General features: G+C 36.0%; 153 protein-coding genes, 4 tRNA genes, 2 pseudogenes and 1 riboswitch. Of the genes and pseudogenes, 110 read left to right on the top strand and 49 right to left on the bottom strand.

Translation table 11 applies throughout. The annotated features are described in order from the left end of the window. Positions 1-280: 280 nt before the first annotated feature. The 6 genes from gyrA to dnaA all read right to left on the bottom strand — a co-directional run bounded on the left by gyrA (position 281) and on the right by dnaA (position 8,940). On the bottom strand, positions 281-2,752 hold the full coding sequence (gene gyrA / locus ABH961_RS21835; RefSeq protein ID WP_001282859.1) for a DNA gyrase subunit A: 2,472 nt from the start codon (positions 2,750-2,752) through the stop codon (positions 281-283). 88 nt (positions 2,753-2,840) lie between these two features. Further along, complete coding sequence (gene gyrB, locus ABH961_RS21830) at positions 2,841-4,763, bottom strand: DNA topoisomerase (ATP-hydrolyzing) subunit B (protein WP_000435974.1); 1,923 nt, start codon at positions 4,761-4,763, stop codon at positions 2,841-2,843. A gap of 38 nt (positions 4,764-4,801) precedes the next feature. Next, a complete protein-coding gene (gene recF / locus ABH961_RS21825; RefSeq protein WP_098827569.1) occupies positions 4,802-5,929 on the bottom strand; it encodes a DNA replication/repair protein RecF in 1,128 nt (375 codons plus the stop codon). Between the two features lie 12 nt (positions 5,930-5,941). Next, positions 5,942-6,154, bottom strand: a complete 213-nt coding sequence (gene yaaA / locus ABH961_RS21820; protein ID WP_000821366.1) for a S4 domain-containing protein YaaA — start codon at positions 6,152-6,154, stop codon at positions 5,942-5,944. Between the two features lie 127 nt (positions 6,155-6,281). Next, positions 6,282-7,421 (bottom strand): DNA polymerase III subunit beta, encoded by a 1,140-nt coding sequence (gene dnaN / locus ABH961_RS21815; protein WP_001212890.1) that lies wholly within the window; start codon positions 7,419-7,421, stop codon positions 6,282-6,284. A gap of 178 nt (positions 7,422-7,599) precedes the next feature. Then, the gene (dnaA, locus tag ABH961_RS21810) at positions 7,600-8,940 is read right to left on the bottom strand and encodes a chromosomal replication initiator protein DnaA (RefSeq protein ID WP_000428027.1); all 1,341 of its coding nucleotides are present in this window, start codon (positions 8,938-8,940) and stop codon (positions 7,600-7,602) included. Positions 8,941-9,505: 565 nt separating this feature from the next. Between dnaA and rpmH the strand changes: the two genes are divergently transcribed. From rpmH to spo0J, 10 genes are all read left to right on the top strand, one after another. After that, entirely contained in the window at positions 9,506-9,640 is a 135-nt protein-coding gene (gene rpmH, locus ABH961_RS21805; protein ID WP_000831901.1) for a 50S ribosomal protein L34, read from the top strand. Positions 9,641-9,716: 76 nt separating this feature from the next. Next, entirely contained in the window at positions 9,717-10,064 is a 348-nt protein-coding gene (gene rnpA / locus ABH961_RS21800; RefSeq protein WP_000731505.1) for a ribonuclease P protein component, read from the top strand. 52 nt (positions 10,065-10,116) lie between these two features. Further along, positions 10,117-10,884, top strand: coding sequence for a YidC family membrane integrase SpoIIIJ (gene spoIIIJ / locus ABH961_RS21795; protein WP_048542855.1), 768 nt, complete (start codon positions 10,117-10,119; stop codon positions 10,882-10,884). Further along, on the top strand, positions 10,881-11,498 hold the full coding sequence (gene jag, locus ABH961_RS21790; RefSeq protein ID WP_048542853.1) for an RNA-binding cell elongation regulator Jag/EloR: 618 nt from the start codon (positions 10,881-10,883) through the stop codon (positions 11,496-11,498). The genes spoIIIJ and jag overlap by 4 nt, the downstream gene beginning before the upstream one ends. Positions 11,499-11,725: 227 nt before the next feature. Next, complete coding sequence (gene mnmE, locus ABH961_RS21785; RefSeq protein ID WP_000393767.1) at positions 11,726-13,102, top strand: tRNA uridine-5-carboxymethylaminomethyl(34) synthesis GTPase MnmE; 1,377 nt, start codon at positions 11,726-11,728, stop codon at positions 13,100-13,102. 46 nt (positions 13,103-13,148) lie between these two features. Then, complete coding sequence (gene mnmG / locus ABH961_RS21780; RefSeq protein ID WP_000541059.1) at positions 13,149-15,038, top strand: tRNA uridine-5-carboxymethylaminomethyl(34) synthesis enzyme MnmG; 1,890 nt, start codon at positions 13,149-13,151, stop codon at positions 15,036-15,038. 21 nt (positions 15,039-15,059) lie between these two features. Then, positions 15,060-15,779, top strand: coding sequence for a 16S rRNA (guanine(527)-N(7))-methyltransferase RsmG (gene rsmG, locus ABH961_RS21775; protein ID WP_098221283.1), 720 nt, complete (start codon positions 15,060-15,062; stop codon positions 15,777-15,779). A 105-nt stretch (positions 15,780-15,884) separates the two neighbouring features. After that, positions 15,885-16,757 carry a nucleoid occlusion protein gene (gene noc / locus ABH961_RS21770; RefSeq protein WP_000799025.1) on the top strand — a complete coding sequence of 291 codons (873 nt, stop codon included), beginning with the start codon at positions 15,885-15,887 and terminating at the stop codon, positions 16,755-16,757. Positions 16,758-16,946: 189 nt separating this feature from the next. Beyond that, positions 16,947-17,708: a sporulation initiation inhibitor protein Soj gene (soj, locus tag ABH961_RS21765; protein WP_000516117.1), complete on the top strand. Its 762-nt coding sequence runs from the start codon at positions 16,947-16,949 to the stop codon at positions 17,706-17,708. Continuing rightward, positions 17,701-18,552, top strand: a complete 852-nt coding sequence (gene spo0J / locus ABH961_RS21760; protein ID WP_001051814.1) for a stage 0 sporulation protein Spo0J — start codon at positions 17,701-17,703, stop codon at positions 18,550-18,552. Before soj ends, spo0J begins: the two co-directional genes overlap by 8 nt. A gap of 20 nt (positions 18,553-18,572) precedes the next feature. Here the strand turns inward: spo0J and yyaC are convergent, their stop codons facing one another. Continuing rightward, positions 18,573-19,169 (bottom strand): spore protease YyaC, encoded by a 597-nt coding sequence (gene yyaC, locus ABH961_RS21755; RefSeq protein WP_098642885.1) that lies wholly within the window; start codon positions 19,167-19,169, stop codon positions 18,573-18,575. A 260-nt stretch (positions 19,170-19,429) separates the two neighbouring features. On the opposite strand from yyaC, the gene ABH961_RS21750 reads away from it, so the two are divergent. From ABH961_RS21750 to ABH961_RS21635, 24 genes are all read left to right on the top strand, one after another. Further along, a complete protein-coding gene (locus ABH961_RS21750) occupies positions 19,430-20,287 on the top strand; it encodes a mechanosensitive ion channel family protein (RefSeq protein ID WP_000362298.1) in 858 nt (285 codons plus the stop codon). A 20-nt stretch (positions 20,288-20,307) separates the two neighbouring features. Continuing rightward, complete coding sequence (locus tag ABH961_RS21745; RefSeq protein WP_000436051.1) at positions 20,308-20,505, top strand: DUF951 domain-containing protein; 198 nt, start codon at positions 20,308-20,310, stop codon at positions 20,503-20,505. A gap of 115 nt (positions 20,506-20,620) precedes the next feature. Continuing rightward, entirely contained in the window at positions 20,621-21,721 is a 1,101-nt protein-coding gene (gene ychF, locus ABH961_RS21740) for a redox-regulated ATPase YchF (RefSeq protein ID WP_000524660.1), read from the top strand. Positions 21,722-21,912: 191 nt separating this feature from the next. Further along, positions 21,913-22,203, top strand: coding sequence for a 30S ribosomal protein S6 (rpsF, locus tag ABH961_RS21735; RefSeq protein ID WP_001233781.1), 291 nt, complete (start codon positions 21,913-21,915; stop codon positions 22,201-22,203). A 26-nt stretch (positions 22,204-22,229) separates the two neighbouring features. Further along, positions 22,230-22,760, top strand: a complete 531-nt coding sequence (gene ssb, locus ABH961_RS21730) for a single-stranded DNA-binding protein (protein ID WP_002108911.1) — start codon at positions 22,230-22,232, stop codon at positions 22,758-22,760. 44 nt (positions 22,761-22,804) lie between these two features. Next, positions 22,805-23,038, top strand: a complete 234-nt coding sequence (gene rpsR / locus ABH961_RS21725) for a 30S ribosomal protein S18 (protein WP_000918874.1) — start codon at positions 22,805-22,807, stop codon at positions 23,036-23,038. Positions 23,039-23,118: 80 nt separating this feature from the next. Next, positions 23,119-24,054 (top strand): YybS family protein, encoded by a 936-nt coding sequence (locus ABH961_RS21720; RefSeq protein WP_141519939.1) that lies wholly within the window; start codon positions 23,119-23,121, stop codon positions 24,052-24,054. Between the two features lie 78 nt (positions 24,055-24,132). After that, positions 24,133-26,106 carry a DHH family phosphoesterase gene (locus ABH961_RS21715; RefSeq protein ID WP_001113891.1) on the top strand — a complete coding sequence of 658 codons (1,974 nt, stop codon included), beginning with the start codon at positions 24,133-24,135 and terminating at the stop codon, positions 26,104-26,106. After that, positions 26,103-26,549 (top strand): 50S ribosomal protein L9, encoded by a 447-nt coding sequence (gene rplI, locus ABH961_RS21710; RefSeq protein WP_000864225.1) that lies wholly within the window; start codon positions 26,103-26,105, stop codon positions 26,547-26,549. Before ABH961_RS21715 ends, rplI begins: the two co-directional genes overlap by 4 nt. Before the next feature lie 27 nt (positions 26,550-26,576). After that, positions 26,577-27,938, top strand: a complete 1,362-nt coding sequence (gene dnaB / locus ABH961_RS21705) for a replicative DNA helicase (protein ID WP_001286242.1) — start codon at positions 26,577-26,579, stop codon at positions 27,936-27,938. A gap of 215 nt (positions 27,939-28,153) precedes the next feature. Then, a complete protein-coding gene (locus ABH961_RS21700) occupies positions 28,154-29,443 on the top strand; it encodes an adenylosuccinate synthase (RefSeq protein WP_000100228.1) in 1,290 nt (429 codons plus the stop codon). Between the two features lie 141 nt (positions 29,444-29,584). Then, positions 29,585-29,660 (top strand) — tRNA-Lys (locus ABH961_RS21695). A gap of 13 nt (positions 29,661-29,673) precedes the next feature. Then, positions 29,674-29,745, top strand: a tRNA-Glu gene (locus ABH961_RS21690). Between the two features lie 22 nt (positions 29,746-29,767). After that, positions 29,768-29,843, top strand: a tRNA-Asp gene (locus tag ABH961_RS21685). Between the two features lie 41 nt (positions 29,844-29,884). Beyond that, positions 29,885-29,957 (top strand) — tRNA-Phe (locus tag ABH961_RS21680). Between the two features lie 430 nt (positions 29,958-30,387). After that, positions 30,388-31,095, top strand: a complete 708-nt coding sequence (gene walR / locus ABH961_RS21675) for a cell wall metabolism DNA-binding response regulator WalR (protein ID WP_000971866.1) — start codon at positions 30,388-30,390, stop codon at positions 31,093-31,095. 3 nt (positions 31,096-31,098) lie between these two features. Beyond that, complete coding sequence (gene walK, locus ABH961_RS21670; protein ID WP_048542845.1) at positions 31,099-32,940, top strand: cell wall metabolism sensor histidine kinase WalK; 1,842 nt, start codon at positions 31,099-31,101, stop codon at positions 32,938-32,940. Next, positions 32,937-34,253, top strand: coding sequence for a YycH family regulatory protein (locus tag ABH961_RS21665; protein WP_048542844.1), 1,317 nt, complete (start codon positions 32,937-32,939; stop codon positions 34,251-34,253). The genes walK and ABH961_RS21665 overlap by 4 nt, the downstream gene beginning before the upstream one ends. Beyond that, positions 34,234-35,076, top strand: a complete 843-nt coding sequence (locus ABH961_RS21660) for a two-component system regulatory protein YycI (protein ID WP_048542843.1) — start codon at positions 34,234-34,236, stop codon at positions 35,074-35,076. The genes ABH961_RS21665 and ABH961_RS21660 overlap by 20 nt, the downstream gene beginning before the upstream one ends. After that, positions 35,060-35,854 (top strand): MBL fold metallo-hydrolase, encoded by a 795-nt coding sequence (locus ABH961_RS21655; RefSeq protein ID WP_000522836.1) that lies wholly within the window; start codon positions 35,060-35,062, stop codon positions 35,852-35,854. Before ABH961_RS21660 ends, ABH961_RS21655 begins: the two co-directional genes overlap by 17 nt. A gap of 63 nt (positions 35,855-35,917) precedes the next feature. Then, positions 35,918-37,093, top strand: coding sequence for a S1C family serine protease (locus ABH961_RS21650; RefSeq protein WP_098075873.1), 1,176 nt, complete (start codon positions 35,918-35,920; stop codon positions 37,091-37,093). Between the two features lie 53 nt (positions 37,094-37,146). Next, complete coding sequence (locus ABH961_RS21645) at positions 37,147-37,332, top strand: CxxH/CxxC protein (RefSeq protein WP_001052831.1); 186 nt, start codon at positions 37,147-37,149, stop codon at positions 37,330-37,332. A 59-nt stretch (positions 37,333-37,391) separates the two neighbouring features. Further along, positions 37,392-37,871 carry a 23S rRNA (pseudouridine(1915)-N(3))-methyltransferase RlmH gene (gene rlmH, locus ABH961_RS21640; RefSeq protein WP_001027000.1) on the top strand — a complete coding sequence of 160 codons (480 nt, stop codon included), beginning with the start codon at positions 37,392-37,394 and terminating at the stop codon, positions 37,869-37,871. Between the two features lie 170 nt (positions 37,872-38,041). Next, positions 38,042-38,920 (top strand): radical SAM/SPASM domain-containing protein, encoded by an 879-nt coding sequence (locus tag ABH961_RS21635; RefSeq protein ID WP_000713629.1) that lies wholly within the window; start codon positions 38,042-38,044, stop codon positions 38,918-38,920. A 37-nt stretch (positions 38,921-38,957) separates the two neighbouring features. Here ABH961_RS21635 and pepF read toward each other — a convergent pair whose 3' ends face one another. Both pepF and guaC read right to left on the bottom strand, forming a co-directional pair. Continuing rightward, complete coding sequence (pepF, locus tag ABH961_RS21630; protein WP_404519964.1) at positions 38,958-40,775, bottom strand: oligoendopeptidase F; 1,818 nt, start codon at positions 40,773-40,775, stop codon at positions 38,958-38,960. A 137-nt stretch (positions 40,776-40,912) separates the two neighbouring features. Then, on the bottom strand, positions 40,913-41,896 hold the full coding sequence (guaC, locus tag ABH961_RS21625) for a GMP reductase (protein WP_000432444.1): 984 nt from the start codon (positions 41,894-41,896) through the stop codon (positions 40,913-40,915). A gap of 509 nt (positions 41,897-42,405) precedes the next feature. On the opposite strand from guaC, the gene ABH961_RS21620 reads away from it, so the two are divergent. Next, positions 42,406-43,851 (top strand): DEAD/DEAH box helicase, encoded by a 1,446-nt coding sequence (locus ABH961_RS21620; protein ID WP_046958612.1) that lies wholly within the window; start codon positions 42,406-42,408, stop codon positions 43,849-43,851. Between the two features lie 42 nt (positions 43,852-43,893). Here ABH961_RS21620 and ABH961_RS21615 read toward each other — a convergent pair whose 3' ends face one another. Next, a complete protein-coding gene (locus tag ABH961_RS21615) occupies positions 43,894-44,454 on the bottom strand; it encodes a DUF1836 domain-containing protein (protein ID WP_048542834.1) in 561 nt (186 codons plus the stop codon). A gap of 164 nt (positions 44,455-44,618) precedes the next feature. On the opposite strand from ABH961_RS21615, the gene trhA reads away from it, so the two are divergent. Both trhA and galE read left to right on the top strand, forming a co-directional pair. Then, positions 44,619-45,266: a PAQR family membrane homeostasis protein TrhA gene (gene trhA / locus ABH961_RS21610; protein ID WP_000995371.1), complete on the top strand. Its 648-nt coding sequence runs from the start codon at positions 44,619-44,621 to the stop codon at positions 45,264-45,266. A 221-nt stretch (positions 45,267-45,487) separates the two neighbouring features. Further along, complete coding sequence (gene galE / locus ABH961_RS21605) at positions 45,488-46,504, top strand: UDP-glucose 4-epimerase GalE (protein ID WP_404519962.1); 1,017 nt, start codon at positions 45,488-45,490, stop codon at positions 46,502-46,504. 158 nt (positions 46,505-46,662) lie between these two features. Here galE and ABH961_RS21600 read toward each other — a convergent pair whose 3' ends face one another. Further along, positions 46,663-47,064, bottom strand: coding sequence for a hypothetical protein (locus ABH961_RS21600; protein ID WP_001128273.1), 402 nt, complete (start codon positions 47,062-47,064; stop codon positions 46,663-46,665). A gap of 372 nt (positions 47,065-47,436) precedes the next feature. Between ABH961_RS21600 and ABH961_RS21595 the strand changes: the two genes are divergently transcribed. Both ABH961_RS21595 and ABH961_RS21590 read left to right on the top strand, forming a co-directional pair. Continuing rightward, positions 47,437-48,027 carry an AmiS/UreI family transporter gene (locus ABH961_RS21595; RefSeq protein ID WP_000542569.1) on the top strand — a complete coding sequence of 197 codons (591 nt, stop codon included), beginning with the start codon at positions 47,437-47,439 and terminating at the stop codon, positions 48,025-48,027. 105 nt (positions 48,028-48,132) lie between these two features. Further along, a complete protein-coding gene (locus ABH961_RS21590) occupies positions 48,133-49,014 on the top strand; it encodes an NAD-dependent epimerase/dehydratase family protein (protein ID WP_404519960.1) in 882 nt (293 codons plus the stop codon). Positions 49,015-49,102: 88 nt separating this feature from the next. On the opposite strand, the gene sodA is transcribed toward ABH961_RS21590, so the two are convergent. Next, on the bottom strand, positions 49,103-49,729 hold the full coding sequence (gene sodA / locus ABH961_RS21585; RefSeq protein ID WP_048542828.1) for a superoxide dismutase [Mn]: 627 nt from the start codon (positions 49,727-49,729) through the stop codon (positions 49,103-49,105). Between the two features lie 217 nt (positions 49,730-49,946). Here sodA and ABH961_RS21580 point away from each other — a divergent pair, with 217 nt between their 5' ends. Both ABH961_RS21580 and ABH961_RS21575 read left to right on the top strand, forming a co-directional pair. Beyond that, positions 49,947-51,017, top strand: a complete 1,071-nt coding sequence (locus ABH961_RS21580) for a nitric oxide synthase oxygenase (protein ID WP_098048838.1) — start codon at positions 49,947-49,949, stop codon at positions 51,015-51,017. 360 nt (positions 51,018-51,377) lie between these two features. Beyond that, complete coding sequence (locus ABH961_RS21575; protein ID WP_048542824.1) at positions 51,378-52,946, top strand: BCCT family transporter; 1,569 nt, start codon at positions 51,378-51,380, stop codon at positions 52,944-52,946. A 108-nt stretch (positions 52,947-53,054) separates the two neighbouring features. Here the strand turns inward: ABH961_RS21575 and ABH961_RS21570 are convergent, their stop codons facing one another. Continuing rightward, on the bottom strand, positions 53,055-54,353 hold the full coding sequence (locus ABH961_RS21570; protein ID WP_048542823.1) for an MFS transporter: 1,299 nt from the start codon (positions 54,351-54,353) through the stop codon (positions 53,055-53,057). 328 nt (positions 54,354-54,681) lie between these two features. Between ABH961_RS21570 and lytS the strand changes: the two genes are divergently transcribed. The 6 genes from lytS (at position 54,682) to msrB (ending at position 60,890) form a co-directional block, all read left to right on the top strand. Then, positions 54,682-56,451, top strand: a complete 1,770-nt coding sequence (lytS, locus tag ABH961_RS21565; protein WP_048542822.1) for a two-component system sensor histidine kinase LytS — start codon at positions 54,682-54,684, stop codon at positions 56,449-56,451. After that, on the top strand, positions 56,429-57,169 hold the full coding sequence (locus ABH961_RS21560) for a LytR/AlgR family response regulator transcription factor (RefSeq protein ID WP_048542820.1): 741 nt from the start codon (positions 56,429-56,431) through the stop codon (positions 57,167-57,169). The genes lytS and ABH961_RS21560 overlap by 23 nt, the downstream gene beginning before the upstream one ends. Before the next feature lie 133 nt (positions 57,170-57,302). Then, entirely contained in the window at positions 57,303-57,734 is a 432-nt protein-coding gene (lrgA, locus tag ABH961_RS21555; RefSeq protein ID WP_000104908.1) for an antiholin-like murein hydrolase modulator LrgA, read from the top strand. Positions 57,735-57,768: 34 nt separating this feature from the next. After that, positions 57,769-58,461, top strand: coding sequence for an antiholin-like protein LrgB (gene lrgB, locus ABH961_RS21550; RefSeq protein ID WP_000168869.1), 693 nt, complete (start codon positions 57,769-57,771; stop codon positions 58,459-58,461). Positions 58,462-58,789: 328 nt separating this feature from the next. Further along, positions 58,790-59,833, top strand: a complete 1,044-nt coding sequence (locus ABH961_RS21545) for an AI-2E family transporter (RefSeq protein ID WP_048542816.1) — start codon at positions 58,790-58,792, stop codon at positions 59,831-59,833. Positions 59,834-59,924: 91 nt separating this feature from the next. Further along, complete coding sequence (msrB, locus tag ABH961_RS21540; protein ID WP_404519956.1) at positions 59,925-60,890, top strand: peptide-methionine (R)-S-oxide reductase MsrB; 966 nt, start codon at positions 59,925-59,927, stop codon at positions 60,888-60,890. Positions 60,891-60,917: 27 nt separating this feature from the next. Here msrB and ABH961_RS21535 read toward each other — a convergent pair whose 3' ends face one another. Next, complete coding sequence (locus ABH961_RS21535; RefSeq protein ID WP_404519954.1) at positions 60,918-64,034, bottom strand: efflux RND transporter permease subunit; 3,117 nt, start codon at positions 64,032-64,034, stop codon at positions 60,918-60,920. A gap of 142 nt (positions 64,035-64,176) precedes the next feature. On the opposite strand from ABH961_RS21535, the gene ABH961_RS21530 reads away from it, so the two are divergent. After that, positions 64,177-65,049 carry a TetR/AcrR family transcriptional regulator gene (locus tag ABH961_RS21530; protein WP_404519952.1) on the top strand — a complete coding sequence of 291 codons (873 nt, stop codon included), beginning with the start codon at positions 64,177-64,179 and terminating at the stop codon, positions 65,047-65,049. Positions 65,050-65,239: 190 nt separating this feature from the next. Here the strand turns inward: ABH961_RS21530 and ABH961_RS21525 are convergent, their stop codons facing one another. The 5 genes from ABH961_RS21525 to ABH961_RS21505 all read right to left on the bottom strand — a co-directional run bounded on the left by ABH961_RS21525 (position 65,240) and on the right by ABH961_RS21505 (position 71,890). Then, positions 65,240-66,700: an ArnT family glycosyltransferase gene (locus tag ABH961_RS21525; protein ID WP_098827577.1), complete on the bottom strand. Its 1,461-nt coding sequence runs from the start codon at positions 66,698-66,700 to the stop codon at positions 65,240-65,242. A 97-nt stretch (positions 66,701-66,797) separates the two neighbouring features. After that, positions 66,798-68,390 (bottom strand): ABC-F family ATP-binding cassette domain-containing protein, encoded by a 1,593-nt coding sequence (locus ABH961_RS21520; RefSeq protein ID WP_003295909.1) that lies wholly within the window; start codon positions 68,388-68,390, stop codon positions 66,798-66,800. 247 nt (positions 68,391-68,637) lie between these two features. Then, positions 68,638-69,459 (bottom strand): glycosyltransferase family 2 protein, encoded by an 822-nt coding sequence (locus ABH961_RS21515; RefSeq protein ID WP_048542805.1) that lies wholly within the window; start codon positions 69,457-69,459, stop codon positions 68,638-68,640. A 28-nt stretch (positions 69,460-69,487) separates the two neighbouring features. Continuing rightward, positions 69,488-70,942, bottom strand: a complete 1,455-nt coding sequence (locus ABH961_RS21510) for an oligosaccharide flippase family protein (protein WP_048542803.1) — start codon at positions 70,940-70,942, stop codon at positions 69,488-69,490. Positions 70,943-71,377: 435 nt separating this feature from the next. Next, positions 71,378-71,890, bottom strand: coding sequence for an acyl-CoA thioesterase (locus ABH961_RS21505; protein ID WP_000412137.1), 513 nt, complete (start codon positions 71,888-71,890; stop codon positions 71,378-71,380). Between the two features lie 320 nt (positions 71,891-72,210). Between ABH961_RS21505 and ABH961_RS21500 the strand changes: the two genes are divergently transcribed. Next, positions 72,211-73,524 carry an ArnT family glycosyltransferase gene (locus ABH961_RS21500; protein ID WP_404519949.1) on the top strand — a complete coding sequence of 438 codons (1,314 nt, stop codon included), beginning with the start codon at positions 72,211-72,213 and terminating at the stop codon, positions 73,522-73,524. Positions 73,525-73,617: 93 nt separating this feature from the next. Here ABH961_RS21500 and ABH961_RS21495 read toward each other — a convergent pair whose 3' ends face one another. From ABH961_RS21495 to ABH961_RS21485, 3 genes and pseudogenes are all read right to left on the bottom strand, one after another. After that, positions 73,618-74,424 (bottom strand): methyl-accepting chemotaxis protein, encoded by an 807-nt coding sequence (locus ABH961_RS21495; protein ID WP_370512820.1) that lies wholly within the window; start codon positions 74,422-74,424, stop codon positions 73,618-73,620. Beyond that, positions 74,422-74,799, bottom strand: a pseudogene (locus ABH961_RS21490) (protoglobin family protein); the annotation flags it as partial. The pseudogene ABH961_RS21490 and the gene ABH961_RS21495, both read right to left, overlap by 3 nt. Positions 74,800-75,040: 241 nt before the next feature. Then, a complete protein-coding gene (locus ABH961_RS21485) occupies positions 75,041-75,673 on the bottom strand; it encodes a trimeric intracellular cation channel family protein (RefSeq protein ID WP_000924371.1) in 633 nt (210 codons plus the stop codon). 271 nt (positions 75,674-75,944) lie between these two features. On the opposite strand from ABH961_RS21485, the gene ABH961_RS21480 reads away from it, so the two are divergent. From ABH961_RS21480 to ABH961_RS21445, 8 genes are all read left to right on the top strand, one after another. Further along, positions 75,945-77,345: an O-antigen ligase family protein gene (locus ABH961_RS21480; protein ID WP_404519947.1), complete on the top strand. Its 1,401-nt coding sequence runs from the start codon at positions 75,945-75,947 to the stop codon at positions 77,343-77,345. A gap of 80 nt (positions 77,346-77,425) precedes the next feature. Beyond that, on the top strand, positions 77,426-78,526 hold the full coding sequence (locus ABH961_RS21475; protein ID WP_098067640.1) for a glycosyltransferase family 4 protein: 1,101 nt from the start codon (positions 77,426-77,428) through the stop codon (positions 78,524-78,526). Positions 78,527-78,541: 15 nt separating this feature from the next. Beyond that, positions 78,542-79,282 (top strand): WecB/TagA/CpsF family glycosyltransferase, encoded by a 741-nt coding sequence (locus ABH961_RS21470; RefSeq protein ID WP_048542796.1) that lies wholly within the window; start codon positions 78,542-78,544, stop codon positions 79,280-79,282. A gap of 291 nt (positions 79,283-79,573) precedes the next feature. Further along, positions 79,574-80,773 (top strand): MFS transporter, encoded by a 1,200-nt coding sequence (locus ABH961_RS21465; RefSeq protein ID WP_098067639.1) that lies wholly within the window; start codon positions 79,574-79,576, stop codon positions 80,771-80,773. Between the two features lie 269 nt (positions 80,774-81,042). Further along, on the top strand, positions 81,043-81,759 hold the full coding sequence (locus ABH961_RS21460) for a LytR/AlgR family response regulator transcription factor (protein ID WP_048542790.1): 717 nt from the start codon (positions 81,043-81,045) through the stop codon (positions 81,757-81,759). Positions 81,760-81,880: 121 nt separating this feature from the next. Further along, on the top strand, positions 81,881-83,959 hold the full coding sequence (gene cstA / locus ABH961_RS21455; RefSeq protein WP_048542787.1) for a carbon starvation protein CstA: 2,079 nt from the start codon (positions 81,881-81,883) through the stop codon (positions 83,957-83,959). Continuing rightward, the gene (locus ABH961_RS21450) at positions 83,952-84,155 is read left to right on the top strand and encodes a YbdD/YjiX family protein (RefSeq protein WP_048542785.1); all 204 of its coding nucleotides are present in this window, start codon (positions 83,952-83,954) and stop codon (positions 84,153-84,155) included. Before cstA ends, ABH961_RS21450 begins: the two co-directional genes overlap by 8 nt. Positions 84,156-84,300: 145 nt before the next feature. Beyond that, positions 84,301-85,356 carry a GGDEF domain-containing protein gene (locus tag ABH961_RS21445; protein ID WP_048542784.1) on the top strand — a complete coding sequence of 352 codons (1,056 nt, stop codon included), beginning with the start codon at positions 84,301-84,303 and terminating at the stop codon, positions 85,354-85,356. Between the two features lie 82 nt (positions 85,357-85,438). Here the strand turns inward: ABH961_RS21445 and pdxK are convergent, their stop codons facing one another. Next, positions 85,439-86,263, bottom strand: coding sequence for a pyridoxine/pyridoxal/pyridoxamine kinase (gene pdxK / locus ABH961_RS21440; RefSeq protein WP_098827581.1), 825 nt, complete (start codon positions 86,261-86,263; stop codon positions 85,439-85,441). 134 nt (positions 86,264-86,397) lie between these two features. Here pdxK and ABH961_RS21435 point away from each other — a divergent pair, with 134 nt between their 5' ends. The 3 genes from ABH961_RS21435 to ABH961_RS21425 all read left to right on the top strand — a co-directional run bounded on the left by ABH961_RS21435 (position 86,398) and on the right by ABH961_RS21425 (position 89,454). Beyond that, the gene (locus tag ABH961_RS21435) at positions 86,398-87,969 is read left to right on the top strand and encodes a GAF domain-containing sensor histidine kinase (RefSeq protein WP_061671883.1); all 1,572 of its coding nucleotides are present in this window, start codon (positions 86,398-86,400) and stop codon (positions 87,967-87,969) included. Positions 87,970-87,989: 20 nt separating this feature from the next. Next, the gene (locus ABH961_RS21430) at positions 87,990-88,637 is read left to right on the top strand and encodes a response regulator (protein WP_048542779.1); all 648 of its coding nucleotides are present in this window, start codon (positions 87,990-87,992) and stop codon (positions 88,635-88,637) included. A 190-nt stretch (positions 88,638-88,827) separates the two neighbouring features. Beyond that, positions 88,828-89,454, top strand: a complete 627-nt coding sequence (locus ABH961_RS21425; protein WP_000246726.1) for an FMN-dependent NADH-azoreductase — start codon at positions 88,828-88,830, stop codon at positions 89,452-89,454. 62 nt (positions 89,455-89,516) lie between these two features. On the opposite strand, the gene ABH961_RS21420 is transcribed toward ABH961_RS21425, so the two are convergent. Beyond that, positions 89,517-90,188: a transcriptional regulator YeiL gene (locus ABH961_RS21420; protein ID WP_046958586.1), complete on the bottom strand. Its 672-nt coding sequence runs from the start codon at positions 90,186-90,188 to the stop codon at positions 89,517-89,519. Between the two features lie 106 nt (positions 90,189-90,294). On the opposite strand from ABH961_RS21420, the gene ABH961_RS21415 reads away from it, so the two are divergent. Continuing rightward, positions 90,295-90,990, top strand: a complete 696-nt coding sequence (locus ABH961_RS21415) for a YjjG family noncanonical pyrimidine nucleotidase (protein WP_048542774.1) — start codon at positions 90,295-90,297, stop codon at positions 90,988-90,990. Positions 90,991-91,030: 40 nt separating this feature from the next. On the opposite strand, the gene ABH961_RS21410 is transcribed toward ABH961_RS21415, so the two are convergent. Further along, the gene (locus tag ABH961_RS21410; RefSeq protein WP_064469937.1) at positions 91,031-92,263 is read right to left on the bottom strand and encodes a chloride channel protein; all 1,233 of its coding nucleotides are present in this window, start codon (positions 92,261-92,263) and stop codon (positions 91,031-91,033) included. A gap of 315 nt (positions 92,264-92,578) precedes the next feature. After that, positions 92,579-92,683: riboswitch (SAM riboswitch) on the top strand. Between the two features lie 93 nt (positions 92,684-92,776). Here ABH961_RS21410 and ABH961_RS21405 point away from each other — a divergent pair. From ABH961_RS21405 to ABH961_RS21395, 3 genes are all read left to right on the top strand, one after another. Beyond that, positions 92,777-94,075, top strand: coding sequence for a bifunctional O-acetylhomoserine aminocarboxypropyltransferase/cysteine synthase (locus ABH961_RS21405; protein WP_000504750.1), 1,299 nt, complete (start codon positions 92,777-92,779; stop codon positions 94,073-94,075). Beyond that, on the top strand, positions 94,059-94,964 hold the full coding sequence (metA, locus tag ABH961_RS21400) for a homoserine O-acetyltransferase MetA (RefSeq protein ID WP_098075897.1): 906 nt from the start codon (positions 94,059-94,061) through the stop codon (positions 94,962-94,964). The genes ABH961_RS21405 and metA overlap by 17 nt, the downstream gene beginning before the upstream one ends. Positions 94,965-95,106: 142 nt before the next feature. Further along, entirely contained in the window at positions 95,107-96,402 is a 1,296-nt protein-coding gene (locus tag ABH961_RS21395; RefSeq protein WP_048542766.1) for a homoserine dehydrogenase, read from the top strand. 30 nt (positions 96,403-96,432) lie between these two features. On the opposite strand, the gene ABH961_RS21390 is transcribed toward ABH961_RS21395, so the two are convergent. After that, the gene (locus ABH961_RS21390) at positions 96,433-97,059 is read right to left on the bottom strand and encodes a YczE/YyaS/YitT family protein (RefSeq protein WP_098048850.1); all 627 of its coding nucleotides are present in this window, start codon (positions 97,057-97,059) and stop codon (positions 96,433-96,435) included. A 98-nt stretch (positions 97,060-97,157) separates the two neighbouring features. Between ABH961_RS21390 and ABH961_RS21385 the strand changes: the two genes are divergently transcribed. The 5 genes from ABH961_RS21385 to ABH961_RS21365 are packed head-to-tail and all read left to right on the top strand — an operon-like array spanning position 97,158 to position 101,623. Next, the gene (locus ABH961_RS21385; RefSeq protein WP_098075899.1) at positions 97,158-98,135 is read left to right on the top strand and encodes a LacI family DNA-binding transcriptional regulator; all 978 of its coding nucleotides are present in this window, start codon (positions 97,158-97,160) and stop codon (positions 98,133-98,135) included. Between the two features lie 10 nt (positions 98,136-98,145). Continuing rightward, positions 98,146-99,027 carry an SGNH/GDSL hydrolase family protein gene (locus ABH961_RS21380; RefSeq protein WP_176374059.1) on the top strand — a complete coding sequence of 294 codons (882 nt, stop codon included), beginning with the start codon at positions 98,146-98,148 and terminating at the stop codon, positions 99,025-99,027. Then, entirely contained in the window at positions 99,024-99,941 is a 918-nt protein-coding gene (locus ABH961_RS21375; protein ID WP_048542759.1) for an ABC transporter ATP-binding protein, read from the top strand. The genes ABH961_RS21380 and ABH961_RS21375 overlap by 4 nt, the downstream gene beginning before the upstream one ends. Beyond that, entirely contained in the window at positions 99,934-100,926 is a 993-nt protein-coding gene (locus ABH961_RS21370) for an ABC transporter permease subunit (RefSeq protein ID WP_048542758.1), read from the top strand. Before ABH961_RS21375 ends, ABH961_RS21370 begins: the two co-directional genes overlap by 8 nt. Before the next feature lie 19 nt (positions 100,927-100,945). Continuing rightward, positions 100,946-101,623, top strand: coding sequence for a uracil-DNA glycosylase (locus tag ABH961_RS21365; RefSeq protein WP_048542757.1), 678 nt, complete (start codon positions 100,946-100,948; stop codon positions 101,621-101,623). Between the two features lie 41 nt (positions 101,624-101,664). On the opposite strand, the gene ABH961_RS21360 is transcribed toward ABH961_RS21365, so the two are convergent. From ABH961_RS21360 to ABH961_RS21350, 3 genes are all read right to left on the bottom strand, one after another. Next, positions 101,665-101,958, bottom strand: a complete 294-nt coding sequence (locus tag ABH961_RS21360) for a DUF3817 domain-containing protein (protein WP_048542756.1) — start codon at positions 101,956-101,958, stop codon at positions 101,665-101,667. 209 nt (positions 101,959-102,167) lie between these two features. Then, positions 102,168-102,989 (bottom strand): Cof-type HAD-IIB family hydrolase, encoded by an 822-nt coding sequence (locus tag ABH961_RS21355; RefSeq protein WP_000221370.1) that lies wholly within the window; start codon positions 102,987-102,989, stop codon positions 102,168-102,170. Positions 102,990-103,422: 433 nt separating this feature from the next. Continuing rightward, complete coding sequence (locus ABH961_RS21350) at positions 103,423-104,706, bottom strand: purine/pyrimidine permease (protein ID WP_116443140.1); 1,284 nt, start codon at positions 104,704-104,706, stop codon at positions 103,423-103,425. Between the two features lie 95 nt (positions 104,707-104,801). Between ABH961_RS21350 and ABH961_RS21345 the strand changes: the two genes are divergently transcribed. From ABH961_RS21345 to ABH961_RS21335, 3 genes are all read left to right on the top strand, one after another. Next, positions 104,802-105,794, top strand: coding sequence for a potassium channel family protein (locus ABH961_RS21345; RefSeq protein ID WP_048542753.1), 993 nt, complete (start codon positions 104,802-104,804; stop codon positions 105,792-105,794). Positions 105,795-105,800: 6 nt separating this feature from the next. Continuing rightward, complete coding sequence (locus tag ABH961_RS21340) at positions 105,801-106,088, top strand: YwdI family protein (protein ID WP_001167358.1); 288 nt, start codon at positions 105,801-105,803, stop codon at positions 106,086-106,088. A gap of 65 nt (positions 106,089-106,153) precedes the next feature. Beyond that, a complete protein-coding gene (locus ABH961_RS21335) occupies positions 106,154-106,522 on the top strand; it encodes a DUF423 domain-containing protein (protein ID WP_000688322.1) in 369 nt (122 codons plus the stop codon). Positions 106,523-106,553: 31 nt separating this feature from the next. On the opposite strand, the gene gerQ is transcribed toward ABH961_RS21335, so the two are convergent. The 4 genes from gerQ to hemQ form a co-directional block, all read right to left on the bottom strand. Beyond that, a complete protein-coding gene (gene gerQ, locus ABH961_RS21330; RefSeq protein ID WP_000068648.1) occupies positions 106,554-106,982 on the bottom strand; it encodes a spore coat protein GerQ in 429 nt (142 codons plus the stop codon). Between the two features lie 27 nt (positions 106,983-107,009). After that, positions 107,010-107,432 carry a cell wall hydrolase CwlJ gene (gene cwlJ, locus ABH961_RS21325; RefSeq protein ID WP_000538163.1) on the bottom strand — a complete coding sequence of 141 codons (423 nt, stop codon included), beginning with the start codon at positions 107,430-107,432 and terminating at the stop codon, positions 107,010-107,012. Between the two features lie 175 nt (positions 107,433-107,607). Further along, the gene (locus ABH961_RS21320) at positions 107,608-108,879 is read right to left on the bottom strand and encodes a serine hydrolase (protein ID WP_048542747.1); all 1,272 of its coding nucleotides are present in this window, start codon (positions 108,877-108,879) and stop codon (positions 107,608-107,610) included. Positions 108,880-109,202: 323 nt separating this feature from the next. Next, entirely contained in the window at positions 109,203-109,946 is a 744-nt protein-coding gene (gene hemQ, locus ABH961_RS21315; protein WP_001287602.1) for a hydrogen peroxide-dependent heme synthase, read from the bottom strand. A 279-nt stretch (positions 109,947-110,225) separates the two neighbouring features. Between hemQ and pta the strand changes: the two genes are divergently transcribed. Next, positions 110,226-111,197: a phosphate acetyltransferase gene (pta, locus tag ABH961_RS21310; protein ID WP_000067226.1), complete on the top strand. Its 972-nt coding sequence runs from the start codon at positions 110,226-110,228 to the stop codon at positions 111,195-111,197. A gap of 48 nt (positions 111,198-111,245) precedes the next feature. Here pta and lipL read toward each other — a convergent pair whose 3' ends face one another. Together lipL and ABH961_RS21300 are read right to left on the bottom strand one after the other, a co-directional pair. Further along, entirely contained in the window at positions 111,246-112,091 is an 846-nt protein-coding gene (gene lipL / locus ABH961_RS21305; RefSeq protein WP_098075903.1) for an octanoyl-[GcvH]:protein N-octanoyltransferase, read from the bottom strand. 129 nt (positions 112,092-112,220) lie between these two features. Further along, positions 112,221-112,913 carry an RsfA family transcriptional regulator gene (locus tag ABH961_RS21300; protein WP_404519940.1) on the bottom strand — a complete coding sequence of 231 codons (693 nt, stop codon included), beginning with the start codon at positions 112,911-112,913 and terminating at the stop codon, positions 112,221-112,223. 285 nt (positions 112,914-113,198) lie between these two features. Here ABH961_RS21300 and ABH961_RS21295 point away from each other — a divergent pair, with 285 nt between their 5' ends. The 6 genes from ABH961_RS21295 to ABH961_RS21270 all read left to right on the top strand — a co-directional run bounded on the left by ABH961_RS21295 (position 113,199) and on the right by ABH961_RS21270 (position 119,218). Next, positions 113,199-113,423, top strand: coding sequence for a YuzB family protein (locus ABH961_RS21295; protein WP_000526075.1), 225 nt, complete (start codon positions 113,199-113,201; stop codon positions 113,421-113,423). Between the two features lie 312 nt (positions 113,424-113,735). Then, complete coding sequence (locus ABH961_RS21290; protein ID WP_088047723.1) at positions 113,736-114,791, top strand: FecCD family ABC transporter permease; 1,056 nt, start codon at positions 113,736-113,738, stop codon at positions 114,789-114,791. Next, entirely contained in the window at positions 114,788-115,804 is a 1,017-nt protein-coding gene (locus ABH961_RS21285; protein WP_001260774.1) for a FecCD family ABC transporter permease, read from the top strand. Before ABH961_RS21290 ends, ABH961_RS21285 begins: the two co-directional genes overlap by 4 nt. A 15-nt stretch (positions 115,805-115,819) precedes the next feature. Beyond that, complete coding sequence (locus ABH961_RS21280; protein ID WP_000212066.1) at positions 115,820-116,632, top strand: ABC transporter ATP-binding protein; 813 nt, start codon at positions 115,820-115,822, stop codon at positions 116,630-116,632. Positions 116,633-116,822: 190 nt separating this feature from the next. Continuing rightward, positions 116,823-117,767, top strand: coding sequence for an ABC transporter substrate-binding protein (locus tag ABH961_RS21275; protein ID WP_098048870.1), 945 nt, complete (start codon positions 116,823-116,825; stop codon positions 117,765-117,767). A 146-nt stretch (positions 117,768-117,913) separates the two neighbouring features. Continuing rightward, positions 117,914-119,218 carry an HD domain-containing protein gene (locus ABH961_RS21270; RefSeq protein WP_098048872.1) on the top strand — a complete coding sequence of 435 codons (1,305 nt, stop codon included), beginning with the start codon at positions 117,914-117,916 and terminating at the stop codon, positions 119,216-119,218. 39 nt (positions 119,219-119,257) lie between these two features. Here ABH961_RS21270 and ABH961_RS21265 read toward each other — a convergent pair whose 3' ends face one another. Beyond that, positions 119,258-119,443: a 2-hydroxymuconate tautomerase gene (locus tag ABH961_RS21265; protein ID WP_001147171.1), complete on the bottom strand. Its 186-nt coding sequence runs from the start codon at positions 119,441-119,443 to the stop codon at positions 119,258-119,260. A gap of 112 nt (positions 119,444-119,555) precedes the next feature. On the opposite strand from ABH961_RS21265, the gene ABH961_RS21260 reads away from it, so the two are divergent. Both ABH961_RS21260 and ABH961_RS21255 read left to right on the top strand, forming a co-directional pair. Continuing rightward, the gene (locus ABH961_RS21260; protein ID WP_000372469.1) at positions 119,556-120,230 is read left to right on the top strand and encodes a site-2 protease family protein; all 675 of its coding nucleotides are present in this window, start codon (positions 119,556-119,558) and stop codon (positions 120,228-120,230) included. 25 nt (positions 120,231-120,255) lie between these two features. Further along, positions 120,256-120,765: a YwhD family protein gene (locus tag ABH961_RS21255; RefSeq protein WP_087983730.1), complete on the top strand. Its 510-nt coding sequence runs from the start codon at positions 120,256-120,258 to the stop codon at positions 120,763-120,765. Between the two features lie 33 nt (positions 120,766-120,798). On the opposite strand, the gene ABH961_RS21250 is transcribed toward ABH961_RS21255, so the two are convergent. Continuing rightward, positions 120,799-122,850 carry a transglycosylase domain-containing protein gene (locus tag ABH961_RS21250; RefSeq protein ID WP_098827583.1) on the bottom strand — a complete coding sequence of 684 codons (2,052 nt, stop codon included), beginning with the start codon at positions 122,848-122,850 and terminating at the stop codon, positions 120,799-120,801. 102 nt (positions 122,851-122,952) lie between these two features. Beyond that, the gene (locus tag ABH961_RS21245; RefSeq protein WP_097890098.1) at positions 122,953-123,678 is read right to left on the bottom strand and encodes a glycerophosphodiester phosphodiesterase; all 726 of its coding nucleotides are present in this window, start codon (positions 123,676-123,678) and stop codon (positions 122,953-122,955) included. Between the two features lie 152 nt (positions 123,679-123,830). On the opposite strand from ABH961_RS21245, the gene ABH961_RS21240 reads away from it, so the two are divergent. From ABH961_RS21240 to speB, 4 genes are all read left to right on the top strand, one after another. Beyond that, positions 123,831-124,238: a MerR family transcriptional regulator gene (locus ABH961_RS21240; protein WP_088065047.1), complete on the top strand. Its 408-nt coding sequence runs from the start codon at positions 123,831-123,833 to the stop codon at positions 124,236-124,238. A 5-nt stretch (positions 124,239-124,243) separates the two neighbouring features. After that, positions 124,244-125,407 carry an MFS transporter gene (locus ABH961_RS21235; protein WP_060487953.1) on the top strand — a complete coding sequence of 388 codons (1,164 nt, stop codon included), beginning with the start codon at positions 124,244-124,246 and terminating at the stop codon, positions 125,405-125,407. Positions 125,408-125,593: 186 nt separating this feature from the next. Further along, a complete protein-coding gene (gene speE, locus ABH961_RS21230) occupies positions 125,594-126,421 on the top strand; it encodes a polyamine aminopropyltransferase (protein WP_000424696.1) in 828 nt (275 codons plus the stop codon). Positions 126,422-126,639: 218 nt separating this feature from the next. Next, complete coding sequence (speB, locus tag ABH961_RS21225) at positions 126,640-127,512, top strand: agmatinase (RefSeq protein WP_001209823.1); 873 nt, start codon at positions 126,640-126,642, stop codon at positions 127,510-127,512. A 446-nt stretch (positions 127,513-127,958) separates the two neighbouring features. Here speB and ABH961_RS21220 read toward each other — a convergent pair whose 3' ends face one another. Beyond that, the gene (locus ABH961_RS21220; protein ID WP_000996323.1) at positions 127,959-128,996 is read right to left on the bottom strand and encodes a PTS sugar transporter subunit IIC; all 1,038 of its coding nucleotides are present in this window, start codon (positions 128,994-128,996) and stop codon (positions 127,959-127,961) included. 234 nt (positions 128,997-129,230) lie between these two features. Here ABH961_RS21220 and ABH961_RS21215 point away from each other — a divergent pair, with 234 nt between their 5' ends. Then, positions 129,231-129,593, top strand: a complete 363-nt coding sequence (locus ABH961_RS21215) for a YxeA family protein (protein ID WP_000779928.1) — start codon at positions 129,231-129,233, stop codon at positions 129,591-129,593. Between the two features lie 25 nt (positions 129,594-129,618). On the opposite strand, the gene ABH961_RS21210 is transcribed toward ABH961_RS21215, so the two are convergent. Further along, entirely contained in the window at positions 129,619-130,605 is a 987-nt protein-coding gene (locus ABH961_RS21210; protein ID WP_098075909.1) for a S66 family peptidase, read from the bottom strand. 202 nt (positions 130,606-130,807) lie between these two features. Here ABH961_RS21210 and ABH961_RS21205 point away from each other — a divergent pair, with 202 nt between their 5' ends. The 5 genes from ABH961_RS21205 to ABH961_RS21185 all read left to right on the top strand — a co-directional run bounded on the left by ABH961_RS21205 (position 130,808) and on the right by ABH961_RS21185 (position 134,670). Then, a complete protein-coding gene (locus ABH961_RS21205) occupies positions 130,808-131,245 on the top strand; it encodes a YwiB family protein (protein WP_000414868.1) in 438 nt (145 codons plus the stop codon). Then, on the top strand, positions 131,245-132,915 hold the full coding sequence (gene argS, locus ABH961_RS21200) for an arginine--tRNA ligase (RefSeq protein ID WP_098075911.1): 1,671 nt from the start codon (positions 131,245-131,247) through the stop codon (positions 132,913-132,915). Before ABH961_RS21205 ends, argS begins: the two co-directional genes overlap by 1 nt. Positions 132,916-133,186: 271 nt before the next feature. Further along, positions 133,187-133,714 carry an RNA polymerase sigma factor gene (locus ABH961_RS21195; RefSeq protein ID WP_000391645.1) on the top strand — a complete coding sequence of 176 codons (528 nt, stop codon included), beginning with the start codon at positions 133,187-133,189 and terminating at the stop codon, positions 133,712-133,714. Continuing rightward, positions 133,701-134,015, top strand: coding sequence for a hypothetical protein (locus ABH961_RS21190; protein WP_000133818.1), 315 nt, complete (start codon positions 133,701-133,703; stop codon positions 134,013-134,015). The genes ABH961_RS21195 and ABH961_RS21190 overlap by 14 nt, the downstream gene beginning before the upstream one ends. Beyond that, a complete protein-coding gene (locus tag ABH961_RS21185) occupies positions 133,999-134,670 on the top strand; it encodes an anti-sigma factor (protein ID WP_098048728.1) in 672 nt (223 codons plus the stop codon). The genes ABH961_RS21190 and ABH961_RS21185 overlap by 17 nt, the downstream gene beginning before the upstream one ends. A 177-nt stretch (positions 134,671-134,847) precedes the next feature. Here ABH961_RS21185 and ABH961_RS21180 read toward each other — a convergent pair whose 3' ends face one another. From ABH961_RS21180 to map, 4 genes are all read right to left on the bottom strand, one after another. Next, positions 134,848-135,222: a hypothetical protein gene (locus tag ABH961_RS21180; protein WP_000738236.1), complete on the bottom strand. Its 375-nt coding sequence runs from the start codon at positions 135,220-135,222 to the stop codon at positions 134,848-134,850. A gap of 147 nt (positions 135,223-135,369) precedes the next feature. Further along, positions 135,370-136,770 (bottom strand): M28 family metallopeptidase, encoded by a 1,401-nt coding sequence (locus tag ABH961_RS21175; protein ID WP_061671868.1) that lies wholly within the window; start codon positions 136,768-136,770, stop codon positions 135,370-135,372. A 490-nt stretch (positions 136,771-137,260) separates the two neighbouring features. Then, complete coding sequence (locus ABH961_RS21170) at positions 137,261-146,605, bottom strand: SpaA isopeptide-forming pilin-related protein (protein ID WP_404519934.1); 9,345 nt, start codon at positions 146,603-146,605, stop codon at positions 137,261-137,263. Positions 146,606-147,327: 722 nt separating this feature from the next. Next, on the bottom strand, positions 147,328-148,122 hold the full coding sequence (gene map, locus ABH961_RS21165; protein WP_002096176.1) for a type I methionyl aminopeptidase: 795 nt from the start codon (positions 148,120-148,122) through the stop codon (positions 147,328-147,330). A 157-nt stretch (positions 148,123-148,279) separates the two neighbouring features. On the opposite strand from map, the gene ABH961_RS21160 reads away from it, so the two are divergent. The 4 genes from ABH961_RS21160 to ABH961_RS21145 are packed head-to-tail and all read left to right on the top strand — an operon-like array spanning position 148,280 to position 151,643. After that, complete coding sequence (locus ABH961_RS21160; RefSeq protein WP_048542728.1) at positions 148,280-149,182, top strand: ABC transporter ATP-binding protein; 903 nt, start codon at positions 148,280-148,282, stop codon at positions 149,180-149,182. Beyond that, entirely contained in the window at positions 149,179-149,913 is a 735-nt protein-coding gene (locus ABH961_RS21155; protein ID WP_048542727.1) for an ABC transporter permease, read from the top strand. The genes ABH961_RS21160 and ABH961_RS21155 overlap by 4 nt, the downstream gene beginning before the upstream one ends. Next, positions 149,914-151,044 (top strand): sensor histidine kinase, encoded by a 1,131-nt coding sequence (locus tag ABH961_RS21150; protein ID WP_048542724.1) that lies wholly within the window; start codon positions 149,914-149,916, stop codon positions 151,042-151,044. It abuts the gene before it with no gap. Beyond that, complete coding sequence (locus ABH961_RS21145) at positions 151,041-151,643, top strand: response regulator transcription factor (RefSeq protein WP_404519931.1); 603 nt, start codon at positions 151,041-151,043, stop codon at positions 151,641-151,643. Before ABH961_RS21150 ends, ABH961_RS21145 begins: the two co-directional genes overlap by 4 nt. Positions 151,644-151,672: 29 nt before the next feature. On the opposite strand, the pseudogene ABH961_RS21140 reads toward ABH961_RS21145, so the two are convergent. Further along, positions 151,673-152,219: pseudogene (locus tag ABH961_RS21140) on the bottom strand (M4 family metallopeptidase); the annotation flags it as partial. A 168-nt stretch (positions 152,220-152,387) separates the two neighbouring features. On the opposite strand from ABH961_RS21140, the gene plcR reads away from it, so the two are divergent. Beyond that, positions 152,388-153,245: a transcriptional regulator PlcR gene (gene plcR / locus ABH961_RS21135; protein WP_000542917.1), complete on the top strand. Its 858-nt coding sequence runs from the start codon at positions 152,388-152,390 to the stop codon at positions 153,243-153,245. 87 nt (positions 153,246-153,332) lie between these two features. After that, positions 153,333-153,479, top strand: a complete 147-nt coding sequence (locus ABH961_RS21130; protein WP_000734732.1) for a quorum-sensing peptide PapR — start codon at positions 153,333-153,335, stop codon at positions 153,477-153,479. A 16-nt stretch (positions 153,480-153,495) separates the two neighbouring features. On the opposite strand, the gene ABH961_RS21125 is transcribed toward ABH961_RS21130, so the two are convergent. The 3 genes from ABH961_RS21125 to cls all read right to left on the bottom strand — a co-directional run bounded on the left by ABH961_RS21125 (position 153,496) and on the right by cls (position 158,482). Beyond that, a complete protein-coding gene (locus ABH961_RS21125) occupies positions 153,496-156,174 on the bottom strand; it encodes a DUF4084 domain-containing protein (RefSeq protein WP_098577205.1) in 2,679 nt (892 codons plus the stop codon). Between the two features lie 128 nt (positions 156,175-156,302). Then, positions 156,303-157,256: a UV DNA damage repair endonuclease UvsE gene (gene uvsE / locus ABH961_RS21120; RefSeq protein WP_048542874.1), complete on the bottom strand. Its 954-nt coding sequence runs from the start codon at positions 157,254-157,256 to the stop codon at positions 156,303-156,305. A 32-nt stretch (positions 157,257-157,288) separates the two neighbouring features. Next, positions 157,289-158,482 carry a cardiolipin synthase gene (gene cls / locus ABH961_RS21115; protein ID WP_098075917.1) on the bottom strand — a complete coding sequence of 398 codons (1,194 nt, stop codon included), beginning with the start codon at positions 158,480-158,482 and terminating at the stop codon, positions 157,289-157,291. A gap of 353 nt (positions 158,483-158,835) precedes the next feature. On the opposite strand from cls, the gene ABH961_RS21110 reads away from it, so the two are divergent. The 8 genes from ABH961_RS21110 to pyrG all read left to right on the top strand — a co-directional run bounded on the left by ABH961_RS21110 (position 158,836) and on the right by pyrG (position 168,758). Further along, positions 158,836-160,947, top strand: a complete 2,112-nt coding sequence (locus ABH961_RS21110; protein WP_048542718.1) for a (Fe-S)-binding protein — start codon at positions 158,836-158,838, stop codon at positions 160,945-160,947. A gap of 9 nt (positions 160,948-160,956) precedes the next feature. Then, on the top strand, positions 160,957-162,240 hold the full coding sequence (locus ABH961_RS21105) for an acetyl-CoA C-acetyltransferase (protein WP_098048735.1): 1,284 nt from the start codon (positions 160,957-160,959) through the stop codon (positions 162,238-162,240). Between the two features lie 56 nt (positions 162,241-162,296). Next, positions 162,297-163,148: a 3-hydroxybutyryl-CoA dehydrogenase gene (locus tag ABH961_RS21100; protein WP_048542712.1), complete on the top strand. Its 852-nt coding sequence runs from the start codon at positions 162,297-162,299 to the stop codon at positions 163,146-163,148. 72 nt (positions 163,149-163,220) lie between these two features. Beyond that, positions 163,221-164,351, top strand: coding sequence for an acyl-CoA dehydrogenase (locus ABH961_RS21095; protein ID WP_048542710.1), 1,131 nt, complete (start codon positions 163,221-163,223; stop codon positions 164,349-164,351). 21 nt (positions 164,352-164,372) lie between these two features. Beyond that, positions 164,373-165,512, top strand: coding sequence for an acyl-CoA dehydrogenase AcdA (gene acdA / locus ABH961_RS21090; protein ID WP_000545531.1), 1,140 nt, complete (start codon positions 164,373-164,375; stop codon positions 165,510-165,512). Between the two features lie 66 nt (positions 165,513-165,578). Continuing rightward, entirely contained in the window at positions 165,579-166,208 is a 630-nt protein-coding gene (locus ABH961_RS21085; protein WP_048542708.1) for a TetR/AcrR family transcriptional regulator, read from the top strand. A gap of 154 nt (positions 166,209-166,362) precedes the next feature. Beyond that, a complete protein-coding gene (gene rpoE / locus ABH961_RS21080; RefSeq protein ID WP_048542705.1) occupies positions 166,363-166,893 on the top strand; it encodes a DNA-directed RNA polymerase subunit delta in 531 nt (176 codons plus the stop codon). A gap of 257 nt (positions 166,894-167,150) precedes the next feature. Continuing rightward, a complete protein-coding gene (pyrG, locus tag ABH961_RS21075; RefSeq protein ID WP_000170450.1) occupies positions 167,151-168,758 on the top strand; it encodes a CTP synthase in 1,608 nt (535 codons plus the stop codon). A 33-nt stretch (positions 168,759-168,791) separates the two neighbouring features. On the opposite strand, the gene ABH961_RS21070 is transcribed toward pyrG, so the two are convergent. Next, positions 168,792-169,316: a DUF2529 domain-containing protein gene (locus tag ABH961_RS21070; RefSeq protein ID WP_000912405.1), complete on the bottom strand. Its 525-nt coding sequence runs from the start codon at positions 169,314-169,316 to the stop codon at positions 168,792-168,794. Positions 169,317-169,518: 202 nt separating this feature from the next. On the opposite strand from ABH961_RS21070, the gene spo0F reads away from it, so the two are divergent. The 5 genes from spo0F to rho all read left to right on the top strand — a co-directional run bounded on the left by spo0F (position 169,519) and on the right by rho (position 175,325). Beyond that, positions 169,519-169,887, top strand: a complete 369-nt coding sequence (spo0F, locus tag ABH961_RS21065; protein WP_000398593.1) for a sporulation initiation phosphotransferase Spo0F — start codon at positions 169,519-169,521, stop codon at positions 169,885-169,887. A gap of 211 nt (positions 169,888-170,098) precedes the next feature. Next, complete coding sequence (locus ABH961_RS21060) at positions 170,099-170,956, top strand: class II fructose-bisphosphate aldolase (RefSeq protein ID WP_048542703.1); 858 nt, start codon at positions 170,099-170,101, stop codon at positions 170,954-170,956. A gap of 332 nt (positions 170,957-171,288) precedes the next feature. Continuing rightward, entirely contained in the window at positions 171,289-172,578 is a 1,290-nt protein-coding gene (gene murA / locus ABH961_RS21055) for a UDP-N-acetylglucosamine 1-carboxyvinyltransferase (protein ID WP_000413258.1), read from the top strand. Positions 172,579-172,694: 116 nt separating this feature from the next. Then, positions 172,695-173,660, top strand: a complete 966-nt coding sequence (glpX, locus tag ABH961_RS21050) for a class II fructose-bisphosphatase (RefSeq protein ID WP_000442336.1) — start codon at positions 172,695-172,697, stop codon at positions 173,658-173,660. 393 nt (positions 173,661-174,053) lie between these two features. Next, the gene (gene rho / locus ABH961_RS21045) at positions 174,054-175,325 is read left to right on the top strand and encodes a transcription termination factor Rho (RefSeq protein ID WP_001053898.1); all 1,272 of its coding nucleotides are present in this window, start codon (positions 174,054-174,056) and stop codon (positions 175,323-175,325) included. Positions 175,326-175,681: the final 356 nt, after the last annotated feature.

Genomic DNA, 175,681 nt, shown 5'->3' with positions numbered 1-175,681 from the left:
AGCGTTCATCCTGAGCCAGGATCAAACTCTCCAATAAAGTTAGTTTGTCTAGCATCTAAAAATAAAAATTGACGTTTCACGTTGTTTGTTTCGTTTAGTTTTCAAAGTTCAACATCGCGTTTCAGCGACTTTCATAATATATCATAGTATATTATTTTCGTCAACAAGTTTTTTAAGATAATTTGTATCTCTCATTTGCTGACTCTGCCTATTATATAGAGTTTTACATTGCTATGCAAGTATTATTATAAAAAAATAAGAGGAGGAAAAATCCCCCCTCTTATTCTTCAGAAGAAACCTCTTCATTAGATTCCTCTTCTTCATCTTTCTGTGCTTTTGCTACCGTCGCTACCTCTTGCTCATCCTCTAATCGAATTAGACGAACACCTTGTGTATTACGTCCCATTTGAGAGATTTGATCAACTGGCATACGAATAATAACACCTGCTGCCGTAATTAACATGATATCTTCTTCACCTGTTACAGATTTAACGGCTACTAATTTACCGTTTTTATCTGTAATATTACAAGTCTTCAGACCTTTACCACCACGGCTTTGTAGACGGTATTCATCAATAGGTGTACGTTTTCCATAACCATTTTTCGTTACGATTAGAACATTTACATCCTCTTCGACAATTTCCATGCCTACAACTTGATCTTCATCACCTAATGTAATTGCTTTTACACCAGCCGCATTACGTCCCATAGAACGCACATCTTGCTCGTTAAAGCGAATTAACATACCATTGCTTGTTCCTACAATAATATCCTTATCACCAGATGTTAAACGTACAGATATTACTTCATCCTCTTCACGAAGAGAGATGGCGATTAAACCATTCGTACGTATATTTGCAAATGATGAAAGTGGCGTTCTCTTAGAAATACCTTGTTTTGTTGTGAAGAATAAGAATTCATCATCACCAAATTCACGAATTGGAATAATGGCGTTAATCCATTCACCCTTATCTACACCTAATAAGTTAATAATAGGTATACCTTTTGCTGTACGACTATACTCTGGGATTTCATATCCTTTCGTACGGTATACTTTCCCTTTATTAGTAAAGAATAAAATGTGATCATGCGTAGAAGTAGTTAATAAATGCTCTACGAAATCATCATCATTTGTTCCCATTCCTTGCACACCACGTCCACCACGGTTCTGTGTTTTGTACGTAGAAGCCGGTAACCTCTTAATATAACCATTATGAGTTAACGTAATAGCGATGTTTTGCTCTGGAATCAAATCTTCATCTTCAATAAATTCCATGCCACCAATTGTAATTTCCGTTCGTCTCTTATCATTGAAGCGTTCTTTTACTTCCGTTAATTCTTCACGAATAATCTCAAGAACTTTCTCTTCATCTGCTAAGATTGCTTTTAATTCAGCGATTAATTTCATTAAGTCTTGATATTCTTGCTCAATTTTTTCACGTTCTAATCCTGTTAAACGTTGCAGACGCATATCTAAAATTGCTTGTGCTTGTTTCTCACTTAAACCGAAACGTTCCATTAAGCCTTGTTTTGCAATATCTGCTGTTTTCGAACTACGAATTAACGTAATAACTTCATCTAGATGATCTAGAGCAATTCGTAATCCTTCTAAAATATGAGCACGCGCCTCTGCTTTTTCTAATTCATAAGCAGTACGTCGACGAATTACTACCTTCTGATGCTCCAAGTAATGATATAAATTTTGTTTTAAATTTAGTACTTGTGGCTCTCCATTTACAAGAGACAACATATTAATACCGAAACTTGTTTGAAGTGCTGTATGTTTATATAGATTATTTAATAGTACATTGGCATTGGCATCACGGCGTACTTCCATAACAATACGCATACCGTTTCGATCTGACTCATCACGTAAATCCGTAATACCTTCAATTTTCTTATCACGAACTAATTCTGCAATTTTTTCAATTAATCGCGCCTTATTAACTTGATAAGGTAGTTCAGTTACGAGAATAGATTGTTTACCATTTGACTTCTCTTCAATTTCAACTTTAGCTCGAAGCATAATAGAGCCTCTACCTGTTTCATACGCTCTTCGAATCCCACTTCGTCCCAAAATTAAACCTGCTGTTGGAAAATCTGGTCCTGGAATAAACTCCATTAATTCCGCAATCGTAATGTCGGGATTATGGCTTAGTGCCAATACACCATCAATTACTTCACCGAGTTGATGCGGTGGAATATTCGTTGCCATACCTACCGCAATACCCGTCGTACCATTCACTAATAAATTAGGGAAACGCGCTGGCAATACAATTGGCTCTCTTTCAGAACCATCATAGTTATCTTGATAATCAATCGTATTTTTTGAAATATCACGTATTAATTCCATAGAAATCTTAGACATTCTTGCTTCTGTATAACGCATCGCTGCTGCTGAATCACCATCAACAGAACCAAAGTTACCATGCCCATCAACAAGCATATAACGTTGACTAAAATCTTGCGCCATACGTACCATCGTCTCGTAAACAGCTGAATCACCGTGAGGGTGATACTTACCGATTACTTCACCGACAATACGCGCTGATTTTTTATACGCTTTATCAGCTGTAATTCCTAAATCATTCATCGCATATAAAACCCTACGATGCACAGGTTTTAATCCATCACGAACATCTGGTAATGCACGAGATACGATAACACTCATTGCGTAATCTAAAAACGAGGTACGCATTTCATGACTAATATTAATTTCTCGAATTCGTGCTTGTTGTTGATTGTCTGACATCAACCAGCACCTCCTCTTACATTTCCGTTACACATACATTGATTTATATGTAGAAGACAGGAATACTTAGATTCCTGTCATTACCCATTTAAATATCAAGGTTTTTCACGTATTTTGCATTTTCTTGGATAAAGTTACGACGTGGCTCTACTTTATCTCCCATCAAAATTTCAAATGTTTCATCCGCTTCAATTGCATCTTGAAGTGAAACTTGAAGTAATGAACGTACTTCTGGGTCCATTGTCGTCTCCCATAACTGAGTTGGATTCATTTCCCCTAGACCTTTATAACGCTGAATCCCCGGCTTAGGTTGGGCTGGTAATTCAGCTAAGATTTTTTCAAGTTCCTTATCATTGTAAGCATATTGAATTTTCTTACCTTGTTGTACTTTAAACAAAGGTGGCTGTGCAATATATATATAACCGCACTCAATTATTTGACGCATATAGCGATAGAAGAACGTTAATAATAGGGTACGAATATGCGCACCATCAACATCGGCATCCGTCATAATAATAACTTTATGATAGCGTGCTTTTTCAATAGCGAAGTCTCCGCCGATATTTGTACCAATCGCCGTAATAATTGTACGAACTTCATCATTTGATAAAATCTTATCTAAGCGTGCCTTTTCAACATTAATAATTTTACCCTTCAGCGGTAAAATTGCTTGGAAATGACGATCACGCCCTTGTTTTGCAGACCCACCCGCAGAGTCACCCTCTACGATATAGATTTCACTAATTGCTGGATCTTTAGAAGAACAGTCTGCCAATTTCCCTGGTAAACTTGAAACTTCTAAAGCACTCTTTCGGCGAGTTAACTCACGAGCCTTTTTAGCTGCTACACGCGCACGCGCTGCCATCGTCCCTTTATCTATAATCTTACGTGCAACATTCGGATTTTCCAGTAAGAACTTTTCAAATGCCTCTGAGAATACTGACTCTGTAATTGTTCTTGCTTCACTATTTCCGAGTTTCGTCTTCGTTTGTCCTTCGAATTGTGGATTTGGATGTTTAATTGACACAATCGCTGTTAAACCTTCACGAACATCTTCACCAGTTAAATTACTATCCGCATCTTTTAAAATATTATTTTTACGACCATAATCGTTGATCACACGAGTTAAGGCTGTTTTAAATCCTACCTCATGTGTACCACCTTCATACGTATGAATATTATTTGTAAATGAGTAAATATGATTTGTGTATCCTTCGTTATATTGAAGTGCAACTTCAACCTGAATACCATCTTTTGAACCCTCTACATATACAGGTTCTTCATGAATTGGCTGTTTTGAACGATTTAAATGTTCAACATATGATTTAATTCCACCTTCATAATGGAATTCTTTCTTCTGTTTATGTTCACGTTTATCTTCAATTGTTAATTTAATATTACGATTTAAAAATGCTAATTCGCGCATACGAGTTGCTAACGTATCAAATTCGTATACTATTGTTTCCTGAAAAATTTCTGGATCTGGTTTAAATCGAGTTATCGTCCCTGTTTGATCTGTGTCACCAATGACTTTTAAATCCGCAACCGGGATACCTCTTTCGTATTTTTGATAATGGATTTTGCCTTCACGATGTACAAATACCTCTAGTTCTGTTGATAGAGCATTTACTACAGATGCCCCAACACCATGCAAACCACCGGAAACTTTATAACCGCCACCGCCAAACTTACCACCAGCATGAAGAACGGTCATTATAACTTCTACAGCAGGACGTCCCATTTTTTCTTGTATACCAACTGGAATACCACGTCCATTATCCGTTACAAGAATACTATTATCTTCTTCGATACTAACGTTAATTTCATCACAATACCCTGCAAGTGCTTCATCAATACTATTATCGACGATTTCCCACACAAGATGGTGAAGTCCTTTTCCACTTGTAGATCCAATATACATCCCAGGGCGTTTTCGAACCGCTTCTAATCCTTCAAGTACCTGTATCTGACTTTCATCATATGAGTTTTCTTCCATTTGCTTTTGTTCCATTGACACAAAGATCACCTACTTTTCCATTTAAATAGGGATTACGCCCTATCTATTTCACAATCTACCGTGCCGTTCGTTACATGAATTGTTTTCGCTTCTTTTAATGTTTCGTGTTCAATTCCGTCGACACTCGTCGTTGTCACAAATGTTTGCACTTTTCCTTGAATTGTATTTAACAGATGCGATTGACGATAATCATCTAATTCTGATAATACATCATCCAATAAAAGAATCGGATATTCCTTAACTTCTGAGTAAATCAATTCAATTTCAGCTAATTTTAGGGACAGTGCGGTCGTTCGTTGTTGTCCTTGCGAACCAAAGACTTGAACATTTTTACTATTAACGAAGAATTGTAAATCATCACGATGAGGACCAATTAAAGTCGTACCACGGAAAATCTCACGTTGTTTCACAGATTGAAAATTTTCATAGTATACTTCTTTTATTTTCGACAAATCCATTGATTCTGATACATCTACACTTGGTTTATAGACAATTTCTAATTCTTCTAATCCGCGGCTTATACCGCGATGAATTGGAGCTGCCCATTCTTGTAGTAAATGCAAAAAATCAAACCGTTTTTGCAATATTTTTGCACCATGCTCAATAAGTTGAAGTGTAAATACATCCAACATCGTTTCCTCATTCTTACTATTCCCTTGCATCTTTTTCAGCAAGTGATTTCGTTGCGTGAGCACCTTTTGATATTGACTCAATTCATACAAATAGATTGGAGCTATTTGGCCTAATTCCATATCTAAAAAGCGTCTTCTTACTTGAGGGCTTCCTTTTACAAGATTTAAATCTTCTGGGGCAAACATGACAACATTCATCATACCAATATATTGACTCAATTTTTGTTGTTCAAGTTGATTTAATTTTGCCTTTTTACCTTTTTTCGAAATATTTAATTCCAAAGACAAAGAACTATTTCTCTTTTGTAATTTCCCTTTAATTTGACCGAAGTCTTCATCCCAACGGATAAGCTCGCGATCATTAGAGGTTCTATGAGATTTCGCCATCGCTAAAACATAAATAGCTTCCATCAAATTCGTTTTCCCTTGTGCGTTTTCACCGATAATCACATTCACTTTATCTTCAAAGGAAAGCTCTAACTTTTCATAATTGCGATAGTTTTTTAATTGTATTTCTGAAATAAACAAAGGGCTCCCCCTTTATGCCTGAACTTGGAAACTTCCGCTTCCTGGAATTTCAATAATATCGTTCGCATATAATTTGCGACCTCTTCTATTTTCAAGTTCTTGATTCACGTACACTTCATATTCTTGTAAAAACCATTTTACAGCGCCACCTGTATCAATTACATCGGCTAACTTCAAAAATTGTCCTAGTGTAATATACTCTGTTGAAATTTTAATACGTTTCATAAAATCGCTCACTTTCTGAAAGTGTTCATTCTTTCATTGTACTAAATAAACTAACATTAGGAAAGTAATACCCAAAAATCAAATAAGGGCTACTAGTATCTGAAAACTAGCAACCCTTACTTCTTACTTAGTAAGTACGAACCGGTAAAATTAATTGAATAATGGACTCATCATTTACTGTACGAATTAAGAATGGTCTCATCGCACCAGTAAAGCTAATTTTAATTTCAGTACTATCTAAAGCTTTTAGTGCATCCATCATATATTTTGCACTAAAAGATATTTTTAACTCTTCCCCATCCACTTTTTCACATTGAACTTCTTCTACTACTTTCCCAATTTCTGGTGAATTCGAAGAAATTTCTAGCATTTCCTGTTCTAAAGTTGATAATTTTACAACATTATTACGACCATCCCTTGCTAATAAAGATGCACGATCAATTGCTTGTAAAAATTCTTTTGTATTTACAAAAATATCTGTTTTACTTTCGGCTGGAATTAAACGAGTTGTATCCGGATAATTACCTTCTAACAATCTTGAGAAGAATAATAAATGCTTTGTACGGAATAATACTTGATACTCCGTAATAACGATATCTACCATTTCTTCAGACTCATCTAGAATTTTGCTTAATTCATTTAAGCTTTTACCTGGAATAACAACACTCGCTTGAAATTCATCTGCGATTCCTTCGATTTTTGCTTTTCGAAGAGCTAACCTGTGACTATCTGTAGCAATGCAAGTTAATTCGCTGTTATATACTTTCCAGTTTACACCTGTCAAGATCGGTCTTGTTTCAGAAGTGGAAACTGCAAATACAGTTTGTCTGATCATATGTTTCAGTAAATCTGTTGGAATCTTAAAAACATGGTGTTCTTCAATTTGTGGTAACAATGGATATTCAGCAGAATCTAAACCATTTAAATTAAACTCTGATTTTCCAGAAATTATTTTTGTCATAAAATGATTTTCCACAGAAATTTCGACAGTCTCTTTAGGTAATTTTTTTACAATCTCACTAAAATATTTTGCTTGTAAAATAATACTTCCTGATTGTGCTACTTCTACGATCTCTTTTCCATTGTCTTCAACTGGGATAAAAGATTCAATAGAAATATCAGCATCGCTTCCTGTTAACGTAACTCCTTCTTCCGTAGCGACAACTTTAATTCCTGTAAGGATCGGAATTGTTGTACGAGAAGAAACAGCCTTCATTACATCTTGTACACTTCTTACAAGATAGTCTTTTTGTATTGTAAAACGCATAAAGAAAAACCTCCGGTAAGTATAATATTTTATTTAATTAATAAAGATAAAATATAGTAGTAATAGTAATAGGGCCTGTGGGTATGTGGATAACCCCGTTAAACGATGTAAAAACAGTCTATCTACATGTGGATAGACTGTGCGTAAAACAAGGGAAGTTATTCACACTATTCAGCTACTACTTTAAAATATCGTTAATTTCTTCAACTTGTTTTTGTAATTGCGTATCCGTTTTAAGCAGCTTAGAAATTTTTTCATGAGCATGGATAACTGTTGTATGATCACGTCCACCAAATTCTTCACCGATTTTAGGTAAGGAGTAATCTGTAAGTTCGCGTGATAAATACATTGCAATTTGGCGAGGGAAGGCAACTGATTTTGTTCGCTTTTTTGCCTTGAAATCTTCCAGTTTTATTTGATAAACGTCCCCGACAGCCTTTTGAATATCATAAATGGAGATAATTTTTGGTTTAGAATTTGGAATAATATTTTTAAGTGCTTCAGCTGCTAAATCAGCATTAATATCTTTGTTAATTAAAGATGAATAAGCTACAACTCGGATAAGTGCACCTTCTAGTTCACGAATGTTTGAATCAATTTGATTTGCAATATAAAGCATAACCTCATTTGGTATATCGAGTCCTTCAGCCTTTGCTTTTTTACGTAAAATTGCAATTCGTGTTTCTAAATCTGGTGGCGTAATATCCGTAATGAGTCCCCATTCAAAGCGAGAACGAAGACGATCTTCTAAAGTTGGAATTTCTTTTGGTGGCCGATCACTTGAAATTACAATTTGTTTACTTTCTTCGTGTAATGCATTGAATGTATGGAAAAACTCTTCTTGAGTTTGTTCTTTTCCTGCTAGAAATTGAATATCATCTATCAATAAAACATCTACATTACGGTATTTATTACGAAAATCGACCGCTTTATTATCACGAATAGAATTAATGAATTCATTTGTAAATTTTTCTGATGATAAATATACAACCTTTGCGTTTGGGTTATGTTCAATTACATAATGACCAATTGCATGCATTAAATGGGTCTTTCCGAGTCCAACTCCCCCGTAAATAAAGAGTGGATTATATGCTTTAGCTGGCGCTTCGGCTACGGCCAATGAAGCAGCGTGAGCAAAACGGTTACCAGAGCCAATAACAAATGTATCAAACGTATATTTTGGATTTAGCATACTCTGTGGTAAATGATTAGAATCATCTTGTGCTGAATTTGGTTTAGAAGGAGGAAGATCAATCTCCTCTTCAGCTTGACTTTGGGGAATAATAAAGCGAATAGCTAATTTTGCCCCCGTTAAATCATAAAGTGTTTCCGAAATTAGCTCTGAATAATGAGATTCTAACCAATCACGAGCGAATTCATTTGGAGCTGTAATTGTTAACACGTCTTTCTTTAAATTATGTGCGGTTGTTGATTTTAACCATGTTTCATAACTTGGTTTACTGACCTTTTTTTCTAGTTCTTTTAAGGCGCTGTTCCATAAATCAGAGATGTTTTCCAAAGGTGTCCCTCCTTTACTAAGATGGTAAAAGAATAAGGTTGCGCAACAAATGTACAACCTAAATAAATATAAAATGTATATTTATACGAAACGTATTTTAAAACCTAAAAACGTCGTTTGTATATGAGATAGGGTTTTCGACAAAAAAAGCAAATGTGGATAAGCATTTACCCACATGTGATTAAAACTGTCCACATGTTATACACAAATTGTGGATAAGATAAAGGTGTGGAAAACTTATTCAAAGTGAAAACACAACTATAATATCAAAAAAAAGTAGCTATAGCAATGAATTTAAGAAAGTTATCCACAAAATCAATACCTTGTGGAATAAACTTGTCCACAACACGATATACTGTGTAAAAGTACGAAAAGGGTTTGTGGATATAAAAACCAAGAAAAAACATTTATCCACAAGGAAATATAGGGTCTGTGAAAAAGTATGTGAATAGGTTCAAAATGAATATTTGATGAAAATTTCGAGAACCATTGACATTTTCCTAGTTGATTAACTATAATTTATAGGACTGTCTTTAACAGATATTCCTCAGGGAGGTGTCATATAATGAAAAGAACTTACCAACCAAATAAACGTAAGCGCAGCAAAGTACATGGTTTCCGCAGCCGTATGAGCACAGCGAACGGACGTAAAGTGCTAGCAGCTCGTCGTCGTAAAGGAAGAAAAGTATTATCTGCGTAGACCACTGATCGTTCAGTGGTCTTTTTTTCTAATAATAGTGAATTTCCACTGATGAACTACAGGAGTGTCAATTGATATGAAGAAAAAATATCGTATAAAAAAGAATGATGAATTCCAGACGGTTTTTCAAAAAGGAAAATCGAATGCTAACCGTCAGCTTGTTGTCTATCAACTAGATAAGGGAGAGCAGCCAAACTTTCGTATTGGCCTTTCTGTCAGCAAGAAAATAGGAAATGCAGTAGTGCGTAACCGAATTAAACGTATGATTCGCCAGTCGATCACAGAATTAAAAGATGAGATAGATTCTGGAAAAGATTTTGTTATAATAGCAAGGAAGCCTTGTGCAGAGATGACATATGAAGAATTAAAGAAAAGCTTAATTCATGTCTTTAAACGCTCTGGTATGAAAAGAATAAAAAAGTAGCGTAAGGAAATGAATTACACTATATACATACCGAAACAAGGAGGAGCAGGCTTTGAAAAAGAAAATAGGTTTACTAGCCATGGTTATTGCATTAATGGCAATTGCTGCTGGCTGTAGTGAAGTGAAACAGCCGATTACACCGAAAAGTACTGGAATTTGGAATGAATATTTCGTATATCCGCTTTCTCAGTTAATTACGTATTTTGCCAACTTATTTGGTAGTAATTACGGTTTAGCAATCGTTGTTACAACTCTTATCATTCGTTTTGCATTATTACCATTAATGATTAAACAAACGAAGAGTACGAAAGCAATGCAAGCGTTACAACCAGAAATGGTGAAGTTAAAAGAGAAATATAGTTCTAAAGATCAAGCAACACAGCAAAAACTACAACAAGAAATGATGCAGTTATATCAAAAAAATGGTGTAAACCCATTAGCAGGGTGTTTACCGATATTTGTTCAGATGCCTATTTTATTTGCGTTTTACCATGCGATTATGAGAACGGCAGAAATTAGTAAGCATACATTTTTATGGTTCGACTTAGGGCAGGCAGATCCGTACTATATCTTACCGGTTGTCGCGGCAATTACGACATTTATTCAGCAAAAGCTTGCAATGGCAGGAACAGCTGGTCAAAATCCGCAAATGGCAATGATGATTTGGCTTATGCCAATTATGATTTTAGTCTTTGCAATTAACTTCCCAGCTGCATTATCACTTTACTGGGTTGTTGGTAATATCTTTGGTATCGCTCAAATGTACTTGATCAAGGGGCCAGAAATTAAGGCTAGTAAGGCAGAAGGATCAAGCAAGTGAGTGTAATTACTGCTAAAGGACAAACAGTCGAGCTGGCAGTACAAGATGCTTTAAGGCAACTAAATGTTCCAAAAGACCGAGTAGATATAAATATTATCGATGAGGGTAAAAGAGGGTTCCTAGGTTTATTTGGGAATCGACCTGCAGTAGTAGAAGTCGTATTGAAGAAAGATCCGATTCAAGAATGTGAAGAATATTTAAAAAATATTATTCATGATATGGGTGTGGAAGCTGAGATTAGTAAAATTGTAAAAGGACGCGAAGTTGAATTTACAATTTCTGGCGAAAACATAGGTGTTTTGATTGGGAAAAGAGGAAACACCTTGAATTCTTTGCAGTATTTAACAAAACTTGTGGCGAATCGTAGTACGAAGCAGTATATTGGCATCACACTAGATGCTGAAAATTATCGTAGTAAAAGAAAAGGTACATTAGAAGCACTTTCTTATCGATTAGCAAAACAAGTAGTAAGTACGAAAAAAAGAGTTGTGTTGGAGCCTATGCCATCTTTTGAACGAAAGATTATCCACCAAGCATTATCTAATCATCAAAATATCATTACAACTTCTGAAGGAAAAGAACCACATCGACATGTTGTAATATCTTCCAAGTGACCGGTTACTCAATTGAGTGCCGGTTTTTTTGAGGGGAAAATAGGTGTGGATAACTAAAAAAACACTAAACTTATCCACTGTGAATAAGTTTAGTGTTTTTCACATGAGGACATAATAAAATGAGTTATTATTCTTTTGTAGATAGGTTCGTTATGGTATTCTAATAATTTAGTGAAGAAAATAATCAAGTTGAAATAGAGATAAATAAGCAAGTGAGGTGAAAGGACATGGAATTTGATACAATTGCCGCGATTTCCACAGCGCTTGGAGAGGGTGCAATTGCCATTGTTCGAGTAAGTGGGGATGATGCGGTTGAAAAAGTTAATCGTATTTTTAAAGGGAAGGATTTAACAGAAGTTCCTTCTCACACAATTCATTATGGTCATATTGTAGATTTAGATACAAATCAGGTTATTGAAGAAGTGATGGTATCTATTCTGCGCGCACCAAGGACTTTTACACGTGAAAATATAGTGGAAATTAACTGTCACGGCGGACTTGTTTCGGTAAATAAAGTATTGCAGCTTATTTTAGCGCAAGGAGTAAGATTAGCAGAGCCTGGTGAATTTACAAAACGTGCTTTTTTAAATGGCCGTATTGATTTATCACAAGCAGAAGCTGTTATGGACTTAATCCGTGCAAAAACAGATCGTGCAATGAACGTAGCGATTAATCAAATGGAAGGACGATTATCTAAATTAATCGGCCGTCTGCGTCAGGACATATTAGAAACGTTGGCTCATGTTGAGGTAAACATAGATTACCCGGAATATGATGATGTGGAAGAAATGACACATAATATTTTAATTGAGAAAGCTACACATGTTCGTACGGAAATTGCAAAAATATTAGAAACATCGAAGCAAGGAAAGATTTTACGTGAAGGTATTGCTACTGCAATCATCGGTAGACCTAACGTTGGGAAGTCATCGCTATTAAATAGTCTTGTTCAGGAGAAAAAGGCAATTGTAACTGATATTGCAGGAACAACTCGTGATGTTATTGAAGAGTACGTTAATGTGCGTGGTGTACCACTTAAACTTATAGATACAGCCGGGATTCGTGAAACAGAAGATGTTGTTGAACGAATTGGTGTAGAGCGTTCAAAAGAAATGATGAGCCAAGCTGATTTAGTGTTAGTTGTCGTTAATTATAGCGAGGCTTTAACGCATGAGGATGAAGATCTATTCCGTGCCGTACAAGGAAAAGATTTCATTGTTATTGTAAATAAGACAGATTTATCGCAAGTAATCGATATGGAACGTGTTACAGAATTGGCAGCGGGAAATCGTATTATTACAACATCGTTAATTGAGGAACAAGGAATAGATGAGCTTGAAAAGGCAATAGCTGATTTATTCTTTGAGGGAACAATTGATTCTGCAGATGTGACATATGTTTCTAACGCGAGACATATTGGATTATTAACACAAGCAGGAAAAACAATTGGAGATGCAATTGAGGCAATAGAAAATGGTGTTCCAATTGATATGGTGCAAATTGATTTAACAAGAACGTGGGAAATACTTGGTGAAATTACTGGTGATACCGTCCATGAAAGCCTAATTGACCAGTTGTTCTCTCAATTTTGTTTAGGAAAATAATATAGCGATGTTTTAGAAAGATAGAGATTTTTAGGAGGAATAAACAATGGGATACAATGCCGGTTCATACGATGTCATAGTAATCGGTGCAGGTCATGCAGGATGTGAAGCTGGTCTTGCGGCAGCACGAATGGGCTCCAAAACATTAATGTTAACAATTAATTTAGATATGGTGGCGTTTATGCCATGTAACCCTTCTGTTGGTGGACCAGCAAAAGGGATTGTTGTTCGGGAAATTGATGCATTAGGCGGAGAAATGGGACGCAACATTGATAAAACATATATTCAAATGCGTATGTTAAATACAGGTAAAGGACCAGCTGTACGCGCGCTTCGCGCACAAGCAGATAAGTTCTCTTACCAGCATGAATTAAAGAAAACAATTGAAGAAACACCAAATTTAACGTTGTTCCAAGGAATGGTTGAGCGTTTAATCGTTGAAGATGGCGAATGTAAAGGCGTAGTTACGCAAGCTGGTGCTGAATATACAGCCAAAACAGTTGTAATTACGACTGGAACATTTTTACGTGGTGAGATTATTATGGGGGATTTAAAATATTCGAGCGGTCCGAATAATCAACAACCATCTATTACTTTATCCGAACATTTAGAGGAGCTTGGATTTGATCTTGTTAGATTTAAAACAGGTACACCTCCGCGTGTAAATAGTAATACGATTGATTACAGTAAAACAGAAATTCAGCCAGGTGATGATAAACCACGAGCTTTCTCTTTTGAAACGACAAAATTTATTATGGATCAAATTCCATGTTGGTTGACGTATACAAGTACGGAAACACATCGTTTAATAGATGAAAACCTACATCGCTCAGCTATGTATTCTGGTATGATTAAGGGAACAGGACCTAGATATTGTCCTTCAATTGAAGACAAAGTAGTAAGATTTAATGATAAACCACGTCATCAAATTTTCTTAGAGCCAGAAGGACGTAATACACAAGAAGTGTATGTACAAGGTTTATCCACAAGCTTACCAGAAGATGTACAACGTGATATGCTTAGAACAATACCTGGCCTAGAAAACGTTGAAATGATGCGTACAGGTTATGCAATTGAATATGATGCAATTGTGCCAACACAACTATGGCCAACACTTGAAACGAAAAAAATTAAGAATTTATATACAGCAGGACAAATTAACGGAACTTCTGGTTACGAAGAGGCGGCAGGACAAGGGCTTATGGCTGGGATTAATGCAGCATGTCGTTCTTTAGGTAAAAAAGAAGTTATTTTAGGTCGCGCGGATGCTTATATTGGTGTCTTAATTGATGACCTTGTAACGAAAGGTACAAATGAACCATATCGCTTATTAACATCTCGTGCAGAATATCGCCTATTATTACGCCACGATAATGCTGATCTTCGTTTAACTGAAGTTGGTCGTGAAATTGGATTAATTAAAGAAGAGCGCTATGAGCGATTTACAAATAAAAAATTAAAAATTGAACAGGAAAAGGAGCGTTTAAGCAGCATTATTATTAAACCACGTCCTGAAGTTCAAGAATTAATTCGTAGTATTGGCGGAAGTGAATTGAAAGATGGAATACGTGCAAGTGACTTATTACGTCGTCCAGAGATGACATATGAGCATATTCATCTTTTAGTACCAAGTGAAGTAGAATTAAGTGATGAAATTACAGAACAAGTTGAAATTCAGATTAAGTACGAAGGATATATCGAAAAATCCTTACAGCAAGTAGAGCGTATGAAGAAAATGGAAAACAAAAAAATCCCTGTGGATATTGATTATGATGCGATTTCTAGCCTTGCCTCAGAAGCGAGACAGAAATTGAAAGATGTTCGTCCACTTTCAATGGGGCAGGCTTCACGTATTTCTGGCGTGAATCCAGCGGATGTTTCTATTTTACTTGTGTATATTGAACAAGGAAAAATTGCGCGAGTATCGAACCAATAAATAGTAAGGAGATATTGTTAGATGAACATAGAACAATTTCAATCTATGCTAGAAGAGAAGGGTATCACCCTCTCTTCTAGACAGTTAGAGCAGTTCGAAATCTACTTTGAAACATTAGTAGAGTGGAATGAAAAAATGAACTTAACGGCTATTACGGAGAAAGAGGAAGTATATTTAAAACACTTTTTTGATTCCATTACAGCTGCTTTTTATTATGATTTTTCAGAACCATTCTCAATTTGTGATGTTGGCGCAGGAGCTGGATTCCCAAGTATTCCTTTGAAAATCTGTTTCCCGCACTTAAAAGTAACAATTGTAGACTCATTGCAAAAACGTATTAACTTCTTAAATCATTTAGCACAAAAGTTGGAATTAGGTGACGTTGCGTTTTGTCACGATCGTGCGGAAACATTTGGAAAAAAAGAAGGTGTACGTGAATCGTACGATATTGTAATGGCACGTGCAGTCGCGCGTCTTTCGGTATTGAGTGAGCTATGTTTACCACTTGTAAAAGTTGGGGGAACATTCATTGCAATGAAAGGTGCCGCAGCAAACGAAGAAATTGAAAATGGCAAGTATGCTTTAGAGGTGCTAGGCGGGCATTTAAAAGAAATGTCTACGTTCCAATTACCGTTTGAAGAAAGTGAACGTAATATTTTATTAATCGAGAAAAAGCGCAAGACACCAAAGAAATATCCACGCAAACCGGGAACACCCAATAAATTACCTATTGAAAAATAAATCTTATTAGACGTAAGATTAAATTATATAAATGAAAACGTAAATGTTTCATAGGAAACATTTTATGGAGAATAGTCAATAGGCCTAAAAGGTGGTGGAATATGTATGAAAAATACGTTTTCTCGTTTATTTGGCTTTGGAGATAAAGAGAGCGAATTCGAATTACAAGACGAAAGCCATGAAGAAATAGATAAAAAGGTATATGAAGAAATACAAGAAATTCCGATAGTAAATATTACCCCTAACCGTTATCAACCACGAACAGTTTTTGATGATGCACGAATTGAAGAGCTAGCACTAACGATTCGTACACATGGGCTGATTCAGCCGATTGTTGTGAGGCAATATGAGGATGACAAGTACGAGATTATCGCTGGAGAAAGGCGTTTCCGTGCGGCAACAAAGTTAGGGTGGGAAAAGGTTCCTGCAATTATAAAGAACTTAAATGATACAGAGACAGCTTCTGTAGCTTTAATTGAAAACTTGCAACGAGAGGAACTAACAGCAATCGAGGAAGCTGTGGCATATCAAAAGCTAATTGAGTTACATAATTTAACACAAGAAGCATTGGCACAACGACTTGGAAAAGGACAATCCACAATCGCAAATAAGTTGCGATTGTTAAAGTTGCCTGAAGAAATAAAACGTGCGTTATTAGAAAAAAGTATTACAGAACGCCATGCCCGCGCTCTCATTCCTTTAAAGAATGAGGAATTACAACTGAAGGTTTTACAGGAAATTGTGGAGAAACAACTGAATGTAAAGCAAACAGAGGAACGAATTGCGAAATTACTAGAGGAAGCCAAACCGAAGCGTAAGGCAAAGCAAAAAGCAGTAAGTCGAGATACGAGAATTGCCATGAATACAATTAGGCAGTCATTACAAATGGTTGCTGACAGTGGTTTAAATGTTAATTCTGCGGAAGAAGAATTTGATGAGTACTATCAAATTACAATTAAAATTCCGAAGAAAAAATAATAATGGCGTGTTAGAGACCTTATCCTACTGGATAGGTCTCTTTTACTATATTTTCTTGTTAGATGAAGAAGGAGTTTAGAAATAAATTTTGAAGTTTAATAAGGACGTAAAAGAAAAACTTTTATTTCATGTTACAATAAACGTAATTGTTACTAGAATAAGATAGAAAGGTTGAAAGTAGGTGACATCATGGGAAAAATCATTGCTATTGCCAATCAAAAAGGTGGCGTTGGAAAAACAACAACATCTGTTAATTTAGGGGCTGGATTGGCACAAGTAGGTAAAAAAGTCCTTCTTGTAGATATTGACGCTCAAGGAAATGCAACGACTGGTGTGGGAATTGAAAAATCCGAATTAGATCAATGTATTTACAATGTTCTTGTGGAAGATGCAGATGTTCAAGGGGTTATACGTAAAACCGCAACTGAAAACTTAGATGTTCTACCCGCTACAATTCAATTGGCAGGTGCTGAAATTGAATTGGTACCGACTATTTCCCGGGAAGTACGTTTACAAAGGGCATTACAGCCAGTTCGTGATGAATATGACTATATTATTATCGACTGTCCCCCGTCCTTAGGGTTATTAACGATTAATGCATTAACCGCAGCAGATTCTGTTATTATTCCTGTTCAATGCGAATATTACGCACTAGAAGGATTAAGTCAGCTATTAAATACAGTTCGACTTGTGCAAAAGCACTTAAATAAAAATCTAGCAATTCAAGGTGTATTGTTAACGATGTTGGATGCCCGTACGAATTTAGGGATTCAGGTTATAGATGAAGTGAAAAAATACTTTAGGGATAAAGTATACCGTTCGATTATTCCTCGTAATGTTCGTTTAAGTGAAGCACCAAGTCATGGGAAACCAATTATGCAGTATGACGCTAAATCAAGAGGGGCAGAAGTATATATAGATTTAGCAGAGGAAGTGATTGCAGGTGGCTAAAGGATTAGGAAGAGGAATTAATGTGTTTTTTCCTGATTTAGATGTGAAAGAAGAAGAGGCAATTCAGGAGATTGTGATAACTGAATTAAGACCGAATCCATATCAACCACGTAAACACTTTAATAAAGAGGCAATTCAAGAATTATCGGCCTCTATTAAAGAGCATGGCATATTGCAACCGTTAATTGCTAGGAAGAGTATTAAAGGATATGAAATTGTTGCAGGTGAAAGAAGATATCGTGCTGCCAAAGAGGCAGGGCTCGAAAAGGTACCTGCTGTTGTAAGACAATTAAATGAGCAGCAAATGATGGAGTTTGCATTGCTTGAAAACTTACAACGAGAAGATTTAAACCCAATGGAAGAAGCAATGGCATATCAAATGTTAATGAATGAGCTAAATGTAACGCAAGAACAATTAGCAAAACGTCTTGGTAAGAGCAGACCTTACATTGCAAATTATACGCGGTTATTAAGCCTCCCTTCTTTTGTGCAAGATATGATTGCAAATGGTCAACTTTCAATGGCCCATGGGAGAACTTTGCTTACTATAAAAGATGAAGAACAATTGAAATCTTTATTAAAACGAATCGAAAAAGAAGGATTAAACGTTCGTCAATTAGAGAAAATTGTTCAGGAGATTAATCAACGCGTTTCACGTGAAACAAAACAAGTGAAAAAAGAGAGAAACATATTTTTCGTAGAACGCGAAACGTTCTTAAGAGAAAAGTTTGGCACAGATGTGAAAATTAAAGAAACGAAAAAAGAAAAAGGTAAAATCGAAATTGAATTTTTTAATAAAGAAGATTTAAATCGTATTTTAGAATTATTAGCGCAGAAAAACTAAAAAGCAAACCATCTTATTATTTATAGATGGTTTGCTTTTTTTAATACAGATAATTTTTGGTCTGTTTCTTTTATACTTTGTGCAATTACATCAGCCATTTTCATGACTAAACTTAATCTTGTATTTTGCAGGACGAAAAACTCCATAAAACCATTTAGATTTACGATGCCATGAATATGTAAATCACCAACTGCAGGTAATTTTTTGTTCATCGCAGCTCCAGGTTTACTAGGCCCCATTCCGGTAGTGATGGAACCGATGTTTTGAGACTTTCCTAAACAGGCATCAACCGCAATTATAAATGAAGTAGGATTATATTTCTGTATATTCTGAATTTTTTCTTCTAAATTTAGCGCATGCACTGGCTCATCTAGTGTGCCGAACACTTGGAAGTTTTTAATTCCTGCTTGTTCTAGTTTCGTACCGACTAACGGACCGAGTGCATCGCCTGTAGAACGATCTGTTCCGATACAAACGAGAATAATCGGTATATTCGTTTTAATAGGGATATGGGAAAGTAAGAAGTTACTAATTGTCTCGGAGGCTTCTACGTCTTGGTGCATAACATTTTGAGTTTCTTTTTCGAAAAAGGGTAAGCGAAAACTTCCAATATTCATGAAGCATCCATCCTTTTAATAAATTTTCAAAATATGTTATATGGTGAGTAAAATGGAAAACTATAAGTGCGTACTTCCTGTAAAACTTGAGTGAAAACGGAAATAATAGTACTAGTATATATATATTCGTTCCATTTTATACCTGCATAGAAGTTAACAAATGCAATTAAAGTCATAAAAATTTTTCAGAAATCAGGGTGACTTCTGATACAATAAGAAGGATGATTAAAAAGAAATTTTAGCTGGAGAGGTAGAGGTACATGGATTTAGCGTTGAAATGGTTTGAGTCCATTGATTGGACGAATATAGGTGTGAAATCACTAAAAATAGTCGTTATTTTAATACTTGGTGCAATTATTGTGCGAGTTGCGCGTGCAATTGTACGAAATGCGTTTCGTATGGGAAGTCGTTCGCCAATTCAAATTTCAGAACGTCGTACAGTTACAGTAGCGAAGTTACTTGAAAATATTGTGGCATACGTTGTTATGTTCATTATGTTAATTGCGATTTTGGGTGTGTTTAATATTAATGCATCTGGTTTATTAGCGGGTGCCGGGGTAATTGGTTTAGCAGTCGGATTTGGTGCTCAAAGTTTAGTAAAAGATGTTATTACGGGGTTATTTATTTTGCTAGAAGATCAATTTTCAGTAGGTGACTATGTAAAAATTGGTCAGTTTGAAGGTGTCGTTCTAGAAATTGGACTTCGTACAACAAAAGTAAAGAGTTGGACAGGCGAAATTCATACTTTACCAAATGGAAGTATTATTCAAGTTACGAACTATTCAGTTAGTAATAGTGTAGCATTTGTTGATGTATCCATTTCGTATGAGGCTGACATAGCGAAAGCGGAGCAAGTCATTGAAGAGTTATTGGAAGAATTACCTGCACAGTATACGCAAATGGTAGCAAAGCCTCAGTTATTAGGTGTGCAAACATTGGCTGCGTCAGAAGTTATATTACGTGTTATTGCGGAAGTAGAGCCGATGCAACATGCGGTTGTTGCGAGAGCACTTCGTAAAGAAATTAAAAATCGTCTAGATTTACATGGGATTGAAATTCCATATCCACGTATGGTTTTATATAATCGTGAAGAATTGGTGAGTGGAAAAGCAATTTAGTATGGAGAGGGGTTTGGAGAATGGAGCAAAAGCAGTATAACTTGTACGATGTTGTGGAAATGAAGAAAGCCCACCCATGTGGTGAGAATCGCTGGAAAATTATTCGTATGGGAATGGATATCCGCATTAAGTGCGAGGGATGTGACCATTCAGTAATGATTCCTCGAAGAGAATTTGATCGTAAGGTGAAAAAAATACTTGTGAAGCACGAAGAATAGAGAGAAAGTAACAGTTGCAATGGGTAGCTGTTACTTTTTTTCGTTTGGAGGAAACTTGTCATTTTTTTCGTTACTATCTATAATGATGAAAGATTGAGACATAGGAGTGAAAAATATGGGATTAACGGCTGGGATTGTTGGATTACCTAACGTAGGGAAGTCAACTTTATTTAATGCAATTACACAAGCAGGAGCAGAATCTGCAAACTATCCATTCTGTACAATTGATCCAAACGTAGGGATTGTAGAAGTACCAGATGAGCGTTTAAATAAATTAACGGAATTAGTAGAACCGAAAAAAACTGTTCCGACTGTATTTGAGTTTACTGATATTGCAGGTATCGTAAAAGGTGCTAGTAAAGGTGAAGGTTTAGGAAATAAATTCTTATCTCACATTCGCCAAGTAGATGCAATTTGCCAAGTTGTTCGTTGTTTTGAAGACGAAAATATTACACACGTTTCAGGGAAAGTAGATCCAATCGATGATATTGAAACAATCAACTTAGAGCTAATCTTAGCGGATTTAGAATCTGTTGATAAACGTATCGAGCGTGTTGCGAAGTTAGCAAGACAAAAAGATAAAGAAGCAGTATATGAGCATGAAATTTTAGTTCGTTTAAAAGAAGCTTTTGAAGAGGGAAAACCAGCTCGTACTGTTGAATTTACAGAAGAACAAATGAAGATTGTTAAAGGCCTTCATTTACTTACAACGAAAGAAATGCTATACGTAGCAAACGTAAGTGAAGATGATATTATGGATCCTTCTGAAAATAAATATGTACAAATGGTAAAAGAATTTGCTGCAAATGAAAATGCTCAAGTAATCGTTGTATGTGCAAAAATCGAAGAAGAAATCGCTGAGCTAGACGAGGAAGAGAAAAAAGTATTCCTTGAAGAACTAGGCATTGAAGAATCTGGTTTAGATCAATTAATTCGTGCTGCATATGATTTATTAGGACTTGCTACTTACTTCACAGCTGGTGTGCAAGAAGTACGTGCATGGACGTTTAAACAAGGTATGAAAGCACCACAATGTGCTGGCGTAATTCATACAGACTTTGAGCGTGGATTTATTCGTGCGGAAACAGTTTCTTACGAAGACTTAATGACAAACGGTTCTATGACAGCTGCAAAAGAAGCTGGTAAAGTTCGTTTAGAAGGAAAAGAGTATATCGTAAAAGATGGAGACGTTATGCACTTCCGTTTCAACGTTTAATTTAATATTTCCTAGGAAAAATAAAGATATGAGCTTGGCAAATATATTATGTGTTTGCCAAGTTTTTTATGCATGGGTGAGTTGATTCATCTAACTTACTATGATATAATCTAAACTCGTGAGTAATTACTATAAATTAATTGCTCCTTGCCCATTATGGGCCGTTTAGACCAAAAGGAGGTGAAAGTGTAATGAGAAAGTACGAAATTATGTACATCATTCGTCCTGGCGTTGAAGAAGAAGCTCAAAAAGCTTTAGTTGAACGTTTCGCAGGTGTTTTAACAAACAATGGTGCAGAAATCATTAACACGAAAGAGTGGGGTAAGCGTCGTTTAGCTTACGAAATCAACGACTTACGTGAAGGTTTCTACATGATCTTAAACGTGAACTCTAACGCAGAAGCGATTAACGAATTCGACCGTTTAGCTAAGATCAACGAAGACATCCTTCGTCATATCGTTGTTAAAGAAGAAGAAAAATAATTGATATATAAGGGAGAGTGGTTCGATTGATGAATCGTGTTATCCTCGTTGGTCGTTTAACTAAGGACCCTGACTTACGTTACACGCCCAATGGTGTTGCGGTAGCTACTTTTACGTTAGCTGTGAATCGCGCATTTGCGAATCAACAAGGTGAGCGTGAAGCTGACTTTATTAATTGTGTAATATGGCGTAAACAAGCAGAAAACGTAGCAAATTATTTGAAAAAAGGTAGCTTAGCAGGCGTAGATGGACGTCTTCAAACTCGTAATTACGATGGACAAGATGGTAAACGTGTATATGTAACAGAAGTTCTTGCGGAAAGCGTACAATTTTTAGAGCCGCGTAATGGCGGTGGGGAGCAACGTGGTTCATTTAATCAGCAACCATCAGGAGCTGGTTTCGGTAACCAAAGCTCTAACCCATTTGGTCAATCTAGTAATTCAGGTAACCAAGGTAACCAAGGTAACCAAGGGAACTCTGGATTTACGAAGAATGACGATCCATTTTCAAATGTAGGTCAACCGATCGACATTTCCGACGACGATTTACCGTTCTAATACAGTAAATTAGTTAGTTTTAACAAAGAATGGAGGGAATAGACATGGCAGGACGCAAAGGTGGACGTGCGAAACGTCGTAAGGTGTGTTTCTTCACATCTAACGGCATCACTCGCATTGACTATAAAGATGTTGATTTATTAAAACGTTTCGTTTCTGAGCGTGGTAAAATTTTACCTCGTCGTGTAACAGGAACAAGCGCAAAATACCAACGCAAACTTACAGTTGCAATTAAACGTGCTCGTCAAATGGCACTTTTACCATATGTTGGTGAATAATAGCGTATGAAATGCACAGTAGAGTCGGACTCTACTGTGCATTTTGCTATGCTTTTCTTTTTTGAAAGAGAGGTTAGATGATGAAGAATACGAAATTTATTACTGAGGGTGCAGCGTTGCTGGCTATATATGCAATGTTATTGCTTATATCTATGTATGTTCCAATTTTAGGTACAGTTGTAAAGTTTGCGTTGCCATTGCCGTTTATATTGCTAACGATAAGATATAGATTATCTAACGCCTTTGTAATTTTTACGGCGGCACTTTTTATTACTGTTATTGTCAGTCAACCGATGAACCTAGTAAAGACAACTATGTTTGGATTGATAGGTATCGTTTTAGGATATATGTATAAAAAACAAAAAAAACCGGTAGAAATTTTGATGGCGGGGACGCTTGCGTACTTAATTGGTATTATGCTCATTTATGTTGCAAGTATAAAGTTTTTTAACATAGATTTAATGAAGCAAATGCAAAATATGCTTAATGAAAGTATGGCGCAAAGTGAAAAGATAGTCACTGCTGCTGGTATGCCTATTAGTAAGGAGCAAAAAGAATTATTTGCACAATTTAATGATGTGTTACAAACGTTATTCCCAAGTTTGCTTGTAATGGTCTCGGTATGTTTTTCTTGGATTACAGTTATGATATCAGGTAGTGTTTTGAGAACACTAAAGCATGACGTTATACCTTGGCCTAAATTTAAAGATATACAATTACCAAAGAGTATTGTTTGGTATTACGTTATATTTATTTTGCTATCAACTTTTATAAAAGTAGAACCGACATCATATTTACATATGGTATTTTCTAACCTATATGTCATATTTGCCTTACTACTAGTACTACAAGGTCTGACATTTATCGCTTTTCTAGCGCATAGCAAAGGTTTTACGAAAGGGATTCCTATTATTAGTTTTATTGTCTGCATGTTTATACCGATGTTGTTTCCTCTTGTGACAATCTTAGGTATAATTGATTTAGGGATTTCATTGCGTTCTAAAATAGGAGGATAAAGTAATATTCCTTATACTATTTTAATCTGTTTAACTAACTGAAAGGTGAGTTAGTTTTACTTTATAGGAGTTGTATACATGCCTGAATTTTATAAGAAACAGTGGTTTTTATATCCTGTTTATGTATTGGCATTTTTCGTGTTTGTGCTCATTGCCATCCTCTGTTATTTTCATTTAATTATGGGGATATCCACCTTTTTTATTTTTTGCATTGTACTTTTTGTTGTTATACGCTTTGAACTGACCTTTCAAAGGAATTTCGAGAAGTATACGACAGATATGATTACAAGAGTAAAGAAAGTGAGTAATGAAGCATTTAACCAAATGCCGATTGGTATTTTGTTATACAATAAGGATTATGGGATTGATTGGGCGAATCCTTATTTATCTTCATGTCTAGGACAGCATGCGTTAGCTGGATGGCACCTTTATGATGTATCAGAAACGTTGCTTCTTTTTATTAAGGGAGAAACTTCCGACGATATAGTCTCTTTAAATAACCGAAAGTTTCGCGTTTTTGTAAGGAAAGAAGAAAAGTTAATTTATTTCTTTGATGTAACGGAACAAACAGAGATTGAAAAGATGTACGAGGATCAACGCACTGTTTTGGCTGTCATTTATTTAGATAATTATGATGAAGTTACACAGGGGTTAGATGATCAATTACGTACGAATATCACAAGTCTTGTAACATCACGACTAAATGAATGGGCCGTTAAGTATGGGGCATATTTAAAACGTGCATCTTCAGAAAGATTCTTCGTTGTACTAAATGAGAGTATTTTAGCACAGATGGAGAAAGGGAAATTTAGCATTTTAGATCAGGTGCGTGAAGAAACATCCAAAAGGAATATACCACTCACCTTAAGTGTAGGTGTTGGATCAGGTGATTTACCTTTATCAGAGCTTGGGGCAATGGCTCAGTCCGGTTTAGACCTTGCGCTTGGCCGTGGTGGAGATCAAGTAGCTATTAAACAAGCGACAGGTAAAGTTAAGTTTTATGGTGGTAAGACGAATCCAGTTGAAAAACGTACTCGTGTACGTGCCAGAGTTATTTCGCATGCATTAAAGGATTTAGTATTAGAAAGTAGTAATGTCATTATAATGGGGCATAGGGCTCCTGATATGGACGCAATTGGTGCTGCGATTGGTATTTTAAAGGTAGCGCAATTAAATGAGCGCAAAGGATATATTGTGTTAGATGAAAATGATTCTGATAAGGGAATTAAGCGTTTAATGGATAAAGTGAAACAAAACGAAGAGTTATGGTCTCACTTTATTACCCCAGGACAAGCGATGGAATTTGCAAATGATGATTCATTACTTGTTGTTGTTGATACGCATAAACCTTCAATGGTGATGGAAGAAAAGCTGTTACATAAAATTGAAAATGTAGTTGTTATTGACCATCATCGCCGGGGAGAAGATTTTATTGAAGATCCATTGCTTGTTTACATGGAGCCATACGCTTCTTCCACGGCAGAACTTGTTACAGAATTACTTGAGTACCAACCGAAAAATTTAAAAATGACAATGTTAGAAGCAACGGCACTGTTAGCAGGTATTATTGTTGATACGAAAAGCTTTACATTCCGAACGGGTGCTCGTACGTTTGATGCCGCTTCTTATTTACGCTCACATGGTGCAGATACTGTACTTGTACAAGAGCTTTTAAAAGAAGATATGGATCAGTATTTACGGGTTGCAAAAGCTATTAAAAATGCGTACATTTATACAAATGGAATTGCGATTGCAAAAGTTGATAGTGATGATTACTACGATCAAGTGCTTATTGCGCAATCAGCCGACACATTATTAACAATGACAGGAATTATTGCGTCATTTGTTATTGCAAAACGTGGCGAGAATTTCATTGGAATTAGCGGCAGGTCTTTAGGTGAAGTGAACGTGCAGCTAATTATGGAAAATTTAGGCGGTGGTGGGCATTTAACGAATGCAGCCACACAAATGAAAAATGTTACAGTAGATGAAGCTGAGGAGAAGCTTCGATTTGTTATTGATGACTATTTACAGGGAGGCACACAATCATGAAAGTAATTTTTCTAAAAGACGTAAAAGGTAAAGGGAAAAAAGGAGAAATAAAAAACGTACCAGATGGCTATGCAAATAACTTCTTACTAAAACAAGGATTAGCTGCTGAAGCGACAAATAGTAGTATGAAAACTTTAGAAGCTCAAAAGCGAAAAGAAGAAAAAGATGCAGCAGCAGAGGTTGAAAATGCAAAAGAGTTGAAAGAAACGTTAGAGAAACTAACTGTAGAAGTAAAGGCGAAATCTGGAGAAGGTGGCCGTCTATTCGGTTCAATCACAAGTAAACAAATCGTAGATGCGATGCAAAAATCACATAAAATTAAACTTGATAAACGTAAATTTGAAATGGATGATGCAATTCGTGCATTAGGCTATACAAACGTTACTGTGAAGTTGCATCCGCAAGTAACAGCAACAGTAAAAGTTCATGTTAGTGAACAATAAAAATAAGTTAAGCAAGGAGGATTGCGTATGAGTGATGTAATGGCTGATCGTACCCCTCCGCATAATATAGAGGCTGAGCAGGCGGTTTTAGGGGCCATATTAATTGATCAAGATGCGTTAACGTCAGCATCGGAATTATTGGTACCTGACTCATTTTATCGAACGAAACATCAAAAGATTTTTGAAGTCATGCTTGGGTTATCTGATAAAGGAGAGCCGATTGACTTAGTAATAATGACGTCAGCAATGGCTGATCAAGGATTATTAGAAGAAGTTGGTGGGGTTTCTTACTTAGCAGAATTAGCAGAAGTTGTTCCAACCGCTGCTAACGTAGAATATTATGCACGAATCATCGCTGAAAAGGCGCTATTACGTCGTTTGATTCGAACAGCGACTCATATCGTGTCTGATGGGTATGAGAGAGAAGATGACGTGGATGGTCTTTTAAATGAGGCTGAGAAAAAAATATTAGAAGTATCTCACCAAACGAATGCAAAAGCATTCCAAAACATTAAAGATGTTCTTGTAGATGCTTACGATAAAATTGAACTTTTGCATAATCAAAAAGGTGAAGTTACTGGGATACCAACTGGATTTACAGAATTAGATAAGATGACCGCAGGTTTCCAGCGAAATGATTTAATCATCGTAGCGGCACGTCCATCAGTAGGGAAAACCGCATTTTCATTAAATATCGCACAAAACGTAGCGACGAAAACTGATGAAAATGTAGCGATTTTTAGTCTAGAGATGGGCTCTGATCAGCTTGTTATGCGTATGCTTTGTGCAGAAGGAAATATTGATGCGCAAAGACTGCGTACCGGTTCATTAACTTCTGATGATTGGGCAAAATTAACAATGGCGATGGGGAGCCTTTCTAATGCTGGTATCTATATTGATGATACACCAGGGATTAAAGTAAATGAGATTCGAGCGAAATGCCGTAGATTAAAGCAAGAACAAGGTCTAGGGATGGTTTTAATTGACTATTTACAGCTTATTCAAGGAAGCGGGAAATCAGGAGAAAACCGTCAGCAGGAAGTATCTGAGATTTCTCGTACATTAAAAGGGATTGCGCGTGAATTGCAAGTGCCTGTTATTGCCTTGTCGCAGTTATCTCGTGGTGTAGAATCTCGTCAAGATAAACGTCCGATGATGTCTGATATTCGTGAATCGGGAAGTATCGAGCAGGATGCTGATATTGTAGCCTTCTTATATCGTGAAGATTACTATGACCGAGAAACGGAAAATAAAAATACGATTGAAATTATTATTGCAAAGCAGCGTAACGGTCCCGTAGGCTCAGTAGAGCTCGCATTCGTTAAAGAGTTCAATAAGTTCGTTAACTTAGAACGTCGCTTTGAGGATGGACATGCGCCGCCTGCATAAAGATAGTATAAAAAAGAAATGCATTTCTTATAATAAGATGTGTTTCTTTTTTTTTATAGGAAAGATAAGGCTTTCATAGTGTGAAAATATAATTCTTACGAACGAAAATGTTTTTTAATAAAAAAATGTTCGCTTTTTGGTTGACTTCTTTTTCGGTTTTGGTACAATTATATTGTTTGAATAGATCGTTTGAAAATCGCGGAGGTGCTTTAATAATGTCTTCAGTAGTAGTTGTAGGAACACAATGGGGCGACGAAGGAAAAGGTAAAATCACTGATTTTCTTTCTGAGCATGCGGAAGTAGTTGCAAGATATCAAGGTGGAAATAACGCGGGACATACAATTGTTTTCGGCGGAGTTAAATATAAATTACACTTAATTCCATCTGGTATTTTCTATAAAGAGAAAATTTGTGTAATCGGAAATGGCTTAGTAGTAGATCCGAAAGCATTACTTGAAGAGTTAAAATACTTACACGATCGTGGTGTAAGTACTGATAATTTACGTGTAAGTAACCGTGCGCACGTTATTTTACCTTATCACTTAAAACAAGATGAATTAGAAGAAGCAAGTAAAGGTGATAACAAAATCGGTACAACGAAAAAAGGTATCGGTCCTGCATATATGGATAAAGCTGCTCGTATTGGTATTCGTATGGCTGATCTTTTAGACCGTGAAGCATTTAAAGAAAAGCTTGAGCGCAATTTAGTAGAAAAAAATCGTTTATTTGAAAAAATGTACGATACAGAAGGTTTCAGTGTAGAAGAAATCTTCGAAGAGTACTTCGAGTACGGACAACAAATCGCGCAATATGTATGTGATACGTCTGTTGTATTAAATGATGCACTAGATAACAATCACCGTGTATTATTTGAAGGTGCACAAGGTGTTATGCTTGATATCGACCACGGTACGTACCCGTTCGTTACATCTTCTAACCCGATTGCTGGTGGTGTAACAGTTGGAACTGGAGTTGGTCCTGCGAAAGTTACTCGCGTTGTAGGTGTGTGTAAAGCATATACAAGCCGCGTAGGTGATGGTCCTTTCCCTACTGAGCTTCATGATGAAATTGGTCATCAAATTCGTGAAGTTGGTCGTGAGTATGGAACGACAACTGGTCGTCCGCGCCGCGTAGGTTGGTTCGATAGCGTTGTTGTAAGACATGCACGTCGTGTTAGTGGTTTAACAGATTTATCATTAAATTCTATCGACGTTCTAACAGGTATTCCGACTCTTAAAATTTGCGTTGCTTACAAATACAATGGCGAAGTGATAGATGAAGTTCCAGCAAACTTAAACATTTTAGCGAAATGTGAGCCTGTATACGAAGAGCTTCCAGGTTGGACAGAAGATATTACTGGTGTAAAATCATTAGACGAGCTTCCTGAAAATGCACGAAAATACGTAGAACGTGTTTCTGAGTTAACAGGAATTCAATTATCTATGTTCTCAGTTGGACCAGATCGTAACCAAACAAATATTGTTCGTAACGTATACGAAGCTTAATTGATATTTTTGAGAAAAAACTCATGTCCGCATGAGTTTTTTCTTATCTTTTATAAAAAAATAAAAAAAGGTATTGCACAAAACAAAGAAAACATGTTATGATACATCTTGTCGTCACGAAAATATGACGTTGGTGAGTATGAGCCATTAGCTCAGTTGGTAGAGCATCTGACTTTTAATCAGAGGGTCGAAGGTTCGAATCCTTCATGGCTCACCATTTTATTTTTCGTGGCCCGTTGGTCAAGTGGTTAAGACACCGCCCTTTCACGGCGGTAACACGGGTTCGAATCCCGTACGGGTCATGTTTTTTTTATGTTCATTTTTGGTCCCGTGGTGTAGTGGTTAACATGCCTGCCTGTCACGCAGGAGATCGCCGGTTCGACCCCGGTCGGGACCGCCACTTTTGTTTATACCACCATTAGTGGTTTTATATATAGTTTTGGCTCGGTAGCTCAGTCGGTAGAGCAGAGGACTGAAAATCCTCGTGTCGGCGGTTCGATTCCGTCCCGAGCCACTCTCAGGATATTAAGTGGGCCCACTTAATATCCTTTTTATTTGTGTAATTTTACAAAAGTGAGTAGTTATTTTAAAATAGAATGAGAAGCCTCTAGCAGTTGAAGCTAGAGGTTTTTCTATAGATCGTATAGGATTCCGTGTAAAAGTGGATCATACATGAGTCTGTGAGAATAGAGGAGAAAGTACTTAAGCAAAAGATGCGGTCATATAGGGACATACTATGTAGACATCAATGTGTTTAGGGATATTGACCATATTTTTACCCGCTATTTGCCGGGCGGTAAGACCCCACCCAAAAATTCAGCGAAGGTAAAGAAGTTAAGTGTGGGATTAACGGCCCGTAAATGCCCGATTGGTTCAACTAATAGTCGGTATGGGATGAAGAACCCCAGCGATTAAAGTTTCACTTTATAAGGAGGAAATAGACGATGATGGGAAAGAAAATTTTAGTAGTTGATGATGAAAAGCCGATTGCGGATATTTTGAAGTTCAACCTAGAAAAAGAAGGTTTTGAAATTGTAATGGCGCATGATGGTGATGAAGCGATTGAAAAAGCGAATGAAGAGCAGCCAGATATGGTTTTATTAGATATTATGCTACCAGGTAAGGATGGCTTAGAGGTTTGCCGTGAAATACGTAAAAGCTCAGAAATGCCGATTATTATGCTTACAGCAAAGGACTCTGAAATTGATAAAGTATTAGGGCTTGAGCTTGGAGCAGATGATTATGTAACGAAGCCATTTAGTACGAGGGAATTACTTGCTCGTGTGAAGGCGAATTTACGTCGCCATCAACAAGGTGGTGCTGCAGAAAAAGAAGAAAATACGGAAATGGTTATTGGACCAATCGTTATCAATTCAAATGCGTATAGTGTAACGAAACGTGAGGAAAATATTGAACTTACACATCGTGAATTTGAGCTACTACATTATTTAGCCAAACATTTAGGACAAGTTATGACTCGTGAGCATTTATTGCAAACAGTTTGGGGTTATGACTATTTTGGAGATGTACGTACAGTGGATGTAACAGTGCGTCGTTTACGTGAAAAAATTGAAGATAATCCAAGTCATCCTACTTTAATTGTAACTAGACGTGGAGTAGGATATTACTTGCGTGACCCAGAGCAGGAATAGTATATGAAGAAAGTTGGTTTTTTTCAATCTATTCATTTAAAATTTGTACTCATATATATGCTATTAATATTAATAGCTATGCAAGTTATTGGGGTATATTTTGTAAGAGAGTTAGAAAAGAGTCTTGTACAAGGCTTTAGAGATTCTTTAACGCAGCAAACGAACTTATTATCATATAACTTGAAACAAGAGTTTAAAAAAAGTTATACAAAGGCAGAAACAGAATCAACAGATGAAACGATTAAAACTTCAATTCGAAAATTTGCCTCTGATCGAAAGAAAGATATCCAAGAGGTAAGTGTATTTGATTCGCATAGAAAGTTACTCGCTATTTCAGATGAGTCAAAGCAAAACAAGGTAAATAGAACATCAACTGATATAGCTGTTCAACGGGTATTGGTACAAAAAAAGCCAGAAGTGAAAATTGAGAAGGATGGTCGTACAGGCCATCGTGTACAAGTTATGCTTACTCCTATTCTAGATGATAACGGCAAGGATGCACTTGGTGTTATTTACATTGTTGCATCTATGGAAGATGTTTATAAACAGATGAAGGATATTAATCAAATTTTTGCGACTGGAACCGTTATTGCATTACTCGTAACAGCTGTACTTGGAATTTTGTTAGCTCAAACGATTACGAGACCAATCTCAGATATGCGAAGACAAGCGATTGAAATGGCAAAAGGAAACTATTCAAGAAAAGTAAAAGTGCATAGCCATGATGAAATAGGACAATTAGCATTATCTTTCAATAATTTATCAAAAAAATTACAACAAGCTCGTTCTTCAACGGAAAGTGAAAGACGTAAATTATCATCTGTTTTATCACATATGACAGATGGAGTAATTGCTACTGACCGAAAAGGAGACATTATTTTATTAAATGATCCTGCGGAAAAGATGCTAAATGTTTCGCGTGAAACGGCGCTCGATCAATCTGTTTTAGAAGTATTAGGGATACAAGAAGAATTTACGCTCGATCATTTATACGAAGAGCCTGATTCCGTTTTATTAGATTTTAGTACGAGAAATGAGCCATATATTTTACGTGCTAGTTTCTCTGTTATTCAAAAAGAGACAGGGAAAGCAAATGGTTTAATTGCCGTATTATATGATGTAACTGAGCAGGAGCGTATAGAAAGGGAACGCCGTGAGTTTGTGGCAAACGTTTCCCATGAATTAAGGACGCCATTAACAACGATGCGCAGTTACTTAGAGGCACTTACGGACGGAGCGTGGCAAGATCCGAATATTGCACCACAATTTTTAACAGTTACACAAGAAGAAACAGAAAGAATGATTAGACTTGTAAATGCGTTATTGCAACTTTCTAAACTCGATAGTACAGAACATCGTTTAATGAAAGAATGGGTCGACTTTACTGACTTCTTTAATAACATTATTGATCGTTTTGAAATGTCTAAAGAGCAAAACGTAAGTTTCAAACGATCTTTTTCTAAGAAATCCCGATTTATTGATATGGATACGGATAAAATTACGCAAGTTTTGTATAACATTATTTCGAATGCATTAAAGTATTCACCAGAAGGTGGAACAGTAACATATCGCTTACGTGATCGTGGGGAATTATTAGAGGTTAGTGTAAGTGACCAAGGAATGGGTATTCCCAAAGAAAACGTCGATAAAATCTTTGAACGTTTTTACCGCGTAGATAAAGCACGTTCAAGACAAATGGGTGGTACAGGACTTGGATTAGCAATTGCAAAAGAAATGATTGAGGCACATGGTGGCTCGATTTGGGCGAAGAGTGAGGAAGGAAAAGGGACAACTATTTACTTCACATTGCCAATGGCAGCAGATGAAGAGGACGATTGGGAATGAGTATGGAAAATGTTAAAACGATAGTTTTAATTAATTTAGTTGTAATTAGCCTATTTCTTACTTTTAACTTATGGACGTATGTGCCAGATTCCACGTCTATGCAAAACGCAAAATTTGTGCAGGGGAATGAAGGAATTACTCAAACTAAAATCGCTGATGTTGTCCGCCCTACTTCTATCATCGTGCATAAAGATAAAAATCATTATGGGAGCAAAAGAGAGGTAGATATAGAATCAATCTATAAACCTTTGGAAGCAGGGGAATTACATGGTTTCAAAGAGATATCGATTGCTAAGGCTGATTTCCTTTCTTATGTGCATGGTGAAGGGAAAATGGAGCTTGTTTTTCCTACCAACATCCCATTTGATGCAGTTAAATCTATGTTTAATATGAAAGAAAAAAGTATAGATAAGCCTAAACATTTTAATCGAATTATTCTTGACCCTTCTAGAAGTAGGGATCAAGAAATTAAAATTAATTTTGTTTCTGATGGTGATAACTCTAGAATATATGAAGCAAAATTAAGTGGTGTGTATTTAAAAGATATTGTAAATGCACAAAATCAATTTATAGTATCGGCAAAACCTTATTTTGACTATCAAATTAATGATATGAAAAAGCTATTTTTACCAGATGGAACGACAGAATTAAGTAATATAACATATATTTCATCTAATTTAGCGGTTGATACATTTAAGAATGCTCTTTTTAGTGACCCACGTTATTTAAGCCCTATTACCGAGAAATCGAAAGAAACATTTACGGATGGTATTAGGTCCATGGAGATTGAAAACGATCATCATATGCTAAAGTATAAAAATTCTTCTGTTTCAAGTGAGAAAACGACAGATAATTTAATGCTTTTACAAAAAAGCTTTGATTTTGTAAATGGTCACAGTGGGAGTTTGGATTCATATCGTTTGGATTATATGAATAAAGGACAGACGGTATTCCGTTTACATGAAGATGGATATTCCGTATTCAATACAGATGGATTAGCTGAATTGAGACAAGTATGGGGATCAGAAGAAGTAATGGAGTATGAAAGACCGTTGTTGTCTTTAAATACGAAAGGTATAGAACAGAAGGTTACTCTTCCATCAGGTCACGTTGTAATAGCATCTTTAGAAAATAATGCCGCGGTAGATAAAAGATTCATTAAAGACATTGGTATTGGATACAAATTATCACTAGATGGGCAAGTAGCTCGACTACAGCCAATTTGGTATGTAAAGTTTGTTGAAGATGAAGCGGGTAAACAAAAAATATATGAGTGGAGTGAGGGAGGACTAAATGGATTGGGATCGGATTAAAACCATATTTATTGTGACCTTTTTTGTTTTGGACCTCTTTCTCATTTTTCAATTCATTCAAAAGCAAGATAGTAATCAATTGGAGCTTATTGCAGAAACAAAGATAGATCAAGAATTAAAAGCAAACAAAATTACTATGGGTAATTTCCCTAAAGAACCGAAAAAAGAATCATTTATTAGGGCGGAAAACAAGGCGTTTAAAGAAGAAGATGTACAGTCTTTAAAGAATCAAATGGCGCATATACAAAATATGTACAGGATAGAAAGTAAGCTAAAAGAGCCCTTTTTAAATACAAAATCATTATCCAAAGATAAGTATAGTGATTTTTTGAAGAACTATGTATTGGATGGACAAAAGTATGAGTTTGGGGCGATGAAAGACTCTAAAATTTACTTCTTCCAAAAATATAAAGATAAGCCTATTTTCTATAACGATCAGGCAATGATTGTTGTGGAATTAAATGAAAAAAATGAACTCGTGTCGTACACGCAGACGATGCTAACTGATTTAAAAGAAATGGGCGAAAGTGAAAAAACGAAACAGCAAGAAATTATTACTGCTCAAACAGCTTTAGAAAATCTGTATTTAAAAAATAAAGTTCATGGGAATACACATGTAAAAGAAGCACAAATTGGTTATGCCACCCTTACCGCATCTACTTCTAATAACCAAGTACTCGCTCCAACATGGAATTTAAAAACGGAGCAGAAGCAGGACTTCTTTGTAAATGCAATCGAAGGACAAGTTATGGAATTAGGGGAAAGGGAAAATCAAGTGGTTGATGAACATACTGGAGTGAGAAAGAATGGGGTTGCATTTTAGCGTACTTGCAAGTGGAAGTACAGGGAATATGCTATATGTAGGAACAGATGAAAAAAAATTACTCGTCGATGCAGGTTTAAGTGGTAAAGCAACAGAGGCTTTATTTAAACAGGCAGAACTAAATATAAATGATGTATCAGGTATTCTTGTAACACATGAACATAGTGACCATATTAAAGGGTTAGGTGTATTGGCACGTAAATATGATTTACCTGTTTATGCAAATGAGAAAACATGGAATGCAATGGAACATTTAATAGGAAATATCCCAACTGAGCAAAAGTTTATTTTCTCAGTTGGGGATGTGAAAACATTCGGTGATATTGAGGTCGAGTCATTTGGGGTTTCTCATGATGCGGCAGAGCCGATGTTCTATGCCTTTCATAACAATAATAGAAAGTTAGCCCTTATTACAGATACGGGATACGTGAGTGATCGTATGAAAGGTGTTATTAAGGGTGCTAATGCTTTCGTGTTTGAAAGTAATCATGACGTGGAAATGCTTCGTATGGGACGTTATCCATGGAGTATTAAGCGACGTATTTTAAGTGATGTGGGTCACGTTTGTAATGAGGACGCTGCATTAGCGATGGCGGATGTAATTACAGATGAGACAAAACATATTTATTTAGCCCATTTAAGTTTAGATAATAACATGAAAGAACTAGCACGTATGTCAGTATCACAAGTATTAGAGGAAAAAGGATTTGGAGTGGGAGAAGCCTTCGAAATTCATGATACAGATCCGAAAATGCCTACAAAAATTCAATACGTATAATTCTGCATTTTAGTAAACAATAAAGGTGAATATAGTTGTTTTCAGGAAGATGGGTGAACAAATATGTCCTTTATTGATGAAGAAAATTATCGTATGAAACGTGCAAGAAAAAAGAAGCATAAAGGTATTGTTATTTCTAGCATAGCAGGAACAATTGTAGGAGCTTCGTTATTTGCATTTGGAGCTCCTTTATTTGCGAATGATGCGGGCGCGCTTCCGCAAGCTGAAGCAAGTGGAAGTAATATGGCCGAAGCTCAAGGAATTAAACAGATTAGCTTTGTTGATGCTGTTGATCGTGCGTCTGAAGCTGTTGTTGGCGTTATTAATATTCAACGAGATAATTTTTCAGAGGCAGATTCAGAAGCTGGTACAGGATCGGGTGTAATTTATAAAAAAGCAGATGGCCAAGCTTATATTGTAACGAATAATCATGTTGTTGCTGGAGCGAATCGTATTGAAGTAAGTTTAAGTGATGGTAAGAAGGTTCCTGGAAAAGTATTAGGAACGGATGTAGTCACAGATTTGGCTGTACTAGAAATAGATGCAAAGCATGTGAAAAAAATAATTGAGATTGGCGATTCTAATACTGTTCGTAGAGGAGAACCGGTCATTGCGATTGGAAACCCACTCGGGCTGCAATTTTCAGGAACCGTTACACAAGGCATTATTTCAGCTAAGGAACGTATTGTTCCTGTAGATTTGGATCAAGATGGACATTACGATTGGCAAGTAGAAGTATTGCAAACAGACGCAGCAATTAATCCAGGTAATAGTGGTGGTGCGCTTGTAAATGCGGCAGGTCAATTAATTGGCATTAACTCAATGAAAATTGCAGCAAAAGAAGTAGAAGGAATTGGACTAGCTATTCCAGTTACTAGAGCTGTTCCAATTATGAATGAATTAGAGAAGTACGGAAAAGTAAGGAGACCGTATGTTGGAATTGAACTTAGATCGTTAAATGAGATTCCAAATTACCATTGGTCAAAAACATTGCATTTACCAGGCAATGTAACAGAGGGAGTTTGCATTTTAGATGTGAAAAGTCCTTCGCCAGGTGTAGATGCTGGTTTACGAGAACACGATGTGATTGTAGCAGTAGATGGAAAACCGGTTCGCGATATTATTGGATTCCGTACGGCCTTATATGATAAAAAAATTAATGATAAAATGACTCTTACGTTTTATCGTGGTACAAAACGAGCAACAACAACGGTTAAACTAGGCATTCAAAAGTATTAAAAACAGGAGGGCCTACCTCCTGTTTTCTATTGTAGAAAAGTGAGGTGAAGAATATGAATTTACCTTGTTGTTTAGAACATGTTGAATTAGCTTTAGATATTATTGTGGATGAGTGTGAAGTTGCACCAGTTATCAACAATGTGGATAACTCAGGAAAAGAGAAAAAAACATGTGAATTTTGTCAAAATGAGGCGACATATGTTGTATCGAACACAGATTCTCACACAATATGTGGGTAATAATTGTGGATATGTGGATAAGTTATGTGGATAACATGTTTGTAAGGTGGGGAATGAGTGTGAATATCTCGATTATTTCAATTGGGAAATTAAAAGAAAAATATTTAAAACAAGGTATAGCAGAATACTTAAAACGATTATCTGCATACGCAAAAGTAGAAGTAATTGAATTGCCAGATGAAAAGGCGCCAGAAAATTTAAGTGAAGCAGAAATGTTAATTGTAAAAGAAAAAGAAGGTATACGTATACTGGATAAAATTTCTGACGATACGCATGTCATTGCGTTAGCGATAGAAGGAAAGCAAAAATCATCAGAAGAATTTGCAATAAGCTTAGATCGTCTTGCTACATATGGGAAGAGTAAAGTTGCCTTTGTAATTGGTGGATCACTTGGACTAAGTTCAGAAGTAATGAAGCGTTCAAACGAATCTCTTTCTTTTTCAAAGATGACATTACCACACCAATTAATGCGATTAGTATTGCTTGAGCAAGTGTATAGAGCGTTTCGTATTAATCGTGGAGAACCGTATCATAAATAAAATTCCTTTTTGTATATAAAAAGACCATTGGAAAAAAACACCGATGGTCTTTTAAACATTAATAGGTAGTACGAAGGTTTCCTAAAATAAGTATGTTTCTATTTATAAAAAAGTGTGTTGTAATATGAAGAGGAAAAAGTATAAGTAGTCATAGAAGTGAGGAATTAAAGGTGAAGAAGTTTAAAAAGTTTTACTTGGAGATTACGAGTGTATGTAATCTTGCGTGCAGCTTTTGTCCGCCGACGGAAAGGCAGAAGCAATTCATTTCTGTGGAGGATTTTGCTAAAAGATTAGACCAAATTAAACCTCACACAGACTACATTTATTTGCACGTGAAGGGTGAGCCATTGCTCCATCCAAAAATAGATCAACTGTTAGATTTGAGCCATGAAAAAGGGTTTAAAGTTAATATTACAACGAACGGAACGTTAATTAATAAGAGAAGGCATAGACTGTTAAATAAGCCTGCTTTAAGACAAATGAATTTTTCACTGCACAGTTTTGATGGGCATCCAGGTTCGCAAGATAAAGAAGGTTATGTAAGGAGTATACTTTCCTTCATTAGAGAGGCGACAAGTCAATCGGATTTAATTGTTTCACTACGTTTATGGAATTTAACTCAGGATAATAAAACAAATGCTGAAATCCAGAAAAATAGAGATTTATTATCCATCATTGAAAATGAGTTTGGCCTATCTTATCAAATCGAAGAGAAGCTTACACCAGGAAAAGGTATAAAAATTGCGGAACGTGTCTTTATTAATCAAGACTATGAATTTCAGTGGCCGGCATTACATGAAGAAGAGGATGACGGAAAAGGATTCTGTCATGGTCTTCGAAATCAAGCTGGTATTTTAGCGAACGGAACAGTTATTCCTTGTTGTTTAGATGGTGAAGGGATTATTAACCTTGGGAATATTAATAATGACTCATTTTCTAACATTATAGAAGGTGAAAGAGCAACAAATATTGTCGATGGATTTTCGAAAAGAGTTGCAGTAGAAGAGCTATGTAGGAAATGTGGATACCGTAAAAGATTTGGAAAATAAATATGAAACAAGCCCTCATAAAGCGAGGGCTTATTTTTTATTCTTGATAAGAGCGTCCTAATTCATCAATTAAGGAACCGACGTAAGAAACAGCCCTGCGGATTGCATCTGGTTTTGACATATCGACTCCGGCATGTTTCATTAATTCAAGTGGTTTCATCGTACCACCAGCGCGAAGGACATCTAACCAGCGATCAACGGCAGGTCGCCCTTCCTCTTTAATCATTTGGGCTACCGCAGTAGATGCAGTGAGGCCTGCGGAATAGGTATAAGAATATAAGCCCATATAATAATGAGGTTGGCGCATCCAAGTTAAGCCAGCACCTTCGTCAATTTCTACAGAATCTCCCCAGAATGTCGAAAGTACATTTGTTTTTATTTCAGTTAAAGTTGTAGCTGTAAGTGCTTCTCCTTCTTCTGCTAGGGTATATACTCTTCTTTGATATTCTCCCTCAAGTAAGTGAGTAACAAAGTTATGATAATATGTGCCGAGGAGTTGCAGAATCACCCATCTGCGCATTCTCTTGTCGTCAGTAGTCGCTAATAAATGCTGGGCTAATAGTAATTCATTCATTGTAGATGGTGCTTCAACAAAGTACATAGATGGACGTACATTCATGATACGCTGGTTTTTATTTGCTAAATAAAAATGACCAGCATGACCAAATTCATGTGCTAATGTGAAGCATCCACGCATCGTATTTTGCCATGTAATTAAAATATATGGATGAGAGCCATATGGGCTTGAACAAAATGCTCCGGTGGATTTGCCTACGTTATCTGCAAGATCAACCCATCTTTCTTTGAATCCTTTTTCGATAATGGAACTATATTCATCGCCTAATACCTTTAAAGAATCTTGAATTAATTTACCAGCCTCCTTGTATGTGATGGTTGGATTAAATTCGGGATCTAAAGGTGCATGTAAGTCGCAGAACAGCATTTGATCGAGTCCTAATACTTTCTTTTTTAAATCTGCAAAACGGCGCATATGAGGCGCTAATTCTTTATAAATAATATTAAGTTGATTGTTATACATTTCAAGTGGAACTTTTTGAGGTTCTAAAAGCATATGAGTAACAGATTCAAATTTGCGTAAACGAGAGAGTGTTACTTGTTTTTTTACTTCAGTAGCATATGTTGTTGCCACTGTATTCTTATATCGTTTCAAGGTGGAAACAAATGATGAGTATGCTTTTCTACGTATGTCTGCGCTTGGAGAGAACTCATATTTGCTTTCAAATAATGCAAATGATACAGGGAGCTCGTTTCCTTGTTCGTCTTGTATGGAGGTAAAATCCATATCGGCTAATTTAGTCATACCGTAAATTTTGTATGGAGAATTATGTACTTCGCCAAGTGCAGCAAGAGCTTCTTCTGTTTCAGGAGAGAGCGTGTGCTGCCTTTTTTGTAGGATGTCTAGTAATGATTTACGGAAAGGTTCGAGTTTTGTTTCTTCGTGTAAATACTTTTCAATTGTTCCTTCATCGAATGAGAGGATTTCATTATGGATAAAGGATAGTGCAGTATGTACTTTCGTCCATAAAGCAGAAATTTTGGAAGAGTTCGCTTGAATAACTGGATTTGTACGATCAGTTGATTCTTTTAAATTTGCATAGGAGTATAGTTTTGTTAACTTCATTAAAAGCTCTTCTTCTAAAAGTAGGCAATGTAATAAGGTAGTGGGGCTAGTGTGTAATTGTCCTTTAAACGCATCAAGTTTTTTTATATCGTCTGTTAATACACGTAATGTAGTTTCCCAATCTTTATCAGATTCGAATAAATCAGAGAGGTCCCATGTTAGTTCAGTAGGGACTTCTGCGCGAATATGGCGTTTCTCAATTACATTTTTCATTTGTTATATCCCCCTTATTATAAGTATCTAAAAACATGATACTAGAAAATTCAGTAAAATGAAAATATTTCACATTTCTATATATGAAAAAGAAGGACAAGCATAAAAATGCTTGTCCTTCGAGTTAAATTTAAAAATTAATATACTTTATCCCCGTTGAAAATAGAGTTTTTCACGACTACATAATCTACAGTACGAATTGAATCTAATTTTGTTCCACCAGCGTAAGAGATAGAAGATTGAAGATCTTGTTCCATTTCGATTAAAGTATCTTCTAAAGAACCTTTATGCTCAACGAACATTTTCTTACCTTCAACGTTTTTCTTCTCACCTTTTTGGAATTCAGAAGCTGAACCGAAGTACTCTTTATAAAGTTTGCCGTCTTTTTCGATTGTTTCCCCTGGAGACTCTTCATGACCAGCGAATAGAGAACCGATCATAACCATAGTCGCCCCAAATCGAATAGATTTAGCTACGTCGCCGTGTGTACGAATACCACCGTCAGCGATAATTGGCTTACTTGCAGCTTTTGCACACCAGCGAAGTGCAGCTAGTTGCCAACCGCCAGTTCCAAAGCCTGTTTTAATTTTAGTAATACAAACTTTACCAGGTCCAATACCGACTTTTGTTGCGTCAGCACCAGCGTTTTCTAATTCTCTTACCGCTTCTGGAGTTCCAACGTTTCCAGCGATAACGAAGCTTTCTGGTAAATGCTTTTTAATATGTTGAATCATGTTGATTACAGCATTAGAATGTCCGTGTGCAATATCAATCGTGATGTATTCAGGTGTAAGTTGCTCAGCAGCTAATTGTTGTACGAATTCATATTCGTCCTCTTTTACACCAACGCTAATAGAAGCGATTAATCCACGTGATTGCATATCTCTAATAAATGAGATACGTTTCTCTGGCTGGAAACGATGCATGATATAGAAGTAATTGTTTTCAGCTAAATAAGTTGCAATTCTTTCATCAATAATCGTTTGCATATTTGCAGGTACGACAGGTAATTTAAATTTATGTTTACCTAAAGTGACAGTTGTATCACATTCAGAGCGGCTGTTCACAATACATTTTGCAGGAATTAATTGAATATCTTCATAGTCAAATACGTTTTCCATCATTTACACCCCTAAAATACGAATATTTTATTTCTATTAATTAAAAACGTTCGTCCATAGGATAATTTACATCATTTTTATGAAGAAGTCAAAGTATTTCTTAACATTTTTTTAAAAAACAGAGTATATATATGATGGAATAGTGTTAAAAGCGAATTTAAAACATTTTTCTACCCTTATTGTTCGTTTATTAGAATCTAGATAGGAGTGTTGTCAGTGATAACAACTATTTTATTGAAGGCAAACATTAAAAAGAAAAGGCATTATCATTTAGTTGAACATTAGATGGAATGACGGAGGTTATTTTTATTCTGAAATAATATTTCTAAAATTTTTTTCGGAATAAAGGAACCTTTTGTTTATTCCTATATAAAAAGATGAATCTTGCACGATTTGCCTTTTTATGTGAGCTTTCAAGTATAATGAATAAGGTGATAGTATCTACATGATAATTCAGTGATAGGAAACGATAAAGAAGAAAATAATACAGAATAAAATGAGGTTAATATATGAATAAAAAAAGCTTTACTAATTATGCATTAAGTAAAGAAATTGTAAGAGCACTTACTGGTTTAGGCTACGAAAATCCAACAGAAGTGCAAGGAGAGGTTATTCCAGTTGCATTGAAAAAGAAGGATCTTGTTGTAAAATCGCAAACTGGAAGTGGAAAAACAGCTTCATTCGGTATTCCACTTTGTGAAATGGTGGAATGGGAAGAGAATAAGCCACAAGCATTAGTTTTGACGCCGACGAGAGAACTTGCTGTTCAAGTGAAAGAAGATATTACGAATATAGGCCGCTTCAAAAGAATTAAGGCTGCGGCCGTTTATGGTAAGTCTCCATTTGCACGTCAAAAATTAGAGTTAAAACAAAAGACACATATCGTAGTGGGGACTCCTGGCCGTGTGTTAGATCATATTGAAAAAGGTACCCTTTCTTTAGAATGTCTGAAGTATTTAGTCATTGATGAAGCAGATGAAATGCTAAATATGGGCTTTATTGATCAAGTAGAGGCAATTATTGATGAATTACCTACAAAGCGAATGACAATGCTATTTTCGGCAACACTTCCAGAAGATGTTGAAAAGTTATCCCGTACGTATATGGATTCGCCAACGCATATTGAAATTAAGGCTGCCGGGATTACCACAGACAAAATTGAACATACACTTTTTGAGACGAGAGAAGAGGAGAAGCTTTCACTTCTTAAAGATGTAACAACAATTGAGAATCCAGATAGTTGTATTATTTTTTGCCGTACACAAGAAAATGTAGATCACGTATTTAGACAGTTAAACCGTGTTAACTATCCTTGTGACAAAATACATGGTGGTATGGTGCAAGAAGATCGTTTTGAAGTTATGGACGATTTTAGAAAAGGAAAGTTCCGTTATTTAGTAGCGACAGACGTAGCTGCTAGAGGAATTGATATTGATAATATTACACATGTTATTAACTATGATATTCCGTTAGAAAAAGAAAGTTATGTACATCGTACGGGAAGAACGGGACGAGCTGGCAATAAAGGAAAAGCTATTACATTCATAACTCCGTATGAAGATAGATTTTTAGAAGAAATTGAGGCGTACATCGGCTTTGAAATTCCAAAGGCATATGCACCTTCAAAAGAAGAGGTTATGAAAGGGAAGGCAGTATTTGAGGAAAAAATACATGCTAAACCAATTATAAAGAAAGATAAAAGTGCAGACTTAAACAAAGGGATTATGAAGCTGTACTTTAATGGTGGGAAGAAAAAGAAAATTAGAGCGGTAGATTTTGTCGGCACAATTGCTAAAATTAAAGGTGTTACAGCAGAAGATATAGGAATTATTACGATACAGGACAATGTTTCTTACGTTGAAATATTAAATGGAAAAGGACCAATTGTTTTAAAGACCATGAAAACTACAACGATTAAAGGGAAACAATTAAAAGTCCATGAAGCAATTAAGTAAATAAAAAAACTATCCACTGTAACAGGTGGATAGTTTTTTTATTTACGATTCTTTTAAATCGTCCACTAACTTCTCTGCCAATCGTCTGTACATATTGCTCATCGTCACGAAGGATGTTAGTAATAAAAACTTTTCTAGCTTTTGATCTTCTAAGGAGGAAATCTCATTTACTTCCCTAATACGGTTATTTACGTCCTGTTTAAAGGTTTCCACATTGGTTTCAGTAAGAGCAAGATAATCTTTATAGAGAGTATTTAATTCGAATGTATCATCGTTTAGTAAAGGTACATTTATATTTTCTAAGGAGCTTTTTATGTCATTAATGGAAAGGGCTCCTTTTAACTGGTAAATCAAGCCAATTAGAATCATATGCTCTTTTGAATACTTTTTATTTTTAATAGGGATGAATAGTTTCCCTTTTGCGTAATTGTTAATCATTGTTTTTGTTAATACCTTTTCATCATCAGTTCTTGTTGAATCCGCATAAGTATTCTCAAATAGTTGAACAACTTGGTCTACATATAAGTCGACATTTGGGATATCCTCAAGTTTAATATTTTTTTCTAAATGTAATGATTCAAGTAATTTATTTATATTTTCCACGTAAAACCCCTCACTTTTATAACTTAGTGGAACTGAATGTTTAGTATATCTTTAAATATGGTATTACGAAACAAGTGAATTGTAAATGTTGACTAGTATAAATAATGTGTATATAATTACACGTAGTTATAAAAACTACATGTAATTATATGAGGGGTGTTTATATGAATGCTTATGTAAGAGAACCGGTTAATGCATTTACTCACTTAGGAGGAGCTGTATTAGCATTTATTGCATTATTAGCTATGCTTGTGAAAGTTTCTGTTAAGATGCCATCTTTTGCTGCAATTACAGCTGTTATTTTATTCGGTATTGGGATGATGGTCCTTTATATGGCATCAGCTGTGTATCATAGTGTTGTAGCCAGTGAACGTGTTATTTATTTCTTTAGGAAGTTAGATCATTCTATGATTTTTATATTAATTGCAGGTACATATGCACCCTTTTGCTTAATTACATTAAGTTCGGCAAATGGTTTACTACTATTTTGTTTAGTTTATGCAACTGCGATTTGTGGTATTGTTTTTAAAATGTTTTGGTTTAATTGCCCAAGGTGGTTATCGACAGGAATTTATCTTCTGATGGGTTGGTTAATTGTTCTATTCTTTGCACCGCTAGCTGAGAATTTAAGTACAGGAGGTATCCTTTTCTTAGTACTTGGAGGTATTTTTTATACAATTGGTGGGTTTATTTACGGTGCTAAGCCAAAATGGTTGGAGTTTAAATATATGGGGCACCATGAAATTTTTCATGTTTTCGTATTATTAGGAAGCCTGGCACACTTTTTAAGTGTATATTGTTACGTAATTTAACAAATCAGAACGTTTGGATAGCTTTTACTAAAATTTTTGGGTAATAAAAAATGATATAGAAAAATATAGATGTTGAAGAGCTACATAACTTAAAGGTTATGTAGCTTTTTGTATAAAAGAAAATTTAAAATATTTAGAATTTATACCTTGGAATATGATAGGATAGATGTGTATTGAGATTATAAAATTTTATAATTGATGATAAGTGGGGGACTATATATATGGCGATACTTATAACGGGTGGAGCAGGATATATTGGTAGTCATACGTGTATAGAATTATTAAATAATAATTATAAAATTATAGTCGTAGATAATCTTTCAAATAGTTCAATAGAGTCTTTAAACCGAGTAAAAGAAATAACAGGGAAACAATTTAAATTTTATAATGAAAGTGTTTTAAATCGTGAAAAAATGAATGAGATTTTTTTGGAAAATAACATTGAAGCAGTTATTCATTTTGCTGGCTTCAAAGCAGTTGGGGAATCTACTACAATTCCGCTTACATATTATTATAATAATATTATAAGTACGATTATATTATGTGATGTAATGCAAAAACATAATGTGAAAAAATTTATTTTTAGTTCGTCTGCAACTGTATATGGAATTCCAAAAACATCACCAATTACGGAAGAATTTCCATTAAGCGTGACAAATCCATATGGGCAAACAAAGTTAATGATAGAGCAAATTATGCGTGATGTTGCAAAATCTGATGGTGAATGGAGTATCGCGTTACTTCGTTATTTCAACCCATTTGGGGCGCATCAAAGTGGTCGTATTGGAGAAGATCCAAATGGGATTCCGAATAATTTAATGCCATATGTAACACAAGTAGCGGTAGGGAAGTTAAAGGAATTAAATATATTTGGAAATGACTATCCAACAAAAGACGGGACAGGTGTTCGTGATTATATTCACGTTGTTGACCTTGCAAAAGGACATGTAAAGGCACTTGAGAAAGTGCTTGAAACTACAGGAATAGATGCATATAACCTTGGTACAGGGAAAGGGTATAGTGTATTGGAGATGGTTAATGCTTTTGAGAAGGTTTCGGGCAAAAAAATACCTTATAAAATTATCGGGCGTCGTCCTGGGGACGTAGCGATATGTTTTGCTGATGTATCTAAAGCAAAGCGAGAATTAGGATGGGAAGCGGAATATGGAGTAGAAGAAATGTGTTTAGATTCTTGGAGATGGCAGGTAAATAATAAAAATGGCTATCAAATGATTTAAGGAGGATACTTTATTTTTATTGTATTTATGTATAATAAAGGAACCAAAGGTCAGTAATAGTTTTCGTTGAGGAAAAGAAAACTATTACTGACCATAGCACTTCAATAGGAATTTAATCTATTGAATGCTTTTATAAATTGGTGATTTGGAAAGAGAACTTAATGAATTCGAACGAGTTGTTTATGATATACGGTATTACCTTCTTGGCTTGCGTATGGCGGTATGCTTCGTCCAAAACAATTTGCGATAATATTGGAGTGGCTAGGATAAGAAATACGAATTTCATACAAGTCAACAGCGTCACCTAAATCAGCATAAAAAACTGCTAAGTTGTTCCCTTGTAAAATATATGGAAATACTACTTCCGCATTTTCACCAATTAGTACAGGTAATTTTACAGGATTAGAATAGTTAGACCAATCCCAAACCTCTATACTTACATAGTGTGCGTAAAATGCATCTAAATTTACAATGTTTACTACTGCTGAAACAGTTGCAGGCTCTCTTGTTAATACACCTGTGGAGTGAAAAACAGGTTGATTTGGATAATGAAGAGGCATAAATATCAAACCTTCCTTAAAATGATATGATTATACTATATTTTATGCTAGGCATTAGTAGAATGAGATAGGGAAAATGTATCATTCTATTCATTTTTTATAGAAATTAAAAACGTATGATTGAAAAGTATTCCAACACTTGTATCCTTGTTAGAGTCCGTTTATAATCAAGGAATCCTATTGCATATTTTGATAGGGTTATTTATTATTGAAAGCGTTTTAAGTTTGCTCTTTTTTAAGGTAGGAAGTCTGACTTATTTGGATGAAAAATTATGTATGTAGTTTTAAATGGGAAGAAAAATAATATAGGTATCACTTTAAAGTGTGGGGAGGTTAAAAGTGTGAAAAGATAAGATTTTCATACGAATATATATGGGTTATGTAGGATTATTACTTTCAGGTGCAGCTTTATTTTTAAATAGTCTTGTTATATTAGGAAAAGCAGAGATGAAAAGCGCAGGTGTTTTTAATTTATTTGTGGGGGCATTACAAATTATCATTCCGTTCTATTTGATTATGATTTCTGATCAAAGCAATTGGACGGTATATTCATATGCAGCTACTTTCTTATTTGGATTAACCTATTTATATGTAGGTGTTACTTTTATAAAGGGAATGGATAGTAGTGGTCTAGGATGGTTCTGTATTTGGGTAGCAATTATTGCTTTATTCTATATGGTCGTTTCATTTGTTCAATTTCACGATGTTGTTAATGCATTAACGTGGTTTATGTGGGCATTACTTTGGTATTTATTCTTTGTATTAAATACACAAAAGAAGAATATCAATCAATATCTTGGAAGAATTGCCTTCGTACAATCATGGGTAACATTGACGTTGCCTTCACTCTTTTATTTTATGGGAGTATGGGGAGAGGGATTCGTATATGAACTATGGGTTTATGTATCCGTAATTTCTATTTTATACTTCTGTTATTGTATTTATAAATATCGAGTACGTTAATATATTTTCTGCAGAAAAGCATGGAATCGTTAAACGAATTCCATGCTTTTTCTATATGAGCAGTTATAATAGAGAGGTATTATTTTACATTTTATCGAAATGGGGATGATGAAGTTGAAAAAAGTATTGGTGCTAGGGGGAACAAGATTTTTTGGTAAACATTTAGTAGAAGCACTTTTGCAAGATGGACACGATGTAACGATTGCGACGAGAGGCATTACTGAAGATTCTTTTGGAAGTGTAGTAAACAGATTGATTGTAGATAGAGAAGACGAAAAACAACTAGCTGAGCGTCTAGAAGATAAAAGTTATGATATCGTATACGATAATTTATGCTATAGCTCGAATGCGGCGAAGATAGTATGTGAAGTGTTACGAGGAAAAACGAAGAAATACATTATGACATCTTCAATGGCTGTTTACGAGCCAACACTAGGCTTGTTAGAAGAGAACTTTAATCCGTACGAGTATGCTATTACGTATGGGGATAGAAATGACTTCAATTATAGTGAAGGAAAGAGATTAGCCGAAGCGGTTTCATTTCAACAAGCAACATTCCCAGTTGTTGCAGTACGTTTTCCAGTTGTTATTGGAGAAAACGATTATACGAAAAGGTTACAATTTTACGTTGAACATATTGTGAGGCAAGAACCTGTCGCCGTGAATGATCTAGATGGAGAGTTGTCATTTATACATGAAAAAGAAGCAGGAGAATTTTTAGCTTGGTGCGGGATGAAGGACATAGAAGGGCCAATTAATGCTTGTAGCAACGGGGTAGTTTCTACTCGAGAAGTTATTCATTTCATAGAAGAAAATACGGGAATAAAAGCACGCGTTCAAGAAGTAGGAGATACTGTAGCGCCTTATAATGAAGTGATTAATTGTACATTACATAATGGAAAAGCTAGTAAATTAGGCTTCCCGTTCCGAGAATTGAAAATAAAAATAGAACAAGTATTACGTTATTACATACATGCAATGAAATAATCATAAATCCCCCGGTGGCAATCCAGGGGATTCTGGAGGATTTCGACAATACTAATTTTACATTACCAAATTTACCTTATACGCACGACTAATGTGTTTGTGATTGAATTGCTTGTAAATACTTTTCATTTACCCGGTCCCAGTTCACCGTATGCCACCAGTTGGTAACAAATTCTGGACGCCGATTTTGATACTTTAAATAATAGGCATGTTCCCATACATCGATGACGAGTAATGGAATTTTACCTTCTTGCAAAGGTGTATCTTGATTGGATGTACTCATAACGGAAAGTTCCTCACCGTCCAGAACAAGCCATCCATAGCCACTTCCAAAACGACTAATAGCTGCTTTGGAAAGTTGATCTTTTAAGTTGTCAAAGGTATTGAAATAATAATCAATTACTTTTGCAACGTCTCCATTAGGCTCACCGCCACCTCGCGGGCTCATTACTTCCCAAAACAGACTATGACAATAGTGACCACCACCGTTATTTCTGACAGCTGTAACAATTTCTTTTGGTAAAGTTGCTAAATTACATAGTAACTCTTCTAAAGATTTATTATGCAATTCCGTATAGTTTTCTAAAGCGGCATTCAAGTTATTTACGTATGTCGCATGGTGCTTTCCATGATGAATAGAAAGTGTGTTGCTATCGATATATGGCTCTAGTTCATCATAGTCATATGAAAGCTTTGGCAATTGAAATGAAGACATAACATTCCCTCCTTCCTTATTAAAAAGTTGGTCTAGGTAAAAATAATTTACCTGAGTCAAAAATACACCTATTTTTTATACAAGTCAATAGTAATCTCTTTAATTTTCTGAAAAATATTACAATAAAAGTAACACTTCGACTTTCATTTGTGACTCTTATTCTTTTTGCTTATACTGTAAAGTAGTAACGTTTTGTTGAAATAGAAGGAGATCGTTTATGAGTAAAACGAAACAATTAATAGAGGAAGCGAGTCATTTTATTACGGTTTGCTATAAAGAGCTTAATAAAGAACAATTCATAGAAGAGAGAATAAAAGAAATTCAAGTTGAGATAGAGAAGACGGGGACGTATGAGCATACATTTGAAGAACTTGTTCATGGATCACGAATGGCATGGCGCAATAGTAATCGATGTATCGGAAGACTATTTTGGAGTAAGATGCACATATTAGATGCACGTGAAGTAAATGATGAGGAAGGTGTATACAACGCATTAATTCATCATATTAAATATGCAACGAACGATGGGAAAGTTAAACCGACAATTACAATTTTTAAGCAATATCAAGGTGAAGAAAATAATATACGAATTTATAATCACCAATTGATTCGGTATGCAGGGTATAAAACAGAAGTGGGAGTGATTGGGGACTCTCATTCCACTGCGTTTACGGATTTTTGCCAGGAACTTGGCTGGCGAGGAGAAGGTACGAATTTCGATGTATTGCCACTTGTTTTTTCTGTCGATGGAAAAGAACCTGTATATAAAGAAATTCCAAAAAAAGAAGTGAAAGAGGTACCAATTGAACATCCAGAGTACCCAATCTCATCTTTAGGAGCAAAATGGTATGGGGTTCCAATGATTTCAGATATGCGCTTAGAAATTGGCGGTATTTCCTATACAGCTGCTCCGTTCAATGGATGGTATATGGGGACGGAGATTGGGGCTCGTAACTTAGCGGATCATGATCGTTATAATTTACTGCCGGCTGTTGCGGAGATGATGAAGCTTGATACATCGAGAAACGGTACGTTATGGAAAGACAAGGCGCTAATTGAATTAAACGTGGCTGTTTTACATTCTTTTAAAAAACAAGGAGTTAGTATTGTTGACCATCATACTGCTGCACAACAATTTCAACAATTTGAGAAGCAAGAAGTAGCTTGTGGTCGTGTTGTAACGGGCAATTGGGTGTGGCTCATTCCACCATTATCCCCAGCTACCACCCATATTTATCATAAACCGTATCCGAATGAAATTTTGAAGCCAAATTTCTTTCATAAATAATATTTAGTATAGTTTTTTATGCAAATTATAATTTTTTTTAATTACTGTTACGTAGCAAATGGAAGCCTTTACTCTCGGTTATTTTTGGAAGGAGCTTTTTGAACCAAGGAGTTCCTTATGTTATAATCAAATTTCTGTTTCGAAGACCTTATAGAAATATAAGGTCTTTTGTTTTGCTTTTTTATGTAATAGGAATAGAAATTTTCTTTTAAATAAGGGATTTAGCATATTTTTAGGGACAACATAAGTGTGTAGAAAATTGATGAATTATTATGCTTATATAATCATTGTGTTTTGGATGTAAACAATAAAACATAATAAAGTTGTTTTTTTAGATTGCTGAGGAAGGAGGAAGTGTAAATGAGAATGAAGAGTCGAAAAACGGATTGGCCTGTATTTCTTATTAGTGGTGGCTCACTTTTATTATTTGTAATTGCAGTTATTTTAAATAAAAGTTACGTAGAGGGAGTCATTAATAGCAGTTTTGCAGCTTCAATTAAATATTTTGGTGCCTTTTGGCAAGTTTTATTAATTGGTACATTTGTTGTTGCAATGTGTATGGCATTTTCGAAATATGGGAGAGTTAAACTTGGGGGGCTAGAAAAACCTGAGATTAGTACGACAAAATGGCTGGCTATTATTATGTCTACATTACTTGCTGGAGGTGGCGTTTTTTGGGCAGCCGCAGAGCCGATGTACCATTTGATGACGGTGCCACCAATACATGAAGGTATAACTGCTGGGACGAAAGAAGCGGTAATGCCTGCTTTGGCACAAAGTTATATGCACTGGGGTTTCCTGGCTTGGACGATTTTAGGTACAATTAGTGCAGTAGTTATGATGTACGGGCATTATCATAAAGATATGCCGTTAAAACCTCGAACGCTTTTATATCCTATCTTTGGGGAGAAATTGCGAAAGAGTTGGCTTGGAACAATGATCGATGTATTTGCTATTATTGCGGTAGCTGCAGGGACGATTGGTCCAATCGGATTTTTAGGACTACAAGCAAGTTATGGGTTACAAGCATTGTTTAACATTCCTGATGTGTTTACTACTCAATTAGCCATTATTGTTTGTGTAGTAGCTGTTTCTACTATATCTGCGGTAACGGGAATTGACAAAGGGATTCAAATTATAAGTAATTTAAATGTTAGGTTAGCAGTTTTATTAATGGTATTCGTATTACTGTTTGGACCTGGTGGATTTATTATCGATTCATTTGTGTCTTCGTTTGGATTTTATATAAATGAATTTATTCCAATGAGCACATATCGTGGTGATACAGCTTGGTTAGGATCGTGGACAATCTTTTTCTGGGGATGGTTTATTGGATATGGACCGATGATGGCAATTTTAGTGAGCCGAATTTCAAGAGGAAGAACAATCCGAGAAATCATCGTTGCAATTGGCATTATTGCGCCTATTATTACAACGTTTTGGTTTACTATACTAGGGGGATCAGGTGTGTTTTATGAGTTAATGAATCCTGGTTCTATCTCGGTGGCATTAAGTGAATCTGGTATGCCAGCGGCTATGATTGCAATTACAGAGCAACTGCCACTATCTAATATTATTGGACCTGCATTTCTTTTATTAACAATTTTATTTGTAGTGACAACAGGAGATTCGATGGCTTATTCAATTTCAATGGCAGTGACTGGAGATGGAGATCCTAGAATTAGTTTGCGAGTTTTTTGGTCGCTTATTATGGGCGCAGTTGCGGCGATTCTTTTATATATGGGTGAGGGAAGTATTAACGCCTTACAATCCTTCATTGTAGTGACGGCTGTTCCGGTATCTATTCTGTTATTCCCGATGCTATGGCTAGCGCCTAAAGTTGCAGGGGAATTAGCCTTAAAACAAGGTATTGTAAAAGAAGAAGAGAAAACTTCCTTCTTGTTCCAAAAAGCTAGTAAATCAAAATAAATAATTGTATTTATATAAGAAGAGGAAGCATTTCATTTGAGATGCTTCCTCTTTACTATTTATTTAACTACTTTTCTCGAAGGAGATAGTACCCTGTACAGTTTCAATCTATTCTAATACTTTATCTTTTGTCTCTGGGACACATAATAGCATTGTAACTAAACCGATTGGATAAATAATGAAGATGAGAGATAGTGCTCCCATTAAATTACCACCTGCAGCAAGTAAGCCGATAATAACAGGTCCAAATCCAGCTAACCCACGTCCTGTACCGAAAATAAAGTTTTCGGCTGTCGAGCGAGCTTCAGCAGGGTAGTTTTCAGCTAAAACAGCTCCGAATCCCCCCATCATGCCATTGGCAAAGAATCCAAGTAGTGCACTTCCCCATAACAATGATGTTGGGTCTGTGAATAAGAAGAAGTAAATGAGACAGTATATAGTACCACCGACATAATAGATTGTAAAAGTTTTACGGCGGCCAATTTTATCGGCTAGAATACCAAAAGTTGCAATTCCAATTAGCATGCCGATTGTAGAGATGAACATCCAACCGCTCGCTTTTGCTAATGTGTAGTTATATTTATTCGCTAAAATAGTTGGCATCCATGTGAAAATTCCATAATATCCGAAGTTCTGGATGAATGACATAATAATAAGACCGATTGTTGTTATCGTTACTTTTTTATTGGCAAATAACTTTCGAAGTGGGAACTTTTTCATTTGCTTTAGTTGTTCTGCCTCGGTAGTTGTTAAATTACCTTCAGCTTCTTTTTGTAACAATTCTTTTTTGTATCGTTGTTTTTGTTCCCATATTTTCGGTTCACTTAAACTTTTGCGGACGTAAACAGCTAATAAAGCGGGAATGAGTCCAAATAAGAAAACAGCTCTCCATCCAAAATGTGGGACGATAAATGCTGGAAGGAGTGAAGCGACTAGTACGCCAAATTGCCATCCAAGTGCAACAACGGATGTCGCCTTAGCGCGCATTTCTTTAGACCATGTTTCAGTTACGATGGCCATTCCAATACCGAATTCACCACCAACCCCCATTCCAACTAAAAAGCGAAGAATTAATAATTGCCAATAATCTGTTGCGAAATAAATAAGTGCTGTTGCGAGTGAGAATAGTAAGATTGTGAAGGCCATCGTACGGATACGCCCAAATAAATCAGCAATAAATCCGAATAAATAAGACCCGATTAGCATTCCTATTGTGGTAGCTAATGTTAAGTTTCCACCTTCAACAGGGCTTAAATGAAATTCTTTTAAAATGTAGACGAGTACGAAAGATAAGAGCAACATATCTAAACCTTCTGCTGCATATCCTAGCGCAGAACCAAACAATGTTTTATATCTTTTCTCCTTCGTTTCCTCTGTTGTTGATTGTACATCAGTAGTAACGTTCATCATTACTCCTCCTTATTTTCTTCTACAGTCGCTATGGAAGAATAACAAAAGGCCTTCTCACCTGATATGATGAGAAGGCCAAAAAAGCATACGTATCTCTAAAAAAGACCATACGTATAGTATATTCCGACTTCCTTCTCAACCTCACGGGGTTGGGTTAAAGGACTGTATTATATTACTTTATTTTTAGCACTCTTCTATTAGGTTGTCAAATAAAGAGGGGATAGTTATGTGTAAAATATTTCAAAAGATATTGCATTCTTCTTGACGCCCACTTCATTATTTTCCCATAATAAAACTAACTCATATAAAAAGGAATGAATCACAGATGCTAAATTTAGTACTTATGATGATTGAACGTGTCGGACTTATTGTTATTTTAGGATTTTTACTTTCTCATATTAGAACGTTCAGGCGCCTTCTTCATAGACAAGATGGATATGTAGATAAGCTTAAGCTTATTTGTATTTTTTCAGTGTTTACAATTGTCAGCAATTACACGGGAATTGAAATTGCGGGGAATACAATTATGAATGAAAATTGGCTACAAGGTGTTTCGTCATCTAGTACAATTGCGAATACACGTATTATGGGTGTTGGAATTAGTGGATTGCTTGGTGGTCCTATCGTCGGAATTGGAGTAGGATCGATTGCTGGTATTCACCGTTATATGCTTGGCGGGACGACAGCGCTAAGTTGTGCAATCTCTTCAATTTTAGCAGGTGTTATAACTGGGTATATTGGACACATTTTCAAAAAATATAATCGTGCAATTACGCCTAAATTTTCAGCGATTTTAAGCGTGTTTATCGTTTCTTTAGAAATGATTATGATCTTATTAATCGTAGAGGATGGAATTAGTATCGTGAAAACAATTGCGATACCAATGATCCTTGTAAATAGTTTCGGAAGTTTTATTTTACTTTCAATGATACAAGCTATTTTGCGTCAGGAAGAAAACGCGAAAGCTCTGCAAACGCATAAAGTATTACGAATTGCTGATAAGACATTACCGTATTTTCGCAGGGGGTTAACAGAAGAGTCTTGTAAACATGTGGCACAAATTATTCACCGCTTTACGGGAACAGATGCGGTATCCTTAACAGATACAGAGAAAATATTAGCTCACGTTGGATTGGCATCAGATCATCATATTCCTTCACACAGTTTAATAACAGGTTTATCGAAAGAGGTTTTACATACAGGGAAAATAATGAAAGCGAAATCACGTGAGGTTATTAATTGCCAACATGAAGGCTGTCCTTTGCAAGCAGCTATTGTTATTCCATTAACTTCACATGAAAATACGATAGGGACATTAAAACTGTATTTCAAGAACCCTAACCAGTTAAGTCGTGTTGAAGAGGAACTTGCAGAAGGATTAGCAAAAATATTTTCCACGCAGCTTGAGTTAGGTGAAGCAGAGTTACAAAGTAAGTTATTGCAAGATGCCGAAATAAAAGCGTTACAAGCACAAATCAATCCGCATTTTTTATTTAATGCAATTAATACCGTATCAGCTTTATGCCGAACAGATGTAGAAAAGGCAAGGAAGTTATTATTGCAGCTTAGCGTGTATTTCCGTTGTAATTTGCAAGGGGCACGTCAGTTGTTGATTCCACTAGAACAAGAATTAAACCATGTACAGGCATACCTATCACTAGAACAAGCAAGATTCCCAAATAAGTATGAGGTAAAGATGTATATTGAGGAAGAGTTAAAGACAACATTAGTACCACCATTTGTTCTTCAACTGTTGGTTGAAAATGCGTTGCGACATGCTTTTCCGAAGAAACAGCCAGTATGCGAAGTAGAAGTGCATGTTTTTGAAAAAGGGGGCATGGTTCACTTCGAAGTAAAAGATAATGGACAAGGAATTGAGGAAGAACGCTTAGAACAATTAGGAAAAATGGTAGTGTCGTCAAAGAAAGGGACTGGAACAGCTTTATATAATATTAATGAACGACTTATCGGGTTATTTGGGAAAGAGACAATGCTTCAAATTGAAAGTGAATTAAATGAGGGGACAGAGATTACTTTTGTTATTCCTAAAAAAATAGGGGAGGAAGAACGGAGTGTTAAAAGTATTAGTAGTTGACGATGAAATGTTAGCACGTGATGAATTGAAGTATTTATTAGAGCAAACGAAAGAAGTAGAGATAATTGGTGAGGCGGATTGTGTAGAGGATGCATTAGAGGAATTAATGAAAAACAAACCAGATATTGTTTTCCTAGACATTCAGCTATCTGATGATAACGGATTTGAAATCGCAAATATATTAAAGAAGATGAAAAATCCCCCTGCAATTGTGTTTGCTACTGCCTATGATCAATATGCATTGCAAGCATTTGAAGTAGACGCGTTAGACTACATTTTAAAACCATTTGATGAAGAACGTATCGTACAGACATTAAAGAAATATAAAAAGCAAAAACAAATAAAATTAGAAACAAATCAAGAGGTAAAGAGTGTAGACGTAACGACCGAGATGCATAAATTAGCATTACCAATTGAGGAATCGATTGTACTTGTGAATATTGAAGATATTATATATGTAGGCCTTGTGGATGGAAAAGTGACAGTAAAAACAATGAGAGAAACGTATGTAACACACGATACGCTTGTAATTTTGGAAAAGAAGTTGCCACAAGCAAGTTTTATGCGTGTCCATCGCAGTTTTATTGCAAATATTAATCATATTACGGAAATACAACCATGGTTCAATTCTACATATAATTTAATTATGAAAGAAGGATCAAAAGTACCTGTTAGCCGTACATATGCAAAAGAACTCAAAAAGCTACTTCGTATTTAAGAAGTAGCTTTTTGCATTTCATCTGCCTATTTTTGTAACTAATTTTGTATATTTGACGTTCCGATATGCAAACGCTTACAGTTTTGTTTTTATCTTATACAATAAAGGTACCAAATCGAAAGAGGTGGCCAAAATGAGTACGAAAAAAGTATATAGTTTCTTATCACAAGCATTCATATTTTCAGCTATTATGTTAGTTTCTAATATTATTGCAACGCATTTACCAATTCCGATGCCTTCATCGGTGATCGGATTAGTTATTTTATTTAGCCTATTATGTTTAAAAGTTATTAAATTGGAACAAGTTGAATCACTCGGAACGGCTTTAACAGGTATTATCGGATTCCTTTTCGTTCCATCAGGTATTTCGGTTATTAATTCTCTCGGTGTAATGGGACAATATTTTGTACAAATTTTAACTGTAATCGTTGTCGCAACAATTATTTTACTCGCTGTAACAGGATTATTTGCACAATTTATTTTAGGAAAAGACGATAAAGAAATAGAAGATACGAAAGAATTGAAAGTAGTAAATAAAGGACGCAAGCACGGAAAAGTTGCGTAACCAATTTAGTATATATTGCTAGGAGGGAATGAACATGGCAAGCACAATGACTCCATATTTCGGAATCGTCGTTTCATTAATCGCATACGGAATCGGAACATTATTATTTAAGCATTCAAAAGGATTCTTCTTATTCACACCATTATTCGTAGCGATGGTATTAGGGATTGTCTTTCTAAAAGTAGGTAACTTTACTTTTGAAGAATATAATACTGGCGGAAAAATGATTAGCTTCTTCTTAGAACCAGCAACAATCGCGTTTGCAATTCCATTATATAAACAAGTGGATAAGTTAAAAAAATATTGGTGGCAAATTTTATCGGCTATCGTGGTTGGATCTATTTGCTCAGTAATTGTCGTGTTTATTGTTGCAAAAGCAATTGGTTTAGATACAGCAGTAATGAATTCAATGTTACCACAAGCAGCAACAACAGCAATTGCATTACCAATCTCTGAAAGTATTGGTGGTATACCAGCAATTACATCGTTTGCAGTTATTTTTAACGCAGTTATTGTATACGCATTAGGAGCATTATTTTTAAAAACATTTAGAGTAAAACATCCAATTGCAAAAGGTTTAGCACTTGGAACAGCAGGTCACGCATTAGGAGTGGCAGTAGGAATTGAAATGGGTGAAGTAGAGGCAGCTATGGCAAGTATTGCTGTAACAGTAGTTGGGGTTGTAACTGTAGTTGTCATACCGATGTTTATGCCATTCATTGGATAGTAAAACTTACTTAAAAAAACGAGAAAAGCAAGCTATTTGTAGGACAGATTTCTACTGATAGCTTGCTTTTTATGTTACAGTAGTGGTAAGACCTATGTTAATAAAATGTAAGTTTCCTTAAATCTTCATTAATACTGTGTAGAATACGTTTTGAATTAGGTCATTGTATTGTAAAATAAGAAGTAAGCTACTATAGGATCTGCTAAGAGAGATCTATAATAAGCTTATAAAAATCTTTATATGAATGAATAATTAAAGGTAGAGAAGAGAGAAAAAATCTACTTATTAACGTTTTACTTTATAGGACAGGAGAGAGTACTCGTCGATTATGCAAATAAAAAACCTGTTTCAAAGCAAAGGATTTCAGAGGTTTCTCGTATTAGTAATACTTGCTCTCGTGTTATACGGGCTGCAAAGTATGTTGAATTTAATTTTAATTACGTTTATTCTCACATATTTAATGGATCGATTCCAAAAGTTTATTTCTCGCAAATTAGATCATTTCATGCCCATTAACCGAAAAATTATTATAGCGTTTCTATATGTAATGTTAATTGGTGGAATTGCTATTACGCTATTTAAATATTTACCAGTATTAACGATACAAATTTCACAATTGATTTATCAATTTAACGTATTTTTAAGAAACCCACCGGATAGTGAATTAATTAAGTATGCAGTTAATGCTGTCAATCATATGGAACTTTCGAAATATGTAGGACAAGGCGTTGACATTTTGTATAAATCGATTACGAATGTTGGGAAATTTGGCCTTCAAGTGTTACTTTCTTTAATTTTAAGTTTATTTTTCTTATTGGAGAAAGCTCGGATCGTTGCTTTTACTGCAAAATTTAAAGAAAGCCGACTTGCAATTTTCTATACTGAAATTGAGTACTTCGGTAAGAAATTTGCACGTTCATTCGGAAAAGTAATCGAAGCACAATTTTTAATTGCAGTTGTTAACTGTGTTTTATCCGTTATTGCACTATGGATATTAGGATTCCCGCAATTATTAGGTTTAGCGTTAATGATCTTCTTACTCGGTTTAATTCCAGTAGCTGGGGTTATCATTTCGTTATTCCCGCTTTGTATGATTGCTTACAATATTGGCGGTATTATGTACGTTGTTTATATTTTAATTATCGTAACAGTAATTCATGCGCTTGAAAGTTACGTGTTAAATCCGAAGTTCATGTCGCAAAAAACAAACTTACCGATCTTCTATACATTTATGGTATTAATCTTCTCAGAACACTTCTTAGGTGTATGGGGATTAATTATCGGTATTCCAATCTTCATTTTCTTATTAGATGTCTTAGATGTGACAAGTGATGAAATAGAGAATGATGCCAGAAAAAATAAGGTGAAGTAAAGAAAAAGCATCGATGTTCGATGCTTTTTCTTTTATAACATGATGTTTTTTATGCCATACTGTAAGCAGAAGATAGAATAGGGGTGAAATAATGGCTGTAAATGAAAAGGTAGAGTTAGCTACATTTGCTGGAGGGTGCTTCTGGTGTATGGTTTCGCCATTTGAAGAGATGGAAGGAATTATAAAGGTTGTTTCTGGTTATACAGGTGGTCATAAAGAGAGTCCAACATATAAAGAAGTATGTTCAGAAACGACGGGACATTATGAGGTAGTACAAATTACATTTGATACAAATAAAATGCCGTATGAGGAGTTATTAAATATATATTGGAGACAAATTGATCCGACTGATATAGGAGGACAATTTCACGATCGTGGACAGTCTTACGAAACAGTAATTTTTTATCACAATGAAGAACAACATAAAAAAGCAGAGGCTTCAAAAGAAGAGCTTGCAAAGAGTGGACGCTTTTCAAAACCAATTGCGACAAAAATATTACCAGCAGCTACGTTTTATCCAGCTGAAGACTATCACCAAGGATATCATAAGAAAAATACATTCCGCTATGAGTTATACCGTAAAGGATCGGGACGAGATGCTTTTATTAAACAACATTGGCCAAAAGATAATACTCATTTAAAAGAAAAACTCAATGAGATGCAGTTTTATGTAACACAGGAAAATGGTACAGAACCGCCATTTCGAAATGAGTATTGGAATCATAATGAAGAAGGTCTTTATGTAGATATCGTTTCAGGAGAACCGTTATTTACTTCTTTAGATAAGTTTGATAGTGGGTGTGGATGGCCTAGTTTTACGAAGCCAGTCATGTCAGCAAGTGTGAAAGAAAAAATGGATGTCAGTCATAATATGACGCGTACAGAAGTGAGAAGCAAAGAGGGAGATTCACATCTAGGTCATGTATTCCCAGATGGCCCAGGACCAAATGGTCTTCGTTACTGTATTAATTCCGCAGCCCTTCGATTTATCCGAAAAGAGGAATTAGAGAAAGAAGGATATGGTGATTTTCTAATCTTATTCGGAAATAAAAAATAACCTCGCTAACTGCGAGGTTATTTTTTGTTATTTTGCTTTTTTCTTTTTGAACTTGCTTAATACTTCATAAACGATTGGAACAATAAGAAGTGTTAATAACGTTGAACTTGTTAATCCACCAATTACTGTTACACCAAGTCCTTTAGAAATTAAGCCGCTACCTTCAAATCCTAATGCAAGTGGGATAAGAGCACCGATTGTTGCAATTGCAGTCATTAAAATAGGGCGAAGGCGTGTAGCACCAGCCTCTAATAAAGCTTCACGTGTTGATAGACCTTCATTTTCTTTATGAATAACACGGTCGATAAGCACGATTGCGTTTGTTACAACGATACCGATTAACATAAGTGCACCAATCATTGCAGAGACACTTAACGTTTCACCAGAAATTAATAAGGCAACAAGAGCACCGATAATTGTGAATGGTAGCGAGAATAAAATTGCGAATGGTGCAAGGGCACCGCCAAATGTAACGACAAGAACGAAGTATACAATGGCAATCGCAGCTAACATCGCTAAGCCAAGTTGCTTGAATGATTCTTCAATATCTTTTGTAACACCGCCCATAGAAACATCTACACCGGAAGGAAGATCCATTTTATCTACTTCCTTTTGAACAGCCGCAGATGCTTTTGAAACGTCATCAGATGTTAGTTTTGCACTTACTTCTGCATAAACACGGCCATCGCGGTGTTTCACTGTATTCGAAGTTTCACCTTCTTTTACAGTCATAACATCTTTCACAGCCACTTCAGTACCAAGTGGCGTTGTAATTTTACGATTTGTTAAGTCATCGATTGTTTCATAATTTTGTTTTTCAGCTTCTACATATACATTGACATCTTTACCGTCTTTTTTAATTGTTGTCAGAACAGGGCGATCATGTTGATTAGAAAGTCCCATTCCAATTTGCGCAGCTGTTAGACCCATTTTACTTAGTTTTTCCTGATCTGCGACTAAAGTGTACTCTGCATACGTTTTTGCAATACTAGAGTCAATATCCTTTAAGTCTTTATTTTTCTTCATGATATTTTGAATATCTTTGACGATAGGTTTAATGTCTTCCGAGCTATCTCCGTAAACGTATAGTTTAATTTCATTACTACCGCCACTCGCTCCGAAGTCTTGGTTTTTCCATTCGCCTTTTCCAGACATCTTCTGTAAATCTTTAACGACTTGCTCTTTTTCTTTTTCGAAGTTTTTCGTGTCGTTATCATATTGCACGAAGAACATTGCTTGATTTGATTGACCAGGACTCATTGGGTTTTCGCCACCTAATGAGAATTGAATTGTTTTGACGTCTTTATTATCTTGGAAGTGCTTCTCAGCTTTCGTTGCAATTTTTTCAACATCTTCTAACGTTTGACCTGGTTCAGGGTTGTACGTTGTAATGATCATTTTTTCTTCTTCAGATGGTAAGAAACTTACACCGATAATTGGCACAAGTGCAAGACTACCAACTAATAGAAGGACAGCAATGCTTGATGTGGTGATTTTATGATTTAAAGCCCATGCAAGTATGCGTTTATACCCGTTTGCTAATTTACTTGGTTTTTCTTCATGATGTACTTCTTTTTCCCTCATGCTCTCTTTTTTAAATAAAGAGTGAGCTAACATCGGCACGATTGTAACTGCTACTAGTAACGATGCTAATAAAGCGAAGACGATAGTTAAGGCAAATGGTAAGAACATTTCACCAATCATACCTTTTACTAGTCCAAGCGGTAAGAATACAGCAATTGTTACAATGGTAGAAGACATAATTGGGATAAACATTTCCTTCGTAGCTTCACGAATTAAATCTTTTCCGCGCAGTTTCTCTTCTGATAACGACATTCGTCGGTAAATATTTTCAATAACAACAATGGAGTCATCGACGACGCGGCCAATAGCGACTGTCATTGCTCCAAGTGTCATAATATTAAGCGTAATATCCATTTGCTTTATGACTAATACAGCAATTAATAAAGAAAGTGGTATGGAAACGACAGAGATTAATGTTGTTCGGATATTTCGTAGGAACAGCATAATAATAACAATCGCAAATATAGCACCAAAAATAGCTTTGCTCAGCATTGTTTCTACTGATTTCTCAATCGGTGCACCTTGGTCGAATGTTGAAATAATCTCTAAGTCTTTATATTTTTTCTCAAGGTCTTTTACTTTATCTTTCACTGCATTTACAACATCAACAGTATTCGCGTCAGCAGCTTTCACAATTTGAATTCCAATTGCTTCTTTTCCATTTGTTCGAGAAATAGATTCTGCTTTTCCGACTTCTTTAATTTCAGCAATTTCATCTAATGTAACTGTCGGAATCCCGTTCATAGCCGCTGGATTCATTTGCGGCGTTTGTGTACCAGCTCCAGCGTTTTGACTACCTTGACCGCTCGGTGATGAAGGTATAGCTGGGATCTTTAATTCTTTTAATGCTTTTATTGTTGTAATATTTCCATCTACAACAACTGATTTTTCTGTGTCTTTAAATGTATATAAGCCAAGTGGTAAAGATACGTCCGATCCTTTAATTACATTTTTTACAGTATCTTCACTTAAACCTAATTCTTTCATCTTATCTTTCTTGAAGACAAGTTGTACTTCATCTACTTGTTGACCTGAAATTTGAACAGATGCGACCCCATCAAGTCCTTTTAATCCAGGAACAACATTTTTTTCTACATTTTCAGTTAAGGCAGCTAAAGATTCATTTTTACTTGCTACGCTTAACGAAATAACTGGAAAGGCATTGAAGTTTACACGTGAAACTTTCGGGTCTTTTACACCTTCTGGGAGTTTCACATTTGTGAGAGCTTCTTTAATTTCTGTTTCAGCCTTTTCCATATTTTTATCAAAATCATATTCTATCTGAATAGAAGATGCGTTTTGATAAGATGATGAACTAACAACGTTTACACCACTTAAATTTTGTAGTTGCTCTTCCATCGGTTTTGAAACTTTGTCAGCTACTTCTTCTGGTGTAGCACCAGGATAAACCGTAGTTACTGTTACAACAGGTGTTGTAATATCAGGAATTGTTTCCAGCTTCATATTCAGCCCAGAATAAATACCTGCAATGGTAACAATAATGGTTAGTAGCCAAACTGCGAACTTATTTTTTAACGAGAAATTAATAATTTTGTTCATGTTTGCGCTCCCTTTGTATTGTATTGACCAACTGGTCAGTCTAATACATAATATAACTGACTGATCGGTCAGCCGTCAATGAAAAGGGATGGTATAATAAATTCATAATAAGATGCGAGATTAAATTTAGGAGAGACATGATATGAAAGAAAAAGAGCGCTTAATTATAGAGATGGCTATGAAGTTATTTGCGACTAAGGGTGTAAATGCGACATCAGTACAGGAAATTGTGACAGCTTGTGGCATATCTAAGGGAGCTTTCTATTTATACTTTAAATCGAAAGATGAGCTTTTATTAGCAACACTTCGATATTACTATGACAAGATTCAAAATAAAATGCTGGATATTGAAAATGAATCGTTATTGCCGCGTGAAAAATTTGCAAAGCAATTGCATTGTCAGTTTAACGATATACAAAAGCATAAAGAATTTATTATTATGCATGCGAGGGAAAATGCTATACCTTTTAATAAAGAAGTAGAAGAGTTTATGATGAGGATGAAGTTAGAGTCTCACGCATTTTATCGGAATAGTTTATTGTCTATTTATGGTGACAAGGTTATGCCTTATTTATTAGATTTAGTCATTATGGTAGAAGGTATATGCCGTGGATATTTAGAACTAATCATTTTACAAGCACCAGAAATTGACTTATCTTACGTTTCTGCATTTATTTTGAAAAGAGTAGATGATTTAGTAGATGGATTGGTAGAATCTTCGGAAGAACCTGTGTTACATGAAGAAAAGCTTGGGGAATTTCTTTGTAAATCAGAGCTTATTAAGGAGCAGGTTAAGGAACACTTTTTAAAAGAAGTTATTGTTTTTAAACGTACATTAGCTGATCAACTAGAAGATGAGGAATTGCTTGTTACATTAGATGTTTTGGAGGCAGAAATGAGATTGCAAAATCCAAGGATCCCGGTCATTCAAGGGATGTTGTCTAATTTAGACGTATACCCAAATTTAAAAGAATTTCGCTTACGACTTATGGGGTATTACAATATAAAAAGGTAACAATGATAGTTTTCATTGTTACCTTTTTTATTAATGAACGAATACTGCTTCCTTATATTGTTGTAAATCGTGTAAGGGTGTTATTACGTGAATATTTCAAAGGGCTGATATGGCATTGTGCATGTTTGGTGTACTTTTATATTATTCGATAAGATAATCTGTATTGTGTATATAAAGTTCAATAATCTTTTTATTTTAAACCTTGTATTGAGTTTCTTTTTGTTATTAGGATATGACATATATACAATCCATAGCTTTGAATAATCGTAAAGCTAGGAACGATGAAATAACGATATCTTGTTTGATATTCGATTAAGAAATGAATAGCTACATAACCAATTATTAGTAGTAAAAATAATGTATAAGGAGTTTCATTTTGTTTAGTTATTATAAGATAAAGAAGTGACAATATACCAAATAGCAAGGTGGTAACATAAATATATCTTTCGTATTTTATAAGGTTGTCTTTTAATGTGATTATATCATTGTCTTTATTTTCTAATCCAAATAAACTCCACATCGGAGCTGAATCGTAATCGGCCCACATAAGTATGAACTTGTCTTTAAATAAAGATAAAACTTTTTTCGGATCAGCTATGCGTTCTTGAATAAGTTTTTTTTCAGCGACTGTCCGTTCCTCACCAATTTCAATGGATGTAATATATTCTGCATCTTCCTCAGAATAACCGCCTTTTGTGTCATGATTAAACCCTACTGTGAATTTCCAGAGCGGATCACGATTAGAGAGCGGATATTGTGTAACACCGGTGGATATAAGTATGTAGCTAATAATATAATGTACAAGGTAAAAAATGATGAAAATACCAACAAGTTTTTTTATAGAATGGAAAACACTCTGTTTTGATTTTCCTAATATTCCTTGTAAAAAGGTATAAATAGTTACGGCAATCAAAATTAAGGCACCGAGTGGACGGATGATATCTCCTAGAGATAGGAAGATTCCTATAAAAATCCACATATATTTATGGCTTAATCCCTTTGTAATTAATATATAAAAACCAAGGTAAAAGAAGAAGGTAGCAAGGTGTTGATTTGTTAATACAGAGCTCATTATAATGCTTGGGATATATAGCGAGTATATTACCCCTGCAATACGTCCAGACCATTCATTAAATACCTTTGAAGTAATCATGTAAACCAGTAATGTTGTTCCTGTAGAATATGCAACATTTAAAATCTTCAGCAGTGTAGGGGATTCTCCGAATAAATTTATAATAAAAGCTTGATACATTGTAAAACCAAGTTGATACACCCATGAAGTATAGTATGTATTTTGAGCAAAACTAAAGTCGCCTTTAGCGGCTTGGACTGCGCTATAGTACATCATTGCAAAGTCAGATTCGATAGGGGTTGGAATATTGAGAATCCAGATCAATCGAATCGAAAAAGCTAAAGTAATAAGTGAAATAGTAAATACTATTTTTGACATATATTTATTCGCAATGTAACCAATAAGTAAAAGGAGTAAACCTATAATAAGGGGCAGGACTATAACAAGGAAACGAGAACCGGAAGTACTTCCGATTATGGATATGGAATACCATGTTATGGCTGCATAAATAAATAGGCATAGTAGTAATAAACACTTTACAAAACATGCATTGGCTTTTAGAGAAAATGTATTTTGCATTATATGTTTAAACTCCTTAATGAATTTTATAAGTTATTTCAATGAAAATGGCCCTATGCAAACTTAACTTGGTCTGCATAGGGCTTGTTTTAAGAAATTAAGAGTTTTGTTGAGACCATTCTTCTACGTCCCAAACTTTTGTTATCCAATCTTCATAAAAGTCTGGTTCGTGACATACAAGTAGAATCGTTCCTTTATATGCTTTCATAGCTTTCTTAAGCTCTTCTTTTGCTGTAACATCAAGGTGGTTTGTTGGCTCATCAAATAGTAGCCAGTTACTTTCTTCTCCCATTAGTTTACATAAACGAACTTTTGCCTGTTCACCACCACTTAATTGATTTAGAGGGCGAGAGATATGTTCATTTTTCAAACCACATTTTGCTAACATTGCACGGATTTGATGTTGGTCCATGCTAGGAAATGTATTCCACACGTCATCAATCGGTGTTATATTATCAGCTTTTACTTCTTGTTCGAAGTATGATGGCGTTAGGAAATCACCAAGGCTTGTTTTACCACTTAATGGTTTAATCTTGCCTAAAATTGTTTTTAGTAATGTTGATTTACCAACACCATTACATCCAACAATTGCAATTTTTTCACCGCGTTCAATTGTCATCGTTAATTTTGGTAATAATGGATGTGTATATCCGATTTCTACATCTTCACCTTCAAAGACGAAACGACTACTTGCGCGACACTCTTTGAAAGAGAATTCTGGCTTAATTGCTGTTTCAGGACGATCAATACGCTCCATGCGATCAAGTTGTTTTTGACGACTCTTTGCACGACCCGTCGTTGAATAACGAGCTTTGTTCTTCGCAATAAAGTCTTCTTGCTTTTTAATAAATTCGCGTTGTTTTTCATAAGCGTTTATATGCTGATTTTTATTGATTTCCGCTAGCTCTAGGAATTTTTCATATGTCGCTGTATAACGCGTCATTTTTGTGAATTCTAGATGGAAAATAACATCAACACATTTATTCATAAATTCCGTATCATGGGAAATTAATAGGAAGGCATGTGGATATTCTTTTAAATAACTTGTTAACCAATGAATATGTTCAACGTCTAGATAGTTGGTAGGTTCGTCTAATAGTAATACTTCGGGTTGTTCAAGTAGTAACTTTGCAAGTAATACTTTTGTACGTTGTCCACCACTTAATGCAGCAACATCACGATCTAAACCGATTGCATCAATTCCAAGACCACGAGCTGCTTCCTCAATTTTAATATCTAATAAATAGAAACCACCTGCTTCAAGAGCATCTTGTATTTCTGCCATTTGCTCAAGAAGTTCCTCTAATTCTTCTGGTGTAGCAGTGCCCATTTTTTCTGTAACTTCATTTAAAGCTTTTTCTTTTTGAAATAGAGGTAGAAATGCATCGGCTAATACATCACGAATTGTGCGACCGGGTGTTAAAATTGTATGTTGATCTAAGTAACCGTAATTTGTACCAGGTGTCCATTCTACACGGCCCTCATCATGGATAAGTTGACCAGTAATAATATTCATAAATGTTGATTTACCAACACCATTTGCACCAACTAATCCAACGTGCTCACCCGCTAGTAATCGCATAGATACATCTTTAAATAATGTACGATCGCCAAATGTATGTCCTAGTTTTTCGACTGTTAATAAGCTCATAATATCCTCCGTCCAACTTGAAATAGTATCTTGAATCATGATACTAAATTCTTTCGTATAATGCTATCATTTCAAAATGTATATTTTTTCAAAAAAATATGTTTCATTATTTTGAAAAATATATATATGATGGTGATAAGTATGAGAGATTTATTGGAGAAGTACCAAAAACGTCGTAGCGTGAAGGGGTAGAAAAGACTATTTTGTCTATAATAGAAAGATAGATAAATAGAAGGTACAATCAGTTTATTAAAAATGATTGCACCTTTTTTAGGGTAAATAAAAATTATTTAAAGTATCCACGGATAATGCCTCTTACCCGATTTGCATGGAATTTACGTTTATTGTTCAATATATTTTGCATCATGCGGAATGTAGCGGCAACGACTGCACGTACAAGGTAAGGAAATCCATAATGTAAACGAATAACTTTACCAAAACCACCAGCGTAAGAAATAGCTCTGTTTAATGATTGTTCATCTATAGTATCCTCTTTTACAGGATGGTACACGAAAAGATTTTTTCTAAATAAACCTATATAATTTTTTTTCATACCTCGTAGTACGAAATCAGTCTCTTCACCGGCGCCATAAATTGTTCCAGATCCAACACCTAAATCTTCATTAAATGTGCCAACGTCTTGTACAAATTGTTTTGTAAAAAACAGAGCGAAAGAGGGGCCCATGAATCCATACTTATTATTTAGAATGATATCTTTATCAGGCGCATGTATTAAAGATCCTGTTTTTTCAACGTTTGTAGTGTTTGTCGATATAAATTGAATATGTGCATTTGAGTTAAACGTTGCTACTATGCTCTCTAAGACATTCGTTTCGTAAATACAATCATCATCTGGAAAAGCAATAACATCGCCATCAGCTACTTGTAAGCCGATATTTCTTGCGCGAGATAGGCCTTTAATAGGTGTATAAATATAGTTAATAGAAAAATTATTGGTATATTCCTCAAAGAGCTCAGAGATTGGAATGTCATTTTGATCTACTACAATAAGTTCGAAGTTTTTATAAGTTTGTTGTTTAAGTGACTTTAGTAGATCTAGAATATCATCACGTCTACCACAAGTGGCCATAATCAAAGAAAATTTCAATTTTAACAGCTCCTTTAAGAGGTTGCGTTTACACCTTTTTGAATCGTACTTGTAGCTTTCCTAGTAGAGCTAATAGAATCTCATCTTTTGTTACAAATAAGATAAGAATGTATGTTGATCCGCATATCAATATTACTAGGGCGAATTGTATGATTTGTCCAGAGACTAACTTTTTTATAATAAACGCTATTGGTAAAAATGTTAGAGAATAAAATAGGTATTTAAGTTTTTGAATATCAAACAATGTATAATTCACTTTTAATTTCTTTTTTATATATATATATTCGAGAGTAATTAATCCAATGTTTGCAATGGTTGTTGTGAAAATTGCTGTTGTGGGAGTGAGTATATCGAAAAATATTAATGCGATATTGGATGCTAAGTTGACGAATCCACAAATAAATAAAAAGCGCACCAAAATATTTTCTTTCTTTTTCACATAAATAATTTGATTCGATAAGATAGACTCAATACCTACTGTGATCATATAAAAAGCAAAAATAATTAAAGTATTACCAGCGGGAGCGAATTCCTTTCCACCATAAATAATGACGGCCTTATGGGCAATGAGCATTAGACCGATTGCCGCAGGAAATAAGGTAATGAAATATACCTTTGATATTCTATTTAATAAATATTCATATTCATTTTCAGTTGCGTTTCCAGATAAATACGAAAGCCTTGGAATCGTGACTTGTACAACACTTAACATAAGTGTATTGATGATAGTCATAATTTGGAAAGCCATAACATAGAAAGCGACTTCTATTTTTCCTGCGTATGCGCCTAAGACAAGTCGATCTAATTGTGTATATAAAATATTGGCATTTGAAAAAATAACGACTAATACTAAGGGTTTTAAATGTGGAATAATCGTTAAGTTAGAAAAATCAAATTTAACTTGGCGTTTCACATATATAAAACTAATAAAATGATTTAAGAATGTTGATATCACTAATAAGCAGGCAAATGTTTTATAATCATTCACTCCATGAACTAGAGAGAAAAGAAGTCCAACATAGATAAGTCGAACAACAATTGTTTTTTTAGTAATGAAATCATAATTTTCATATGCTTCATTGAACCACTCCACATAAAATATATTTGAAATGAAATTGAAGCCGAAGATTAGAAGGACAGGGAATAAGTTTTCGTTACCGTATCCAATGTAACTAAAGAGTAAAAAGGATAGTAAGGCCAAAATACTAGTCGTAAAGTTAATTACATAAAGACTTGTAAATAACTTAGAAACTTTACTTTTATCATTTTTTATTAAACTCATTTCACGTAGTCCGTATTGATATACACCAAATACTGCGAATATGAAAAAATAATTAAAAATAGTTTCAGCATAGTTAACAGTTCCTATTGAATTGGCTCCTAGCATTCGATACGCGTAAGGACCAACTAAGATTGGGAGTATAATATTAAATGTATTGAGCAGTATTTTATAAAAGATATTAGAAATAATTGATTTTTGCATGATTTCACCTTTTCATTAAAGTAATACGATTTAATCAAAATATCATTTATATCGTATTAAGAACCCTTATTAGAGATCATTATTTGGCTCCATATAAAAATACATTTGAAGTGTGAATAATTTTAGTATAATGAAATACATTTTATATACAGTTTTGAAGGTATAGTTTTTTATATGAGCAATAAATCATCACCTTCATTTGTTAATTACGAGTATAAGTGTACCTTACATAAACTTTGTAAATCAACTATTGCTTGTATAGAAATAAATATAAAATAAATTGTATAAAAAAGAAAATAAGAATGGATATGCGTAGTTAAGATAGATATATATATGTTAAGGGGTGACTATAAAAATCGTAGTGGATGTTTGAATTGTTTACAAAGCAATGAGCGAATATATATACTACATATTCGCTCAGAAGGAAATTGTTTTTTATACGCTCCAAGGTTTATTTAAAGTTAGTACTTCAGCCATTTCTTTACTTTTTAGACGTCCTTTTTTTCGGTCTTCTGCACGTTCTAGACCAGTTTTGTGCAACCAATGTTCTTCTTCAGTTTCTGGCAGTACTTGCGGAACCGAAGAAGGTTTCCCATCTTTTAGAGCTACGAATGTAATGAAGCAAGTAGCAGCGATGCGACGTTCTCCTAATAATAAGCTTTCTGCGATAACCTTCACAAATACTTCCATAGATGATTTACCAGTATAACAAACAAACGCTTCGTAACAAACAGAATCAGCTTGTTGAATTGGTGTTAAAAAATTAACAGAATCAATAGATGCTGTAACGCAATGCTTTCTGCTATGTCTGGCAGCTGCAATAGAAGCAATACTATCAATTTCCGCTAATAATTTTCCACCGAATAAAGTTTGATGATTGTTCAAATCGTTTGGGAAAACACGTGTTGTTTTAATTGCTTTTGATTCTCTCATAAATTTCTTTTCCATATAATCAGCCCCTAGGTTACGTTTTCAATCAGAGTGACATGTTCTTTATGACATAAAAGGAGTATTAGTTCCTATTGGATTTTACCAGATATTCAAATGAGTAAAAGGTATGGATAGAGGGGGAGGAATACTTCTGCAAGTATATTCATGCAACTGAAAGAAAATTTATTTTGTCTAAAATGTAGTGTAAAAGAGGATTCGCTTACATTGCAAGTGAAAAGTGAAGAATACATATTTGTTATATAAATTCCCTATCAGCTGTGTGCCCATTCATGATAGAATCGTTGTGTTATGAATGGAAATAGAGGTGCAATGGACATATGAATCATATACAAACAAATTTTTCATCTTTCTCCAGTAAAATAATGGTTGGTACGATGCTCGCATTTTTTATTTATAGTTGCTGGTCAGCATTTGAAACGAGTAAGCAATTTTTTGAAGGAAGTACAATGAGTTTAACAATTATATTAGTAATTTTTATTATCTTTATTTTGTTAGTAACATCGATTTTACAATATCGTTTTACAGATAAACAATTTCTTATTTTTCTTATAGGCACATCTATAGTTGTGAGACTTAGTATGGTTATATTTATAGATGTTCCAATGATTGGTGATATGAAAGCAATGTATGAATCTGCAAAGCAGGTTGCAATTGGTAATAACATAGGGAATGTAGCTCAGTTACCTTTTATCATTTATGAATCGATTATTATTCGTATATTTGGTGATACGGTATTTGCTTTACAGCTATTTAATGTTTTATTTTGTACAGGGACCATATTCTTCATTTATCGCATTACGTCAATGATTTTTGGGGAAGAGTGTGGTCGTATTGCATCTGTATTTTATGCTTTATATATCCCAAATATATTTATGAGTTCCTTATTAACACAAGAATCGCTCGCAATATTTCTATTTTATTTTGCTTGTTACATACTTTTATATAAAGGATTAGATCATCCTTATATGTGGGTGTTTTCAGCAATCTTCTTTGCATTTAGCAATATGATTTTCCCAATGGGATTATTTCTTCCTATTTTTATCACTGTATATGTGTTGTTAATTGAATTTTTTCAATCAGCAACGAAACAAAAAGTGCTATTAAAGATGATAGGCATACTAATTCTATTTTATAGTGCTCATTTTTGTGTGAATTACGGAATTAAGGCAATGGGGATGTCCCAATACACGATTTCGAATGAGATGTATGTTCAATCTGTTTTAATTGGGAAAAATCAAAGTGAGGAAAAAATAACGAAAAATCAAAGTGTATCAGAGCACATTAATCAAAAGTTAAAAGAGATTGAAGATGAAAGATTTAATCTTTTAAAACCAGTAATTAATCAGTTTTCAGATGAGGGAGTAAATTCTATTCTATTTAAATGTGAAAAACTTATATATATAATGGTAACATTATTTATGGCTATAGCATTATTACATTTCCTTATTAAGACAAAACAAAATGAAGGATATATGTTGTTCTTATTGTTAATTAGTGGATATGTGTTGTTAAGACTTTTCCAAGTACATATGGCATATTACAATATGATTGTGCCAGCCTTGTTTATTTTACAAAGCTTTGGTATTTATATGAGTTATGTTTACTGTCAAAAAATATTTTTCAGAAAATAAAAAGAATCCATTTTGGATTCTTTTTTTGTAGATGGATGATTAGAGTTCATACAAAGGAGAGATGAAGAATCTCCACCCTTATATTTGTTTGCTTTATCGGTTTAGTTCTAGCTGCAAACTATCCGCTGTTAAGGCCATTTTTGAGGAGTCGTCTTGAATACTCTTCATTACCTGTGAAATAACTTCTAATTCATTTTCAATTTTTTTATTCTGGTCTTTAGAGTTAGACATATCTTTTACGATTTCTTGGAAATATTGATCTGTCGCATGCATACTATCTGTCCCTTCAGATACGAGAGAGCTAATTTGTTCTACGGAGGAAGAGACGTGGATAATTTGTTTATTAGTTTTTTCAACGAGCTTTGTAACGTTGTAGATAGATTCTTTCGTTTGCTCTGATAACTTTCGAATTTCTCCCGCTACGACTGAAAAACCTTTACCGAATTCACCAGCACGTGCAGATTCAATAGCAGCATTTAATGCTAGTAAATTTGTTTGCTCAGCGATTGATTTTACGATATCAATGATTTCGTTAATTTTATTAGAAATATCGAGAAGTTCACGAGTATCAGTAATGATAGTTTCCATATTTGTTTGAATGCTTTCCATACGTTTGTTTTGCAGATTTAATTGTTCTTTTCCTTTATTAGCCTTTTCTTCTGATGTTGTGGCTAATGATGTACCTGTTTTTGCAATTCCTACAATATTTTCTGATTTAGATGTTAACTGTTGAATAGAAGAACTTGTTTTTTCAGATACTGCTGCTAGTTCTGTTGCAATATGTGTAATCGTCATAGCTGTCAGTTCTTTTTCTTTTTCATGTTCTTTTTGAATTCTTTCATATTCGGATTCATAAGCCGCAATAACAAGTTCTTGTTCTAATGTAAATAATTTGTTTATTACATTTATAGAATAAGAAAAATCCTCTATTGTTGAAATTTTAGTTTGCAAAATCTTCATGACGGAACGGAATAATTCTTGATAGGCTGCAGTATACCATTTTCTATGTAAACCAATTTGTACATGTCTTCTTGCAATTTTAGCACGTTGTTCAATAAAATCTTCATACATATTACCGCTAAACAATTCTTTAATATGTGTCTTTAACGTTTGTTTTAATTTGGGAATAGAGCTGTAGCGTTCAATAACGGCAATTAAATTAGGTTGTTTTGTGATGTTGGTGTAGAATTTTTCAGTGATCCAATCTATTTCCTCATAAATAAACGGCTGTAATACTTTTACAATTTGTAAATCTTCCTTCGAAATATGTAGCATATCCATTTGAGTTTTTAGTTCAGAATTAGCAGGCACATTAAATATTATTTGTTGGCCTTTACTTAACTCAATTATACTGGTGTTTGTTTTATTTTTTTTAAAAACCCCAAGCATCATTCTTCCCCCTGTTTGTAAAGCGTTTTCAATTTTGTATTCTAACGTAATTATATATTGTTATATGAAATTACTCTACAGTATATGGAATTGTATATAAATTAAGAGAATTCTATGTAGAATCCTCTTAATGGCCTTTATTAATCTTAGCGTGTGTTTTAAAGAAAACTGGGAAATGTACATTATATATTACAGTCACGACACGAATAACGAATGTTACTAATAAACAAACATAGAAGGCTAATACGTGCGCGCCCATTGCATGTGTGATTAGGAAGCTAATTGCTCCTAAGATAGAAGCGATTGCGTAAATTTCTTTTCGGAATACGTAAGGGATATCTTGAGCGCAAATGTCACGCAAAATACCGCCTCCAATACCTGTAATGACGCCCATTGAAACTACTAAAAACGAGGCGTCAACGTGATGTGACATTGCTGCATTTGCACCAATAGCTGTGAATACACCTAAACCAACAGCATCAGAAAGCATAATAACGACTTGAAGTTTATTGATGCGCTCAAAAAACATACAAGTAAATAATGCTGATAATACGCTTACGAAAAAGTAAATGGGTTTTACAAATGCGACAGGAGGCAGGTTACCAATCATAATATCACGAATAATACCGCCGCCGAGCGCAGTAGCTACAGCTAAACAAAGGACACCGAATAAATCTAAATCTTTTTTCAAACCAACTAATGTACCAGAAATGGCAGCGGCGATAATGCCAAGAAACGTAAATATATCGATTAATAACATGGCTCTAATTCCTTCCTTATAAAGATGTTCCAGAGAAAAAATATACACTAAAGTTTTGGAAATAACAATGTATTTTCTTTACGTGTAAAAAAAAAGAATAAATTAGGAAAGAAAGCGTTTGAAAATACAAATTTATTACCTTTTCTATTATAAAAATTGGTATATAAATCGGATAGTTTAACAATAAGGTTATGTTATAATAAACATTTGAGATGAATAAAAAATGTTTATTTTATAGGTTGAAATTATGTAATAGTTATGGAGGCTTTAAATGTTAAAGGAAAACAGTATAAGTAGTAAATTTGAAAATTTCTTACTGATTTTTATAATGTTACAGCCAATTCTAGATTTACTCACGGCATTTTGTATAATGGTTTTAAAAATTGATACAACCATTGGAGTTCTTGCGCGTCTATTTGTCATGGGCCTAGGAGGAATATACATTGTATTCCAAGCTAGGAAAAGAGGGAATCTTAAGTACTTGCTGTATATAATTGGAATGGGTGCTTTTTTCACTATAGGACTAATTAATAATAAATTGGTTAAGGATCCTATCGTATTAGGGGAAGAGATTAAGTTTATAGCGAAATCTTTATATCCGTTTATCATGTTTACTTGCTATATTTTGGTCTTTAAATCACTTAAAGAAAATAGGCATTTTAAAATGCGAAACAATATTGCCTATGCAGCATTAATTATAAATATAGTAATGGTAGTTTCAGTTGTAACAGGAACAGATTATAACAGTTATGATTGGTTAAAGGTTGGTTCACGTGGATGGTTTTATGCAGGGAATGAATTAGGTTCAATTCTGGCGATTATTTGTCCAATAGTTGTTTTATATTCTATTGAAAAAACAACTAGTATGTCTAAAATATATTGCTGGATTCCTTCTATTTTGATTATTTTTTCATTGTTTGCCGTTGGTACAAAGGTTGGATTTGGAGCGATTTTTGCTACAATGATTATTGCGTTCATCATGTGTTTTATTCAGGCATTTATGCAACGTAAAGATGCGAAGAAAAATGCATATGTATTAAATGGTATGATTGCAATGACTGTTTTTCTAGGGGTAATGGCATACACTCCTTTCTCACCATTTATGAAAAATATGGGGCTACATTTTCAAGTAATTGAGAAGCTGCAAAATGAGAAGAAGGAAGAAAATGCGAAACAAGTAGAAGAATTGAAAGAACATAAACCTCACGTTATTGAGACGGAAAAAGAGAAAGAAATTGAAAAAGAAAAAGAACAGAAAGAGGAAACACAGGCTATTATTTTTAGTGGCAGGGAATTATTTGAACAGCAGTATAAAGAGTACTATGAAAAAGCTCCTCTTTCTCAAAAAGTATTAGGTATGGGTTATTCAGGTAATTATAAAGGTGAGCCGAAATTAATTGAACGAGATTTCCATGATTGGTTCTATTCATTTGGAATTGGTGGACTTGTGTTACTTTTACTACCTTTTGTATACTTTGGATTTAAAATTATTAGACTTGCATTGACTAAATTTAAACAATTATTCACTGTGAAATATGTATTAATAATGACCGGAATAGGTTTAGCCTTAGGTATTTCATTTATAGCTGGTCATGTTTTAATGGCACCGGGTGTAAGTTTTTATTTAGCCCTTATTAGCGCATACCTACTTGTTGATTTGGAAATTGAATGATTAAAAAATAAAAGCTAGCGCATGTTAGCTTTTATTTTTGTTATAGTAAGTAAAAATAAAAAGTGTGGAGGAAATAGGAAATGAAAGTGTTACATATAAATGCTGGTGCAGAAGAGGGCGGAGGAAAAACACATATTATTTCACTTTTATCTCAGTTTCCGAAGAAAGAAGTGGAATTAATGGTATTTGAAGAAGGTGCAATTGCTAGAGAAGCGAGAGACCTTGGTATTCAAGTGCATGTTTTTACTCAATCATCTCGGTACGACCTATCCATTCTTTCAAGAATAAAATCATTTATTAATGAAAATCAATTTGACATTGTGCATACACATGGCGCACGAGCGAATTTCTATCTCTCCCTCTTGAAAAAAGGTATAAAAGCAAAATGGATAATGACTGTCCATAGTGATCCAACGTTGGATTTTATGAAGAGAGGATTAAAAGGGTGGGTGTTTACGAAGTTAAATTTACGTTCTTTCAGGAAGGTAGATTTATTCTTTGCAATTACGGAAAACTTTAAGAGAAACATAATAAAACTAGGTGTACCAGAAGAGAAGATTTGTACGGTTTATAATGGAATCGAGTATGATAATACTCCAGCAAAACCTTATGATAAAAGTGAATTTGGCATCGATGAAGGAGTATTTACAGCTGTTCAAGTAGCGCGTCTTCATCCTGTTAAAGGTCATGATATTTTATTTGAAGCGTTACAAAAAATTAAAATTCCAAATATAAAGGTGCTCTTGCTTGGTGATGGACCTATAGAAGCAGAATTAAAAGAGATGGTGAAACAAAAGGGCTTAGAGGATAAGGTGATTTTTCTAGGTTTTCGTACAGATTCAAAAGAATTATATGCATCTGCACACATTAATTTGTTAACCTCTTATAGCGAAAGCTTCCCTCTTGTTTTATTAGAAGCGGCTAATCAACGCTTAACATCTATTGCAACAAATGTAGGTGATATGAAGAAGTTAATAGTTGATGATACGTATGGATGGATTGTACCGATTGGTGATGCGGCTTCGTTAGCAAACGCGTTAGAAAATGCTTATGAAAAATGGTTGAATGGTGAATTAGAAGCGATGGGAAATCTTTTATATACTCATGCATCTACTCATTTCTCGCTAAAGAATTTGTATGAAGATACTTATAATGCATATAAAAAACTTTTACTGAAATAGAGAGGATAGTTAATCATGGAAGTAAAAACGGTTGATATTCTAGGTGTTCCTTTTTCTACAATGACAATGGATGAAACGATCCAATATTTGAAGGGACAACTAGAATTGGAGCGAACTCATACTTTTCAGGTAGTAACAGCAAATCCTGAAATTGTTATGTGTGCAAAAAAGGATGAAACATTCCATAAAACATTATTAAATACAGATTTAATTACACCTGACGGTATTGGAGTTGTAAAAGCAAGTGGTATGTTAGGTACACCTGTAAAGGAACGTGTAGCAGGTTTTGATTTAATGTGTAATCTATTTGCAAAGTTATCAGAGGAGAATAAACCGGTATCTGTTTTCTTACTTGGTGCAAAATCGCATGTTGTACAAGCTGCAGCAGATCATTTAACGAAGACATATTCAGCTGTATCTATTGTGGGTACACAAGATGGGTACTTTAAACAAGAAGAAGAAGAGAGTATCGTTTCTCGTATTCAAGAAGCAAAACCAGATTTATTACTTGTCGCGCTTGGTTTCCCAAGACAAGAGAATTTTATCCAAACTAATAAGCATCGTTTAGAAACGAAGATGGCTGTTGGAGTGGGCGGAAGTTTAGATGTATGGGCTGGAGAGGTAAAACGTGCACCAAAATGGATTCAAGCGATTAACTTAGAGTGGTTTTATAGATTGTGTAGTAATCCAACGCGCTGGCGTCGTCAGTTAGTATTAGCGGAATTTTTAAAAGAAGTCATGCGTTCGAAAAAGTAGCGGAATATCGCTACTTTTTTATTTGGTCATTTTTAATAAAGTGAGGTTTTGCTCATCCACCACTGATGGTTAACCCTCACCAATTGGACGTTTAATGGCAGTTGGTCTTCAATTTAACCTTTTTGTTTCAGCTGAATTTTGAGGTGGGAGTCTTACTGCCCTCAAATAGTGTGATAAGTATTTTATTTTTTGGGAATGATGAAGGAGAATTTTTTGAACGAAAGTATTTTACTTATACAATTCACACATGTAAAATGATGTGTAAAGACAGCTGTGTAAGGAGGACTTCTTGTGGGCAAGGTGAAAGAAATTTCGAAGCGAAAGCTACTTGGTATAGCAGGGCTTGGATGGTTATTTGATGCAATGGATGTTGGAATGCTTTCATTTGTAATGGTAGCACTGCAAAAAGATTGGGGATTAAGTACGCAAGAAATGGGCTGGATAGGCAGCATTAATTCGATTGGTATGGCAGTCGGAGCACTCGTTTTTGGAATACTATCAGATAAAATAGGGCGGAAATCAGTCTTTATTATTACATTATTACTATTTTCTATCGGTAGTGGTTTAACTGCTTTAACGACGACACTTGCGATGTTCCTTTTTTTACGATTTTTAATTGGTATGGGGCTTGGCGGAGAGCTTCCAGTTGCGTCTACATTAGTATCAGAGAGCGTTGAAGCGCATGAACGTGGCAAAATAGTTGTGCTATTAGAAAGCTTTTGGGCAGGTGGATGGCTAATTGCAGCCCTTATCTCGTATTTTGTTATTCCGAAATATGGTTGGGAAGTTGCAATGGTATTGAGCGCGGTTCCGGCATTATATGCTTTATATTTAAGATGGAATTTACCGGATTCTCCGAGATTTCAAAAGGCTGAAAAAAGACCATCTGTTATCGAAAATGTAAAGTCAGTTTGGTCTGGGGAATATCGTAAGGCAACAATTATGTTATGGATTCTATGGTTTTCTGTTGTCTTTTCGTACTATGGGATGTTCCTTTGGTTACCTAGTGTGATGGTATTAAAAGGATTTAGTTTAATAAAAAGTTTCCAGTACGTACTTATTATGACGTTAGCTCAATTGCCAGGATATTTCACGGCTGCTTGGTTTATTGAACGACTTGGTCGTAAGTTCGTTTTAGTTACGTATTTAATCGGTACAGCATGTAGTGCTTATTTGTTTGGAGTGGCGGAGTCATTAACGGTATTAATCGTAGCAGGCATGTTACTATCCTTCTTTAATTTAGGTGCTTGGGGTGCATTATACGCTTATACACCGGAACAGTATCCAACGGTTATTCGTGGTACAGGTGCAGGGATGGCAGCAGCATTCGGTCGTATTGGTGGTATTCTTGGACCGCTATTAGTAGGATATTTAGTTGCTTCACAGGCTTCACTATCACTAATATTTACGATTTTCTGTGGATCAATTTTAATTGGCGTAGTTGCTGTAATTGTACTTGGGCAAGAAACGAAGCAACGAGAATTAGTATAAGGTGAAAGTTTAATCGGTGAGGGATTTATCCCTCGCTGATTATTAGCCAGCACCAATTGTGTTTTTGGGGAAGTAATATTCATTTCTTCGCATTCAGTGGGGGTTACTTCCTACAAATAATGTAATGAAAGGGTAGGGGGAACCGTTGTGGTTTCCTTTTTTCTGTTTTTTTAGATAAATAATGGTATAGTAAGAAAAAGGGAATGTTTCTTATAAAAGCGAATGTATACAACAAGACATATGGACAAAAGAATTAGGTGGTTGAAGAAATGAAAATTTTACTGATCATGGAAGAAGCAGAAGAGCGAAGAAGTTTAGCTGAAAAATTTACTGAAAATATAAGGAATGTAGAATGTTTTGAAGCGAATACGGGAACAGAATCATTATTGATCATGAAAAAGCATACACCAGATTTTGTTTTCTTGAATTCAAAATTACTAGATGGAACTGGTTTTGAATATGCGAGTTTATTACGGGAAGTAAATTGTTATACGAAATTGATTTTTATGGGTGAAGATATAGAAGAGTCGATTACGGCATTTCGGTTTCAAGCATTTTATTATTTACTACGCCCATTTCGTGAGGAAGATTTGCAATTCCTTTTATATAGAATGTGTAAAGAGCAAGGCGAAAAAGCAAAGAGTTATTTGCGAAAACTACCGATAGAAGGTCAAGAGGGAATTCGGTATATTTTCCCTGAAGATATTGTATATGTAAGCAAAAATAAGGAAAATAAAACGGTTTCAATTTATACAACAAATAATCAGTATATTTCAACATATACACTTCAGGAGCTGGAAAATAAGCTAAATGTATATGATTTTTTACGTGTGCATAAAAGTTATTTAATTAATATGTCATATGTACAAGAACTAAAACCTTATTATAATGGCACATATAATCTGTATTTAGATAAATATGATGAGCAACCGATTCCAGTTAGTCGTAATTATGTGAAACGACTTCGAAATAAGATTGAATTATAGTAGGTAATGCGAATTTTTTAACATGATAAACTAAAAATCCTTCATGATAAGGAGGATTCAAATTAAATATTCAGAAAATTTAGTACAATCCGACTAAGCGATAGTATTGGGGGGATTGTATGTGAAAACATTGAAGTCGATTTTACTATGGGGAGTTATTGCAGCAGTAGGCGCAGGTGCTTTTGGTGTAATAGCTTTATCACAAGGTGAAACTATTAATGCCGTGTGGCTCTTAGTAGCTGCGGTATGTGTGTATGCAGTTGCTTACCGCTTTTATAGTAGATTTATAGCGAGAAAGGTATTTGGTTTAGATAATAATCGGCAAACGCCAGCCCATACATTAAACGATGGAAAAGATTATGTTCCGACAAATAAGTGGGTATTATTTGGGCACCATTTTGCAGCAATTGCTGGGGCAGGCCCTTTAGTAGGACCGATTTTGGCAGCGCAAATGGGATATTTACCAGGGACAATATGGATTATTGTTGGGGTAGTTGTTGCTGGAGCTGTACAAGATTTTGTAATTTTATTTGCTTCGATGAGACGGAATGGTAAATCTTTAGGAGAAATGATTAAAGATGAGATCGGTCCTGTTACAGGGCTTATTGCAATGATAGGCATTTTAGGCATTATGATTATTTTATTAGCGGTATTAGCATTAGTGGTAGTAAAGGCGCTTGTCGGAAGTCCTTGGGGAATGTTTACAATAGCAGCAACGATTCCTATTGCTATTTTAATGGGAGTGTACATGCGCTACATTAGGCCTGGCCGGGTTGGAGAAGGGTCAGTAATCGGAATTATTCTACTTATACTGTCTCTTATTGGAGGACAGTATGTAGCAGAGCATCCAACGCTTGCAAGTATGTTCACGTTTAGCGGTGAAACGATTGCTATTATGCTTATTGTATATGGATTTATCGCATCGGCCTTACCAGTTTGGATGCTTTTAGCACCACGTGATTATTTAAGCACATTTTTAAAAGTCGGAACAATTGTTGGATTAGCAATTGGTATTTTAATTGTAGCACCAGATTTACAAATGCCAGCAGTTTCGAAATTTATCGATGGAACAGGTCCTGTTTTCTCTGGAAACTTATTCCCGTTCTTATTTATTACAATTGCTTGTGGTGCGGTGTCTGGATTCCATGCTCTCGTTTCATCAGGTACGACACCAAAGATGATTGAACAAGAGGGACACGCACAGCCAATCGGTTATGGGGCAATGTTAATGGAATCATTTGTAGCCGCGATGGCGATGATTGCAGCTTGTGTATTAACACCAGGAACTTATTTTGCGATTAATAGTCCCGCAGCACTTATCGGTACAGATGTCTCGCAGGCAGCTCAAGTTATTTCCTCATGGGGATTTGCCATTACACCAAATGAATTAAAAGATCTCGCTGTAAACGTTGGAGAGCAAACGATTTTATCACGCACAGGTGGTGCACCAACGTTAGCGATAGGTATGGCGTATATTTTCTCACAAGTAATAGGTGGAACAGCGATGATGGCATTTTGGTATCATTTTGCAATCCTCTTTGAAGCTCTATTCATCTTAACGACAATTGATGCTGGAACGCGTGTAGGCCGATTTATGATTCAAGATATTTTAGGACATGTATATAAGCCATTTGGGAAAACGGATTCTACATTAGCGAATGTGATAGCTACAACGTTATGCGTATTAGGATGGGGTTATTTCTTATACCAAGGGGTAGTTGATCCGCTTGGTGGAATTAATACATTATGGCCACTTTTCGGTATTGCAAACCAAATGTTAGCAGGTATTGCATTATTACTTGGAACGACAATTTTGTTCAAAATGGGGAAAAAGGCATATGTTTGGGTGACACTTATTCCAACTGTCGGATTGCTTATTGTAACGATGACGGCGGGTTATCAAAAGCTATTTCATGAAAATCCTAAAATAGGATTTCTATCTCATGCAAAGGTGTTTCAGGGAGCATTAGATGAGGGGAAAGTGTTAGCACCAGCTAAAAATGTCGCTCAAATGAAACAAATTATTTTCAATGATTATATTGATGCAGCGCTTTGCGGGATTTTTATGATAGTTGTAATCGCTGTATTAATTTCTGCAATTCGAATTTGGATTCAAGTATTAAGAAATAGGCCGATGCCGCTAAAAGAGGCGCCATATATTTCTAGAGATGAAAGTGAGTCGAGGAACTATTATGCTTAAACGACTACGGAAAGTATGGAGACAAAGAAAACACTTTATTAGTTTACTCGTTGGAGTACCAAGTTATGAAACATATGTAGAGCATATGAAAAAGCATCATCCAGAAGAAGAGGTTGTATGTCAAAAACAATTTTTTGCAGAAGTGCAAGAAGCTAGGTTTAATGCAAAGGGTGGAAAGATATCACGGTGTTGTTAATAAAAAGGGCGAATTTTCGTCCTTTTTTATTTTTTGCTGTTTCACGTGGAACAGCAAAAAATAAATAAAAGCTTTGGGAATTATAGGGATTTCGTATACAATAAAATAAGGAAAGTGATAGATAGAAAAGTAGGGAGATTATTTTATGTTAAGGGACTTATTTGTAAACACAACAATTATTCTTTCCTTTATTTTTGTTGGAGGTCAGCTTTTAAGAGATAAACCGTTAAAAGAAGGGTTCTCTTTTTTGCAGAAATGTGTAGTAGGTATTCTTACTGGAATATTAAGTGTACTGTTGATGCATTTTGGTGTACATATTGAAGATATTATGTTGGATCTACGTTATTTAGCTGTTATTTTGGCAATTATAATTGGAGGTCCGATAGCTAGCAGTATAACAGTTACTATTATATTAATTACCCGATTATTTTTTACTGAGTACTCTTTAGCCTCTGAATTGGCTTGTTATACAATTGTATTGATAGGTTTTGGAATTATTTTCATTTGGCGGATGAAAGCTTCTATATTTAAAAGATGGATCTGGTTTAATGTATATAGTTTATCTATTTTAACGGTTCCACTTTCTATTTTATTTAAGGATATGTCTATAGTAGCATTATATTTAGTTTGTAGTGGTGTTGCAGCATATATCACATTTATAAGCGCAAATTATGTATTGCAATCCAATGAGTTATTTCAAACGATGAAGCAATACGCAACGATAGATGCACTGACAGGTTTAGGAAACGTAAGACAGTTTGATTTAGAGATGAATCGTCATATTGGTAATAAGCGTATGAAAAATGATTCACTTTGTTTATTACTTATAGATATTGATCACTTTAAGTGTGTAAATGATACGTATGGGCATCCTGCGGGAGATGAAGTATTAAAACAAATGGGGCATATTTTACGAGAAGTTTCAATGTTTCCAGATTTGGCTTTTCGAAAGGGTGGGGAAGAGTTCGCGCTTTTGATACCGCAGAAAGGATTAGCTTATGGAATGCGTATGGGGGAAAAAGTTCGCACGGCTGTTGAAAACCATCCATTTCAATTGCTAAATGGAACAAAAATAAAAATTACAGTTTCAGTAGGAATTTCAGTGTATGAAGAATCACCAGAGCGATTTATTCAAGCTGCTGATGATGCATTATATTACTCCAAAAGAAATGGTAGAAATCAGGTTAGTTCTGCATCTTAAAGATAAGATGACCAGAAGAGCTTATAAAAAAACACCCACAGAGAGGAAATATATAAACTCTGTGGGTGTTTTCATTTATATGTTAGACAAGTTCTTTTGATGCAACGAATTTACGATATGCACCGTGATGTGTTGGGCCTACGTATTCGTTGATCTTGAATGAATAACGGATAGCAGCTGTGATAAATTCTTTAGCAGTTTTTACTGCTTCTTTCACAGTTTTTCCTTTTGCAAGTTCTGCTGTAATTGCAGCGGAATATGTGCAACCTGCGCCGTGTGTATTTGTCGTATCAATTTTTTCTGATTCTAGAAGATCGAATGTTTCTCCATCATATAGGACGTCGATTGCAGTTTCCGTACCAAGCTTGCTACCGCCTTTAATTAGGACGTATTTCGCACCTAAAGCGTGGATTTTTTTCGCAGCTTCTTTCATGTCTTCAAGAGAATTAATCTTTATGCCACTTAATTGGTAAGCTTCAAATAAGTTTGGTGTTACAACTAATGCCTTTGGAACAAGAACGTCACGTAAGCAATCGTTCGTTTCAGGATGTAATGCTTCATCAGCACCTTTACATACCATAACAGGGTCCACTACTACATTTTTGAAATTATGTTTCTCGATTGTTTCTGCAACCATTTCAATAATTTCTACTGATCCAAGCATACCTGTTTTTAAAGCATCTACGCCAACGCCTTCAATTGTCGTTTCTAATTGTGGTTTTAATGTAGAAGCCGGGATTGGGAATACGTTATGTGCCCAACCGTTATGTGGATCCATCGTTACGATTGTCGTAAGAGATGTCATTCCGTATACACCAAGTTCTTGGAATGTTTTTAAATCTGCTTGTATACCAGCACCGCCACTTGTGTCAGAACCAGCGATAGTAAGTGCTTTATTTAATGTCATTATGAAATCCCCCTCAAGTGATATAATGAAAACTATGTTTTCACCATTATATCAATGTTACGAATAAGTACAAAGTGAAAAGTAGATGATTTACTTTAGGGGCGATTTAAAATCTTGTATGTAGGAGACGAATTATGTTTCAAGAGAATCGTACAAATGAATTAGTTATATTAAAAGAGATTGCAGAGACGTTGAACACCTCAAATGATACATATCATGTGCTGCAAGCTGTGTTGGAAAAACTGTTGAATGTAACAGGTTTAACGACAGGATGGATATTTCTTGCGGATGAAAATGGCAGATATACAAAATTAATTGATTATCAATTACCAGAGGGATTAAGATTTGAAAATAAACGACCGATGTGTGAGGGGAATTGTTGGTGTTTACACCGATTTGTGGAAGGGAAACTAGAGAAAGCCGTTAATATTATTGAATGTAAGAGAATTAATAATGCGATTGAATATAACTGGGGAGATACAGAAGGGATTGTGCATCATGCGACAGTGCCGCTAAAAGCGGGGGGAGATGAATTTGGCGTATTAAATGTGGCTAGTCCAGGTAAAACGCATTTTTCTGAAGAAGAGTTAGTGCTATTACAATCAGTTGCTTTCCAAATTGGAACAGCATTAAAACGTACAAAATTGTATGAAAATGAAAAGAGAAGGGCTCATTATTATGTAAAGTTAGACCGCTTTATTCAAGCTTTAAGGACGATTCATAAATTTAATGCATTGCCAGAGGAGATTGTAAAGCAAATAGGGAAGTTATTTTTATGGGAGCAAGTTGTATTCTTTATTAGAGAAGAAAATGAACTTGCTGTAAGAGCCTCATGTAAGATAGATGAGATACAAGAGGATTTGAAGTCGGCGGCACAGGAAGCTCTGAAAAAAGAAGAGCCTGTTTTGTTAAAGAGTCAGGTTGGGAATATCGTACATCCTAATCGTGCGGTTATTGCCATTCCCATACATATTCAAGATCATATATTTGGCGTACTAAGTGTAAGTTCGAATAATGGAGAATTTGATATAAATACGATAGATGTAGTACAGGCGTTAGCCAATCATATATCGTTAATGATAGAGAACTTAAGGTTAAATGAAAAGCGCCGAGAACTTGTACGACTGGAAGAACGTAATCGTTTAGCTAGAGATTTGCATGATTCTGTTTCACAAAAGTTGTTTTCATTAACTTTTATGACGAAAGGTGCCGAAGCCGTCTTAAAGGGGAAAAACGAAAAGGTAGATCAGTCTTTGCATGAGATACGTGAGTTATCGCAAGGTGCTTTAAAAGAAATGAGGACGTTAATTTGGCAACTACGTCCAGCGGGATTAGAGAAAGGACTATTACCAGCTTTAAAACAATATGGTGAAAGTTTGGGATTGAAAATTCGGGAACAAGTTACAGGTGTTCGTGATTTGCCACGTGTAGTAGAGGAAGCGCTATGGCGAATTGGACAAGAAGCTTTAAATAACGTAAGTAAACATGCGAATGTCAGAGAAGCGGCGATTTATTTCAAAGTGACGGAGAAGAATGTATCATTAGAAATAGTCGATCAAGGAAACGGCTTTGTAGAGAAGGATATAAAAGAGAAGAAATCACTCGGTATGACTACGATGCGCGAAAGAGTAGAATTAGTCGGTGGAACAATTAAAATTGTAAGTGATAAGAAAAGAACAAGTGTAAAAGTAAATGTACCATTATGATGTGAAAATGAGGGAAGTTTGTGAAAATAAAAGTATTGTTAGTTGATGATCATACAGTCGTTTTAAAAGGATTAGCATTTTTCTTAAGTACACAGGAAGACTTAGAGCTAGTTGGAGAAGCAAGTAATGGGAAAGAGGCATTAGTGAAAGTAGGGGAGACACATCCTGATGTTGTACTAATGGACTTATATATGCCCGAAATGGATGGTGTCGAGGCGACGGCGTGCATCAAAAAAGAATATCCAAATGTGAAAGTAATTGTATTAACCAGCTTTTCTGATCAGGCGCATGTTTTACCAGCGTTAAGGGCGGGGGCAAGTGGGTATATTTTAAAAGATGTAGAACCCGATCAGCTTGTTGAAGCTATTCGAAGCGCATATAAAGGTAATATTCAATTACATCCAGATATAGCAAATACTCTTCTCTCTCAAACATTACCTGTGGAAGAAAAGGAAGAAGAACCTTCTATTCAAGTGGATGTGCTAACGGCGAGAGAAAATGAAGTGTTGCAGCTATTAGCTAAAGGGATGAGTAATAAAGAGATTGCTTCTGTTTTAGTTATTACAGAAAAAACGGTAAAAGCGCATGTAAGTAGTATTTTGAGTAAGTTGAATTTATCTGATCGCACGCAAGCAGCATTATATGCAGTGAAAAATGGAATTGTATAAGACAAAAGTCGTAAGACCTAGTTCGCCTTTAGAAGGTGGACTTTTTTTATGGAAAAATACGTCTATGTGAGGACGAAATTGTCTTGATATAAAGATAAAATATGTTTGTAAGCAACAAAACAACAATTACAAGGGATACCTTTTTTGAAAGCATATAACAACAGAAGAGTGAGTACTAGGAGGAAAAACAATGGCAACAGTTTTATTTGTAAAAGCAAACAACCGCCCAGCGGAACAAGCAGTTAGTGTGAAATTATACGAGGCATTTTTAGCAAACTATAAAGAAGCACATCCGAATGATACAGTAGTAGAACTTGACTTATATAAAGAAGAATTACCATATGTAGGCGTAGATATGATTAATGGTACATTCAAAGCAGGTAAAGGATTTGATTTAACTGAAGAGGAAGCAAAAGCAGTAGCAGTTGCTGATAAGTATTTAAATCAATTTTTAGAAGCTGATAAAGTCGTTTTCGGTTTCCCATTATGGAACTTAACGATTCCAGCAGTGCTACACACATATATTGATTATTTAAACCGAGCTGGCAAAACGTTTAAATATACGCCAGAAGGTCCAGTTGGTCTAATTGGAGATAAGAAGATTGCATTATTAAACGCGCGCGGCGGCGTATATTCTGAAGGTCCAGCAGCTGAAGTAGAAATGGCTGTTAAATATGTAGCAAGCATGATGGGCTTCTTCGGTGCAACAAATATGGAAACAGTAGTTATTGAAGGACATAACCAATTCCCAGATAAAGCAGAAGAGATCATTACAGCTGGTCTTGAAGAAGCAGCTAAAGTAGCAAGCAAATTTTAATTGAAAATAGAATCGTCACTATAAAAAAGTAGCATTAACAGGTAAACGTTAATGCTACTTTTTTATATTTTAAGTTCATCAGCCAGTTTTTCTAATTGAATTCGATCTTGTATGTAATAGGTTCTTCCGTCTTTTTTTAAGTAATTTTGCTGGCAAAACTGGTTTAATACGTATAAAAGATGGCGGTAGCTGACATTTAAGTATTCCGAAGCCTCGGTATGTTTTTCTGTATAACTGTTATTTTGTTCTGTTAATAGAATAAACGCCGCTAATCGATTTTCGAACGGATAACTATTGTTTTTGGCGTAACTTTCTGTTCGGCTAATTGTTTTTTCACCGATAAATTTACATAGTTTCTGTAGAAATGTAGCATCTTGCAACAAAAGATGCTGACAATCTTTAAGAGGAAGCGCTAAGCACATACAATCTTCAATCACTTCCACCGTTTTCGTAACGGATTCTACGCCAATTAACCCTAATTCTCCAATGAACGAAGGTGCTTGAATAAAGTTAATTAAGGAGACCTTCCCGTTTTTGTGACTCATATATATTTTCGCTTTTCCGGAAATTAAGTAATAAAGATAAGGAACATCAACACCTTCATTACATATCCTTTCTCTCTTTTGAAAGGAATGTAGTTCAGCATACGGTAAGACATCAAAAGAAAAAAGAGTATGGAAGTTGTAAGTTTGCATGTAATGAGAGATTTCTTCGCTATTTTTGCTGACTTTCATATTTTCACCTCATGTTTAGTATGAGATATCTCCTATTATGTTTACAAGAAGGAATGATACGATTTACATAAATTTGTTTTTGTAGAAAAGAGAGTGTGAAGGGCTTATGAAAAAATATAAAACATTGCTATTTGATGTAGATGATACATTGTTAGATTTTCAGAAGGCGGAGAAAATGGCGTTACGTATGCTGTTTGAAGAGAAAGGGATTCCTCTAACTAGCGAGGTTGAAGGGCACTATAAAAAAATTAATAAAAGTCTTTGGGATGCTTTTGAGGAAGGTGAAATGAACCGTGATGAAGTTGTAAATACGCGGTTTTCAATTTTGTTTAAAGAGTACGGGGAAGAAGTAGATGGAGTATTATTCGAAAATAATTATCGTAGCTACTTAGAAGAAGGAGACCAACTTATGCAAGGTGCGTTTGAATTTATAAGTCAAATTCAAAGTGAGTACGATTTATATATAGTGACAAACGGTATTTCTAAGACGCAAGATAAACGTTTACGTAATGCAGGATTACATGCCTTGTTTAAAGATATTTTCGTTTCTGAAGATACGGGATTCCAAAAGCCGATGAAAGAGTATTTTGATTATGTTTTTGAACGAATTCCTAATTTTTCCCCTGAAGAAGGGCTCATTATTGGGGATTCGTTAAGTGCTGATATGAAAGGTGGATATGTAGCGGGAATTGATACTTGTTGGTTTAATCCAGAAAAGAAATCAAATAATAGCGAGATTGTGCCAACATATGAAGTACAAAATTTTGAAGAGTTATACGCGTTATTGAAGCAACGTGTGTAATAAAAATAGGCAGTGGAACTTTTGTCCCTACTGCCTATTTTTATTCGTTTGTAGCTTCGTTATTTTTAGGAAGTGGAAATGCATTACCAATCGCTGCCGCTCCAAGCATCGGTAATAGTAAATTGAGCGGGAAAAACATGAGTAATAGTAATGTTATAGCAATTGGTTTTCTTAATGCATAGCTTGAAATTGCTGTCGTGACGATGGCTACCGAAGCGATTGGATCTATCGGGATAATGGAAGCTATAGCATATCCGATACTAGATCCAGCAAATATAATTGGGAAAATATGTCCACCGCGCCAACCTGTATTTAAACAAACGGCAGTAATACATAATTTTAAAACACCTGAAAGAAGTAGTACCCAGAAGGATAAATGACTCCATTCAACGACTAAATCTTTTAATTGGTGTTCTCCTGAGAATAACGTGTACGGGAGAACAGTTCCTGTAATTCCTAATAAAATACCACCGATAATTCCAAGTGATAGTTTGTATTCCCTGAAGGGATGGATTAATTTCTCTAATGTGAATTCAAATTTGAAATAAAAGAAACCAACTATAGCACCAATACTAGCAAGTGGTAGAAAGGCGATCCATTCATTAAGAGAAAGGGAACCTTCCCCAAAATCAACGATAAAGGATCCGCGATTATCGAATTTACTAAGTAATAAATAAACGGAAAAACCAGCGAAAGTAGTAGCTAAATATACAATTGCTTTTTTTCCTTTAGAAAATTCGTTAATTTGCTCACCCTCATTTTCATTTGGAGCTAAATAACCGAATAGCGGCGCGTTAAAAATTACACTTAAAGTAGCGCCAATTCCAACCTCTGTTAGTTCATTCATTCCTTTTAAGGCAAATGTAAAGCGATCCCCTACCCATGTACAAAGTCCACCGATAATTCCAACAAGTGCTGCTTCGGGACCTAAGCTAGCTCCAAATATTAAAACGATAATCGCAGTTAAAGTAGCTTTATGTACAAAACGGTATTCAATTCTACCTGTTTTTTTATATTCACCCATCACTTCTGGCATAAGACGTGGATATGTACCGAAATACTTTTGAGTTAAACCAACGAGAATACCACCGATAGTTGTGACGCAAATAGTGTAATACGGGGGAGAAGCGAAAATAGTAGGTAAGTATCCCCAAATAAAGTGAATGCCGATATTTATTGTAACTAAAAATAGCCAGACTGTAGCTCCTACTATAGAGCCTAAAAGAATGCCGTATAGGACGAGTATATAGTGCATGTCCTTTGTATTTGTCATGTTATACCTCCGTTATGTAAGCTTTAATGTTGAAAGGATTCAATATGCTCCTGCGAAATGAATATGTATAGTATCTTTTTGAGAGGTTGGCTTATTCAATATATTGAGGTCTCGTGAGAATTTGAAATGTTATACAGTTAAACTACTTACTTAATTTTATATAGTAATCGAGGGTTTTAAAAGGTCTTTTTCAAATGAATATGGAATATATTTCTTTTGTTATGCATGTCAAATTCTTTGTATTTAATTTAGAACATTCAGAAAAACTGATTGACATTAGGAAATTATTGCTATAAAATCAACGGTAATTGCATAGTCTTATCAAGAAAAGGTGGAGGGACAGGCCCGATGAAACCTTGGCAACAGCCGTATAACGGAATTGTGCCAAATCCTGCAGGTAATAATCCTGAAAGATAAGAAAGAGCCTTTAGAGCGTGTTTTCAAACTGCTCCTTTCTTGTTTTCAGGAAAGGAGCAGTTTTTTTATTTTGTATAAAAGAAAGGAGAATGAGAGATGGGAGAATCATGGGGAAAAGGAACAATTTGTGTGCAAGGTGGCTATACACCAAAAAATGGTGAACCGCGTGTTTTGCCACTTTATCAAAGTACAACGTATAAATACGATACTTCAGATGATTTAGCAGCGCTATTTAATTTAGAGGCAGAAGGATATATATATACGCGTATTGGAAATCCTACTTTAGCTGCATTTGAGCAAAAGTTAGCGGATTTAGAGGGTGGTGTAGGAGCTGTTGCAACGGCTTCTGGGCAGGCTGCTATTATGCTTGCTGTTTTAAATATTTGTAGTAGCGGAGACCACTTGCTTTGTTCTTCCACAGTTTATGGCGGAACGTTTAATTTATTTGGAGTGAGTTTGCGTAAGCTTGGTATTGACGTTACGTTCTTTAATCCGAATTTAAGTGCTGATGAAATTGTGGCCCTTGCTAATGATAAGACGAAACTTGTTTATGCAGAGTCGTTAGGAAATCCAGCGATGAACGTTTTAAATTTCAAAGAATTTTCAGATGCAGCGAAAGAGTTAGAAGTACCTTTTATTGTGGATAATACATTAGCAACTCCTTATTTATGCCAAGCATTTGAGCACGGAGCAAATATTATCGTTCATTCTACGACGAAATATATTGATGGTCATGCAAGCTCTTTAGGCGGCATTGTTATTGACGGAGGGAACTTCGATTGGACAAATGGGAAATATCCTGAACTTGTTGAACCGGATCCAAGTTATCACGGCGTAAGTTACGTTCAAAATTTTGGTGCAGCAGCTTATATTGTGAAGGCGCGTGTTCAATTATTAAGAGACTACGGAAACTGTATGAGCCCATTTAATGCGTATATTAGCAATATCGGCTTAGAAACGTTGCATTTAAGAATGGAGCGTCATAGTGAAAATGCTCTCGCAGTTGCTAAGTGGCTTGCTAACCATGAACGTATTGAATGGGTGAATTATCCGGGATTAGATAGTAATGAAAATTACTCGTTAGCACAAACGTATTTGAAAAAAGGTGCTAGTGGTGTTTTAACATTCGGCATTAAGGGCGGATTAGAAGCAGCGAAAGAATTTATCGCAAATGTAAAACTAGCAACTCTCGTAACGCATGTAGCGGATGCACGAACTTGTGTTATACATCCTGCTAGCACAACGCATAGACAATTAAGTGCTGAAGATCAGCGTCTAGCTGGCGTTACATCAGATTTAATTCGTTTATCGGTTGGTATAGAAGATGTTTCTGATATTATTGCAGATTTAGAAGCAGCGCTAGTCGGAGGCAAAGAACATGCCGATCATAATTGATAGAGATTTACCAGCTCGCAAAGTGTTGCAGAAGGAAAATATTTTTGTAATGACGAAAGAGCGAGCAGAAACACAAGATATCCGGGCATTGAAAATTGCTATCTTAAATTTAATGCCTACAAAGCAAGAAACAGAAGCGCAATTACTTCGTTTAATTGGCAACACACCGTTGCAATTAGATGTTCACTTACTTCATATGGAATCACATTTGTCTCGCAATGTAGCGCAGGACCATTTAACGAGTTTCTATAAAACATTTCGTGATATTGAGAATGAGAAATTTGATGGACTTATTATTACAGGAGCACCAGTTGAAACTCTTTCTTTTGAAGAGGTAGATTATTGGGAAGAGCTTAAACGTATTATGGAGTATTCAAAAAAGAATGTAACATCTACGCTTCATATTTGTTGGGGGGCACAGGCTGGCTTGTATCATCATTATGGTGTTCCAAAGTATCCTCTTAAGGAAAAAATGTTCGGTGTATTTGAACATGAAGTTCGTGAGCAACATGTGAAATTGTTACAAGGGTTTGATGAATTGTTTTTTGCCCCGCATTCTCGTCATACAGAAGTACGAGAGAGTGATATTAGAGAGGTGACAGACTTAACATTATTAGCAAATTCTGAGGAAGCGGGAGTTCACCTTGTCATTGGGCAAGAAGGAAGGCAAGTATTTGCGCTCGGGCATAGTGAATATAGTTGTGATACGTTAAAGCAAGAATACGAACGGGATCGCCAAAAAGGGTTAAATATTGATGTGCCGAAAAATTATTTTAAGCATAATAATCCAAATGAGAAACCACTTGTAAAGTGGAGAAGCCATGGGAATTTATTATTCTCTAATTGGCTGAATTATTACGTGTATCAAGAAACCCCTTATGTATTATAAAAAAAAGATTGTGTAACACGTGGCAACGTTTTCTTTGTAAAGATTAACTTATATTTTTCCGAATGTTCAAAAAACATTGTTTTTCAGATTTTTTACTCATATAATTTCATCTAAACACAATTTTTGAGGGGTGGACAGTATTATGAAAGAAATTCAAGTTGGTTTATTAGGTCTTGGGACAGTTGGGAGTGGTGTAGTTCGTATCATTACAGATCATCAAGAGCGACTTATCCACCAAGTAGGTTGTCCTGTAAAAGTAACGAAAGTACTAGTACAAAATATTGAAAAAGAGAGAGAGGTAGAGGTACCTTCTACTCTATTAACACAAGATGCAAATGAAATTTTAGATAATCCAAATATTGACGTTGTCATCGAAGTGATGGGTGGCATTGATGATGCAAAAGCATATATTTTGCAAGCCTTACAGAGCGGGAAGCATGTTGTGACTGCCAATAAAGATTTAATGGCGTTACATGGGGCGGAACTCTTAGCGGTAGCCAAAGATAATAAAGCAGATTTGTTTTATGAAGCAAGTGTAGCCGGAGGGATTCCGATTTTAAGAAGTATCGTAGAAGGACTTTCTTCAGATCTTATTACGAAAGTAATGGGAATTGTAAATGGAACGACAAATTTTATTTTGACGAAAATGTCAGATGAAGGGAGAGCATATAACGACGTGTTAAAAGAAGCCCAACAACTTGGATTTGCAGAAGCAGATCCAACATCAGATGTGGAAGGTTTAGATGCAGCGAGAAAAATGACGATTTTGGCTACCCTTGGTTTTTCTACAAATGTAGAGCTTGGAGATGTGAAGGTAAAAGGGATTACTTCTATTACAGAAGAAGATATTGAATACAGTAAGAGTTTAGGATACACGATTAAATTAATCGGTCTTGCGAAGCGAGATGGTGAAAAATTAGAGGTGACGGTTGAACCGACACTACTTCCAAATACACATCCTCTTGCGGCCGTACAAAACGAATATAACGCTGTATATGTGTATGGTGAAGCGGTCGGAGAAACGATGTTTTATGGACCAGGTGCAGGAAGTTTACCGACAGCAACAGCTGTTGTTTCAGATTTAGTAGCTGTAATGCAAAATATTCGATTAGGTGTAAACGGAAATAGTGCGGTATCCCCGCAGTATAAAAAGGTATTAAAAGAGCCAGACGAAATTGTTGTGAAGAAATTTTTAAGACTTCATGTAAAAGATGAAATTGGTGTATTTGCAAAAATTACTTCATTATTCTCTGAGCGTGGCGTTAGCTTTGAAAAGATTATTCAAATGCCGCTTGAAGAGAAAGGGAAGGCTGAAATTGTAATTGTGACGCATCGTGCGTCTCTTGCTGATTATGATTATATTCTACATACGTTGCAAGGGTATGAAGAAATAGATTGTTTGAAAGCAAACTATCGAATTGAAGGGGATTCTAAGTAGTATCTCTTCTCATAAAACAGAAAGAGCCTGTTAAGCAGCTTGCTTAATAGGCTCTTTTCTATTTAAAATCTTCGTACCAATTTGAATAAATGCTTGGATAATCCAGCCTGTTGTAAAGGATAAGATGATTGTTCCAAAATAGATAGGTCCATCTAATAGGAAGCTTAATGTTAAAAATAAAAACGCTAACGAAATTTCTGTTCTTCTAAATGTCCATTTCTTTTTCTCAGCAACCGTTAAAACGAAAGCTTCTTGAGGTGCTGCGCAAAGGTTTGTAGAGACGTAAAGACCAATCCCAGCTCCAACGAATAGATTTCCGCAAATAAGTGTTATATATTTTGGAAGAGAACGGATAGCGTCCATAATAGTTGGAATGGAACCAATCCAATCAACAAAAAGGGAAATAAGAACCATCGTTACAATTGTACCAATTGTTATTTGTTTTTTATTCCAAAAGAGTACGATAAGAGTAAATACAAAGTTAATCATGAAAATCCAAAAACCGATACTTATCCCGAAATTTTGATATAGTGCAATAAAGAAGGAATCATAAGGGCTAAGTCCAAAGGAAGTAATTGTCGTCATCATATTAATACCGATGGCGAGAGTGAGTAGACCGCCAATGAAAAATATATATTCTAATTTGAATCGAAGCATAGTTGTATATCCTTTCAAAATGTATTTGCTAGGAAAGGATATATTGTGGAAAGCTTACCAGGTCAAGGGAGAATTTTTGCAGAGAAGGGGAAAATGAGATGACGAATATAAGAAAGATTGCTGAACTTGCTGGAGTATCTGTTTCAACTGTTTCACGTGTACTGAATAATCATCCATATGTGAATGAACAGAAACGAAAAGAAATTTTAGCAATTATAGAAGAATTAAATTATACGCAAAATGTGAACGCAATTCATTTAGTGAAAGGAAAAACGAATGTCATTGGTGTTTTATTACCGCATGTAAATGATCAATATTATAGCGCTATTATCGAGGGAATATCAAAGGAAACAGCAAAGAATAACTATAATATGATGCTTTGTCAGACGAATTATAGTGAGGAAAGAGAATTAGAAATTTTGAATATGTTAAAAATGAAAAAGCTTGATGGGGTTATTATATGTTCCCGAGCAAATAGTAAGGGAAAGCTTGAAGAATATACGAAATTTGGTCCAATTGTTATGTGTGAAGAAATAGACTCGAATTTCATTTCGAGTGTGCATATTGATTACTATAAAGTCTTTTCGCGCGGGATGAAGAGCTTAATAGATGCCGGCCATACAAGTATTGGGTATTGCATTGGAAGGAGTAATAGCATTAATAGTCAGAGAAGAAAACAAGCATATGAAGATTCGCTTCAACAGATTGCTGTAACACCGATAGAGGCTTGGAAGTTTAAAGGCTGTTTTACGGTGGAAGATGGGCGTAATGTGATTAGGGAATGGACACGTATGTCAGTGAAACCAACTGCGTTTCTTGTATCTTGCAACCATATTGCGGCGGGAATGGTAACGGAAGCAAGAAAACAAGGAATTTGTATTCCAGAAGATATTACGATTATCGGTTGTGATGATCAAGATGTCGCAGATATTTTAGGCATTACGACGATTTCGTATTGTAGTAAAAATGTTGGTGTGAAGGCATTTGAATTATTATATGAAAAGATTAATGATGAGAAAATAGATGTAAAGCACGTAGAGTTATTGCCAGAACTAGTACATAGGGAAACAACATAATAGATAAGGTGTGAAAATCGCTTTTCAAAATTGCGTTTGGTATAATTATGGACAATCTATGAGGGCTAAAAGGGGTTTTGATATGAGATCAAAAGTAGTAAAAGTAATTCTACTCATTACAATTGCATCTTTCTGTTTATTTGCATATGGCTTTGTTTCAGGTGTAAATGATGTGTTAAATCCGAAAGCTTCAAATTTAATTAAAAAGACCGATGTAGTGGCAAAAGAGAAAAAGAAAACGGGAACGTTACAAATCGTTAGTTTAGGTGACTCATTAACACGTGGTGTTGGTGATAAAGAAGGAATTGGCTATATTGGGCGTATGAAAGAGGATTTACAAAAAGATTATAAGCAAAGGGTTGCATTAACAAACTTAGCTGTTAGTGGTGCAAAAATGCCTGACCTATTAAAACAAATTGAGAGTAGTGGCGCTCAATATTCAATTAAGCAAGCAGATGTAATCGTTTTAACAATTGGAGGAAATGATTTATTTCCAGGTTGGGAATCGCTTGGAAAGATAGATTTAGAAACATACCGTCCTGATACAGCAACGTTCCAAAATGAAGCGAAGAAAATAATAGAAGAAATTCGTAAGTTAAATACAGATAGCCCTATTTTTTGGCTTGGTTTATACAATCCTTTTGAAGATGTAGAAGATTTAAAAGGTTCTTCAACCATCGTTGTAGACTGGAATGCATCTTTAGAAAAATTGGCGATAAATAATAAAAATGTGTATATTACACCGACATTTGATTTATTCCAAAACCGTGGGAAAGATTTATTATACTCCGATCATTTCCATCCGAATGAAATAGGATATACATATATGGCGGACCGATTAGTTCAAAATGTTGTGAGTAAATTAAAACTAGAACAAGGAGGGGTAAAATGACGACGATACTTTCTGTACGAGACGTGAAGAAGGTAATTGGAAAGAAGACTATTGTAGAGAATATTTCCTTCGATGTAAAACAAGGAGAAGTGTTTGGCTTCCTAGGACCAAATGGCGCCGGAAAAACAACTACCATTCGAATGTTAGTTGGATTGATTAAAGAAACAGAAGGTACGATTTCTATCGGTGGTTATTCGATTAAGGAAAATTTCAGAGAAGCGATGCGTCAAATTGGGAGTATCGTTGAAAACCCAGAGTTGTATACATATTTAACGGGATGGGAAAATTTAAAGCAATTTGCTCGTATGTTAGGTGATATATCAGATGAACGTATTATTGAAATTGCTGAAATGGTTCATTTAGATGAAAGAATTCATGACAAGGTAAAAACGTACTCACTTGGTATGAAACAACGCCTTGGAATTGCGCAGGCGCTCCTTGGGAATCCAAAATTGCTCATATTAGATGAGCCAACGAATGGTTTAGATCCAGCAGGGATTAGAGAACTTAGGGAATTTATACATAAGCTTGTGAAAGAAGAAAATATGAGCGTGTTTATTTCAAGTCACTTGCTAAGCGAAGTACAAATGATATGTGATCGGGTTGCGATTATTCATAAAGGAAAAATGATAACAGTTGCCAAGGTTGAAGAGTTAATTAAAACAGCAAGTGATCGTGTAGAATGGATTGTTACACCGATTTCTAAGGCGAAAAATATGCTAGAAGATGCTAAGGAAGTAAGAGAAGTGAGTATAGAAGATAATCGATTACTATGCCGCATGGATATCGCATGTATAAGTAGTTGGAATAAAAACTTTGTAGAAAATGGGATAGATGTGCATAGCGTTAAGGAGCTTGTATTTACGCTAGAAGATTTATTTATTGAACTCACAAGGGGTGAGCAGCATGCGTGAATTTGCGAATCTAGTCTTAAATGAATCGGAGAAAATTTATCGTAAGAAACGTATTTTTGTTGTCATGCTTATTTTAGCAATCTTGATCCCGCTTTTCGTGTATGCGCAGTATCGTGAAGTAGAAACGACACAAAAAAGGCTCGGTACGACGGATTGGAAAGTTTCATTACAACAACAAATTGTTGATTCTCAAAATCGTTTGAACAATTCTAGACTACCAGAAGAATGGCGTGATTGGCTAAAGGTAAGAGTGGAGCAGCAACAATATTATTTAGATCATGATATTAACCCGATGGCACCGGGCGCACCCACTTTTGTAAGGGCGTTTATTGAGCAAGGAATTACATTGTTTATTCCGCTTCTCGTAATGATTGTTGCTATTGATATTGTTTCAGGAGAGCGAAGTGATGGAACGATGAAGATGCTACTTACACGGCCGATTCGGCGCTGGAAAATACTTCTTAGTAAGTACGTGACGATGTTATTTTTCATTTCACTCATACTGCTTCTTGTAGGTTTGTTTGCTTACATATTATCTGGGCTTGTATTTGGATACTCGGGATGGAATTTGCCTGTTTTAACTGGGTTTGTTATTGATAAGGAAACGTTAAATACGAATTTTGTACATCTTATTCCGCAGTGGCAATACGTCTTGATGGCGTATGGGCTAGCTTGGTTTGTTGCTATCGTTGTCGGAACTATATCATTTATGGTTTCTGTTTTAATTCGAAATACACCAGCCGGTATGGGCGTTATGTTAGCCGCATTAATCGCAGGTGGTATTTTAAGCTCATTCGCAACATCTTGGGAAGGTGCGAAATATATTTTTAGTGTGAATTTATCATTAACGGATTATTTATCAGGAAAACTACCTGCATTACAAGGCTTATCGATGGGGTTCTCTTTAATGAATTTAACGGTATGGGCAGTTGTATCTCTTATTATTTCATTTGTAGTATTTACAAAGCAGGATATGGTGAATTAATTGAACAGGAAGTGAAAGTATGGAAAATGTTTTAAAAAATGATTGGGGACCATTATTGGCACCAGAATTTGAGAAAGAATATTATCGCAAGTTGGCTAATTTTTTGAAAGAAGAGTATAGTACACATGTTGTTTATCCGAAGGTAGAAGATATTTTTAACGCTCTTCAGTATACAAGTTATGAAAATACAAAGGTCGTTATTTTAGGACAAGATCCATATCATGGACCGAATCAAGCGCATGGTTTAAGTTTTTCTGTACAACCTGGTGTTAAAACACCACCATCATTGTTAAATATGTATAAAGAACTTCGAGATGAATATGGTTATGAAATTCCGAATAACGGTTATTTAGTAAAGTGGGCAGAGCAAGGAGTATTACTACTAAATACAGTATTAACAGTTCTTCAAAGTGAAGCAAATTCTCATAAGGGAAAAGGATGGGAACACTTCACAGATCGTGTGATTGGACTGTTGAATGAACGTGAAAAGCCAGTTATTTTCATATTGTGGGGGCGCCATGCGCAGGCGAAGAAGAAGTTAATTACGAATACAAATCATCATATTATGGAATCTGTACACCCAAGCCCATTATCGGCAAGACGTGGTTTCTTTGGTAGTAAGCCATACTCTAAAGTAAATACGATTTTAGCTAATATGGGCGAAAGAGAAATTGATTGGGAAATTCCAAATTTGTAAATAAAAAAGGTAGTTAACAGTCGTTAACTACCTTTTTGTTATTATTGTTGCTCGTTCTTTAATTTTGCATCTAGTACAAACGTACCGAATGGGATAATTGATGAAACGAATGCTCCAAGTGCCCATAAAATTGATTTACGGTGTACGATTGTTACTTGAATTACCGCAAAGATGAATAGAATAAATAAAACACCATGAGCCATGCCTGTAATTTTAACGGCTGTAGCAAATCCTGCAAAATATTTTAATGGCATTGCTACAAATAATAGTAGTAGGAAAGAAATCCCCTCAACAAGTCCAATTGCTCTTAATCGTCCGATTGGTGTAGATAACATGAAGTAGCCTCCTTTAATGTATGCTTGTATATAGTAAATTTGTATTCTTTTTCAAAATAAAATAGTCTATTTTGTTCCATTATATACAAAAAGAAAGTTTACACTACGAGAATAGTGCAAAGTTCAAAATATAGTCACAAAAGCATGAGAATTTAAATAAAAACCTATTTGAAGTGTTTGACTTCAAATAGGTTTTATGAGTGAAAATATTAAACGAGTGCTTCTCTTTTTAGTACGAACTTCTCTACAACTTTTGCAACGCCATCGTTCATATTTGTATCTGTTACGTAGTTTGCAATTTCTTTAATATCATCTGGTGCATTGCCCATTGCAACACCAAGACCGGCGAATTCGATCATTGCCTGATCGTTATAGCTATCGCCCATTGCGATAACTTCTTCGCGCTTAATGCCAAGTTTTTGAATCAGTTGGTTTAAGCTTGTTCCTTTTGTAACACCAGCTTCAGTAAATTCTAAGAAGAATGGTTTAGAACGCATAACACTTAATTGGCCTTCTAGTTGTTGTTGTAGTTTTGATTCTACCGTTTGTAAATGTTCTGGATTTTCTACCATTAACACTTTTACAACTGGTTGTTGTATAGATTCTTTCAGGTTATTTACTTCTACGATTGGCATACCCGTAATTTGACCTTCAATTTCTGTATAAGAGTTGTTTTTTTCAGTGATAATATCGTCACCAATGTATGTGTGAATCCATACATTTTCTTCTTTACTAATATCGTAAAGACTGTGAACGATTTCAGGGGATAATGTACTACTGAATAACTCTTCATCTGTTTTACAGTTAATAATTTTTGCACCATTAAATGAAAGAATAAAGCTACCGTACTCCTCTAATTGCAATTCTTTTGCGATTGCACGCATTGCGAATGTTGGACGTCCAGAAGCAAGTACAACTTTTACACCTTGCTCTTGTGCAGTCATTAACGCTTCTTTCGTACGAGGTGAAATAGTATGGTCATCACGTAATAAAGTATCATCTAAATCTAAAACAATCATTTTATAAGTCATATTGAAAATTCCTCTCTTTGTTGAAATAGAAATAAAGTTTTATGAAGATATTGGGGAATATATAGTAAGACATCGAACTTCTTTATCCCACATTAACGGGCAGTAAGACCCCCAACTCAAAATTCAGCGAAAGCAAAGAAGTTAGGTGGGGGTCGGGCTGCCCGTAAAAGTCCGATTGGTTCAACTAATAATCAGTGGGGGATGAACAAAACCCCCACTGATTAAAGTTTCACTTTATGTGAAGCTAGGAGAAGTTCTGTATTTTTAGTATAAATTACCACGAGCATGTTGCCTATGATAATTTATACTGCTAATGCCCGATCGGTGAGAGCTAATCATTAGTAAAGATGAATGGCTCTCATTGATTAAAGTTTCACTTTATCATTATCGTAACAACTCTAAAGATAGAGTGCAATAATGGAAGTTTTCCAATTTACGATGGTTGTTTTTCTGTAGAACGAGAAAATAGTATTTCGAGCAAAATTGCCATTACAGATCCAAGAACGAGACCGTTACTTAAAAACGATGCTAGAAATGGTGGGAGTGTAGAAAATGCTCCTGCTGGAACAAACATAACTCCGACTCCTGTAAAGATTGAAAGACCTGCTACTTTAAATAACCGTTCTTTATCTTGTACTGTTTCGTATTCGCGAAAGGCAAGACCAATCATGCTTGCAAATACAGGGTAAATGGCAGCATATCCGACTGCGACAGGTATCGCCGCAAAGAATGAAGTAATCTTTGGGAATATACTAACGAAAATAATAAAGCTTGACCCTAACATAAAGGGGAGTCGTTTATAAATATTAGTCGTTGCAATAAATCCTGCTGATCCAGAAATCGCAACAGGTCCAATAGCTGAAAAAAGGCCTCCTAGCAATTGATTTATGCCTGTTATAATGCCGGCTTGTTTGAAACGATCTGGTGCTGCATTCTTTTCATACTTAGAGACAATCCTTTGCACAACGCGAATACTTGCTAACATATTTGTTAGAAGTAATAGTGTAACGAAAACGACTGTAATTGCCATATTCCATTCAACACGAGGCATTCCGAAAACAAATAGAGACGGAAAACGGATTATATCTGTCACAGGTGTTACTGGATTAGATAATCCGAAGCATGCGAATAATATCCAGCCGCAGACGATACTGAAAAGAACAGAATATTGTCCGATAATAGGTAGCTTCATGATGAAAAAGGATAGTAAAATAACAATGAGTGAAAGAATAAATACGTCAGCTTGTACTTCTGTATGTTTTCCATCAAGGCCAAACATTCCTTTTAAGAAGGACCCGCTAAGTTGCGCGACAAGAAGAAATAAATATGTTCCAATGACTGTCGGTGTAAAATAGCGAACTAGTTTATCGATGAGTCCAAAAATACTAAGAATAATACAAATGATACCACTTAATAGGAATGCGTACTGAAGGACTTTAAGCGTTTCATTGCTGGATCCAAATAATACGACACCTAAACTTGCATAAAGGGAGAAAATGCCCCACCAAAGGCCTGCAGGACCTTCTTGAATAGGCAGTTTATGTCCAAATACAGCTTGCAGTAGGCCGGCAAAGCCAAGAACAAATAATGTTCTTTGTACGAATGCAATAGCTTCAGCGCCATCGAGACCATAATTAGTTGCGACGCTAATTGGTACAATAAGGCTTCCAGCTAAAATAAATAGTGCCCATTGTAAGGCGGAAAGAAATGTTTTCATTATATCAACCTCTTTCATAGATTCCGTATCTAGTATATATGTATTTCATTTCCACTGGCAAAGATTGTAGATAGAGAAAAGAGTTGAAGCACAATATGAATGCACGGAAGCAATTATGGATAGCAGTTATATGTATGACTTTTGTTGTAATTCTAGGAACGCTAGGATTTATGATGATTGAAGAGATTAGTTTGTTTCAAGCATTTTGGATGACGATGATTACTGTATTAACTGTTGGGTACGGAGATGCCGTTCCTGTAACACAGGCAGGAAAAGTTTTTGCGCTTCTTATCATACCTGTTGGAGTCGGTATTGTTACGTATGCAATTGGTGTAGTGGCAGCTATGATTATTGAAGGGAATTTATTTCATGCAGTACGGAGGAAGAAGATGGATAAACAAATAGCACAGTTACAAAATCATATTATCGTATGTGGTTGTGGTAGAGTGGGGCTTCAAGTTGTACATGAATTGCAAGAAAAGAAAATTCCATTTGTCGTCGTAGATAAAGATGAAAGTATATTAGAGAAGGAAAAACTTTTGTATGTACACGGAGATGCAACGGAAGACCAAGTGTTACATCATGCGGGAATTTCAAAGGCAGCCGGTTTAGTTGCTATCGTAGCAAATGATGCTGAAAATGTATTTATTACATTAACGGCAAGAGGGCTAAACGATGCAATTAAAATTGTGGCAAGAGCAGAAAAACCAGAAACTGAAGACAAATTAAAGCGTGCTGGGGCAAATAAGGTGATTAATCCATCTAGCATGGCAGGAATTCATATTGCAAAAGGTATTGCGAATCCGCTAACAGTTCATTATATTGATACAGTACTATATGGCGTGGAACAGTCATTTGTAATTGAAGAAATTGCAGTCGGCAAAGGTTCTATTTTAGCTAGTAAATCGTTACTAGAGAGTGATGTGAGAAATCAATTTGATGTAACAATTTTAGCGATTTTGAGAAATGGGAATGTTATACATAATCCAACGGGGCAGGAAAAACTACAAGAACATGATATGATAATAGTGTTTGGTTCAGTAGAGAAGCTAGGACAATTTGAGAAAGAACTACAAAGTAAGAGGTGACAAGGAATGCAAATATCGAGCGATAAGATTTTAAATAAAATGGCGAATGAAATTGCAAAGGCAAAAAGCAGTGAAGGGCAACAATCAAAAGCGCATTTATTAGTTGTGCGAGCGTTATGTGATTTATTATTAGATGAACAAGCTGAGCCTTCTATGTATAGAGAACCTGAGATTCCATCACAAGTAATTGGCTCTCAGCCTATGACGACAGTTCAACCAGTTATGCCGGTTTCTGGAGAACCTGTTTATATAAAAGAAGAAGGCGCAAACGGTAATTCTTTATTTGATTTCTAGAAGATAAATCGTTTGGCTTATATGAAAAAATTGCTTATGATAAAGGTAAAAAAAGGGGAATTAAGATGAAAATTTTCTTTTTACTAGGTTGTATTGCGGCAGGGCTATCTGTTGCGTTAGGGGCTTTTGGAGCACACGGTTTAGAAAATAAAGTTTCTGCAAAAATGTTAGAAGTTTGGAAAACAGGTGTTACATATCAAATGTTTCATGCCGGTGGACTATTCGTAGTTGCTTTATTAATGGATAAAATTCAATCATCACTTTTAACTACTGCTGGCTGGCTTATGGTAGCTGGGATTATTATGTTTTCAGGTAGTTTGTATGCATTAAGTACGACAGGTATTAAGTTCTTTGGCCCAATTACACCTCTTGGTGGTGTAGCGTTTATCGTGGCATGGATCTTAGTCGGAACTGCAGTTGTAAAAGGATTATAAAAAACAAAAGCTGGCATACGCCAGCTTTTTTTTATGGTCTTGGAGCATAAGTTGCTTGTTGACTAGGTAAATAAGTAATTTCTTCTGGGAATTCTACATAATCTAAATAAATCATTAATAGTAAATAACGTTTCCCTGATTGGGGCTCACTAATTACGATATGATCACGACCAGCTGCCTCAATAATACCTGTATAAGATTGTGTACCGAGCGAACTACCACGCTCATAAGTCATTACAACGGTAGCTTGCTTGCCTTTGTTCAAGCGAAGAATATTTTCAATGTACGACTGTTCTAATGGTAACATGCCTTGAGAAACGGCATATTGAGCTTGCGCAGCTTGTTGTTGCATTGCTTGCTGTTGTTGCTGTTGCTGTGGGGTCATTTGTTGCGGTTGTACATAAGTTCCAGATGGTTGATAGAAACCTGTTCCGTAATACGGGTTTTGTTGCTGTGCCATTCAAAAATCCCTCCTCATTATCAATCCTTAATATACGCCAGGACAATCCTCGCCAGATGGCTGGAAGAAGCAGTGCTTTTTGAAGCGACCAGAGTTTTGCTGATTATACCAAGTTGGCGGACAAGGGCCTTCCGGTCTAAAAAACCATAAGGAAAAGTTGGCGGGCCAAAAACGTTGTCCTTGAATCGTTCGCCTTGCTAATGCGATATCTTGTTCTCTTGCACGCTGATAAAAATACCCTTTTTGCGTTGCCTCAAAACCGCCAGGATTTTGATAAACCATTTGACGTAAATTACGTATTTTTTTAAAATCTAAACAATTTCCGCGGACACGATTTACTCCTACGTTTCCGACCATTAACATTCCTTGTTGTCCTTCTCCTTCGGCTTCAGCACGCATCAGTCTAGCTAATAACTTTACATCTTCTTCGTTATAAGCAATAACACCCATTATGTGTCACCTCTCTTTTTGGAATACCTTGTGGAAAGAGGTTTATTTCTAGATGAAGTGTGTAACGATTACTAGTTCATACGTATGAGAAAAAGGACTCAGATATGACAACCAAACGAAGTTTTACATGGAGAGAGGGAAATAAAAAAAGCTAGCGTGAGCTAGCTTTCCGTCATTAAAATACTTTAGACCATAAGTTTGAGAAGAAATCTCCAATAGAGCGCATTGTTAATACGAACCAATTTGCCTTTTCAACTTCTTCTGTCGTTTTTGCAGTAACTTTCATGTTTTTATTTCCATCTAAAAATCCGTATTTATCAGTTGGTTCTAGAACGATGGAACCTACTTTTGCATCCTTTTTAACAGGAGCGACTAAATGTCCATCTTCAGCAAGGGATTTATCTGCTTCAGTCCCAATTTTATAAGGATCTTTGCTACCTTTTTTCGCAATTACTGTTATTTCTTTTTCCGGTGTAACAGTCACTTGATCTTCGTTACCTTTTACTACAGAGATTGTGTTGTGTTTATCAACTTTTAATTTTTGTTTTTCAAAGTTATTAAATCCATATTCAATTAATGCACGAGATTCAGTGAAACGCTCGTCCATTGATTTTGTTTTAATAATTACTGAAATAAGGCGTAAGTCACCACGTTTTGCTGTAATAGTGAATCCGTATCCAGCAGTATCAGAACTACCAGTTTTTAAACCATCTGTTCCTTCATAAGAAAAAGCAGCACCTGGTAACATCCAGTTCCAGTTTTCCATACGAATTGGTTTCGGATGATTATCTGGGAAGTTTCTAAATCTTTGTTTTGTATCCTCTAGCATTTCTGGATACTTTGTAATTATTGCTTTTGAAAGCATACCCATATCGCGAGCTGACATGGAATTTTCTCCATTCGGATCCGTTCCCTCAGGGTGTTTTCCCTTTAAGTCAGCGTTATTTAACCCAGTAGCGTTTACAAATTTATATTTCTTTAACCCTAGTTTTTTTGCATGTTCATTTGCAAGGTTTAAGAAGTTTTTCTCACTTCCTGCAAGAAGTTCTGCTAAGGCAATACTAGATCCGTTTGCAGAGAAGATAACGATAGAATGATATAATTCTCTTACAGTATATTGACGTCCCTTTTCAAACGGAACGTTAGAGAATTCATTATTACGTGAAACTTCATAAGCATAATCAGAAATGTTTACCTTTGTATCCCAAGTGATTTTTCCTTCTTTAATTGCTTCTAATACGGCATAAACAACAATTAGTTTTGACATACTAGCAATAGCTAGCAATTCATCTGGATTTTGTTCATGCAGTATTTTTCCTGTATCTGCATCAAATAGAAGTGCAGCAGCTGCCTCAATGTGTATTTTTTCTTCCGCATGGGATGTTGTTACTCCTAAGGAAGAAATTGACAATAAAAGCGCTAGTAAAATAGACAAGATTTCCTTCATATAGATTATCACCTTCGCATCGTTATTAGCATGTAGCTCGTACCATTTTAGCATAAATTTGGATATAGAAAGGTTACAATTTTGTAAGGAAATCGAAAAGAATTGTCGATTTTTGTTCAAATTTGCAGAGAAAAGAAGTTTTTTGAGGAGAAATATAGAGGGTAATAAAAAAAGGAACGAATTTCGTTCCTTTTTCATGATTTGCCCCGCTATTTGCCGGGCAGTAAGATCCCCACCTCAAAATTAAGCGACAGCAAAGAAGTTAGGTGGGCGATGATAATGAGTGGGGGATGAACAAAACCCCCACTCATTAAAGTTTCACTTTATATGTGTAAAAATTTCTCTACCTTTTCGTCTGGTAAAATGTTTCCAACGAAAAATGTTCCGAATTCACCATAACGAGCACTTACTTCATCGAAGCGCATTTCATATATAAGTTTTTTAAATTGAAGAACATCGTCAGCGAATAATGTTACGCCCCACTCAAAATCGTCGAATCCAACTGATCCTGAAATAACTTGGCGTACTTTACCTGCGTACTGGCGACCGATTTTACTATGACTGTACATCATTTTTTTACGTTCTTCCATAGGAAGCATGTACCAGTTGTCATCACCTTGGCGACGCTTATCCATTGGGTAGAAGCAAATGTGATTTGCTTTTGGTAGTTCTGGATATAAGCGAGCTAAGATTTGTGGGTTTTGATATGGATCTTCATCAGCTGGAAGGTAGTTGCTTAGTTCAACAACAGATACGTAAGAGTATGCAGGAACCATATATTCAGCTAATGTTGTTTTATTCAATTCTGTCTCAATTTCATTTAACTCTTCCATTGTTGGACGTAAAATCATAAGCATAATATCAGCTTTTTGGCCAACAACAGTATACATTGCATGACTACCTTTTTTCGCGGTAGATACTTCGTTCCATTTTTCAACGACATTTAAAAATTCAGACACAGCTTGTCCGCGTTCGTCGCTAGATAATGTTTTCCATGCAGCCCAATCAATAGAACGTAAATCATGTAAACAATACCAGCCATCTAACGTTGTTGTTGCTTCACTCATTCTATTCACCTCAGTTAATGATAGTTTTACACGTTAACTATAGCATATATAGTTTTAAAATCATCTATATAAAGCTTTAGCGCATAAAATTGTCACATTTAAATTTACTTGAAAATAGGAGAAGATAAGGCTTAAAGGGGATTTATTTCTAGGCTGAATTTTATGAAAATATAATCATTTTCATTTTATCTATTTTTTGGGAGCTATAAGTTTAAAATATAGAGGAAAAGCAGTATTCTTAAAGATAGAGTTTTTTAACATATGTAGGAGGGTTTATTCGTGAGCAACTTATTTACAACAGTAAAAGAAAAAGTTCAAGGAAAAGGCATTTCTATCGTACTTCCTGAAGGAACTGATGAAAGAATTTTAGGCGCTGCAGAGCGTTTAGCAAAAGAAGAGTTAGTACAACCAATTTTAGTTGGTAATAAAGAAGAAATTAGCGCAAAAGCTGCTAGCATGAATTTAACATTAGCAGGCGTTGATATTTATGACCCAGCTACATACGAAGAAATGGATGCAATGGTAGCATCTTTCGTTGAACGCCGTAAAGGTAAAGCAACTGAAGAAGACGCTCGCAAAATCCTTAAAGACGAAAACTACTTCGGTACAATGCTTGTATACATGGGTAAAGCACACGGTTTAGTAAGTGGTGCAGCTCACTCGACAGCTGATACAGTTCGTCCAGCACTTCAAATCATTAAAACAAAACCAGGCGTTACAAAAACTTCTGGCGTATTCATCATGGTACGTGAAGAAGAGAAATATGTATTCGCTGATTGTGCAATTAACATTGCACCAAACAGCCAAGATTTAGCTGAAATTGGTATCGAGAGTGCGAAAACTGCTGAACTATTCGGTATTGATCCACGCGTTGCTATGTTAAGCTTCTCTACAAAAGGTTCTGCGAAATCTCCAGAAACAGAAAAAGTTGTAGAAGCAACTCGTATTGCAAAAGAAATGGCTCCTGAATTAACTTTAGATGGAGAATTCCAATTCGATGCTGCATTCGTACCGTCTGTAGCTGAGAAAAAAGCTCCAGGTTCTACAATTAAAGGTGATGCTAACGTATTCGTATTCCCAAGCTTAGAAGCTGGTAATATTGGCTACAAAATCGCTCAACGTTTAGGTAACTTCGAAGCAGTAGGACCAATCTTACAAGGTTTAAATATGCCTGTAAATGATCTATCTCGCGGATGTAACGAAGAAGAAGTGTACAAGTTAGCTTTAATTACAGCAGCTCAAGCACTTTAATTCTATAATGAATCGAAATAAAGACCGTCGCTATTATAGCGACGGTCTTTATTTTTCTAAGCCAAGTGCTTTATTGTTACGATCAATAATGCGTTGTAAATTCGTCTCATATAAAGGTATTTCATCTATTGTTAATTGAGATGATGTTAACTTTGGAGCGAATTGCTGCAATGTTTTTAAAAGGCGCATCATTAAATCTTGTACTGTAATGGTTTCGCCAAGTAATTCTGAAAGTGAAGCCATCGTACTCGGTACAATTTCAGGATATGTAAAGCGTGTTTCTTCTCCTTGAATGGCTAGGTTGTAGAAATCACGAACGAGTGCGGCACGCTCAGAGCCACTTCCTGTAGCGCAGAGATAAATTTGGACAGCGACACCACCGCGAATACGGCGCTGTGAAATGCCAGCAAATTTTTGATTGCGAATACTTAAGTCATAGCTACCAGGACAGTAAGAACCAACAATTTCTTTTGCCTCGATTGTAACATCGTAATCGTTTAACATTTCCTTAATTAAATGCCACATTGTATCGTATCCAAGATCAATATCGATACCTTTTTCCGTCTCTTGGAATAAAAGTGATACGTTTAAAACACCTTTATCAAGTACGACTGCAAGTCCACCGGAATTACGAACGATAACATTGAAGTTGTTTTCTTGTAAAAAGGAAATACCTTCTTCCAAGTGTGGTAGGCGTGAATCTTGAATGCCAAGAACAATTGTATTGTGATGAACCCAAGAACGCATTGTTGCAGCTGATTGACCATTTCCAATGCTTGTGCACAGTGTGTCATCCATTGCGAATGACTGCAATGCATGGAATGTTGGTCCCAAACTAGACTGATCTACAATACGCCACTCTGGCTGAGATAAAATGGAACGGGAATTGCTCATATAACTAACCCCTTATCTTTAAAATGACAATCTCTATTATAGCAAAAAATGAAGAATGGGGTTTTCTCGCATATAAAGGGAAAGTTTAAAGATGAAAGACTAAAAAAGGATGCATTACATGCATCCTTTCTATTCTGCAATTTTTTCTAAATTACCGTTTCGATCCATGCGGAACGATGTTTGTGAGCGTTCCTCATCATCCATGACTGCCAACTTACGAGCGCGGTTCATAATGTTCATAAGTGTTTCGTAATCTTCTTGTACAGTATGAGATTGTTTTTCTAATTTTTCTAGTTTCTTTTCTAGTTCTTCATTTCGAAGCATTTGTGATTTAATTTCTTGTTTCAATCTCGTATTCTCGTTTTCAAGAGCTGTTACTTTTATATTGGAAGATCCGACTGTTTGTAAAAAATAAATAACATCTTGCATTGTTATAGAGCCTTTTGCAGCAGGAACGTTGGCTTCTTTATATGGAATAGCTTCTTTATATTGTACAATTGATTCCTCTTGTACGAATTCTTCGTAATCAGTTATCGAATCTGAAGCTGGTGGTGTATAAAGTAAACGTTTTTTCGCTTGTTCGCCGCTTGCAGCGCGCATTTTATCTTTACGATGTTTTTTTGCTAGTTGAAGAGCTTGTTCATAACTATAGCGAACAACAGCATTCCAACGGAAACCACAGGCAGCCGATGTACGATTTAATTGATCACCCACTTCTTCAAATGCATTTAATTGAGTACTTCCTTCTCGAACGTGACGAAGTACAGTTTCAGCAAGTAATAAATCATCCTCATCCGTCCAAGCATCTTGTCTTACTTTCATAGATTCAACTCCCTTTCTTTTTATGAACTTCCTATTTTTATAATGGGCAAAAAAATGAGCTTTTATACAAAGCTTTTAAAAATATGGTAGATTTCGATGAAAGGTATAAATTTTGCCAAGAATGACGTAAGCTTCTGTAGGAAAACATATAAATATGTAGCATTAATATGAAGAAAGAGCTTTAAAGGGAAACTTGCAACGAGCTTCAAAGAGCGGTAAAATACCATTTAGTGTTTATTCTTAAATGTACTTGAGAAAAGTTTAAAATAGAGGAAGTGTTATATAATGGGGAACGAATTTCGTGTGTGTGATGATTGTCAGGCAACGAACGTTAAAACGTTGATTCCAAAGTTAAAAAAAGTAGATTCATGTGCAACGATTGAAGTTGCGTGTCAGTCTTACTGTGGCCCTGGCCGTAAAAAATCATTCGCATTTGTAAATAATCGTCCAGTCGCGGCTCCAACAGAAGATGAATTAATTGTAAAAATTGAAGCAAAGTTAAATAAGTAAGAAAAAGAAGAGTGAATAGATTACTCTTCTTTTTTATGCCCATAAGAGGAATGAGTTATTCTACGAAAATACAATTGAGTAGATTAACATTCAATGAAGGAGGGGCATCATCTATTTATTCAAATTTCAATTTATATAAATTTGTATTTCAAAATAATGGTTGACAGTCTTTTGAAGCGATAGGTAGAATAGAAAGTGTCTGATTCTGATAATCATTATCAGGAAAAGATCAATTAACCTAATTTTTTTATTACTATTTGAGAATAAATTTCATTTTATTAAATATATGTTGTTGGTTAGGATGGTTGAGGTATGGAAGCGAGCGCAAGGAGTATAGAACATCAAGATGTGAATGTTAAAGAGATTAAGAGCAGACCGCTCGTTGCTTCTATTATTTTAGTAGCAGGTACAGTTTTGTTAGCTTTAAGCATGGCAGTTTCTATTTCGTTTGGTGCTGCAGATATTAGTTTAAAGACTGTATGGCAAGCTGTGTTTCAGTTTGACGGTTCTATTACGCATCATAACGTAATTCAAGAACTTCGCATGCCTAGAGCAATAGGGGGCGTAGTAGCAGGTGCCTTTTTAGCGGTATCAGGGGCAATTATGCAAGGTATGACGCGAAATCCACTTGCTTCACCATCGTTAATGGGAATTACAGATGGAGCTGTATTTGGAATTGCAATTATGTATGCATTCTTCCCTAATTCACCTTATTTAATGTTCGTTATCGCATCTTTTATTGGAGCTGCGTTTGGAGCGAGCATTGTATATGGAATTGGGTCTTCTTCACCAGGTGGATTAACACCTGTGAAGTTAGCTTTAGCCGGTGCAGCAATTAGTGCTTTATTAGGGGCCATTTCATCTGGAATTGCGCTATATTTCAACCTTGCCCAAGAGGTGAGTATGTGGAATGCAGGCGGAGTTGCGGGAGTGAAATGGGAAAGTATTAATATGTTAGTACCAATTGGCCTTGTTTGTCTCTTTATTGCAATTATGATGTCGAGGTATATTACAATTTTAAGCTTCGGTGAAGAAATTGCAATTGGGCTTGGTCAAAATACGACATTAATTAAATTTATCGGAACAGTACTTGTTCTTGTGTTAACAGGTTCTGCGGTTTCTATGGCAGGATCGGTTGGATTTGTTGGTCTTGTAATCCCGCACATGACTCGTTTCCTTGTAGGCTCAGACTATAGATGGGTTATTCCATGTTCTGCGGTCTTAGGTGGGCTGTTAATTGAAAGTGCAGATATGTTATCTCGCGTTATTAATCCGCCGTTTGAAACGCCAATTGGAGCAATTACAGCGCTAATTGGGGTTCCATTCTTCCTCTACTTAGCACGTAACGAAGGGAGAGGGAAAATGTGAGGACAAGTGTCTTAACAAAAAAGAATGTTTCTGTTTTAACAATCTTAGTAGGATTAATCGTTACTGTATTTTTAGTAAGTTTAAATACAGGGACATTTAAAATACCGCCAATGGACGTATTAAAGTCATTGGTTGGACTTGGTGCTGAAGATCAGTCTGTTATTTTATTTGAATTCCGTATGCCGCGTATGGTTATTGCTATATTAGTTGGATCCGCTTTAGCGATGTCAGGTGCGATTTTGCAAGGGTTATCACGAAATCCACTTGCTGATCCAGGTATTATCGGTATTAACGCTGGAGCGGGATTAACAGTTGTTATATTCGTCTACTTTTTCTTCGGAAAAGTTGGGACTGGCACATTTTTATCTGTATTTATCCTTCCATTCTTCGCGTTAGTTGGTGCAATATTAGCGGCGGTTATTATTTATTTACTAGCATGGAAAGACGGCGTTTCATCAACGAGATTAATACTAGTTGGTATCGCTGTTGCAGCCGGGTTTGGTGCTGTTAGTTTAATTTTTTCTATGAAGATGACATCTAACGATTTCCGCTTTGCTACGATTTGGTTAGCAGGAAGTCTATGGGGCACAGATTGGAAGTTCGTACTAAGTGTACTTCCATGGATGGTTATTTTCTTGCCACTGGCTATTAGTAAGGCGCACATATTAAATGTAATGAACCTAGGCGACTCGACAGCTGTTGGTCTTGGTTTAAATGTAGAAAAAGAAAGACGTAAATTATTATTTATTGCAGTGTGTTTAGCTGGTGCATCTGTCGCTGTTGCCGGAGGAATTGGTTTTATCGGTTTAATGGCTCCGCATTTAGCGAGGCGCCTTGTTGGTGGTAAACATCAAATTATGCTGCCTACTGCTGCACTAATAGGGACGTTTTTACTTTTATTCGCAGATGTAATTTCAAGAAGTGTGTTAACAACTTCAGAAATACCGGTCGGTCTTGTTATTTCTGTAATTGGTGCACCATATTTCATATACTTACTTATGAGGACAAAATAAAGGGAGGCTTTTTGTATGGCAACTTTAGCAGTTGATGCGGTATCTGTTGGATATAATGAAGGGTTAATTATTGATGGATTAACAGTTGAAATTCCGGAAGGGAAAATTACAACAATTATTGGACCAAATGGTTGTGGGAAGTCCACATTATTAAAAACGGCTTCTCGTATTTTGAAGGCAAAAAAAGGTACTGTTTATCTTGACGGAAAAGCAATTGAGAAACAGCCAACGAAAGAAATCGCAAAGAAAATGGCGATTTTACCACAGACTGCAGAAGTGCCAACGGGCCTTACTGTGTTTGAACTCGTTTCATATGGACGCTTTCCTCATCAAAAAGGATTTGGAACGTTGAAAGAAGAGGATTATCGCTACATTCATTGGGCACTTGAAGTGACGGGAATGACAGAATTCGCAAATCGCTCAGCAGAGGCGTTATCAGGCGGGCAACGTCAACGCGTATGGATTGCGATGGCTCTTGCACAAGGGACAGAATTACTCGTATTAGATGAACCGACAACGTACTTAGATATGGCTCATCAATTAGAAGTATTAAACTTATTGAAAAAGTTAAACGAAGAAGAAGGTAGAACGATTGTTATGGTTATCCATGACTTAAACCATGCTTCTCGTTTCTCAGATCATATGATTGCATTAAAAGCAGGTAAATTAATGAAGCAAGGAACGCCAGACGAAGTGATGACGAGTGAAACACTTCGCAGTGTATTTGAGATTGAAGCTCAAATCGTTCCGTGTCCAGTAAACTGTAAACCAATTTGTTTAACATATGATTTAGCGATGATTAGTAATCAATTGCGTAAAAAAGCATAAGTAGAATCCCCCTCGTAAAGAGGGGGCCTTCTAATGGACGTTGAGCTTCTTATTAGTAAATAGGAAGTTGAACACCCGTTAGAGCGGGGCATAAGCAACAATTAATCAATATATATTTATTAATTGTTAATCTTGTTTCTTATAGTTCACTGTAACTTATAAGAGAAATACAGCTAGAAGGAGTGGGAACATGAAGAATTTTAAAATGGCGTTATTAGCAATGGTACTAGTCGTTACTTCTGTACTATTTGCAGCTTGTTCTAACAAAGAAGAGAAGAAAGCAGATGCGAAGGATGCGAAGACTGAAGAGCGCACTGTACAACACGCAAAAGGGGAAATTAAAATTCCTGCAAATCCAAAGAAAATTGCTGACCTGAGTGGTTCAACGGAAGAATTATTAATCTTTGGTATGAAACCAATTATTACTGCTAATACATCTCAAGAAAAGATTGATGCACATATTGAAAAGAAATTAAAAGACGTAAAACCAGTTGGTTCTGCTTGGGGTGATAAAATTAACATCGAAGCAGTAGCTGCTGCAAAACCAGACTTAATTCTTGTAAACAATCGTCAAGAAAAGATTTATGATCAATTATCTAAAATTGCACCAACAGTTATGTTAAAAACTCCATTAGACCAATGGCGTCCGAAATTCGAAGAAGTAGGTCAAATCTTCGGTAAAGAGAAAGAAACGAAAGAATGGTTCAAACAGTATGATGAAAAAGCAAGCAAATTACATGACAAAATCGTTGCGAAAACTGGCGATGCTAAATTTATGAAAATGGCTGCATATCCAAATGCTTTCCGCGTATACGGTGACTACGGTTACGGTAGCGTAATCTTTAATGATTTAAAATTACCAGCAGTTAAAGGTACACCAACGGATAAACCACTAGTACAAGTACAAAAAGAAGCTTTAATCGATTACAACCCGGATTACTTATTCGTATTTACAACTGGTGACGGTTCTCAACGTCTAAAAGAATTCCAAGAAGAATCAATTTGGAAAAACATGAACGCTGTTAAAAACAACCACGTATTTACAATTAAAAGCGAAGACGTAAACAAAGGTTACTTCCCTCTAGGTAAAGAAATGATCTTAGATGAAGTTGCTGAATTCGTTTTAGGGAAATAATGTATAAACAGAAATCACTTTTACTTCGGTAAAAGTGATTTTTTCTTTATATAAGGGCAATTAATATAGTCTTTCATTTCTTTCTGTTTCCTATTTCGTTTATAATATATAGTAAGAATGCAGTAAAGAAAGGGGGATGTCGGAAGGTGGTATATTTAAACGACAAACTCAGCGAAACAAAAGTGTTTAAAGACCCGGTACATAAATATGTGCACGTGCGCGATCGTGTTATTTGGGATTTAATCGGAACGAAAGAATTTCAACGCTTGCGCCGTATAAAGCAGCTTGGAACGACATTTTTTACATTTCACGGTGCAGAGCATAGTCGCTTTACTCATTCGTTAGGTGTATATGAAATTATTCGTCGTATGATTGATGATGTGTTTGATGGCAGACCGAACTGGAATGCTGAAGATAGATTGTTATGTTTATGTGCGTCATTACTTCATGATGTCGGTCACGGCCCGTTTTCTCACTCGTTTGAAAAAGTATTTTCATTAGATCATGAGAAATTTACGCAAAAGATTATCGTTGGAGATACGGAAATTAATCGTATATTAAGCCGCGTGGATAAGGAGTTTCCGCAAAAGGTAGCCGATGTAATCGCCAAAACATCTACGAATAAATTAGCGATTAGTATGATTTCCAGTCAAATTGATGCAGATCGTATGGACTATTTATTAAGAGATGCGTATTTCACAGGCGTAAAGTATGGAAACTTTGATATGGAACGTATACTGCGTGTCATGCGTCCGTACGGGAATCAAGTAGTCATTAAAAATAGTGGTATGCATGCTGTTGAGCATTATATTATGAGCCGTTATCAAATGTATTGGCAAGTATACTTCCATCCGGTAACGCGCAGTGCTGAAGTTATTTTAACGAAGATTTTACACCGTGCAAAATCATTGCACGAGAAGTATTATACATTTAAAAATCATCCGGTTCATTTCTATTCTTTATTTGAAGAAGAAGTAACAGTAGAGGATTATTTAAAGTTAGACGAGAACGTTATGTATTATTACTTCCAAGTATGGCAAGACGAAGAGGATCCAATTTTAAGTGATTTATGCCGCCGTTTTATGAATCGAAACCTATTTAAATATGTAGAGTTTACAGATAAGCACGGTTTAGATAATTGGATGGAATTAAGTAGCTTATTTAAAAAGATTGGACTTGATCCAGAATACTATTTAGTAGTTGATTCAACGTCAGACTTACCGTATGACTTTTACCGTGCTGGTGAAGAAGAAGAACGTCTGCCAATCTTACTTCTTATGCCAAATGGAGAGCTTAGAGAGCTTTCGCGTGAATCGGATATTGTTGAGGCAATTACTGGTAAGAAGAGAAGGGATCAAAAACTATTCTATCCGCATGATTTAATCTATGAAGATGGAAGAAAAGGAAAATATAAAGAGAGAATCATCGAGTTACTAGAAGGAAAAAAATAAGAAGCAGCTAAGAGCTGCTTCTTATGAAAGAACTTGAAATTATTTGTCGCTTAAGCGTTTTCCGCCAACTGCATAATGGTTTTTAGACATTTCTTCGATGAAAACAACGATGTTTTCTTCAGGAGCACCAGTTGTTTCGCTTACTGCTGCTGTTACTTTCTCAGCAAGAGCTTTCTTTTGTTCCTCTGTGCGTCCTTCTAGCATTTTCACTGTTACGTATGGCATATATAATCGCTCCTTTTATGTAAGTTACACTTTTATTATAGCGGATTATGGGGAAGAACAATCGAAAAAACAAATAATTTCTTTTTTTGACATATTGAAGAGGAGATGAATCATGGATCAGTTATTTAGATACCCATTGCAACAAATTCCGTTGGTAGCAATGGCCATTATTATTGCGTTATCAGTGCATGAATTTGCGCATGCATATGTTGCATATAAATTTGGAGACGATACAGCAAAGAAGCAAGGCCGTTTAACATTATCACCGATGGCGCACTTAGATCCTATTGGGATGATCGCTGTATTAATTCTTGGTTTTGGTTGGGCAAGACCTGTTCCTGTTAACCCATATAACTTTAAAAGGCCGCGTCTTGCAGGGATATTAGTTTCAATTGCAGGCCCAATTAGTAACTTAATTTTAAGTGCAATTGGTTTAATTATTTGGTATAGCCTATTAACATTTGGTGTATTAGATTCAATTCCATTTGCAGTAGCAGATACATTGGCTCAATTCTTCCGAATTTTTATTATGCTTAATATCGTATTACTTGTATTTAACTTATTGCCAATTCCGCCACTTGATGGGTATCGAGTTGTGGAAGATTTAGCACCAACAAATATTCGTGCGAAAATGACACAGTATGAAAAGTATGGAGCAATAGCGTTATTAATTCTTGTTATTACACCGCTTAGCAATTATACAATTCAACCTATTTTTAATGTTGTCATTCCATATGTATTTGTATTTTTAGACAGTATCATTGCGCCTATTTTTGGCCTTTTATAATCATTAAGTGAGGAGGAGTTTACATATGACAGAGAAAAAGAAAAAAATCGGTTTTAATATCGTGAAAAATGATTCAACAGATGGACATGGTGGTTTTGGTGTTGGAGCATTAAGTCTAGAAAACATTTCACCTGTATTTGTCGATGTACTAGAGAAAACAGCATTTGTTGATATCGGTGCAATGCATGCACGTAGTACAGTCGAAAAAGGTATTAAGTTTTTAACAAATAAAGATGAAGTTCCAAACGGAAAACCATTTTGGCTTGTGTGGGTAACGATTGAAAGAACGGCGACAGGTGCTTATTATGCAGGTGTAACAGCTTGTGAAATGACAGTTGACCGTGAAATTCGCCGCGGATATAAATCACTTCCAGAGCACGTAAACAAAATGGATAAATCAATGAAGCGTTACATTATGGTCGACCATATGGATGAATCATCTAAAAAAGTACTTGGTACATTCTTGAAAGAACATAATGAAGCGATTTGGAACGAATCTAGTGAAGAATTGCGCCGTGCATTATTAAGTGAATAAAAAATAGCTGACGGATGCCCGTCAGCTATTTTTTTACCAAGGAAGATATTTTTTCCACCAACTTGTTTTCTTCTTTTCTTCAGTTGTCTTTTCAAATTCCTCTTTGTCATCGACATGATCCATACAATATTCAGTTGGTTCTGTACCTTTTGCGAAATACATTTTAACTGAAATGGGACAATTTTTTGTAGCGATTTTTCCGTTTTCAGGGTTAATATCGACTGCAACGACGTCACTTGGTTGTTTAAACTCTTTTTGAGGTTGTCCATCTAAGCCTTTTTCCATCGTATCGGTCCATATTTTTTTCGCATATCCTTGTTCTGCTACGTTTGAAATCGATTTAGGTTGATCATATCCAACCCATACACCCGTTACGATTTGCGGGGTAAATCCAATCATCCAACTATCTGTTTCAGTAGAACCGGATTTTCCGGCATATGTTCTTGATAGTTTAGATAACATCGATTGACCAGTTACAGCAGCATAGCTGCTCAGTTTTTTATTAAACATGCCCGTCATCATTTCTTCCATTACAAACGCTTTGCTTTTATCGAGAACTTGTTTACTTTCCAAATGAGCATCGTATAGCATGTTTCCTTCCTGGTCCATAATGCGGCGAATAAACATTGGTTTTACTTCTTTTCCGCCGTTTGCGAACATGCTATAAGCGTTAACCATTTCAATTGGTTTTACAGGAGATGTACCGAGAGCGAGAGACGGAACATCTTTTAATGCGGTAGTAATACCGAATTGCTTCGCTGTTTTTGTAAGAATGTCTTCGCCTAAAAATAAATTGGTCTTCACGGCATATACGTTATCAGAGACCGCAAGAGCTTGCGCCATTGTTACAAAATCGTCTGCATAATAGTCTTTATAGTTTTTCGGTTTATACTTTGAAACACCGTCACCTAAAGTGAACACAGTGTATTCGCTTTTTAAGCGCGTAGCAGGGGTGAATCCTCGTTCTAATGCCGCATAATACAGGAATGGCTTAAACGTAGATCCAGGCTGTCGAGCGGCCTGTGTGGCCCTGTTAAATTGACTCGTATTATAATCAGTCCCGCCAACAAGGGCAGCTACTTCACCTGTTTTTGGATTCATAGAGACGAGCGCAGTTTGTATGTTTGTTGTGTCAGGTATGTGATCTTTTACAGCTTGCTCTGCAACAGATTGTAATTTAGGGTCTAGTGTTGTATAAATACGCAGGCCACCCTTTTGTAAGGCTTGTTCATCTAATCCGATATCACGAAGAAGAGAAGCTTGTACAGCATCTTGGAAATAAGGTGCAATCTCTGTCACTTTTTTTGTATCTAATGAGGCAAAAGTTAGTGGATCTTTTTTTGCTGACGTTGCTTGTTTCTTCGTAATGTAACCTTGTTCTACCATTTCGTCTAATATGAGAGATTGTCGTCCTTTCGCACGATCCTCTTTTAAAAAGGGAGAGTAGACACTAGGTCCTTTCGGGATACCTGCGAGCATACTAGCTTCCGCTAATGTTAATTCTTTTGCTGTTTTATCGAAATATAGACGAGACGCAGCTTCGATTCCGTAAGCACCATGCCCGTAATAAATTGTATTTAAATATCCTTCTAAAATATGATTTTTATTATAGTTCACTTCCAGGCGAATTGTGTACATCGCTTCTAATAGTTTACGTTTCCACGTTTTATCATGATCTAAGTATAGGTTACGAGCGTACTGTTGTGTAATCGTACTAGCACCTTGGACCTTTGCCATCGCTTTTAAATCGGCAACAATAGCACCAGCAATACGTTTCATATCAAAGCCATGATGTTTGTAAAATCGTTGATCTTCGATAGAAAGTGTCGCCTCTTTTACATAAGGAGAAATTTCATTGAGAGATACATTGTAACGTTTTTGCATTTCATTACTTTGTCCGATAACAGTGTCATCATTAGCGTAAAAGACACTTGTTTGTGGGACAGCAACAGGAGGAGGTCCCATAATTTTTGCAACTATAATAATAACAAAAAAGGAAAAAACGAAAAAAAGAACAGAAGAAAACATTACGGTGAAGAAAAGACGTTTATATTTTTTAAGTTTCGGATTCATAGTTTGATCCATCTTTTTCAGCCCCTCAATACTAATACAAACATTATTGTATTAGTATTGAGGGTTTTCGGTTATTTTAAACAATGAAATTTCGAAAACAAAAAGCTCCTTCAATTAAGAAAGGAGCTCAAAGGCACGTGCTGGCCAATCGGTAATAATGACATCTACGCCATAGTCAATCATAGTTTGTAAATCTTTGTATTCGTTAATCGTATAAGGGCGGAAAACGTACCCTTGATCTTGTGCAAATTGAATAAATTCCTTTGTTAGTAATTGAAAGTTTGGATGTAAACCAGTTGCTTCTCTATTTTTTGCTTCAGCGATAGGATCAGCAAGTGGTGTATCATATAAAATTGCTCTTGGGATTTCAGGAGCTATTTCTGCTAATAATGAAACAGAGTCGTGGTTAAATGATGAGAATATAATTTGATTAGATAGATGGTATTCACGAACGAGAGCAACAGCTTTTTCTTCAATAGTTGGATAGTGGATAACATCTGTTTTTAACTCAATATTGAGCTGTAAATTTGTCGTAGATAACCAAATGAATACTTCACGTAACGTTGGGATTTTTGCTTCATGGAAAGAAGGGTCTTTATGGCTACCAGCATCTAAAGTTTGTAATTCCGCTACCGTTTTTTCAGAAACAAGACCTATGCCATTTGTTGTGCGATCTACTGTTTCATCGTGAATCACGACAAGTTCACCATCTTTTGATAGGTGGACATCAAGCTCAATGCCGTGGGCACCAATGCGTTCTGCTTCTTGGAAGGCAATCATCGTATTTTCTGGATGTGTTCCTTTTACCCCGCGGTGGGCGAAAATAAGTGGTTTATTCATACGGAAATCTCCTTATCGTTTCTTTTCTTTCATTATGAAACTGCTTTTGGAAAAATACAATTGAATGGGATAAACATTTACAAAAGTCTAACAGTTGCACAAAAGTTAACGTTAACGTAAAATGTAATAATCAAGTGAAGGGAGGAATAAACATGTATAAAATTGATGAAGTCACAAAGCAAGTTGGTTTAACAAAACGTACACTTCGTTATTATGAGGAAATTGGTTTAATTCATCCCCCTGAACGTAGTGAGGGGAACATTCGCCTGTATACGGACGAGGACATCGCCAGAATTAAAAGGATTGTAGAAGCGAAAGAAGTATTAGGGATTACACTTCAAGAAATGCAACATTTTTTATCGTTAAAAGAAAGAATGGAGCAAAGAAGAAATAGTGAGAATCCTCGTGACCGCGAAGTGATTCAAGAAATTAAAGAGATGCTTGAAAAACAAGTGCAAACGCTAGACGAGAAAATGGATCAAATGCAGCGTGTAAAGGCGGAACTCGAAGATAGCCTACATCGTGCAGCGACATTTTTAGAGAGTACAAAAGGAGAATGATCAAAATGGAGAGCAAACAAAAATTAGGGAGATTGATTACAGTGGTGGCTACCTTCCTTGCCTTTTCGGGTATAGGGGTAGTCGACCCAATCTTACCAAGTATTGCTGAACAAATTGGTGCATCACATTGGCAAGTAGAGATGTTATTTACAGCATATATTTTAACAATGGCAATTATGATGTTACCAGCTGGAATATTCGCATCAAGATTTGGTGATAAACGAATGATGACGATCGGTCTTGCGATTGTAACTGTATTTGCGTTTATATGCGGTATATCGCAAACGATTGCCCAATTATCTATTTTCCGCGCGGGGTGGGGATTAGGAAATGCGATGTTCTTCGCAACGGCGATGACATTATTGATTGCATTAAGTAAAGAAGTTCATGAAGCAGTAGGACTATATGAAGCAGCTATCGGTTTAGGGATGGCAGGCGGACCGTTATTAGGCGGGATATTAGGTGGACATTCTTGGCGTTACCCATTTTTTGCGACGAGTATTTTAATTTTCTTAGCATTTATTTTAGTTTTCTTTTTTGTAAAAGAACCGGAGCGAAAAGTGAAACGTAAAGCGGCAGGCGTAGGGGAATTACTTAACCTAGTGAAATATAAACCGTTTATGCAAGGTGCGATTTCAGGAATGTTATACTACTACGGATTTTTCGTTGTGCTAGCATATTCACCACTTATTATGCATTTATCTGCTATTCAATTAGGCTTTGTATTTTGCGGATGGGGATTAGCGTTAGCTTACGGTTCTGCAATTTTGGCTCATAAGCTAGAAGGGAAATATGAACCGAAAGCATTGTTGAAAGGTAGTTTACTCGTATTTGCCCTTTTCTTAATCGCACTATTCTTCGTGAAAGTTATGTGGTTACAAATTGTATTAATTGTTCTATCGGGATTAGCATCTGGGTTAAATAATGCATTATTTACAAGTTATGTAATGGATATTTCACCTTATGAAAGATCTGTTACATCAGGTGTTTATAACTTCGTTCGTTGGTTAGGTGGCGCAATTGCTCCAATCTTATCAGGAATTATCGGCCACACTGTTTCACCGCAAAGTCCGTTTTTAGTCGGTGGAATTGTTGTGTTAGTCGGTTGTGTAATGATTTTAATTCCGGTTCGAAAGCCGGTAGAAGTAGAGACAAAAGCCCTTTCTTAAGAAAGGGTTTTCTTTCCTATTACAGGGCAATCCCTTTTCGTACATATGTTAGAACCCTCTGACTAAAATATATTTTCGGTATTTTTGTACTTTTAACTATACTTTTTGGATGTTTTGTTTTATTTTTGTTAGGGGACATTAATGATGTCCCTATTATAAATTTGCATTGAAAGGCGTGATTGTACGATGGAACTATGGTTCACTGAAAAACAAACAAAACATTTTGGGATTACGGCGCGTATTAACCGCACATTACATACGGAGCAAACAGAATTCCAAAAACTTGATATGGTTGAAACGGAAGAGTTCGGAAACATGCTTATTTTAGATGGCATGGTTATGACAACAGAAAAAGATGAGTTCGTTTATCATGAAATGGTAGCGCACGTACCTTTATTTACACACCCAAACCCTGAAAACGTATTAGTCGTAGGTGGTGGCGATGGCGGTGTTATTCGTGAAGTGTTAAAACACCCAAGCGTAAAGAAAGCAACTCTTGTTGAAATCGATGGAAAAGTAATTGAGTACTCTAAACAATACTTACCATCAATTGCGGGCGCACTAGATAATGAGCGTGTAGAAGTAAAAGTAGGAGACGGTTTCCTACACATTGCAGAAAGCGAAAATGAATATGACGTAATTATGGTAGATTCTACTGAGCCAGTAGGACCAGCAGTAAATCTATTTACAAAAGGCTTCTACGCTGGAATCTCTAAAGCGTTAAAAGAAGATGGTATTTTCGTTGCACAAACGGACAACCCTTGGTTCACACCAGAACTAATTACAACTGTGTTTAAAGACGTAAAGGAGATCTTCCCAATTACTCGTTTATACACAGCGAACATTCCAACTTACCCAAGTGGTCTTTGGACGTTCACAATTGGATCTAAAAAACATGATCCATTAGAAGTGAGTGAAGAGCGTTTCCACGAAATCGAAACGAAATACTACACAAAAGAATTACACAATGCAGCATTCGCATTACCGAAATTTGTTGGCGATTTAATCAAGTAAGAGCGTTAAATTGAAATAAATAAAGTGTAAGTGACTCATTTAAGGTGTTTGTCTAGAAGGCTTGAACATGCTAGTTACTTACACTGCTACAAATGAAGTAGTCTTCTTGTAAGAACAAGAAGGCACAGGTAAATCGAGAAAGAGGAGTTATAGGCTCCAAATTTGAGAAATAATGAAAGGTTGGGATACCTTAAGTTCCACATAAGGAGGAAAAGAGTATGCGTTTTGATGAAGCTTATTCAGGTAAAGTATTTATTAAAAGTCATCCAAGTTTTGAAGAGTCAGAGGCAGTTATTTACGGGATGCCAATGGATTGGACAGTAAGCTACCGTCCAGGTTCTCGTTTTGGCCCTGCACGTATTCGTGAAGTGTCAATCGGTCTTGAAGAATATAGCCCATATTTAGATCGTGAACTAGAAGAGGTAAAATATTTTGATGCGGGTGATATTCCATTACCATTTGGAAATCCACAGCGTAGCATAGACATGATTGAAGAGTATGTATCAAAACTTTTAGATGCCGATAAGTTTCCACTAGGTCTCGGCGGTGAGCACTTAGTGTCTTGGCCAATTTTTAAGGCAATGGCAAAAAAATATCCGGATTTAGCAATCATCCATATGGATGCCCATACTGATTTACGTGAATCGTATGAAGGGGAGCCTTTATCCCACTCTACACCTATTCGTAAAGTGTGCGATTTAATTGGTCCGGAAAACGTATATTCTTTCGGTATTCGTTCTGGAATGAAGGAAGAATTCGAATGGGCAAAAGAAGTAGGTATGAACTTATATAAATTTGACGTATTAGAACCGTTAAAAGAAGTATTACCGAAACTTGCAGGACGCCCAGTTTATGTCACAATCGACATTGACGTATTAGACCCAGCTCACGCTCCAGGAACAGGAACGTTAGAAGCTGGAGGTATCACATCTAAAGAATTATTAGATTCCATCGTGGCAATTGCAAATTCAAATATAAATGTAGTTGGAGCAGACTTAGTAGAAGTAGCTCCTGTCTACGACCATAGTGATCAAACACCAGTCGCAGCAAGCAAATTCGTGCGGGAAATGCTGCTCGGTTGGGTGAAATAAAAGTGAAGCCGACTGTTTAGACCCGGTGACTAAGGTTCTTTCCTGCAAAAGGTGCTTTTTACCTTTTGGCAGGGAAGGTTCTTAGACGCAAGGGTCTAAGAGGCGTAACTGGATAGAAATAAAAGCGGAGGCAGCTCGCTCAGAATCGCAGGTCATTGGAACGCTCGACCGAGAGTGTGAAATGGCCGGAGATTCTAGCTGCTGTAGCTAGATAAAATAAAAGCCTCCTATATGAATAGGGGGCTCTTATTTTGTCGTTATGTGTCGGTAAGTCGATATATTAAAAAAATCGCCGATATAATTCGAGTTACGGTCGATATATTAAAAAAATCGCTGATATAATTCGAGTTACGCCGATATATTTGAAAAATCGCTAATATAATTTCATTTACCGTCAGACGACAAGAAAAAGAGTTACTCTCAAACAATGAGAATAGCTCTTTTTCTTATGCGACTTTCTCTTCCGAAGTAATGCCGCGAATTTCATCAGCAGAACGAATTGGATATTTGCGGAATACGATTGATCCGATGTATCCAACAATAGTGGTAACGATTCCACATAATACAGCAGCAATTGTTACTTTTACAACGTCATTAAATCCGAATAAGACAAGAAGTCCTGGTATTGGTGATGCTGTTCCTGGCGCATTATTAACGAGCTGGAACAGAGATGTAATAATACCAGCAAGGGCACCGCCAACGAAGTTTGTCGCATAAATTGGAATTGGATTTGCTGAAACAACATCGGCTTGTGTTAAAGGCTCGATTGCTACAGCGATTGTGTCTTTCTTTGAACAAATTTTTAGTCGTTTAAAGAAAATAAAGTTCATTGGGGCTGAGGCTGCTACGGCAAGACTACCAATTGCCATTGGTAAACCTGTTAATCCTAGCATTGCAGTTAGTGCCATAGAACTTAATGGAGAGGTAGAAATAACTGTTATTAATCCACCAAGCATAATACCCATAATGATAGGACTTTCTGTAGTTGCAACTGAAATCATAGAACCGATTTTACCGAGCGTTGCGTTCACGAGCGGATCCATAAGCATGGCCATTCCGCGTGAGATTGGTGCGGCAATAAATAAAATTGCTAAAAATTCTACACCAGCCGGTAATTTCTTTTCGAGAAATTTCACGACGAAAGCGCAAACGTATCCAGCGAAAAATCCTGGTAAAATACCGAATCCGCTAGTAGCGATACCGATTAAAACAGCATATACGGGTGAAACACCGATTGCTAGTGCGACTAAAATTGCCGCTGCGACACCGCTCATACTACCAGAAGCTTCTCCTACTGATTGTAAAAAGTCATTATGAAACATCTCTCCACCGATATAACGGTGAAATGCTTCAATAAGAAAACTTGCGATTGCTGCATTAGCTAAAGCACCCATTGCTTTCATTCCGTAAGGAGCACGGTAACTAAAAAGTGTAAATAGACAAAGTACAACAAGTAATAGTGCTAAACCTTGCAAGATAGCCATTTGAAAACTGTCTCCTTTGATTTTTGTAATAAAAATTTGTATCATTCAATAATAATATAAAAGTTCATGAAACGGAAAAATTTTTTATTGGGAAATTGCTATAAGTTGAAAAACCCTTACAATAATGTAAGGAAAGTGTAAGACTTTTCAATAGAGTATAGTATGCCTTTTTCCGTATAATACAGGTATAGACATAAGATTAGTGAGAAAGAAGTGCAAACAGGAGGCGCATGTATGAAATTGGTAATTAAAGTTTTAGCTGTATTCGCCATTATTTTAGGTGGAACAGCGTACTATTTAAACACGAAAACAGAAGGTGTGCATGCTTTTGTAGACAACTTCTTTTCAAATAAAGAAATACAAGATTATTATGCGGTTATAAATAAAGGTGAGAAAAAAGACGGTGAATACTTGTATACATTTAAAGGGTATACAGAAGACGGAAAGTTACAAGTTGTGAAAAGAATGATGAACCGTGAATTGCATACGGGGGCGTTTATAAAAATTTATGCAAAAGGTATGCAAGGAAAAGGATGGGCTGAAATCCCAAAAGAATCAATTCCGCAAAAAGCGTTGGAAAAAATAGAAAAACCGTAAAAGGAGCGAATCGTTCGCTCCTTTTTTAGTGCGTTAAAATGGTGATAGCTGAATTCTCTTTATTAGAAAAGATTTTTGCACGTCCACCAATTGGGAAAGTGAAAATCGGGGTTGTATGCCCGAAACTTGCATTTGCAATGATAGGTATATGTGTAAGTTCAGGCTTTGAAGCAATCATTTCTTGAATGTCTTCTATCGTACATTCTGCACCTTTTTGCATCTTTCCTATAACGATGCCTTTTACATGTTCAAAGTCAGGTTGCTGCATAAGAGAATGTAAATAACGATCAAAAGTGTTAAGGGTAGCTTTTCCAGTTAAACTATCCTCCTCAAGAAATAATATTTTCCCCTGTAAGTTTGGCATATATGGTGTACCTTGTAGTAAATTCAATGTGCTCATATTACCACCGATAATCTCTCCAGTTGCTTCGCCTTCATGAATCGAAATATAACCTTCATTTGTAATGAATTCTCGATTTTCCTGATCTATATACCAAGAATCATCGCTCCACGTTTCAGATGGCAGGACTTCAATAGGCTTATTAGAAGTTAAGCATTGTAAAAAGTAATCAGTCGTATATTCGAGACCTTTCTCCATTCCAAATGAAGAGAAATGGGGTCCTGAATATGTAATAAGTCCTGTTTTTGTGTAAATTGCATTATTTAAAGCGGTAATATCAGAATAGCCACAGAAAAATTTCGAGTTTTCTCGAATTAAATCATAATCGAGATGTTTCAATAAACCATTAGAGTTGTATCCGCCAAGTGTTGTCAAAATGGCTTTTACATTAGGGTCTCTAAATGCTTCATGAAGATCTTGAACACGTGAAGAAATAGAAGAGGAAGCAAAGCGATCTATCTCATCAGCATATGTTGAGAATGTAACTTGAAAGCCCATGTCGGTTAATCTTTTTATAGCAAGCTTTCTGTTTTCAGTTGAGACAATACTTAAGCTACAAGATGGTGAAATAACTCTAATTTCATCACCCTTTTTTAATTTTGTCGGTAACACATAACTCACCTCTTCGAATGAAAGAATATTTAGATTTAAAAAACATTTTATCATATGAAATAAAGTGAAAGTGAATTATTTTTTGAAATGGAGTTTTCCTGATTTTTCAGCAGACAGACAGAGGTTTTTTTTGATATGATAGGAAAAGTGATTTATTATAAGTAGTATTTAATATCTATAACATTTGAAAGGTGTGCAAGACGTGGAGAAACAACTTGCAGGCTTGCCGGTACACGTTCATTTCGTAACAGAAATCCGTGAAGGGGCGAGGAAGGAAACCGTTGCTTTTGAAGCAAATGGTCAATACTATGTAAAAGGTCAAGGTACATATGTAACATTCCAAGAGCCGAACGAACAGGGCGAAGTGAAAACAATTATTAAAATTCAAGATGAACAAGTTCTCATTATGCGTTCAGGTGCTGTTTCAATGCGTCAAACGCATGTGAAAGGTGAATGGACAACTGGTACGTATACGAGTGAACTTGGTACGTTTGCATTGCAAACGAAAACTGATAACGTTCTTTTTAAATGGTCGGATGAAAAGAAAAAGGGACAACTCTTCTTAACGTACGCATTGCTTCTAAGTGAACAAGAAGCTGGCAGATATACAATTACACTTAATTTGAAGGAGGCAAAATAATGAATTCTTTAGAACAAGTAAAAGGATTGATTAAAGAAGAAATTCAAGCTGCTGTATTAAAGGCAGAATTAGCGACAGAAGAACAGATTCCAAACGTTGTATTAGAATCTCCAAAAGATAAAACAAATGGTGACTTCTCTACAAATATGGCAATGCAACTTGCACGCGTTGCGAAAAAAGCACCTCGTATGATTGCAGAAGAATTAGTTGCAAACTTCGATAAAGCAAAAGCTTCTATTGAAAAAATTGAAATCGCAGGACCTGGTTTCATTAACTTCTACATGGATAATAGCTACTTAACAGACTTAATCCCAACAATCGTTAACGCTGGCGAAGCTTACGGTGAAACGAATACTGGTAAAGGTGAAAAAGTACAAATTGAGTTCGTATCCGCGAACCCAACAGGTGACCTTCACTTAGGACATGCACGTGGTGCGGCAGTAGGTGACACTTTATGTAACGTATTAGCAAAAGCAGGATACGATGTATCTCGTGAGTACTACATTAATGACGCTGGTAACCAAATTCATAACTTAGCTCTTTCTGTTGAAGCTCGTTACATGCAAGCTTTAGGCCTAGAGAAAGAAATGCCAGAAGACGGATACCATGGTGCGGACATCATTGGAATCGGTAAGCGTTTAGCTGAAGAGTTTGGCGATCGTTATGCAAAAGCTGATGCTGAAGAAAGCTATGAGTTCTATCGTTCATACGGTTTAAAATATGAGTTAGCAAAACTTCAAAAAGACTTAGAAAGCTTCCGTGTTAAGTTTGATGTATGGTTCTCAGAAACATCATTATACAAAAACGGAAAAATCGATGCTGCACTTGCAGTATTAAAAGAGCGTGACGAGATCTTTGAAGAAGGCGGTGCAACTTGGTTCCGTTCTATGACTTACGGTGACGACAAAAACCGTGTATTAATTAAAAACGACGGTTCTTACACATACTTAACGCCAGATATCGCTTACCATCGTGATAAATTAGAGCGTGGTTTCGATAAGTTAATCAACATTTGGGGTGCTGACCACCACGGTTACATTCCTCGTATGAAAGCTGCTATTCAAGCGCTAGGTTACGATAAAGAAACACTTGAAGTAGAAATCATCCAAATGGTACAACTGTACCAAAATGGTGAAAAAATGAAGATGAGTAAGCGTACAGGTAAAGCAGTTACACTTCGTGAGCTTATGGAAGAAGTAGGCGTGGACGCAATGCGTTACTTCTTCGCAATGCGTAGCGGTGATTCTCATTTAGACTTCGATATGGACTTAGCTGTATCAAAATCTAATGAAAACCCAGTATACTATGCACAGTATGCTCATGCTCGCGTATGCAGTATCCTTCGTCAAGGTGAAGAGTTAGGACTAGCTGCAGGCGGAGACGTGAATTACAAGCTTGTTACTTCGGAGAAAGAAGTAGAGTTACTGAAAAAACTTGGTGAATTCCCAGCTGTAGTTGCGGATGCAGCACAAAAACGTCTGCCACACCGCATTACAAGCTATGCATTTGAATTAGCAGCAACATTACACAGCTTCTATAATGCAGAAAAAGTATTAAACCAAGATAACTTAGAATTAAGTAAAGCTCGCTATGAGTTAATGAAAGCAGTACGCACTACACTTCAAAATGCATTAGCAATCGTAGGAGTATCTGCACCAGAAAAAATGTAATTAAGAAAAGCTGAGCCGACTGTTTAGCCCCGAAGGCTCTTAGACAGAAGGGGCTAGGAGGCAGAGCTGGACAATAAAGAAAAGCGGAAGCGACTCGTTCAGAATAGGAAGGCGCGAAGCCACCGAGTATTCTAACCGATTTTTCGTTTTCAGTAAAAGGCAATCACACGATGTTGTGATTGCCTTTTTGTATGGAGATAATAAAAAAATAAAATTTTATCAAACAAAAGGGGAATTTGCGTCGTCTTATATAAATGACAGGAGGTTTCCGATGGAAGAAAAGGTAGAAGAATTAATTGATATATATAAGCAGCAAATATATTCCTTATGCTATAAATTAGCGAAAACGAAAGAAGATGCAGAAGATATTTTTCAAGAGACTTGGATAAAAGTTTTTTCCTCTCGGCACCAGCTTTCTTGCGTGGAAAATTATAAAAAATGGATTACTACAATTTGTGTTCGTGCGTTTTATGACTTTTATCGTAAGAAGAAAAGGTGGAAAGATCGCGTATTGGATTTGTTTCATAAAGAGGATGGTGGAGAAATCGATTTCGCAGATGAAGTGAATATATCAGAAGAATTTATTCAAAAAGTGGAAGCGGAAATGATACGGGAAGTTATACAGCTATTGAATGAAAAATATAAAACCGTGCTCGTACTCTACTATTATGAACAATACTCTTATAAAGAAATGAGCGAAATATTAAATATACCGATTGGTACGGTGAAATACCGCCTTAATTATGCGAAGAAGCAAATGCGGGAACATTTGGAGGGGTTCGTTTATGACGGAAGATAAGTTTGATCAGAAGATAAGGAGCAGCTTAGCTGAAGACATGATTCCAAGCGAAGAGCTGATAAATAATACGAAACAGAGCGTACGAAATGCTCGAAAATTAGAGAAGAGATGGGTTATTTGTATTCATGCGATTTGGATTATTTTATTAACAATTGTTATGGAGCAGTTTGTCACTCATTTGAATCATAAAGTCCCTATGTTGATAGCAAGTGTGATTATGATGCATCTATACGTTCCTATATATGTTGTCATACAGTCATTTTTAAAGAAGGAGTATAAATTACATGATAGAGTTCGCTAATCCATTTGTAGTATTTGAGATAGCTGGGATTGCAATGCTTTTAACTTTTATAGCACTTTTAGTATGTGTAGCATCATGGGTGTATACAGATGCGAAAACGAGTGGGATAAGTAAGTGGTGGAGTGTTATAGCGATTGTATTTCCATTTTTTATTGGAGTTTTGTTATATATGATACGAAGAAGTAACAAGAAAATAGAAGGAGAACATACGATGAGGGCTATGAAAAAACAAAAGATAACATTAGTTGTCATATTTGCAAGTGCGATGTTTGTATTACTGAGCGGCTTTGCTTTCGTCCAAACGTTAGATGATATGTGGAGAGCTGGTGATATATATTTAGAAAATGAGAAGCAAGGGGAGACCAGTTATGAGGCAAAATTCTCATCATGGGATATTGCTGGGAAAGATATTGAACTTGAGTATGAAAAAGATACAGAAGTAACATTTTCTTATGAGACAGATGCAAAACGTGGGAATTTATGCTTTAGCTTGTATGAAAGACAAGGAAAAGGTATAAGAGAGTTAAAAGAGATCTGTGAATCGAAAAAAGGTACTTTCAAAGCTACCTTAAAGGCAAATGAAAAGTATGTATTTAATATAAGTGGTGTATTGGTGAAAGATGGTTTTGTAAAAGTGAATTGGGAAATAAAATAAAGGGCCTTGAGAAAGGCCCTTTATTTTATCCCGCTTTAATGGGCAGTAAGACCCCCACCTCAAAATTCAGCGAAAGCAAAGAATTTAGGTGGGGGTCGGGCTGCTCATAAAAGTCCGATTGGTTCAACTAATAATCAGTGGTGGATGAAGAAAACCCCCACTGATTAAAGTTTCACTTTATTGGATTGTATACGTAACGGAAAAGCTAACAGGACTATAGTAAACGAAAGGTGCATGAAATTGAACATACATATTTCCATCTGTTTTTGCAGTGAAAATTCGGCCGTAACCATCAGAATAGCGCCCAATAAGGTTATGACTTGAGTCATAAACACTGTAACTAGGAGTTTTACTGTTAGGTTGAATTGTTAGTTCCTGTCCTTTTTGAAGGAAAATAGGTTCTTGTTCAGAACTACTTCCAGTTTGTAAAGAATAAAATTTTGTAAAACTTTGTTCTTGAGTGGCAGCAGCGACTTTTGTTTCAGGAATAAAAGCGGTAGCGCCAGTAATTCCTGCTAAAGTTAAAGCACTGGCTAAAATCATTTTTTTCATAGTAGAAAAAACCTCCTTATTAGTTGTAATCATTTTTGTTACACTTAATATTGTATAGGATAATGAGCAGGAGGAAATATGCTTTTATGCATATATATATTTTCTCAATAAAAGACCACCGATAAAAATCAGTGGTCTTTTAAATGATTAAGCAGCTTTCTGTTCAGTTTGAGCAACAGATTTTTGAAGTGTATTATAAACTCCTGTCCCGATAACTTCTAATGCCATTTTCATACGTTCAGGCGAAATGTTTTCTAACACATTATCTTGAGGCGTATGGTATACCTTCTCAATATGATAGATTAATGGATTCCAACTATCGACACCCATCCAAATAAATAGGGCGGCAGGAATACCAACTTCAGCAAATGGCACGTGATCACTAGAGCCGAATTTCCCTTGCAGTACGAGGTCATTATTTAATTGTTTACCTGCTTGTAAGGCTGCGTCTGTTACAAGGTTTGGAGAACCGTTAGGCGTCATAGCATATAAATTCTTTGCTTTATCGTAATTTGTTGCAACCATGTCTGCGTTAAAGACACCTAAAATTCGATCGCGTTCTTTTTGGGATAAACTATTAACGTAATAATCGGAGCCAAGTAAGCCAGTCTCTTCAGAACCAAAAGCAATAAAACGAATTTCTTTATCAGTTTCTACATTTTGAAAAGCACGAGCTAGTTCTAATACTAATCCTGTACCAGAAGCATTATCATTTGCTCCAGGTGCTCCAACGACACTATCATAGTGCGAACTTACAACGACAGCTTTTTCATTACCTGTGCTGTTTTTTGGTTTCTTTTTAGCGATGACATTAAGTGATGTTAAGTTAGATTCATGTCTCGCTTTTAGAGAAAGAAGAGTGGTCCCTTTTTTAGCGATTTCCTCTTTAAATGCATTTCCTTGTGCATAAGCAAGACCAAAGACAGGGATAGACTGCTTTTTCGTTAGGCGGGGATTGAAGGTTTGTCCATAATTTCCGCGTCCGCCAATTAAACTGTATAAAAGGACACCTTTTGCTCCTTTGCTAACAGCATTTTCAACTTGTTTATTATAGTCTGTAACTGTTGTTCCTCTTTCAAATAGAACAATTTTTCCGTTTACTTCATTTGGGATATCCTCTAATTTTGTTCCACCTTGAACAAAGATAAGAGGAGCTGTAACAGCTTCTGTAGAAATTAGTGCGTTAGCGGCAGCTCCGGCTTGCCAATTACGTTTTGTGGATAATGGTGATTCAATAAATCCAACGTATTGATCCGGCACTTGAAATGGTTGATATTCTACTTCATAGCCCATTGATTTAAGCTGCATACCAACGTAGCGAGAAGCCCATTCTTCTGATTTTGTCCCACCAGGGCGAGGACCAATTGTTTCGGATAAGAAACGGATGTGTTCGATGGCACGGCTTGCATCAACTTGTTTTGTGATAGGTGAAGTCTGTGTGATTTCTGACGTGGAATCAGCTTTGGCTTGTCCAATTGGAGCTAAGCTAACAGCGAGTGATACAGCAAGCAAAGAGCTTACTATTTTTTGTTTCAAAGATTTTTTCATTTTTTCCTCTCCTATTCTTCTATTCTCTCTGACTGACAAAAGAAGACGGATAACGACTTTATTTTACCGTTACCTTTATTATTTTTCAATATTCTGACATTGAGAAATAAAAAAACGCTATATGCATATTTACATATTTTTGATGAAGATATGTATGCTATCATTTTAAATGAAGGTTCGCTTTCTGCTTGGAAAGCTCCTACATTGCATGAATCTAGTGTACCCAAACTTTAGATTATGTAGAGAAAAGAATCCTATAGGGTTTCTTTTCTCATGTTTGAATCATGTGATGATAAATATGTTTCCGCATTTCATACTTATTATCAGTGATATATGTAAGGCATCCATATGAAAATACGAGGCTGTTCAAAGGTTTTCCGTACTTTTGGGCAGCCTCACCCCGTTAAAAGGACAATACTCTATGTATCGTCCTTTTTTGGTATAAAAAAACACCTAATCAAATGTTTACTTGATTAGGTGTGAAAAACTATTAATAATATTTTTTTCGTTTTGTAGCTAAAATACTTAACAAACCAGCTAGTAGAAGTACGATACCTACTGTTTGAGTAGGATCATTTTTGTGACCTGTATTTGGAAGTTCTTTACCCTTATTTCGGTCATCTTGCTGTTTGTTTATTTGTGTGTCAGGGTTTTCTTTTTCTAGTTCTTCAGAAGTTCCTTTACCATGTGTGTCAGGATTTCCTTTTTCTAGTTCTTCAGAAGTTTCTTTCCCTGTTTCCTCTTCTTTATTAGGAGGAGTAATTGGTTTATCATCTCCACCGGATGAAGAATCGATTTTTTTATTTGAAACTGTAATTTGTAGTGGTGCAGCTTGAGCTTTTTCAATTGTAAAATTTATTGGTGATGCATCTAATTGATAGCCTTTAGGAGCCTTTGTTTCCACTAATTGATAATTACCAGGTTTCAAATCATTTACGATTAATTTACCATGCCCGTCTGTTTGTAAACCTTCTCGTACTACTTTTCCGTCGTGATCTAAAATATTGAAAAGGGCACCTTCAAGTGTTCCATGGTGATCAATATCAATTTTAGTTAACTCCATTGAACCTGTTGTTAAACTATTTAAAGCTGTAACAGAAGTAACTTGAGATTGTCCTTTCGTAATTGTGAAAGGAATTGGCTTAGCACTTAAATCGTATCCAATAGGAGCCTTCGTTTCAATAAACTGATAGTCTCCCGGACGTAAATCAGAAACAGAAATTTTTCCATCTTTATCAGTAGTTAAATCAGAACGAACGTTGTGCCCGTTCATATCGACGATTTTAAATACTGCATCTTTAAGGACAGAACCGTCAACGTCATCCACTTTAGAAAGTTCAACAGCGCCTTTCGTTAAGCTATTCGTAGCAGTAACGGAAGCGATTTTTTCTTGTCCTTTTTTAACTGTGAACTTAATAGGTGTTTCGTTTAAGTCATAGTGATTAGGAGCTTTTGTTTCGATAAACTCATAGTCTCCTGGTGGTAATTCATCCACAACTAAACGGCCGTTTTTATCAGTAGTTAAATCAGTACGGACGTCGTGTCCATCCTTATTAACAATTTTAAATACCGCACCTTCAAGTGTTGTGTTTTCTTCAACATCGTCAACTTTAATTAACTCCACACTACCTTTCGTTAAGCTGTTCGTAGCTGTAACGAAGACATGTTTTGTTTGACTTCTTTCAATTGTGAACTTAATCGGCTCTTCATTTAAGTCATAATGTTTCGGAGCTTTCGTTTCAATAAACTGATAGTCTCCAGGTTGTAAGTCTTTAGCGATGATTTTTCCGTCTTTATTGGTAACTAAATTCGTACGAATGTCGTTACCGTTCATATCAGTAATTTTAAATACCGCACCTTCCAGCGTTTCTTTCGCATCTAGAGAGTCAACTTTCGTTAATTCCACGCCACCTTTAGTTAAGCCATTTTTAGCAGTAACGGAAACGTGAGCTGGTTGGCTTTTCTCAATAGTGAAAGAAATCGGTGTTTTATTTAAATCATAATCTTTAGGAGCTTTCGTTTCAACGAATTGATAATCTCCTGGTCGTAAATTAGAAGCAGAAACTTTCCCGTCTTTATCAGTAGTTAAATTCGTGCGAACAACTTTACCTTTCGCATCAATGATGTTAAATACTGCATCAGAAAGTTTTGTATCTGGATTTATATCATCCACTTTAATTAATTCAACAGCACCTTCAATTAAGCTGTTACTAGCAGTGACTTGTAGTTTCTCTGCTTGGCTTTTCTTAATTGTAAATTTAAGCGGTGTACTGTCTAATTTGTAGTGTTCAGGAGCTTTTATTTCAATAAACTGATAGTCCCCTGGACGTAAATCGGGAACAGAGATTTTTCCATCTTTAACAGTAGTTAAGTCAGTACGAACATCATTGTTTTTGTCATCAACAATTTTAAATACTGCACCTTCAAGAGCTGTACCGTCGATATCATCCACTTTAGAAAGCTCTACCGCACCTTTTGTTAAACTATTTTTAGCAGTAACAGAAATCGGTTCAGCTTGTCCTTTTTCAATAGTAAAAGGAATTGGTTCTTTATTTAAATCGTAGTGTTTCGGAGCTTTCGTCTCGATAAATTGATAATCACCCGGACGTAAGTCAGAAACGCTAATTTTACCTTGTGAATTTGTAGTAAGATTCTTGCGGATTACAGTCCCATTCATATCAACAATGTTGAATACTGCGCCTTCAAGAGTAGTACCATCGACGTCGTCCACTTTAGTAAGTTCAACGCCGCCTTTTGTTAAACTATTTTTCATAGTAACAGTAGCAATATCTTTTTGGCTTTTTTCAACTGTAACTACAATTGGTTTTTTGTCTAAATCATAATGTTTCGGAGCCGTTGTTTCGATAAATTGATACGTACCAGGACGTAAATTTTCAACAACGATTTTTCCTTCACTGTTCGTTTTTAAATCTGTTTTAAGCACTTTCCCGTTTTGGTCTAGTAAATTAAATACCGCATCAGAAAGTTTCATTTGATCGTTTAGATCATCTACTTTAAGTAGTTCGATACTACCCGGTTGTAAGCTATTTTTAGCAGTTAAAGTAATAGCCTTCTTCTGTCCTTTTTCAATAGTGAAATGGATTGGTGTTTCATCTAAAACATAATGCTTAGGAGCTTTCGTTTCGATGAATTGGTAATCACCCGGACGTAGGTCGTCGATTTCGATTTTCCCTTTACTATTTGTAACAAGATCTTTATGAATTACAGTACCCTTCATATCAACAATGTTAAATACTGCGCCTTCAAGTTTAGTGCCATCGATGTCATCTACTTTAGAAAGTTCCACTGCACCTTTTGTTAGAGCGTTTTTAGCCGTAACATGAAGCGTTTCAGTTTGGCTTTTCTTAATTGTAAATTCGATCGGTTTTTTATTTAAATCGTAATGTTCAGGAGCAACTGTTTCAATAAACTTATACGTACCAGGACGTAGATTTTCAACAACAATTTTTCCTTCAGCATTTGTTTTTAAGCCTTCTTCAACTATCTCTCCATCTGCATCTAATAAATTAAATACAGCATTAGCGAGCTTCGTATCAGTATCAATATCGTCAATTTTTGTTAATTCCACGCTACCTTTTTTCAACATATTTTTACCTGTAACAGTAATTTTTTCCGTTTGACTTCTTTCAATTGTAAATGGAATCGCTGTTTCGTCTAACACATAATGTTCAGGAGCCTGAGTTTCAATAAATTGATAGTCTCCAGGGCGTAAGTCAGAAACCGAAATTTCGCCTTTGTCGTCTGTAACAAGGTTTGTGCGAACTTCGTTACCCTTCATATCAACAATTTTAAATACAGCACCTTTCAGCATTGTACGATCGATGTCATCAATTTTCGTTAATGTGACTGCACCTTTCTTTAAGCTGTTAGTAGCGGTAACGTTAATATTTTCTTTTTGACTTTTTCCGATGGTGAACGGAATAGGATCGTTGCTTAACGTATAGTCTTTTGGAGCTTTTACTTCAATAAATTGATAGTCACCTGGGCGTAAATCAGAAGCAGAAACTTTACCATGTTCATCAGTAGTTAATCCTTTACGAACCACCTTTGTCGTATCATGAGCATCAACAATGATAAATTCTGCACCTTCAAGAGTAACGCCATCAATGTCATCAACTTTTGTTAAAGTAACGCCACCTGTAAGTAAACTGTTTGTTACAGTGACAGGGAATGGAAGATCATCCTTGCTACCTTTTTTAATCGTGAACTTAATCGGTGTTTGATCTAATTTATAATGTTCAGGGGCTTCTGTTTCAATAAATTGATAATCCCCTGGTGCTAAATCAGGAATAACTAGTACTCCATAATCATCTGTTTTTAAATCTTTCATAATGTCAGTGCCAGTTGCGTCTTGTAATTTGAATACAGCGCCAGCAAGAGCTATTTTGCTATCCACATCATCTTCTTTAATAAGTTTAACTTTTCCTTTCGTTAAACTATTTTTAAATGTAAGTGGAAGAAGTTTTTGTTGTCCTTTTTGGATTGTAAATTCAATAGGTTCTACATTTACATCGTAATAAGTTGGAGCCTTTGTTTCGATAAGTTTATAGTTACCGGGACGTAAGTCATCTACGACTAGTATTCCTTTACTATTCGTAACAAGTTCCGTACGAACATCTTCATTCGTATCTCTATTAACGATTTTAAATACAGCACCTTCAAGTGTTTCTTTTTCATCTGCGGCATTTACTTTTGTTAATTCAATACCGCCTTTTGTTAAGCTGTTTTTAGCAGTAACAGTAGCCGACGTTGTTTGACTTTCTGTAATCGTGAACTTGATTGGCTTTGTATTTTTATCGTAATACTTCGGTGCTGTTACTTCGATAAATTTATAATCGCCAGGGCGTAAGCCAGTAGCGATAGCTTTACCATCCGCACCAGTTTTCACATTTTCGCGAATGACTTTCTTTTCATCGTTAGCATCAACAATTTTAAATACAGCACCTTCAAGAGCTGTACCATCGATATCATCAACTTTTGTTAATTCAACATCTCCTGGTTTTAAAGCATTTTCAGCTTTCACAAGTAGAGTTTCTTTTTGACTTCTATCGATTTTAAATGGAATCGGTGTCTCGTCTAGTACATAATGCTCAGGAGCCTTTGTTTCAATAAACTTATAGTTACCAGGGCGTAACTTATCAGCTTTTGTTTTTCCATCAGCATCTGTAGTTAAGTCAGTACGAACGTCATTATTATTTAAATCGACAATTTTAAATACGGCACCTTCTAGAGGTTTTTTATCACCAAATTCATCAACTTTTAATAATTCGACTTCGCCTGTTTTTAAACTGTTTGTTGCCGTAACAGTAGCAAAAGACTGTTGGCTTTTATCGATTGTAAACTCAATAGGGTTTGCATTTAACACATAATCCTTAGGAGCTTCCGTTTCAATAAATTTATACGTGCCAGGCTCTAAGTCTTTAACAGTTACTTTACCATCTGCACCAGTTTTTACATTTTCGCGAATGACTTTCTTTTCATCATTAGCATCAACAATTTTAAATACAGCACCTGCAAGAGTAGTTTTATCATCGATATCATCAGTTTTTGTTAAAATGACGCCACCTTTAATGAGGTGATTCGTTGCTGTAACAGTAACTGCTTTCTTTTGACTTTTGACAATTGTAAACTCAATTGGTTTTTTATCTATGTCATAGTGTTCAGGTGCTTTTTCTTCAACAAATTGATAGTCTCCAGGACGTAAATCTTTTGCTTCGATTTGTCCTTGATCATTTGTCGTTAATTTTCTATAGCCAGGGATTATTTTGTTATTTCGGTCTCTTACACTGAACTCCGCGCCTGCTAAAGTTTTTCCATCTTTATCGACTTTTGTTAAAATGGCCGATCCTGGAATCAAACTGTTTGTTGCAGTTCGGTTTATTACTGTTGTTTGATCTTCCTCGATTTTAACCTCAATCAGTCGATCATCTAATTTATAATGTTCAGGAGCCTTTGTTTCTTTTAAGTAGTACGTTCCTGGTTTTAAATTATCTACAGTAATTTGTCCTTTGTCATTTGTTGTTAATTCTTTATGTTCAGGAATGACTTGTTTGTTTTGATCTAGTAAAGAGAAAACAGCATGTTCAAGTTTTTCCCTACTCTTAGCATCAGTCTTTGTAAGTACTACTTTCCCGACAAACTTCTTATTTGTAAGGGTATATTTTGTAATTTCGTCAGAACCTAGCTCAACAAGTATACCTTCTCTTAATTCTTTACTAATTACATAACCTTTAGGAGCTTTCGTTTCTTTAATCATATATTTATCGCGTCGTAAGTTGTTAAACTTAGCGACACCGTCATCATCTGTTGTAATTGGTCGAATAGCGGTTGTACCTGTTTGATCATATAAAGTAAATTCTGCTCCGGCTAATGGCACTTTTTGATCTTTATCATCAACCTTTATAATTTGAAGGCTTCCGCGTCCTTTACTAGCAGAACCACCTCCAGATCCAGAAGATACTTTAACTTCAACGAACTTAACATCTTCCACTTTCGTTAATGTTAAACGATGACCAGTAATCGTCGCTTTATTACTTACCCTTTCATTATGGTCTGCATTAATGAGTGAGCGGTATTCTAAAATATAAGCTTGATCAATGGTATGAAGGAATTCAACTTTAAACTGTTGTTTCCCCGTATCGTTGTCTGTTATTACTTTGAGTTTATAGTCTGTTCCTTCTTTTAATTCATTTGCTGTATCTTTTGTTAAAGTTCCATCTACGGCTACCGTTGTCGGATATAGATGGAATGACTTTTCATCTAGCATTTGATTGTCTGTCGGCTCATCTGTTACGACAGCATTTTCAATAGTTGACTGACTGGCATTAATAGAAACACTCCAATCAATATACTTGTCATTTTGTTTCGCTGTTTTCGTAACACCGCTACCACCGTTTGTAATCTCAAATGCACCATGGATAGTAGTAACAGTTTTCGATCCATCTTTTAAATCGGCATAATTATCGTAGCGCTTATTAATTTGTTCACCTGCAAGTGAAGTTTTAAAGCTAATATGGTAAGCCGTTTTAATTTCATTTTTAAAATGAATCGTTAATGTATTGTTATTATCTTTTGTTGGAGTTTCTATCGTATATTCGCTAGATGGAACAGGATCACCTACTTCAAATCCATGTGCACCACCAGTTAATTTCATATGTCGAACTTCAATAGATTCCGGTATTAATTTTTGGTTATCTCTTAATACATCAACGATAGAAGGGTCCTTAATCGTCATATTATTATAGTTAAAACCTATGTCCCATTTAATTTCTTTCGTTTGGGCATTGTAAGAACCGTATTTAAAGCCGTTTCCTTTTGTATAACCGTCAGGATTGAATGTATCATCGGATGAACTCTTTTTATTGTCACCATTTACATCTTTCCATGATAAATTTGCTGTATTTTTGAACGATTTATTATCCTTCTCTTTGGATAGATTCTCGTAATTAAAGTCTGTTGTGTATGTGATAGTTAAAGTTTTATCCATATTAGACTTGTAAATACCAGCTAGTTTCACTTCGAATCCTTTATCGGTTACATGAAGTGTGTAGTCATGCCCTAATTTAAGTTCATTTGATCCGTCAGTAATCTTGAAACTATTTTCCTGTAACGTTAGACCACCAAAGTCAAACGTATCTTTGATAACAGCATCGTTTAACACGTAGTTGTTATCATTTACAATAATTGTCCATTTTGTTGTTTTCGCATTGTAATCTGTATCGCCTGCATTTTTATTATGTTTCTTTATGATGTTTTGTTGTTGTAATGTAACTTTGTTTGTTTTACTTGAACCACCATCTGCAATAATTTTATTTTCGATTTCGCCATCTGCGATGACATCACCCGCGGCCTTTGATGTGTAAGTAATTACGTAGGCACTATCAATATCAGTAGTAAACTGTAAATCAAATCCCTCAGTCGTTTCTTTTACTGTGAAGTTTGTAGCATCGTCACCAGTGACAATTTGTCCACTATCATTATAAGAAGCGTTTTTTACAACGATAGAACTTTGATCAATTTTATGATCCTTATCTAGAATATCTTTTAAAAGAGCAGCCTCTTTTTTGATTTTTCTTTGGTCACCGTTGTAAGTGATTGTCCATTCAATTGTTTGTGTTTTTGGGTTGTACTTACTAGTTTTCTCTAGATGTGTCCCACGTGAAACAGTTACAGTGGCATTTGCTGATACACTATTTTGATTATCACTAGTTACTTTTGCGTTGTTTTTGAAAGTTGTAACACTTTCATCTGTAATCTTTGTCGCATATTCAATTTCATATGCTTTATTCGTTTCTTTTTTAAAGGCGATATTTAATTTATCAGAGGATGAAGTAAGTTCATATTCTTCCTTAGGAACTTCTGCTCCCCGAGTTGTCTTCCCGTTAATATCTACCTCTAAATAATAAACCTTAATAGAATCTTCATTGAGACTCGCTCCATTTGGAATGTTATCTTGAAAGACTGCATTTGTAAGCTTATCTTTTGTCTTGTTCATTTCTACTTTCCAATTAATTTGATTCGTATTAATTGGTCTATCAGGTACACCTTTTTTATCTATAGATTGTGTTACTTTAGGTTTGAAATCAAGTTCGATAATAACGTCTTTTTCTTTAATAGGGAATGGGATTTGTTTTTCGGTAGTCCCTGTAATTTTTACTTCATTAAACTCCGTACGAATGTTTAAATGTCCAGCTATATCAGGATGATCTTCAACATATTCGTTAAAAGTCATCGTTACTTTGCCATCTGGCGTAACAACGAACGATCCAATCGTATGTCCTTTTCCATCTATTAAATCTTGTGTAATTGTATTGTGGACAATAAAGTATTCTGGGAGTTGGAAAGTAAAGTAATCACCTTCTTTGACGTTCAGCGATTTCAAGACTTCCCATGTAAAATCGATTTGGGTAATAGAATTTGGATCTGGACGATTATCCGTATCATTAAATGGCTTACCGTCTTTATCCGTTAATGTGACACCTGTTAAAATATTTTCTGTAATTTGCTTAGGTGATGGATCTGGATTCTCAACGGGCTGTTCTGTTGTTTTATCATCAGGATTCTCCGTAGGCTGCTCTGCATCACCGTTCTTTTGCTCTACCACAGGTTGTTGAGCATCGCCATTCTTTTGCTCTACCACAGGTTGTTGAGCATCGCCATTCTTTTGCTCTACCGCAGGTTGTTGAGCATTGCCGTTCTTTTGCTCTACCGCAGGTTGCTGAGCATCACTATTCTTTTGCTCTTCCATAGGTTGTTGGGCCGTATCCTTATTCGTAGTAGGGGAAGCTGGGTTATCTACTTGAACAGGGACTGAAATAGACTTAGCTGTTATACCTAGAGGGAATGAGAGTTGAACAGATTTTGCACCAGGTTTTAAATCAGGATTGAATACTGTATCAAAATTGATTTTTCCGTTAGCGCCTTTGGAATCTTTTACTTGATTGTTAAATACTAGTCTCATTTTGTTATCGTTTGCTGTAACAAAATATTGACCAATAATTTGCTGATCTGCCATCAGATTTCCTTGTTGATTATTTTTAACTTTTAATGCGTTAGGTATTTGGAACACTGCTGAGTCTGTTTGATGATCTTTTATTGACCAAGCATATTCTAGGTGAATGTTTGATCCTACTTGTATTAAGTTTTTAGGATTTGTTGCTTCGTCAATAATCTGATTCGTTGCATCTTTCATTTCAACAGTGTCAAATAATGAATTGCCTGTTAATGTTTCCGCTTTTACTTGATTGTATGGAAAACTAGCAAGCTGCGAAAATAGTACGAATACAATTAAACATATATTGAAAAGTTTTTTCATTGTGCCTCCTTTATGAATCCTTCTATTGTATAGAAATGCTTTGTGAAGGGATTATTTGTCATGGATCAATAGGACTTACGTTATGCCTCCTTTACTACGTATACTCTCTAGAGAAAATATTCATATTCAATGCTTTGTAACGTAAAACAAATGTATATTTTAATAATATAGAGAATGAATATACAAATTTCGACAAAAAATGTCGAATGAAATACTGATAAGGAATGATATCAGACCTTTATAGAGTGTGACTTGTTATGTGGTTCTTTGTAAAATAGGTTCATACAAAAAATATGCAGTGAAATCCTTAACCTACTTTATATTGATTTGTATTCTTGCAATGTAAAAAGAGTCTTTATAAAGGTGAGTTTTACGATACATGCTAACCAAAATAATGTATCCTATTGTAAAAAAATCTTATTGAGGTAGTAATAAAATGTAGCTTGGATTTGGTCAGGATGAAGAAAATATGTACTGTCTAAAAGAGTATACAATTTGTAGATTAAAGCGAAGATAGCGTTTTATAATAAATAGAACGCATTACTTTAATCGATGCTATTAAATAAAAAAGAAGGTACTTCCTTGATCATCTTTTATTAGAGATAATCATCAATCACCTTCGTTAAAAATTATATACGTAAATGAAAAAGAGTTCAACCGTATTGCCTCTTTTCAAAAAAGTATGTAAAAAGAACCGCTTCCTACTAAGAAGCGGTTCTTTTTTATATTTCTGTTAAGATTATCGGCTCGCCGCGTGTTACGACAACTGTATGTTCACATTGTGCAACAAGGCTTTTATCAGGTGTAACAAATGTCCAACCATCATCGCCACGTTCGATAATGTGATCAGCCTTCATGGAAATGAATGGTTCTACAGCGATAACAAGACCGTCTTTTAGAAGCGCATTATCCATTGGGTCAAAGTAGCTTAAAATGTGGTTTGGTGCTTCGTGTAAGCTAAGACCAATACCGTGACCAGTTAAGTTTTGAATTACATTATATCCATTTTTATGTGCAAAGTTTGAAACAGCACGACCAATTTGGTTTTGTTTGGAACCAGCTTTCACCTTTTTCATTGCTGCCCAAAATGCATCAACCGCTGCTTGGCAAAGCTTTTCTTTTGCTTCATCTTCTCCAAGTACAAATGAAATACCTGTATCTGCATAATAGCCATCAAGTGCAGCAGATACGTCGACATTTACTAAGTCGCCTTCTTTTAATACGCGATCTCCTGGAATACCGTGAGCAACTTCTTCGTTTACACTGATGCAAGTTACACCTGGGAAATCATATTCTTTTTCAGGTGCAGAAATAGCACCATGCTCATCTAATACTTTTTTACCGATCAAATCAAGCTCTTTCGTTGTCATACCTGGCTTCGCTTCTTTTTTCATTTCTTCACGTGCAAGTGCAACGATGCGGCCGATTTTTCGTAAGCCTTCTAAATCTTGTTCATTACGAATAATCATGAAAACCACTGTCCTTCCTCGAATGTATATCTTACCCGATTGTATCATGTTTATTTTTGTCCTGCTACTAGCTTGCGGTATGTAGGTTGATTCCTCTCATAAGGAATACATGACAATTGTCATATTGATGTCATGACGCATCATACTGTTTCCTAAGTTTTCCAACACGTACAATGTAAATATAAGAAACAGCGGGGGTGGAGAGATGGAAAAGATTATAGAAGTAAATAGTGTTTCTAAAACATTTAAATATAAAAAGGCAGTAAATAACGTTTCATTTCATGTGAATAAAGGAGAAATAGTAGCACTACTTGGACCGAATGGTGCAGGAAAAACAACGACGATGTCGATGATGCTTGGATTAAAGGATCCGACGGAAGGAACTGTTTCTATATTTGGAAAGAGTCCCAAACATAGAGATGTTCGTAATAGCCTCGGTGCGATGTTACAAGAAGTAAGTGTCATTGATAGCATTACGGTGGAAGAGGCAATTGAGTTATTTCGTAGTTATTATACGAATCCGGTAGCGAAAGAAACGTTACTACAGTTATCAAATTTAGAATCAGAGCGAAAGCAAAGATGTGAGAAATTATCAGGTGGTCAAAAGAGAAGGTTAAATTTTGCGCTCGCACTTGCAGGAAATCCTGATTTGTTATTTTTAGATGAGCCGACAGTTGGAATGGATATTACGTCTCGAAGAACGTTTTGGGAAACAATTCGAAAGTTAGCAAGTGAAGGAAAAACAATTATTTTAACGACGCACTATTTAGAAGAAGCGGATGCATTGGCGAATCGTATTTTATTGTTTGCGAATGGAAAGATTATCGCAGATGGTACACCAGATGAGATGAAAGCGACGATTTCACGAAAAACAATCAAGTTTTATTCGAAGGAAAGTATTCCTGCAAAATTACTAAAAGAATTACCAAACGTAACCGAAGTACAGTCAAACGAAGGGCACTTTACTTTAATAACTGAAGATACAGATGAAACTTTAAAAGCAATTTATCAAAAGAACTTACCTGTAACAGATGTTTCAGTTGAACGTGGAAGTCTTGATGAAGCATTTGAACAGTTTGTCGCAAATCAGAAGGAGGAAATCGCATGAGAGCTTTATGGATGCAATGCAAAATAGAAATTTTACGTACATTTCGTAATAAATTATTTATCTTTTTCTCATTATTAATGCCAGTTATGTTTTATTACATTTTTACCAATGTTGTTCAAGTTCCACAAAATGGAGATGCATGGAAAGCACATTATTTAATTTCAATGGCGACGTTCAGTATTGTAGGTACAGCACTTTTTAGTTTCGGTGTAAGAATCTCTCAGGAAAAGGGGCAAGGGTGGACGCATTTATTAAAAATTACGCCACTTCCAGAGGGGGCATATATAACAGCTAAGATTATCTCTCAAACAGTAGTAAATGCTTTTTCAATCTTAGTGATCTTTATCGCAGGAATATTAATTAATCATGTTGAGTTAACTGTAGGGCAATGGATTGGTGCTGGATTATGGTTATTGTTAGGTGTGACACCATTTTTAGCATTAGGGACAGTAATAGGTTCTATTAAGAAAGCGGATGCGGCAGCAGGATTAGCAAACATTTTAAATATGTGTTTAGCAATTCTTGGTGGTCTATGGATGCCCATCGAAGTATTCCCGAAGATATTAAGAACGATTGGTGAATGGACGCCAACATATCATTTCGGAAGCGGTGCATGGGATATTGTAGCTGGGAAATCAGTTGGTTGGGAAAATATCGCGGTATTAGGAGGTTATTTCCTTATATTTGTTGTAATATCAATATATATAAGAAAAAGACAGGAAGCGGTATAAATGATAGAAAAGAAGAGGATTGAGATTTTTCCGAAACAGATGGGTTTCTTCCCGTATATGTGGCTTGTGTATCTGTTATTTCCAATTTACCATCTAGCACAAGCATCGGGATGGAAGCTTGTAATGGGGAGCGGTATGTTGATACTTTTTGTTATCACATACCGTCAACTTTATTTTGTTAATAAGACTTTCGTTTTATGGGCATGTATGCAAATGATACTCACACTGTTATTTGCTTTTTATTATAATGCCTTCATGATATTCTTTGGTTTTTTCACAGCAAGTGCGATAGGGTTTGCGCCAAATAAGAAAGAGTTTCGAGTGTTGTTAAGTTTGTTAGCTGTAATGCTTGGAATTTTTATATTTGTAAATATGAATGAAATATCAACTACAAGTTTAGTGAATATCGTTCCGATGTTTATTTTAATGCTTATTACACCATTCGGGATGCGCAACTTTAATCAAAAAAAGATATTAAGAAATCAATTAAACGAAGCGAATGAGCAAATTAAAGACTTAGTAAAACGTGAAGAAAGGCAGCGAATTGCAAGAGATCTTCATGATACGTTAGGGCACACGTTATCACTCATTACTTTAAAAAGCCAGCTCGTGGAGAAGTTAATTGTTAAAAATCCGGAGCGTGCAAGTGCGGAAGCAAAGGAAATTACACAAACATCTCGTACCGCTTTAAAGCAGCTAAGGGAACTAATTTCTGATATGCGTATGATTACAGTAGAAGAAGAGCTTGAGCAAATAAAAGCGATCTTACAAGCGGCTACTATTGAATTAGAAATAAAACAAGAAACGAGTGCAAGTTCGTTATCACCCATTGAACAAAATATTTTAGGAATGTGTTTACGTGAGGCTGTGACGAATGTTGTAAAGCATAGTAAGGCGACGCGTTGCACAGTTTCTGTACTAGAATCACAAGGTGAATTAATTTTGACAGTAGAAGATAATGGAGTTGGTTTAGCAGATCAAAACCATGATGGAAATGGCATTCGTGGTATGAAGGAGCGCATCGCTCTTATTGATGGGTTTGTTGAACTGGGTACGATCAATCCAGGGACACTATTAACAGTAAAAGTTCCAGTTGTTATTAGAACAGGAAAAGATGAGGTGAGGGCATGATTCGAATTATTATTGCAGAAGATCAGCGGATGCTTCGTGGTGCATTAGGGGCCTTACTTGATCTAGAAGATGATATTGAAGTAATTGGGCAAGCTGCGAACGGGGAAGAAGCGCTAAAACTAATTGAATCGCTACAACCTGATGTAAGCATTATGGATATTGAAATGCCAATTCAAACCGGATTAGATGTTGCGGAAACGTTAAAGAAAGAAAAATCAGAATGCAAAGTAATGATTTTAACAACATTTGCGCGCCCTGGATATTTTGAACGAGCAATGAAAGCTGGCGTGCACGGATACTTATTAAAAGATAGCCCAAGTGAAGATTTAGCTGCATCGATTCGTAATGTAATGAAAGGAAAGCGAGAGATCTCTCAAGATTTAATGTTCGGCTTATGGCAGGAGCAAAATCCGTTATCAGATCGTGAAAAAGAAGTATTGCAACTTGCGAAAGAAGGAAAGACGGCAAATGAAATTGCGAAGGTACTTTATCTTTCACCTGGTACAGTACGTAATTATATTTCTGAAGTATTAACGAAGCTCGATGCGAAAAATAGAATTGAGGCAATTACAATTGCGGAAGAAAAGGGATGGATATGAAAAGAAGTTTACCTACGAGTGGTAAACTTCTTTTTCTTATAAATAGGCATTTCAATAGAGAATTTCGTCACAGTCGCATCGCTCAGAATTTGAAGTATATCGTGTAATTTAGATTTTACTTCATTTTTCGACAAAAAATTTGTTATAGTAAGATTAGGTTGTTGGTCTAAATTTTGGACAACTTTACCACTAACAGTTGTAATTACTCCATTTTTATCTACTTTTACAATAAGATCTTGAGCATATACTTTATAATTTTTGTAAGTTTGTGCAAGGCGAACTTCGGTTTGATTTTCTTTTGTTTCTTTATCTGTAGGCTGGGAATCTACATTCATTTCAGTTGTCACTCACTCTTGTTGAGCTTTAGCCTCATTTATCTTACCCTTTAAATAATTTTTTGCCATATATTTTTGTATCATTTTGAGGTTTTGTTAATTTTTAAATCGTTAAACTAGGCTGAGCGATTTCAACTTTTACTTCATTTCTATCTAGTTCTTGGGTGTAAATAGCTTCTGCTGATAAAGGATAAAGAAGACCGAATGTAACGAAAGCACGGGCAAATTTTCTATAATTTATCTATAAAATTACTAGTCTATTATATTATGTGAGATGGATTGTATGAAAAATTTGCCGAATTTTATATATATTATGCATTATTTCATATCAAAAATTGTCGAATTCACATTATTGTAGTGGTATGACAACTCAAAAAATTAGATTGTTATAATGGGATGGTGAGTAAGTATGCACGCAGAAAAATTAGGAAGCGAAATAAAGAAAATTAGGGTAATGAGGGGATTAACACAAAAACAGTTATCCGATAACATATGTCATCAATCGGAAGTGAGCCGAATTGAATCGGGCGCAGTATACCCAAGTATGGATATATTGCAAGGTATTGCAGCAAAGTTACAAGTTCCCATTATTCATTTTTATGAGGTACTCATTTATTCGAATATTGAGAGAAAAAAACAGTTTAAAGATCAAGTCATTATGCTGTGTAAGCAAAAAAAATATAAAGAGATTTATAATAGAGTATGGAATGAGCTAAAAAAGGAAGAATATCATCCTGAATTCCAACAGTTTCTTCAATGGCAATATCATGTAGCAGCTTACATATTGAAGAAAATCGATTACGAATATTGTATTTTAGAATTAAAAAAACTGTTAAACCAACAATTAGCTGGAATAGATGTATACCAAAATCTCTATATAGAGAATGCAATTGCAAATATTTATGCTGAAAATAATTATTTTAAGAAAAGTATTGAGTTATTTGAAGATATATTAAAACAATTAGAGACATTGCATGATAATGAAGAATTCGACGTGAAGGTAAGATATAATCATGCAAAAGCATTATACTTAGACGAGCAATATGAAGGGTCACTTTATCAAGTAAATAAGGCAATTGAAATATCATGCCGAATTAATAGTATGGCATTAATTGGACAGTTATATTATCAAAGGGGCGAATGCCTAGGAAAATTGGGGTATGATGAGGCAGAGATTGAAGATGCATATAAAAAGGCAAGTTTCTTTTTTGATATATTAGAGATGCATGCATATAAAGAAGCGCTCGCAGATAAAATCAGCAGATAAATAACCCAAAAAATGGATATGCATAATTGCATAGGATATGGATAAAATTTCATGATATATTAAAATAAAAAATGTGGGTGATGGAATATGAAGAAACTACTTATTGGTAGCCTATTAACGTTAGCAATGGCATGGGGTATTTCATTAGGTGATACAGCATTAGAGAAAAGCCAAGTAATTTCTCATAATGATCAAGAGGTACAATTAGCAGGAGATCTACCTTTTGAATATTAAAAAACAACCGTCTTACTTAGACGGTTGTTTTTTTGTGGAGTAACCTCCAAACATCTTTACTAGAAACAGGCTTGCTAATAAGGAATCCTTGAATGTGGTCACAGTTTTGTTCATATAAAAACTTCCATTGTTCTTCCGTCTCTACACCTTCTGCAATAACTTCTAAATTTAGTTCTTTAGATAGTGTAATGATGGAGGAGATAATCGCTTCCTCTAAAGGGCTATTTGTAATTCCGCAAATAAACTCTCGAGCAATTTTTAATGTATTGATTGGGTATTTTGTTAAATAAGCTAAAGAGCTATAGCCAGTTCCAAAGTCATCAATTGAAATTTGAATACCGAGATTTTGAAGCTGTTCTAGTTTTGCAACTACAGATTGATTTTGATTAATGGCGATACTTTCTGTAATTTCGATATCTAGTGCTTCTGATTTTAGTTCGGTTTCTTCTAACACCTTTGAAATAGTAGGGATTAAATCTGTATGGTTAAATTGAACAACAGATAAATTTACACCAACTTTCAAGTGAGAAAAACCTTGATTATGCCATCTTTTTGCCTCTAAGCAAGCGGTACGTAAAATCCAATTTCCAAGTTCAATAATAAATCCTGTTTCCTCCGCTAGCGGAATGAATTGAGCAGGAGACACGATGCCGAGTTTTGGGTGCTTCCAACGAATTAATGCTTCAAAACCGATAATTTGTTTTGTTTTCGTGCTTACTTGTGGCTGATATTCAAGGAAAAATTCATTTTGTTGTAATGCTTTTGCAAGTTCGCCTTCTAAGAATTGAATTTCATTTTGGGCGATACTCATTTCTTTTGAGAAGAAAACAAATCTGTTTTTCCCATTTGCTTTCGCGCGATACATAGCCATATCGGCATTTTTCATTAATTCAGTAACATCGGTTCCGTAATCAGGATACATGGCAATACCGATACTCGGTGTAATAGATAGTTCTTCGTCTTTAATGAAGAATGGTTTGTTTAAAATGGTTAAAATTTGGTCAGCTATAAAAGCAGCACTTTTTTCTGAGTACATATCTGGTAATAGAATTGTAAACTCATCTCCGCCTTGGCGAGCAACGATATCCTTCGAACGCAAGCAACTGCGTAACCTTTTTGCTACTTCAATTAATAATAGATCTCCGACGTCGTGACCAAGTCTATCGTTAATTTTTTTGAATCGATCTAAATCAAGGAACATGACGGCAACATCATTTGCGCTAGTTTGAGCTATATTTAAAATGTTCTTTAAATCTTTTTCAAACTTTCGGCGATTTGGTAATCCAGTCAGTGCATCATGAAAGGCTAAATGTTCTACTTGTTTTTGTTTTTCATATAAAGTTGTAATATCACGTGCTATGCCGAACATCCCAACAACTTCTTTGTTTATGAAAGTAGGGATGAGTGTAACGTGAAGGTAATAGTAGTAGCCTTCTTTTTCTTTTGTGCGAACTTCTAAAGTTTGTGGTCTACCTTCTTTTGTTATTTGTAAAGCTTTCTTTAGTAGATCATGGTCTTTTGAGTCAATAAAGTGTAGAAGAGAATAGCTTTCTACTTCACAATAGTAGGCAGTAAATAAGCTTTCACAAGCTGTATTAGATTGTTGGAAAATACCATCCATATTTAAAGAGAAAACGGCATCAGGATGATCTTCGAATAATGATTTATAGCGTTGTTCACTCTTTGATAACGCAGATGCACCCTCTTCTACTTTGCCTTCTAGTTGTGTAGTCAACTGTTCATATGTATCGATTAGTGCTTGATTATCTTTCCACATGTAAAGTTGTCGTAGGAATAATAAGATGAGTGATAATACTAGACCGATTAGCATGAACTTATCATCCCAAGGTTGAATAAGAATAAAGGAAAAAGTAATGATTATACTGAAATAGGGTAATATAAAGCGCACATAATCAAATCGATAATACTTTGTTTTCGTTTCATGCTGCATTGGTTTGTCCAAAATGTATAGTATGGAAGATAAACCAATTAATAAAATTGAAGCAGTATGTACTAAATAAGAGACTTCAGAAGAAGTTTTCATCCCCATGTTTAGTTGGAACAGATGTATATACCCGTACACAAGTATGATAGTAAAACCGATAATTAATGAAATTCTGCTAGCAGAATATTGTTCTCGTCTATATAGGCTAATAACGGCGTAAATTACTAATGCTTGTGCAATAAAGTATCCAATTAAAACCCAGTGATCTATTGTTAACATACGAAAGCTTGAGAGGTCCAAAATAAAAGTTAAGGTAAAATAAATATTCATAATAACAATAAAGATGCTATCGAATGAAAATTGAGCAAGGCCTCTAATAGAGTAATGTTTTATGAATTTGATAGCAAACCCAGAAAAGAGCAAAATATATTGTATGATGAAAAAGGGCAATGCCTTATATGAGAATATGACTTGATCATATATAGAAAGTGAATGAAGGAATAAAGTTATTTCCATAGTTAGTCCGCATATGCAAGTGCAGAGTAATAAAACCCAAAATAATTTATCACTACGCTTCATTTTCTTAATAGCTTTATATAAGCAATAGCAAGAAAAGAGTGCAGCAAAACAAAATAAGAAGAGAATTCCAATTTCTTTTATATTCAAGTCCTTAGGGATAAGGAATATCCAAAGGGAAAATATAATTATATACATCGTGACAAAGTGTACATATTTTTTTTGATTAATCATATTATGGCTCCGTTTCAATAAAGTTGAATCGCAGGTGGAAAATGCTAATTCCAATCATAGCATATACAATAGGTTGTTTTTTACTATAAAAATTACTTTTTTTGAAAAAAATAGCTCAACATTACAATTTACCATTGTAATGTTGAGCTATTTACTCTTTTTATCCCTCTTATAGAGGACAATTCATGTATTAATTGCAGCATTGCTAAATCTTTCTGTTTACTTTCAATCATAATATCGAAATTATGGTTGATTTTTTTTGCAATGTGTAAGAAAGGCTTAATAAACTCTAAATCAATATATTCAGAGTGAGCCCTAAATTCTTTTTTTGATTTAGGGGAGGAAATGTGAACTTTAGGAGGGACATTTGTATGTGACCAAGTTTCAAAAATTGCAGGGAGTAATACTTCTAGCGGTTCTTCGCAAAGGTTTGCCATGTGATGATGATAATCAAATACGAATGGAATCTTTTCTTTTTGGCAAATCGATAAAGTTTCAGCAGTTGTATATGTTTTATCATCATTTTCAAGCGTCATTTGCTCTTTTATATGTGCAGGAAGTTTTTTTATGTTTTCATGGAAACGTCCAACCGCCTGTTCTTTATTTCCATAGGCACCACCTACATGGATGTTAATATAAGAAGAATCTGCAATTCCTATTGCATCTAATATTTTATAATGATAGGCCATATCTGTAATAGCGTTAGTTGTAATATGTGGCTTGTCGCTTGTAAATAGCGTAAATTGATTTGGATGAAAACTTACTCGTAAATTGTGTTCTTTAATTAATGCCCCAATTTTACGCCAAAGCGGTGTAAATGCCCCGATATAATCAAACTCGACTTCGGGATGCGTTGCAAGTGGGACGATGGAAGAAGATAAGCGATATAATGGAATTTCATGCGCTATATTGTAATGAAGAATACGTATTGTATGCTCGAGATTTTGCCGTGTAACATCGTATAATTTATCTTCTCGTTCTTGTTTATTAAGCTTTTGAAAGCTTGTAAATGTCATCGTTTTAGCCGGAGAACAGTCCCAGAGTGCCATTGCATGCGAGACATATCCGAAACGCATAATCATAATGAATACATCTCCTTTATCCATTATCTTTCCTATAGAAAGAAAGCAAGTATCGTTCCTACCCATTCTTTTCCCCTATCAATAAGAGAATGCGGGCTAACATCTTTAAAGGAAAGTAATGACGCATTTTCTAGATCTTCATGGAATTTGTTTTTTACTGTTTGTATAAAATGTTTATCATATAAAAGGCAGTTGATTTCATGGTTAATATATAAACTTCTCATATCAAAGTTTGCAGTTCCAATATCACAAATATAATCATCGACTATAATAACTTTAGCGTGAAAAAAACCTTGTTGAAATGCGTAAATATTACACCCAGCTTGTATTAACTTTCGGCAATATGGGAATTTTGCTTCGCGAACAAGGGCGTGATCCGCTTTTTCTGGAACGAGAACCGTGATTTGGACCCCACGTTTTCGCGCTTTTAATAATGCATTCATAATTTTCTTCCCAGGAATGAAATATGGTGTACCGATAAAGAGTTCTTTTTCCGCACTTTCGATTAAATGTAAAAATGTATTTTGCAAATAGGCACCATCAGTAGGGATAAAACGATGTAGAATGATTCCTGGTTGTTGCTTAGGAAAATAAAGAGGTGAATCTAATAAATTTTGGTTCGTATCGTCGAGCCAATCATGTAAAAATTGCTTTTGTAAATCTTGTATTCCTTCTCCTGTAAGGCGTAAATGATAATCGCGCCATAATCCTAATTTTTGATTATGCCCTAAATATTCTTCTCCAATATTAAACCCACCAATATAACCAATTTTCCCGTCAATAACTGTAATTTTTCTATGGTTTCTTTGATTTGCAGAAAAGAACGGAAAAGGAAATTTCACTTTATGACAAAATGAAAAAGAGACGCCGTGTTTTTGTAGGGAACGAATTGCCTCGTTTGATAAATAATGGCTTCCCAATCGATCGAGTAAAAGTCTTACTTTAATTCCTTCCTGTGCCTTATCGATAAGTAACTTTAAAAATTCACGACTGATTTTATCGTTTTTTACAATGAAGAATAAAACGTGCACATGGTGCTTTGCTTGTTGTATATCAGTAAATAAAGCATCATATAAATCTTGCCCGTATGTATAAAGGTGAAAATTACTTTGACGTAAAGGGAAAGTACGAGAGCGCACACGCTTTAAATGAAGAATCCTCCCATATAAAAGGTCAATTGTGATCCAAAGAGTAACGCATATTAACAAGAGAGATAAGAAGAACATAAGTGAATTCCCTCCTTTGCATTCTTTTCGCCTTCATTTTACTGGCTGCCCGGAAAAACCCGATTGGCTTCACCTTATCCCATATTAAGGGGCGGTAAGCCTCCTACTTAAAAATTAGGCTTACTTAAAGGAATCAGGCGAGAGGAAACAACCCCCTACGAATTAAAGTTTCACTTTATAGTTTCACCGAAATAAACAGCTTTATTAAAAAATATGTTGTTGTATAACAAAAAACTGTTGACTGAATGCTCACTCATTATATAATGAAGACAGGGGATAAAATTCAGAAAATTATATGTTTTTGAAGATTCTAAAAAAGAAAGAGGGCTTACAAAGAGAGGGGTAGCATAAAAATGAATAGCTTACTGATCATTAATTGGCTGGCTGCCATTGCTGTTATTGCTTATGCGGGATATTTGTTTGTGTATCTTATACGGACGAGGATGGCCTACATACAGTTAGGAAAAAAGATTGAATTTGACCGTCGTTTTAAAGAGCGTTGGGATCTCCTTAAGGTCAATGTTTTCGGTCAGAAAAAGCTGCTGAAAGATAAGAAGAGCGGCATTATTCACGTTATGTTCTTTTACGGATTTATTCTTGTCCAATTTGGAGCAATTGACTTCGTTTGGAAAGGACTCGCACCAGGATCACATCTTCCACTTGGACCACTATATCCTGCATTTACATTCTTCCAGGAAATTGTCACACTTGTTATTTTAATTGCAGTCTTTTGGGCTTTTCATAGACGTTATGTTGAGAAGCTAGTTCGTTTAAAACGTAATTTCAAATCAGGCCTTGTTCTTATCTTTATTGGTGGCTTAATGATTTCTGTGCTACTTGGTAATGGGATGGGAATTATATGGCACGGCGAGGAGCTTTCATGGAGTGAACCAATCGCTTCTGCAATCGCTTACGTTTTCTCGGGAATAAATGAAACCGCAGCCATTTCTGTGTTCTATTTCTCTTGGTGGGTGCATCTACTAATTTTGTTAACGTTTTTAGTGTATGTTCCACAATCAAAACACGCGCATTTAATTGCGGGACCAGTTAACGTTTTCTTCGGACGTCTTTCAAATCCAGGGAAACTTGAAAAGATTGACTTTGAAGATGAAACGCAAGAAACATTTGGTGTTGGTAAAATCGAAGACTTTAGACAAAATCAGCTTATTGATTTATACGCTTGCGTAGAGTGTGGTCGCTGTACAAATATGTGCCCGGCAACAGGGACAGGGAAAATGTTATCTCCGATGGATTTAATTTTAAAACTTCGCGATCATTTAACTGATAAAGGAGCAGCAGTGACATCAAAAGCACCGTGGGTTCCAGTAGTTGCTTTTAATAATACACAAGGAAATCAGTTAGCGATGATGGCAGCTGGGAAAGGGCAACAAGAATCAGCAGCTACAACGCTTGCTTACGATCCGAGTTTAATCGGAGATGTTATTACAGAGGAAGAGATTTGGGCTTGTACAACGTGCCGTAACTGTGAAGATCAGTGTCCGGTTATGAATGAGCATGTTGACAAAATTATTGATTTACGCCGCTATCTCGTTCTAACAGAAGGAAAGATGGACGCGGAGGCGCAGCGTGCGATGACAAATATCGAGCGTCAAGGGAATCCGTGGGGACTGAACCGTAAAGAGCGTGAAACTTGGCGCCAAGGTGATGATGAAGTAACGGTTCCAACTGTAAAAGAAAAATCGAAAGCTGGCGAGGAGTTCGAATATTTATTCTGGGTTGGTTCAATGGGATCATATGATAATCGTAGTCAGAAGATTGCGATATCGTTTGCGAAGTTAATGAACGAAGCAGGCATTTCATTCGCGATACTTGGTAATAAAGAAAAGAATTCTGGAGATACACCGCGACGTCTTGGAAATGAATTTGTCTTCCAAGAAATGGCGACAAAGAATATCGAGGAATTTGAAAAAGCAGGAGTGAAGAAAATCGTTACGATTGATCCTCACGCTTATAACACATTTAAAAATGAGTATCCAGACTTTGGCTTGCAAGCAGAAGTCTATCATCATACAGAATTGTTAGCTCAGTGGGTGAAAGAAGGGCGCTTAAAACCTGTTCACGCTATTGAGGAAACAGTTACGTACCATGATTCCTGTTACTTAGGAAGATACAACGAAGTATACGAAGCGCCACGCGATATTTTGAAAGCAATTCCTGGTGTGAATCTTGTAGAAATGGCACGTAACCGTGAAACCGGAATGTGCTGTGGCGCAGGTGGTGGCTTAATGTGGATGGAAGAGACGGCAGGTTCACGTATTAACGTTGCTCGTACAGAACAAGCACTAGCTGTAGAGCCATCCATTATCGGTACAGGTTGTCCATATTGCTTAACGATGATTAGCGATGGGACGAAAGCGAAAGAAGTAGAAGAGAAGGTTCAAACTCTTGATGTAACAGAGATTTTAGAACGCTCTGTTATTGGACAGAAGAAAGAAGCGATGTAATCTGCAAGCATGAATACAACTTTAGAGAGAGGTGCAATCGTTGCACCTCTTCTCAACGTAAGAACACCGAGCGAGCGCTCGGTGCTAAAAAAAGAGATGGGGGAAATTGATATGAGTAAAACAGTTATTTTAAGTGCTGCAAGAACACCGGTTGGGAAATTTGGAGGATCTTTAAAAGACGTGAAGGCGACAGAACTTGGGGGAATTGCAATTAAAGCAGCGCTTGAGAGAGCAAATGTTTCTGCTAGTGATGTTGAGGAAGTTATATTTGGAACGGTTATTCAAGGGGGGCAGGGGCAAATTCCATCGCGCCAAGCTGCGAGGGCTGCTGGAATCCCTTGGGAAGTACAGACGGAAACAGTGAATAAAGTTTGTGCATCAGGGCTTCGTGCGGTTACGTTAGCGGATCAAATTATTCGTACTGGCGATCAATCACTAATTGTAGCTGGCGGTATGGAGTCGATGAGTAACAGTCCTTACATTTTACGAGGTGCAAGATGGGGATACAGAATGGGGAACAACGAAATCATCGATTTAAACGTTGCTGACGGCTTGACATGCGCATTTTCAGGTACACACATGGGTGTTTATGGCGGAGAAGTTGCGAAGGAAGATGGAATCTCTCGCGAAGCGCAAGATGAATGGGCATATCGTAGCCATCAGCGTGCGGTTTCAGCGCATAAAGAAGGACGTTTTGAAGAGGAAATCGTGCCAGTAACGATTCCGCAAAGAAAAGGCGATCCTATTGTCGTTGCAAAAGATGAGGCGCCACGCGCGGATACAACGATTGAAAAATTAGCGAAATTAAAACCTGTATTTGATAAGACGTCGGCAGTGACAGCGGGTAATGCTCCTGGACTAAATGATGGCGGTGCTGCGCTCGTATTAATGAGCGAAGACAGAGCAAAGCAAGAAGGAAGAAAGCCATTAGCGACAATTTTGGCACATACAGCAATTGCAGTGGAGTCTAAAGATTTCCCAAGAACGCCAGGTTATGCAATTAACGAATTGTTGAAAAAAACAGGCAAGACAATTGAAGATATCGATTTATTCGAGATTAATGAAGCATTTGCAGCGGTAGCAATTGCAAGTACAGAGATTGCAGGAATTGACCCAGATAAATTGAATGTAAACGGCGGCGCAGTGGCAATGGGACATCCAATTGGAGCAAGTGGAGCGCGTATTATCGTTACACTTATCCACGCACTGAAGCAGCGCGGCGGTGGAATTGGAATTGCTTCTATTTGTAGCGGTGGCGGTCAAGGTGACGCAATTATGATTGAAGTTTGTTAATTTACGTGTAGGTGATTTTTGATTTATTAACATTTTATATTAAGGGGGAAGAAAGAATGGGTGTGCAAAAAATAGTTGTAATTGGTGCAGGGCAAATGGGTTCGGGAATCGCACAAGTATGTGCAATGGCAGGATATGATGTGAAGGTACAAGATTTAAAACAAGAGCAATTAGACAGAGGATTGGCTATTATTACGAAAAACTTAGCGCGTCAAGTAGAAAAAGGGCGCATGAAGGAAGAAGAAAAGGAAGCGACGTTAAATCGCCTTACAGTAACGCTTGATTTAGATTGTGTGAAGGAAGCGGATCTTGTTATTGAAGCGGCTGTTGAGAAAATGGAAATTAAAAAGAAAATTTTCGCGAATCTAGATGAAATCGCTCCAGAACACGCAATTTTAGCGACGAATACGTCCTCTCTACCAATTACTGAAATTGCAGCAGTAACGAAACGCCCAGAAAAAGTAATTGGCATGCATTTTATGAATCCAGTTCCAGTTATGAAACTTGTTGAAATTATTCGTGGTTTAGCTACAGATGATGAGGTGTATGAAACAATTGAAGATATTACGAAAAAAATCGGGAAAGTGCCAGTTGAAGTAAATGATTTCCCAGGATTTGTATCGAACCGTATTTTATTACCGATGATTAACGAAGCGATCTATACGTTATATGAAGGTGTAGCGACGAAAGAAGCGATTGATGAAGTAATGAAACTAGGTATGAATCATCCGATGGGACCACTTACATTAGCTGATTTTATCGGTTTAGATACATGTTTATACATTATGGAAGTGTTGCATGAAGGATTAGGAGATAGTAAATATCGCCCATGTCCATTATTACGCAAGTATGTGAACGCAGGATGGTTAGGACGTAAAACAGGCCGTGGTTTCTACGTTTACGAATAAAGTCCTCCTTTTATTAAAATAGTGGTCTTACCAAATTATTAAAAAGATATATAGCAAACGGAGGCGGAGTACATGAACTTTCATTTTACTGAAGAGCAACAAATGATGAGGAAAATGGTTCGAGATTTTGCGCAGAAGGAAATAGCTCCCTTTGTTCCTAGTATGGAACAAGGGGTGTTCCCGAAAGAGATTTTGCAGAAGATGGGTGAGCTTGGACTAATGGGTATTCCAGCGCCTGCAAAATATGGCGGGGCAGAAATGGATTTTATTTCTTACATTTTAGCAATTGAGGAAATTTCAAAGGTAAGTGCAACGGTTGGTGTAATTTTAGCTGTACATACGTCAGTTGGAATGAACCCGATTTTATATTTTGGAACAGAAGAACAGAAGCAGAAATATGTTTCTAAACTTGCGACTGGTGAATATTTAGGTGCATTTGCATTAACAGAACCAAATGCAGGATCAGATGCAGGGAGTTTGAAATCAAGAGCTGTAAAGAAAGGCAATCACTACATTATTAATGGATCGAAAGTGTTTATTACAAATGGCGGTGAAGCAAGTACATACATTGTATTCGCTTCTACAAATCCAGAGGCAGGAAAAAGTGGGATTTCTGCATTTATAGTAGAGAAAGATACACCAGGCTTAGTTATCGGCAAAGATGAGCATAAAATGGGACTTCTTGGTTCTCGCACGGTACAACTTACGTTTGAAGATATGAAAGTGCCGGCAGAGAATTTGCTTGGTGAAGAAGGACAAGGATTTAAGGTGGCAATGGCGAATTTAGATGTTGGACGAATTGGAATCGGAGCGCAGGCATTAGGAATCGCGGAAGCGGCGCTTGCATGTGCCATTGATTATGCGAAAGAGCGTGAGCAATTCGGCAAGCCAATTGCGGCGCAGCAAGGAATCGGATTCAAACTTGCAGATATGGCGACTAGTGTAGAAGCAGCGCGATTACTTGTATACAGAGCGGCATCGCTAAGAGCGCAAGGATTACCATGCGGTAAAGAAGCTTCTATTGCGAAATTATTCGCTTCTAAGACGGCTGTTGAAGTTGCGATTGAAGCGGTGCAAGTATTTGGTGGTTACGGTTATACGAAAGACTATCCGGTAGAACGATTTTTCCGTGATGCGAAAATCACGCAAATATATGAAGGAACGAGTGAGATACAGAAACTTGTTATTAGTCGAGCTTTATAAAAGGACAAGGGGGAGACGGAAATGCATTTTAAACTATCAGAAGAACATGAAATGATAAGAAAAATGGTTCGGGATTTTGCTAAGAACGAAGTAGCACCGACGGCAGCTGAGCGTGATGAAGAAGAGAGATTTGATCGTGCACTATTTGATCAAATGGCAGAGCTTGGTTTAACCGGCATTCCGTGGCCTGAAGAATACGGTGGAATTGGAAGCGATTACTTAGCGTATGTAATTGCTATCGAAGAATTATCTCGTGTTTGTGCTTCAACAGGTGTAACGCTGTCTGCACACACTTCACTTGCTGGTTGGCCAATTTTTAAATTTGGAACGGAAGAACAAAAGCAAAAGTTTTTACGACCGATGGCAGAAGGAACGAAAATTGGTGCATACGGTTTAACGGAACCAAGTTCTGGTTCAGATGCTGGCGGAATGAGGACAACTGCGAAACGAGATGGAGACCATTACATTCTAAATGGATCGAAAATCTTTATTACAAATGGCGGTATTGCTGATATTTATGTTGTTTTCGCGTTAACTGATCCCGAATCGAAGCAGCGTGGTACGAGCGCGTTTATTGTGGAAAGTGATACACCAGGATTTTCAGTTGGGAAGAAGGAAAGCAAGTTAGGGATTCGCTCTTCACCAACAACTGAAATTATGTTCGAAGATTGCCGTATTCCTGTAGAGAACCTACTAGGGGAAGAGGGGCAAGGATTTAAAGTTGCGATGCAAACATTAGATGGCGGCCGTAATGGTATTGCCGCGCAAGCAGTCGGTATTGCGCAAGGCGCTTTAGATGCGTCTGTAGAATATGCAAGAGAGCGTCATCAGTTTGGGAAACCTATTGCGGCGCAGCAAGGAATTGGCTTTAAACTTGCAGATATGGCAACGGATGTGGAGGCGGCGCGTCTTCTAACATACCAAGCGGCTTGGCTTGAATCGGAAGGGCTTCCGTATGGGAAAGAGTCAGCGATGTCAAAGGTATTTGCAGGCGATACAGCGATGAAGGTGACGACTGAAGCGGTACAAGTATTTGGTGGTTACGGTTATACGAAAGATTATCCAGTAGAGCGTTATATGCGCGATGCAAAGATTACACAAATATATGAGGGAACACAAGAGATTCAAAGGCTTGTAATTTCTCGTATGTTAACGAAGTAGGAGCAAAGGCGTAGGTATTTTCCTACGCTTTTTCCTTCCAAAAAATAATAGAGAGAGGTGAAGGGGATGGTTAAACATAATGTACATGCGTCCGTGAAAGATGAAAAATTAGTTGCGTTAAGACGTGAACAAATGATTAAAGGTGCGGTGCAATTGTTTAAGCAAAAAGGGTTCCCACGTACAACAACGAGAGAGATTGCGAAGGCGGCTGGGTTTAGTATTGGAACACTTTATGAGTACATTCGTACAAAAGATGATGTTTTATATTTAGTTTGTGATAGTATTTATGAACATGTAAAAGAAAGATTAGAGGAAGTAGTGTGTACAGAGAAGGGAAGTATAGAAAGCTTAAAGATAGCGATAAAGAATTATTTTAAAGTGATGGATGAATTGCAAGAAGAAGTATTAATTATGTATCAAGAGGTACGTTTTTTACCGAAAGAATCACTCCCATATGTATTAGAAAAAGAGTTTCAAATGGTCGGAATGTTTGAGAATATTTTAGAGCAGTGTACAGAAAATGGGACATTTACATTAAATAAAAAAGAGATACAGCTTCTTGCACATAACATTTTCATACAAGGACAAATGTGGGGATTTAGACGTTGGGCCCTGCAAAAACTGTATACGCTTGAAGAATATACAGAAATGCAAATTAGGTATGTACTGCAAGGAGCGCATATGTTTCCGAAATAAGGAATAGACAAATTATAATTTTATTATCATATTAAAGTTTCCCGTTTTTTTTGTAGCATATTTGTGCGACTTTTGTTTATAATGAATAGTATGGATTTTTTTAAGCAGACCGTTATATATAAGGTTATATTTGAAGAAAGGAAGTGCCGCATAAGTGAATTTTAAGCAATATTCACCAGAAGAGCTAAAAGAATGTTCAATGATTGAAGTTGTACATAGCGTTTTAGGGGATAAAAGACAAGCAACGACATTCAACGAGTTGGTTCGAGAAATCGCTCAAGTGCTGGGACTATCTCAAGAGCAAGTTAATGCGAAACTCGCACAATTTTATACAGATTTAAACATCGATGGACGTTTCATTAATTTAGGAGAAAATCGTTGGGGACTACGTAGCTGGTACCCATATGAGCAAATTGATGAAGAAATCTTACCTCAGCCAAAACCGAAGAAGAAACGTAAAGTTGAAGAGGACGGTTTTGACGACTACATCGAAGAAGATGAAGACTTCGACGATGCAGACGCAAATGAAGAAGAGGTAGAAGATTTGGACAAGGTTCTTGAAGAAGAAGACGGAGACGACGATGATCTTGATGATTTAGATGAAGATGATGACGATGACTTCGCCGAAGAAGAACTTGAGTACGATGAAGCTGAAGCTGAAGAAGAAGAAGAGGAAGAACTGTAGTTCTTGACTTTTCATTATCGTCCATGTAGAATCATTTTTGGGCTCTTTAAAAAAGGACGATAATACTTTTAAAGTGTAAATATAAAAGAAAATTGCTCCCTACTTATTACTTTATGTGATGAGGGGAGCAATTTTCTTTTTTGTTTTTTGTTTAGAAAATAAAAAGAGTCTAACAATAAGATAGATACAGTGTTATCTACATACGTTGCGCTTTGCAACGGTGATTATATAACAGCAAAATAGGAGGGAGCTTTTTCATGACTAAGTATATTTTTGTAACAGGCGGTGTAGTATCGTCTTTAGGAAAAGGTATTACAGCAGCATCTCTTGGAAGACTTTTAAAAAATCGTGGTTTAAACGTAACGATTCAAAAGTTTGATCCATACATTAACGTAGACCCAGGGACTATGAGCCCATACCAACACGGTGAGGTATTCGTAACAGATGATGGTGCAGAAACTGATTTAGACCTTGGTCACTATGAGCGTTTCATCGACATCAACTTAAACAAATACAGCAACGTAACAACAGGTAAAATTTACTCTTCAGTTCTTCAAAAAGAGCGTCGTGGTGAATACCTAGGAGGAACAGTTCAGGTTATTCCTCACATTACTAACGAAATTAAAGAGCGTGTATACCGTTCTGGTCGCGAAACAAACGCGGACGTTGTTATTACAGAAATCGGTGGAACTGTTGGTGACATCGAGTCTCTACCATTCTTAGAAGCAATCCGTCAAATTAAGAGCGACATCGGTCGTGACAATGTAATGTACATTCACTGTACGTTAATCCCGTACTTAAAAGCAGCGGGTGAAATGAAAACAAAACCAACGCAACATAGCGTTAAAGAGCTTCGCAGCTTAGGTATTCAACCAAATATTATCGTTGTTCGTACAGAATTGCCTGTTTCTCAAGATATGAAAGACAAGCTTGCATTATTCTGTGACATTGATACAAAAGCAGTTATCGAAGCACGCGATGCAGATACTTTATATGCGGTTCCATTATCTCTTCAAGAGCAAAATATGGACCAAATCGTTTGCGATCACTTAAAATTAGACAATCCAGCTGCAGATATGACAGAGTGGACTGCGCTAGTTAATAAAGTACGTAACCTTTCTAAGAAAACAAAAATTGCTCTTGTTGGTAAATACGTAGAACTTCAAGATGCATATATTTCTGTTGTAGAAGCACTTCGTCATGCGGGTTATTCATTCGACACAGATGTAGAAGTGAAATGGGTAAACGCTGAGCACGTAACACCAGAGAACGTACAAGAATTAGTTGGTGACACAGATGGTATCCTTGTACCTGGTGGATTCGGCGATCGTGGTGTAGAAGGTAAAATCGTTGCAATTCAATATGCTCGTGAAAACAAAGTTCCATTCTTAGGAATTTGCCTAGGTATGCAACTTGCATCAATCGAATTCGCACGTAACGTATTAGGATTAGAAGGAGCTAACTCTTCTGAAATTAATCCTGACACACCTTATGCAATCATTGACTTATTACCAGAACAAAAAGATGTAGAAGACTTAGGTGGCACACTTCGTCTTGGTCTATACCCATGTAAGCTTGCTGAAGAAACAAATGCTTACAATGCTTACAACGAGCCGGTTGTATATGAGCGTCATCGTCATCGTTATGAGTTCAACAATCAATTCCGTCCGGATATGGAAAAAGCAGGATTTGTATTCTCTGGTACAAGCCCAGACGGTCGTCTAGTTGAAATCATTGAATTAAAAGACCACCCTTGGTTCGTGGCAGCACAGTTCCATCCAGAACTTGTATCTCGTCCAAACCGTCCACAACCATTGTTCCATGACTTCGTAAGTGCTTCTATTACGAATAAAGAGAGCAAGTAATAAAAAAAAAGCGCCTGAAATAGGGCGCTTTTTTTAATATTCATTTAACATTTCATCGATTGTAAATTTGATCCCATGATATGCAAATAAAGCTATCATTAAACTTGGGAATCCGTAGCGATTGCCTTCATCGTCTGGAATAAGGCCTTTTAACAGCTTAGTATCAATATGTACATCTGTATATTGTTCTAGTGATTCAGTACCTTCTTGAATAGCAGAGATGCCGACAATAGAGTGTCCATCAGCTTGAAGTTTTTTTGCCATTGCTACAACTTCTTCATCTGTTGAAAAACGGCTAATAAGAAGTACACGGTCTGCAGAAGTTACTTCTACTTCTTTACCATTTTCAAATAATCGTTTTGCTTGCTTCATTGGCTCAGCACCGAATAATGCTTCAGCGACAACGCCCTCCATTTCATTTGTACCATGTAAATAAATGAAACCGTCGCCAACTAATGCTTGAGCAAGTAGACGGGCGCTATCTTCTATATTCATTTCTTCTTTTTGAGAAACTCTGGAGAAATAACCACTTAATTGAGTTGAAAAAATTTTTAACATAATGTTACTCCCTTTCGTACGTGTTTACCGGCTTTCATTATAGTTTATTTTTTTAGAAAGGTGAAATCGAAGGGTAGCATAACAAAATAGGAAACGGTAAAATAAGAAAGAATAGGAAGGGATTTGCCAAAGAATAGCGAAAATTAATCGTTAAGATATAAGAAGCTTTAAATCTTGTATTTACACAGAAAGGTTGGGAGTTATGGAAGGTAAAATTTTAATCGTTGATGATCAATATGGCATTCGTGTGTTATTACATGAAGTGTTCCAAAAAGAAGGTTATCAGACATTCCAAGCAGCGAATGGATTTCAAGCTTTAGATATCGTGAAAAAAGATAATCCAGATTTAGTAGTGTTAGATATGAAAATTCCAGGTATGGATGGTATAGAGATTTTAAAACATGTAAAGGAAATTGATGAGAGTATTAAAGTAATTTTAATGACTGCTTATGGAGAGCTTGATATGATCCAAGAAGCGAAAGATTTAGGAGCTTTAATGCACTTTGCTAAACCGTTTGATATTGATGAGATTCGTCAAGCGGTGAGAGAACAGCTTGCTGTAGAGGCGTAAAAAATGAATTTTTTATAAAAAATATGGAAAAAAGCGTTTACATGGACTATTGAGCAGGTGAATACGGTTGAGTTTTTGAGTACAAGTTGTTATCCTATTGAGTGTAGAAAAAAGTCCGGTATGTAAATATACATATTTTACCTTATTCTGGTCATACTACCAGCGATAAGAACTTATCGGATACAAAAAACGTTTTTTAGGAGGATTCACCATGCCTTTAGTTTCTATGAAAGAAATGCTAAACACAGCACTAGAAGGAAAATACGCAGTTGGTCAATTCAACATGAACAACTTAGAGTGGACTCAAGCTATCTTAGCTGCTGCGGAAGAAGAAAAGTCTCCTGTAATCCTAGGTGTATCTGAGGGTGCAGCTCGTCATATGACTGGTTTCAAAACAGTTGTAGCTATGGTTAAAGCTTTAATCGAAGAAATGAACATCACTGTTCCTGTAGCGATTCACCTTGACCATGGTTCAAGCTTCGAAAAATGTAAAGAAGCAATCGATGCAGGTTTCACATCTGTAATGATCGACGCTTCTCACCACCCATTCGAAGAAAACGTTGAAACTACTAAAAAAGTAGTAGAATACGCACACGCTCGTAACGTATCTGTTGAAGCTGAGCTTGGAACAGTTGGCGGACAAGAAGACGACATCATCGCTGAAGGCGTAATTTACGCTGATCCAGCAGAGTGTAAGCACCTTGTTGAAGCAACAGGTATCGATTGCCTAGCTCCAGCTTTAGGTTCTGTACACGGTCCTTACAAAGGTGAGCCTAACTTAGGATTCGCTGAAATGGAACAAGTTCGTGACTTCACTGGCGTACCTTTAGTATTACACGGTGGTACTGGTATCCCAACTGCTGATATCGTAAAAGCTATTTCTTTAGGTACTTCAAAAATTAACGTAAACACTGAGAACCAAATTGAGTTTACAAAAGCTGTTCGTGAAGCATTAAGCAAAGACCAAGAAGTTTACGATCCTCGTAAATATATTGGACCTGGCCGCGAAGCTATTAAAGCAACTGTTGCTGGTAAAATGCGTGAATTCGGTTCTAACGGTAAAGCGTAAGAATAAAATTCCGTTTTGGAAACCGTCTAGTCTTTTAGACGGTTTCCTTTCGTTGTATAATGAAAGCGTGAACAAGTCTAAAGATTTTTATCATTTTGTTTTTGAAATAGAAAATAATGTGCATAGTCCTATTAATAAATGTGATAATGTATCTAAATTGATAATGTAAATTCGATGAATAGTTAATCTTTATCTATTCGTACTACGGGAGAAATGAAGATAATGGTTTCCTATTTATTGAGTGTTAGGGTGGAAAGAGTGATTGAGATTCTTAAGGGGAGCTTTCTATAAGGATATAGAAAGTAAATACATTCATAAGAAGGGAGCTCAATATGGAAAAATTGCTAATTGAAGGCGGAAGAGCTTTAAATGGAACAATTCGAGTGAGTGGTGCAAAGAACAGCGCCGTTGCACTAATTCCAGCGACAATTTTAGCAGATACTCCAGTAACTATTGGTGGTGTCCCTAATATTTCGGACGTGAAAATGTTAGGAGACTTGCTAGAGGAAATTGGAGGAAGAGTAGCTTATGGACAGGAGGAAGAGATGATAGTCGATCCTTCTAACATGGTTGCAATGCCTTTACCGAATGGAAAAGTGAAAAAATTGCGTGCTTCTTATTATTTAATGGGTGCGATGCTTGGCCGTTTTAAAAAAGCTGTTATTGGGCTTCCAGGTGGATGTCATTTAGGACCGAGGCCTATTGATCAGCATATTAAAGGATTTGAAGCATTAGGTGCACATGTTACGAATGAACAGGGTGCGATTTATTTAAGAGCAGATGAATTGCGCGGGGCACGTATTTATTTAGATGTTGTTAGTGTAGGAGCTACAATTAATATTATGCTAGCAGCTGTGCGAGCGAAAGGTAGAACTGTTATTGAAAACGCAGCGAAAGAACCAGAGATTATTGATGTAGCTACATTGTTAACAAGTATGGGTGCACGCATTAAAGGTGCGGGCACAGATGTAATCCGAATTGATGGTGTGGATTCACTGCACGGTTGTCACCATACGATCATTCCGGATCGTATTGAAGCGGGTACGTATATGATTTTAGGAGCTGCATCAGGAGGAGAAATAACGGTTGATAATGTGATTCCTCAGCATTTAGAGTCAGTTACAGCGAAGTTAAGAGAAGCTGGTGTCCAAGTTGAAACGAACGATGACCAAATTACAGTGAACGGTAATAGAAGGTTAAAAGTAGTTGATATAAAAACGCTTGTATATCCAGGATTCCCAACAGATTTACAACAACCATTTACAACGCTTTTAACAAAGGCGCACGGAACGGGTGTTGTAACGGATACGATTTACGGCGCACGCTTTAAACACATTGATGAATTACGTCGTATGAATGCACAAATTAAAGTGGAAGGTCGTTCGGCAATTGTAACTGGTCCTGTTTTATTGCAAGGCGCAAAAGTGAAAGCAAGTGATTTGCGAGCTGGAGCGGCTCTTGTTATTGCAGGGTTAATGGCGGATGGAATTACGGAAGTAACCGGACTTGAGCATATTGATCGAGGTTATGAAAATATAGTAGACAAGCTTAAAGGTCTTGGCGCAAATATTTGGCGAGAACAAATGACAAGCCAAGAAATTGAAGAGATGAAGAACGCATAAGTGATACTTCCGCAAGGGGGAAGCGAAGCATCACTACTTGCGGAAGTATACTTTGTAGAGAAACACGGTTCACAAAATACGGCAGAAATATAAAGACTTAAAGGAGAGGGATTATCGTGGAAAGAAGTTTATCTATGGAGTTAGTACGTGTAACAGAGGCTGCAGCATTATCATCAGCGCGTTGGATGGGGCGCGGGAAAAAGGATGAGGCAGACGGTGCAGCAACATCAGCTATGCGTGATGTATTTGATACAATCCCGATGAAAGGTACAGTTGTAATTGGTGAAGGCGAGATGGACGAAGCACCAATGCTGTATATCGGAGAGAAATTAGGTACAGGATATGGACCACGTGTAGACGTTGCGGTTGATCCTTTAGAAGGGACAAACATCGTAGCAGCTGGTGGATGGAATGCTCTTGCTGTTATTGCAATTGCAGATCATGGTAATTTGTTACATGCTCCTGACATGTACATGGATAAAATCGCGGTTGGCCCAGAAGCGGTTGGGGCGGTCGATATTGATGCGCCTATTATCGATAACTTACGTGCGGTTGCGAAAGCGAAAAATAAAGATATTGAAGATGTTGTAGCGACAGTTTTAAACCGTCCACGTCATCAAGCGATTATCGAAGAAATTCGTAAAGCTGGTGCTCGTATTAAATTAATTAACGATGGCGATGTGGCTGGAGCAATTAACACTGCATTTGATCGCACAGGTGTAGATATTTTATTCGGCTCTGGTGGAGCACCTGAGGGTGTATTAGCAGCAGTTGCATTAAAATGTTTAGGTGGAGAAATCCACGGAAAGCTTCTGCCTCAAAATGAAGCTGAATTAGCTCGTTGTAAAAAAATGGGTATTGAAGACATAAATCGTATCCTTCGCATGGAAGACTTAGTAAAAGGTGACGATGCAATCTTTGCGGCAACAGGCGTAACAGACGGAGAACTATTACGCGGCGTTCAATTTAAAGGTAGCGTAGGAACAACACAATCCCTTGTTATGCGTGCAAAATCAGGCACAGTACGCTTCGTAGACGGACGTCATAGCTTGAATAAAAAACCAAACTTGGTTATTAAATAAAAAGTGGAAGCGGCTCGTTCAGAATCGCAGGGTATTGGAACTCTCGACCTTGAAGCGCTTTTTGCTTCGAGCGAGAGAGTGAAATGACCGGAGATTCTAGCCGCTGGAACTGGATTAAATAAAAGTGGAAGCGGCTCGTTCAGAATCGCAGGGCATTGTAGCTACTGACCATTCTAGTTACTGGAACTAGGTTAAATAAAAGCGAAGACAAATTTTCTTGTCTTCGCTTCTTGTATTTGTGTTTCAACGTATTGATTAAAACTAGATAAAAGGGTTACAATAGTGAATATTACCCTACTTGAACTTATTGCCTTTCATTATTAATTATTTGCCTTCCGTATTTTTTCCCTTTACCCATGTGAAAAGAGAATAACGTTAAAGTGTGGTGTCTGAATGAATTTGTCAATTGCAGCATTAGAAAACATGAAATTAAAAGAGTTATACGAGCTTGCGAAAGAATTTAAGATTTCGTATTATAGCAAATTAACGAAAAAAGAGTTAATCTTCGCTATCCTAAAAGCTCGAGCAGAAAAAGAAGGTTTCTTCTTCATGGAAGGCGTATTAGAAATTATTCAATCAGAAGGATTTGGATTCCTACGTCCTATCAACTATTCTCCAAGCTCAGAAGATATTTATATCTCAGCTTCGCAAATTCGTCGTTTCGATTTACGTAATGGAGACAAGGTTTCTGGTAAAGTACGACCTCCGAAAGAAAATGAACGCTATTTTGGATTATTACAAGTTGAAGCTGTAAACGGAGATGATCCAGAGTCAGCAAAAGAGCGTGTGCATTTCCCTGCATTAACACCATTATACCCAGATCGCCAAATGAAATTGGAAACGGAACCGAAAAAGTTACCGACACGCATCATGGATTTAATCGCACCAGTTGGATTTGGACAACGTGGTTTAATTGTCGCGCCTCCAAAGGCTGGTAAAACAAGTCTATTAAAAGAAATCGCACACAGTGTTACAACAAATCACCCGGAAGCTGAATTAATTGTACTTTTAATTGATGAGCGTCCAGAGGAAGTAACAGACATTGAACGTTCTGTTAAAGGAGATGTTGTAAGCTCTACTTTTGATGAAGTGCCAGAAAATCATATTAAAGTAGCGGAACTTGTGTTAGAACGTGCAATGCGTCTTGTAGAGCACAAAAAAGATGTTATCATTTTAATGGATAGTATTACCCGTTTAGCGCGAGCTTACAACCTTGTTATTCCGCCAAGTGGTAGAACATTATCGGGTGGTATCGACCCAGCTGCCTTCCATAGACCGAAGCGTTTCTTTGGAGCTGCACGTAATATTGAAGAAGGCGGTAGCTTAACGATTTTAGCAACAGCGCTTGTTGATACAGGATCTCGTATGGACGATGTAATTTACGAAGAATTTAAAGGAACTGGAAATATGGAACTTCACTTAGATCGTTCATTAGCTGAGCGTCGTATCTTCCCGGCAATTGATATTCGCCGTTCTGGTACACGTAAAGAAGATCTATTAATTCCGAAAGAACATTTAGACAAGCTATGGGGTATTCGTAAAACAATGCGTGATACACCAGACTTTGTCGAAGGTTTCTTACGTAAACTTCGTCAAACAAAGACAAATGAAGAATTTTTACAAAACATTGTTGCAGACTCAAAAAGATATGTAACAACTAAGTAAAGGGAAAAGATTGGGACTCGCTTATTTTGTGGTAAGCGAGTTTTTTATGTTTTTTTAAGGGAATATTAGAGAGAGTAATATATGGGAAAAATTTTATTTTTTGAGATGAAAATTATATTTGGGTCGAGAGTTTGAAGTGTCCCGGATTCTGAACGAGCTGCTTGCGCTTTTAATTATATCCAGCTTCAGCGGCTAGAATGGTCGGTGGCTTCGCGTCTTCCTACGAGGTAAAAAGCGCCTCTACGTCAGAAGCTCCATCCCCCTCCTATTCTGAACGAGCTGCTTGCGCTTTTAATTATATCCAGCTCCAGCGGCTAGAATCTCCGGCCATTTCGCTCTCTCGGTCGAAGCAAAAA

This window comes from Bacillus sp. RC251 (assembly GCF_044908765.1).
GTDB classification, from domain to species: domain Bacteria; phylum Bacillota; class Bacilli; order Bacillales; family Bacillaceae_G; genus Bacillus_A; species Bacillus_A wiedmannii.
The sequence above is the reverse complement of the archived record's forward strand: the minus strand, read 5'-3'. Positions and strand labels throughout refer to the sequence as shown.

Excerpts from the sequence above, each read along its gene's own strand:
- gyrA (WP_001282859.1), bottom strand. The coding sequence starts at position 2,752 with ATGTCAGACAATCAACAACAAGCACGAATTCGAGAAATTAATATTAGT.
- gyrB (WP_000435974.1), bottom strand. The coding sequence starts at position 4,763 with ATGGAACAAAAGCAAATGGAAGAAAACTCATATGATGAAAGTCAGATA.
- yaaA (WP_000821366.1), bottom strand. The coding sequence starts at position 6,154 with ATGAAACGTATTAAAATTTCAACAGAGTATATTACACTAGGACAATTT.
- dnaN (WP_001212890.1), bottom strand. The coding sequence starts at position 7,421 with ATGCGTTTTACAATACAAAAAGACTATCTTGTAAGAAGTGTACAAGAT.
- rpmH (WP_000831901.1), top strand. The coding sequence starts at position 9,506 with ATGAAAAGAACTTACCAACCAAATAAACGTAAGCGCAGCAAAGTACAT.
- rnpA (WP_000731505.1), top strand. The coding sequence starts at position 9,717 with ATGAAGAAAAAATATCGTATAAAAAAGAATGATGAATTCCAGACGGTT.
- mnmE (WP_000393767.1), top strand. The coding sequence starts at position 11,726 with ATGGAATTTGATACAATTGCCGCGATTTCCACAGCGCTTGGAGAGGGT.
- mnmG (WP_000541059.1), top strand. The coding sequence starts at position 13,149 with ATGGGATACAATGCCGGTTCATACGATGTCATAGTAATCGGTGCAGGT.
- rsmG (WP_098221283.1), top strand. The coding sequence starts at position 15,060 with ATGAACATAGAACAATTTCAATCTATGCTAGAAGAGAAGGGTATCACC.
- noc (WP_000799025.1), top strand. The coding sequence starts at position 15,885 with ATGAAAAATACGTTTTCTCGTTTATTTGGCTTTGGAGATAAAGAGAGC.
- soj (WP_000516117.1), top strand. The coding sequence starts at position 16,947 with ATGGGAAAAATCATTGCTATTGCCAATCAAAAAGGTGGCGTTGGAAAA.
- yyaC (WP_098642885.1), bottom strand. The coding sequence starts at position 19,169 with ATGAATATTGGAAGTTTTCGCTTACCCTTTTTCGAAAAAGAAACTCAA.
- ABH961_RS21750 (WP_000362298.1), top strand. The coding sequence starts at position 19,430 with ATGGATTTAGCGTTGAAATGGTTTGAGTCCATTGATTGGACGAATATA.
- ABH961_RS21745 (WP_000436051.1), top strand. The coding sequence starts at position 20,308 with ATGGAGCAAAAGCAGTATAACTTGTACGATGTTGTGGAAATGAAGAAA.
- ychF (WP_000524660.1), top strand. The coding sequence starts at position 20,621 with ATGGGATTAACGGCTGGGATTGTTGGATTACCTAACGTAGGGAAGTCA.
- rpsF (WP_001233781.1), top strand. The coding sequence starts at position 21,913 with ATGAGAAAGTACGAAATTATGTACATCATTCGTCCTGGCGTTGAAGAA.
- rpsR (WP_000918874.1), top strand. The coding sequence starts at position 22,805 with ATGGCAGGACGCAAAGGTGGACGTGCGAAACGTCGTAAGGTGTGTTTC.
- ABH961_RS21720 (WP_141519939.1), top strand. The coding sequence starts at position 23,119 with ATGAAGAATACGAAATTTATTACTGAGGGTGCAGCGTTGCTGGCTATA.
- ABH961_RS21715 (WP_001113891.1), top strand. The coding sequence starts at position 24,133 with ATGCCTGAATTTTATAAGAAACAGTGGTTTTTATATCCTGTTTATGTA.
- rplI (WP_000864225.1), top strand. The coding sequence starts at position 26,103 with ATGAAAGTAATTTTTCTAAAAGACGTAAAAGGTAAAGGGAAAAAAGGA.
- dnaB (WP_001286242.1), top strand. The coding sequence starts at position 26,577 with ATGAGTGATGTAATGGCTGATCGTACCCCTCCGCATAATATAGAGGCT.
- ABH961_RS21700 (WP_000100228.1), top strand. The coding sequence starts at position 28,154 with ATGTCTTCAGTAGTAGTTGTAGGAACACAATGGGGCGACGAAGGAAAA.
- walR (WP_000971866.1), top strand. The coding sequence starts at position 30,388 with ATGATGGGAAAGAAAATTTTAGTAGTTGATGATGAAAAGCCGATTGCG.
- walK (WP_048542845.1), top strand. The coding sequence starts at position 31,099 with ATGAAGAAAGTTGGTTTTTTTCAATCTATTCATTTAAAATTTGTACTC.
- ABH961_RS21665 (WP_048542844.1), top strand. The coding sequence starts at position 32,937 with ATGAGTATGGAAAATGTTAAAACGATAGTTTTAATTAATTTAGTTGTA.
- ABH961_RS21660 (WP_048542843.1), top strand. The coding sequence starts at position 34,234 with ATGGATTGGGATCGGATTAAAACCATATTTATTGTGACCTTTTTTGTT.
- ABH961_RS21655 (WP_000522836.1), top strand. The coding sequence starts at position 35,060 with ATGGGGTTGCATTTTAGCGTACTTGCAAGTGGAAGTACAGGGAATATG.
- ABH961_RS21650 (WP_098075873.1), top strand. The coding sequence starts at position 35,918 with ATGTCCTTTATTGATGAAGAAAATTATCGTATGAAACGTGCAAGAAAA.
- ABH961_RS21645 (WP_001052831.1), top strand. The coding sequence starts at position 37,147 with ATGAATTTACCTTGTTGTTTAGAACATGTTGAATTAGCTTTAGATATT.
- pepF (WP_404519964.1), bottom strand. The coding sequence starts at position 40,775 with ATGAAAAATGTAATTGAGAAACGCCATATTCGCGCAGAAGTCCCTACT.
- guaC (WP_000432444.1), bottom strand. The coding sequence starts at position 41,896 with ATGGAAAACGTATTTGACTATGAAGATATTCAATTAATTCCTGCAAAA.
- ABH961_RS21620 (WP_046958612.1), top strand. The coding sequence starts at position 42,406 with ATGAATAAAAAAAGCTTTACTAATTATGCATTAAGTAAAGAAATTGTA.
- trhA (WP_000995371.1), top strand. The coding sequence starts at position 44,619 with ATGAATGCTTATGTAAGAGAACCGGTTAATGCATTTACTCACTTAGGA.
- galE (WP_404519962.1), top strand. The coding sequence starts at position 45,488 with ATGGCGATACTTATAACGGGTGGAGCAGGATATATTGGTAGTCATACG.
- ABH961_RS21600 (WP_001128273.1), bottom strand. The coding sequence starts at position 47,064 with ATGCCTCTTCATTATCCAAATCAACCTGTTTTTCACTCCACAGGTGTA.
- ABH961_RS21595 (WP_000542569.1), top strand. The coding sequence starts at position 47,437 with ATGGGTTATGTAGGATTATTACTTTCAGGTGCAGCTTTATTTTTAAAT.
- ABH961_RS21590 (WP_404519960.1), top strand. The coding sequence starts at position 48,133 with ATGATGAAGTTGAAAAAAGTATTGGTGCTAGGGGGAACAAGATTTTTT.
- sodA (WP_048542828.1), bottom strand. The coding sequence starts at position 49,729 with ATGTCTTCATTTCAATTGCCAAAGCTTTCATATGACTATGATGAACTA.
- ABH961_RS21580 (WP_098048838.1), top strand. The coding sequence starts at position 49,947 with ATGAGTAAAACGAAACAATTAATAGAGGAAGCGAGTCATTTTATTACG.
- ABH961_RS21575 (WP_048542824.1), top strand. The coding sequence starts at position 51,378 with ATGAGAATGAAGAGTCGAAAAACGGATTGGCCTGTATTTCTTATTAGT.
- ABH961_RS21570 (WP_048542823.1), bottom strand. The coding sequence starts at position 54,353 with ATGAACGTTACTACTGATGTACAATCAACAACAGAGGAAACGAAGGAG.
- lytS (WP_048542822.1), top strand. The coding sequence starts at position 54,682 with ATGCTAAATTTAGTACTTATGATGATTGAACGTGTCGGACTTATTGTT.
- lrgA (WP_000104908.1), top strand. The coding sequence starts at position 57,303 with ATGAGTACGAAAAAAGTATATAGTTTCTTATCACAAGCATTCATATTT.
- lrgB (WP_000168869.1), top strand. The coding sequence starts at position 57,769 with ATGGCAAGCACAATGACTCCATATTTCGGAATCGTCGTTTCATTAATC.
- ABH961_RS21545 (WP_048542816.1), top strand. The coding sequence starts at position 58,790 with ATGCAAATAAAAAACCTGTTTCAAAGCAAAGGATTTCAGAGGTTTCTC.
- msrB (WP_404519956.1), top strand. The coding sequence starts at position 59,925 with ATGGCTGTAAATGAAAAGGTAGAGTTAGCTACATTTGCTGGAGGGTGC.
- ABH961_RS21535 (WP_404519954.1), bottom strand. The coding sequence starts at position 64,034 with ATGAACAAAATTATTAATTTCTCGTTAAAAAATAAGTTCGCAGTTTGG.
- ABH961_RS21530 (WP_404519952.1), top strand. The coding sequence starts at position 64,177 with ATGAAAGAAAAAGAGCGCTTAATTATAGAGATGGCTATGAAGTTATTT.
- ABH961_RS21525 (WP_098827577.1), bottom strand. The coding sequence starts at position 66,700 with ATGCAAAATACATTTTCTCTAAAAGCCAATGCATGTTTTGTAAAGTGT.
- ABH961_RS21520 (WP_003295909.1), bottom strand. The coding sequence starts at position 68,390 with ATGATTCAAGATACTATTTCAAGTTGGACGGAGGATATTATGAGCTTA.
- ABH961_RS21510 (WP_048542803.1), bottom strand. The coding sequence starts at position 70,942 with ATGCAAAAATCAATTATTTCTAATATCTTTTATAAAATACTGCTCAAT.
- ABH961_RS21505 (WP_000412137.1), bottom strand. The coding sequence starts at position 71,890 with ATGGAAAAGAAATTTATGAGAGAATCAAAAGCAATTAAAACAACACGT.
- ABH961_RS21500 (WP_404519949.1), top strand. The coding sequence starts at position 72,211 with ATGAATCATATACAAACAAATTTTTCATCTTTCTCCAGTAAAATAATG.
- ABH961_RS21485 (WP_000924371.1), bottom strand. The coding sequence starts at position 75,673 with ATGTTATTAATCGATATATTTACGTTTCTTGGCATTATCGCCGCTGCC.
- ABH961_RS21480 (WP_404519947.1), top strand. The coding sequence starts at position 75,945 with ATGTTAAAGGAAAACAGTATAAGTAGTAAATTTGAAAATTTCTTACTG.
- ABH961_RS21475 (WP_098067640.1), top strand. The coding sequence starts at position 77,426 with ATGAAAGTGTTACATATAAATGCTGGTGCAGAAGAGGGCGGAGGAAAA.
- ABH961_RS21470 (WP_048542796.1), top strand. The coding sequence starts at position 78,542 with ATGGAAGTAAAAACGGTTGATATTCTAGGTGTTCCTTTTTCTACAATG.
- ABH961_RS21460 (WP_048542790.1), top strand. The coding sequence starts at position 81,043 with ATGAAAATTTTACTGATCATGGAAGAAGCAGAAGAGCGAAGAAGTTTA.
- ABH961_RS21450 (WP_048542785.1), top strand. The coding sequence starts at position 83,952 with ATGCTTAAACGACTACGGAAAGTATGGAGACAAAGAAAACACTTTATT.
- ABH961_RS21445 (WP_048542784.1), top strand. The coding sequence starts at position 84,301 with ATGTTAAGGGACTTATTTGTAAACACAACAATTATTCTTTCCTTTATT.
- pdxK (WP_098827581.1), bottom strand. The coding sequence starts at position 86,263 with ATGACATTAAATAAAGCACTTACTATCGCTGGTTCTGACACAAGTGGC.
- ABH961_RS21435 (WP_061671883.1), top strand. The coding sequence starts at position 86,398 with ATGTTTCAAGAGAATCGTACAAATGAATTAGTTATATTAAAAGAGATT.
- ABH961_RS21425 (WP_000246726.1), top strand. The coding sequence starts at position 88,828 with ATGGCAACAGTTTTATTTGTAAAAGCAAACAACCGCCCAGCGGAACAA.
- ABH961_RS21420 (WP_046958586.1), bottom strand. The coding sequence starts at position 90,188 with ATGAAAGTCAGCAAAAATAGCGAAGAAATCTCTCATTACATGCAAACT.
- ABH961_RS21415 (WP_048542774.1), top strand. The coding sequence starts at position 90,295 with ATGAAAAAATATAAAACATTGCTATTTGATGTAGATGATACATTGTTA.
- ABH961_RS21410 (WP_064469937.1), bottom strand. The coding sequence starts at position 92,263 with ATGACAAATACAAAGGACATGCACTATATACTCGTCCTATACGGCATT.
- ABH961_RS21405 (WP_000504750.1), top strand. The coding sequence starts at position 92,777 with ATGGGAGAATCATGGGGAAAAGGAACAATTTGTGTGCAAGGTGGCTAT.
- metA (WP_098075897.1), top strand. The coding sequence starts at position 94,059 with ATGCCGATCATAATTGATAGAGATTTACCAGCTCGCAAAGTGTTGCAG.
- ABH961_RS21395 (WP_048542766.1), top strand. The coding sequence starts at position 95,107 with ATGAAAGAAATTCAAGTTGGTTTATTAGGTCTTGGGACAGTTGGGAGT.
- ABH961_RS21390 (WP_098048850.1), bottom strand. The coding sequence starts at position 97,059 with ATGCTTCGATTCAAATTAGAATATATATTTTTCATTGGCGGTCTACTC.
- ABH961_RS21385 (WP_098075899.1), top strand. The coding sequence starts at position 97,158 with ATGACGAATATAAGAAAGATTGCTGAACTTGCTGGAGTATCTGTTTCA.
- ABH961_RS21375 (WP_048542759.1), top strand. The coding sequence starts at position 99,024 with ATGACGACGATACTTTCTGTACGAGACGTGAAGAAGGTAATTGGAAAG.
- ABH961_RS21370 (WP_048542758.1), top strand. The coding sequence starts at position 99,934 with ATGCGTGAATTTGCGAATCTAGTCTTAAATGAATCGGAGAAAATTTAT.
- ABH961_RS21365 (WP_048542757.1), top strand. The coding sequence starts at position 100,946 with ATGGAAAATGTTTTAAAAAATGATTGGGGACCATTATTGGCACCAGAA.
- ABH961_RS21360 (WP_048542756.1), bottom strand. The coding sequence starts at position 101,958 with ATGTTATCTACACCAATCGGACGATTAAGAGCAATTGGACTTGTTGAG.
- ABH961_RS21355 (WP_000221370.1), bottom strand. The coding sequence starts at position 102,989 with ATGACTTATAAAATGATTGTTTTAGATTTAGATGATACTTTATTACGT.
- ABH961_RS21350 (WP_116443140.1), bottom strand. The coding sequence starts at position 104,706 with ATGAAAACATTTCTTTCCGCCTTACAATGGGCACTATTTATTTTAGCT.
- ABH961_RS21345 (WP_048542753.1), top strand. The coding sequence starts at position 104,802 with ATGAATGCACGGAAGCAATTATGGATAGCAGTTATATGTATGACTTTT.
- ABH961_RS21340 (WP_001167358.1), top strand. The coding sequence starts at position 105,801 with ATGCAAATATCGAGCGATAAGATTTTAAATAAAATGGCGAATGAAATT.
- ABH961_RS21335 (WP_000688322.1), top strand. The coding sequence starts at position 106,154 with ATGAAAATTTTCTTTTTACTAGGTTGTATTGCGGCAGGGCTATCTGTT.
- gerQ (WP_000068648.1), bottom strand. The coding sequence starts at position 106,982 with ATGGCACAGCAACAAAACCCGTATTACGGAACAGGTTTCTATCAACCA.
- cwlJ (WP_000538163.1), bottom strand. The coding sequence starts at position 107,432 with ATGGGTGTTATTGCTTATAACGAAGAAGATGTAAAGTTATTAGCTAGA.
- ABH961_RS21320 (WP_048542747.1), bottom strand. The coding sequence starts at position 108,879 with ATGAAGGAAATCTTGTCTATTTTACTAGCGCTTTTATTGTCAATTTCT.
- hemQ (WP_001287602.1), bottom strand. The coding sequence starts at position 109,946 with ATGAGTGAAGCAACAACAACGTTAGATGGCTGGTATTGTTTACATGAT.
- lipL (WP_098075903.1), bottom strand. The coding sequence starts at position 112,091 with ATGAGCAATTCCCGTTCCATTTTATCTCAGCCAGAGTGGCGTATTGTA.
- ABH961_RS21300 (WP_404519940.1), bottom strand. The coding sequence starts at position 112,913 with ATGAAAGTAAGACAAGATGCTTGGACGGATGAGGATGATTTATTACTT.
- ABH961_RS21295 (WP_000526075.1), top strand. The coding sequence starts at position 113,199 with ATGGGGAACGAATTTCGTGTGTGTGATGATTGTCAGGCAACGAACGTT.
- ABH961_RS21290 (WP_088047723.1), top strand. The coding sequence starts at position 113,736 with ATGGAAGCGAGCGCAAGGAGTATAGAACATCAAGATGTGAATGTTAAA.
- ABH961_RS21280 (WP_000212066.1), top strand. The coding sequence starts at position 115,820 with ATGGCAACTTTAGCAGTTGATGCGGTATCTGTTGGATATAATGAAGGG.
- ABH961_RS21275 (WP_098048870.1), top strand. The coding sequence starts at position 116,823 with ATGAAGAATTTTAAAATGGCGTTATTAGCAATGGTACTAGTCGTTACT.
- ABH961_RS21265 (WP_001147171.1), bottom strand. The coding sequence starts at position 119,443 with ATGCCATACGTAACAGTGAAAATGCTAGAAGGACGCACAGAGGAACAA.
- ABH961_RS21260 (WP_000372469.1), top strand. The coding sequence starts at position 119,556 with ATGGATCAGTTATTTAGATACCCATTGCAACAAATTCCGTTGGTAGCA.
- ABH961_RS21255 (WP_087983730.1), top strand. The coding sequence starts at position 120,256 with ATGACAGAGAAAAAGAAAAAAATCGGTTTTAATATCGTGAAAAATGAT.
- ABH961_RS21250 (WP_098827583.1), bottom strand. The coding sequence starts at position 122,850 with ATGGATCAAACTATGAATCCGAAACTTAAAAAATATAAACGTCTTTTC.
- ABH961_RS21245 (WP_097890098.1), bottom strand. The coding sequence starts at position 123,678 with ATGAATAAACCACTTATTTTCGCCCACCGCGGGGTAAAAGGAACACAT.
- ABH961_RS21240 (WP_088065047.1), top strand. The coding sequence starts at position 123,831 with ATGTATAAAATTGATGAAGTCACAAAGCAAGTTGGTTTAACAAAACGT.
- ABH961_RS21235 (WP_060487953.1), top strand. The coding sequence starts at position 124,244 with ATGGAGAGCAAACAAAAATTAGGGAGATTGATTACAGTGGTGGCTACC.
- speE (WP_000424696.1), top strand. The coding sequence starts at position 125,594 with ATGGAACTATGGTTCACTGAAAAACAAACAAAACATTTTGGGATTACG.
- speB (WP_001209823.1), top strand. The coding sequence starts at position 126,640 with ATGCGTTTTGATGAAGCTTATTCAGGTAAAGTATTTATTAAAAGTCAT.
- ABH961_RS21220 (WP_000996323.1), bottom strand. The coding sequence starts at position 128,996 with ATGGCTATCTTGCAAGGTTTAGCACTATTACTTGTTGTACTTTGTCTA.
- ABH961_RS21215 (WP_000779928.1), top strand. The coding sequence starts at position 129,231 with ATGAAATTGGTAATTAAAGTTTTAGCTGTATTCGCCATTATTTTAGGT.
- argS (WP_098075911.1), top strand. The coding sequence starts at position 131,245 with ATGAATTCTTTAGAACAAGTAAAAGGATTGATTAAAGAAGAAATTCAA.
- ABH961_RS21195 (WP_000391645.1), top strand. The coding sequence starts at position 133,187 with ATGGAAGAAAAGGTAGAAGAATTAATTGATATATATAAGCAGCAAATA.
- ABH961_RS21190 (WP_000133818.1), top strand. The coding sequence starts at position 133,701 with ATGACGGAAGATAAGTTTGATCAGAAGATAAGGAGCAGCTTAGCTGAA.
- ABH961_RS21185 (WP_098048728.1), top strand. The coding sequence starts at position 133,999 with ATGATAGAGTTCGCTAATCCATTTGTAGTATTTGAGATAGCTGGGATT.
- ABH961_RS21180 (WP_000738236.1), bottom strand. The coding sequence starts at position 135,222 with ATGAAAAAAATGATTTTAGCCAGTGCTTTAACTTTAGCAGGAATTACT.
- ABH961_RS21175 (WP_061671868.1), bottom strand. The coding sequence starts at position 136,770 with ATGAAAAAATCTTTGAAACAAAAAATAGTAAGCTCTTTGCTTGCTGTA.
- ABH961_RS21170 (WP_404519934.1), bottom strand. The coding sequence starts at position 146,605 with ATGAAAAAACTTTTCAATATATGTTTAATTGTATTCGTACTATTTTCG.
- map (WP_002096176.1), bottom strand. The coding sequence starts at position 148,122 with ATGATACAATCGGGTAAGATATACATTCGAGGAAGGACAGTGGTTTTC.
- ABH961_RS21160 (WP_048542728.1), top strand. The coding sequence starts at position 148,280 with ATGGAAAAGATTATAGAAGTAAATAGTGTTTCTAAAACATTTAAATAT.
- ABH961_RS21155 (WP_048542727.1), top strand. The coding sequence starts at position 149,179 with ATGAGAGCTTTATGGATGCAATGCAAAATAGAAATTTTACGTACATTT.
- ABH961_RS21150 (WP_048542724.1), top strand. The coding sequence starts at position 149,914 with ATGATAGAAAAGAAGAGGATTGAGATTTTTCCGAAACAGATGGGTTTC.
- ABH961_RS21145 (WP_404519931.1), top strand. The coding sequence starts at position 151,041 with ATGATTCGAATTATTATTGCAGAAGATCAGCGGATGCTTCGTGGTGCA.
- plcR (WP_000542917.1), top strand. The coding sequence starts at position 152,388 with ATGCACGCAGAAAAATTAGGAAGCGAAATAAAGAAAATTAGGGTAATG.
- ABH961_RS21130 (WP_000734732.1), top strand. The coding sequence starts at position 153,333 with ATGAAGAAACTACTTATTGGTAGCCTATTAACGTTAGCAATGGCATGG.
- ABH961_RS21125 (WP_098577205.1), bottom strand. The coding sequence starts at position 156,174 with ATGATTAATCAAAAAAAATATGTACACTTTGTCACGATGTATATAATT.
- uvsE (WP_048542874.1), bottom strand. The coding sequence starts at position 157,256 with ATGATTATGCGTTTCGGATATGTCTCGCATGCAATGGCACTCTGGGAC.
- cls (WP_098075917.1), bottom strand. The coding sequence starts at position 158,482 with ATGTTCTTCTTATCTCTCTTGTTAATATGCGTTACTCTTTGGATCACA.
- ABH961_RS21110 (WP_048542718.1), top strand. The coding sequence starts at position 158,836 with ATGAATAGCTTACTGATCATTAATTGGCTGGCTGCCATTGCTGTTATT.
- ABH961_RS21105 (WP_098048735.1), top strand. The coding sequence starts at position 160,957 with ATGAATACAACTTTAGAGAGAGGTGCAATCGTTGCACCTCTTCTCAAC.
- ABH961_RS21100 (WP_048542712.1), top strand. The coding sequence starts at position 162,297 with ATGGGTGTGCAAAAAATAGTTGTAATTGGTGCAGGGCAAATGGGTTCG.
- ABH961_RS21095 (WP_048542710.1), top strand. The coding sequence starts at position 163,221 with ATGAACTTTCATTTTACTGAAGAGCAACAAATGATGAGGAAAATGGTT.
- acdA (WP_000545531.1), top strand. The coding sequence starts at position 164,373 with ATGCATTTTAAACTATCAGAAGAACATGAAATGATAAGAAAAATGGTT.
- ABH961_RS21085 (WP_048542708.1), top strand. The coding sequence starts at position 165,579 with ATGGTTAAACATAATGTACATGCGTCCGTGAAAGATGAAAAATTAGTT.
- pyrG (WP_000170450.1), top strand. The coding sequence starts at position 167,151 with ATGACTAAGTATATTTTTGTAACAGGCGGTGTAGTATCGTCTTTAGGA.
- ABH961_RS21070 (WP_000912405.1), bottom strand. The coding sequence starts at position 169,316 with ATGTTAAAAATTTTTTCAACTCAATTAAGTGGTTATTTCTCCAGAGTT.
- spo0F (WP_000398593.1), top strand. The coding sequence starts at position 169,519 with ATGGAAGGTAAAATTTTAATCGTTGATGATCAATATGGCATTCGTGTG.
- ABH961_RS21060 (WP_048542703.1), top strand. The coding sequence starts at position 170,099 with ATGCCTTTAGTTTCTATGAAAGAAATGCTAAACACAGCACTAGAAGGA.
- murA (WP_000413258.1), top strand. The coding sequence starts at position 171,289 with ATGGAAAAATTGCTAATTGAAGGCGGAAGAGCTTTAAATGGAACAATT.
- rho (WP_001053898.1), top strand. The coding sequence starts at position 174,054 with ATGAATTTGTCAATTGCAGCATTAGAAAACATGAAATTAAAAGAGTTA.